At 41.8% G+C, this 197,075-nt stretch carries 160 protein-coding genes, 3 tRNA genes, 2 pseudogenes and 2 riboswitches; of the genes and pseudogenes, 82 read left to right on the top strand and 83 right to left on the bottom strand.

Annotated features, from left to right (window positions below; genetic code table 11):
* Positions 1 to 380, top strand: a 380-nt coding sequence (locus V7K84_RS31530) for a hypothetical protein (RefSeq protein ID WP_334844091.1), incomplete at its 5' end; no start/stop codon positions are given.
* 92 nt (positions 381 to 472) lie between these two features.
* On the opposite strand, the gene V7K84_RS31525 is transcribed toward V7K84_RS31530, so the two are convergent.
* The 3 genes from V7K84_RS31525 to V7K84_RS31515 all read right to left on the bottom strand — a co-directional run bounded on the left by V7K84_RS31525 (position 473) and on the right by V7K84_RS31515 (position 7,164).
* Positions 473 to 546: transfer RNA gene (locus V7K84_RS31525), tRNA-Val, on the bottom strand.
* 224 nt (positions 547 to 770) lie between these two features.
* Positions 771 to 1,391 (bottom strand): hypothetical protein, encoded by a 621-nt coding sequence (locus tag V7K84_RS31520; RefSeq protein ID WP_334844088.1) that lies wholly within the window; start codon positions 1,389 to 1,391, stop codon positions 771 to 773.
* 490 nt (positions 1,392 to 1,881) lie between these two features.
* Complete coding sequence (locus tag V7K84_RS31515; RefSeq protein ID WP_334844085.1) at positions 1,882 to 7,164, bottom strand: CHAT domain-containing protein; 5,283 nt, start codon at positions 7,162 to 7,164, stop codon at positions 1,882 to 1,884.
* 207 nt (positions 7,165 to 7,371) lie between these two features.
* Between V7K84_RS31515 and V7K84_RS31510 the strand changes: the two genes are divergently transcribed.
* Both V7K84_RS31510 and V7K84_RS31505 read left to right on the top strand, forming a co-directional pair.
* On the top strand, positions 7,372 to 9,186 hold the full coding sequence (locus V7K84_RS31510) for a ShlB/FhaC/HecB family hemolysin secretion/activation protein (RefSeq protein ID WP_334844082.1): 1,815 nt from the start codon (positions 7,372 to 7,374) through the stop codon (positions 9,184 to 9,186).
* A gap of 613 nt (positions 9,187 to 9,799) precedes the next feature.
* Entirely contained in the window at positions 9,800 to 10,054 is a 255-nt protein-coding gene (locus tag V7K84_RS31505; RefSeq protein WP_334844079.1) for a DUF7219 family protein, read from the top strand.
* 545 nt (positions 10,055 to 10,599) lie between these two features.
* Here V7K84_RS31505 and V7K84_RS31500 read toward each other — a convergent pair.
* Positions 10,600 to 11,631 carry a VOC family protein gene (locus tag V7K84_RS31500; protein WP_334844077.1) on the bottom strand — a complete coding sequence of 344 codons (1,032 nt, stop codon included), beginning with the start codon at positions 11,629 to 11,631 and terminating at the stop codon, positions 10,600 to 10,602.
* Between the two features lie 161 nt (positions 11,632 to 11,792).
* Here V7K84_RS31500 and V7K84_RS31495 point away from each other — a divergent pair, with 161 nt between their 5' ends.
* From V7K84_RS31495 to V7K84_RS31480, 4 genes are all read left to right on the top strand, one after another.
* Entirely contained in the window at positions 11,793 to 12,416 is a 624-nt protein-coding gene (locus tag V7K84_RS31495) for a DUF3859 domain-containing protein (protein WP_334844075.1), read from the top strand.
* A 5-nt stretch (positions 12,417 to 12,421) separates the two neighbouring features.
* The gene (locus V7K84_RS31490) at positions 12,422 to 14,257 is read left to right on the top strand and encodes an asparagine synthetase B family protein (RefSeq protein WP_334844073.1); all 1,836 of its coding nucleotides are present in this window, start codon (positions 12,422 to 12,424) and stop codon (positions 14,255 to 14,257) included.
* Positions 14,245 to 15,531 (top strand): diaminopimelate decarboxylase family protein, encoded by a 1,287-nt coding sequence (locus V7K84_RS31485; protein ID WP_334844070.1) that lies wholly within the window; start codon positions 14,245 to 14,247, stop codon positions 15,529 to 15,531. The genes V7K84_RS31490 and V7K84_RS31485 overlap by 13 nt, the downstream gene beginning before the upstream one ends.
* Before the next feature lie 64 nt (positions 15,532 to 15,595).
* Positions 15,596 to 16,861: a hypothetical protein gene (locus V7K84_RS31480; RefSeq protein WP_442941027.1), complete on the top strand. Its 1,266-nt coding sequence runs from the start codon at positions 15,596 to 15,598 to the stop codon at positions 16,859 to 16,861.
* Positions 16,862 to 16,957: 96 nt separating this feature from the next.
* Here the strand turns inward: V7K84_RS31480 and V7K84_RS31475 are convergent.
* A pseudogene (locus V7K84_RS31475) lies at positions 16,958 to 17,843 on the bottom strand (DUF4351 domain-containing protein).
* 94 nt (positions 17,844 to 17,937) lie between these two features.
* Positions 17,938 to 18,501 (bottom strand): hypothetical protein, encoded by a 564-nt coding sequence (locus V7K84_RS31470; protein ID WP_334844066.1) that lies wholly within the window; start codon positions 18,499 to 18,501, stop codon positions 17,938 to 17,940.
* 325 nt (positions 18,502 to 18,826) lie between these two features.
* Between V7K84_RS31470 and V7K84_RS31465 the strand changes: the two genes are divergently transcribed.
* Together V7K84_RS31465 and V7K84_RS31460 are read left to right on the top strand one after the other, a co-directional pair.
* Positions 18,827 to 20,815, top strand: a complete 1,989-nt coding sequence (locus V7K84_RS31465; RefSeq protein ID WP_334844063.1) for a S8 family serine peptidase — start codon at positions 18,827 to 18,829, stop codon at positions 20,813 to 20,815.
* Between the two features lie 239 nt (positions 20,816 to 21,054).
* Positions 21,055 to 21,585: a hypothetical protein gene (locus tag V7K84_RS31460; RefSeq protein ID WP_334844061.1), complete on the top strand. Its 531-nt coding sequence runs from the start codon at positions 21,055 to 21,057 to the stop codon at positions 21,583 to 21,585.
* 261 nt (positions 21,586 to 21,846) lie between these two features.
* Here V7K84_RS31460 and thiC read toward each other — a convergent pair whose 3' ends face one another.
* The 3 genes from thiC to V7K84_RS31445 all read right to left on the bottom strand — a co-directional run bounded on the left by thiC (position 21,847) and on the right by V7K84_RS31445 (position 25,650).
* A complete protein-coding gene (thiC, locus tag V7K84_RS31455) occupies positions 21,847 to 23,220 on the bottom strand; it encodes a phosphomethylpyrimidine synthase (protein ID WP_334844059.1) in 1,374 nt (457 codons plus the stop codon).
* A gap of 7 nt (positions 23,221 to 23,227) precedes the next feature.
* A riboswitch (TPP riboswitch) is annotated at positions 23,228 to 23,324 on the bottom strand.
* A gap of 265 nt (positions 23,325 to 23,589) precedes the next feature.
* A complete protein-coding gene (locus tag V7K84_RS31450; protein WP_334844056.1) occupies positions 23,590 to 24,582 on the bottom strand; it encodes a 2-hydroxyacid dehydrogenase in 993 nt (330 codons plus the stop codon).
* A gap of 195 nt (positions 24,583 to 24,777) precedes the next feature.
* Positions 24,778 to 25,650 carry a phosphodiester glycosidase family protein gene (locus tag V7K84_RS31445; protein WP_334844054.1) on the bottom strand — a complete coding sequence of 291 codons (873 nt, stop codon included), beginning with the start codon at positions 25,648 to 25,650 and terminating at the stop codon, positions 24,778 to 24,780.
* A 365-nt stretch (positions 25,651 to 26,015) separates the two neighbouring features.
* On the opposite strand from V7K84_RS31445, the gene V7K84_RS31440 reads away from it, so the two are divergent.
* Complete coding sequence (locus V7K84_RS31440; protein ID WP_334844052.1) at positions 26,016 to 26,243, top strand: hypothetical protein; 228 nt, start codon at positions 26,016 to 26,018, stop codon at positions 26,241 to 26,243.
* An 87-nt stretch (positions 26,244 to 26,330) separates the two neighbouring features.
* Positions 26,331 to 26,978, top strand: coding sequence for an rRNA large subunit pseudouridine synthase E (locus tag V7K84_RS31435; protein WP_334844051.1), 648 nt, complete (start codon positions 26,331 to 26,333; stop codon positions 26,976 to 26,978).
* On the opposite strand, the gene lnt is transcribed toward V7K84_RS31435, so the two are convergent.
* The 3 genes from lnt to V7K84_RS31420 form a co-directional block, all read right to left on the bottom strand.
* Positions 26,975 to 28,606 (bottom strand): apolipoprotein N-acyltransferase, encoded by a 1,632-nt coding sequence (gene lnt, locus V7K84_RS31430; RefSeq protein ID WP_334844049.1) that lies wholly within the window; start codon positions 28,604 to 28,606, stop codon positions 26,975 to 26,977. The genes V7K84_RS31435 and lnt overlap by 4 nt on opposite strands.
* Positions 28,587 to 31,190 carry a DNA topoisomerase (ATP-hydrolyzing) subunit A gene (gene gyrA / locus V7K84_RS31425; protein WP_334844048.1) on the bottom strand — a complete coding sequence of 868 codons (2,604 nt, stop codon included), beginning with the start codon at positions 31,188 to 31,190 and terminating at the stop codon, positions 28,587 to 28,589. The genes lnt and gyrA (V7K84_RS31425) overlap by 20 nt, the downstream gene beginning before the upstream one ends.
* 152 nt (positions 31,191 to 31,342) lie before the next feature.
* Complete coding sequence (locus V7K84_RS31420) at positions 31,343 to 32,647, bottom strand: chloride channel protein (RefSeq protein WP_334844045.1); 1,305 nt, start codon at positions 32,645 to 32,647, stop codon at positions 31,343 to 31,345.
* Positions 32,648 to 33,187: 540 nt separating this feature from the next.
* Between V7K84_RS31420 and V7K84_RS31415 the strand changes: the two genes are divergently transcribed.
* The gene (locus V7K84_RS31415) at positions 33,188 to 33,373 is read left to right on the top strand and encodes a hypothetical protein (protein WP_334844043.1); all 186 of its coding nucleotides are present in this window, start codon (positions 33,188 to 33,190) and stop codon (positions 33,371 to 33,373) included.
* Between the two features lie 22 nt (positions 33,374 to 33,395).
* On the opposite strand, the gene V7K84_RS31410 is transcribed toward V7K84_RS31415, so the two are convergent.
* From V7K84_RS31410 to V7K84_RS31400, 3 genes are all read right to left on the bottom strand, one after another.
* Positions 33,396 to 33,554, bottom strand: a complete 159-nt coding sequence (locus V7K84_RS31410) for a hypothetical protein (protein ID WP_334844041.1) — start codon at positions 33,552 to 33,554, stop codon at positions 33,396 to 33,398.
* A 124-nt stretch (positions 33,555 to 33,678) separates the two neighbouring features.
* On the bottom strand, positions 33,679 to 34,548 hold the full coding sequence (locus tag V7K84_RS31405) for a zinc metalloprotease HtpX (RefSeq protein ID WP_334844040.1): 870 nt from the start codon (positions 34,546 to 34,548) through the stop codon (positions 33,679 to 33,681).
* Positions 34,549 to 34,835: 287 nt separating this feature from the next.
* Complete coding sequence (locus V7K84_RS31400; protein ID WP_334844039.1) at positions 34,836 to 35,387, bottom strand: Chromate resistance protein ChrB; 552 nt, start codon at positions 35,385 to 35,387, stop codon at positions 34,836 to 34,838.
* 80 nt (positions 35,388 to 35,467) lie between these two features.
* On the opposite strand from V7K84_RS31400, the gene V7K84_RS31395 reads away from it, so the two are divergent.
* Positions 35,468 to 35,716, top strand: a complete 249-nt coding sequence (locus V7K84_RS31395) for a hypothetical protein (RefSeq protein ID WP_334844037.1) — start codon at positions 35,468 to 35,470, stop codon at positions 35,714 to 35,716.
* 88 nt (positions 35,717 to 35,804) lie between these two features.
* Complete coding sequence (locus V7K84_RS31390; RefSeq protein WP_334844036.1) at positions 35,805 to 36,998, top strand: MFS transporter; 1,194 nt, start codon at positions 35,805 to 35,807, stop codon at positions 36,996 to 36,998.
* 240 nt (positions 36,999 to 37,238) lie between these two features.
* Here the strand turns inward: V7K84_RS31390 and V7K84_RS31385 are convergent, their stop codons facing one another.
* Entirely contained in the window at positions 37,239 to 39,317 is a 2,079-nt protein-coding gene (locus tag V7K84_RS31385) for a potassium channel family protein (RefSeq protein ID WP_334844034.1), read from the bottom strand.
* 87 nt (positions 39,318 to 39,404) lie between these two features.
* Positions 39,405 to 39,489, top strand: a riboswitch (Fluoride riboswitch).
* A gap of 95 nt (positions 39,490 to 39,584) precedes the next feature.
* Between V7K84_RS31385 and V7K84_RS31380 the strand changes: the two genes are divergently transcribed.
* Complete coding sequence (locus V7K84_RS31380; RefSeq protein WP_334844032.1) at positions 39,585 to 40,925, top strand: voltage-gated chloride channel family protein; 1,341 nt, start codon at positions 39,585 to 39,587, stop codon at positions 40,923 to 40,925.
* A 48-nt stretch (positions 40,926 to 40,973) separates the two neighbouring features.
* Here V7K84_RS31380 and V7K84_RS31375 read toward each other — a convergent pair whose 3' ends face one another.
* From V7K84_RS31375 to V7K84_RS31325, 11 genes are all read right to left on the bottom strand, one after another.
* Positions 40,974 to 41,924 (bottom strand): hypothetical protein, encoded by a 951-nt coding sequence (locus V7K84_RS31375; protein ID WP_334844031.1) that lies wholly within the window; start codon positions 41,922 to 41,924, stop codon positions 40,974 to 40,976.
* Between the two features lie 2 nt (positions 41,925 to 41,926).
* A complete protein-coding gene (locus tag V7K84_RS31370; RefSeq protein WP_334844030.1) occupies positions 41,927 to 43,405 on the bottom strand; it encodes an AAA family ATPase in 1,479 nt (492 codons plus the stop codon).
* 131 nt (positions 43,406 to 43,536) lie between these two features.
* Positions 43,537 to 44,772, bottom strand: coding sequence for an LL-diaminopimelate aminotransferase (locus tag V7K84_RS31365; protein ID WP_334844029.1), 1,236 nt, complete (start codon positions 44,770 to 44,772; stop codon positions 43,537 to 43,539).
* 155 nt (positions 44,773 to 44,927) lie between these two features.
* A complete protein-coding gene (locus V7K84_RS31360) occupies positions 44,928 to 46,283 on the bottom strand; it encodes an NAD(P)/FAD-dependent oxidoreductase (protein ID WP_334844028.1) in 1,356 nt (451 codons plus the stop codon).
* Positions 46,284 to 46,517: 234 nt separating this feature from the next.
* Positions 46,518 to 47,438, bottom strand: a complete 921-nt coding sequence (locus V7K84_RS31355; RefSeq protein ID WP_334844026.1) for a DUF4349 domain-containing protein — start codon at positions 47,436 to 47,438, stop codon at positions 46,518 to 46,520.
* A gap of 322 nt (positions 47,439 to 47,760) precedes the next feature.
* Complete coding sequence (locus tag V7K84_RS31350) at positions 47,761 to 48,894, bottom strand: restriction endonuclease, SacI family (RefSeq protein ID WP_334844024.1); 1,134 nt, start codon at positions 48,892 to 48,894, stop codon at positions 47,761 to 47,763.
* Entirely contained in the window at positions 48,861 to 49,730 is an 870-nt protein-coding gene (locus tag V7K84_RS31345; RefSeq protein ID WP_334844022.1) for a DNA adenine methylase, read from the bottom strand. The genes V7K84_RS31350 and V7K84_RS31345 overlap by 34 nt, the downstream gene beginning before the upstream one ends.
* Before the next feature lie 811 nt (positions 49,731 to 50,541).
* The gene (locus V7K84_RS31340) at positions 50,542 to 51,987 is read right to left on the bottom strand and encodes a hypothetical protein (RefSeq protein WP_334844020.1); all 1,446 of its coding nucleotides are present in this window, start codon (positions 51,985 to 51,987) and stop codon (positions 50,542 to 50,544) included.
* A 6-nt stretch (positions 51,988 to 51,993) separates the two neighbouring features.
* Complete coding sequence (locus V7K84_RS31335; protein WP_334844018.1) at positions 51,994 to 52,629, bottom strand: hypothetical protein; 636 nt, start codon at positions 52,627 to 52,629, stop codon at positions 51,994 to 51,996.
* A gap of 379 nt (positions 52,630 to 53,008) precedes the next feature.
* The gene (locus tag V7K84_RS31330) at positions 53,009 to 53,536 is read right to left on the bottom strand and encodes a GUN4 domain-containing protein (protein WP_334844016.1); all 528 of its coding nucleotides are present in this window, start codon (positions 53,534 to 53,536) and stop codon (positions 53,009 to 53,011) included.
* A 160-nt stretch (positions 53,537 to 53,696) separates the two neighbouring features.
* On the bottom strand, positions 53,697 to 53,867 hold the full coding sequence (locus V7K84_RS31325; RefSeq protein ID WP_334844014.1) for a hypothetical protein: 171 nt from the start codon (positions 53,865 to 53,867) through the stop codon (positions 53,697 to 53,699).
* 75 nt (positions 53,868 to 53,942) lie between these two features.
* On the opposite strand from V7K84_RS31325, the gene ilvC reads away from it, so the two are divergent.
* Positions 53,943 to 54,938, top strand: coding sequence for a ketol-acid reductoisomerase (ilvC, locus tag V7K84_RS31320; protein ID WP_322697670.1), 996 nt, complete (start codon positions 53,943 to 53,945; stop codon positions 54,936 to 54,938).
* 86 nt (positions 54,939 to 55,024) lie between these two features.
* Here the strand turns inward: ilvC and V7K84_RS31315 are convergent, their stop codons facing one another.
* The 5 genes from V7K84_RS31315 to ovoA form a co-directional block, all read right to left on the bottom strand.
* Positions 55,025 to 55,498, bottom strand: a complete 474-nt coding sequence (locus V7K84_RS31315; protein ID WP_334844011.1) for an SET domain-containing protein — start codon at positions 55,496 to 55,498, stop codon at positions 55,025 to 55,027.
* A 179-nt stretch (positions 55,499 to 55,677) separates the two neighbouring features.
* A complete protein-coding gene (locus V7K84_RS31310; RefSeq protein ID WP_334844009.1) occupies positions 55,678 to 56,559 on the bottom strand; it encodes a DMT family transporter in 882 nt (293 codons plus the stop codon).
* The gene (locus tag V7K84_RS31305; RefSeq protein ID WP_334844007.1) at positions 56,559 to 56,699 is read right to left on the bottom strand and encodes a hypothetical protein; all 141 of its coding nucleotides are present in this window, start codon (positions 56,697 to 56,699) and stop codon (positions 56,559 to 56,561) included. The genes V7K84_RS31310 and V7K84_RS31305 overlap by 1 nt, the downstream gene beginning before the upstream one ends.
* Before the next feature lie 377 nt (positions 56,700 to 57,076).
* Complete coding sequence (locus tag V7K84_RS31300; RefSeq protein WP_334844005.1) at positions 57,077 to 57,928, bottom strand: sterol desaturase family protein; 852 nt, start codon at positions 57,926 to 57,928, stop codon at positions 57,077 to 57,079.
* 38 nt (positions 57,929 to 57,966) lie between these two features.
* Entirely contained in the window at positions 57,967 to 59,304 is a 1,338-nt protein-coding gene (ovoA, locus tag V7K84_RS31295; RefSeq protein WP_334844003.1) for a 5-histidylcysteine sulfoxide synthase, read from the bottom strand.
* A gap of 531 nt (positions 59,305 to 59,835) precedes the next feature.
* Between ovoA and V7K84_RS31290 the strand changes: the two genes are divergently transcribed.
* Together V7K84_RS31290 and V7K84_RS31285 are read left to right on the top strand one after the other, a co-directional pair.
* Positions 59,836 to 60,858, top strand: a complete 1,023-nt coding sequence (locus tag V7K84_RS31290) for a glycerophosphodiester phosphodiesterase (protein WP_334844002.1) — start codon at positions 59,836 to 59,838, stop codon at positions 60,856 to 60,858.
* 35 nt (positions 60,859 to 60,893) lie between these two features.
* Complete coding sequence (locus tag V7K84_RS31285) at positions 60,894 to 62,069, top strand: DUF3466 family protein (protein WP_334844001.1); 1,176 nt, start codon at positions 60,894 to 60,896, stop codon at positions 62,067 to 62,069.
* A gap of 152 nt (positions 62,070 to 62,221) precedes the next feature.
* Here the strand turns inward: V7K84_RS31285 and V7K84_RS31280 are convergent, their stop codons facing one another.
* From V7K84_RS31280 to V7K84_RS31265, 4 genes are all read right to left on the bottom strand, one after another.
* Positions 62,222 to 62,917, bottom strand: a complete 696-nt coding sequence (locus V7K84_RS31280) for a class I SAM-dependent methyltransferase (RefSeq protein WP_334844000.1) — start codon at positions 62,915 to 62,917, stop codon at positions 62,222 to 62,224.
* Between the two features lie 217 nt (positions 62,918 to 63,134).
* A complete protein-coding gene (locus V7K84_RS31275; RefSeq protein ID WP_334843998.1) occupies positions 63,135 to 64,232 on the bottom strand; it encodes an iron-containing redox enzyme family protein in 1,098 nt (365 codons plus the stop codon).
* Between the two features lie 228 nt (positions 64,233 to 64,460).
* Positions 64,461 to 66,305, bottom strand: coding sequence for a peptidoglycan D,D-transpeptidase FtsI family protein (locus tag V7K84_RS31270; RefSeq protein ID WP_334843996.1), 1,845 nt, complete (start codon positions 66,303 to 66,305; stop codon positions 64,461 to 64,463).
* Positions 66,306 to 66,401: 96 nt separating this feature from the next.
* Positions 66,402 to 67,082 (bottom strand): hypothetical protein, encoded by a 681-nt coding sequence (locus V7K84_RS31265; RefSeq protein WP_334843993.1) that lies wholly within the window; start codon positions 67,080 to 67,082, stop codon positions 66,402 to 66,404.
* Positions 67,083 to 67,575: 493 nt separating this feature from the next.
* Between V7K84_RS31265 and V7K84_RS31260 the strand changes: the two genes are divergently transcribed.
* The 5 genes from V7K84_RS31260 (at position 67,576) to ligA (ending at position 73,625) form a co-directional block, all read left to right on the top strand.
* Positions 67,576 to 67,776: a hypothetical protein gene (locus V7K84_RS31260; protein ID WP_334843992.1), complete on the top strand. Its 201-nt coding sequence runs from the start codon at positions 67,576 to 67,578 to the stop codon at positions 67,774 to 67,776.
* Between the two features lie 514 nt (positions 67,777 to 68,290).
* A complete protein-coding gene (locus V7K84_RS31255) occupies positions 68,291 to 68,623 on the top strand; it encodes a hypothetical protein (RefSeq protein WP_334843990.1) in 333 nt (110 codons plus the stop codon).
* Between the two features lie 311 nt (positions 68,624 to 68,934).
* Positions 68,935 to 71,226 carry a 1,4-alpha-glucan branching enzyme gene (glgB, locus tag V7K84_RS31250; RefSeq protein WP_334843988.1) on the top strand — a complete coding sequence of 764 codons (2,292 nt, stop codon included), beginning with the start codon at positions 68,935 to 68,937 and terminating at the stop codon, positions 71,224 to 71,226.
* Between the two features lie 95 nt (positions 71,227 to 71,321).
* Complete coding sequence (locus tag V7K84_RS31245) at positions 71,322 to 71,495, top strand: hypothetical protein (RefSeq protein WP_334843987.1); 174 nt, start codon at positions 71,322 to 71,324, stop codon at positions 71,493 to 71,495.
* Positions 71,496 to 71,582: 87 nt separating this feature from the next.
* Positions 71,583 to 73,625: an NAD-dependent DNA ligase LigA gene (gene ligA / locus V7K84_RS31240; protein WP_334843986.1), complete on the top strand. Its 2,043-nt coding sequence runs from the start codon at positions 71,583 to 71,585 to the stop codon at positions 73,623 to 73,625.
* A 213-nt stretch (positions 73,626 to 73,838) separates the two neighbouring features.
* On the opposite strand, the gene V7K84_RS31235 is transcribed toward ligA, so the two are convergent.
* Positions 73,839 to 74,615: a Uma2 family endonuclease gene (locus tag V7K84_RS31235; protein ID WP_334843984.1), complete on the bottom strand. Its 777-nt coding sequence runs from the start codon at positions 74,613 to 74,615 to the stop codon at positions 73,839 to 73,841.
* Between the two features lie 104 nt (positions 74,616 to 74,719).
* Entirely contained in the window at positions 74,720 to 76,933 is a 2,214-nt protein-coding gene (gene glgP / locus V7K84_RS31230; protein ID WP_334843982.1) for an alpha-glucan family phosphorylase, read from the bottom strand.
* 800 nt (positions 76,934 to 77,733) lie between these two features.
* Here glgP and V7K84_RS31225 point away from each other — a divergent pair.
* Positions 77,734 to 77,892, top strand: coding sequence for a hypothetical protein (locus V7K84_RS31225; protein ID WP_334843980.1), 159 nt, complete (start codon positions 77,734 to 77,736; stop codon positions 77,890 to 77,892).
* A gap of 364 nt (positions 77,893 to 78,256) precedes the next feature.
* On the opposite strand, the gene V7K84_RS31220 is transcribed toward V7K84_RS31225, so the two are convergent.
* The gene (locus tag V7K84_RS31220) at positions 78,257 to 78,994 is read right to left on the bottom strand and encodes an SDR family oxidoreductase (RefSeq protein ID WP_334843978.1); all 738 of its coding nucleotides are present in this window, start codon (positions 78,992 to 78,994) and stop codon (positions 78,257 to 78,259) included.
* On the opposite strand from V7K84_RS31220, the gene V7K84_RS31215 reads away from it, so the two are divergent.
* Positions 78,975 to 79,157: a hypothetical protein gene (locus V7K84_RS31215; protein WP_334843976.1), complete on the top strand. Its 183-nt coding sequence runs from the start codon at positions 78,975 to 78,977 to the stop codon at positions 79,155 to 79,157. The genes V7K84_RS31220 and V7K84_RS31215 overlap by 20 nt on opposite strands.
* A gap of 61 nt (positions 79,158 to 79,218) precedes the next feature.
* Here V7K84_RS31215 and V7K84_RS31210 read toward each other — a convergent pair whose 3' ends face one another.
* The gene (locus tag V7K84_RS31210) at positions 79,219 to 79,884 is read right to left on the bottom strand and encodes a phosphoribosyltransferase (RefSeq protein ID WP_334843974.1); all 666 of its coding nucleotides are present in this window, start codon (positions 79,882 to 79,884) and stop codon (positions 79,219 to 79,221) included.
* Between the two features lie 804 nt (positions 79,885 to 80,688).
* Here V7K84_RS31210 and V7K84_RS31205 point away from each other — a divergent pair.
* Positions 80,689 to 81,192: a hypothetical protein gene (locus V7K84_RS31205; RefSeq protein ID WP_094353248.1), complete on the top strand. Its 504-nt coding sequence runs from the start codon at positions 80,689 to 80,691 to the stop codon at positions 81,190 to 81,192.
* Between the two features lie 466 nt (positions 81,193 to 81,658).
* Here the strand turns inward: V7K84_RS31205 and V7K84_RS31200 are convergent, their stop codons facing one another.
* The 4 genes from V7K84_RS31200 to lepA all read right to left on the bottom strand — a co-directional run bounded on the left by V7K84_RS31200 (position 81,659) and on the right by lepA (position 89,442).
* Positions 81,659 to 82,708, bottom strand: coding sequence for a cyanophycinase (locus tag V7K84_RS31200; protein ID WP_334843973.1), 1,050 nt, complete (start codon positions 82,706 to 82,708; stop codon positions 81,659 to 81,661).
* A gap of 494 nt (positions 82,709 to 83,202) precedes the next feature.
* Complete coding sequence (locus V7K84_RS31195; protein WP_334843971.1) at positions 83,203 to 84,390, bottom strand: glycosyltransferase family 4 protein; 1,188 nt, start codon at positions 84,388 to 84,390, stop codon at positions 83,203 to 83,205.
* 214 nt (positions 84,391 to 84,604) lie between these two features.
* The gene (locus V7K84_RS31190; RefSeq protein ID WP_334843970.1) at positions 84,605 to 87,280 is read right to left on the bottom strand and encodes a PAS domain S-box protein; all 2,676 of its coding nucleotides are present in this window, start codon (positions 87,278 to 87,280) and stop codon (positions 84,605 to 84,607) included.
* A gap of 350 nt (positions 87,281 to 87,630) precedes the next feature.
* Positions 87,631 to 89,442 carry a translation elongation factor 4 gene (gene lepA, locus V7K84_RS31185; protein WP_334843968.1) on the bottom strand — a complete coding sequence of 604 codons (1,812 nt, stop codon included), beginning with the start codon at positions 89,440 to 89,442 and terminating at the stop codon, positions 87,631 to 87,633.
* Between the two features lie 607 nt (positions 89,443 to 90,049).
* Between lepA and V7K84_RS31180 the strand changes: the two genes are divergently transcribed.
* From V7K84_RS31180 to V7K84_RS31165, 4 genes are all read left to right on the top strand, one after another.
* Entirely contained in the window at positions 90,050 to 90,286 is a 237-nt protein-coding gene (locus V7K84_RS31180; RefSeq protein ID WP_334843966.1) for a hypothetical protein, read from the top strand.
* 179 nt (positions 90,287 to 90,465) lie between these two features.
* The gene (locus V7K84_RS31175; protein ID WP_334843964.1) at positions 90,466 to 92,229 is read left to right on the top strand and encodes a sensor histidine kinase; all 1,764 of its coding nucleotides are present in this window, start codon (positions 90,466 to 90,468) and stop codon (positions 92,227 to 92,229) included.
* Positions 92,230 to 92,872: 643 nt separating this feature from the next.
* The gene (locus tag V7K84_RS31170) at positions 92,873 to 93,103 is read left to right on the top strand and encodes a NifU family protein (protein WP_012408256.1); all 231 of its coding nucleotides are present in this window, start codon (positions 92,873 to 92,875) and stop codon (positions 93,101 to 93,103) included.
* Positions 93,104 to 93,181: 78 nt separating this feature from the next.
* Complete coding sequence (locus V7K84_RS31165) at positions 93,182 to 95,416, top strand: glycoside hydrolase (RefSeq protein WP_334843963.1); 2,235 nt, start codon at positions 93,182 to 93,184, stop codon at positions 95,414 to 95,416.
* A 172-nt stretch (positions 95,417 to 95,588) separates the two neighbouring features.
* Here the strand turns inward: V7K84_RS31165 and V7K84_RS31160 are convergent, their stop codons facing one another.
* A complete protein-coding gene (locus V7K84_RS31160; protein WP_334843962.1) occupies positions 95,589 to 95,834 on the bottom strand; it encodes a hypothetical protein in 246 nt (81 codons plus the stop codon).
* On the opposite strand from V7K84_RS31160, the gene V7K84_RS31155 reads away from it, so the two are divergent.
* A complete protein-coding gene (locus V7K84_RS31155) occupies positions 95,799 to 96,425 on the top strand; it encodes a DUF1003 domain-containing protein (protein ID WP_334843961.1) in 627 nt (208 codons plus the stop codon). The genes V7K84_RS31160 and V7K84_RS31155 overlap by 36 nt on opposite strands.
* Before the next feature lie 113 nt (positions 96,426 to 96,538).
* Positions 96,539 to 98,017: an alpha-amylase gene (locus tag V7K84_RS31150; protein WP_334843960.1), complete on the top strand. Its 1,479-nt coding sequence runs from the start codon at positions 96,539 to 96,541 to the stop codon at positions 98,015 to 98,017.
* A 257-nt stretch (positions 98,018 to 98,274) separates the two neighbouring features.
* Here V7K84_RS31150 and V7K84_RS31145 read toward each other — a convergent pair.
* Positions 98,275 to 98,359, bottom strand: a tRNA-Ser gene (locus V7K84_RS31145).
* A 106-nt stretch (positions 98,360 to 98,465) separates the two neighbouring features.
* Here V7K84_RS31145 and V7K84_RS31140 point away from each other — a divergent pair.
* The 7 genes from V7K84_RS31140 to V7K84_RS31110 all read left to right on the top strand — a co-directional run bounded on the left by V7K84_RS31140 (position 98,466) and on the right by V7K84_RS31110 (position 103,938).
* Positions 98,466 to 98,834: a 2Fe-2S iron-sulfur cluster-binding protein gene (locus tag V7K84_RS31140; protein WP_334843958.1), complete on the top strand. Its 369-nt coding sequence runs from the start codon at positions 98,466 to 98,468 to the stop codon at positions 98,832 to 98,834.
* Between the two features lie 25 nt (positions 98,835 to 98,859).
* The gene (locus V7K84_RS31135; protein WP_334843955.1) at positions 98,860 to 99,405 is read left to right on the top strand and encodes a thermonuclease family protein; all 546 of its coding nucleotides are present in this window, start codon (positions 98,860 to 98,862) and stop codon (positions 99,403 to 99,405) included.
* Positions 99,406 to 99,506: 101 nt separating this feature from the next.
* On the top strand, positions 99,507 to 100,319 hold the full coding sequence (locus V7K84_RS31130) for an inositol monophosphatase family protein (RefSeq protein WP_334843953.1): 813 nt from the start codon (positions 99,507 to 99,509) through the stop codon (positions 100,317 to 100,319).
* A gap of 74 nt (positions 100,320 to 100,393) precedes the next feature.
* The gene (locus tag V7K84_RS31125) at positions 100,394 to 101,350 is read left to right on the top strand and encodes a J domain-containing protein (protein WP_334843951.1); all 957 of its coding nucleotides are present in this window, start codon (positions 100,394 to 100,396) and stop codon (positions 101,348 to 101,350) included.
* On the top strand, positions 101,350 to 102,564 hold the full coding sequence (locus tag V7K84_RS31120; RefSeq protein WP_334843950.1) for an ATP phosphoribosyltransferase regulatory subunit: 1,215 nt from the start codon (positions 101,350 to 101,352) through the stop codon (positions 102,562 to 102,564). Before V7K84_RS31125 ends, V7K84_RS31120 begins: the two co-directional genes overlap by 1 nt.
* Before the next feature lie 150 nt (positions 102,565 to 102,714).
* Positions 102,715 to 102,939, top strand: a complete 225-nt coding sequence (locus V7K84_RS31115) for an indolepyruvate ferredoxin oxidoreductase subunit alpha (RefSeq protein ID WP_094353237.1) — start codon at positions 102,715 to 102,717, stop codon at positions 102,937 to 102,939.
* A gap of 270 nt (positions 102,940 to 103,209) precedes the next feature.
* Complete coding sequence (locus tag V7K84_RS31110) at positions 103,210 to 103,938, top strand: ABC transporter ATP-binding protein (RefSeq protein ID WP_334843948.1); 729 nt, start codon at positions 103,210 to 103,212, stop codon at positions 103,936 to 103,938.
* A gap of 642 nt (positions 103,939 to 104,580) precedes the next feature.
* On the opposite strand, the gene V7K84_RS31105 is transcribed toward V7K84_RS31110, so the two are convergent.
* Positions 104,581 to 106,113 (bottom strand): SagB/ThcOx family dehydrogenase, encoded by a 1,533-nt coding sequence (locus tag V7K84_RS31105; RefSeq protein WP_334844094.1) that lies wholly within the window; start codon positions 106,111 to 106,113, stop codon positions 104,581 to 104,583.
* Between the two features lie 286 nt (positions 106,114 to 106,399).
* Here V7K84_RS31105 and V7K84_RS31100 point away from each other — a divergent pair, with 286 nt between their 5' ends.
* The 3 genes from V7K84_RS31100 to V7K84_RS31090 all read left to right on the top strand — a co-directional run bounded on the left by V7K84_RS31100 (position 106,400) and on the right by V7K84_RS31090 (position 109,760).
* On the top strand, positions 106,400 to 107,248 hold the full coding sequence (locus V7K84_RS31100; protein WP_334844093.1) for an alpha/beta fold hydrolase: 849 nt from the start codon (positions 106,400 to 106,402) through the stop codon (positions 107,246 to 107,248).
* Between the two features lie 223 nt (positions 107,249 to 107,471).
* Positions 107,472 to 109,193, top strand: a complete 1,722-nt coding sequence (locus V7K84_RS31095) for a serine/threonine-protein kinase (RefSeq protein ID WP_334843946.1) — start codon at positions 107,472 to 107,474, stop codon at positions 109,191 to 109,193.
* Between the two features lie 252 nt (positions 109,194 to 109,445).
* A complete protein-coding gene (locus V7K84_RS31090) occupies positions 109,446 to 109,760 on the top strand; it encodes a YkvA family protein (RefSeq protein WP_334843943.1) in 315 nt (104 codons plus the stop codon).
* Between the two features lie 116 nt (positions 109,761 to 109,876).
* Here V7K84_RS31090 and V7K84_RS31085 read toward each other — a convergent pair whose 3' ends face one another.
* Together V7K84_RS31085 and V7K84_RS31080 are read right to left on the bottom strand one after the other, a co-directional pair.
* A complete protein-coding gene (locus V7K84_RS31085) occupies positions 109,877 to 110,239 on the bottom strand; it encodes a GxxExxY protein (protein WP_334843941.1) in 363 nt (120 codons plus the stop codon).
* Positions 110,240 to 110,285: 46 nt separating this feature from the next.
* Entirely contained in the window at positions 110,286 to 113,492 is a 3,207-nt protein-coding gene (locus V7K84_RS31080; RefSeq protein WP_334843940.1) for a glycoside hydrolase family 15 protein, read from the bottom strand.
* A gap of 1,116 nt (positions 113,493 to 114,608) precedes the next feature.
* On the opposite strand from V7K84_RS31080, the gene V7K84_RS31075 reads away from it, so the two are divergent.
* The 4 genes from V7K84_RS31075 to V7K84_RS31060 all read left to right on the top strand — a co-directional run bounded on the left by V7K84_RS31075 (position 114,609) and on the right by V7K84_RS31060 (position 119,314).
* Positions 114,609 to 115,730, top strand: coding sequence for a glycosyltransferase (locus V7K84_RS31075; protein WP_334843938.1), 1,122 nt, complete (start codon positions 114,609 to 114,611; stop codon positions 115,728 to 115,730).
* 434 nt (positions 115,731 to 116,164) lie between these two features.
* A complete protein-coding gene (gene mgtE, locus V7K84_RS31070) occupies positions 116,165 to 117,517 on the top strand; it encodes a magnesium transporter (RefSeq protein ID WP_334843937.1) in 1,353 nt (450 codons plus the stop codon).
* Positions 117,518 to 117,677: 160 nt separating this feature from the next.
* Positions 117,678 to 118,691: an aspartate carbamoyltransferase catalytic subunit gene (locus V7K84_RS31065; RefSeq protein WP_334843936.1), complete on the top strand. Its 1,014-nt coding sequence runs from the start codon at positions 117,678 to 117,680 to the stop codon at positions 118,689 to 118,691.
* A gap of 182 nt (positions 118,692 to 118,873) precedes the next feature.
* The gene (locus V7K84_RS31060) at positions 118,874 to 119,314 is read left to right on the top strand and encodes a pentapeptide repeat-containing protein (RefSeq protein ID WP_334843934.1); all 441 of its coding nucleotides are present in this window, start codon (positions 118,874 to 118,876) and stop codon (positions 119,312 to 119,314) included.
* 65 nt (positions 119,315 to 119,379) lie between these two features.
* Here the strand turns inward: V7K84_RS31060 and V7K84_RS31055 are convergent, their stop codons facing one another.
* The 7 genes from V7K84_RS31055 to V7K84_RS31025 all read right to left on the bottom strand — a co-directional run bounded on the left by V7K84_RS31055 (position 119,380) and on the right by V7K84_RS31025 (position 127,704).
* Positions 119,380 to 120,720 carry a TldD/PmbA family protein gene (locus tag V7K84_RS31055; RefSeq protein ID WP_334843933.1) on the bottom strand — a complete coding sequence of 447 codons (1,341 nt, stop codon included), beginning with the start codon at positions 120,718 to 120,720 and terminating at the stop codon, positions 119,380 to 119,382.
* A 132-nt stretch (positions 120,721 to 120,852) separates the two neighbouring features.
* Entirely contained in the window at positions 120,853 to 122,325 is a 1,473-nt protein-coding gene (locus V7K84_RS31050; protein ID WP_334843931.1) for a TldD/PmbA family protein, read from the bottom strand.
* Positions 122,326 to 122,636: 311 nt separating this feature from the next.
* Positions 122,637 to 123,461 (bottom strand): glycosyltransferase family 2 protein, encoded by an 825-nt coding sequence (locus tag V7K84_RS31045; RefSeq protein WP_334843930.1) that lies wholly within the window; start codon positions 123,459 to 123,461, stop codon positions 122,637 to 122,639.
* A gap of 45 nt (positions 123,462 to 123,506) precedes the next feature.
* Entirely contained in the window at positions 123,507 to 124,811 is a 1,305-nt protein-coding gene (locus tag V7K84_RS31040; RefSeq protein WP_334843929.1) for an NAD(P)/FAD-dependent oxidoreductase, read from the bottom strand.
* Between the two features lie 81 nt (positions 124,812 to 124,892).
* Complete coding sequence (locus V7K84_RS31035) at positions 124,893 to 125,249, bottom strand: EamA family transporter (RefSeq protein ID WP_334843927.1); 357 nt, start codon at positions 125,247 to 125,249, stop codon at positions 124,893 to 124,895.
* A 22-nt stretch (positions 125,250 to 125,271) separates the two neighbouring features.
* Positions 125,272 to 125,661, bottom strand: coding sequence for an EamA family transporter (locus tag V7K84_RS31030; RefSeq protein ID WP_099102158.1), 390 nt, complete (start codon positions 125,659 to 125,661; stop codon positions 125,272 to 125,274).
* A 1,824-nt stretch (positions 125,662 to 127,485) separates the two neighbouring features.
* Positions 127,486 to 127,704, bottom strand: coding sequence for a hypothetical protein (locus V7K84_RS31025; protein ID WP_334843925.1), 219 nt, complete (start codon positions 127,702 to 127,704; stop codon positions 127,486 to 127,488).
* Positions 127,705 to 127,818: 114 nt separating this feature from the next.
* Between V7K84_RS31025 and V7K84_RS31020 the strand changes: the two genes are divergently transcribed.
* The 5 genes from V7K84_RS31020 to V7K84_RS31000 all read left to right on the top strand — a co-directional run bounded on the left by V7K84_RS31020 (position 127,819) and on the right by V7K84_RS31000 (position 131,813).
* Positions 127,819 to 127,944 (top strand): hypothetical protein, encoded by a 126-nt coding sequence (locus V7K84_RS31020; protein WP_334843923.1) that lies wholly within the window; start codon positions 127,819 to 127,821, stop codon positions 127,942 to 127,944.
* A 293-nt stretch (positions 127,945 to 128,237) separates the two neighbouring features.
* Positions 128,238 to 130,397, top strand: a complete 2,160-nt coding sequence (locus V7K84_RS31015; RefSeq protein ID WP_334843921.1) for a Tex family protein — start codon at positions 128,238 to 128,240, stop codon at positions 130,395 to 130,397.
* Positions 130,398 to 130,410: 13 nt separating this feature from the next.
* Positions 130,411 to 130,761: a 2Fe-2S iron-sulfur cluster-binding protein gene (locus V7K84_RS31010; protein ID WP_334843918.1), complete on the top strand. Its 351-nt coding sequence runs from the start codon at positions 130,411 to 130,413 to the stop codon at positions 130,759 to 130,761.
* 335 nt (positions 130,762 to 131,096) lie between these two features.
* Positions 131,097 to 131,492 (top strand): phage holin family protein, encoded by a 396-nt coding sequence (locus V7K84_RS31005; protein ID WP_334843917.1) that lies wholly within the window; start codon positions 131,097 to 131,099, stop codon positions 131,490 to 131,492.
* 129 nt (positions 131,493 to 131,621) lie between these two features.
* Positions 131,622 to 131,813, top strand: coding sequence for a YqaE/Pmp3 family membrane protein (locus V7K84_RS31000; RefSeq protein ID WP_100898558.1), 192 nt, complete (start codon positions 131,622 to 131,624; stop codon positions 131,811 to 131,813).
* Between the two features lie 265 nt (positions 131,814 to 132,078).
* Here V7K84_RS31000 and V7K84_RS30995 read toward each other — a convergent pair whose 3' ends face one another.
* The gene (locus V7K84_RS30995; RefSeq protein ID WP_334843915.1) at positions 132,079 to 132,879 is read right to left on the bottom strand and encodes a histidine kinase; all 801 of its coding nucleotides are present in this window, start codon (positions 132,877 to 132,879) and stop codon (positions 132,079 to 132,081) included.
* Between the two features lie 191 nt (positions 132,880 to 133,070).
* Here V7K84_RS30995 and V7K84_RS30990 point away from each other — a divergent pair, with 191 nt between their 5' ends.
* From V7K84_RS30990 to V7K84_RS30975, 4 genes are all read left to right on the top strand, one after another.
* Positions 133,071 to 133,295 carry a hypothetical protein gene (locus V7K84_RS30990; RefSeq protein WP_334843913.1) on the top strand — a complete coding sequence of 75 codons (225 nt, stop codon included), beginning with the start codon at positions 133,071 to 133,073 and terminating at the stop codon, positions 133,293 to 133,295.
* Positions 133,296 to 133,350: 55 nt separating this feature from the next.
* On the top strand, positions 133,351 to 133,686 hold the full coding sequence (gene petJ / locus V7K84_RS30985; protein ID WP_334843911.1) for a cytochrome c6 PetJ: 336 nt from the start codon (positions 133,351 to 133,353) through the stop codon (positions 133,684 to 133,686).
* 111 nt (positions 133,687 to 133,797) lie between these two features.
* A complete protein-coding gene (locus tag V7K84_RS30980; protein ID WP_334843910.1) occupies positions 133,798 to 134,817 on the top strand; it encodes an aldo/keto reductase in 1,020 nt (339 codons plus the stop codon).
* A gap of 58 nt (positions 134,818 to 134,875) precedes the next feature.
* Positions 134,876 to 135,478 carry a hypothetical protein gene (locus V7K84_RS30975; protein WP_334843908.1) on the top strand — a complete coding sequence of 201 codons (603 nt, stop codon included), beginning with the start codon at positions 134,876 to 134,878 and terminating at the stop codon, positions 135,476 to 135,478.
* Between the two features lie 39 nt (positions 135,479 to 135,517).
* On the opposite strand, the gene V7K84_RS30970 is transcribed toward V7K84_RS30975, so the two are convergent.
* The 3 genes from V7K84_RS30970 to V7K84_RS30960 form a co-directional block, all read right to left on the bottom strand.
* Complete coding sequence (locus V7K84_RS30970) at positions 135,518 to 135,682, bottom strand: hypothetical protein (RefSeq protein ID WP_334843907.1); 165 nt, start codon at positions 135,680 to 135,682, stop codon at positions 135,518 to 135,520.
* Between the two features lie 201 nt (positions 135,683 to 135,883).
* A complete protein-coding gene (locus V7K84_RS30965) occupies positions 135,884 to 137,296 on the bottom strand; it encodes an amidohydrolase family protein (RefSeq protein WP_334843905.1) in 1,413 nt (470 codons plus the stop codon).
* 25 nt (positions 137,297 to 137,321) lie between these two features.
* Positions 137,322 to 137,498, bottom strand: a complete 177-nt coding sequence (locus V7K84_RS30960) for a hypothetical protein (protein ID WP_334843903.1) — start codon at positions 137,496 to 137,498, stop codon at positions 137,322 to 137,324.
* 668 nt (positions 137,499 to 138,166) lie between these two features.
* On the opposite strand from V7K84_RS30960, the gene V7K84_RS30955 reads away from it, so the two are divergent.
* Together V7K84_RS30955 and V7K84_RS30950 are read left to right on the top strand one after the other, a co-directional pair.
* On the top strand, positions 138,167 to 138,424 hold the full coding sequence (locus tag V7K84_RS30955) for a hypothetical protein (RefSeq protein ID WP_334843901.1): 258 nt from the start codon (positions 138,167 to 138,169) through the stop codon (positions 138,422 to 138,424).
* Between the two features lie 132 nt (positions 138,425 to 138,556).
* Positions 138,557 to 138,931, top strand: a complete 375-nt coding sequence (locus V7K84_RS30950) for a hypothetical protein (protein ID WP_334843899.1) — start codon at positions 138,557 to 138,559, stop codon at positions 138,929 to 138,931.
* A 48-nt stretch (positions 138,932 to 138,979) separates the two neighbouring features.
* Here the strand turns inward: V7K84_RS30950 and V7K84_RS30945 are convergent, their stop codons facing one another.
* The gene (locus tag V7K84_RS30945) at positions 138,980 to 139,453 is read right to left on the bottom strand and encodes a DUF4385 domain-containing protein (protein WP_334843898.1); all 474 of its coding nucleotides are present in this window, start codon (positions 139,451 to 139,453) and stop codon (positions 138,980 to 138,982) included.
* Positions 139,454 to 139,528: 75 nt separating this feature from the next.
* Between V7K84_RS30945 and V7K84_RS30940 the strand changes: the two genes are divergently transcribed.
* Together V7K84_RS30940 and V7K84_RS30935 are read left to right on the top strand one after the other, a co-directional pair.
* Positions 139,529 to 139,996 carry a VOC family protein gene (locus tag V7K84_RS30940; protein ID WP_334843897.1) on the top strand — a complete coding sequence of 156 codons (468 nt, stop codon included), beginning with the start codon at positions 139,529 to 139,531 and terminating at the stop codon, positions 139,994 to 139,996.
* Between the two features lie 22 nt (positions 139,997 to 140,018).
* Positions 140,019 to 140,315, top strand: coding sequence for a hypothetical protein (locus V7K84_RS30935; RefSeq protein ID WP_094353201.1), 297 nt, complete (start codon positions 140,019 to 140,021; stop codon positions 140,313 to 140,315).
* Positions 140,316 to 140,497: 182 nt separating this feature from the next.
* Here V7K84_RS30935 and V7K84_RS30930 read toward each other — a convergent pair whose 3' ends face one another.
* Together V7K84_RS30930 and V7K84_RS30925 are read right to left on the bottom strand one after the other, a co-directional pair.
* Positions 140,498 to 141,202 carry a Uma2 family endonuclease gene (locus tag V7K84_RS30930; RefSeq protein ID WP_334843895.1) on the bottom strand — a complete coding sequence of 235 codons (705 nt, stop codon included), beginning with the start codon at positions 141,200 to 141,202 and terminating at the stop codon, positions 140,498 to 140,500.
* A 72-nt stretch (positions 141,203 to 141,274) separates the two neighbouring features.
* Entirely contained in the window at positions 141,275 to 142,021 is a 747-nt protein-coding gene (locus V7K84_RS30925) for a class I SAM-dependent methyltransferase (protein WP_334843894.1), read from the bottom strand.
* A 6-nt stretch (positions 142,022 to 142,027) separates the two neighbouring features.
* On the opposite strand from V7K84_RS30925, the gene V7K84_RS30920 reads away from it, so the two are divergent.
* Both V7K84_RS30920 and V7K84_RS30915 read left to right on the top strand, forming a co-directional pair.
* The gene (locus V7K84_RS30920) at positions 142,028 to 142,846 is read left to right on the top strand and encodes a class I SAM-dependent methyltransferase (RefSeq protein WP_334843892.1); all 819 of its coding nucleotides are present in this window, start codon (positions 142,028 to 142,030) and stop codon (positions 142,844 to 142,846) included.
* Between the two features lie 172 nt (positions 142,847 to 143,018).
* Positions 143,019 to 145,283 (top strand): cation:proton antiporter domain-containing protein, encoded by a 2,265-nt coding sequence (locus tag V7K84_RS30915; RefSeq protein WP_334843889.1) that lies wholly within the window; start codon positions 143,019 to 143,021, stop codon positions 145,281 to 145,283.
* Positions 145,284 to 145,572: 289 nt separating this feature from the next.
* On the opposite strand, the gene V7K84_RS30910 is transcribed toward V7K84_RS30915, so the two are convergent.
* From V7K84_RS30910 to V7K84_RS30890, 5 genes are all read right to left on the bottom strand, one after another.
* Positions 145,573 to 146,985, bottom strand: a complete 1,413-nt coding sequence (locus tag V7K84_RS30910; protein ID WP_334843886.1) for a TolC family protein — start codon at positions 146,983 to 146,985, stop codon at positions 145,573 to 145,575.
* 117 nt (positions 146,986 to 147,102) lie between these two features.
* Positions 147,103 to 147,774, bottom strand: coding sequence for an ABC transporter ATP-binding protein (locus tag V7K84_RS30905; RefSeq protein WP_292725985.1), 672 nt, complete (start codon positions 147,772 to 147,774; stop codon positions 147,103 to 147,105).
* Between the two features lie 334 nt (positions 147,775 to 148,108).
* Positions 148,109 to 149,389, bottom strand: coding sequence for an ABC transporter permease (locus V7K84_RS30900; RefSeq protein WP_334843885.1), 1,281 nt, complete (start codon positions 149,387 to 149,389; stop codon positions 148,109 to 148,111).
* 22 nt (positions 149,390 to 149,411) lie between these two features.
* The gene (locus V7K84_RS30895; RefSeq protein WP_334843884.1) at positions 149,412 to 151,034 is read right to left on the bottom strand and encodes an efflux RND transporter periplasmic adaptor subunit; all 1,623 of its coding nucleotides are present in this window, start codon (positions 151,032 to 151,034) and stop codon (positions 149,412 to 149,414) included.
* Between the two features lie 100 nt (positions 151,035 to 151,134).
* Positions 151,135 to 151,692, bottom strand: coding sequence for a hypothetical protein (locus V7K84_RS30890; protein WP_334843882.1), 558 nt, complete (start codon positions 151,690 to 151,692; stop codon positions 151,135 to 151,137).
* A gap of 445 nt (positions 151,693 to 152,137) precedes the next feature.
* Between V7K84_RS30890 and V7K84_RS30885 the strand changes: the two genes are divergently transcribed.
* The gene (locus tag V7K84_RS30885; protein WP_334843881.1) at positions 152,138 to 153,031 is read left to right on the top strand and encodes a tetratricopeptide repeat protein; all 894 of its coding nucleotides are present in this window, start codon (positions 152,138 to 152,140) and stop codon (positions 153,029 to 153,031) included.
* Between the two features lie 347 nt (positions 153,032 to 153,378).
* Here the strand turns inward: V7K84_RS30885 and V7K84_RS30880 are convergent, their stop codons facing one another.
* On the bottom strand, positions 153,379 to 153,777 hold the full coding sequence (locus V7K84_RS30880; RefSeq protein ID WP_069073372.1) for a response regulator: 399 nt from the start codon (positions 153,775 to 153,777) through the stop codon (positions 153,379 to 153,381).
* 285 nt (positions 153,778 to 154,062) lie between these two features.
* On the opposite strand from V7K84_RS30880, the gene gyrA (V7K84_RS30875) reads away from it, so the two are divergent.
* From gyrA (V7K84_RS30875) to V7K84_RS30865, 3 genes are all read left to right on the top strand, one after another.
* Entirely contained in the window at positions 154,063 to 156,573 is a 2,511-nt protein-coding gene (gene gyrA / locus V7K84_RS30875) for a DNA gyrase subunit A (RefSeq protein ID WP_334843880.1), read from the top strand.
* Positions 156,574 to 156,729: 156 nt separating this feature from the next.
* Positions 156,730 to 156,945: a GNAT family N-acetyltransferase gene (locus V7K84_RS30870; RefSeq protein WP_334843879.1), complete on the top strand. Its 216-nt coding sequence runs from the start codon at positions 156,730 to 156,732 to the stop codon at positions 156,943 to 156,945.
* Positions 156,946 to 157,353: 408 nt separating this feature from the next.
* Complete coding sequence (locus V7K84_RS30865; protein WP_334702754.1) at positions 157,354 to 157,539, top strand: chlorophyll a/b-binding protein; 186 nt, start codon at positions 157,354 to 157,356, stop codon at positions 157,537 to 157,539.
* Between the two features lie 125 nt (positions 157,540 to 157,664).
* Here V7K84_RS30865 and rpoD read toward each other — a convergent pair whose 3' ends face one another.
* From rpoD to gyrB, 3 genes are all read right to left on the bottom strand, one after another.
* Complete coding sequence (gene rpoD, locus V7K84_RS30860; protein ID WP_094353188.1) at positions 157,665 to 158,834, bottom strand: RNA polymerase sigma factor RpoD; 1,170 nt, start codon at positions 158,832 to 158,834, stop codon at positions 157,665 to 157,667.
* 1,364 nt (positions 158,835 to 160,198) lie between these two features.
* Entirely contained in the window at positions 160,199 to 160,825 is a 627-nt protein-coding gene (locus V7K84_RS30855; RefSeq protein ID WP_334843878.1) for a fasciclin domain-containing protein, read from the bottom strand.
* Between the two features lie 297 nt (positions 160,826 to 161,122).
* The gene (gene gyrB / locus V7K84_RS30850; protein ID WP_334843876.1) at positions 161,123 to 163,060 is read right to left on the bottom strand and encodes a DNA topoisomerase (ATP-hydrolyzing) subunit B; all 1,938 of its coding nucleotides are present in this window, start codon (positions 163,058 to 163,060) and stop codon (positions 161,123 to 161,125) included.
* 283 nt (positions 163,061 to 163,343) lie between these two features.
* Here gyrB and miaA point away from each other — a divergent pair, with 283 nt between their 5' ends.
* The gene (gene miaA / locus V7K84_RS30845) at positions 163,344 to 164,249 is read left to right on the top strand and encodes a tRNA (adenosine(37)-N6)-dimethylallyltransferase MiaA (RefSeq protein WP_334843874.1); all 906 of its coding nucleotides are present in this window, start codon (positions 163,344 to 163,346) and stop codon (positions 164,247 to 164,249) included.
* A gap of 60 nt (positions 164,250 to 164,309) precedes the next feature.
* Here the strand turns inward: miaA and V7K84_RS30840 are convergent.
* A pseudogene (locus V7K84_RS30840) lies at positions 164,310 to 164,597 on the bottom strand (Uma2 family endonuclease); the annotation flags it as partial.
* A gap of 25 nt (positions 164,598 to 164,622) precedes the next feature.
* On the opposite strand from V7K84_RS30840, the gene V7K84_RS30835 reads away from it, so the two are divergent.
* Entirely contained in the window at positions 164,623 to 164,913 is a 291-nt protein-coding gene (locus tag V7K84_RS30835) for a WG repeat-containing protein (RefSeq protein WP_334843873.1), read from the top strand.
* 169 nt (positions 164,914 to 165,082) lie between these two features.
* Here the strand turns inward: V7K84_RS30835 and V7K84_RS30830 are convergent, their stop codons facing one another.
* Together V7K84_RS30830 and vapB are read right to left on the bottom strand one after the other, a co-directional pair.
* The gene (locus V7K84_RS30830) at positions 165,083 to 165,472 is read right to left on the bottom strand and encodes a type II toxin-antitoxin system VapC family toxin (protein WP_334843871.1); all 390 of its coding nucleotides are present in this window, start codon (positions 165,470 to 165,472) and stop codon (positions 165,083 to 165,085) included.
* Positions 165,469 to 165,705, bottom strand: a complete 237-nt coding sequence (gene vapB, locus V7K84_RS30825) for a type II toxin-antitoxin system VapB family antitoxin (protein ID WP_334843869.1) — start codon at positions 165,703 to 165,705, stop codon at positions 165,469 to 165,471. Before vapB ends, V7K84_RS30830 begins: the two co-directional genes overlap by 4 nt.
* Positions 165,706 to 165,929: 224 nt before the next feature.
* Here vapB and glcD point away from each other — a divergent pair, with 224 nt between their 5' ends.
* The 5 genes from glcD to V7K84_RS30800 all read left to right on the top strand — a co-directional run bounded on the left by glcD (position 165,930) and on the right by V7K84_RS30800 (position 172,157).
* On the top strand, positions 165,930 to 167,402 hold the full coding sequence (gene glcD, locus V7K84_RS30820) for a glycolate oxidase subunit GlcD (RefSeq protein WP_334843868.1): 1,473 nt from the start codon (positions 165,930 to 165,932) through the stop codon (positions 167,400 to 167,402).
* A gap of 222 nt (positions 167,403 to 167,624) precedes the next feature.
* The gene (locus V7K84_RS30815) at positions 167,625 to 168,863 is read left to right on the top strand and encodes a glycoside hydrolase family 10 protein (protein WP_334843867.1); all 1,239 of its coding nucleotides are present in this window, start codon (positions 167,625 to 167,627) and stop codon (positions 168,861 to 168,863) included.
* A complete protein-coding gene (locus V7K84_RS30810) occupies positions 168,863 to 169,429 on the top strand; it encodes a hypothetical protein (RefSeq protein ID WP_334843865.1) in 567 nt (188 codons plus the stop codon). The genes V7K84_RS30815 and V7K84_RS30810 overlap by 1 nt, the downstream gene beginning before the upstream one ends.
* Positions 169,430 to 169,773: 344 nt before the next feature.
* Positions 169,774 to 172,023, top strand: a complete 2,250-nt coding sequence (locus tag V7K84_RS30805; protein ID WP_334843862.1) for a GAF domain-containing protein — start codon at positions 169,774 to 169,776, stop codon at positions 172,021 to 172,023.
* Positions 172,024 to 172,085: 62 nt separating this feature from the next.
* Positions 172,086 to 172,157 (top strand) — tRNA-Lys (locus tag V7K84_RS30800).
* A 1,411-nt stretch (positions 172,158 to 173,568) separates the two neighbouring features.
* On the opposite strand, the gene cas12k is transcribed toward V7K84_RS30800, so the two are convergent.
* Entirely contained in the window at positions 173,569 to 175,482 is a 1,914-nt protein-coding gene (gene cas12k, locus V7K84_RS30795; RefSeq protein ID WP_334843860.1) for a type V CRISPR-associated protein Cas12k, read from the bottom strand.
* Positions 175,483 to 175,559: 77 nt separating this feature from the next.
* On the opposite strand from cas12k, the gene V7K84_RS30790 reads away from it, so the two are divergent.
* The 8 genes from V7K84_RS30790 to V7K84_RS30755 all read left to right on the top strand — a co-directional run bounded on the left by V7K84_RS30790 (position 175,560) and on the right by V7K84_RS30755 (position 182,395).
* A complete protein-coding gene (locus V7K84_RS30790; protein ID WP_334843858.1) occupies positions 175,560 to 175,988 on the top strand; it encodes a MerR family transcriptional regulator in 429 nt (142 codons plus the stop codon).
* Positions 175,989 to 176,074: 86 nt separating this feature from the next.
* Positions 176,075 to 177,610 (top strand): type I restriction-modification system subunit M, encoded by a 1,536-nt coding sequence (locus V7K84_RS30785; protein ID WP_334843857.1) that lies wholly within the window; start codon positions 176,075 to 176,077, stop codon positions 177,608 to 177,610.
* A complete protein-coding gene (locus V7K84_RS30780; RefSeq protein ID WP_334843855.1) occupies positions 177,610 to 178,677 on the top strand; it encodes a hypothetical protein in 1,068 nt (355 codons plus the stop codon). The genes V7K84_RS30785 and V7K84_RS30780 overlap by 1 nt, the downstream gene beginning before the upstream one ends.
* Entirely contained in the window at positions 178,670 to 180,028 is a 1,359-nt protein-coding gene (locus tag V7K84_RS30775; RefSeq protein ID WP_334843853.1) for a restriction endonuclease subunit S, read from the top strand. Before V7K84_RS30780 ends, V7K84_RS30775 begins: the two co-directional genes overlap by 8 nt.
* Positions 180,029 to 180,364: 336 nt before the next feature.
* Positions 180,365 to 180,664, top strand: coding sequence for a type II toxin-antitoxin system RelE/ParE family toxin (locus tag V7K84_RS30770; protein ID WP_292754256.1), 300 nt, complete (start codon positions 180,365 to 180,367; stop codon positions 180,662 to 180,664).
* A gap of 25 nt (positions 180,665 to 180,689) precedes the next feature.
* On the top strand, positions 180,690 to 181,772 hold the full coding sequence (locus tag V7K84_RS30765; RefSeq protein ID WP_334843848.1) for a HigA family addiction module antitoxin: 1,083 nt from the start codon (positions 180,690 to 180,692) through the stop codon (positions 181,770 to 181,772).
* Positions 181,773 to 181,797: 25 nt separating this feature from the next.
* Entirely contained in the window at positions 181,798 to 182,268 is a 471-nt protein-coding gene (gene darG / locus V7K84_RS30760; protein ID WP_334843845.1) for a type II toxin-antitoxin system antitoxin DNA ADP-ribosyl glycohydrolase DarG, read from the top strand.
* Positions 182,237 to 182,395, top strand: coding sequence for a hypothetical protein (locus V7K84_RS30755; RefSeq protein ID WP_334843843.1), 159 nt, complete (start codon positions 182,237 to 182,239; stop codon positions 182,393 to 182,395). Before darG ends, V7K84_RS30755 begins: the two co-directional genes overlap by 32 nt.
* Positions 182,396 to 182,417: 22 nt before the next feature.
* On the opposite strand, the gene V7K84_RS30750 is transcribed toward V7K84_RS30755, so the two are convergent.
* Positions 182,418 to 183,242: a hypothetical protein gene (locus V7K84_RS30750; RefSeq protein WP_334843841.1), complete on the bottom strand. Its 825-nt coding sequence runs from the start codon at positions 183,240 to 183,242 to the stop codon at positions 182,418 to 182,420.
* Between the two features lie 209 nt (positions 183,243 to 183,451).
* Between V7K84_RS30750 and V7K84_RS30745 the strand changes: the two genes are divergently transcribed.
* Both V7K84_RS30745 and V7K84_RS30740 read left to right on the top strand, forming a co-directional pair.
* Positions 183,452 to 186,631 carry a type I restriction endonuclease subunit R gene (locus tag V7K84_RS30745; RefSeq protein WP_334843839.1) on the top strand — a complete coding sequence of 1,060 codons (3,180 nt, stop codon included), beginning with the start codon at positions 183,452 to 183,454 and terminating at the stop codon, positions 186,629 to 186,631.
* Complete coding sequence (locus V7K84_RS30740) at positions 186,628 to 187,326, top strand: M48 family metallopeptidase (protein WP_334843837.1); 699 nt, start codon at positions 186,628 to 186,630, stop codon at positions 187,324 to 187,326. The genes V7K84_RS30745 and V7K84_RS30740 overlap by 4 nt, the downstream gene beginning before the upstream one ends.
* Here the strand turns inward: V7K84_RS30740 and V7K84_RS30735 are convergent.
* The 6 genes from V7K84_RS30735 to V7K84_RS30710 all read right to left on the bottom strand — a co-directional run.
* A complete protein-coding gene (locus V7K84_RS30735) occupies positions 187,294 to 187,473 on the bottom strand; it encodes a hypothetical protein (protein WP_334843835.1) in 180 nt (59 codons plus the stop codon). The two genes, V7K84_RS30740 and V7K84_RS30735, sit on opposite strands and share 33 nt — an antisense overlap.
* 34 nt (positions 187,474 to 187,507) lie before the next feature.
* A complete protein-coding gene (locus V7K84_RS30730) occupies positions 187,508 to 188,662 on the bottom strand; it encodes a tetratricopeptide repeat protein (RefSeq protein ID WP_334843833.1) in 1,155 nt (384 codons plus the stop codon).
* Complete coding sequence (locus V7K84_RS30725; RefSeq protein ID WP_334843831.1) at positions 188,659 to 189,978, bottom strand: tetratricopeptide repeat protein; 1,320 nt, start codon at positions 189,976 to 189,978, stop codon at positions 188,659 to 188,661. The genes V7K84_RS30730 and V7K84_RS30725 overlap by 4 nt, the downstream gene beginning before the upstream one ends.
* A gap of 88 nt (positions 189,979 to 190,066) precedes the next feature.
* On the bottom strand, positions 190,067 to 192,265 hold the full coding sequence (locus tag V7K84_RS30720; RefSeq protein WP_334843830.1) for a CHAT domain-containing protein: 2,199 nt from the start codon (positions 192,263 to 192,265) through the stop codon (positions 190,067 to 190,069).
* Between the two features lie 59 nt (positions 192,266 to 192,324).
* A complete protein-coding gene (locus tag V7K84_RS30715; RefSeq protein ID WP_334843829.1) occupies positions 192,325 to 194,622 on the bottom strand; it encodes a caspase family protein in 2,298 nt (765 codons plus the stop codon).
* Positions 194,623 to 194,776: 154 nt separating this feature from the next.
* On the bottom strand, positions 194,777 to 197,075 hold a 2,299-nt coding region (locus V7K84_RS30710; RefSeq protein ID WP_334843826.1), incomplete at its 5' end, for a CHAT domain-containing tetratricopeptide repeat protein.

The raw sequence follows: 197,075 nt of genomic DNA, 5'->3' as shown, positions 1-197,075 counted from the left end.
CCATTACATCGACTTGTTATGCCATTGCATCGACTTGTTATGCCATTACATCGGCGTGTTATGCCATTACATCGACTTGTTATGCCATTGCATCGACTTGTTATGCCATTACATCGGCGTGTTATGCCATTACATCGACTTGTTATGCCATTGCATCGGCTTGTTATGCCATTACATCGGCGTGTTATGCCATTGCATCGGCTTGCCTGCTTGTTCTAATTCAAACTCTACAAGTTCGAGCGATCGCTTCTGATTGTCTCGTTGGAGCATCCACCGGGTACCTTTTCCAGATTCAAATAATTCTGGTTCTAATCTTTGATATAGGGTATCCAGACTGGATAGTAGTCACTAATTTGTTAACAGTGACAATATTTTGTTAAAATTGACATTAATTAATCTGTTAACAGTGACAAATAATTAGTTAATGTACAATCTGTCACCGATGACAAACAATTAGTCACTGTACAAAAAATGGACGTAACTGGATTCGAACCAGTGACCTCTACGATGTCAACGTAGCGCTCTAACCAACTGAGCTATACGTCCTTAACCACACAGTTATCAATAGTAGCATATACTTCTCTGATAAGGCAAGATAAAAGACCAAATCAGGCGAAATCTATCAGTCCCTAAGTAATCAAGCGCAGATGATGTGAAATATTTGTTTGATTTGTAAAAAAGGTTGCACCACTTGCTACAAATCAAACAAATAAGTCAAATCCTTTTTCCTTTTGCCTCCAGCAAGACTGCCTGATTTCCTGCAAGCGTCTTTAAGTTTCTCGAATCCAAAATGCTAATCCTCCCCCACGACCGCGAGCTGCAATGAAATCTTCTGTCACTAAAAAGAAGCCAAAGAAGGGTAGTTTAGCTATAGGTTGGTTGTAGAAATCTTCTGTTTGAACTTTACCAGCACGGATTGCTCTGTTGTAAATAACACGACTAAACAAACTAATAATCATCTGGTTAAAGTCAAAAGCCAATAAATTTTTCTTCCCGAAATATTGCACTGGCCCCGTGAGTTTCAGTGAAACTGCGTTAAGCTCAACCTGATTAGCAATTTCGCCTCTGTCTGAATCCTGTTCCAAAGTGGCATTAAAGGAAACATGGATTGTTATAAACTTGGGTACATAGAAACCGTTGCCTAATACAATTCCCCCGCTACCTCTGTTTTTCTTAGTGCCAGTGACAAAGCAAAGTTGCCATTTACCGAGCAGAAACTCAAACGGATAAGTCAACTTTTGTTGCTTGGCAGTTTTTTCGGCTTGTAGCAATGCCTTTACTAATATTTCAGCACTAGGGCGTATACTTTTTGGTTCTTTATACTTAGCCGCAGCCTGAGATAGCACGTTAATAAAGTCAAATGTCGCTTTAGGTGTTAAATTAGCCGTCATGAAGCCACTCTGGATTTAACTATTTCTTTGATTTTCTGATAGATTGTAGCGTTCATCTGCAAGAAGACACATCTTTCATCCGTAGTATCGGCTAGAAGTATAGACCTCTTGCAAAAGTCCTTAACACCCCACCCCACTTGCGGGGACTACGGTGTACACACATCTTGCTAATGAAGCCCCAATCTTGGATTTACCCCCCTTAATCCCCCCTTGTAAAGGGGGGAAATATCCGGATCTCCCCCTTGTAAAGGGGGAGTTAGAGGGGGTTAGAAGGACTTGTGTGTACAGCGTAGCTTGCGGGGAGGGGAGACAAAGCGTAGCTTTGGCGGAGTGGGGTTCTTTCTTATTTTTGATTTATGCAAGAGGTCTTATGTTGCTCTATTTAAGTTACTAGTGGTAATAGTATTTCTGCGTCGAACTCACGTTAGGTTAATCGCAACAAGAAAAATCTCTTTCTCCCCCTAGCTCTCTGACTCCATATTCCCTACCTTCACCAGGGATTACCAACCATTGTAAATCCAGCCCAATAATAAGGATGCATAAGTGATTCATCAGCACTGTCAGCAGGTAAAGGCAAATTCCCAACCACTCCTAAACCTTGCACTTGTCCATCCTTGACATAAATTTGCCCTTTGAGCATAGCTACCTGAGCCTGTCTGAGAGCTTCTGCCTTAATTGGAGCTGTCTTTAAGTTCTGATAAAATTTTGTCATCAATGCTGCTGTCCCAGCATCATTAACCGACCAAAGACTAGCAACACTAGTTTTCACACCTGCCAGCACTGCTAAACCCGCAAATCCCAGTTCGGATTTTTCATCCCCTAAAGCTGTTCTACAAGCGCTCAGAACTAGCATTTCAACTTCAGGTTCATTCAAGCGCAACTGTCTTAATTGGTTCAAGCGTAACTTGTCTTCCCACAGTTGAATATAGGAATTACTCAAAGCACCGGTAGCAAAATCGGCATGGGTTGCCATGTGAATAATTCCAAAAGGTTGTTGGCGGCGGATAGTTTTGAGATTTTCTAAAGTGGCTTGCTTGTCTAACAATAATTTGCCTTGCCAGAGTTTAGATACTAGTGTTGATAACTCAAGGGGGACTGCTGGTAAAGGCTCTTGTCCCTGAGTACTCTGAGAAACTCCCAGCGCTAAAATTTGAGATTTTTTGATGTCTTTATAGAGGGTATTAGTCAGACTAAGACTAGGCATTAAGCCAATACTATATTTTTCTACTAGAAACCCCTTTCCATCGTGAAGTGCTGCCATTGGGGTTGAACGTAACCCAATATCTGGTAAAAAGACCAGATTGTTGATTTCTCTCGCCTGTAAATCTGCCTCTAGTGGTGCAATAATCCAGCGATAAAGTTGTTGAGATGAACGCAAATAACCGGTGCGGCGACGGTTTTGTGGACTAACGATTTGGTCACGGAATTCTTGGGCTACTTGGAGAACTTTGGCTTTAGTTGTTTCTGGGATGCGCTTGCGGATGGGATCGCCTTTTCCGGTTACTACTACTACTTCTAGTTGGTCGCTATCCTTTTCTGCTACGGGATTTAACTGTTTTGTAAGTTTTTGACCTTTACCTAAATTTCCTTCTGGTAGAATCTCCACAGGGACAAAACTGATGTAGATAAATGCAGGTTTCACACCAGTAGCTTCTTCAATTCTACGAGCAATTTCTTTGGCATCATCTAGGGTTTTGATTCTAGGGGTAGGTATGCCTAAATGGTCGGCAAAATCATCTGTGAAATTGTCTTCGGGAGTGGGGTTGGTATTAAGAACGGGGTTATCAATCTTAGGATTATTGGGGACAGGGTTATTCGGTTTACTTGGTAGATTGCATTGGAATGTGCAGGGGTCAGGATTCGGAGTTTCAGGATTCGGTGTCTCAGGATTCGGTGTTTCAGGATTCGGTGTTTCAGGATTTGGAGTTTCAGGATTTGGAGTTTCAGGATTTGGAGTTTCAGGATTTGGAGTTTCAGGATTCGGTGTCTCAGGATTCGGTGTCTCAGGATTCGGAGTAGGAATTTGACTGACGTTGATTCCTATCTGTACAGGTGTAGAAGAGGAAACGCCGTCATTTGCACTAATTACAAAGGCATTTAGTGACCCATTAGTATCTGCTGGAGGTGTGTATACCAAAGTATCGCCGCTAGATAAGGTCGTAACACCAGGGATGACGGGAACGCCATTGACAGTGATATTTCCCGTATTCACGACATCGACCTTGATGGAGGTAATGTCATTATTACCATCGCTGACTAGCGGAGCCAAACTAGAGAATGTTAAGGTGACTGGTTGATTAGTCTGGGTATCGGGTAGCGATGAGTTGGCTGTTAATGTCGGCGGTGTGTTGACAGATGTAATGGTGATGCCGGTTGGTGTACCGCTAGCATCTCCACCATTTGGCAAGACGGGAAAGCTGTTTGAAGCGATTATTGAATTGTCACCTGTAGTGATTGACCCCGCTGTACCATTGACACTTGCATCACCGACAATAAAATCTACATTGTTTGGGCCACCATCATGGCGAATGCTAACAGTACCTCCTGCTGAAGGTTGAACGTTAGTAACTCCTCCACTAGTAAAAAATCCGCCAGTTGCGATCGCTTCACCGGTTCCGATTCCTTGAATCAGTCCGTTGGTTAGCACTTGCACATTGCCACCTTGAACTGTGTTTCCATCAACCAAATCGTCTGCTATGGACTGGGTGTTGATGTTGGTAAAACGAATATTGCTGCCAGCAGTATTGGTAGTCTGTAAAGTAACGTTGCCACTTGTAACATTTGCAATACCATCGACTTCAATGGCGATCGCTGAGGCGTTAATGGCATCATTAACGGTGATATTATCTCTAGCAGTTAAACTGACTGCGCCAGCTGCGCCTGTAAAATCGCCACCTGAAAACTTGGCTACAGATGAGTTAATTGCCCCTGTGGTGATACTACCTGCGGTGGTTGTTACTTGTACATCGCCACCCGTACCTAAGCCACCAGCATCATTGGAAGAGGAATTAATGGTATTTGTAAGAATATTGCCTGCCGCAGTCAAAGTCACTGTTCCACCCGTGGCATTGCCAACCCCTCCGCTATCGCTGGTGTCGATCTGATTTAGGGTAATTCCACCATTGCTGTTTACGACTTGAACATTACCTGCTGAGTAGCCCTGTCCACTGGCAATGATGTTGCCTGCACTAATGTTGCCACTCGCAAACAAGTTTATATCCCCGCTTCTATTGAAATCAATAGTTGTGTCTAGATTTCCTAATGATAAGCTAGCTCCCGAAATGTTAATGGCTCCTCCGGTTGTGGCGATTGTGTTGGTAGGATCGACAAAGTTTACAGAACCGGTTTGTGAACTCAGGCTGAAGCTACCGCCATTACCCAAGTTTAATGTAGCCACACCAGGGGTAGTCACTCCTGGTGTGGCTCCGGTGATGTCATTGATGGTAATATTCCCTGTGGCTTGTAAGTTGATATTTGCACCTGAAAGTGCGATCGCACCCCAAGAAACAGTGTTAGCCCCAATATCTGCGTCGCCAAAGGCAATATTGCCTGCTGTAGCATCAAAATCACCTGTCCCTGCTGCACCATCGATAATTGTCAATGTGCTGGGGTCTATCAATAAAGTGCCAAAGTTACCATTAACGGCTGAAGTATCTACCAAACCGTTGAAGGTCAAGAAATTTTTGCCTGATACTTCTACAAAACCACCATTGCCCGCATTTGCTCCTCCACGAGCCGAAATGTTACCAAAAAACTTGGTTGTGTCGTTACCCCAAACAATTACCCGTCCGCCATTTCCATTCAAATTACTATCAGCATTAATGACGGATTTTGAGTCCACATAAGTCCGATCTGCGTTGGGTAAAGTCCCTCTACCTTGATAATCTCCACCAATTAGCACAGTACCGCCGCCATTGTTTCCAGAGGCGTTAATATTGGCATCAATCACCGCGACTTTTTTACCCAAAGCAGTTACCGTACCGCCTGTTTGACTCGATGCATTAACTGTTCCAGAAACAATCGTTGTACCTGGAGTTGTGGGAATTGTGACATTGGAGTTTGTCAATTTTACAGTTCCATCAGGATTGGCAGTTAACCCTGTGTTACCAACTGTGAGCAGTTCTGGTAAAGAGGCGATGGGAATTGTCCAGTTATTGGGTTGGTTGCTACTAGAGGCGAGGGGCTGAATTTCTAGACTCAGCAGATTTCCTGGCTGACTGAGACGCACCCAATTTTGTCCTGGTACTGATATAACAGTAATCTGCCCTCCAGGTGCTGAAAGTTGCCCGGTGTTGACTATAGTACCGCCTAATAAATTCAAATTTTGCCCAGCACCTACTACCAAATTTCCTGCATTTGCGATCGCTCCTGGCTGGTTTGTACTAAAGGCAAATCCGTTGGGGTTTCCAACTAAAGCATTGTAATCATTCACACCAATAGCGTTGAACCAACTGCTGCCAAAACCAATGCCATTGGCTGTTGTCACCGTGAAAGCACTAGGCACATTTAAACTGGCGTTTGCTCCAAAAATAAATCCGGCTGGATTCATTAAGAAAAGGTTAGCATTGCCACCTGTTACCTGAATTAAACCATTGATAACCGAGGCATTCCCGCTTGTAATTCGACCAAGGATATTTTGCAGCGCCGGACTAGCTTGAAAGTTGGCAATTTGTTCTGGGGAAATTCCAAACTGTTGAAAGCTGTGAAAGAGGTTTGCATTATCACCAGAGATGGTGCCGCCAGTGATATCAAGTCGATTGCCGTTGGGAGTCACAATTGTACCTGTACCATCGTTAGCAGGAACTATTTGTTGTGCTTGGGCTAATCTGGGACTTACCAGGGAGGCAATAACTAGGACTGAAGCGGCGATACTAGAGAATAGACCTCTTGCATAAATCAAAAATAAGAAAGAACCCCACCCCGCCAAAGCTACGCTTTGTCTCCCCTCCCCGCTTGCGGGGAGGGGTTGGGGGTGGGGTGTTAGGGACTTTTGCAAGAGGTCTAATAAAGATTTTTTGCGGTGTAATATGAAGCGACCTGTGGGCAATTCTACATCGATTTGTAACTTGTCTGCTAATCCGCGCCGCCAAAGTGCTTGAGCGATCGCTCGTTTAGACCAGAGTATTTGTTCTTTTTGTCTAATAACAGAGATGCTTTGAGAATGATTTCGGTAGAAATAAAGTGGCTCTTTGACTCGGCGCACTTGGGCTACTTCTGAAAGTCGCAGACATAGGTCGTAATCATAAGCACTACCAGCAAAGGACGCGTTGACACCTCCCACGCGATCGTAAACTGAACGGCGCATCAAGCGGAAGTGGAAAGTCATGAAGTTTAGCAACAAACCTTCTTGAGAGTAAGGAATGTTACAACGATGACCGTAGCCAATCACTTTGCCGTCTCGATCGATATTTAAATAGTCGGTGTAAACAAATCCCGTTTCTGGGTAGCGGTTGAGAACTGTAGCGGTTTGGGCGAGGGCAGTAGGGGCTAGGATATCATCACTGTCTACAATACCAATGTAAGCGCCGCTAGTTTGAGCGATCGCTGCTTTACAAGCCGCAGCAACTCCTTGATGGTTTGCTTGGACTACCCGCACTCGCCCATCTTGTTGAGCATAGTTGTTTGCGATCGCCACCGATTTATCTGTAGAGCCATCATCCCAAATTAGTAGCTCAAAATCTTGCCATGTCTGCGCTAAAACGCTAGCGATCGCTTCTTCAAGGTAAGACTCCCGATTGTAATTGACGATGACAATGGAAATCAGTGGTGACATCGAAGTTTTCCCAAGTTTTCTACCTGTTACCACAATATAATGCTAAGGGCTATCACTTAGAAAAAATCGCTGTTAATTATAGTTTTAGTTACAAATCTTTTGAAATTTGAATATCAAAAATATGATATTGAAATACTCATACAGCCATAGCACACTCCAAAATCAAAATCAGCCCAGTCGTTATATAAGGCACTCCACTGAAGAGAAATGAGAAAAGAAACAGAAACTGGTGTTCAGCCTAGAGCAACGACTCAGCAAATAATTGTCTATTTTTCTCATCAGTTAGACACTTGGCGGAGTTTGGCAATTACTAAATGCAGTAAGCACAGTTTCAGTTTTCGGTGTGGCTTGTTAATTCTGCCTGCGGTCTGGATTGTAACTGCAAATGGACTTAGAGCGAGAGCTAATATTATTACACCTGACTCGATTCAAAATAGTAGTCAGTCAGAGTTACAAATCGTACAGGAAACAGAACCTACTCCAGCAACTAACCCGCAATCAGAGATACCACAACGCATTCGGGTTCGCAAAATTCAGGTTGTAGGTAGCACTGTTTTTAAGGAAAATGATTTTAATCCAGTCGTGAAGCCGTTTGAAGAACGGGACTTAACTTTAGAAGAAATCAGACAAGCCGCAGATGCTGTTACTCAGCTTTACTTAAATAAAGGCTATATAAATTCCAGAGCGATTCCAGATACTCAACAATCAAGTTCCGCAGATGGTGTTGTGGTAATTCGGGTGTTGGAAGGGCGTTTGACAGAGATTGACATCCAAGGGACGCGGCGATTAAACCCATCTTATATTCGTAGTCGCATCCAACTAGGTGCTGGTATTCCTCTGAATACTGGTAAGCTCGAAGAACAACTGAAATTGTTGCGACTCGATCCCTTATTTAACAATGTGGAAGCGAGTTTGCGTCCAACGGGTAAAGTTGGTCAAAGTATTCTCGTTGTGAGAGTTGAAGAGGCAAAAACTTTAATTACTAGCTTGGGTGTAGATAATTATTCGCCTCCCAGTATTGGCGCGGAAAGATTGGGTGTTGAATTGCGATCGCGCAATTTAACTGGTATGGGAGATGAGTTAGCTGGCTCCTATTACCATACACTCTCTGGTGGTTCCGATGCCTTTGATTTTAGTTATCAGGTTCCCGTGAACGCCATGAACGGCAAAGTGCAGATTCGAGCAGCATTTAATCGCAACGAAATTACTGAGCCACCCTTTGATGCGTTTGACATTCGGGCAAACCAGGATCTTTATGAAATCAATTATCGTCAACCATTGATGCGATCGCCTAGAGAAGAATTTGCCCTATCTTTAGGATTTACCTATCAAGATGGTCAAACCTTCCTGTTTGATAACCTCGCAACCCCCTTTGGCATTGGGCCTGATGCCAATGGCGTTAGCCGCACCAGTGTAATTAAATTTGCTCAAGATTATATCAAGCGCGAACCAAAAGGAGCTTGGTTTTTGCGATCGCAATTTAATTTTGGCGTTGATATATTAGATGCAACTATCAACAATGATCCCATACCCGATGGTCGTTTTTTCAGTTGGCTAGGTCAAATACAGCGCGTACAGCAACTCAGTAACGATCATTTATTGCTCATCCAAGCAGACTTGCAGCTTACACCAGATAGCCTTTTACCTTCCCAGCAATTTGTGATTGGCGGCGGACAATCGGTAAGGGGATATCGCCAAAATATCCGTTCTGGGGATAATGGATTTCGGGTAGCGATCGAAGATCGGTTTACAGTGCAGCGCAATGAATCTGGATTATCGACAATTCAACTTGCGCCATTTGTGGACATGGGAGCCGTCTGGAATCAGTCTGATAATCCCAATCCGCTACCCAATCAAACTTTTTTAGTGGGCGCAGGCTTAGGATTATTGTGGAATCAGGCAATGGGAATTGATAATCTCTTTTTGCGGCTCGATTATGGATTTCCATTTATCGATCTGAGCGATCGTGGTAATAACGCTCAGGATAATGGCTTTTACTTTAGCCTTCGCTATCAACCCTAGCTAAGGAACTTTCAGTTAAAAAACATTCTATCCCTGCGGAACGCTCCGCGAATGTCAGCGCGCAAGGTCTTCATTGGTGTCAAATTAACGCTAAACCCGCTTGGTGAAAACGTTTTGCCCTCACCCCCAGCCCCTCTTCCCAAGAGAGAGGGGATGAGGGCGTGAGGGATTTGCAAAACGCCTGTTTGATATAGTTTTCGGCTTAAGTTAACACGTATGCAAAGCCTTGCGCCCCTACAAATCTACAAATAATTTGGGATAATTTATTTTTTGTCAGTGCCTAAAGCCTATGGTAATCATAAATAATTATGCGGGCATGATATTATTTGAGTCGCATTTGAGCAAGTCGATTTCGATCGGTAAAATGCTATTTCACTTACTTCTTTTAGTGTTTTCCGCAAAAAATATGCCATTTGAATTACTCCTTTTGGTAGAAGAGGTGTTTAATTCAGTATTTTCCACAGTTAATTACCTGTTCTTCTGCTTTATCCTAATATTGAACTAAAAAATTAACTTCTTTCTTCAGGAATTTGAATTTTATTGTGTGTATATACACAAAGGGAAAAGTTTTAGTTTATAAATTTAAGAAGGAAAGAATTGTAGGAGAAAACTTATGACACAACCTAACTCGCAAGACAAAAACAGCTTTCTTTACCCTCGTAGTCGGTATTATGGTAAATTTCAGCCAGAGAATTTGGTGTTTAATGCCAACCTTCAAGAATTCTCTCAAAAAATTAGTTACATCACTGGCCTAGAAACAGGGGGTAAATTGTCTCAGGAAGAGGCTTATCAGCAAATTAAGTCTCTTTGGAAAGAGTTGAAACATAGTAAAAAACAATTGTCTATTGGCGGAAATAAAGAAATTTAAACTAAGAAGGAGGTATTGGTAATTTTTTTTAATCTAGTGCAAAAATACTATTGCAAAAATACTTGAGCCGCCCAAAAATCAATTTTTGGGCGGTTTTTTGGCTTTTGCAAGAAGTATCTTTTTCGTCATGTTAATTCTAGTTGTTACAGGTAATACCAGTTATGTTGTTTAATGTTAATTTTAGTAGTTACAAGGAATACAAATTCTGTATAAAGATGTGCCAAATTATATAAGGAACGAACCAGCATAGACGCAAAGCCAATACTGTTCGGTTAAGGTTTTTTGATGAAAATTCTAGATCGCTAAAGATGCGATAAATCGCCTTCAAGACAAAAGACTGATTATTAGACCTCTTGCAAAAGTCCCAAACACCTCACCCCCAATCTTTCTCCTTGCTAAGGTTACGGTGTACACACAAGTACTTTCGTTCGCAAAACAAGTACTTTCGTTCACAAAACAAGTACTTTCGTCCACAAAACAAGTACTTTCGTCCGCAAAGAACGCAAAATTTTGGGTATCTACCTTCTTTTTCGTCAGATGTCTAGTTAATTACCTTCTAGCAAAGTCCAGAAATAACCATCTGGTGCGATAAAAGAGAAACTCGTCTCGCCGAATTCATTAATAATGATATCTGTAACTTTTTGTGCAGTACTCGCCTTGATGCGATCGCAATATTCCTGTATTCCTTTAACCCGATAGGTATATAAAGACATACCCAAGCTACCTGGTTGGGCTGCTTCAAAGCGCGATTCTAAATTAATCGATTCTGGTAATCGAACGACATAAAGTCTACCACTGCGCGTAGCCATCAGGTCAGACTTAGAAGAACGGGGATCGTCAAAGGTAGTGACAATAAACTTTTCACCAGGGTTAAGGTCAAAAATATCTTTACCCGCTGGCGAAGATTCATAGCTAGTTTCAACATCATCACGCACGCGCAGCAAACCCAAAACTTCTTCATAAAACTTCAGAGTTTCTTTGCTATCATCCTGAACGATAATCCCTATATGAGTAAACTGACTAGTCTTGAGAGGCGCATTATGGTTAACTTGTCCGTAATGCGGTAGCGTATAACCAAACCGTTGAAACAAAACTTGTCGAGCTAAGGGTTGCAGCAGCAGCATTTCTCGCACACCAACTGCTGGCTCAATAAAAGGACGGCTTTTTCTATCTTTGTTGTAGATGACTTCCCAATAAGGGCTAGAGTATCTAATAGAGAAACCTGCTGCCTTTGCATCCTCTATATGATTTAAAATACTCAAGACATCCGCAGTTAAGCTTGTTGCCCAGCGATTTCCCTTGATTTTCATTGACGCTATTCCCAAACCTTCATTGGTGGGATTTTGCCAAACCATCAGCCGAATTAAACCATGATCTGCATTTTGGTGGTAGAGGCGAATTGAGCGTAAAGACGAATTCACCCCATATAATTGATGGGCGACATCTGCGGTTAATTCACCCACTTCACCAATGCGATAGCCAAATTGCTCCCAATAGTGAATTGCAGAAATTGGCTCTGGAATGCCGATGCAGACTTCATAGATACCTGCAATTGTAGTTTGTTGTTCTTGAGTCATAATCAGGGCTGAGTTGGGAGAGACGCGATGAATCGCGTCTGTGTTTACAAAAGTATCTCTTAAAGAATCCGAAAAGCAACAACTTTATTTTGTAGCTTATGATGTACCTACAAAAGCGAGATTTAGCGATCGCAATCAAATTTTTCAACAGGAGTTAAGCTATGACGCAGCGACTGACTCAAGAGCAATTATCACAAATAGTTACAGAAGTAGAAGGTCTGCAATTGCGTCGGGAAGCGGAACTAGACCAACAGCAGGTTAGAGAAATTTTACAGGAGTTGAATTTACCGCCAGAGTTACTAGATGAAGCGCTGATTCAGTTAAATCGCCGCCAAGCACTGGAAGTACAACAACGCCGGAATCGATGGATTACCTCTGGAGTGGTGGCAATTGTAGTAATTGTCATTGCATCTACAATATTTTTCATGCAGCAGCAAAGTTCTACACTTTCCCGTGTTTCTACTCAACAAGACCGCATCACTTTGACACAAGATAATGGCGGCGACTTAAACACAATTTCTCGCCAAACCAATCCAGAAGTGTTATATCGTGTCACTCTAAAGGATGCACCTTTGGGTGAAAAGCTGGCTCTCTCTTGTAATTGGATTGACCCAAGCGGTCAAATTGTCAAGCAAAATAACTATCAAACCCGCGAAATTAATACATCTGTCTGGGATACCCAGTGTCGCTACGCTATTAACCCAGCTGCAACTGTTGGCAATTGGCAGGTGCAGATGTTCCTAGAAGGTAGGCAGATTAGCGATGCAACCTTTGAAGTGAAATAGTCCAGATGGGTATCCCGCATCACTTTCTTGGCTATTGGGGTTACGGCGCTCAACAGGAGTTGGAAGCGCTGTTAACTAGTGTTGTGGAAAACCTCTCTCCAAACCTCTCCCCTACAAGGGGAGAGGCTTTGAATTTTCCCCCTTCCCTTGTAGGGAAGGGGGTTAGGGGGTTAGGTCTGAAAAATCAGTTTTCTGCACAGGAAAATAATTCTCTTCCCATCTGGAATGTTGTTTACATAGGACTCGATGGCAATTCCCCACCGCAACAAAATCAAATTGCTGCCATCTCCGCATCAGGATTATTTAGTTCACCCGATGCTTGGGTAAGTCTCCAAGAAAACAACTGCCTAATTTTGGGAAGAGAACCTTTCGGAAAAGTACCTTTGTATTGGACTCAGCAAGGACAAATAATCTGGTTTGCATCCCAACTGCAATTACTTTTACCGATTTTGCAACAGTCAGAAGTTAGCATTCCTGGGTTATATGGCTATAGCTGTTTTTCTTACGTTCCCACACCCTTAACTCCTATTAAAGAAGTGTTTGCAGTGACGGCGGGAACTGAATTAGTTTGGCAGAGCGATCGCCAATCAGGTATTCTGCAAACACCTGAATCTAAAAAAATCCACTCGTGGCGCGAAGCGTCAGAACAGTTAACAGACGAAGCTACAGCAATTACTGAATTGCAAACTCTCCTTAAAAACTCCATTGAGCGACAAATTGCAGATTTAAAGGATGAGTCTGTCGGGGTGTTTCTCTCTGGTGGACTCGATTCTTCAGTGGTGGCGGCGCTGCTGGTACAAGCAGGGGTGAAAGTCCGCGCCTACACTTTAGATTTTGGTAACTCAGGGATTCCAGAATATCTCTATGCGGAACAAGTCGCCGAGTTTCTCAAAATTCCGCTTGTTAAAGTTGCAGTAACCCCAAGTTCGATTGAGAATGCTTTAATTCCGACTGTGCAAGCATTGGATTTGCCCTTTGGAGATGGCGTGTGTGTGCCGTTGTATCTCCTGTCAGAGAGAGCGAGTCAGGAAACTCAGGTAATTTTTAATGGCGAAGGTGGAGATCAATTATTTGCTGGTTGGACGAACAAACCTTTAATTGCCGCAGGTGTTTATCAAGCAGAAAATCCCGCCGGACAGGAAACTTTTATCCAGCAATATCTCCGCACCTTTCACCGTCTTGGGGGATACGAATCTCAAGTTTATCAACCGGAGGTTTATGCACAGATCCAAAATTTGCATCCTGAAGATTGGCTATTGGCGGCTTTAGATCGCAATGAGTGTCCATCTTTGCTGCATCGCCTCCGCCGTGCTAGTTTGATGCTCAAAGGAGCGCAGAATATCCATCCCCGTGCGACTGCATTGGGGTTTGCTCATGGGTTGTGGGTGCGATCGCCTTTTTGTGATTTACCTTTAGCTGAGTGGACATTCCGCCTATCTGGAGAACTCTGCTTACACGGTGCTTGTGAAAAATATATCCTCAAACGGGCTGTAGAAAATTGGCTTCCCCCGGAAATTGTCTGGCGACAAAAACGGGGTATGGGGGTTCCTTTAACTTCTTGGTGTTTAAATGATTTTTGGCATCAACTCGGCATTTGGCTCAATCCAGAAAGACTTCGCACTCACAATCATTTTTATCCTCACATCGCAGCACAAATCGTTGAAGGCAATCTAGGAGGAGCTATTCAAGGGCGTCGGATTGGTGAAACACTCTGGTTACTAATTATGTGGCAACTTTGGCGATCGCACGTTTTAAATGAAGAAATAACTAAACAGTCTTGGGATCATCCCTTTTGGTTACATCGTTGGCTATGGAGGAATTTCAAGCGATGGCAAGGTTAGATAAAACTGGGGAGTTGGGAGTTAGGAGTGAGGAGTTAGGAGTTAGGAGTGAGCAATTAGTCTCCTCATCTCCCCCATTCACCAGGGAATTTGCTGAGGAGTTACTGAATAACTACGGTTCTCCGCTTTATGTTTATAATGGCGATCGCTTGCGCGAAACTATTGAGCGAATTAGCAAAGCAGTCAGTTATCCCCGCACGCAATTTCGGTTTGCCAGCGTTACTAATGGCAACATTGCGCTATTAAAAATTTTTCGTTCCTTTGGGTGGGGACTTCACGCCAATACGCCAGGAGATATTTACCTGGGATTGCAAGCTGGTTTCGATCCTAATGAGATTGTTTATAGCGGCAGTAATTTGAATCAGGCTGAGATGCTACAAGTCTTGAATTGGGGAGTTACAACTCTCAATTTTGATAGCCTCGCTCAGTTGCAGTTGTGCTGCGAAGTTTTGCCCAAACGTAGAGAGAAATCTATTCGGCTAGGTTTACGCCTCAATTTGCCGGAAATTACTGGAGATAGCCGCATTGGTGTACGTCCAGAGGAATTTGGTGATGCGATCGCTTTCACTGGTGAGATTGGATTAAAGCTGAGTGGTTTACACTTCTATCGAGGGACGGGAACTAACGCCACAGCAGCTTTTACCCAAGTAATTGATACGGTAATCGCCACAGCACAAAAGTTACCTGATTGGGAATATTTAGATTTTGGTGGTGGCTTTGGCTATCCTTATCACCACAACAAAACAGCTTTTGACTGGGAAATATTTGGGGCTGAGTTAACCAAGAGAATTACTCGTTTAGAACGGAAAATTGATTTGGTGATTGAACCGGGACGAAGTGCGATCGCAGGATGTGCAACTTTGCTTGCTCAAGTTGTTTCTGTAAAATGGCAAGGAGAAAAACAGATTGTTGGAGTTGATACCACCGTTGCTAATCTTTCAGTACCCTCAGTACACGGCGGCTACCGAGAAATTATTACTTGGAAACAAGCAGACAATCCATTCACAACAGATATTTGTGGTAACACCACATACTCACGAGATTATCTAGGGAAAAATTGCCAACTCCCGGCACTAGAAATTGGCGATATCGTTGCCATTTTAGATGTCGGTGCTTATGGTTATGCAATGTCGTCTCACTTTTTACACCGCCCCAAACCGGCGGAAGTCTTGCTAGAAAAAGACACACATCGCTTGATTCGCAAACGAGAAGACTACAGTGTTTTACTAACAAATCAGATGCTTGATAGTTCCCCCCTTTTTAAGGGGGGTTAGGGGGGATCAAGCCCAATCTCAACCGTATTGACTAACAATTAATAACTAACATCCAACAACCATTATGAAATGTATTAACTGCGGAACTGACAATAAACTAAAAGACCGGACAGCTAATCAAGGTAGGTGTATAAAATGCAATCATATCTTTGCCTTTGAACCGACTAGTATGAGTAACTTTCAGATTACCGATCCTTTTTTTGCAAAGGCGATCGCTGATATTTCTGCAAATAATACCTTATTTTTTACACCCAAGCAACTGCTTTATTTTCTAGATAATCGGCTCAAAAAAAATTATAAGCCAATTTCACGATTTGGCTGGCTATTTCCTTTTATATTTTTTAACTTGGTTACATCAATAACGATTTTTTTACCACTAATAGTAAATCTGGTAGTTATTATTTTTTTTAATGAAAGTAGCAAATCAAATAAACTCAATCTTGTAAGTCGCAAACAGTATGCGAGGAATTTACAAATCATAGGAGGAATTATTCTTGCCATAGGAATTTTACTAAGTCTTGGCTCAAACTCATTCAGATTATTTGTCATTTTTGTTGTTATAGGAATGCTGCCCATATATTTAGGAACTCGACAGATAGGGCGAATTGAATTATTAATACAAGACTTTTTAATTTCTGAATCTCAGATTAACGATTGGCTAAATCGCTGGCAGCAAATCAATGGTTCAATTCTCAAAATTCTTCCTTCGCCAAAGCAAGAAAATACACTAGCCACGATTAATCCTGATGTAACGGCTTACAGTTTTGATAGATTAGTCGTTTGTGATACTGCTAGTATTGCTCAACTATTAATTGCTAATAATTTTCACTTTGAAAATAACTGTGCAATTCTCAGTATTACTGGATATCCTCAAAGCATTTTTGACACCACAATGCAAATGCTGCGCCGCAATCCCGAATTGAAAGTCTATGCAATACATGATTGCAATCCACGAGGAATTGGTTTAGTTCATAATTTGAGAACCAATGCTAATTGGTTTCTCAATAGCGAGATTGCGATTATTGATATTGGACTAACGCCACGTCAAATTATCGCCACTAAGCGCGGAATGTTCATTCAATCCTCTCCAGAGTCGGCGCAAGCAGCTAAACAATTGCCTGAAGAAATACGTCAAAGTTTATCTGCTGAAGAATTAGCATGGTTAGAATCTGGAAAGTTTGTCGAATTGGAATCTTTCACTCCCCAAAGAATAATTAAAGTTCTGCAAAAGGGTATTGCTGGCAGCCAAAATTTAGAAAGTGATGACAGCAGCTTGCTTTTAGTAGGCGATACAGGAAATGATATGTACGTTGTTCAAAGTTTTGGTTAGTATTCTCATTTCAGTTGTAGGGGTAATTCACGACTTGCCACTACACGAATAAAGCGAAGTTTCAGATAATTTTTTTAATTAATTTACAAATTAGATTTATTCAATTTGTTGGTTTAACCAAGCTTCTAAATCAGCAATAGCTGAAAAATCTAACAAAGCCTCTCCTAACGCCTCCAATTGTTCAATAGATAATCCTTGAACTCGCTCAATAGTAGATGAATCAATCTCACCCAAAGAGCGATTTAGTTGACGTATAATTAAACGTTGTTCGCCTTGTTGTACAGCTTGTTCCCGATCTTGTTGATAAAGTGGTTTTAATCGCATAATTAACTCCCGATCGTCTTCTTCTGAATTTTGATTAACTTGCAAGTTTTGCCGCAAGTTATAAAGTAATTCTAGCGTTGCTCTGCGAAATGGATGATTTGATGATAGTGCTTCTAATTCATCTATTGCTTGTTTTTGTACTGTTCCTCGACCGAGAATTCTTAACCACAGAGTTTCTTGGGTGCGCGGTAACTGGTGAATCGCAACGATCGCAGTCCGCAAATACTCTGCGATAAAATGTACTCCAGGTAGCCAATCTACCTTTTGAGTAGCACCGAATCCTGACAGCAGTGTTATTGATGCTGTTGGGGTAAGTATCCATAATTTGGGAAGTTCTAATTCTGGAATGGAAGTTTTATTGCGATTTGCTTGACGTTGTAATCCACCCCTTAACTTCTAATAATTTTAACAGACAATCACAAATTTCTTCTTTTGATGCAGGGTTGCGGAAAGGTTCAAAAATTGCTGTTGTAGCAGCAAATCTTCCTAATAATCCTAGTGTTTCTAAATTCGTGCTTGGTTTGCTTAAAGGAGAAAATAAAACATCGATTTCTCGAACTTCTCCCGCCACACGGCTAGAACCTTGCACTTCTCCATAAGGTTTTAATAATTCTTCCAAATAATCTTTTGCAAATTGGTCATGGATAAATCTAGTCATTCAACCAAAAAAGATTTAGGCACTAGTGAAGTATGCTACTTATATTACCGTCAACTTAGAAGTAAGAATATCTCTAATATGTATAATTTGTAATTTATCTTAAACTTCTTTCCATCAGCATTTGAGGTTCGACATTTTTAACATTAGCGATCGCTTCTAACTGAGAAATTCCAGCGATCGCATCAACAATATTACCTGATTTGGCACGCAACCAAGCGGTATGAGGCGCATAAGAAAGGCTTTCTGCTACTTCATAACCTGCTCGATTAATTACCTCGCGTTGCGATTCCACATCAACGCCTTCAGCAAAGTGGATAAAAACCAGTCCCGTTGGTACTGCTAAGGAAGCATTGGATTCTAGCGTATAAACCGGACTCAATATACCCTGTTCTGATTGATTGGGTTCGCCTGAAAAAACTGCGATTGCACCGTCATTAAGTCGTAAAATTGCCCCTATTGTCACAGTGCTGGGTTGATTGTAATGTACTGCATAGTACCCAGGTTTACGAGTGTAAGATACAGCAGTGCGTAGGCTTACATTGCCACTAACGCGAATTTGTTCGGGATACTCAGAAAAGTAGTCTTTTTGAAATCTCACTTCAGGAATCAGGGGTAAAGAATACGCCTGTAAAAAATACTCAGCCGGAAAATAAAACATCTTTCTCAAGTTCTAATGATGTTATAGCGTTTTCAGTGGTACGAAATACATTTATTTCATCGTGATGCACAGTTATACGCCCCTACAGATAGTGAAGATTCTTAAAGCAACCTGATTTTGAATCCTCTCTTTTCTGGAAAGACTAATCGAAGGTTTGTATGAACTTAGATAGATTAAATTCTGTATCGTAGTACACATATAACACATGAAATCAGAAGCATCCATAAAGTAAACGTAAGCCTACGATGGGTGCAGCAAGCTTTAAAAGTAAGGCATAATACGGTTTCCCAATTCCCAATTTTTAAAACATTTAGGAGATTAAACAATGGTTCAAGTTCGCTATGGTGGACAGAATGGCCAACAGTATGAATTTGCTATCAGTAACGAACACGTTGTAGTGCGTACCGAAAGCCGCAGCACTATTGTTGGTGCAAGATCTTTTGAAGTCGCACCTGTATCACCCATAGCTCGTAGCATCCTCAATCAATTTGAGTTAAAAACACGGTTTCGGCAAGCGGGTGTAGAAATTTTACAAGCGAAAGTTCCGAATCAGGGTGTTGCTTTGCGCGATCGCGCCCGTGAAATTCTCAACAATGAGTCCGAAGTCCAATTTGCTGGACGCGTCTTAATCGATCCAGTATCCCAACAACCTGTAGTCTATACTGAAAACCTTTTTGTTAAATTTGATAGCGAAGAAGAGTCAAGAGTCTGCCAAGAGGTTTTAAGACGTTATAACTTAACAATTAAACGCCAACTTGAATACGCACGAAATGCTTATTTTGTCAGTGCCCCTACAAATACTGGTATAGCTGTCTTTGACATCGCCGAGAGACTTCTAAATGAGGAATCAGTTGAACTGTGCCATCCCGAACTAGCACGTGAGTCACGCCAACGTCAGGTTTTCCCGCAGCAATGGCACTTAAAGCAAACAACAATTAATGGTAAGACAATTAACGCCCATGCCAACGTTGAAGCAGCTTGGAAATTGAGCAATGGCACTGGGACAATTATTGCAATTATCGACGATGGTATGGATCTCGATCATGAAGAGTTCCGTTCTTCTGAGAAGATTGTTGCCCCGCGTGATGTCACACGTAAAACGAACAATCCCAGACCGGGAAATGATAATAACCACGGTACATCCTGTGCAGGAGTAGCTTGTGCAAACGGTAACTTTGGAGCATCTGGTGTGGCACCGGGGGCAAAACTCATGCCGATTCGTTTAGCTTCAGCGTTGGGGTCGCAGGATGAAGCAGATGCTTTTATTTGGGCGGCTCAAAATGGTGCTGATGTTATTTCTTGTAGTTGGGGCCCAGCAGACGGTACTTGGTTTGAGCCAGACGATCCCGCACACAAGCAAAAAGTACCTTTGCCTGATTCCACCCGACTTGCTATAGACTTTGCAATCAATAAAGGACGTAATGGCAAGGGCTGTGTAATTTTATTTGCAGCTGGCAATGGTAACGAAAGCGTCGATAACGACGGCTACGCCAGCTACCAAAAGGTGATTGCGGTGGCAGCTTGTAACGACTACGGCACAAGAAGCGCTTACAGTGACTTTGGTCAGGCGGTCTGGTGTTCCTTCCCCAGCAACAATGGTGATATTTCTCAAACCACTGGAATTTGGACAACCGATCGCTCTGGTGTACTTGGCTATAATTCAGGTAATCGAAATCTGGGTGAGCCTTTAGGCAACTATACAAACGAATTTGGCGGAACTTCTAGTTCCTGTCCAGGTGCAGCAGGTGTAGCAGCCTTGATTCTTGCCAGAAACCCAAATCTGCGTTGGGATGAAGTGCGAGACATTATTAAACGCTCCTGCGATCGCATCGATCCAGCTGGAGGTAAATATGATGCCAATGGTCGCAGCCCTTTCTACGGTTACGGTCGAATCAATGCTCTGAAAGCCGTAGAATTGGCCAAGCCACCGCAAACATCACCCATCAGCAGATTCCAGGCAGTGCAAGATGTGCCAATTAACGACTTGCAAACATCAACATTATCGGTGGCGATCGCTAATACCACTCTCCTAAAATCCATCAAAGTCAATGTAGATATCGAGCATACTTATATTGGGGATCTTATAGTTACTCTTCTTCCCCCAGTGCAAACAGGCATACTTCCCATAAATCTGCACGATCGCCAGGGCGGAGCTACAGATAATATTAAAACAATTTATGACGAGGTAAACACCCCTAAACTTGCTACCTTTAAAGGTAAAAGTCCCCAAGGAACCTGGACTCTAGAAGTTGCAGATAAAGCTGAAGGAGATACAGGAAAGATTCGCAGTTTGACTATTGAAATGGGATTTTAAACCCAGCGTATTAGACATAAGAGTGAAAAATGAATGTAGAGACGTAGCACTGCTCATAGCCCGGATTTCTCACAAAGAGATAAGAAAAGGGTTAAAAAACTGCGAAAATGCATATATGATAAGCATTTCACCAGCTAAGTGTAAACACAATAAAAGACAATTATCTCCGTCGGATCGATAAGCTCATTTAAGATTTTAGCAGTTTACTCAAAAATTAATGATTTTGTTAGGGAAAATATATGATTCCATCAAATAAAAATCTTGATTTTAACCTAAAACTTATACATCGAATAATAAATGATCGGATAAAATTTCTAACTCGTTTAACATCTTTAGAACCTCAAGATGAATTGCGAACAGAATTAGGTTCTATACTTTTGGAGACTTATAGTGGTACTCGACTGTATATTGATGTAGATGAAGGTATGGCAAATATTCTACTTTTCGATGCTAGCGATCCAAGTCAACCAATTAATCAAAACATCAAGGCAATTACTTATAAATATTTAATTTTTCCGAGGATGGAAGGCCAAGACTCACTTGCATCTTTACTGGTTCAGCCTATTTCTGATATTGAAGTGATTTCCCGCGATAATGAAGATTATGGTTTTTATAGTATGTGTGGTTTTAGACTGAACTTTCCTAATGGTAAATCTTTATGTATCGGTACTTATTTAACTGCTGACAAAATACCAGGGGCTTGGATTTTAATGCCTGAAGAAGTGGATGTGAACTTGCGCTATCAAGCCATTACAGCAAAATCCGAATAAATCTCAAAATTGCTCAATTGACATTTAGCAGCAATGAATTCCAAAAAATCAATTTACAAGTAAATCATTGCGTAGCTTAACCCACACCTCAAATTTTAAGTGCGTTAGGACGAATGTCCGTAACGCACCCTACAAAACTAAAATCGATATGACAATCTGTTATACCAATTTGAAAAATGATTAAGACAGATGGATTAATTGAACCCGCAAATAAAAAGCGATTCTTAATCCAAAATCTAAAATCTAAAATCCAAAATGGTATTATCTTTGAGTCACAGCCTCTTTCGCCAAGAACTTCTCTAACTCTGTCAGCGCATCAGCATCAACCTTAGTTTGCATCGGGCAGAACTTAGGCCCACACATCGAACAAAACTCAGCAGTTTTATAGATATCTGCTGGCAGAGTTTCATCGTGATATTCCTTAGCTCTTTCTGGATCGAGTGATAATTCAAATTGACGGTTCCAATCGAAGTTGTAACGCGCCTTAGAAAGTTCATCATCTCTATCCCTTGCACCAGGGCGATGTCTAGCAATATCAGCTGCGTGAGCTGCTATTTTATAGGCAATCAACCCATTTCTGACATCTTCGGCATCTGGTAGACCCAAATGTTCTTTAGGTGTTACATAGCACAGCATTGCAGTACCGTACCATCCAGCCATCGCTGCCCCAATCGCTGAAGTAATGTGGTCATAACCGGGAGCAATATCTGTCACCAATGGCCCCAACACATAGAAAGGTGCTTCCGAACACTCTTCCATCTGCTTGCGGACGTTGAACTCAATTTGATCCATTGGCACGTGTCCGGGCCCTTCCACCATCACCTGGATATCATCTTCCCAGGCTTTGCGAGTTAGCTGTCCGAGGGTTTTCAATTCAGCTAATTGTGCTTCATCTGAGGCATCATGGGTGCAGCCAGGACGCAGAGAATCTCCTAAACTGAAGGAGACATCATACCTTTTGAAAATCTCAATAATGTCTTGGAAGTGGGTATAAAGCGGGTTTTGTTTGTGGTGATGTAGCATCCACCGCGCCAAAATCCCGCCGCCGCGAGAGACAATACCAGTGAGCCGGTTTCTCACCAAAGGCAAATGCTCAAGCAAAATCCCAGCGTGGATAGTTTGATAGTCTACTCCTTGCTGGGCGTGTTTTTCGATGATATGGAGAAAATCATCAGCAGTCAGATTCTCGATTGTGCCGTGGACACTTTCTAAAGCTTGGTAAACTGGCACTGTACCAATGGGAACAGGGGAAGCCTTGATGATTGCGGTGCGAATTTCATCCAAATTACCGCCGCCTGTGGATAAATCCATCACGGTATCAGCGCCGTACTTCACCGCCAGATTCAGCTTATCCACTTCTTCTTGAAGATTAGAAGAGTTGGGGGAAGCGCCGATATTAGCATTTACCTTACATTTAGAGGCGATGCCAATAGCCATCGGCTCTAGGTTAGTGTGATTAATATTCGCGGGGATAATCATTCGTCCCCGTGCTACTTCCTCACGAATGAGATCGGCCGGGAGATTTTCCCGTTTGGCGACGTAGTGCATTTCTTCGGTGATAACACCTTGGCGGGCGTAGTGCATTTGAGATACATTAACCTGCCCACGTCGTTTAGCAACCCATTCAGTCCGCATATTGTAATTCCTCAATAAACAGCTTCCCTCCGCTGGTATTACCCAGACTCAGGTGTTAAGGGTGTGATCTCAGCCTCGTTATGTAGGCACCCCTAGCATGGATGTAGTGTAGCACCTTGGTTATATCTGGGAGCAAAGGTGTTAACAATTTATGAGGTAAAACAATTTTGGATTTGAGATTGCTAAAGATTTAGGACTTACGCACACTCTACGAGTTCTCGGCGCTCTTGGCGTCTTGGCGGTTCGATAAATTAAGCTTTTTGGAAATTTTTGCGTAAGTCCTAAAAATAATGAAAAAACGAACCGCCAAGGACGCAAAGGACGCAGAGAAATAAGAGTTTTAGAGAGTTATTGCGTAAGTCCTGAGATTTAGGCGCGAATTTCATTTGCACAAGGACGACTCTGTTCAATATCGGTAATATTAGCAAAAGTTGTTTCGGCAATATTGTAGAGAGCTTCTGCTGTAAAAAAGGCTTGATGTCCGGTAATCAGTACATTGGGGAACGTTGTCAGACGTTGGAAAATATCATCTTGAATAATTTCCCCAGACAAATCCTCAAAGAACAATTCCGATTCTTGTTCGTAGACATCTACAGCAAGATAGCCAATTTTACCAGACTTCAATCCCTCAATCACTGCTTGGGTATCAATCAGCGCTCCTCGGCTAGTATTAATTAGCATTACACCTGGCTTAATTTTTTCTATAGCCTCAGTGTTAATTAAGTGATGGGTTTCAGGAGTTAGGGGGCAATGCAGGGAGATAATATCGGAATTGGCAAATAGCTCAGGTAGTTCTACATACTTTCCACCTAGCGCCTCCAATTCTGGATTGCGATAAACGTCATAGGCGAGTATGTGACAGCCAAATCCCTTCATAATCTGTCCTAAAATCAGACCGATTTTGCCGGTGCCGACAATTCCCACTGTGCGCTCATGCAAATTAAATCCCAACAGTCCATCTAAAGAAAAATTGCCTTCTCGGACACGGTTATAAGCACGATGAATTTTGCGATTTAGGCTTAAAATCAATCCTACAGCGTGTTCTGCCACCCCATAAGGTGAATAGGCGGGAACACGCACAACGGTAATTCCTAAATCTGCCGCGGCTTGTAAGTCTACATTGTTAAACCCGGCACAGCGAAGGACAATCAGACGAGTTCCCCGTGAGGCGAGAAGTTCTAAAGTTGGGGCATCAACCTGATCGTGGACAAATACGCAAACTGCGGGAAATTCGGCAGCCAGGATAGCCGTATCCCGATTTAAACGGGGTTCAAAAAATACTAACTCGTGTTGGATAGGAGAATTTGCAGCTGACAAAAACTGCCGATCGTAGGCTTTTGTACTGAAAACTGCTACTTTCATGCAAAACCTCAGACTTGTATGCTGCACGTTGTTCGAGTACATAATACCTTGACGTTTAGAGGAGCGATGTCTACAACGAGCGTAGCTGCGGCATTTTTGAATATTTTTTAATCGGTACTCTGGCAGGATAAGTTAAAGAAGCGATGTCTACGACGGGCTACGCCTACGCACTCCAGTACTCTCAATTAAAAGTTTTTAACGACCAGGTATGATGGGGCGATCGCCTTTCTGAAACCTGCTCCATGATTGTTGTAAAGCAGCAGGAGCAGGATTCTTCGCATCATAAACAACAATCACATTAGTTAGTGGGCGTCCGGCGGGGACTAAAATTTTACCGTTAGCAGCAAAAGCTTTCGATGCACCACCATCTAAATTCATTGCTTCGTGACAGCCGATTGCTTTCATTGCTTGCGCTTCTTGCTGTAAAGTTAATCCACTATCGAAATTGATCAAAAATAGCTTTTTACCATCAGCAGGAAACCCGATTGCAGTTCGTGCGCCAGTACCTAAAACACCAGGATCTTTAAATCCTTCAACATCCGGCCTCAGCCAAATTTGTCCTTGTCTCAACAGTCGAGGTCCGCAGGTAATAGACAACCAATGTTGATTCCATTCCGGTTTACCATCAACCCGTGCTGTTACCATTTCCGGTTTATTGCCAACTCGCAATCCCAAGGTAGTGCCAAAATTTTCCCACTGGCTGTATTTGATAAATCTTCCTGCCGCTACCATGTTACCCATTACTGTTTTCTGGCTATTCTTGGCAAAAAAAGTACCATTAGCAACGACAGCCGCGCGATGACGAGCCACTAGGTTATTAAATTCTTCATCACCACTAGTTTTTTGATTAGTATTAGCTAAAGTTGCATTATTCGCTAAACCAATAGTAATAAAGGTTTTAGGGTCAGTGAGGTCTATAATAGTTTGATAAAAAGAGAAACCATTTACCTTACCCCTCTTCACTTGTACAGTTTGAGCGACTGCGGGGAGTGCCAATGTTAATCCTTGTGCCAAGACAGCACCTCCTAAAAACAAGAAAGACCGTCGGCAGATTTTAGAACTTGGCATAATCAACTCTTCACTATATTGTTCTTATTAGGATGCCCAAATCTTTGGATAATTTCGTCTTGTTACTAGCCTCCAGGCTGGGAATGTACTTAAAAGAGGCTCTGCCTCTTGTCAAGCACTGAAGGCGGAGCCTGCCAGAATGGTTTCCCAGTCTCCAGGCTGGGAACTAGTCAGATGCACATAACAAGACTGCCCTGTAGTCCGCCCAAGTAACGGTAGGACTACAGGGGTTAAATACAACAGGTTTCAAGGAAGGTAAAGTACACAACGATTCGTCTCAAAGCCTGATACGAAGAGTGTTTGACTCCTGGATTCTGCTGTATATCCAGCTTCACAAAGAAAAAGTATAAGTCAGGAAGATGTTTATGAGTAGCTTAGTCTTATTATTAATTGGTTTAGGAATATTATTCTTGGTTTTCAATACTAAAGATGAAATTCATCGCATTACTGCTATGATCAGCGGGACAATTCTTTTGATTTGGAGTTTGGCTTTAGCTCCTTTGTCATTTCAATTACTAATTGAGATTGTTTCAGTTTTAGCAGCTTTCTCTGTTTGTATGCGTTGTTTAGGTTGTGGTTTTAACCGCGATTGATTTTTCATTTGATAACTTATAAGTTTAAGGTAAGATTTATAAATTCTGCTTCTATTGTTAAAAGAGAATTCAGAAGTCAAATGTCTCATGCCCAATCATTATCGATATATTATTTTTTACAAACCATACGGCGTTCTCAGCCAGTTTACAAAAGATGCCCCCACACATAGCACCCTAAAAGATTATATTGATGTGTCTGATGTGTATCCTGTGGGACGCTTAGATTGGGATAGTGAAGGATTGCTGCTGTTAACAAACGATGGACAATTACAACATCGCCTCGCCCATCCGCGTTTTGGTCATAAACGTACTTACTGGGTACAAGTAGAGCGAATTCCAGATGCAGAAGCTATCAAAAGGTTGCAAATAGGTGTGGAAATTCAAGATTACCGCACTCAACCAGCAGAAGTTAAGCTCTTACCAGAAGAACCACAGTTACCCGAACGCACTCCACCGATTAGATTTCGCAAAAATGTACCGACAGCTTGGCTGGAAATGACTTTGACAGAGGGAAAAAACCGCCAAGTTCGGCGCATGACTGCGGCTGTCGGGTTTCCGACTTTGCGACTGGTCAGGGTCAGCATAGGTCATCTACAATTAGATGACCTACAATTGGGTCAATGGCGCGACCTCACTGCTTCTGAAATCCATAATTTTAGTAAATCGAAAAGTTTTACCCCAAAAGCTGCCCCATCAGAGGAATTCGCTAATAATTCCAAAGACTCAATACGCTAAGGATTTCCAACATTACTAAATTTCTTTATACCGCGAATTACTAGCCAAGCTCCTCCAGAGGAGATTAACAACAACGGTGTTAACCAATCACCCCAACGCACATATAAAGTCTTTGTCTGTCGCCGATAAATTGTTTCGGCATGAGTTTCGTAGGTATTATATCCAGACATCCACAAGGTTCTGCCATGAGGATCTACAAAGGCTGAATATCCAGTATTAGTTGCTCGTGCTGACCAGCGATCGCTTTCAATAGCCCGCATGATATCCTGTGCATGATGCTGGAATGGCATGGATGCAGTGTAATGGGCATCGTTAGAAGAACTGACAATAAATTGTCCACCCGCAGCCGCTTGACGGCGAAATTGTTCGGGAAAAGCAGATTCATAACATATACTAGCGATCGCTCGACCAAAAGGAGTGTCAAATAGCTGATTTGCTGAACCAGCAACTTGGTGTGCCTCAAGTGGCGACAAGCGCTGAACTATTTTGCCTAAAATTCCTTCTAAAGGAATATATTCTCCTAGAGGTACTAGTTTGGACTTATCGTAGCTGCTGACAATTTCACCTTTACTGTTGAAAGTAAACAAGCTAATTGTATAACTGTCTCCCCGTTCGCCAAAAGCTCCAATCCAAGCAACTACGCCTTTTTCTTTCACGGCTGCGACTAAGGCCGTTTCCAGCAAATTACGCTGGAAAATAGGTAAGGCTCCTTCTGGGGTCAGGACTGCATCTACACCTTGGTCTGCTAAAGTTAGATATCCATTGGTGTAATTTTCTTGAGCGCGACGAAACCCTTCGGAACTTCGTAAAAGTCGGTTCGGGATATTACCCTGAATAATCCCCACTTTTAACGCCGCTTCTGGTACTTGGGCGATGGGACGGCTGTATAAGAAAAAACCTATGAGGTGTAAAGTAATTAATAATCCTGTGGCCGCAACTAAGTATTTATTAACGAACCGGCTTCGCGCAGCGTCTCGTAGAGAAGGCGCAGAGGATGCAGAGAAAATCTTGGCGTTCTTGGCGTCTTGGCGGTTCGTCCATCCTTCAGCAATCAAGCCATTGACAGCAACGATCGCTGCTGTCACAGTATTAGGCCCAGACAGTTGACCCAGATGTACAATTACAAGATTATGCGGACTTTGGGTGTAAGCAAGGGAACTCCACCACAAAGGCCCCGCACTCCATAGACTCTCTAAGCCGCACCAGACGGCTGTACCAATAAGTATACGTAACCACGGTTTTTGTCCGCCCAGGCGAACCATTACAGCCGCCCAAATACTAACGAATACTCCACCCAAGACACTGATAAATCCCCAACAAAAAAGGGTGATTAACAAGCTTGGCAACCAAGGAACGCCCAACCATGTCATCGGATGAATTCCGGTAATCCAGAATAGGGCAACACCGTGAAAACCAATACCCCACAGGAAAGCTGGGGGGTATTGGTTTTTGCTTTTGGCTGAAGTGACAACTAGCACCCATAAGGGAACTATGGCAATCCAAGCCAATAACCATGCACCCACTGGGGCTACAGTTAGCCCCATTAAAATGCCGCTAGCTAAGGCGATTAAATAAGGGAGTAAGGCGGTTAACCTCTCCCCCTGCTTTTTATTCTGCTTCTTCTGCATCGACAGCATCAGGTGGAACTATTGCTACTCCGGTAATAGCGTCATCTTCGTCTAAACGCTGCACTCTGACTCCAGTTGCCGATCGCGATTGGATAGAAATCGCATTCACTGCTTGACGAATGATAATACCGCGATTTGTCACCATCATGATTTCATCATCATCATTGTTGACAATGCGTAGGGTTGCTAGCTTGTCTTTAGTTTTGCGGTTTTTGAACTTGGTTGCCATTAAACCCTGACCAGCACGATTTTGCAGCCGGAATTGAGCAACTGGTACGCGCTTACCATATCCACCCATTGTAATTACCAACACCCAAGGGCCAACTACGCCACTGCTAGGCACTTCTGCGGACTCTTCAGTAATTTCGGTAATTTCGATATCTTCTGTTTCGATTGTTTCGATATCTTCAGTTTCTGCTTCTATAACATCCAAAGTTTCCAGAATTGCTGCGGGCAGAATATCCATACCCACGAGTTCATCTTTATTTTTGAGTTTCATGGCTTTTACCCCACGAGTCGCCCTACTTAAAGGACGCAGTTGTTCGTGGTTGCACCGGAAGTTAATCGCCATCCCGTTACGAGAACCAATGATTACGCTGTCCTCTACTTTAGCGCGTCTCACCCAGCGCAGTTGGTCGCCTTCTTCTAAGGAAATGGCAATCAAACCATTGGCGCGAATGTGACTAAAGGCTGCCAATTCGGTTTTCTTGATATTGCCACCTTTGGTGAGCATGACCAGATATTCTTCGCTGCTAAACTCGTCAACCGGTACAATCGAAGTGATTTTTTCCTCTTTGGGAATTGGTAACATCTGGACAATTGGTGTCCCTCGGCTAGTACGCGAACTCGCTGGAATTTGATAAGCTCTCAGGCAATAAACAACACCACGCTCGCTAAAGAATAAAATACTGTCGTGATCGCAGCAAGTCAAAAAATGCTCAATGGTATCATCATCTTTCACCTTGGCTGCGGCTTTGCCTCTGGTAGCACGGCTTTGGGCTTCAAAGGTGTTAACTGGCATCCGTTTGATGTAGCCTTGCTCTGTCACCAGAATTATTGCTTTTTCATTGGCAATGAGGTCGCGATCGTCTAATTCCCCTTCCCCTGGTAAAATCACCGTGCGGCGGGGTGTGGCGAAGTTAGTTTTGAGTTGCCCGACTTCAGTTTCGATGATTTCTAGCACTCTCTCCCGACGTGCCAAAATATCTTGCAAGTCGGTAATCTTCGCTTGTAATTCTTCGTGTTCCAGACGAATTTTATCTGCTTCTAAAGCAGTCAAGCGGCGCAATTGCATCTGCAAAATCGCATCTGCTTGCACTTCTGAGAGTCCGTAAGTTGTGATTAATTCGCCTTTAGCTGTGGGTGCATCGGGTGCATGGCGAATTAAGACAATAATTGGATCTAACTGGGATAGGGCAATTAATAACCCTTGGAGGAGATGATCGCGTTCTTCAGCTTTCCGCAGTTCGTAGCGGGTACGTCTGGCAATGGATTCGATGCGGAAATCCAAAAAGACGGTTAAGAACTGCTTGAGGGTGAGTACTTGGGGTTCGCTATTCACCAACGCCAGCATATTTGCGCCGAAGTTGGCTTGCAGTGGCGTTTGCTTGTAAAGGTTGTTCAGCACGACGCGGGGATAAGCATCACGCTTGAGTTCGATGACAACTCGCATCCCGTCGCGATCGCTTTCATCCCGGATATCTGCAATCCCTTCTAGACGCTTCTCGTTAACCATTTCGGCGATTTTTTCAATCAGCGCCGCTTTGTTGGTTTGATAGGGCAATTCGGTAATAATAATTGCTTCTCTATCTGGGCGTCCCCGTTGTTCAACGGTTTCAATGTTGGCGACACCACGCATGGTAATAGAACCACGCCCGGTAGTGTAAGCTTCTCGAATGGCAGATGTTCCTAAAATTTGTGCCCCAGTCGGAAAGTCTGGGCCGTGGACATACTGCATTAATTCGAGATCGGTGATTTCGGGATTGTGGATTACAGCCACCAAAGCATCGATCAATTCGCCTAAATTGTGCGGCGGAATGTTGGTTGCCATGCCCACGGCAATCCCAGAGGAACCGTTGAGCAATAACTGCGGAATCCGTGCTGGTAAAACTGTGGGTTCTTGCTGAGAACCGTCGAAGTTATCGGCGAAATCTACGGTTTCATACTCAATGTCGTGAAGTAAACCAGCACTAGTTAAAGCTTGCAAGCGACATTCGGTGTACCGCATCGCGGCTGGCGGATCGTTGTCTACCGAACCAAAGTTACCATGTCCGTTAACTAGGGGCGATCGCATGGAAAAATCCTGCGCCATCCGCACCAAGGCATCATATACTGCTGTGTCACCGTGGGGGTGATATTTACCCAATACTTCCCCCACTACACGGGCGCATTTCTTAAAGGGGCGATCGTGGAGCAGACCTAGCTCGTGCATTGCGTAGAGAATGCGACGATGCACAGGTTTTAGACCATCCCTGGCATCTGGCAACGCCCGACCCACTATCACGCTCATGGCGTATTCCAGATAAGACTGCGACATTTCGGTTCGCAAGTCAATCGGGATAATCCTCTCCTGTGAGGTTGTCATAACCTAAAAATCTCCAAAAATCGTAGATTTTAGCTTTTTTACTCAACAAAGCGCAAAATTATTCTAAATTGCTCTTGAATAATTGCTATAATTTGATACAATCTTAGCATATATTGCTTTTTATTGCCTGGGCAGCTAACTCAGGCAATTGTTCAATCCGTAGCTTCTCTCTGGGATTTGAGTTGAGATGCGATCAGAGGAACTTTAGGGGCAAGAAAAAATCCAACCAAACTGGCAAAAAGGATTGGCGTAAAGGGACTCAAGTTAGTCAGTTTTGACAGTAGCAAAGTCGTACTTATCGGTGTGCGTGTTACGGCTGCGTTGACGGCCGCCATTGTACAAATCATGGCAAGGGCAGGATCCAGTCCCGGAATTAAGACTGCGACTGCTTTCCCAATGCAAGCACCAGTGAAAAATAGGGGAATGATAAATCCACCGCGCCACCCACCTGTTACCGTAATGCTAATGGCAGCCATTTTCCCAAGAGCTAGAGTTAAGAGAAAAACAGCACCAAAGTTAGCAGTCAGGACTGAATCTAACTCTTCATGTCCAAAATAACGGGTGAGCGGTAATAAAACTGCTAAAATGCCAAGTCCCACTCCTGCTAGTGTTGTCCTTACATAAATGGGAACAGAAGTTGGTGAAACGGCTTGCCAAAAGGCATCGCAGCCGCGAAAAATACCCATAAAAATCCATCCCGCTACAGCCCCGATAATTCCAAATGCGATCGCGATCGCAAAATCATCAATCCTTTCTAAGTGATACTGAGGAAAATGCCAAGTGGGGGCAATACCCAAATGTGTAATTGCTGCAAACACCAGATAGCTAGCGCAACTTGAAACAATAGCTGGCATTAAGGCTTCGTAATATTCCACAATATGCTCGTGGTGCAAAATCTCCAAAGCGAACATCGCACCGCCAAGAGGTGCGCCAAATAAGGCAGTGAAGCCAGCCGCCATTGCTGCTAAACTCATGGTTCTGAGGTCTTCACCTTGGAGTTTTAAGCGATCGGCAATCCAAGTACCAAAAGAACCTGTTACCTGTACCAGTGGTGCTTCTGGCCCAGCACTACCGCCTGCCGAGATGCTGACTAGAGAAGCAAGAATCATTGAAGGATTTTTGCGAACATCTAGGCGTCCGCCACGAAAATGAATATTATCAACAATCACGGCGATTTCACCGGGATTTCCCAAAAAATGAATCACCAAACCAATAACTAAACCGCTAAGTGGCATCACTATCAGCAGGCTAAAACCCTCAAATCGCTGGAGTCTGTGAGTTAAAAACTCTAAAACATTCCAGTACAACGCTGCAAATAGACCACCAGCAGTCCCCACAATTATCCAGCGGATAACCCACTGCGAAATCATTAGGGGATTACGCTTTACCAGTCCAAAAAGTTGAGCAAATGTCCAGCGTTGAGTTTGATTCGGAGCGGGAGGCTTGTTTGGTAACACTGCTTATTTCCTATTTGTGACACCTAGAGTACTGAATATTTACGCTTTTTATGGTAAAGGCTATTTAGTTTAGTAAATCATTTTTGGTCTACAAAGAGCGATATTTTTGACGGGTCATAAAAAGGGGCGTACAGATGTACGCCCCTAAAATATTTATCTGCGTAGGCGTAGCCCGCCGTAGGCATCGCACCCTTTCCCTTTTTTAACGAGAATCCCCAGATGACTATTCAGGCTGCGGTTGTTGTTCACCAGTCGCAGGCTGTTATACCAAATAACCAAGGATAGCTGTAGCAAGACCGCCGATAGTGCCAGCAACACCGTGGTTAATCACCCCCCCAGCGCTGCCTAGCAACGATGAACCATAGCAACAGCACTAGGGTTAGGAATCAGATTTTAGGGTTTAATCTCTGGTAGTGGCGGTATGCGTACAGAGAGAAAAGGTAGGAAAGGTGGGAAAAGTAGGATGTCTGATTGTTTTTGTTGATTTTTGTAGTTACAGTTGTTACCCTGTTATTGAACTGAATATTAAAATTGGTGGATATGAAAAAAGTAAAAACAATAGAAATTAAAAATTTGCAAGCTCCAGAAATAGAGGAATTATCAGACGGTGAAGCTAAGAACGTAGTAGGTGGCTTTGCTGTGAAAGTTGCACCAATAGGAATAGATTTAGGTACAACTTATAGTGAAGTTGGTGTATTCGTACTTGCAATAAACGTCAAATCATGATTATGCCTAACAAAAGTTTCAGTTACCCTGAATAAGGATTATTGAAGGTTTCCCAAGCAGCTTTTACAGCCTTTTGCAGGCGAAAGTTAAAGTCTACTAAGTCTTTCATTAATAAGTGCCAGTTTCTCTCGGCTTCATCTTGAATTACCGCCCAAGAGTTTTCTAAGCGATCGCGTTGCATCAGTTTCCTTGCTTCAATATTGTTTGCACTATCTATATATTCTTTAAAAACTGCACCCTGTAATGATTAATCATTAGTCATTGTTAATTTCACAAAGGACAAATGACTAATGACAAATGACTAATTAATAAGTTTTTGTTGGCAGGTGTTGCTCTAATTTCAGTAATGCTGCAACTCGCACTTCTGTCGCCGGATGACTGGAGAATAAGTTACCCAAAAACTGTCCAGAGATGGAATTGATAATTAATAACGGCTCATAAGCTGGATTGGCATTTAAAGGCATCTGCTTTGCTGAAGCTTCTAACCGTTGCAATGCTCTAGCTAAGGCGCGGGGATTACCAGTTAATCTAGCAGAACCAGCATCAGCAGAAAATTCTCGTGTGCGCGAAATTGCTAGCTGAATGATTGTCGCAGCCACTGGTGCAAGCATGACTGTTAATAAAACTCCTATTGGATTTCCACCTCTGTTGTCATCTCGCGAACCACCGCCAAACCATAGGCTGTAACTAACCATTTGGGCTAGGAATGAGATCGCACCAGCCACAGTAGCAGCAACGGCTTGTGTCAAGGTGTCACGATTAATAATATGGGTTAGCTCGTGGGCGATAACACCTTCGAGTTCATCCTCTGGCAATATATTTAAAATACCTTCAGTGACTGCCACAGCAGCGTGTTCGGGATCGCGCCCTGTTGCGAAAGCATTAGCACCAAGGCTAGGAACGATATAAACTTTAGGCATAGGAATGTTAGCGCGATCGCTCAATCTCTGCACCATCCGATAAAGTCCTGGTGCTTCCCTTTCACTCACAGGTTGGGCTTGGTATACTGCTAGGGCAATTTTATCTGATTGATACCAGGAAAACAGGTTGGTTACTGCTGCCAAGCCAATCCCGATAATCAAGCCACTATAACCGCCAATTATCCAGTAACTAATTGCTATCAAAAGACCACTTAGTGCAGCTAGCAAAGCAGCCGTTTTCAATTGATTTGTCATGTTTTTGCTCTCCTGTTAATGCTGTGTAAATTTTTGAGAAAACAGCATTACTTCAGCTACATTTTGATTTTATCCAGCTAAACTTAGATATATGGTACAGAAAACCTATCAGATAAGTACGGTTTTCCTACTTAAGTTTTAGTAATACTAATTTAGTAATCAAATTAATAGCTATAGATACTAAAAATGCATCTATCTATAGGAATAAATATGTTTATATAGGCAGAAATTACAAGTTTGATGCTTAGATTGGGCTATGCCTACACTATTAGTTAAGATCCATTTACTTATACAGGTTCTGAGTCTATTCCTTGTGTTTGATATATTTGTTGGGAAAATAGCTGAAAATCTAATTCGCACGCCTTCAAAGCTTCACTAGCTTGTGAATATTTTGGAGTATCAAACAAATCGCGATCGCGGATTTTTGGCAACCAAGAACGCAGTTTAGTTAGTTCCGTTTCATTCTCTTCTAGTTCTGCAAAAGTGAGATTATTTATTTTCCGTTCCTCGCTCAATTCGCTATGAAAATCTCGACATTGCCCCAAAAACTCTTGATATTCTTGGTCTGCTTGCTGTTGAAAACGCTCTATTAACATAGCATTTTGCTCGGGTTTATCAATGCAAATAGTTAACAAATCTGCTTCACCGCCACCTGCTGTAATGTCCGCTTTCAATTCTTCCAAATGGCTCTGCAAGTCTTTTCGCTGTGGTAACAAGCACACCGATTGCTGTAGATAAAGTGCGCCCAATCCTTTAAGTTTGCGCCAAACATACACCCGCTGCGTCGAAGGCTGTGCGGGTACTTTGTAGACTAATAGGTTCCAAGATTCTCTATCCATAGATGTATTGTAACAAGTGTTGCATTCAATTTAATATTCCTATCTGAGTTTATGAAACATCTGTTGTATGTAGAAAAATTATGAATCTGAACTATCAAGTTGGCAGCATTGACTGGAGTCCAATTATCCAAAAGATGGAACCTTTGGGGAATTGTCACTTACCCGCATATCCAGGGGATTTGAAAACTGTTTTACTGAATCATGCTGGTTTGGCTCAACATCCTCAAGGCGAGAAAGCCTATCAGATGGCAAGAGAAATTGCCCGATTGACTACCTTCAGTGATGCAGAAATTACTTATTGGTTCTCAAGAATTATAGAACTGATATAGTAATACTATTTTCAAAAATATTTGTAGCAAAAAAATCAGCTGTAGGGGTGTACTCTCTATTACTATAGATGTAGTAGAAACAGGCAAAATGCAGGTACAAGATAAGATCGTCCAGAAAATTCCTCGGACTGTTTGGGTTTTGGGGTTTGTCAGTCTGCTGACAGATATTAGTTCCGAGATGATTAATTCTGTGTTGCCTTTATTTCTAGTGTCAGTATTAGGGGCGAATATCTGGACTGTCGGCATCATTGAAGGGATTGCAGAAGCAACAGCTTCAATTTTAAAAGTCTTTTCGGGAGTATTGAGTGATTACTTGGGACATCGTAAAGGATTAGCGGTGTTTGGGTACGGATTATCAACCTTTGTAAAACCTCTATTTGCTGTAGCTACCAGTCCAACTGGGGTGTTAATAGCTCGATTTGGCGATCGCATTGGCAAAGGTATCCGGGTAGCGCCCCGCGATGCTTTGGTTGCCGATTCAACTAACGCAGAGGTACGCGGTGCAGCTTATGGATTGCGTCAATCCCTCGATACTATCGGAGCATTTTTGGGGCCTTTAGCAGCATTTGCCCTGATGACTGCTTCCGAAAACAACTTCCGCCTCATTTTTTGGCTAGCACTCATCCCTGGATTTTTCGCAGTGGCTTTATTAACAGTGGGAGTACGCAAACCAACAAGTGAAACTCAAGAAAACCGAAGCAATCCTCTGCAATGGGAAGCTTTACGCAGTTTAGGTCAAGGATACTGGGTACTTGTAGCAGTGGCGCTGCTATTCAATTTAGGCAACTCCAGCAATGCTTTTTTATTGCTGCGAGCTGAACAAACAGGTATTTCAGCTTCACTCATACCGTTGACATTAATGGTGATGAACATCGCCTACTCATTCAGCGCCTACCCAATAGGAATACTTTCCGATCGCGTGGGCAAATTTGGGCTACTAGTAGGCGGATTTCTCCTATACGCCCTAGTGTATCTGGGTTTCGCTTTCGTGCAGACACCTTGGCAAGTCTGGGGATTGTTTGCCCTTTACGGCCTGCATTTAGGTATGAGTAAAGGATTACTGTTAGCACTAGTGGCAAATAGCATACCTGCAAATTTGCGCGGCACTGCTTTTGGATTCTTCAACTTGGCTATAGGATTAGCGCTTTTACCTGCGAGTCTGCTAGCTGGTGGATTGTGGCAAACATTGGGAGCAGAAGCAACATTTATAACTGGGAGCTTGTTTGCGATCGCTGCTGTCTTATTGTTGATAATTAATAGAAAAAAATATTTACAAATATAGGGAAGGAGAAGGGTAAGGAATAAGAATTAAATAACATACAATTTATGTCTCTGCTTTACCTCACCCTCAATCCCTCTCCTTATAAAGGAGAGCGAAGCTAGAGACAGGATGAAGTTTTGCATCTTATTTAATCCACGTTCCTAAGAATAAAAGTTGCAGAGAGTTATTGCATAAGTTCTATTCAGTTTTGAATTTTCAAATCTTTCTAGTACCCAGTACCCAGTACCCAGTCCCTAATCCCTAATCCCCTGTATCCTCAACGAATGATTTCAACCGGGCTGTAACTCTTAATTTACTAAGTCTTCTTACTAGTAGCAGAGCTTGTTGTTTATATAATGCCGTTGGTAGTAGTCCAGGCAAATTATGCATCAACTCTCTAGCTGTGCCAATGTTACATCCTGATATGATACTTATTTCATTTGCACCATCAAAAATAGCATCTTGAGCTAAAACTTTCTCAATCTGCACTTGCCAATTGCGAGGAAACATTTCACCTCGCTCAATCCGCTGGAGGCTATTGCTATTTGCTAGAACAACCAGGCGATCGCCAACAGCAAGTTGTGTATGATCGGCAGGCATTAACTTAACAGGCGATCGCTTGAGGCTTTGGTATAAAATTGGTACAACTCCATAACCATAAGCAACCTCAGCCAATAGTAATCCATTTAATGTATCTCCAGCTTCAATCATGTACTCTACTACCAAAATAGTTTGAGTATCGAAGTTAAACAAGCTGAGAATATTTTCTCCAAAAGCCGCAGCAGCAAATACTTCCGCTGAAATAGCAGAGGTGCAAATAACTTGAGCATAAGGAAACAACCGTGCGACGTTATCACGAAAATATTGGTCGTAAGTCCGAATAATCACACGAGTATTAGGACTCTTAGCGTATGCCATCAAAGCTATTTCCAGATTCTCCATATCATCATCTGTAACGACAACGACACTTTTACTATTAGCGAGATTTACCTTACCTAGAGCATCGGCAATATTATCAATAATCAGTGGTATTTTGTTGAGAAAATCGGCGTTAAGTGCTGTGCTGCTAATACCTACCAAAGGCTGCTTGAATTCTTGTAATAAAGTCGCGACTCGCCGACCAACTCGATTTAATCCAATAAGTATAACGTGGTCTTTTTGAGGAATTGATGGCTGGTAACTATTGAAAAACTGAAACCTTGAACTTAACAAAGTATCAGTTAGCAACGCATATAAAACCCCAACAAAACCTATACCCGTTAAAGTTAGTGCGAGACTAAACAATCGTAACCACCCTGGCATATTTTGCGCTGGATCTGGTGGCGTTTTAAAATTTACACCGCCAAATATATCTCCGTATCCTCCTAAAAGCAAGACAGCAATAGCATAAAATGCTTCTATTATATTAGTTCCAGGATAATTTAAGATATAGATAATTGTTCCAAAACACCAAAGAAAAAGTACTGTAATTCCACAGATAATTGCCACCCGCAAACTCTGATAACGAGAAAATTTTAGCGAGAGATATGTTATTTTATATTTGAAATTATTCCAAGCTCTGCCTAATACAATCTCTTGCCATAATTGCTGCCAGTTGTATTTACGGACAGTAGCAAGTTGCTTCAAACTTTTAATTTGCTCTGTGATTTCGATATAAATAATCGTATCACCTGGGTGTAATGTTGCTTCTGGCTCCCACTGATGAAATTCTTTAGGCAAGGGAGATGAATCATTAGCGTGATTTAATACCCGACGATATAAGGTATTTAGTTCATGTATACGCCATTTATTGCCCCAATTATCACTCATTTGAATCTGACGCTTTACTACCCTAAATTGACGTTCCTCCAGTTGGAAATATCCGAGATTATCATCTCCAAGGGCTGCAACAGCAAAGCCAGAAGCGGAAATTTGATTCGGTTCAAAGGCAATAAAGTTACCAAGGGTTTGACTTAAAAGTTCATTGAGATTTTGTTTGTCAGAACGTACAACCAAGCGAACTTGAGGATTTAAAAGCCTTGCAGCAAAGGCAGCTTCTATATTTACCCGTTCATTACCAGTGACTAAAAGAACAGTTCGGCACTGAGAAATATTTGCCTGTTCTAAAATACTGGATTGACGGCAATCTCCGATTAATAACTGTTCTAATAAACTTGATAAATTTGATACCTGCAAATTTTGAGGTTGTTCTCGATCGATAGCATTGACAATAGCACCATACTCTTTCAGTACTGCAACACAATGCTGACCCAAACTTCCTAGCCCACAAACTAAAAACCGATCTAGTTTTGTTTGAGAATCTTTAACAGGCTGATAATTAGTTTCTGATGATGGCAGCATATAATACCGCCAATTATACGCATTATTTATCTATATCGTAGAATACCAAAGATATTGATCTACAGCAAAAATGGTACTATTAATTAGATAATTAACGGCGATGGAGCTCGCCAAAACCGCCTTTCCAGCGCGATAAACTCTCTTTTGGAAGGCTGATGGCTCCTACTTTCCTTGCTGACTGCGGGAGAGTAGGGCTTGGCTAAATGCATTACCTGACTCTCCTGTAGAAAGTATTTGTCTACAAATCGCACTTCAAGGAGTCATGGTATGAAACACTTTCGTCAGTTTGAACCATTTATTGCGTTACCTCATCTAATTAAGTGGTTGCCTATTTCCTTTGTCGTTGGCATTCTTGCTGGAACAGCTTCTGCGGCTCTTTTAGCATCATTAGAATGGGCAACTGATTGGCGAGAATCGCATCGGTGGATTATCGCCTTGCTTCCCCTTGGCGGCTTCTTGAGTGGTTGGATTTATCATCAATTTGGGCGGACTGTAGAAGCTGGAAATAACCTTTTACTGGAAGAAATTCATAATCCTAAAAATATTATTCCCTTCCGTATGGCTCCTCTAGTTTTACTAGGAACAGACCTTACCCATTTTTTTGGTGGTTCAGCCGGTCGTGAAGGTACAGCATTACAAATGGGTACTTCTTTGGCAGACCAGTTAACTAAAATATTGCGTTTTCAAGGAGCAAATCGGCAAATTTTGTTAACGGCAGGTATCAGTGGGGGATTCGCTTCAGTTTTCGGTACTCCCTTAGCTGGAACCGTATTTGGTCTAGAAGTTTTAGCAATTGGTAAAGTTCATTACGATGCTCTTTTTCCTTCTTTGATTGCTGCGATCGTTGGAAATCAAGTCACCTTACTATTAGGTTTACATCATACAGCATATCGACACGCTCCCTTTATACCGACGCTCACAATTTGGGGATTAATTTCTGCCATTATCGCAGGTGCAATTTTTGGAATTGTCGCGAGATTTTTTGCGAAAGTAACTCACCAAATTAGTCACTTCTTTAAAGCAAAAATATCTTATCCTCCAATGCGTCCTTTGATAGGCGGTGCAATGATAGCAGTAATTGTTGGGTTTAGTGGTACAACCAAATACATTGGGCTTGGTATCCCTACTATTGTTGATTCTTTTTTCACTCAGCTACCTCCTTGGGATTTTGCAGCAAAATTAGGTCTAACAGCTTTAACTTTAGGAGCAGGATTTAAAGGGGGAGAAGTGACTCCTTTGTTTTTTATTGGTGCAACTCTAGGTAATGCTTTATCGTTACTTTTAGCATTACCTGCACCACTTTTAGCAGGAATGGGATTTGTGGGTGTGTTTGCGGGTGCAGCAAATACACCTTTGGCATCAACTTTAATGGGGATTGAATTATTTGGTCTGGAATCGGGAATATTTATTGGTATTGGCTGTATAGTGAGCTATTTATTTTCAGGTCATTCTGGAATTTACTCTGCACAACGTATTGGGTTAAGTAAATACTCTGCTGTATATTTAGAAGAAGGGGTGACTTTGGCTAATTATGGACGAGAAAAAGTTGAGCAAAAAACCGATTTATCTGATGATGGTGAAGAAGAAGGAAGTAATTCTGAGGAATAATTTATAGACGCAATTAGAACCACTAAAATAATTTATCTGTTAGAGGTATTAAGCAAATTGTCTTAAGATTTTAAAAAAGCAAGGAATATGATATTTAGTATCATTACTTTGTTCTGAATAAAATCTTCCTATTTCTAACAATAGTTGATCTTTAAATGTCTCAACTGAAGAAGTCCAGTCAATTGGTGGTTGAATTTGGTTCCAATAATACTTAGCTTTTCTGAATGTCAATAAAGCTAAAATTAACTCATTCTCCTCTGTATCATTTTGAGCGTTTTGAAACTGTTCTTTCCATGAATCTCTCAATTTATCTATTGCAGTACAATCTAATCCAGAGCAATGGCTAATGCGATTAGATACTTTTGATAAATTACTTTTTAAATCAGAATCAGTAATGATAGCATCTGCCATAGCCAGATAAATATCTCTAAGTAGTAGAGAATTACTATCATAAAGTGTAGAAAAAGTATCAAATATTGGTTGTAGTTCAGGTATGATAAAATATGCTTCTTTATGTATTAAACCCGTAACCCATATACGATGCTGTTTGGCATTTTCTTCGTTTATATTGAGTTTTGTATAAAGATCGCAGAAAATTGCTTCTGTATCTGAAAAAGTATAACTATATTCTTTTGTGATATTTTGTGTTTGTAGATCAACATCTACAATTGCAAAAAGTTTGTCTAAGCTTAAATATGAACTATTCTTATTTTCATCATGCAACTTTGAAAGAGTAAAATATGTATCTAATACATCTTTACGATCTCCGCAGTTAAAAAACTCTGGTCGATATTGACTCCATAATTTTGGAACACACGCTTTGTAAAAGTTGGAATCAGGCATCTGTTCCATCTTGCTATATGATTGAGGTGATGGTCTGCCTTTCGTGTCCCAAATACCACCTTCGCCTTCGCACAACACAACAATCTTATTTTTAATTCTACGAGAGCCAATGATTATTTCACAATGTTGTTTTAGTTGTTCCGGCTTAAGACTCATATTTAATTTTTAGCTTCTTGCTTTAAAAGTTTTGGTTCTAGTTCCTTAACGTGAGCAGGTGTAAGAGCTTGACATAACTCGTATGAGTGAGTTGCCAGAATATATTGATTACTTGGCGACCATTGGTTGAGGTCTGCAATTATTTGATATTGCCAATCTGGATGAAATGCTATTTCAATTTCATCCATTAGCACAATTGCATTTTCTATATTATGGTACTTTATCCACATATAAATACTCAATCTTTTCAACTCGCCATGACTTAAGTCTTCGGGATATAGTTCTACATCTTCACCATCTTTATCTAATTTAAAAATTACACCGGATAAATCTGTATCTACGTTTATTTTTTTATTAGACAATATTATATTTAAATCATTGATCAGGGCTTTGTAGCTATTCCCATACTCGCCTTTTTTAATAGCTTCGGCAAAGTCTTTGTCTCGAGCAGACTTAAAGGCTTCAATAAGGATATCTACAGCCAGAAAATCATAAGTAAAAAAGCCTGATAGTTTAGATTTGGCTAATTTAAGCTGTGAATAGTAGTCAGTTTCGTTATCCTGCTTTTTAAATAAGAGTTTTCTAGATTCTTTAGAATTAAAAAGAAAAACTTGGGTAGAAGGAGCCGCAAGAAATATTTTTTGTGATAACTCCTTCATGAATATTTCTACTTTGTTCATATCTATGTTATTTATCCGGCAAAGTAAAACTTCCTCTTGCTCTTCATCTTCATTACCATTAGCTGAATAATTACAGATATACAGTAGCTTTTCTGATTGCAAATATTTTAAAACTCTTTGTAAGATACGTTCAAGCTGCTCACGTTGTTCATAATATTTTTCCAGATTTAATTTCGATATATCGAGTCTTGTTTGAACTTCATCTTGAAATCCTTCTATACGTAAATTTGCGACTCCTAATCTTGAAGTTCTAAATTTAAATCTTTGAAGTCTTTGCACTAACTCTCTCAATATATAAAGTCTCTCCTCACTACTCTCAATTTTTCTCACATTATCTAATCTATTAAGAGCTTTCTCTAAGTCTTGTATTTCTTTTTCAGTAATTGAAATTTTATTGATAACCTTCTCTAATTGATTTGAAGAAGAAAATTGTATGTAATTATCATTATCAACCTCAGTTTTATCATTTGATATTAATAGCTCTCTCAAATAAGAATCGTTATAAGATAAAAATTCAAGTTGTACAATTTTATCTTCATTCCAGATATCAATTATGGCTAATACTCTCTTATTAGAATTGTTATTAATCGAAAATCCAGAAAGTATATTTTTCACAAAATCTTTTTTATCAGAATCAGTAGAACAATGCAATAAAATAAAAATTAATTGCAAAAGTGTACTTTTACCACCACCATTTTGACTACCAAGGGGGAAAATACTGGGGATAAAATCTTGTTCAAAAGTTATATCAACGTTTTTTAAAATGCGAAAATCCGGAACTTGGACTCGTAGTAATTTCATAAAAAGCTCCTATTGCCAACTTGATACTAACTATCTTGGATTCTCAAGTAGGGTGGACACTGCCCACCCTAATATTTGAGACTTACAAATTGAGTTTAACTAAGATAGTCAGACTGAATGCAAAAAATGCCTTACACTTTAAACTTCTCCGTAATCCGCTTCATCGCCTCTTCGACATTCTCCCGGCTGTTAAACGCCGAAATGCGGAAGTAACCTTCACCCGCAGCACCAAAGCCAGAACCAGGTGTTCCTACAACGTTGACAGTTTGCAGCAACTTATCAAAGAATTCCCAACTGGATAAACCATTGGGAGTTTTCACCCAAACGTAAGGTGCATTTACACCACCATAAACTGATAATCCGGCGGCTGTGAGTTTCTCGCGGATAATTTTGGCGTTTTCTAGATAAAAACTCACCAATTCCTTGATTTGCGCCTGTCCTTCTTCAGAGTAAACCGCTTCCGCTCCCCGTTGAACGATGTAAGAAACACCATTAAATTTGGTAGACTGGCGGCGATTCCAGAGTTTCCATAGTTCCACATCGGAACCATCGGCGGCTTTTCCTGTGAGTGTCTTCGGTACTACAGTTAACGCGCAACGGGTTCCTGTAAAACCTGCATTCTTGGAGAAAGACCGAAATTCGATCGCAACTTCCCTTGCACCTTCAATTTCATAAATTGAGTGGGGAATCGACGGATCGGTAATATAAGCTTCATAGGCTGCATCAAAGAAAATAATCGAGTTATTAGCTTTGGCATAGTCTACCCATGCCTTGAGATATTCCTTGGTAGCAGTTGCGCCAGTGGGGTTATTGGGAAAGCAGAGATAAATTAAATCGACTTTCTTTGAGGGAATCTCGGCGGTGAAGTTGTTATCAGCCGTAATTGGCAGATAAACTAAACCCTCAAATTCGCCTTTATCATTGGCATCCCCAGTATTTCCCACCATCACGTTAGTGTCTACATACACAGGGTAAACTGGGTCGGTAACGGCGATTATATTGTCATGACCAAAGATTTCCAGAATGTTGCCTGTGTCGCACTTGGAACCATCAGAAATAAAGATTTCCGAGGCATCTATATTGGCTCCCCGTGCTTGGAAATCTTGAGTAGCAATTTTCTCCCGCAACCATGCGTAGCCTTGCTCAGGGCCGTAGCCTTTGAAGGTATTGCGATCGCCCATTTCTTCCACAGCCTTTATCATAGCTGTGCGGCAAGCCTCTGGCAGCGGTTCGGTGACATCGCCAATGCCCAAACGGATGATTTTAGCATCAGGATTCGCTTCTGCAAAGACATTCACCCGCCGAGCAATTTCTGGAAACAGATAACCCGCTTTCAGTTTCAGGTAGTTGTTGTTAATAGTTGCCATTATGTAGATTATGAAAAACGCCCTCAAATAGCTTACTGCTAATTTATGAGGGCGATAACTTTGTTATGGAGAGTGAAGAAGGGAATAGGGTAAAGGTTACAGGGTACAGATTATTCCCTATCACCTGCTACCTGTCACCTATCACCTCTTCCCAATTAGACATTTACCGGCTGTTTATTCTCAGCTGAATAATTGTTGCGATCGCTAATTACAAACTCCGTGACGGTTTCTCTTCCTGTAATCAATCTTGCTCCGCGATTACGGGTGAAATAGCTCCATGCCCACTGAATCATTACTACTAATTTGTTGTTAAATTCAATTAAGAAGTAGATGTGAATAAATAGCCAAAACAGCCATGCAACGAAACCTTTCAGCTTGGTAAAGCCCAAATCTACCACAGCAGAATTGTGCCCAATCATTGCTAAACTACCATGATCGGTATAAGCAAAGGGTGGCAAATTTTTACCTGCAAGCCTGTTTTGGACTAATGCTGCTACGTATTCACCTTCTTGCTTGGCTACAGGTGCAACACCAGGTAGCGGTTTACCATTTTGATGAGAAAAATTTGCTAAGTCGCCAACTACAAAAATATTGGGATGTCCCTTAATACTCAAGTCAGGTTCAACGATAATCCGTCCAGCGCGATCGCACTCTGCACCTGTGTGTTCTGCTAGCACTTTTCCCATTGCCGAAGCTTTCACACCTGCTGCCCATAATACCGTTTTTGAGGCAATTTCTTTAACTTCATCGCCTTGTTTGAGGGTAACAGTATCATTTTCGATATTCGTTACCAGTGTTTTTGTCTGAACAACCACCCCTAAGCGCGTCAGGGATGCTTCGGCTTCTTGTGATAACTCTGGTGCAAAGGGTGGCAAAATCCGATCCAGCCCTTCTAATAGCAAAATTTTGGCTTCTGATGTGTCAATGTTGCGGAAATCTTCTTTGAGAGTTTGGTTTGCCAATTCTGCGATCGCACCAGCTAACTCTACACCTGTTGGCCCACCACCCACAATTACAAAAGTTAACCAAGCACGGCGTTTTTCTGGATCGGTTTCATTTTCTGCGGCTTCAAAGGCCGAAAAAATCCGGCTACGCATTTCTATGGCATCTTCTACAGTTTTCAAGCCTGGGGCGAATTCTTCCCAGTTGTCTTTGCCAAAGTAGGAATGCTTTGCACCTGTGGCGACAATTAACGTATCGTAAGCTATTGCTTCGTCGCCCACAATCACTTTTTGCGCTTCTGGATCGATATTATTCACCTCTCCCAGCAGCACTTTCGTATTCTTGCTCTTGCTGAGGACAGAACGCAATGGTGAGGAGATATCAGCCGGAGATAGCGCACCTGTAGCGACTTGATATAAAAGGGGTTGAAATAGATGAAAGTTACGTTTATCAATCAGAGTAACGTTTACTGCCGCTTTGGCGAGTGTTTTTGCTGCATAAAGTCCACCAAAACCACCGCCAACAATAACTACTTGATGGGGTGGATTCTTGTCAAGTGAATTTACCATAAGAAATATTATCGTGTATGCCGACTATTGTAACTATTCTTAACAGATTTGTATCAAAAATGTCATCATATATTTTGTATTGCTCTTTACATTTGAAAAAGTATTAAAGTAATCAAAACTACAAGATAAACAAAATTTTTTAAGAGAAAGGTACAGACAATAAGAGTTTGGAATCTTTCAATCCCTGTTTATCTGTGTAGATTTATCAAAGGTAGATGTAGAATTTATGCAATTTTAATCAGAAATAGTTGACTCTGGTGTTTGTGGCAAACGTGGTGAATGAGTTCGCCGCCAACGCCTAAAGCCATAGACAAGAGCAACAAAAATTAACAAATAGGGGCTGTAAACAATTAACCAAATACCCAATTTGAGTAAGCCAACGGAAAATGCACTCAAAGAATGGGTAGAGTTATTCCAAGTTTCCTTAACTTGCAAATCCAAGGCAGGTTGGGGACTGGTACTAGAAACTGCTGCTTCTAGGTTCAGCGTAATAGTGGAATAAGCAACTTGATTTTGTAAGCTTTTTAGTTGGGCATCAATTTGTTCTATAGTTTGACGGACATTACTCAATTCTTGGGAAACACTAAGCACATCTCTCACAGAACCAGCCCGATCCATAATTTTTTGCAAATTGGCTTCAGTTTTCTGCAAATTAGTTAATCTAGCTTGGAAATCCACAAGGCGATCGCCTACATCTTCGGCAGTAATATTACGACTATCAACAGTGCCTAATTTAGCTAGTTGTTCTAAAGTAGGTTCTAGCCGATTCTCTGGTATCCGCAATTGAATTGTTGCTGTGTAACGCGGGTTGTCATTTTTGGGTTGTTGTTGTTTCAACCCGATTAAATCCCCTTGCTGTTGATTGATAATTTGCGAAACAGCATCAACAGTCTTATCTACAGAGTTGACAGTCAAAGAGATTGCTGCCTTTTTGATCAGTTGGGGACGAGAACGGTTTATTGGTGAAGCTTCCGCCTTTTGAGAAATACTGCTTTCACGAGCAGATAATTGATTTGCCGCGCCATCTGCTGCCATTTGAGGTGCAGACTGATTTGTTGACCGATCCGAAGAAGCGCAACTGGTGAAAATTACCCCTCCCAATAACGCACTTATAAATAAAGCAGATGTGCGCGGTAATTTCGTCGAAGTATACATAATCTATCCTCAGATGGATGAATTTAACCCTAGTATTACTGAATAAAAACTCAAAGCCTGTATTGTTGCAATTTATGTAACAGGGTTAGTCATTTTTATTTACAAAGCTTGATGAGATATCTCAAAAAGATTATTAGCAAGTCATTTGACGATTATTTCAAAAAATATCTGCAACAAGTCTGTTTGCCAGTAGGATCGTAAAATTGCTTTTTGGTAGTTGCTATTTTTGAAATTGTTTGATTTTGAAAACAAGTTGGATCTGCGATCGCCAGTGCAAATCTGCCTTTATACCAATTCAGAATCCCCTACGGGATCTTGTCGGTCAAAATTCTCTGGCACTTTCAGCAGCCTGTCTCAATGCTAAAAAAGCTTCTTTTAGAGGTTGGTTAACGGCACTGTCTGGTTCTGTTAACACTAGCTGTTGGTAGGCTGATAAAAATTGCGATCGCAATCGATGGAACAAATGCAGAAAGTGACGTACAAAGCTGATGCAATCCAAAACCACAATCTCTATGCCATCTGTACGGTCGTACATACTTGAGGCATATTCCTGAATACCTTCTTCGATCGCATCCGTCGTGATAAAAATATAGTTGTCAACCCGCTTGCCTGTGCTGTTGATTTTTTGCAAAGCACGGTCAATATCTGCTAAGGTGACGCGTCGGGTCTTCATTTCATAGCTGGTAATCACCTTCTCATCATCAACTAAAGTAATTTCCAAATCTCCCAAAGCTCCAGTCTGCTCGTCTGCTGCATTGTGGGATTCTAAAGGTAAAAAACGCTCCCCAATATATTGTTCTGCTACTTGATAGGCAGCAGCAACAATTAGTACAGGAAGACGGCTTGAACCTCGGCAAGCCAAATGCTGTTTCAGGAGTGTGATAATTTCCTCTGCTGACAAAGGTATTGCGTCTTCCGACTTTTTCAGGTCGGCTAGTAGTGTTTCCATGCGCTGCCGCTTCTCGTTCCGAGCGATAATTAAACAGCGAATAGTTTGGGCTAGGAGTTCCTCAGCAGTTATTCTGCCTTGATGAACATCATCAAGTAATTGCAGGGCGGCTTCGTAGAGTTTGGGCGGTCGTCCCACCAGATTCACTGCTGGGGTTAAGGTGATGTTACGGTTCCGCAGGGCAGGGGTGAGGAACGCAGTAGTGGGATTACAGGGCAATTCGTGCTTGTTAATGAATGCTGTGATGTAACTTTCATCGTAGTATCGTCCAGAGTAAGCATCTGGTGTGCCTATTTCGGTGTAAGGCTTGCGGATATCAACATTCCCACGGTGAATTGCTGCCAAAGAGCAGGCCAGCAACAAACGAACTACAGCACGATTGCCTACATAGCGCGATACATAGTCAATTTTTTCGGCAATGCTGGGGTTGGTGACAATCGGTTGGACTATCGATGCTTCGGCTTTTTGTAAAGCTACATCAAGGATAGCTGCTGGGGTTGTGGACATGGAGCGATTTCTTCAACAGTAAGTGTGGAGGCTTGCGGGTCATAATTGAGCCAAAGTACTTCTTGCCGTAACTGCTTGATGGAATGGCAGTGTTTCACAGGCGCTTTAATGCAGTTCCAGTCACCATATAGTTCTTGCATCAAGGAACAATCATAGCCTGAAAGGGCAACTTTACCTTTAACTGAACGCAAAACATCCGCTAGTTGCCGATGCTGGTCGTCGGTCATTTCATAAGCGTAAGCCTTGCTATCCCCACGGGAATCGTGCGGGTAGGGAGGGTCACAGTAAAATAATGTTTCTGGACTATCGTAGCGTCGAATAATATCAATTGCTCGGTCGTTTTCAATTTGCACGCGTAGCAACCGTTGCACGATTTCGGGTAGATCCTCAACACTACCAAGCCACCGGGAAACTGCACCAGCCATTCCAGCGCGGCTAGTAAGTTTGCAGTGCGCCCATCGTCCAACACTGGCGGTTTGTGCCAAGCCTGTTCTCACTTGTCGCGCCCGGACGAAAAATCGTCTAGCCTTTTCCAAGTTTGACAAACTCTCTTCTTCTTTAGCTATAGCAGTCCGAAATTCTTCACGCGAAAATGGGGTTAAACCAATCGCCTCAATGAGTTGGTCTTTTTGGTCGCGTAGTACGCGAAAGAAGTTGACTACCTGTCCATCAATATCATTGTAGGTTTCCACAGGTGATGGCTCCCGGTTCAACAACACGGCTGCTGAACCACCAAAGGGTTCGCAGTAGTGGGTCGTTTTTGACAACAAGGGTAAAAGCCAGTCTAAATGACTGTACTTGCCGCCATACCAACCAAATGCAATTTTCTTTGCCATGAAAGCCAACCTCAAAGGGATTGCTTTACCCGAAACCGAGGATAAGGGTAAAACGCAATTTATTATATAGTGTTGAGAAATAAAGTATAAACAAACAAGAATACTTACATTATTTTTTCAGAGAATAATCTATTATTCTTTTTCGGTAAGGCGATCGCCAACAGTATTAGATACGTGTAATTTTCGGCAAAATAGTCTGCAAAAGTTTATCCTATCTGAGTTTTCGCAATTATTTTCCAGCCTTACCATAGAGAACAGTATATACTCTGTGCTAGCAAACACATTAAATATAGACTTAAGCCAATGCTTACTTCATATTTATGGAAGCTTCAATTATGGAATTGAACACAACTAAGAGAAAACTAAGCAACAAGATTTGATTATCTGCTAAAAAGCTGATGTATAAGAGTTTCAGATAGCCATTCTTTCGTAACAATCTTGCGCGGTTGCAGCTAGATCAATAGAAAAGTATGAGTCAGTTTTATTATTAAAAGTAAATCCTTACTGTTACTCATGAATTCTTAGTAATTTGTTTACTTCTTTGACACTAGAGCGTAATCCCCAGGTTACGCTCTATTGCACATGATATCTTATCCCTCTTCTGTCACTTTCCCGGAGGGCAATCGCTAGAAGCCTGATGAGGCAATCAATACAAGCTATACTATTAGAAAAAAATTAGTCTTGAATTTGTTATTAGAAAAGAATCGCGCGATCGCTTGCTATACAAAAGCTCTAGAATTCAGAAATGGCAAATGTTTTCGGAGACTGACAGAAGAGGGTTATGGTAGCTTACCTTATCCGTACTTCAGTTTTAATTGAGATAGATAATACCAGGAAAATCATCAAATGATACACCATCACCAAGAGTTGTGTAGCTACCTGAGACTACTCCCCCTGCTCCGCGAAAAGCCCAACCTGTGTAAGTTTTCAAAATTAAAATGTTACGGGAATTAGGGAAGTACCTGTTGACATATGTCCAACCAAACTTTGCTCTGCCATAAGCTTGTGACCCAAAGCCGACAATATCTTCTGTTGACCTTACATGGGATTGTATGAGTATAACAGTACCAAAATCGCCACCTATATCAAATAAAGCTCCTCCATTATAAGCGGTCTGTGAAAGTTCTCTTGTGTCATTTGCGCTTTCATACAGCCTAATCCCAGCAATTTCTAATGTTGCGTTCTTCCCTACAAAGACACGTTCTGGAATACGACGATTACCTGGGTCATCGTTACCATGCCAGGATAGTGCAGGAGTTTTCGTCATATTAATTTGAACTTTAAGTGAGTCTTCTGTAGGACCGTTCTCGTGTGGCCCTGTAATCGATAATGTATGATTTTCGGGAATGCTAAATGGATGGTTCCATTCAAAGTTTAATCTATCACCTGTATCCTCTAACTTAAAGCGAACATTCACTACCTGATACCTTGCTACTAAGAATTCAAGCTGTTGTCCTAAATCAATAGAAGTGTGAGTGCTATCTAAAGTGAGTTCAAGAGTATTTGTATTGGTAGATGATTCTTGTAGCCCAATTATGTTTCTTTTACTACTTATTGGAAATCCAATGTCGGCAACTTCACGTGTAATTTTCCGATTTTTTTGAAAAAGTTGATGGACTGCATTAAATTCACCACTGATAATTCTTCTTAACTTAATCTTTTTAGGTTTAATTTTTTCTTCTTCAATTTCCCATTCATAGTTTGAGTATGTTTGAAGCAAGTCTTTAAGTTCAGACCTCATTTTGTCTCTTGTTTGACTACTAAAATGTTGAAAATTAGCACTTTTGGACTCTTGCTTCATCTGATTCGTCAAATCAGAAGTAAATTCCGCCGAACCTGCGGCTTTAGCTGAACCACCAAAAATTTTGAAAACATTGACACTTGCTCCTGTGTCAACACTACCTTTTTTATTTTGATATTCCCGATCCAATTTCTCTAACAATGATTCACTAGTGTTTGAGCTTGTATTATCTCGAAAGTCTTCTTCTGCTTTGTCTAAAACGCGCTCTATTGCACTAGTCATAGCCTCTGTTGTAGATGTTTTCTCTCTCGTGATTACATCAGGATCAAATGACTTTTTGCCAATAAAAATATCAGTATTACCAGATGGTGGAAAATCTACTGCTACAACCTTAGTTAGATCGTCAAGAAATCTGTCAAGTAATTTATTTTTATCATCAAGTGTTAATTGTCTAGCTCCTGGCTCCTCACTTTCAGTGACAACCGTAATATTGATACGTCTTAAAATACTCTGCAATGCATCTCAAATCTGATCGATTGTAAAATACTGATTGTTCGCATCAATGTTTTCGTCAGCATTCTTGTCATTAACAAAGTTTTTCCAGTCAACTCTTTTGAAATCACTAGCACTGATACTAATTACATCGTCAGTTATATTTACAGAGGGAATAGTTAATACGATATAGAAGTCCTCATTTTTATTTTTGACACGCTCGGCAAATTTATTTGCTGCCGCTACATCAGAAAACTTAAATTTAGCCTCATGCTGTTCGCTTAACGGAATTAAAGCTAATCCAGTATTAGGATAAATATAAAAACCAACATCTTCTGATTCAGGTTTTATTTGAATACCAATTATGGGTATCAAGCCAATTTGAGAATTTCTCAGTTTATCATCATTAATTCGAGCTTTTACTTCATTCAAAACCAAATTATGTAACTGTTGCGTGAAGCATTGAAAAAGCACTTCAACTGTTGTTCCGTCAACTATTACTGTTGGTTGTTTTGATTCATCAGATACTAAAGAAAATAAAGGAGTATAATAGAACCTTTGTTCGGAAACTCCATCGGTTACTTTTGCATCTCTATAAACGTTAACAGTGCTATTCTGATAGCTAGGGATAGTAGCAAATAGCTCAGTGACAATTGAGAAACTCATAATTTTATATTCCGTGATTTTGTTAGTGTGTTATTGAGGTAAAACAAATCTAAATTGAAATTAGATAAGCTTTACTACTGAAGATGTGAAAAGCCTCCGATAAACTAGATATAGCAAGTTTTTTAGCCGCAATTACCTTCAAAAATATTGTCTGGCTGTTGTGCCATCAAACTGGCACATTTGACGAGAGAATGGGATGTTTATACAAAGCGATCGCTCAATCATAATAATAGCTATCATTTCATATTTTATTGTTGCTAACGCTTTGTATCAAACATCCCTTCCCACGCTCATTAAAAGTGAACGAGACCCATAATCCTAGTTTGAAAAATTCTCGATTGTAGGTTTGGGCATTTATAATTGCAGATACGACAGCTACTCACGAGCATTCAGTTAGTCTTTCTACCAGAGATGGCAGATATACCCGCCCAATTGCTATAAAACCTAGATCCATCCATTCGCCTATAGGACTGTAACCGACCATTTGAAATGGAATTAGTGCAGGAAGGCTGCCAACAATAAATCCTCGGCTACCCTGAATATTTAACATCAATTTACTGTAGATTAATGCGAAAGGATCTTCATTTATATTGTCATTCCATCCCACTTTTTTAACGAAAGCTTTTGTTGCTTGCCACTCGTTTTGTTCATTCTGTTTGATTTCTTCCCAGATTTGCTGTTGAATGCTGAAACCAAACTGCTTATTGCTAAAGTCCAGCCATAGTTTATCTATTGTTTTTAAGTCTGTGCAAGGAAAGTCCTTGAAGGAATACATATAACCTGACTGAGAATTGTATTTGCTCAGAATGTCTTTGGTTTCCTTATCAGCTTTTTCCCATTGTTTCGCTTGTAGCAAATCTCGTAAGGGTCTGTAATCAATGCCTGCTTCAGACTTGAGTTCGTCCATACTTTAACCTACCCTAAAAAACTTAAGATGGGCATTGATCTGACTCTCTCGGCTCATGCTATCTTGATGTTTGCAGTTCACTGAGAACCCTAAGTCACAATATTTTTGATACATCCGTTTGCAATAGACAGAAATTTTATAGATAATTTATCTTGAGATATTATACAAACGTTATACGTGTATTTACTAAAACATTCGTAAATATATATAAACTTATGTACATTTTTCTATTAAACAAGTTGAGAATAATTTGCCATTCTTTCTCGGTAAGGCGATCGCCACCATTGCAGTATCGCTCATTAACTTGGCCTTTTTCTCGTTGATAGTTCATCTGTGGTTACTCAATTTGAGGTACAATCGTAAGCCTGCGAATTAATGACCATGCTTGCTGACAGGAGATGCTTCTATGGCCCGGATGTATTATGACGAAGATGCCAATTTAGACCTTTTGGCTGGAAAAACTATTGCTATTATCGGCTATGGTTCCCAAGGTCATGCCCACGCTCTCAATCTCAAAGATAGTGGTTTGAATGTGATTGTGGGACTATATCCGGGTAGTAAGTCAGTTGCAAAAGCTGAAGCAGCTGGTTTAACTGTGAAAAATGTTGCAGATGCCGCTAATGCTGCTGACTTCATCATGATTTTGTTACCTGATGAAGTCCAAAAAACGATTTACAAAAATGAGATTGAACCCAATCTAGAAGAAGGGAATGTGTTGGCTTTTGCCCACGGGTTCAATATTCACTTTGGGCAAGTTGTACCACCGGCTAACGTAGATGTGGTGATGGTGGCACCAAAAGGGCCGGGGCATTTGGTACGACGGACTTATGAAGGTGGTGAAGGCGTACCAGCGCTGTTTGCAGTTTATCAAGATGCTAGTGGTCAGGCACGCGATCGCGCCATGTCTTATGCTAAAGGTATCGGTGGTACTCGCGCCGGTGTTCTCGAAACGACTTTCCGCGAAGAAACCGAAACAGATTTATTTGGCGAACAAGCGGTATTGTGCGGTGGTTTAAGTGCTTTAATCAAAGCCGGATTTGAAACTTTGGTAGAAGCTGGTTATCAACCAGAATTGGCTTATTTTGAATGTCTGCATGAAGTCAAGCTGATTGTTGACTTGGTTGTAGAAGGTGGTTTAGCCAAAATGCGCGACAGCATTTCTAACACAGCTGAATATGGCGATTATACGCGTGGCCCGCGGATTGTCACCGAACAAACCAAAGCGGAAATGCAGAAGATTCTCAGCGAAATTCAATCTGGGCAATTTGCACGGGAATTTGTTTTGGAAAACCAATCTGGTAAACCAGGATTTACCGCCATGCGTCGCAAAGAATCTGAACACAAAATTGAGGAAGTTGGTAAAGATTTACGCGCTATGTTTAGCTGGTTGAAAAAAGCTTAAGAAAAGAATGTAGAGACGTAGCAGTGCTACGTCTCTACAAGGGTTATGGTTGCAGCATATTTAATTTATCAAGATGTCTATTTGCTTTAGATTTTAAGATAATCTGCAATATACTCACCGTAGCGATCGCGCAAAATTTGTTCCCGGAATTTAAATCCTAATATATTCCCTCGACAAGATAGAGATCCGCACAAGCACCCGAAGGTAGCAATTGTTTCATATTCAGTGGTTTCGTAGTCCCAGGTAATCTCCTCACCTGCTTCGATATCGCTCAAAGCAACGAAGTCATATCCCCCAAACTGATTGTTCCTTACCCCAGTATTTGGATCGCAAGAATGGTTGGTGACAATAGCAGGCTCATTTAAGTTGATATGCAAATTAAAATCCATCTGAACGGAATAAATTGTTCGTTCGGGAACTGCTTCAATTAGGATACCCACTACGACGGTTTCCCCTTTTGGAAATTTTTTTGTAGCAAACACTCCTTGTCCTTTTGCTGTTTCCTGAATCGTGACATGAGAATTTAGCTTTGCATCTGAAATCGACTCTGTTGTATTCATAGATAAAGACCCACTATGTTTAAATTTCTTGCGGCTTCCAAGTTTAAAACTTGGCCTAATTAGATTTCACTTTCTAGCTAACTGTCCGTTAAGCTAAACTTGATTCATTTTTCTAGAATGATTCGTTTGTAGTAAGCGGCTCCAGCCCTACTTTTATGCAACTGTAAATGCAGATTAACTTAACTACTCTGTACCTCAAATTTTGCTTCTGGCTCAATCTTTTGAGGGCTTTGACTTAGAACCAGAGCAAATAAGACAAGAATCGCGCCAATTAGACCACGTATTCCCAAATGTTCTCCAAGTAGCGAAAACGAGAAAATTGTGGCGAACAATGGCTCAAGTGTATAAAGTAAGGCTGCTTCATCAGATGAAACCCATTGCTGTGCCAATGTTTGAAACCAGATGACAGCAGCCGTCGATACCAGCCCTAAGTAGAGAATCACTCCCCAGTGCTGGCGGATTACCTCAAATTGGTTAAAGATTTGCGTGTTATTCCAGAGTACCCCTAGCACCGCAACGAACATAAGTTGAACACTGGTGAGTGGTAAGGTGGGGTGACGGGGTGCAACTCGCTCTAGGAAAATTAGGTAGGCTGCATAGATAAAAGTATCAACAAACATCAACAGATCGCCAATTCGTAGTTCTCCCCCTTCCCAAAACATGATACCAATACCAATCACAGCTACTCCAGCGGTTAGGAAAGTTCTCAACAGTACGCGCTTACCACTCAGCCATCCCAGCAGAGGGACAATGAGTGCGCTCAAACTGACAATGAATGCCGCCCGGTTTGCTGGTATGGTCTTGAGTGCAATTGTTTCTATAGCTAACAAAAAGAAAAGCAAAAGCCCTAGTACTGTACCATCACGAAATAAAATTGCGTTAATATTACGTAAATTTAGGGCAAAAACTGCTGCGGCTATGACAAAGCGGCTGGCAATCAATGCACTTGGTGAAAGGCTGCTAACTATGTCTTTAGTCAATGGAAAAGTTGTAGCACCGCTTAGATTTACAAAAATAAGCAGTATTATTCCTTTGAAACGCAAGGTATTTTCAGGTGGCATCAAACTAATTGATTGAATAATGTTTCTTTACATCCATAGAGAATGCGATCGCATAGATAATTTTGGTTTTGTTCTGTCCTGTTAGTGACTTTAGAATCTAGGATTTTTAGTTGGCAAAGTTCTACTAATCCGGTCAGCATAATTTCATATCTTTTTCCATAGTGCAATTAAAAGGTAAAGTAAATTCAGATTAATCCAATCTAAACTGTACCATTAACTGTGTTATGTTTAGAATTTATGATTATTTAAAATCCGGTAGTAAAAAAATCCTATCATTAGGTGGGTAGCGATAATATAATTCCAAACGTAAGGAAGTATCTCGATCGGGGCGTTTGATAATATCATTATTTTGTCATTTTGAGAGGCATCCCAAAGACAAAACTTAGTTGATTGCCTAATTTACCTAAATCTGCTAATAATGCCGTAATTGCTCAACTCCAGATATCTGCATGAGAACCTTGAGGCAATACTGTTCGGTTAAGACAAGAGACGCGATGAATCGCCGTCTTTACAATAATTATATTTTTTCGGTGTCATTATTCATAGATGACTGAATAGTTATATGCTCGATAAAACTCACAGGAAACATAATTCCCGGCTTCTTGGTAGGAGGATTCAGTGTGTTGAATATTCTGTCCCAAAATCCCTGAATGCCATAGTTTCCATTAAAGCAAGTGTGATGAAGATCGTGGAAATCTGATGGAATAAAAAATATTGACAAAGTACTATGACCTTCTAAGTTGTAAGCATTGCCTATAACGCTCCATGCACACAGTTGAGTGATGTCATATCCAAATATAAAAATCGGCAAAACATCAGCGATCGCAACAATAACATATTCGACCAAACTCTTGTGTCCAGCAACAAAACTTGATGAGTCACGAAACTCATGATGTTTAAGATGGATTTTCTGCAAGAATCTTGTGTGCAAGAGGCGATGAGCAACATAAAAACAGAAATCAGCAGCAACTATTCTCATCAAGAACCATCCAAAGTTTAAGAGTAAGCTATTTCCTCTATGAACCTCTGGAGCTAGATATAGAATAATTAATGCTGATAGAAAAGCTTTAATTTCTCCTGTAATGATGCCTTGGACTGTAAAAGAAGGAAATGGTTGATTTTTAACTGTCTTGACTCTTGCAGTCAGCTTATCCCTTAAAACATCGTTGCTTTTAATTCCTTTTTCAATGAAAATGCCAATACTATAAAATGAGATAGAACCAAGGAGCCAGTACAAAAGCACCTGCGTTATCAAGTCGATCTCAATATTGTTTAACAGCAAATAAAATACCTGCTGAACAATCGTACAACTAATAGCGATCTTGAGATAGAATTCGATCTCAGAACAGAAATTCAAAAGCTTTTGCATCTCTGTAACCTTATAGTATGTGACTGAGGCATATTCTGTTAATCTTTAATATCTTGAACAATCCGAAAACCAGCGTGTTGATAAAAATTGGGACGGAACCAGTTGCGGTAATATTTTAAAGCTTCTGTACCATTAGTTATCCAACATCCTCCTAACATCATTTGATGTTTATCATCAAAAAATATCGCAGAATTATCTTCATAAAGAAAATGAGGTTGATATCCTGGAAGAGGGTTTAAGTTATTACTCAACCATTCCCAAACATTCCCACGTAAATCGCACAATCCCGAAGAACTTTTGGCTGTTTCTAACATTCCAACGGGGCTAGGTGAGCCAAATTTTAAATTGAGATTATAATTTTCGACATCATCTAATGAACTATTACCATAAGTTGCTAAATGGTATTCTGCTTCACTCATCAAGCGAGTATCTTTTCCTTGCCAACGACAATAAGCCATTGCTTCATAATGATTAACTTCCACAGGCCAATCTAGGGGTAAGTCAATTTCATCAAACATGGCTCGATATTTGTAGCTACCATTTTCATGTAACCAAAATTTGGGACATTGAATATTGTATCGAGTTTTCCAATTCCAAGATTCTTCATCCCAATAATCTTGATTTTCGCAACCACCAGCTTTGACAAAATAGATAAATTCGCCATTAGTAATCAAATATTTGCTGGCGAAAAAGGGTGCAACTTCAACAGTGCGATCGCCATAATCAATATCCCATCCATAAGTCGAATCATCTAAGGCTTTTCCGAGTTTTACTACTCCACCAGCGACTTCGAGCATTTGGTTCTGAGAAGTGTAACCATTAAAAGGAGCATATTGCCAATTTTGAGGACGTTTTACTCTCTCAATTGGTAATTGGCGAATTAACATCGAAGAAGTTTCAATGTGAATACGCTGGTGTTCAATCCCCATCATTAAAGCCCAAAGAGGATGATTGGGATGAATTGGCAGAGTAATTGGGGTTGTCTTAATTAGTTCGGAAATTACGGAATATGCTTGTTCTCGATACTCCCAAGTTTGTGAAACTTGCGGCCATTCCAGATGAGCGATCGCTGCATTCAACTCTTCTGGTTTTTCTGGATCTACTCCAATTTCAAACAAAATTTCATACTCTGGATTGAGGCGTTTTTCTAATAACCCCACCTGAATTAATTTATTGATGTAGAAAATTGCCGAATGTCCCAGGTAAAAAATTAGAGGATTTCTCAAAGGGTCAGGATTGAGATAGAATGTCTCTTCCCCAACTAGACTTTTCAATAATATATCTTCCAGTTGCCAAGCATTCTCAAAGTAATTGAGGATCGCTTGGTTGTTACAACTATCAAGTTTTGGAGGTTGAGCAGATTGTAGACTATTCACGATCTAATTCCTATTATTGAACAATGAAACAAATTAATTATCTATAAATCCGATTTAATTTCTGAATTTACTTGCATAGGTAAGGAACACGGAAGAAAAAAATAGATATATACTGAGTTTTTTGAAGAGACAAATATTAATCCTATAGGATGTGTTAAACACAATAGGATTAAAGGAGGGATCAAATAAGATTCTTAAATATGACAGATTTATTATTTAATAGCAATACTTATTGTTCGATATTAGTTTTTTAAATATTACTAAAACTTTATCGATTTAGTGTAGTAACACCGTAGATTTGAATAATTAAATTATCAGCCAACAAGTCATTCAGTGTGAATGAACATAACTATATTATTAAATGTAAAGACTCTTGAAACTATTACTAATGAAAAATTACAACTATCTAAAGAGAGTTTTATTTGTCTTAATTTATTTAAAATTAAGTGAAAAATAATTGTAGGTTGAGTAGCAAAGCCCTCACTACAAACCTTTAATTGTTTACGTTGTCCTACTTAGGTGAGTAAAGTAATGACTACAACTTTGCAAGATACATCTCCAATTATCATTGCACACCGAGGTGCTAGCGGCTATCGTCCAGAACATACTTTAGCTGCTTATGAATTAGCGATCGCACTTGGGGCTGATTATATTGAACCTGATTTAGTTTCCACCAAAGATGGTATTTTAATTGCTCGTCACGAAAATGAGATTTCTGAAACCACCGACGTTGCAAGCCATGCAGAATTTGCTCATCTTCAAACCACTAAAATAATTGATGGCGAATCAAAAACTGGCTGGTTTACTGAAGACTTTACCCTCACAGAACTGAAAACACTACGAGCCAAAGAGCGAATTCCCCAAGTGCGATCGCAAAATACCACCTATGATGGACTTTTTGAAATCCCCACACTGCAAGAAATTATCGATTTAGTCAAGGTTAAAAGTGGCGAAATTAATCGCACAATTGGCATTTACCCAGAAACTAAGCACCCAACTTACTTTCAATCTATTGGGTTAGCCTTAGAAGCACCCCTACTTGCAACTTTAACAGCCAACGGTTATCAGGGAGCTAACGCACCTGTTTTTATTCAGTCTTTTGAAGTAGGTAATTTACAAGATTTATCCACAAAGACTGATTTACCTTTAGTACAATTGCTGAATAACAGTGGTAAACCTTATGATTTTGTCGTTAGCGGCTGCGAACGCACCTATACAGATTTAGTCACAGCATCAGGTTTAGAAGAAATTGCCACATATGCACAAGCGATTGGAATTCATAAAAATTTACTGGTTCCTAGAGACAACAATGGTAAATTGCGTAGACGCGGAGCGGCTTGTCGCCAGATATCGCCTACATCTTTAGTAATAGATGCTCATGCGGCTGGTTTGCTGGTTCATGTCTGGACTTTCCGCAATGAAGACTGTTTTTTGCCACTGGATTTTCAAGGAAATCCCCAAGGCGAATATGAACTATTTTTCAGCTTAGGTGTTGATGGCGTATTTAGCGACTACCCAGATACGGCAGCTTTCCACCCTACAGTTCAGTGGTAATTTGGTAGGGGAATAGAAAATCACGGCAAGGTAACATGGTTTTACTTAAGTGGAAATCCTGTATAACAGCAATAACCTTCACCGCAATCAGTCTGACTGCATCCAAGTCGGCATTGGCGGTATCTTTATACTCAGTTACTGACTTAGGCAATCTTACAGGAGAAGCCTACAGTTATGCTACAGACATTAATGACTCAGGTGAAGTAGCGATTAATTCTTTGGACAGTTCTTTTTTTTACAGTAATGGTTCGCTCCAAAAAATTAGTCCGTTGCCTGGCGATAATGTACTTGCAGTGACTGGTATCAATAACTTGGGGCAAGTAGTTGGTAATTCCATCGGTAAGACCGACAGTGATAATAACGTCTTTATTTACAGTGATGGAACAACGCAAAATACAGGTCTTAAAGGCATTCCTTATGCTATCAATGACTCAGGTGAGGTAGTTGGCGGTACAAGTGGTGGCGGTATATTCCCAAAACTTGCCTTTCCCAACGGAGCCGCTTTCCTATACAGCAATGGTACGACGACTATTATTAACAATAATTTAAAAGAAAATTATGTTGCCTATGGCATAAATAATTTAAGTCAGGTAGTTGGGATTTTCGGCTCTTCCGGCCGAGCCTTTTTATCCAACAACGGTATAATCACTAATCTCGGTACCCTCCCTGGTGACAGATACAGTCAAGCAAACGATATTAATGACTCAGGACAAGTAGTTGGTAGTTCGGGACTTACTGGCGTAAATGATACTCGTGCTTTTCTGTACAGTTCCAGCATAGGACTCCAAGACCTCGGTAGGTTACATCCTACAGATTTGTTTAGTGCTGGTTTAGGAATCAATAATTTGGGTCAAGTAGTCGGGTTTTCTGGTACTAACAATAACTTTTTTGCCGCAGATGGCAACGGTTTGCGGGCTTTTCTTTATAGCGATCGGACTCTGTACGACTTAAATAACCTGATTGCTCCTAGTTCAAAGGGTGGCTTTACCTTAACAGCGGCATCTGCCATTAATAATAATGGACAAATTGTCGGTCGTGGTGCAGTTAATGGTGAATTACACGCCTTCCTCTTGACACCAATCTCATCTGTTTCTATAGCTGAACCAACTTCAGGTGTTCCTATTTTGTCGTTCGGCGCTAGTGTAATTTTATTTACAGCACTTAAGCGCAAACCTCACTCTAAAAGTGCAGCCATACAACAAAGAAGTTAATGCAATAACTTCAGGCGACAAAATGATTACTTGGGAATATGGATTTATAAAAATGCTCGTTGAAAATCTTTGAGGATATGTCTCTAAGCCACGCTTCGAGACACATCTGTACTTTAGGCAAGGGATGACATCACTTAAGTTGTTCTTGATTTTCACAAACTAGTCATCACCTGAGCTAATTGATTAGATAAATCAATTGCAGACTCCTGGTATTTTTTGAATAAAACTCCAGCTAAAAAATAATAATTGCCAGAATAAAATGCCATCTGATTTTTTTGGAGTTTTTCGATGTGCTTCTTTACCTTGGGATCAGAGCTATAGTAGCCAAACTGTAAAGGTAACACCATGAAGTTTTGAACATAATAACCATTTTGTTTTGCTATGTTCAACGTATTGATGGGATTAGAAAAGCTCGATATTAAAACCAACACATTTTCATAATCTAGCGATAAAAGCTCATTGGTAACAGTGGCTCCATCTACACCCCCAAACAGAAGTGGCATATAAATATCGTTATCTGGTGCGGGAAGATAGGGCGGATTAGCGACAAGATACTCGGCTTCGGGTTGAGAAGAATTAAACAAAGATGAATTGTGAATGATGTATTTATTAGTGAGATTGTATTCATCAATGGTCGAATTGGCGACTTTCCATGCAGAAGTATTTAATTCAAATCCCTGGATGACTCCATCAAACTTATTTCTCAATAACGAATTAATTACAGGGCTGCCATCTCCTGAGCCAAACTCCACAATAGATTCAGAATTTTGACAATTTCTGAGGACAAAACTTTCTAAGCAATTTGAGTAGAAATTAGATTCTTCAGGACAAAAAAAGATATCTTTCATTTGACTAAAATTCAAAGTGTAAGGTATAATCAATCTATTAAGAGGTTATTTATTACCTTGCATTCAGGAAATAAATAACTGTTCCTTTAGCAAAGGGTTGCTAAAGAAATTTGTTTGCAGGAAAATTAGCAATAAAATGACTTAAAATGTCAAATTAAAATGCTAAGAATAATCTGCTATTTATAATTTTTGGGATTGCTCATAGGAGTAAAGTGGCTTATTCCGCTTCGCGTATCGATCGCACAACAGCACCAGCGGCGCGATCGCCCATTTGTTTCTCTTGGTCATACCCAAGCAGCAGTTCCCACGCATCATTGGGATATCGTTCTGCCAAAGACAAAGCTACATCATCTAACATCCAACGACCGTGCCGTTCATCTTCCTTAATGTGTAGTTCCCAATAACCCATCGCCGCCTCTGATAGTTCCAATCGTTGGGCCGCCGCCAGATAGTTTTTATAAGCCGCAGGGCCAGCCACTTCAAAATATGTCAACGCGCCACTGTAACGTAGGAAATAGCGTTTGCGATCGGTAGTTAGAAAGTTATGATTATCGCAAGCTAAGACTTCCCAAGGCACTAAATCGAAGTATCCTTCCGGTTCAGTGTTCATTCCAAACTCAGCCAACATTTGAGCAAAAAATGTCGAGTGCTTGCGGGCTAAACGACCATTGCCGTACTCTTCTAGTAGTACTCGCACCAGCGTACACTGGATTTCATTAGCAGCACCACCCAATACGTAGCAAAGACGACTGCCTTCAACCAAACCATCAAAGGAGCCGATCGCTAGCAAGTGACGATAGCCAGCTTCAGTCATTTCTTCACGAATGTAGCGGCTATTCTCCGACAAAGGCGGATTTAAATCAGCAGATGCACGCTCAATTAAAGCTTGTTTGACATCCAATTGTTGCAGTGCAGCCACATCGATTTGTGCCAATTCCCACTGTTGCCAAGCAGCTTCAATTTTGTCACGGCAAGAGTGCAAATACAGCGATCGCTCATTGTTATAATGCTGCAAATCATCGTACCAGAACAGCTTTAGCCGATTGATTCGATAAAGTATCCGTTGCAGAAAACGGTGAGCCTGTTCATCGGAGCGATCGTTTTTATAAGCACCCTCAATTGCCATAGAGAGTGACTGTTCAAACTCACTAGCTATTGAAGGTTTTGCATTCAATTTATTATCCAAATCCTCCATTGCGAGCAATTCTATAAATTGCTCCTCAGCACGTTCGTACTTAGTAATTGTTCTTTCTTTAGTTTGCGTGCTATTTTTCGCAGGCTCAGTCTTAGGAAATATAACTAAATTGCTTTGCATGGAATCTTCGGTACTTTGGAAAAGTGAGAAATTATTTTCACCTCTAATATCTAGGTTTCCACACCAGTAGCTTTCTGTACCTCTTTCCCTGGTTATAAAGAAAAATTAAGTTTCTAAGGAATGGGGAATGGGAAGAGGGGAAGAGGGGCAGAGGGGAAAGACTTACTGCAACTTCTCCCCTGCTCCCCTGCTCCCCTGCTCCCCTGCTCCCCTGCTCCCCCGCCCCCACTACGGCACTCCCTTCTGTTCCTCAATTGCCTTACTGGGCGGAATCTGCTCAAGAGGAATCAGTGCTTCGATCACCGACTTCACGATTGGCGCGGCGACAGTAGAACCATAAGCACTTTCTCCTTTTGGCTCATCCACCAGTGCAAACACTACATAGCGAGGAGATTCCACGGGTAAAATAGCCACGAAACTGGTCATTCTCGCACCCTTGATGTATCCCCCATTGGGACTAGCTTTTTGGGCTGTACCAGTTTTACCAGCAATGCGATATCCCGGAATTTGTGCCGGCTTACCGCTACCTTCAGTAACAACAGTTTCCATCATTTCCACAACCTTTTGAGTTGTTGCGGTTGAAAAAATTTGCCGGGGGATGGTGTGAGTGGGTGAATCATGCATCTGCCCTTTGCTATCAATCAACCCGCGAACTACATGGGGTGTAACTAACTTACCGCCATTAGCTAAAGCACCGTGCATTTGCACTAGCTGTAACGGTGTCATGGAAAAGCCTTGTCCAAAGGAAGTAGTAGCTGCTTCAATTGGCGAAGCGATAAATTCTTCTTGACTTTTGAGCCTTCCGCCGACTTCAAAAGGTAAATCTGTATCAACTTTTTGTCCTAGCCCTAAGCGTTCTAACCAGTTGTAGTAAATTGAAGGCTTTAAGCGTTGGATAATTTGCACCATGCCAATATTGCTAGAATATTGCAAAATCTGAGCGATGCTGATTCGCCCATTACCATTATTCATCGCATTTTTGATGGTGTAATTAGCGACTCGAATCGAACCGGAGTCATTAAACATATCATCTGGTTTGATGATGCCATTTTCCAGAGCGATCGCCACATTCAAAGGCTTAAAAGTCGATCCCGGTTCATAAAGATCCGCTACTGTCCAGTTTTTAAATAGTGAAATATCAGATTTAGCATATTCATTAGGATTATAAGTAGGCTGAGAAACGAGGGCGAGTAAAGAACCATCCAATGCATCCATGACAATTACCGCTCCACGTTTGGCGTCAAACTTCTCCATCTGTTGTTTGAGCGCAATCCGAGCAATTCGTTGTAGACGGCTATCGATAGTGAGTTGTAATCGCAAATCGTCAAAATGCAAAAAACCTTCGGGCGCCCGATCCGGCATCAAGACGCCATTTCCCGACCGACTGAGCCGCACCGTTTGCACGGGACGTTCTAGCAACTTCTCTTGAGAGTATTCCACACCAGCTTGACCGCGGCGGTCAACATTCACATAGCCCACCACATCAGCAACCAAATCGTCTGGCGGGTAAAATCGGGAGTATTTTTGATTCCACTCCAGGCCATTTAAGCGCAAAGAGATGACGCGATCGATAATTTCTTCTGGTAAGGCTGGCGCAAGGATAATTCCGCTTCTTTTGCTTTGAAAAGTTTTCACCAATTCAGCAGTATCTTTTGCCAAAATTGGCGCAAGTCGCTCTGCCATATCTTCATTAGACTTATCAAACAGCTTGGGATGAGCGTACAAAGTATATACAGGACGGTCAATAGCCAACAAATCGCTATTGCGATCTACCACTGGGCGACGGGGCATAAAAGGTCGCACACTCACCATTTGCTGGTTGCGTGCATACTCGGTTAACTTTGGCCCCTTGACAATTTGGAGATTATACAAGTTAATAGTCAACCCCAACCCTGATGCCATTAATACGCCCCAAACAATGAACAGTCGGGACTTAGTGTTGGATGTTTGGTCTTGTATACTAGAGGCTAATTTTCCCAAAAGTCCTCGTTTATCACCCTTGTTCTCGTGTCGCCCTGTAAATTTTGAATTCTGAAACTTTCTGAATTTAGTTTTCTTTGGTGACTTCTGCATTGGGTTTGTCCTTTGTCCTTTGTCTGTTGCCTTTTGTGATTAACCAGAAGTCTCATTCCTAATGACTAATGACAAATGACAAATGACTCTTAGAGATTAGTATCCCAGTGGCGAGAGTGTTTGCGGTTGCGTTTCAGAATTTGGCGTTGTGTTGGGCGATGCTGACTTAGGACTCTGAGATGCTGGAGGCAAAAAAATCATTCTTTCAGGAGTTGGCGATACCAGCCCTGCTGTTGGTTGTTCTGCTTCATTAGCCATTTTATTTTTCAGCGTCGCGTTGGTTGTCGTTAGCAGCCGTTCATGACGTTGGAGGTTTTGCAGTCTGCGATATGACTGACCCCAAAGCTCTTGAGAATAGACTGTCCAAGCATAAACAGCAAGTGTCGATGCTACTAACAAGAACGCCACAACTGACGAATAACGATGAAAGGTATACAAGCGCAGCAACCACAAAGGTGCAGTTCCAGAATTAGGCATTGTGGGAAGCCCAAGAAAACCTACCCCCAGAGTCTTTTGGTTCCCATTCAACTGCTCATTGAGATTTGGTAATTGTTGTCTACCCAACTGTTTGCCTGATTTGGCTATAACTGCCTCATTTGTGGGAGAAACCGCTAATTTTTTTGAGGAACGCTGGTGTTTTTGAGAGGATACTGGTGTGAAAGCGCTCTGTGCTGCTGACTCCATAGGCGCAGAGCGTCGCCTTCCTAAAGAAAGGATAGAGTCTCGCCGGAACCAATTACCCCTTGTAGAAACAGTAGATTTACGAGCAACTACCATAAATTTTTAAATTTTTTTAGATGGAGAATACTGCACTTTAGATTGATTGTCTGTTTTTGCTCAGGTTAAAATCACCTTCTGTGCAACCAGCACACATAACAGACTATACCCTTTTAACTTTTCTGATAGGTAACTGTATCAATGTTTGCATCCCCTAGATATGCAATGTTTGCAATCAGCGATTAGAAACTGGACAGCTTACCCTTTAGGTATCGCACCTAAAGTATGGCAACGTCACGTAGCAAGATGCAATACTCTGTGAAAAAAATAAAATTTTTTGCTATCATAGCTCCGTTTGCTAAATAAGTTGGTATTTTTTGTTTTGCTCCTGAGTTAAGAGAAACTAATCAGGATACGTAATTCCAAAAACAATACCCCAAAGGATTGTTTTTTTTAAGTATGTAATCTCGCAGAATTTAAAAAAAGCAATAAATACGGTATCGTATTCAACAGGCGAAAAATTGTTCTAGCCACAATTGGTGAAAGAGGAGTTATGAAAACAAAAATCTTTGGTTTTGCTTTAATGTTAAGTCTGGCTGCAATTCTTGGAGCCTGTGAAGGTGGTGGTGATGGTGCTGGTACTGCTACTCCAGCTGCTACAGGTGAACCAACTGACGCACCTGCTGTTAAAACTACTCCTGCTGCTACCCCCGCAGCTACTCCCGCAACAACTCCCGCAGCGACTCCTAAATAAGGCATCTTAAACTTTAGTTTAAATCGCGCCCAGAACTACTTAGTGACAGCATTACTCACTACATAGCTCGAAATATCGCTCGAATTAATTGGGTTCACGAAAAAACCTCATTTTTATGATGGTTTATCAGAGCGTAGAGTTTGCTCAAATATCAACTATGTAGGGCAGCAAGTAGAGGACACTGGTAAAGAGGATTATGTCCTCTACCAAGTGTCCTCCTGAAATTCCCCCACGCTCAAACCTTGTTCCCAGTCCAAGAGAGTCGAGTGAATATAAGCTATTTTGTAGGCAGATACTTCCCTCGTTTGGAATTTTAAATTGCTTATACTACTGAGTTTTGAGAGGGTAAAATAATTTATCGCGATCGCTGGCAATTGCTCTTGAGCATTCCTGTAGTCTATTCCGTATCAGGAAAGACTTGGTAATCTCCCTTGATGTTGCCAGATTTTTATTGGGAAAATTTGGGCATGGGAAAAACAGATTTTCATCCTGCGTTGTGAAGGTAGTTCAGGAGATGAGGAGAGTTAAAACGAGAAAAGCTATAAAATTACTGAGCTTAATTGTAATTACTGTAACTTCGATTGTTTTAAGTAGCTATTGGAGATCGGCAGCAATAGCATTACCGCCACCAGAAGATACCCCAGAAGAAATATTACGGACAAAGATTATTATAGAAGCGCGATCGCCTATTGATGGAAGACTCCTAACAGCTGCCGAGTATATCCAATTGCAAGCCCAGCTACAAGAAGTCCCGCCACCAAAACTAGACCCCAAAATTCGAGAACAGATTTTCTTGCTTCGGATACGTAAAACCTTACTCCAGTTTTTCCCATTTTTAAATTTTTGATACATTAGTCATTAGTTATTTGTCATTTGTCATTTGTCATTCATCCTCTGCCCAATACCTCTCAATAGTGCCCAGTTATGTTAGCGGATAGTTAGGGTTTGGCCCGTGCTGAGTCTGAGTAAAGAAGTAAGATTCCCTACTCACCACTCGGAACCCAGAACTGTTTTGCCCTATGCCCAACGCCTCATGCTCAATACCCCATTCTGATGTAGGATAACGGTGGCGACAAAATTGCAAATAAATGTAAAGAATATATATAGATATTAAAAAAGTAGATTTAGTCAATCACATTATTTCACTTAGGTAGCTTCATGTCCATGACCACGATCGCCCCTGAACAGGTTAACAGCATCGTTTGGAATCAGCATAACGATCCCTTTGAAATACTAGGTTCTCATCCTATAGAGCAAGACGGCAAAACTGTCTGGGCTGTACGGGCCTACTTACCAAATGCAAGTGCAGCATGGGTCGTTCTTCCCGAACAACGTAAAGAATACCCAATGCAAACGGTGCACGATCCTCACTTTTTTGAATGCACCATTGAAACTGCCGAACTGGCAAACTACCAGTTACGGATTAAAGAAGGAGAACATGAGCGTGTCATCTATGACCCTTACGCTTTCCGTTCTCCCAACTTGACAGATTTTGACTTGCATTTGTTTAGTGAAGGCAACCATCACCGAATATACGAAAAACTGGGAGCGCACCCCACGGTAATAGGGGGCGTTAAAGGCGTTTATTTTGCCGTTTGGGCACCCAATGCTCGCAACGTTTCATTGCTGGGAGATTTTAATCTCTGGGATGGACGTAAAAACCAGATGCGTAAAGGCCCCACTGGAGTTTGGGAGTTGTTTATTCCTGAAATTGGTGTGGGAGAGCATTACAAATATGAAATCAAAAATTTTGAAGGGCACATTTACGAAAAATCCGATCCCTACGGTTTCCAGCAAGAAGTTCGCCCGAAAACGGCATCCATTGTCACTGATTTAGATGCTTACAGTTGGAGTGATGAAGACTGGATGCAAAAGCGGCGTCGCACTGAACCCCTAACTCAGCCAATTTCAGTTTACGAAGTGCATTTAGGCTCTTGGTTACACGCTTCAAGTGCAGAACCAGCTAAACTTCCCAATGGTGAAACTGAACCAGTAGTTGTCGTTTCTGGACTAAAGCCGGGCGCACGCTTCCTTACCTACCGGGAACTGGCTGACCGACTCATTCCTTATGTCAAAGAATTAGGATACACCCACATAGAAATGCTGCCCATTGCGGAGCATCCCTTTGATGGTTCTTGGGGTTATCAAGTAACTGGTTACTACGCCCCTACCTCGCGTTTCGGCAGACCTGAAGATTTCATGTATTTTGTTGACAAATGTCACGAAAATGATATCGGGGTAATTGTGGATTGGGTTCCCGGTCACTTCCCTAAAGATGGACATGGTTTAGCTTTCTTTGATGGTAGCCACTTATATGAACACGCCGATCCTCGCAAAGGCGAACACAAAGGATGGGGTACTTTGGTGTTCAATTACGGTCGCCATGAAGTCAGTAATTTCTTAGCAGCAAATGCTCTCTTTTGGTTCGACAAATACCACATTGACGGGATTCGTGTCGATGCTGTTGCTTCAATGCTCTATAACGATTATTGCCGCGAACCAGGAGAATGGTTGCCCAACCAGTACGGCGGCAGAGAAAATCTAGAAGCAGCAGATTTTCTGCGTCAGGTAAATCACATTATCTTTAGCTATTTCCCCGGTATTCTCTCAATTGCGGAAGAATCTACTTCTTGGCCAATGGTATCTTGGCCTACCTACACAGGCGGACTGGGCTTTAACTTGAAGTGGGATATGGGCTGGATGCACGATATGCTGGATTACTTCAGCATGGACCCTTGGTTCCGCCAGTTCCACCAAAACAATATCACTTTTAGTATGTGGTACAACCACAGTGAGAACTTCATGCTGGCCTTGTCCCACGATGAAGTGGTACATGGCAAGAGCAATATCATCGGCAAAATGCCGGGGGATACATGGCAGAAGTTAGCTAATGTCCGTTGTTTATTTACCTATATGTTTGCTCACCCAGGCAAGAAAACCATGTTTATGAGCATGGAGTTTGGGCAGTGGAGTGAGTGGAATGATTGGACAGATTTGGAGTGGCATTTATTGCAGCATGAAGCCCACCAACAGTTAAAAACGTTTTTCCACGATTTGAATTATCTTTACCGTTCTGAACCAGTTTTGTACACCCAGGATTTTGCGGAACCGGGATTTGAGTGGATTGACTGTAGCGATAACCGCCATAGTGTAGTTGCCTTCATGCGTCGTGACAAGGATTCTGATGATTTTGCGATCGTGGTTTGCAATTTTACACCGCAACCCCATTCTCACTACCGCATCGGTGTACCGCAAAAGGGATTTTATACCGAGTTGTTCAATAGTGATGCGCGTCAGTATGGCGGCAGCAATATGGGCAACTTAGGTGGTAAATGGACGGATGATTGGTCTTTGCACAGTCGTCCTTATTCGCTGGATTTATGTTTGCCACCTTTGGGTGTGTTGATTCTCAAGTTGGATAAGAAGAAGACTGCTGAGGTAATTGGATAACAATTTGGGGTGGGGCGATGCCCCATCCTAAAGATAGTTTCGCCTATTCACAGCTACTCAACCCAGTTCTCTAATAGACTCTGGTGAAATTAAATATGCGTTATTACCTTTGTAGAGCCGTAGCATTGCTACGTCTCTACATTCTTTTATATAGTGATTTATTGACTCGCGATCGCTCTAAATTTTTTACCCGTAGAATTATACTTAGTACTCAGGGGAAGCTTACTACTGAGTTTGCGATGCGATCGCCCTATGCAAGTATTGGGTAGCGGGGGATATGGCTCAAAAGCTAAAATTTTGTATAGTACAAATGTATGATTTGTTAGCCCTAATCCTAGATATTTTATAATAATTCTATGACACAGATTAAGCCTGAAGTAAAGCGCACAGAAGAATTGCGCCAGTTATTACAACAAGCAAGCTTCGCTTATTACGTCCTAGATGCTCCAATCATGGAGGATGCAGTCTATGACCAGCTATATCGAGAATTGCAACAACTAGAAACTCAATATCCAGAATTGACAGCACCCGATAGTCCGACTCAGCGGGTTGGTGAGAGACCGGCAACACAGTTTACCTCGGTGCGGCACAATATCCCCTTGTACAGTCTGGAGAATGCATTCAATATTGATGAGTTGCAAGCATGGGATCAGCGTTGGCGGCGACAAGTACCGAAAATAGATTCAGTGGAATATGTCACTGAACTGAAAATTGATGGTTCTGCTTTGGCTCTAACTTACCAAAATGGCATTCTAGTTAGAGGCACAACTAGAGGTGATGGGGTGACGGGTGAAGATATCACCCAAAATGTACGGACAATTCGCTCAATTCCCTTACGTTTGAATTTTGAAGGGTTAGAAATTCTCGAAAGGGTAGAAGTGCGAGGTGAGGCGTTTTTGCCGTTGGAAGTGTTTAAACAAATTAACGAGGAAAGGCAAAAAGCCAGCGAACAATTATTTGCTAATCCCCGTAATGCCGCAGCTGGTACACTCAGGCAACTAGACTCCCGGATTGTCGCTAAACGGCGGTTAGATTTCTTTGGCTACACGCTGCACATTCCTGGTAGAGATGACACCAGTATTGCCAATACCCAATGGGAAGCGTTGGAGTTATTGGAAAAGATGGGTTTTCGAGTCAACCCTAACCACAAACTCTGTGCTTCGATCGCAGAAGTGGCAAAATATTATGAATATTGGGATACGGAACGGCTGAATTTACCCTACATGACTGATGGGGTAGTGGTGAAGCTGAATTCTTTTAAACTTCAGGAACAGTTAGGGTTTACGCAAAAATTTCCCCGATGGGCGATCGCTTTGAAGTACGCAGCCGAAGAAGCACCTACCCGTGTGGAAAATATTGCTGTAAATGTTGGCAGAACAGGGGCGTTAACGCCATTAGCAGAGATGCGCCCGGTGCAACTGGCAGGGACAACAGTTTCTCGTGCAACTTTACATAATAGCGATCGCATTACTCAATTAGATATCCGCATTGGCGATACTGTCATTGTCCGCAAAGCTGGGGAAATCATTCCAGAAGTGCTGAGGGTAATCAAAGAACTCCGTCCTGCTGACACCGAACCCTTCGTTATGCCCACCCATTGCCCAGTCTGCGGCCAATTGGTGGTGCGAGAATCAGGTGAGGCGGTGACTCGGTGCGTCAATGCTTCCTGTGCGGCGATTCTCAAAGGTTCCATTGAACATTGGGTAAGTCGTGATGCCCTAAATATTAAAGGTTTAGGCGAAAAATGTGTGCATCAACTCGTTGATAAAGGTTTGGTGCGTTCCGTCGCTGATTTGTATAAGTTGACAGAAAGCGAAAGCAAATTGTGTGAATTGGAGAGGATGGGGAAAAAGTCGGCAGACAAGTTGATAGATGCGATCGCTCAATCAAAAAATCAACCTTGGTCAAGGGTATTGTATGGTTTAGGCATCCGTCACGTTGGCAGTGTAAATGCCCAATTGTTGACTCAGAAATATTTCGCTGTAGAGCAGTTAGCTACGGCAAAGCAATCAGATATTGAAGGCATTTACGGTATTGGTGCTGAAATTGCCCAATCTGTGTATCAGTGGTTTCGGATTGATGCTAACCAAAGGTTAATAGAACGCCTACAAGCAGAAGGATTGCAATTAACTGCTACCGAGGAAACAAAAATAGTTGGGGATGGTAATCAAAAATTTGCAGGTAAAACTTTTGTAATTACGGGAACATTGCCAACCTTAAAGCGGGATGAAGCGAAGGCTTTAATTCAAAAAGCTGGGGGGAAAGTGACTGATTCAGTTAGTAAAAAAACAGATTATTTACTTTTAGGAGAAGATGCCGGTTCCAAGTTAGAAAAAGCTCTTTCTTTGGGAATTATGCAGTTAAATGAGGCGCAATTTTTAGAGATGGTTGAAGGTTGAAACAAGGTATCTATTCTGCAAATAATTTAAGATTTCTATAGCACAATGCAGTTTATCTAAGCCCAAAATCCTGATGTAGAGACGCGATTTATCGCGTCTTGAAAGACCAATCATATCATGTCCGACTAAATACTTGTCATTACGAACGCAGCGATAGCGGAGTGAAGTAATCGCAATAACATATCATAAGTGATTAAGCGGACATGATATTATCTACTCAAACGGGGGCAAGTTATTCGGGTCAATACCCTGAGATTGCAAATAAGCAATCAGTCGTTCTTTTTGCTGGCATTCTTGTTCAGCACGTTGGCGTTCTTGTTCGGCGCGTTGGCGTTCTTGTTCAATCTGTTCTACAGCCCACGGTAATAAATTACCATCTCGATCCCACCAGCGCAACCAATAACCAGTGCGACCTTCTTTTGTTCCTTGCCAAGTTCCTAAAAATAAGCCCATTACATCAATCCAATGACGACCATTTTCGTCAGGTTGCTTTAACTCATAGCGCTTATTTTCCAGTTGATAATATTCTAATAAACCGCCATAAGGTTCAAAAATTATGTAAATGGGAATCTGCAAAATTTGCTCGTAGAAAAACCATTTTCCTGGTGGATAAGTTCGCTTGACTGAATATTCTCCGCCCTCAGTATCGGATAAAAATTCGATAGCGATCGCAGGGATATCTCCTTCTAAATTGGGTGTATAACTTTTGCGGTTAGCTACCACTTCATTAACCGACGGCACATAAACCCAGTCTGGTGCTTTGGCAATAAATTGCTCGTTGACTGTCGCACAAAGACCAAAGTTTGAAGCTATCAACATTTGGGGTTGAATGAATCCACTGATTTCTAGGCTTTCACGCAAAGCACCAGCCAAAAGTGGCTGACCGGTATTCTCCACTGGTTCATCCTCTAGTTGAAAATCTTTGGGCAAGGCTTCCCAAGAGATTACCAGTTCTGTTGGTGATTTGGCTTGGCTGAGTTGGGTTGCCATAAACACAGCATGAATTTATTCTCGATCTTATCGCAGGCGATACTATGAGCAAAAAAAGGGGCAGAAAACCTGCCCCTCTATGTAACTAGGAAACCCAAAATTATCTAAAGCAGTACTTTAGCTAAAATCGGTTCTACACTCTTAGAAATCTCTGGGACATATACCTGTGAAACGTAGTCGGCAATCATCCTGTCGGTATTGAATAACGGCGCATTTGTCTTAATCGACGTTTTCATCATCTGCACCCAACGGTGAGGAATGCCTTGGGCATCTTGGTCATAGTATAGAGGAACGATTTCTTCTTCTAACAGTTGATAAAGCGATCGCGAATCAATCCGATCTTGCAATTCTTGATCGCTAGTATTAGCATCTTCACCAATTGCCCAACCGTTAATTCCTTTACCATCTGGCCCTGCTTGGTAGCCTTCGCACCACCAGCCATCCAAAACGCTGCAATTAAGACCGCCGTTGAAGCAGACTTTTTGCCCACTCGTACCAGACGCTTCCAAAGGACGACGGGGATTATTCAACCAAACATCCACACCTTGCACCAATTTTTGACCGGTGTAAATGTCGTAATCTTCAATAAAGGCAACTCGGTTGATAATCCCGGAATTGTGACACCACTCCATCAAGCGCTGAATAATCCGCTTACCTTCTTCATCGGCTGGGTGCGCTTTACCTGCAAAGATAATTTGTACTGGACGTTGAGCATTATCAAAAATCTTCAGTGCGCGTTCGGCATCGCGCAAAATCAGATCGCCGCGTTTATAAGGGCTGAAGCGTCTGGCAAATCCAATGGTCAAGACATTGGGATCGAGTAATTTTTCTGTTGCTTGAATGAGTTCATGATTTTCGCCACGCAACTCCCGTGATTTCTTCACCTTATAACGGGTGAAGGCAATCAATCGTTCTTTGAGAATGAGATGCCGCGACCACAATTCTTCGTCGGGAATCTCATCAACCTTAGCCCACATCTTGGGATCGACGGCGCGATTTTTCCAGTCTTCTCCCAAATATTCGTTATATAAATCACCTAACAGAGGTGCAGTCCAAGTGGGTGCATGAACCCCATTAGTAATGTAACCAATTGGTACTTTGTCTTCCGATCGCTGCGGATAGAGAACTGTCCACATTTTACGGGAAACTTGACCGTGCAATTCACTCACGCCATTACAAGCACGAGACATTCGCAATGCTAAAACGGTCATGCCAAAGGGTTCCCAAGGATCGCCCAGTCGCCTTGCACCCAATGCCAAAAATTGCTCGCGGGAAAGTCGCAATTGCGGCCAATAGCTGGCAAAGAAGGAGTCGATTAAATCGGGTGAGAAGACATCATGACCGGCGGGAACGGGAGTATGGGTGGTGAATACACAACTGTTCCGCACCTTGGCTTCAATGTCGTAGAAAGATTTACCAGTCCGTTCAATTTCTACCCGCGCAACTTCTAAGGTGCAGAATGCAGCGTGTCCTTCGTTGAGGTGATAGACAGAAGGTTCAATTCCCAAGGCGTGTAGGGCGCGAACACCACCAATTCCCAAAACGACTTCTTGGGCGATGCGGGTTTCCAAGTTACCGCCGTATAGGTGTCCAGTCAGCCAGCGGTCAATGGGATCGTTATCGTGGCGATCGCTATCTAATAAATATAAGGTGACTCGCCCAACTTGCACTCGCCAGATTTGCACTTTCACAACTCGCTGGCGAACTTGTAACTCGATAGTGACCGATTCCCCTTGCTCATTTTTAATCAACTCCAGGGGCATGTGGCCAAAGGGGTTGTCAATATAATAATCTTCTTGCCAACCTTGGCGGTTCAAGCGTTGCCGAAAATAACCTTGGCGATACAACAAGCCAACACCAACCAATGGCACACCCAAATCTGATGATGATTTCAGGTGATCCCCGGCGAGAATTCCCAAGCCGCCAGAGTAGACAGGTAGAGATTCATGGATGCCAAATTCGGCGCAAAAGTAAGCAATGGGGCGCAATGCAGATACTTGCGGTGCAACTCGACTGACCCAAGTATCTTGCTGGTTGATGTATTGGTCAAACTCACGCGCGAGGGCGGATATCTGCTTTAGGTAAAATGGGTCTTCTGCTAATTGTGTCAGACGCTCATAACTTGCCGACTCTAAAATCGCTACTGGGTTATGTCCACAGCGTTCCCATTCTTGGGGATCAATGCTTTGAAATAAGGAGATGCGATCGCCACTCCAACTCCACCAGTAGTTATAAGCCAAATCTGCCAAACGCTTGAGCGGTGAAGGTAACTTTTCACTCAAGTGTCCTGCTGGAGTGATTGGACTGCTATTAGCCATACTAAATCTATGTCCTCGCGCTTACGCTTAACTTTTTCTCTATCTATCGGGGACTGGGGATTGGGGAGTGAAGAAGGAAATAGGGTAGAGATTACAGGGTACAAATTATTCCCTATCACCTGTCACCTGTTACCTAATCCCAATTCCCCATGCCCAGTTCCCTTTATTTCCTCTTCAGGTTTATCAAGAAAGGCAGAGGGCAGTTCTTGCTGTCTTGCCTCCTGCCTTCTGCCTCACTTCTCTACGAGAGGCTGCGCCAACGACTACGCTCAGTGACCACCTGCCTCCTGCCTCCTTCAAAACACCGGAGCCTTCACGTGCTGAATTCTCCCCTGAAGTTGGAACAGTCTCTCGACATCAAACCTTATCCAAGTAAATGGTTTTTATTGTTTTCGTCTTCTAAAAATTATCTCTACTTTTGGACAGATTTAATATTTTTTTCTATCAAATTCGTTGACATTATTTTACTTTTTTTATTTTATTGTAAATATTTATTCATATTTTTACAATCTGCAACTAAAGTTATTTATATGTCTTGATAATAGTCAATTTTTAACTACAGCTATTTGCATCATAATAATGCTTTTTATCCGAAAATCACAGCAATCATGCCGTTATTCACGATAAAACTCATATCTATTAACGAATAATTAAAAATCGATCGTAAAGTGGCAAAATATGTATCTGAAGATTCACTTTTTGTAAAAGCTTTTAATTGGCCACCATCAATTCAAATAAATTTGAATATATCAAAATATTAAGATTATTCCGAGAAAAATTTTGTTTTGTTAACAAAAATAATGCAGTTGAATCGAAGTAATTTCCTCAAATTTCTGATCCAATCAGAGCCAGGAAACTTGGAAGTTGCACTCATGCGATCGCTGCTATGCCTAATTGCAGGTGGATGGGCGACGGTGGACTGCTATGCACTCAGCAATGGTACGGCTAATATTAGCTAATTAAATTTCAATATTTCTTTGTTTCCAGTAATTCGGTTTGCACTTAAACCATGCGCGATGACTAATGGCAAGCCGCAAAGCGTCTACGCAATAACCCAAATTACTTCTTCTTAGAGATTTAAATCTGATTATTGAGCGGGTGAATGTGAAAGATGGAACCTATAGCTTGCAGACTAAGCAGAATTGGACTTATTAATCTGACACTGAGAATTTAGCAGAGTTTTGCTTACAAATCGTTACGTTTTAAACGCAGTGGGACGCGAAGGAAAGCGCAGAGGTACGCAGACTTTTTTAGCGAATTCTATACTTGCTTGTTCGGTGAGAGAGTTTATCTGAGCCGAATGCTTGCTTTGTAAACCTAAATTTAAAGTTCTTGACGTGTCGGACGGATGATGATTTCATTCACATCAACATCACCGGGTTGCTCAATGGCGTATGCGATCGCACGGGCAATGGCATCTGCATCAATGGCGATCTCATAAAGTTGGCTAATTCCTGCTGCTGCGTCTTTATCGGTAATCGTGGTGGTCAGTTCGGTGGCAACGGCTCCTGGTGAGATATTAGTCGAACGGATTTCACCATTTGACTCTAACCGCAGCCCCTCAGAAATCGCCCGCACTGCGTACTTGGTGGCACAGTAGACGGCCGCTCCCGGAAACACCTTATGTCCGGCCACTGATGATAGGTTAATGACGTGACCAGACTTTTGCTGACGCATAATTGGTAACACGGCAGCAATCCCATAGAGAACGCCCTTAATGTTGATATCGATCATTCGATCCCACTCCTCTACCTTTACTTGGTCGAGGGGAGCAAGCGGCATCAACCCGGCATTATTGATTAGCACGTCAATCCGGCTGTATGTACTCAAAGTTTCCTTCGCTAAGGCTTCCATCTGGGCGCGATCTGCTACATCCGTTACTTGATAGGTTGCAGTCCCTCCTGATTTAGCGATCGCTCCAACCAATTCTTTGAGACGATCTTCGCGTCTGGCAGCCAGCATTAGTTTGGCTCCACTAGCAGCAAGTCGCTTTGCAGTCGCTTCACCTAAACCACTGCTGGCTCCGGTGATGATTACCACTTTGTTTTCAATTTCAGACATATTTATTCCTGGGGATTATCTGAGTATAGATCGTAAAATATCGGGTGCTGTTTCAGATGAACTCAGCATTATTCAACCATATCAACTAGTAGTTTGTATACTCGATCGACGTTTTTGTGTCGGCAACGTTACTAATCCGAACCGCGATCGTCACGCCATTTGAGTTCTGTCCCGTTAAAACTTCAGTTGGTGAGTTGAGACTATCTCATAAACTTAATGTTTATCTACATACCAAGATGTATTGCTTCACCGTTCTTTGCCGCTTTTGCGAGTAAGTCGCGGACTTCTTCATCGGTAGTTTGAGGAAAGCTTTCGTACCAAAGACCAACACTCTGGAAAGGGCTGGGTTTGGAGATGCAAACGATTTCGTCAACCTCAGTTTCTAACTCTTGACAAGTTTCAGGTGCAGCCACAGGCACAGCGATCGCAATCTGAGCAGGTTGCTGTTTTCGCACAGTTACAACAGCAGCCCACATCGTTGCACCTGTGGCTAAACCATCATCTACTAAGATAACTGTACGTCCTTGTAAATTTCTTAAGGGGCGATTTTGGCGATAAAGCTGTTCTCGGCGCTCTAACTCCCGTTCTTCTTGCACCGCCACCCTGGCAATTACTTCATCGGATATCTTCACCAGGTTGATAATATATTTATTGATTATCCGCACACCACCAGAAGCGATCGCTCCCATCGCTAGTTCTTCTCGATCGGGTACACCCAATTTACGTACCACTAAAACATCTAAGGGGGCATTTAACGTTTTGGCAACTTCAAAGGCAACGGGGACACCACCCCTTGGTAGCCCTAATACCAGAACATTTGGATCGTTAGCATAAGCGCTTAACTCCTTAGCCAAAACTTGACCCGCAAACCTCCGATCTTTAAATAGCATGGTGTGATATTCCTAATTGAGTTTCCAAAAATAAATAAATATTTACATAAGTTTGTTATTAGCTATCAACCTCAAAAAATGGAGCAATTGAGCAAATTCCAAACTTGTTGTTATAGTTCAGATGTTCTAAATCGATCTTAGAAAGCTAAATATTCTCTGTCCTCCACTAACGGAGCGACATCTTTTATCTATAGTTCTATCAAACGGATGAGTTAGCTTTAATGCAACAAGATTTCTGCATCTTGTGCTGAGACTATTTTACTACTCCACACTCAATATCCCTCCCAAAATGGCTTGTTGAGAAGACACAATGACGCGGGTGAACTCTCGCTGTAGGGGGTTTACTGCTGTAGGTTACTGGTGTTAGCGTGAAACAAAATTATAGTACGACCACAAGAGAAGGGTGACATGGAAAACTTAATGTTTAAGTAGGGGTGCGTTTGAAAACTGCTATAAGTTTTGCCACTTGCTAACATTTATTGTTAGACTTTTACCGAGTATTTTTTTTACTATAACGGAAGAAAAAATTACTTACTTGCTAGCAGATACAAAAATCTATGAAAATCCAGTGATAATTCAATTGTTAATTCTTCGCTTGTCCCCTATTACTGACATTGTGTTGATATTATCTTTACATTATCCCTTGATTGTAAATATGAGATAATGCACCATCTGCTTGTTCGTTATATAATGCTTAATATTACAGAGACAAGTCATCAAAGTTACCCAATTAACACTTTTAAATAAAAATTAATAGGGTAGAATTACTGAATATGTTTGAAAATCAAAAGAAGGGTGTTTTTAATGATCGGCTTAACTAATTCAGAAAACGGCACAGTTAGCAGCACAGCAGCCACCAAGAGACTGGCAAGAGCAATGATGGTTTCTGGCGGACAGTTTTCACTTTTATTGGCGTGTTGCAACTGTGTTCAAAGGCAGCAGCAAGTGTTGAATTTGTTAACAGAATTTTCATCAGCAGATATCCACGAAATTTTGCTCTCACCTACTGCTGATAAATTGTATACAGCGATTACAAATGAAATTGGTATTACTCAACCCGAAGCTTTGATGGTACGAGGCTTAGAATCTGTAGTAGCAATTAACCAACTGATTATTAGTACCAATATCATGCGAGATGAGTTTCGGAAACAGTTTCAGTTTCCCTTAGTGTTGTGGGTCAATGATGAAATTCTGCGTAAGCTAGTCTGGCTAGCACCCGATTTCAAAGACTGGGCAGCTAGTACTATTAGATTTGATGTACCTAATAATCAGTTAATTGAATCTGAACAACAACCCATCAGCGCCTAATATTGCCCGAAATTACTTTCAAAATCTTATATATGCTAGGTTGAGCCGAGCAAAACCGAAGCTCAGGTTCTGTCAGATTCTTTTCTAAAATTACTTTTATTTAACCTCCCTTACCCAAGTGAGCTAAAATTTCCTGGAAGCTATTTTCAAAATTAGAAGATGTTATGGGTGTTGGGCGTGTTACATTCCCCACTCAAGAGCAGGGCTGTTTCATTCCTCAAAGAGCAGGGTTCTAGCAATTAAAAATTGATTGGTTTGCGATCGGCGTGCCGATAAAATGAACTATTTTACTGATATTTAAGGGGAGCATCTCACTTTTGTAAAAACACGCCTGATATATTTGCAAAGGTGAGATTCTCCCTATTTAAGTGCTTAAATGTTCATCTCATCGTCACCCTTACTGACAATTTTCTCGCTAACCATCTTGACAAATCCTGTTTGAAATAGGATGAATCAGCCCTGCCACTCAATAGGGATTTGAATCAATCCGTCCCCTTTTGACACTCCTGAGATAGTACCCAGAAGTTGGTCTATTTCTTAAGTTGAAGGTGTCGCCACTGCGAACTTTCCAAATTTTGTAATTGGAAAAGGTCAAAGGCTTTCGGGGTTCGCATACTTCTGGTAGATGATTGCCAAGTACAAAGTATGCTGCACCCCTACCCATAACTTTCACCAAACCGTTTTTATCCACAAGAACCGACGTACTTTCACTAACCGCTATACCTAAAACACTGCTAGATACACCATCCTTAATTTGACGGGCAATGAAAGTCATAATTCGACCCATTCTTTCCCGTCTGTCAAAGTGTGTATCTACGATAGTTCCCTTCAAATTACTCCAATTGAAAAAGTTGTAAGTAAAAGTAATGTCTCGGTAGGGATCTTCAAGTGCGTCTCTAGTTTCAATGCCTTTTTCGGAAGAAGCGCAAGCATCATAGACACAATCACTTTGGATCATTGCACCCGCACTAGTGCCACCAATACCACCTCCCTTAAGATAAACTGACTTAACGGCAGCCTCAACCTTGGTATCTTTCCAGTTGCGGATGTATTGACATTGATCCCCGCCAGCAAAGAAAACTACATCAGCATTTCGGATTTTTTCATAAATCTCAGCTTTGTTTGCCTCTTGTCTATCCCTAACCAAAAGAGTTTCGACAAAATTTACACCCTTCATGGCATAAATTAGCCGATTGTAATCGTGATTACCATTAGTGCGGATAACCACAACATTAACTTTAGTGCTGGAGTTATTACCTCCTCTAACTTGGTTAATCATCCACTGGATAGCATCATCGACATCGGGGCCTCCCCCACCCAAACTCAGGACTGGGCCTGCTAAGGAGGGACGGACATCAAAGGAGGGAGGGGATGAGGGGCGAACATCAACAGTGTCACCCAGGAAAAAGCGTTTCCAGCTTTCAATAAAACGGTTTATTAGGAAGGTTCCCATCTTCAACAACTTGATTCCTGTACTTTTCAAGCGCCTTGCTATGCTTGGGAATGCCTTTGTCATACTAAACTTCTAGAGCAAACTGCAATTATTGCTAGGCTGTGACGCATTTTAATTGCTTATTTATTCGTGAAATTTGTTCTTTGTCATTAGTCATTTATCTGTTGTTGTAAATAACCAATTGACTTAGGACAGTCTTGACGAAAAATGTGCAATTGAGACGCGCACTAGCTTAACTGTGGCACTAGATCGGGTAGAATTTCCAGCGTACAGGTCTTGTACTGTTTGTTAACGCAAAATAATGCGGAGTAATCATTAATTCTCTGTGCTACTGTGCGAAAATATCTACATTGCTTGTAGCGTTTAATTCTGACCAGAGAAAATTTAAAATAGATTAGGTATTGATTGTCCAGATGCTTCCGTAATTACTGGGAATAGTTACCCAATATGCTGAATAACTGGGAACGGCGATTAAATTTTCAAAGTTGATTAAGGATTTATGCAAGTTCAAATAAAATTTTAGACCCCCGATTTCTTCAAGAAGTCGGGGGTCTATATTACCACAGTATTTGCGATCGCTCCTGTACAACTTGCTGATATACTTGCTCGGTTTGCCTGGCTAATTTCGGCCAGCTAAAGCGTCTTTCTAAATCCTCATAAGCGTTATCCACCAGCCATTGGCGATAACCGGGATTTTTCAACACTTCCAAAATTCCCCAAGCCAAAGAATCGGGATTGTTCACCCAAGTGACAATGCCTGTTTTGGTATGTTGCACCACTTCAGGAAAACCACCAGTATCAGAAACTACTACAGGTACGCGAGAAGCGAAGCTTTCTAAAGCTACAATTCCAAAGGGTTCGTAAAGACTCGGAAAAACCGCGCAGTCTGCGACAGTTTGAAATTTATCTAAGTATTCATCGGAGAGAAAACCGGTAAAATAACAATGATGCCAAATTCCTAAATCCCAGGCTTGGCGCTTGAGATGGTCAGTATTGCCGCCACCAACGATCACAATTTTTACGTTACCTCCCATTTCTGAAAGGATTTTGGGTGCGGCATTAAGTAATATAGGTACACCTTTTTCGTAGGTCATACGACCGAGGTAGTAAACTATTTTCTCATCGTCTGCGGCAAATTGGCGGCGAAAATCTAAAGCATGAAAATCGATGTGATGCTGTTTCTTTTCGGCTCGGATACCGTTATAAATGACATCAATTTTATCCCAAGGACTGTAGAGCGCTCGTTCTACTTCTTGGCGCATATAGTCGCTACAAACAATAATTCGCCACGCATTGTAAGCTAGCAAGGTTTCTTTGCCATTTATATAACCTTGGATATCTGTGTGAATCCCGTTATAGCGTCCGTATTCAGTAGCATGAATTGTGGCAATTAGTGGTATTTTAAAATTATGCTTGAGAGCGATCGCAGCATCTCCGACTAACCAATCATGGGCATGAATTAAATCAAAAGGCCCTTCTTCTAAAATCAACTTACCACCGTGATCTCCCATACTCAAGTTGAGATTCACTACCCAGTGGAAAAAGTCGTTACTATATGCCACTGGCACTCGATGTATCTTTACTCCTTCAACTACCTCATACATCGATGCGTGACCAAACTCCGCTGTAATCAGGTGGATTTCATGTCCTAGCTTTACCAGTTCCGGGTACAACTCCGCCACATGCCGCGCAATTCCCCCAATAATCCTTGGTGGAAACTCCCAACTCAGTACCAATATCTTCATCTACTAGACTCCCCAACACTTTATAAATATCTAACAAACTACATTTACCTAAAAATACAAGTCTGGACAACGCAGTGAGTACTTTTACTAAAATGTTTAGATTTTTTAACAGTGATTTTGTTAAAGGTTATCAACTGTAGGCTAAGGATAGAAAGCAAGGTATAGTAATAATTCTTAATTAAAATAATTGAGTCTGGCCTTCGCAACTCAGGTGTCAAGAAGGGATAACGACGCAAACGGCATGAACTCGATCGCGTCCTTGCTGTTTGGCTACATAAAGTGCTTTGTCTGCTGCATTAATCAAGTCTGGCGGCGAAATTTCGGAATTTGGCACAATGCTAACAACGCCTAGACTAACGGTAACACGATCGCATACGCGAGACTGAGTATGAGGAATGGCTAAGTCGCGCACCGCTTGTCCAATAGTTTGAGCTATATAGATTGCTCCTTGAATCTCTGTATTAGGCAGAATGACAGCAAATTCTTCTCCACCGTAACGAGCGACTAAATCGGCTGGACGCTTAACAATATTTTTGAGGGCACTTGCTAATTGCCGCAAACAATCATCCCCTGCTAAATGACCATAAGTATCATTGTAGAGTTTAAAAAAATCGACATCTAACAAAATCAAAGACAGTGACAGTTGCTCGCGTTTGAGTCGCTGCCACTCAGCTTCCAGATACTCATCAAATCGGCGGCGATTGGCTATTTGAGTCAAGCCATCTAGGGTAGCTAATCTTTGTAATTCTTCATTGGCAGCTTGCACTTGCTGGTAGAGTACTGATTGATGAATAGCGATCGCTACTTGACTAGCCAATTGCTGCAACAAATTCACTTCAAATGCTTGCCAATAACGAGGTGCGTTACGCTGGTGAGCAATAAGTAAACCCCACAGATGCTCTTCATTCAAAATCGGCACTATTACAGCCGCCTTAACTTGATAGAGTTGTAATAACTCAAAAACATCAGCGGAAAAATCAGATTCCTGAATATCATGGAAGACTTTAGGTAGTCCTTGGTAATAGTCGCTAAAATCTTGTTTGAGCGAAAATGGATGCATTGTCAGTTCTAATCTCTGAGGATAGTCATCACCCACCGATTCCGCCGCAAAATTCCCACTTCCGTCAGATTCTAACTGGTAGATAGCTACGGAATCTGAACCTAAACACTGGCGAATACTATTTACTGTTGTATTTAGAACCTCATCCAGATTCAGTGATTGCCGAATCTGTTGAGTTACTTCAGAAATTAACCGTTCTCCCTCGGCCTGTTGTCGCAGCATCACTTCGGCTTGTTTGCGAGTGCTAATATCTTCTACCGAGCCAAGAATCTGCGTTGGAGTGCCGTTAGTATCTCTGGCAAATACGACTTCTCGTGTATGTAGCCAACGCCATTCTCCATTTTTGTGTCGGAATCGGTATTCAGTGGAAAATACTTCATTATCTTTCAGGTTGACAAAGCGAGTTGGTAAGTTATGGCAGAGGTATCGATCGTCTGGATGAAAGCGATTCATTAGCCACTGCGGATCTGCGTTACAAAATTCCTCTGGAGAGTAGCCTAAAATAGCCACACTTTTCTGATTAAGATAGATACTTGTTCCTTGTAAGAGGTCAAACAGATACAAAATATGCGGTACGGTATTAGCAACCTTTTGTAGAAAGTCTTGACTGGAGCGCAATGCCTCTTCAGCTTTGTGGCGTTTCTGAAGCGCGACTTTATATTCAGTAATATCTCGTCCTTCTGAAATGAGTAGGGTAATATGCCCGGTTCGATCGAGTATAGGACGCAGTGAGAAATCAATTGCGATCGCTTCACCATCTCGACCTACAATGTCAACTTCATAGCGAATAGATTCACCATTAGCAGCAGCTGCGATCGCAGTTTTTAATTGCTCTTGTGTCTGTGAAGAAATTCTCCACCATTTTACTTCCCAAAAAGGCTTGCCAACTACTTCTTCTCGATTAATCCCAGCAAAGTCCAGTGCTGTTTGGTTGATTTCTAATACAATTCCATTCGGTTGAAGCAATCCCATAAACTGAATGGTTTGATTGAAGATCGCCCGGAATTTTTGCTCGTTTTCACTTAAAGCTTGTTCTACCAGTTTGCGATCGGTTATATCTCGTCCAACAGATTGAAGTTCTACAATCGCACCTTGGTCATCAAATATCCCTCGAACAATCCACTGCGTCCACCGCACCCCTTGGCAAGCTACGACACGATTTTCAAGGGTGATAACGGGATTTTCTAAGCTGATGGAATTTACCAGACTAAACACACGTTCCCGATCTTCTTCAAACACAACAGGTTCGTAGTGCTGACCGATAATTTTGTCTCGCTCCAGTCCAAAAAATCGACAGTAAGCTTCATTAACAAAGGTAAAAGTGCCATCTGGTAAGCCTCTAGCAATCAGTTCCGTTTGGTCTTCGAGGATGGTACGATAAAGTTCTTCGCTCTCTTGTACCTGTTTGCGTAAACAAAGCTCGTCATAGACATCGCTAATATCAAATACTAAACCCTGAAGTAGCTGAGTTTGTCCATCGGCACAAAAAACGAGATTGGCTTGATTTCGTACCCAAATTGTTCTGCCATCGCGCCTAATCATCCGATATTCAATCCTCAAAGGCTCTCCGGTAGCGATTGTAGTGTTTACAGCTTGCCAAAGGCGATCGCGATCTTCTGGATGAGTGTAATCTAAGCAACTATTAAAGAAACCAAAATTCCAGTCTTCAGGGGCAATGCCTAATAATTGTTGCAGTTGTGGACTAATATAAGCAACTTTTGTAGTGTCATTAATCGGTGAGACATAAACAACGCCGGAAATTTGTTCTACGAGAGTACGATACTTTTGCTCTGCCTCAGAGAGTTGTTCTTGGGGCTGCTTGCGGCTCATGACGTTTTGAATTTCTACAATAAATTATCATTTTTTCTGTTAGAAATCCCGCACTAGAGGCACACTCAAGGATTGTTTAACCTGCCAGCAGCAGCCTGGAACTCATTTGAGGCTGCTGTTGACAGCCTTTGTAATTAAAATTAACGAATGTTGAAGAAAAATACAGAATACAGAATTCAGAATAAAAAAATTTTGGTAGGGGACTGAAAATAGTAGATTCAGACGCTCTTGCTAGCTTGCTTCTTTGCAGGAGTATGCGGACTCGCTTTAGGTAGCGATATCCGCCACTCGGACTCAAATTCATTCTGAATTCTGAATTTTGACTTCTGACTCCTGACTCCTGACTTCTATTAGTTTTGATCCAAGCGCAGTACTGCCATAAAGGCTTCCTGCGGTACATCTACAGTACCTACAGATTTCATTCGCTTTTTACCTTTTGCTTGCTTCTGCAAAAGTTTTTTCTTCCGACTGATGTCACCACCGTAGCATTTTGCTAGCACATCTTTCCGTAAAGCGGGGATATGTTCGCTGGCAATAACTTTACTACCAATAGATGCCTGAATTGGCACTTTGAATTGATGGCGGGGAATTAGTTCCTTGAGTTTTTCTGCCATTGCCCGCCCGACGTTGTAAGCTTTATCTCGATGCACAATCATCGCCAAGGAATCCACGGGATCGCCGTTAATCATGATATCCAGCTTCACCAAGGGATTTTCACGGTAGCCGATGATGTGATATTCCATACTGGCGTAGCCGCGCGATCGCGATTTCATCTGGTCAAAAAAGTCAGTCACAACTTCCGCCAAGGGTAGCTCATAAGTAAGGGTGGTTCGTCCTTGGGCGAGATATTTCATATCCTTAAAGATGCCCCGGCGATTTTGTGATAACTCCATCAAGCTGCCAACATAAGTTTCCGGCGTAATCATCTCTACTTGCACGTAGGGTTCTTCAATTCTTTCGCGATCGTTGGGAGAAGGTAAACGGCTAGGATTATCGATGTACAGTTCCTCACCTTTTAAGGTAATCACCTTATAAACCACTGAGGGGGCTGTAATGATTAAATCTAGGTTATACTCTCGCTCTAGACGTTCCTGGACAATTTCCATGTGCAGCAAACCCAAGAAACCGCAACGGAAGCCAAACCCCATCGCGCTCGAAGTTTCGGGTTCGTAATGCAGCGCTGCATCATTGAGTTCCAGCTTTTCCAAGGCTTCCCGCAAATCTTCAAATTGATCGGCATCAATGGGGAACATTCCGCAAAAAACCATCGGGTTCGCTTCTGCGTAACCTGGTAAGGGTGACTCCGCTTTCGCCTTACTCAGGGTAATTGTGTCGCCTACCCGTGCATCAGCTACAGCTTTAATTGCCGCTCCCAAATAGCCTACTTCCCCAGCGTGCAGTTCATCAACTTGCTTTTGAGTCGGAGAAAGAACGCCTAACTCATCAATTTCAAATTCTTTACCAGATGCCATTAGATGGATGCGATCGCCTTTTTTCACGGTGCCATCCATCACCCGGAAATAGACAATTACTCCCCGGTAACTGTCATAATAGCTATCAAAAATTAACGCCCGTAAGCGTTCATTTATGGTATTTGGCGGTGGCGGTATCCGCTCGACAACTGCTTCTAAAATCTCATTAATTCCAATTCCTTCTTTAGCAGAAGCCAGAATTGCCCCACTGCAATCTAGACCGATAATTTCTTCAATTTCGCCAATTACCCGTTCTGGTTCTGCCCCAGGCAAATCGATTTTATTCAAAACCGGGATAATTTCCAGATTACTCTCTAACGCTAAATATACATTCGCCAAAGTTTGCGCCTCCACACCTTGGGACGCATCTACTACCAATAGCGCTCCTTCGCAAGCAACAAGAGAGCGAGAGACTTCATAAGAGAAATCCACGTGCCCCGGAGTGTCAATTAAGTTCAGCACATACTGCTGACCATCTTTAGCTGTGTAGTTCATCCGGGCAGCTTGCAGCTTAATCGTAATGCCGCGCTCCCGTTCCAAATCCATATTGTCGAGAAACTGTTCCTTCATCTGTCGGTCTTCAACAGTGCCAGTAGCTTGTAGCAAGCGATCGGCGAGGGTTGATTTCCCGTGGTCGATGTGAGCAATAATACAAAAATTGCGAATGCGAACTGCGGGAACGTCAGTCATATACTATCTTTGCCTTAGCAGCAACCAAAGTTAAAAGGGCAATTTACTTAATGTATTTTAATGCTTTCTTAGCCAAGACGCTCTGCTTTTAGTGCTGAGTTAGGAGTTACGAGTTAGGAGTTAGGAGTTAGAAGTTAGGAGTTAGAAGTTAAGAGTTAGGAGTTAAGAGTTAGGGGTTATTATTCTTCCCCTGCTCCCCTGCCCCTCTGCTCCCGGTTCCTCTTCACCCCATCTTTAACTTTCGATCTAAATAGGTGGACATTTAAGAATATTATGAAAGTCTATTTGTCGCTGCTAGTATTCAACAGCTAGGAGCGTACAATAAATGTAAATAAGTACATCTAGGGATCGTGTACGGATCGCGGGCAATTGCGACTAGTAATTGCTCATAATCGCTGATTTATCGGCAAAATTTCTAGAGCCATTGTCTAGTCAGTTATATGAAAAATGCGATTTAAAACTTAAAGCTGTTACTTTGGTGCTATTTCAGGGAAGTATTTAACTGTGCCCTTGAAAATTTTTCAGCGAATTAGCCCAAATAATGAATATAACTACTTTACAAAGCTTTAGACAAAACCAATTCAAAGAATTCAGAGTATATAAACCTATGAATATGAGAGAGAAAACTACCAAAGCGGAAAATACACAAGCCGATAAGGTAGAAATTGCTGTCCGCCTAGACTCCGAGTTACTAGAGCAAATTCAGCATCTCACCAATGACCCAAGTAAAGTAATTGAAGTAGCGATTCGCCAGTGGTTACGGGGTGAACTCCTTAGAGATGACGAACTAACGCGCACGCCTGTGCGTACTCCTGTTCCTCCTCGCGGTGAATGGAACGATTAACGCCATTGCCATTATTTAACTGTCAATCCAAGTTAAAAAAAGTAAAGTTTGCCAATCTGGTTTTCAAAACACCAAAAAATACCCCATAAAACACAAAAAAGCTGTAAAAATTTATGTATAAATTTCAGCGGCTTTAGTAAAATTACGGTCGGATACCCTTTGTCTATCCAACTCAATTAATGACTATTACTGCCAATTCCCAATTGTCAAATGTATTTTCCCAAAATCTGGAATCTATTACCAGTAAGACTGATGGCTCATTAGCAACTCTAGGAGCCGAGTTAGTTTATACGCAAGATGGGGCAGGGCGCTATCTGACCTTTTGTTGGCAGTACAGCGAACTTCTGGGGTTAAGTACTGAAAAAATAGTTGACGATCTGAACCAGACTCAAACCTTTGTCCCGGTGGATAAGGTTACTTATTTGGAACGATTGCACCGAATTTTGACAAATTTGGTGCCAGAAAGGTTTCAATGTTGGTTTAGCTATCAGAAGGAATTATTTGAGTTGGACTTAACGATCAGTCCGATTATGCCGAGTTTGGGAACCACTGCCACTACAGTTTTAGTGATGGGACGCTTAGTACAAGCGACACTCAACAAAAAACAAGCGCGCGTGGCATCAAAAACGCCCACACAAATAGAGTTGGCCTTACGTTCACAGCAACACCAAAAATTGGTAAATCGCATTACCAGAAATATTCGTCGGACATTGGATTTAGATATTATTTGGCAGCAAACAGTTGATAGTTTGGGGAAAGCACTGCGGCTAGAACGCTGCATTATTTGTCCTTATCAGCCCTCAAGCCCAAAAGTGCAGGTGAAAGCTGAGTATCGCCAGCCAGAACTCAAATCAATGCTTGGCTTAGATATAGATGTAGCTTCTGAGCCTGCCTTTGCTCAAGCCTTGGCAACCCTAGAACCAGTTATGATGGAAGTGCCTGGATACAAAGAGTCTGGGCGGCAGAAAACTTTAGTAGTTGCGACTTGTTATCAAGACCAAGCTAATGGATTGGTTGCCTTGAATTGGCAAGATGAATGCTATACATTAACAGAATCGGAATTAGAACTGGCAAAAGAAGCAGCAGATCAATTGGGAACTGCGATCGCACATGCTACTTTATATGAAGAATTAGAAGTAGCGCGTCAGAAAGCCGAAGAAGCTTCCCGCCTCAAAAGCGAGTTTCTGGCTAATGTATCCCATGAAATTCGTACCCCCCTCAACGGTATGATTGGCTTTTTGAAGCTGATTCTAGAAGGTATGGCTGACGATCCAGAAGAACAAAACCAGTTTTTAGCAGAAGCTCATCACTTATCGATACATTTGCTGAATATCATCAACGACATTTTGGACATTGCCAAAATCGAAGCTGGTAAAATGGAGCTAGCTTACGCTCCAGTCAAGCTAGATGAGCTATTCAGTCATGTAGAAGGTTTCATGCGTCCCCAGGCACAAATGAAAAACCTCAGCTTTCGGATGCAAATGCCTGCTACCTCTGATGAAATCATTGTCCAAAGTAACTATCAACGGTTGCTACAAGTGATGCTTAATTTGGTGAACAATGCCATCAAGTTCACCCATGAAGGCGGCGTTACTGTCAGCGCCGATTTAGTACTCAAAAAGGCGAACTTTCAAGGTCAGCAATTTCCTGGGATGGTGAAAGTACGTGTGGCAGACACGGGCATTGGTGTTTCTTTAGACAAACAAGATAAGCTTTTTCAATTATTCTCTCAGGTGGATGGCTCCCGCACTCGTCAGTATGGTGGCACAGGTTTAGGACTGGTAATATCGCAGAAGTTAGTGGAGGCTATGGGCGGCGAGGTACATTTTTATAGTTTGGGCGAAGGACTTGGCTCAACAGTCACATTCACTGTGCCACTATATCAACAACCAGTTATGGTTTCGTCTAATGATAGTGACTCAACAAGTAGTGCTGAATGTTGAGTTAGTCATTGGTCACTTGTACTGAGCGTAGTCGTTGGCGCAGCCTCTCGTAGAGAAGTATTGATCGTCTGCAACATTACCAATACTGGGTTTTGAGATTTTAAATTTAAATTTTTTGAGCAATTATTATTTAATAACTAAATTTGAAATTGCGAAGAATTCTGTCCCTAGCCACTAAAGTTGTATAATTAGAGATTGGGTTGAAAGACAAAACACAACAAAGTCTAAATGTTGGCTTTTGCTCCGCTCTACTCAACCTACGAAAATAGATTTTTGACCCCTTTTTACGGTGAGTGTACTTAGGAGCGTTAAATCCTGCCTTCCGTTGGACTGCAAAACAGAACCTAAAGGCTAGAGTAAAGTAGGAGGCTCAAAGGAAAACAATGTTTCAGCTAAATCTAATCTCAAATTGCTAAAACCAGGAGTGGTTTGGTCAAAAGTCATTAAAAATTGACACCTGACAATCTAGCGGCAATTAGATTTAGGATCGATTTAACAAAGCTGGAAAATAAAACTTTGGATAATGGTTAATGAGTAAAGGTGCATTGGTTACAGGGATCGTTATTATTCAATGCCCCATGCCCTATTCCCCATTACCTATTCTCTATGCCCATCCCCATCCCTAACTTAGCAGGTCTAAACTATGGAACTCACAATTGACAACGTTGAAACAGTTTTAGATGAAATGCGCCCTTATCTCATGTCTGATGGCGGCAACGTGGAACTCGTAGAACTCGATGGGCCTGTTGTAAAACTGCGGCTGCAAGGTGCTTGTGGTTCTTGTCCCAGTTCTGCAATGACCCTAAGAATGGGTATTGAACGCCGCCTTAAGGAAATGATTCCCGAAATTGCAGAAATTGAGCAAGTGGTGTAAAAGTTAGGAGTTAGGAGTTAGGAGTTATGAGTTTTCAATTAACTCCTAACTCCTCATTCTTAACTCCTAACTATTTCTATGTCCCATCCTCTCTACATTGCTTTTATCTGGCATCAACATCAGCCGCTGTACAAATCTCCTGGCAGCGGCGTTTCGCTATCTCCGAGTCAGCAGTACCGTCTGCCTTGGGTACGTTTGCATGGCACTAAAGATTATTTGGATTTGGTATTGCTCTTAGAGCGATATCCTAAGTTACACCAAACGGTGAATTTAGTTCCATCGTTGATATTGCAACTCGAAGATTATATTGCTGGCACTGCTTTTGACCCTTATCTCACAGCCAGCTTGACACCGGATGAGCAACTTACCTACCAACAGCGGGAATTCATTATCCAACACTTTTTCGATGCCAATCACCATACGCTGATTGACCCGCATCCCCGCTATGCCGAGTTGTACCAGCAAAGGCAGGAAAAAGGGCAAGCTTGGTGTTTAGCAAATTGGGAATTGCCAGATTATGGTGATTTGCTAGCTTGGCACAATTTGGCTTGGATCGATCCGCTGTTTTGGGATGACCCAGAAATTGCTGCTTGGTTAAAAAAGGGACGGAATTTTACTTTAAGCGATCGCCAGCGCATTTATTCTAAACAACGAGAAATTCTCAGCCGGATTATCCCCCAACATCGAAAAATGCAGGAGGCGGGGCAGCTAGAAGTTACCACCACGCCTTATACCCACCCGATTTTACCCTTACTAGCTGATACTAACTCCGGTCGGGTAGCTGTGCCCAATATGACACTACCAAAGCAACGCTTTGAGTGGGCGGAAGATATTCCCCGCCACTTGCGGAAAGCTTGGGACTTTTATAAAGACCGCTTTGGACAGATACCCCGTGGTTTGTGGCCTTCGGAACAGTCAGTAAGTCCGGCGGTACTTCCGCATATTATTAACCAAGGTTTTAAGTGGATATGCTCAGATGAAGCCGTCTTAGGATGGACGCTGAAACACTTTTTTCATCGGGATGGGGCGGGGAATGTGGAGCAACCAGAATTGTTGTATCGACCCTATCGCCTACAAACCGCCGAGGGTGACTTATCAATTGTGTTTCGCGACCACAGATTATCAGACTTGATTGGTTTTACTTACAGTGCCATGCCTGCAAAAAAGGCAGCAGCGGATTTAGTAGGACATTTGCAAGCGATCGCTAAAATGCAAAGAGATAGTCATAGCGAACAACCTTGGCTAGTTACCATCGCCTTAGATGGGGAGAATTGCTGGGAATTTTATCCCGAAGATGGCAAACCCTTCTTAGAAGCTTTATATCAAAGTTTGAGCGATGAACCCCGCCTCAAACTCGTCACTGTCTCCGAATTTCTGGAAGAATTTCCAGCCACAGCCACCATCCCCGGAGGGCAACTACATAGTGGTTCTTGGGTAGATGGCAGTTTCACCACTTGGATCGGCGATCCCGTCAAAAATCGTGCTTGGGATTACTTGACAGAAGCTAGGAAAATGCTCGCAAATCATCCCGAAGCGACAGAAGAAAACAACCCCGAAGCATGGGAAGCATTGTATGCCGCAGAGGGTTCCGACTGGTTCTGGTGGTTTGGTGCAGGACACTCCTCAAATCAAGATGCCATCTTCGATCGGTTGTTTCGAGAACATCTGTTTGGTATTTACAAGGCATTAAATGAACCTGTTCCGCCCTATCTCAAGCAACCACTGGAAAACCACGCAGCACAGGCTAACCACGCTCCACAAGGGTTTATTCACCCCGTCATCGATGGTAAGGGTGACGAACAAGATTGGGATAAAGCTGGACGCATAGAAATCGGCGGGGCGCGGGGAACGATGCACAATAGCAGTGTCATCCAGCGACTTTGGTATGGAGTCGATCACCTCAATTTCTATTTGCGGCTGGACTTTAAAGGTGGCGTTGCACCAGGGCAGGGTTTTCCAGCAGAGTTAAATTTGCTGTGGTTCTATCCAGAAAAAACAATGGTTAATAGCCCAGTTCCCTTGGCAGATGTACCAGATGCAGCCCCACTGAATTACCTTTACCACCATCTTTTAGAAGTTAACTTACTGACGCAATCGATTCAGTTTCGGGAAGCTGGAGACAATCATCAATGGCATCCCCGTTTCAGTCGCGCTCAAGTAGCAATAAATAATTGTTTAGAGTTGGCAGTGCCGTGGGCAGACTTGCAAGTTCCACCAGATTATCCTCTGCGCCTGATTTTAGTGCTTGCAGATGAAGGACGTTTTTCCAACTACTTGCCAGAAAATGCTTTGATTCCCATTGAAGTGCCTTAGAACTCAATACCCTTGGTTTTACGAAATACCTATTAGGGGCATACAGATGTACGCCCCTAAAGTCGATTTATTTGGAAATCATATTTAATTTTTCTAGTTCTAAATCTAAATAATCGAGCAGTATTGGGATGCGTGCGATCGCCTACGCCCGGATTTCTCACGCATGTAGGCTTCAGGGGAAGAGGAGTGTGGGGAGTGTGGGGGGTAGACTTCTTCCCCATCCTCCCACACCTCCCACACCTCCCACACCTCCCACACCTCCCACACCTCCCACACCCCTTGGATTTCTCGCAAGTGAGAAATCCAAGGGGTGTGGTAAAACGCGATCCTCGGTAGAAGATAAGCAATAATCGAGTAACAATCCAGATTCAGGAGTTGGTGCATGACCGATGACGCAGACGACACAGCGAACAGACACTTCAGTTCAGATGCTAGCAAACTCAAAGACAAAGCTTCTCGAAATCAAGTGATCGTGGCTCCATTACCAGACCCGATTGCAAAAAATATTGAAGCGATTATTTCACTTCATAACCAGGAAGTTCGAGATATTCCCCTCCACCAGCGGATACTAGAAGCGATCGCTACATTCTTTGGGCGATCGATATTTATGTATAGTTTGCTAGTCATACTGGCTATCTGGATTTTTAGCAGTTTTTTCGATCGCTTTTTGCCATTCAATCTCCCCTCGTTTAGCTGGTCAGGTCAAGGCTTAGACGCAGCGTCATTGGTGATCTCAACCGGAGTACTGGTACGACAAACTCGCCAGGAAAACTTTGCCGAACAACGGGCGCAATTGATGCTACAGCTTAACCTGCTCTCCGAGCAAAAAATTGCCAAGATTATTGCTCTATTAGAAGAACTCCGTACCGATTTGCCTGATGTGATAAATCGGCTTGATTCGGAAGCGAAATCGATGCAGGAACCGGCTGACCCGATCGCAGTATTGGAAGCACTCCAGAAAAACCTGGCTGAAGAACTGTCACCCACAGAAGAAAACAATATGAGTTGAGCGCAGTTTTTTAGTAGATTTTTGTTTCTATTGAAAGACAAAAAATAAAACTTAATGTAGAGTCTTTGTGTCGGAAATCACAATTTATCGTAACTTTTACTAGAGGGATGCACATGGCTCAACTGAATGGTGTAATGATGCAGTACTTCCATTGGTATATCCCTCCAGATGGCAATCTTTGGAATGAGTTTAAAGAGAAAGTCAAAGAGTTAGCTGATGCAGGTGTTACATCTGTTTGGCTACCCCCAGCTTACAAAGGAACAGGGGGTGGCTATGATGTCGGCTACGGGGTCTATGATATGTACGATCTAGGCGAGTTTGACCAGAAAGGCTCGGTTCGGACAAAGTACGGCACAAAAGACGAGTATATCGCTGCTGTCAAGGCGGCAAAAGCTGCTGGCATTCGAGTCTATGCTGATGTTGTCCTCAACCACAAGTTAGGTGCAGACGTAGAAGAAGAGGTGGAAGCAACGCCCTATAGTCCAGACGATCGCAACCAGCCCATCGGTGAGATGCAAACAATTAAAGTGTGGACTCACTTTACCTTTCCAGGTCGCCAAGGCAAATACTCCGATATGGAATGGCACTGGTGGCACTTCGACGCAGTTGATTACAACGTTTACAACGAAGGTGAGAACGCAGTTTATCTATTCAAAGATAAAAAATTTGACGATAACGTTGACCTGGAAAAAGGCGCTTTCGACTATCTCATGGGATGCGATCTGGATATGGAAAGTCCAGAAGTGCGCGAGGCGTTGAATGACTGGGGTGAGTGGTTTGTAGAAACCACTGATATAGACGGCTTTCGTTTTGATGCGGTTAAACACGTTAGAGCTGGCTTTTTCCCAGAATGGCTGCAACACTGTCGACACAAGGCAGGTCGCGATCTTTTTGCCGTCGGTGAGTATTGGTCTTATGAAGTTGAAGCGCTGCACCATTTCATTAGCGTCACCGGTGGCGATGTGATGTTGTTTGATGCGCCATTGCACTATAACTTTAGCGCTGCCAGCAAACAAGGCAATGACTACGATATGCGGCAGATATTTGATAACACCTTGGTGCAACAGCAACCTGCTTTAGCCGTCACCTTAGTTGATAATCATGATTCTCAACCCTTGCAGTCGTTAGAATCTGTAGTGGAAGGCTGGTTTAAACCGTTGGCTTATGCGTTGATTCTACTGCGAAGTGATGGTTATCCCTGTATCTTCTATGGGGATTACTATGGTGCTAATTACAAGGATACGGGCAGCGATGGCAATGAGCATGAGATTTGGCTCGATAGTCATCAATGGATAATTGATAAATTTTTGCACGTTCGTCAAACCTATGCCTATGGCGACCAATACGATTACTTCGATCACGCCAATACAATCGCCTGGACACGCTTAGGAGATGAAGAACATCCTGGCGGTATGGCAGTTGTTCTGAGTAATGGAGGAGAAGGGACTAAGTGGATGGAAGTTGGACAACCCAACAGCACTTACATTGATATTACTGAACATATCAGCGAACCTGTGACAACGAATGATGAGGGCTGGGCTGATTTTCGATGCGATGCTGGTTCTGTTTCTGTGTGGGTTCCAAAGTCTTAGTCGAGGTTTTAGTAGCATTTATCCAGAAAGTTACGCACTTGACAAACTTTGCTTAAAAGAGAACTTAAGCAGTATTTTTTGGATAAGCCACAACCCTTATTATTCTGTTATAAAGCAATCGAACATTGCCTAAAAAGATTTAATTTAGGCAATGTTTAGTCTAAGTTTCAGATATGCTTCTTACTGAACCTGACTATTTGTAGAACTATGGTTCAAACTATATGTTCAAACTATATATTTAGAATTAGGTCTGAAAACGGAGAGGGGGGGATTCGAACCCCCGTTAAGTTTCCCTAAACAGACTTTCCAGGTCTGCGCCTTAAACCACTCGGCCACCTCTCCAGGTGCCACAAGTTACGATCATACTATAGAATTCTAAAAAATGCAAAGATAAAGAAAGATATTCTAGATTGAATCTGATAGTCCTAATCCCAAAACGCAAATCCAGATGTCCCGTACATACACAATTAAAGTTCGCGATCGCGCCACTGACAAAACATACACCCTAGAAGTGCCAGAAGACCGCTACATCCTACACACTGGCGAAAAACAAGGGGTGGAACTACCGTTTTCCTGTCGCAACGGGGCTTGCACCGCTTGTGCTGTGAGAGTGTTATCAGGAGAAATTTACCAACCAGAGGCGATCGGCTTGTCGCCAGATTTACGTCAGCAAGGTTATGCCTTGTTGTGTGTGAGTTACCCCCGTTCTGACTTGGAAGTGGAGACGCAAGACGAAGATGAAGTCTATGAACTCCAGTTTGGACGCTATTTTGCTAGGGGGAAAATTAAAGCGGGTTTACCCTTAGATGAGGATTAAACAATTCAAAATCACCGAATTTCTGATGCCTGTAAATTTTGGTGACTGGTTACGAAAAATAGCGATTTTGGGTTGTTTATTGCTCTTGGTGAGTTGCCAAGGCAAAAATCAATTGCCCAACAATGAAGCCCAGGTGAAAGTAGCGCGGGTAGTTAGCGGGCAAAGTTTGGAAGTTTTGGGCATGGCTGAACAACCAAATTTGATTTCCCAAGTGCGGTTAGTGGGTGTTGATGCACCAGATTTGCGACAGCGCCCTTGGGGGGAAGCAGCAAAAGAACAGTTAGAGAATCTAATTGGTGGTGTAGAACAATCGGTAACGCTGGAGTTTGATTTAGAAGCAAAAGACAAAATTGGGCGAACTCTAGCTTATGTGTGGAAAAATAAGGTGTTATTGAATGAAGAATTAGTCAAACAAGGGAATGCAATATTTGTGGGGCGATCGCCTAACCACAAATACGACCTGCGTTTAGAACGTGCCCAACAATGGGCGAGACTCATGGGACAAGGAATCTGGAACCCAGAAAAGCCCATGCGCCTCACTCCCGCAGAGTTTCGCCGCCAAAATCTTTAATTAGTGCTGAGTGCTGTTAGCGGATAGCTCAGGTTCAGCCCGTGCTGAGGGGAAGTAGGGGAGTGAGGAAGTGAAGTAGAAGAATTAATAACCAATGACAAATGACTAATCTACAAATTTTTCTAGATATTGCTACAGAAGCGGCCTTGGCTGCTGGTGCGATTTTGCAAGGTTACTTGGGTAAGTTAGAAGACGCAATTATTGAAAAAGGACGCCCTGGTGATTTAGTCACCGCTGCTGATAAAGCCTCAGAGGAGTTGATTTTAGAAATTTTGCGTCGTCACTTTCCCCAGCACTCGATCCTCGCTGAAGAATCAGGGAAATTAGGTAATCAAGAAAATGAATACCTCTGGGCAATAGATCCTTTAGATGGCACAACCAACTACGCTCATCAATACCCATTTTTTGCTGTTTCCATCGGGCTGTTAATTAATGGCGTTCCCCAAGTTGGTGTAATTTATGACCCATTTCACAATGAGCTATTCCGTGCTGCTGCTGGCTTAGGGGCAACGCGTAACCGTCAGCCCATCAAGGTTTCAGCAACATCTGAACTGGGTAAAAGCCTACTAGTAACAGGATTTGCCTACGATCGCCGCGAAACCTCTGATAACAACTACGCAGAATTTAGTCACCTCACCCATCTTACCCAAGGAGTCAGACGTAGCGGTTCGGCATCGCTAGATTTGGCCTATGTTGCTTGTGGACGTGTCGATGGTTACTGGGAACGGGGACTTTCTCCTTGGGATATTGCCGCTGGGATAATTTTGGTACAAGAAGCCGGGGGCAAAATCACCGCCTACGATAGCACTGCTGTCAAAATTGAGTCAGGTAGAATTCTTGCCACAAATAGTTATATTCACGACTCTCTCAGTAACGAACTTTTACGGGTTCCACCACTGTCAGCTTGGGTGTAACAGATGGGGGCTTTCTCTACGACTTTGGGTACACTAAAAGCAATCTAACTGCTCCTTTGGTGCAAAAACTCTATATGTCTTTCAAAATAGATCGTGGACTATTTAAATATGATTTCATAGATCATCACGCAGTGCTGTGCGTTCCAGTTGATGCCGATGTCAAAGAGATTCGCAAACGCTATCTCCAAGTTGCTCGTCGTTTGCACCCAGACAGTAGTCTTACTGAAACTGCTGCTCAAAAACATCTCGGTAACGAATTGTTATCAAAGCTGGTTAACCCGGCTTACGAAAAACTTGCTGCCGATCGCACTCGCACTGAATATATTCTAATTTTGTCGCAAATTGGCAAACGTCTGCTACAAGAGTCTACTTCGGTAACTCTAAACACCGACTTGGCTAAACAGTTAGTTGAGGCGGCTAATATCGATCATTTTTATAAAACTGCGATCGCCAAACTAGCCCAAACCCAATATGATTCTTTAGAACAAGCGCTGCAAGTCATAGCCCAAGCTAGTGAGTTGAATTTAGTGTATTTAATGCGGAGCGCGGGTAAAGCATCCATCGCGCCGCCATCTGCTCAACCCAAAGCCCAATCAGGTACATCTCAGCCAAATACACCAAAAAATACATCACCAGCAGCAGCACCAGCGCCACCAAAAGAAGATTTGATTGTAGAACAGTATGTTCGTCGCGCTCAATCTTTGATTGACAAAAACCAATTTGCCCCAGCCAAAGTAGAGTTGCAAGAGGCCCTGAAGCTAGAACCAAAAAATAGTCGCTGTCATAGCTTAATTGCAATGGTGTATTTGAAGCAAAATCAGCTAAAAATGGCCAAAATCCACTTTGACAACGCTCTAAAATTAGATCCCAGTGACGAAACGGCTCTGCAATGGAAACCTAAAATAGATAAGGCTTTAGGACAACAATCTAGCGATCAGAAGGTGACTTCATCCCCCAATAATGGAGATAAGCAACCAGATAAATCTGGTAGTGGTTTGTTCGGTGGTTTGTTTGGTGGGAAGAAAAAATAATGGTGTATCAACCAGCAGCGGGAGCCAGGGATTTATTGCCCTTGGATGTGGAGAAAAAACGCTGGATTGAAGAGCGGTTACAGCAAGTGTTTCATCGCTGGGGATATCACAGGATTATCACCTCGACTTTAGAACGGATGGATACCCTGATGGCAGGGGAAGCAATCCAGCGTCAGATGGTGATTCAACTACAACAAAATGGTGAAGATGATGAATTAGGGCTACGTCCAGAATTAACAGCATCTATTGCTCGTACTGTTGTGACTCGGATGGCTGGTGTCACTTATCCACAACGGTTGTATTACAACGCCAATGTGTTTCGCCGCACTTGGGAAAGTAGGCATAATCGCCAGCAAGAGTTTTATCAAGCTGGGGTAGAGTTGTTAGGTACTGGCGGATTGCTGGCAAATGCCGAAGTCCTGCTGTTAGTAGCAGATTGTTTAGCAGCATTGGGTTTGCAGGGATGGCATTTAATTTTAGGTGAGGCGGGAATTACCCGATCGCTCCTGAGTGCCTTTCCTGCTAATTTACAAGATCGAGTTCGCAGTGCGATCGCTCATCTTGACCGCATCACCATAGATAATTTACCCCTAAGTGACAAACTGCGCGATCGCGCCCAAATCATCATGGATTTGCGCGGCCCAAGTGCAGACGTGTTGCAAAAAGTTAGTGGTCTCGATCTAGATGAAGAACAGCGAGAGGCAGTGAATAACCTCAAATCCCTAGTAGAATTACTAGAATCTGAGAAAAAACTTCCGTTAATCCTCGACCTCAGCCTGATCCAAACCATAGACTACTACACTGGTATCGTCTTTGAAGTTGTCAACGATACCGAATCCCAAGCCAGAGTTTTAGGGCGCGGTGGTCGCTATGACCAGCTTTTGGGGCTATATCATCCTCAAGGAGAAAACATTCCCGGAATTGGTTTTGGACTAAGTATCGAAGATTTATACCAAGTTCTGTTGTCTACCCAGCAATTACCACAGGAAACTCCCGCGAGTGACTGGTTGGTAACACCAGAGACAGCTAGCGCTAACGCCGCCGCCTTTGTCTACGCGCAAAAACTCAGAGATTCTACTGATTTGGTACGAGTAGAAATTGACTTGGGGGGAAGAGATGCAGAGGCGATTCGCCAATATGCAAGCGATCGTGGCATTGCCCAAATTGCCTGGATCAAAGCTGATGGTTCACCAAAAATAGAACCATTACTTTAATGGGTATGGGGAAAGAGGCAGAGGGGCAGAGGGGCAGAGGGGAAAGACTTACTGCAACTTCTCCCCTGCTCCCCTGCTCCCCTGCCCCCCTGCTCTCCCCTCCCCTGCTAGGCTAGAAATAGCCGATACAGAAGAGAGGGAATCGAGAACATGCCGCATACAATTGTTACAGAAGTCTGTGAAGGCGTTGCTGACTGCGTAGATGCCTGTCCAGTAGCTTGTATTCATGATGGTCCAGGCAAAAACACCAAGGGAACTGATTGGTACTGGATTGATTTTGCCACTTGCATCGACTGTGGTATCTGTCTCCAAGTTTGCCCTGTAGAAGGGGCAATTCTCGCAGAAGAACGACCAGAGTTGCAAAAAACTCCGTAATAGTCCATAGTCAACAGTCAATAGTCAATAGTTATGTTTGACTTGACCGTGCCAATTTTAGATTTTAGATTTTAGATTTTAGATTATTTCGGTTCATGCCCCGCCCTAAGTCAAGCGGAACAAATCCAAAATCCAAAATTTAAAATCATTTTGCCCCGTACCCTACTTCGACTACGCTCAGTACAAGTTGTGGTCGGGGTCAATCCAAAATCCAAAATTTAAAATCCAAAATCGATTGACTGTTGACCAATGACCAATGACAAGTGACCAATGACAAATGATTATTTATTAGAAGTTCAAAATGTTCACGCTGGATATATCAAAGATGTAGATATCCTGCAAGGTGTGAATTTTCAGGTTGCACCAGGGGAATTGGTGACAGTGATTGGCCCCAACGGTGCAGGTAAATCTACTTTGGCAAAAGCAATTTTTGGGCTTTTGATCCCCCACACAGGCACAATTACCTTCAAAGGTGAAAATATTGTGGGGCTAAAGTCCAATCAAATTGTCCAACGAGGAATGTGCTACGTACCGCAAATCGCCAATGTTTTCCCTTCTCTGAGTGTTGAAGAGAACTTGGAGATGGGTGCTTTTGTGCTTAACGTTCCCCTGAAACCAATTAAAGATAGAATATTTACTATGTTTCCTAGACTAAGCGATCGCCGTCGTCAACGTGCTGGTACTCTCTCTGGAGGAGAACGCCAGATGCTAGCGATGGGCAAAGCTTTGATGTTGGAACCTGGTTTGCTGATTTTAGATGAGCCATCTGCTGCTTTGTCGCCGATTTTGGTAACACAAGTATTCGAGCAGATTAAACAAATTAATCAGGCAGGTACTGCGATCGTATTAGTTGAACAAAATGCCCGTAAAGCTTTAGAGATGGCTAATCGTGGGTATGTATTAGAATCGGGACGTGATGCGATCTCCGGTCCTGGTGAAGAATTGTTGAATGACCCGAAAGTGGGTGAGCTATATCTGGGAGCAGGTAAGAGACATTAACCCTTTTTTATCACTCTTGCCCCATTCAACATAACACCAGCTTAATATCGGAGCTTCACCAGTCTATAGCGATGACTAGGTTGGGCTGCGCCGACGCTATCTATAACTAATACAAAAGCCATAACACTACCTGCCACTGCCGCGACCGTCGTTTTCGATGCTCAAAGAATTCTCCCTAATAATCCGTTTCTAATCACATCTACAGCTAGTCGAGAGGCAAAACAGGACATTCATTCAGGAAAAACTGACAAAAACGTAAATTACCCGGATTTACCAAAATACCCATTCCCAATTCGCAATTCTGAATTACGTCATGGATGGGTATTTAGACCCCAACCATAAATTAAATGTATGGGTATCCCAAAATATATCGGTCGAATAAAAGAATCTGGAGGGACTTATTCGCCGTCATAGCAGTTTTTATATTGGATTATATGGATGGATATGGAAGATTCCTACGAGTTAGTTGCCGAATTATTGATACCAAGTCTTAACAAGCACCAGTACTACTAACAAGGACAAAGGGCGATGAGGCTTATTTTATCTGCATCCTAGCCCAAATTGTAGCCCCTTAAGCTTGCACAGAGACGTAAAGGACAGAGAAAGAAACTCTCTGGATTCTTTGCGTCTCTGGGATTATTTTTATCTTGGGCGTCCCAATGTAGTGATATATAAAACAGCTTCATCAGCAGGAATACCCAAAACTTCATTTACTTGATCGTCAAAGAATCCACCGATACCACTGACGCCTACATTTAGGTGCATTGCTGCTAAATTCAGGCGTTGTCCCAAATGACCGGCATCCATGTGCAAGTAACGGTAAACGCGATCGCCATATTGTGCGATCGCAGCTTTCAAATCGGCTGTATGAAATAACACTGCTGCCGCATCCCGCCCTAATTCTTGTCCCAAACAGAGAAAATGTAACTCTCGCCGAAAGTTTTTAAACCGGATTTGGCGTAATTCTTGGGCTTTGGGTGCGTAATAGTAACAACCCGCCTCCAGTCCTTTGACTCCGCAAACAGCAATGAATGTTTCGATTAAATTTAGATCGAAGTAGTCTGGAGAAATATCTAAGCTTTGGTCGATGTAATTTTGCGGTTGGTAAGTAAAATCGAGTAAACTTTTCAATTCATCGAAGCTTAAATCATCACCATTGTAAGCGCGGGTAGAGCGTCGCTTATACATAGTGGTTTCCAGTTCTGATAGTTTTTGTCCCCAGTTTATAGGTGCGGTGGTGGTGGGAATTTTTAAACAGAAAGGAAAATTGTATTTATCCTCTAAAGATTTTTCTTGTTTAATTGTTGGTAGATTAAGATTACCAGTTACACCTGATTGGATCTCGGTGTGTCGATGGAAATATGTTAGTAGTTCGCCATCAGGGATTTGAGGATAACTGGTTTCAGTAGCGGAAGGTAAAGCAGTACATCCCAATGGCAAATTTTGATTCACATCTAACAAGTCTGCCAGAGGTAAGACAGCGATCGCGCCTTCTTGTTGCGGATCGACATAAAGCAGATCGTTGACCGATTCATCCACAAAGCCGCCGATTAAATGGGGGCGATAATCAGTAATCGCACCAGCTAACTCGATATTACCCAACAGATGTCCCGTATCCAGAAAAATCCGCCGATAAGCCCGATCTTCATAGCGCCACTCAGAACGGTAGAAAACCGCAGTCACAATAATTGCCAATTGGGTATTTTCTAAAGAAGGATGCCAGAAACAAGCTGCTTGGAGAGTTTGCCAAACATCACTTTCCCAATAATGCATGAGAGAATGAGTTCGACACTGGTAGTTATATAGACCAGGCGGCAATAACGACGTGCCACGGGAAACCACATACACCTCAGCAGGGTATAGTCCGCCTGCACTGGGAGCAGCGCGTAAATACACTGCACTACCCATAGAAGGCATTTTCGCCGTCAATCCATAACTGCGAAACAATAGCCGTGAAAGTCTTTGCCACCATAGAGCATCTGGATTATTAGCATAAGCCTCTGCTCTTTCTTGGATATAGGGTTTGAGATCAAAAGTAGAGCCAATTTTGTACTCTTTGAAGGGCACTGGCTGTTTAGTCCAGTCTAACCGCTGACTTTTGGAAGCGAGAGTCTCAGGGTTGTATTTAGTCCGTTCGTGATAATGCTGGGCAATCGATTGGTGTAATTCTGGCATAGTACTTTTAATATCCTTGGGGCATCCTTTTCTTGATCTTGGCATTCATTAGCCTCATTATTTCGTGTCAATTGGTACAATCCTCAGAGTCATAAAGTGGTAAATGGTAACAATTGAATTTGTCATTGGTCATTTGTCATTGGTCATTAGTCATTTGTCATTAGTCATTAATTATCCTCCCTTGCCCCTCTGCCCCTCTGCCCCCCTGCCCCCCTGCCCCTCTGCTCCCCATCTTCTTCCGCAGTACTATATAAACGCAAAACTATCTACGCCTGGATGTGCAATGATGCCTGTACGTCAAACTTTATCAAAGCCTGATATCCAACTTTCTTATTTAGAATGGAATCAAGGTCAAGAACCTTTACTGCTGTTACATGGCTTAGGCGATCATGCTCTAGTGTGGTCTAGTTTAGGAGATTACTTGGCGGCGGATTACCACATAATTGCGCCAGATATGCGCGGACATGGCCAAAGTAGTAAACCAGAGATAGATTATAGCTTTGAGAGTGCGATCGCAGACCTGGAAGCACTCATGGATAGTCTGGGATGGACTTTTGCCCATATTGTAAGTCACTCGTGGACAGGCAAATTAGCCGCCATCTGGGCAAGACAAAACCCAAAGCGTTTACGGAGTATAATTCTCGTCGATCCGATTTTTATCTGGAAAATGCCCAGTCTTTTCAGGGTAACTTTCCCAATGTTATATCGCTTCTTGCCTTTTCTTAAAAGTATGGGGCCCTTTGCCAATCAGGAAGAAGCGGAACAACAAGCACGGCAATTAAAGCAATATCAAGGATGGAGTTCCTTACAACAGCAAGTCTTCCAAGCAGGAATAGAACAAAAACCCGATGGGACTTGGGGCAGCAAATTTACCATAGCCGCCCGCGACGGCATTTTTGAGGCAGTGATGCAAGTGCCCGGTTTTACAATTCCCCTTGACACCCCTGCCCTATTCGTCCAGCCAAAACAAGGACTGAACCGCCAAAATTGGCAAATTCAACCTTACAAAACCTATCTTCAAAACTTACGTATCTGCCAAGTTCCCGGCAATCATTGGCCATTTTTGACACAACCAGAGGCATTTAACCAAACTGTGGCAGCATTTTTGGCAGAACACAGATCAAAAATCTCATGATTATTAGACGGGATTAGTCATACAGCAACAGAAGAATTAATAGGAGCGGATGTCTAGGAGGATTGGGCATTGGGCATGGAGAAGAAACAAGGGAGACAAGGAAGAGGGGGAGATAAAGGAGAGATTTATTTAATAATTCCCCCTTGTCCCTCTTGTCCCCCTCATCTCCCTCATCTCCCTCATCTCCCCCCACTCCCCATTCCCCACTCCCCACTCTCCTGTCATGAGCCTTTGTATCAACCCTGTTTGCCCTAAACCAAATCACCCGAATAATCATCAAAACCGCTTTTGTCAAAGTTGTGGTTCCCATCTAGAATTGCTAGGGCGTTATCGGGTGACGTGCCTGTTGAGTGACAAAACAGGTTTTAGTAAAGTTTATGAGGCATACGAGCAAGATACCCCCAAAATTCTCAAGATACTCAAAGAAGATTTATCAGGCGACGCCAAAGCAGTAGAACTATTTCAGCAAGAAGTAACGGTGTTGGGACAATTCAAGCATCACGGAATTCCCAAAGAAGATAGTTACTTCCAGTATCAAACCCGAAATGGTTTAGTGTTGCATTGCATTGCAATGGAAAAAATCGATGGCTACAACTTAGAACAGTGGCTACAGCAGCAAAATAGCCCCATATCCCAAGAACAAGCCATAGACTGGTTAAGACAGTTGATAGAAATTTTAGATGTAGTACATAGCAAACAGTACCTACATCGAGATATTAAGCCATCTAACATCATGATTAGATCCCCCCTTGAGCAGGGTTGGGGGAATCTAGTACTGATTGATTTTGGCACCGCCAGTGAAATTAATAAAACCTACCAAGACCAACTAAGCAATGGCGACAAGATGACAGCACTTATGTCATCTGGCTACAGCGCCCCAGAACAAATGAATGGTCAAGCAGTACCGCAGTCAGATTTCTTTGCTTTGGGACGCACTTTTGTATTTTTGCTGACAGGACACCATCCTTTGGAGATGTATGATGTCCAGCAAAATTTGTTGCACTGGCAAAATCATCCGACCCATATTTCACCCTTACTATTGAATTTAATTGATTGGCTAACAGCGTCAGATATAGAAAAACGTCCTGCCAGTACTGAAGAAATTTTGCATTCCCTAGAAGAAATCGAAACTCAATTAACAGAAACTACTCCGACAAATAGTAATATACTAGAATCTTCTAACCTTGAACATTTACCTGTAGATACTAATAACAACTCATTACCTCCAAATAAGCAGCCAGAAAAAGTGCCGCTATTGGCATTTTTTGCAGTTCTATTATTAGTATTAGGATTGCTTAGTATAGTGGCTTTAGCCACGCGAAAATCAGATTTTTCTGAAACATCTTATTACAGACAATATCCAGAAAAAAAAGGTAATATTGATTACTTTTCTTATCAAGAAGGTAGAGATAGTCAGGGAAGGATAGCCGAGTTTAATATAGCGGTTTTATCACTAAAATATAAATGGCTTTTAGGTAGCAACTTCCAAATTAAATCCAATGATGAAATTATTAGTGTTGACCTTTTAAAGTTGACTTTAGAACAAGAAGGTATAGAGAATATAATGGAAGCTCCCAATGAGATTATCTCTGTCGGTACAGCTTCTTGCAAAGGTGATAGATTAATTCAAGAACGTGTGGCTTTAGAACGTTCAAAACAAATACAACTTTTGGTTAAAAAATTATTTATTAATACACCAAGTGTCAAAAGTTATCGCTTATTGAATTTGGGTCAATTTCAACGGAGTGATTGTCAGACAAATCAGGATTTAACTACATATCAGACAAGTGTGATAATTATCGGCGTTAAAAGAGAATCATCAGGTGTAATTCTTGACGAGGCGCTACGGAATAGGTTAGAAAAGAAGCCTTTTGCTGATTTTAAATTAGAAGATTATTCTTTGGGATCTGCACAGAAGTTTAAGACTATACCGAGCAATTTATAAAATCTCTAGCAAAGTAAAAAAATCAGTCTATAGGCATATCTCTTATGATTAGAGCAGCAGATATCAGCACTCATCGATTAATCAGCCCTATAAACAAACAACTTTCGCCTGTTTGGGATGAACCCGCTACCTACTTATTTGTCTTTGTTGACAGATTACTAGTAGCGTCTTCCAGACTAACTAGGACGGTTATTCGCACCGTGAATTTTTAGCATGATTTGTCAAAATAAAAGATAACCGGAGGTTCAAAACATGAAATTTTCAATCCAATCACTTTACACCTGGTATCGCAGTGTGCTTCGTAACCCCAAATACCGTTGGTGGGTAATTTTAGGAACGTTGGTCTATTTGGTCAGCCCATTTGATGTTCTTCCAGATTTTATACCCGTTGTGGGACAGATTGATGATGTTTTCCTTTTGACTCTGCTAGTTAGTGAAGTGTCTGGGCTAGTTATTGAGGGCTGGAAAGCTCGTAAGGGTGATGTGGGTACTGAAGTACCTAATACTACTGAGGGTTCTACCTCTAGTGGAAGCACTATTGATGTTGATGCTGTTTCTGTTAAGTAGTTTTAATAAAACCCCTGCTTTTGGAATCGGAGGTGGGGGATATTTTTTTTCAACGCAAAGGGGCGCGGAGGGAAGCGCAGAGGTTCGCGGAGGATGAGAGGGAGTAAGAGGAGGGGTTAGAGGTTTTTGGCTACGCGTTTAATACCTTCTTTGAGGTGGAGGACGTTAAAGTTGAGGAGAAGACCTAGTTTGCAGTTGGCGAGTTTGAGATAGGTTAGGAGTTGAACGGAGTGAATTGGGTGGAAGGACTCTACAGATTTAATCTCTACAATTACTTGGTTTTCGACAATCAAATCTAATCGATAAACACATTCCAATTGCACATCTTGATAAACTAAGGGCAATGGAATTTGCTTACCAACATTCAATCCGGCTTTCTTCAACTCATAATCCAAGCACTCCTCATAAGCCGACTCCAACAAACCAGGCCCCAAAGCAGTATGCACCCTCATCGCACACCCAATAATCACCCCACTCAACTCATTCTCTGCGTTCCTCTGCGCTTCCCTTTGCGATCCTTTGCGTTTAAAAATCCTTTACAAATTCCGTCAAGAACCTGAATGCCTTCAAAATATAACTAGCGCAATCTCTAGGAGAAGTATTGTAAAACGATCGCCACGCACTCGCTTTATCCTCATCATAGCGATCGCTGCGATGATTATGATTCTCTAACCATGCCAATCGCACTGCGTGGCCGATTAACACATCCAACACGATATATTCTTCAATTTGCAGCTTGGGATTATTGGCAGCGATCGCAGCTAATTCGATTAATGCTTCAATATTAACTTGTCGATATTCTGTAGCTTCGATTTTATTCAACAAATGCTCAACTAACAGAGCAAAATTTCTTTCCCCCGCTGTCATTTCCGACAGCATTATCTCGCTATCTAAACGATTGCGCCGCTCTAGTTTATCGCCAATTACTAGACCTTTGCAATGTTGCATTAATAGCCAAACTTGCTTAAAAAATTCTTTTGGTACGCGCCCCGTCGCACCTTCGGCTTGGCGAAACCGTCGCCAACCGCCTGGCGGAACTTCTATCCCTTCGCCGATTCCTGGTAACACCACCCAAGCAATATCACTTTCTTTTTGTTTAACGTGCAGTGATTCTTGCTGGCGCAACAGGTTACTCATGCCAGTATATCCAGTTAATACCTGACGCAAGCGCACTTTAACTTCAAAGGGTGAAAGTTGCATTAAGCGATCGTAAGCTTCATCTTGAGTGACATGCAATTCCCGCGCTAGTTCGCTAACGATCAATAATATGAGATAGCCGACTCTCAGTGTTAGTAGTCCCTGGAATAGTTCGGGTTCTGAGCGAATTAAGATGCCAACATAGATTAAAATCTCTTGAGTGAGGACGCGATCGCGGATATCCTCACGACAAAAATGATTAATTTTATCGGCAATCTCATCGTGGGACATGGGTACGCTAATCAAGGATGCTTCACTGTAAGCTTTACCCACAGCAATTTGCTTACCCCTTACCAAAATACTCGTTACTGCATCTGATAGGCTGATATCAACCATTTGGCGTAACCCCGCAGCCCGGCGCACTACTGCCCAAATGCCTAAATCTCCAGCTTTAGTGTAAACTTCATCGAGCAAATCGCCTACTGTAACAGGATATCCTGGCCCACCATATCCCGTATCAAATTTCATTCCCTGTAAGCGAGTTAAAGTTTGCAATAACTCAATTTGTTCGTAGATATTTTCTGATGACCGCAAATGAGAAAGTAATAAGCCAAAGTTGGTTTCACACTCCATTTGAAATTCTTGGGTATGCCCTAAGCGCCAGTTTTTCTCAGGATGATAAGGTAGATAAGAGCAACGTGGACTAGCATTTTTTACTGGCGATCGCGAGAATTCTGCATTGGGAAGAAAATCAATTCTTTGGATTCCGGCTGTCAGCATTAGCTGATTTAGCCGTCCTAATTTCACCCGTACACCGTTACAAACACCATCTTTGAGTTCTTGCATCAATTCCAGTAATGCTTCCGAACCGGCTTCTAACATGGTGTGCGTCAACATTAAAGTTAAGGTAGGACGCCCTAAATCGCTCCAATATTTTTGAATGTAAGCTAGTTCGCTTCTAATTTGATCCAGTAGAAAATGGTAATCAAGGGTCAAGTAAAACTGTTGAGAATCGGAAAATGAAGGCAAAAATACAATTGTTTCGCCGCTAATCCGAAAGATTCTAGATGTTGTTAAACTCCGCAGCCGCCGCACTGGCCGCCCAGTTAAACCAAGTTTGTCATTACGTCCAATTTGGGTATAAATAGCTGAAAATTCTCCAGCTTTTCTCACTTGAATCGGTTCTACCTGGGCGGGTGTTTGGGCTTCAATTCCGTGAACTTCTAGTTTCGTTTGTAAATCTTCATCTTCTGCTAATAAGGCAATTTGTACCAATGCTTCGCGCTGTTTTCCTACACACAAATGTCTTCCCAAAGGGTCGATATCACCTACTGCCAGTAACCCTTCACTCAACATTTGACTGAGAAAATATAAACTCTGCGCCCACACCAAAGGAATATTTTCATTGGGCAAACGTGGTTGCGTTTGAGGTGCTAACTTTTCTGCTTCTATGTTTTCGGCGGGAACATAATAAAGTTCTGGCAATAAACGTAACCCATCTTGTTCTATGAGTAATGATTCTAAAAGCTCTTGGTATTTTTTAACTTGTTCTTGTTCGCCGCGAAATAATCCATCTAGAACTAAATAAGTGAAAAATAACGGCCATTCGCATTCAATATGCTCGAATTGCTTGAGTTCCCACGGTTCGTAGTGCAAACGCTGATGATCTTCTAAAACGGTTTGGTGTCCATCACGCAGAAAGCGTTTGCAACCGTACTTACCTGCGAGTTTATTGATAATATCGTTGAGAGTGCGATCGCGTAACTCCAAATCTTCTACTGCAAAGGCAGGATAACTAATAATACTTAACAGCGCCGCATCAATTTCTTTAGAACCAGATTCTCTCGGTAATAGTGATTCTAGAGTAATCCGGGCGCGGGCAATTTCATCTGGTAGCACATGAATCACCGATGCTTGACTACCCCGCACACCAAACAAATCCAATCCGTTGATAGCTTCTAAAGCAGCTTTTGCCATGCCTACAGAACTGGCATTTAACTCAGCACTACCACGATTAATTTTATTCCCACGTTCCCAAATGCCGTAATCTGGTGTGCGGTAAGCTCGTCCAATATAGTAAACTAAATTTTGGACGAAATTCACTTCATCAATGGTATAAATTATTTGCAATCCTGCTGCCGTCATTTGCCCCAAGAACAGTAAAAATATAGATGTAGCATCAAGTTGCAAATGTCCCCATTGGTCATCACCAACAACAATATCACCAGTCGCGGTATTATATTTGGCGTGCAGTCCATCTAGTAGCGACTGAGTATGTTTAAATGTCTCTACTTTATGAGCCTGTCGCATCATCGCAAATAACAACCCGCGCATCAATTTGATGACACTGTGTTCTAGTTCATAGGTGCGTCCTTTATCGTCATCAATCTTGCGGTATGCAAGTCCTAAACCCCAAACCGCCAAAATACTGTAAACATTGTCTCGCACCCAGGCATCTGTGTAATCGCCGTGGGCTGTAATCGCTGTGCTTGCAGGTAGTAAACCCGTAATTGGATTTTGACGAGTCAGGATAATCGTTTTGATTTGCTGGTAGTAATAGTCTAGGCGAGATAGCAATTTAGTAGATGTTTTCATGGTTTGGTTTAGAACTACTTGCAGAATTCAGCCCCTTAAAGGAGTGGGTTTCTTGCACTTGGGCTATGGAGAATCGGACATTGAGATGGGATTCCGTACCGTAGGGCATACGGAAACGTTGATCTTCTCTAGAAATATCGATCTCTGCGTGGGTGGAATAAATCCCTCCAAGTAAGTCGAGTCTTAGAAAGGTGACTCTCAAGAGCGATCTTGGGAATCTACTATTGATTCGGTGTAATAAATCATATCGTGTCCGGTTAAAGACTTATCATTAAAACCGCCCAGGTGAGGGCTTTTTGAGCTTTGTGCATAGATTCGGGAATTATAAATAATTAGCCGGACATAATATCAGTGATGGGATGATGTCAAAAAATCAAGAGTGCTTAACTCCGAAGGATGAGCTTATGCTAGTCTAAACTAAATCACTACTCCGAGGTTATGCTTATGCTGGTATAAACTAAATCATTTTTTTGCAAAAATATTTATTTTCATGTAGATATGTTTTAAGATTGATGTGTTTGTGTTGGATATTCAGCAAATAATTGCAGTCAAGAAAGGGAGGCTATCCTCAACCCAATCAAATTTGATAAAAAATAGGGCTTATGCACTTTACAAATAAATCATCTTGTGCATTCACATCTAGACGTCCGTTCAGCCTTTTACAAACCATATTTTATTAGTTGGGTAGGTAAGCAAAAACCGCAGGCATCGCAAAACTCTACCTAGAAGCCTTGAAAAGCATAGTTGCTATTTTTGGCTTTCCTGTCAATGCCTAAGTGATAAAAAATTAATCAGTTTGTTGACATAATAAATATCCTAGTTTGCTTTATTACACCCTAAGATATTTACTAAATAATACTTTCAGAAAAAATTATTATTTCACTTACTAACATAAATAATTGAAACCCTGATTTAGACTAACATTAGCTTGAAAAAACTAACAATTGATTGGGATTGTTATTGCTGTTCTGAATGAATCAGGTAATTGCTATTTAATCCAAAATAGCAGCAAATAGAACCAAGGGCGTAAATATATAAAGAACTTCAAAGTTTTTTACGCAATATCTTGTTCTTTTTTTGTCAAGAGAAATATTAATCTTAAATAGGAGTAACACAATGAAAACAGTTGGGATGTATCGTCGAGCTTATCCGAGAGTATCAGAAACTTTTATCGGAGAACAAGCCCATAATTTACAAACATACAAACCGTTATTTCTTACTTGTAAACTATTAGAAGAAATTCCTTTTGACAATATTGCTATTAGTGATAATGACCAATGGAAAATTAAGCAATTATTTCATATAATTTCTGCTTCACCAAATATGTTTGGAAAAGAGGCTGAACTAAAAAATCTAAAATTAATTCACGGACATTTTGGGCCAGATGGTATTTATGCAATGCGATTGGCAGAAAAATTAAATATTCCTTTCATCGTTACATTTTACGGTTTTGATATCACAGTTTCACGTCGCTCTATGTGGCTGTCAGGTAATCCAGCATTCTATCAATTTCTTTTGCATGAAGAAGAATTAAAACAAAAAGCATCTAAATTTATTGCTTTTTCTAGTTTCTTGTATAAAAAGATGATTGAATATGGTTATCCTGAAGATAAAATTATTAAACTAAATAGTGGTATAGATTTAGAAAAATTTGCCCCAGCCAGTGAATCAAAAGGTGAAAGATATATTTTATGTGTAGGCAGACATACTGAAAAAAAAGGAATTGATACCCTATTAAAAGCCTTTGCCAGGATTGCCAGTAAGCATCCAGATGTGTCACTTATCCAAATTGGAAATGGCACAATGACTGAAAAATTTAAAGCTCTAGCAGAAGAACTTGGTATTAGTAATAGAGTAAATTTTATGGGGGCAAAACCTTATGAAGTGATTCAAAAAACCATGAGAAATGCAGAAATATTTTCTCTACCCAGTCAAACAGCAAAGAACGGTGATAGCGAAGGTTTACCCCTTTCAATATTGGAAGCCGCCGCTTCTGGTTTACCAATAGCTTCTACCTGGCATAGCGCTATCCCTGATGCGATTTTAGATGGAGAAACTGGTTTTTTAGTTGATGAAAAAGACGATCGAACTCTCGCGGAAAAATTAGATATTCTTTTGTCCGATCGGGCTTTAGCTAAAAGTATGGGTAAAAAAGGACGAGAGTTTATTTGCGAAAATTTTGATATTCGCAAGCAAACTGCCAAGCTAGAAGCTATTTATGATTTAGTAATTAGTTAACGACACTCAAGTAAGAGGATCTCAATTTAGATTACCGAACCTCAAGTATTTGTTAATGAGCAGAAGTTTTCTAATGCCTTGTTTGGAGAGGACTCCCCTTTTTTAGCCATCTGTATGGTTATTTATTCGCGATCGCCAGCTCTCACAGATTATATTAGTAGCGAAACTTACTACGATCGCAGAATAATTCCCCTAAAAATCAAGGTAGCAAGCTAAAAATTTATATAAAGGTACTAAAGAGATAAAATTTCCTCAGTATCTACCGGACAGCGCTGTTCCGGGTTAGGATGATGACTAGCAATGCTTTGATTTAGCTATCGATATTGAATTGTTGAAATTTTATGGACCATAGTCCACAAGATGGCAGTATCAACCTCCTCTGAGCTGTGGTGAGGAAGTCTCCCAGCGCGGGGGAGACTTAGGAGATATATATCATGCTCACAGAAGATATTCGTGATTTGCTGACTGATACTACCGATTTAAACCAGTTGAAATGGGATTTAAATCGCTTACAACCTGTGGATGTGGGAGAATACATTACACAATTGCCCGAACAACAACGGGCGATCGCATTCCGTTTACTCAACAAAGCTCAGGCAATTGATGTATTTGAATATCTCCCGACAGAGGTGCAGGAAGAACTAATTAATTCTCTTCATGATGTTCAGGTAGTGCAACTTGTAGAAGAGATGAGTCCCGACGAACGGGCAGAATTATTTGATGAACTACCTGCTGGAGTAATCAAACGGCTGTTGCAGGAACTCAGTCCAGAACAAAGACAAGCAACAGCAACAATTCTCGGCTATCCAGAAGGCACTGCTGGGCGGGTGATGACAACCGAATATGTCCGGTTGCGGCAAGGATTGACTGTCGGTGAAGCCCTGAGCAAAATCCGCCGTCAGGACGAAGACAAAGAATCGATTTACTACGCCTACGTCACAGACGACAACCGGACTCTGGTGAGAGTAGTTTCACTGCGCCAGTTGCTGTTTACCTTTCCCGATGTTTTCATTAAAGATATTGCTAGCGATCGCGTCATTAAGGTAACAACTGAAACCCCTCAAGAAGAAGTGGCGCGAATTATGCAGCGCTACGACTTAATCGCTATCCCCGTCGTCGATCGGGAAGACCGATTGGTAGGCATTGTCACCATTGATGATGTCATGGATATTTTGGAAGAAGAAGCCACAGAAGATATCCAAAAACTGGGGGGTGTGAGTGGTGATGAAGCAGCTTTATCCTCTCCCCTGTTAACCATCCGTAACCGCTTGCCTTGGCTGTTGGGGATCATGGCCCTGTATATTGGTGCAGCCAGTGCGATCGCGCCTTTTCAATCTGTAATCGCCGCAGTGCCAGTTCTAGCAGTCATCATGCCGATTTTTTCTAACACTGGTGGTACTGTCGGTATTCAATCATTAACGGTAACAATTCGCGGCTTGGGAGTGGGAGAGGTAACACCCAAAGATACCTTAAAAATTCTTCGCAAGGAACTTCTAGCTGGTTTAGGTACAGCTCTCGCTTTAGCCACAACGATGATCCTGCTTTCCTTGATTTGGGCGAGACCTCAAGAGCGATGGGTGGCTTTAATTGCCGGCATGGTAATGGCAACTAATACAATTGTGGCTGTTACACTCGGCACTTTACTACCAATGGCTTTGAAACGACTGAAGCTCGATCCTGCCTTGGTTAGTGGGCCATTAGTGACTACAATGCTAGATACAATCGGCTTTTTAACGTTCCTCAGCTTAATTTCTCTAGCTTTAAACGTTTTCCATTTACCAGCATGAAGGGATTGGGCATTGGGCAGAAGAGGCAGAGGGGCAAAGGGGCAGAGGAGCAGAGGGGAAAGACTTACTGCTACTTCTCCTCGGTCACTGAGCGTAGCCGAAGTGCTGCTCCCCTGCTCCCCTGCTCCCCTGCTCCCCTTGTCCCCACTCCCCAAATTCTATGCCTACTACTACCTGGAATCGTCATCACATTCTTTCCCTAGCTGACTTTACTACCACTGAATACGATACAGTTTTGCAAACTGCTGCCAGTTTTCAAGAAGTGCTATCACGGCGGACAAAGAAAGTGCCAACTTTGCAGGGACAGGTGGTGGCGAATTTATTTTTTGAATCGTCTACGCGCACCCGCAGCAGTTTTGAACTAGCAGCGAAACGTTTAAGTGCGGATACGCTGAACTTCGCCGCCGCCACATCTTCTATGACTAAAGGAGAAACAATTCTCGACACGGCGAAAACCTATTTGGCGATGGGAACTGATATTATGGTAGTCCGCCATCGAGAAGCAGGAGTACCAAATGCGATCGCGGCTGAAATGGATCGTCTAGGTGTACGAGTTAGCGTCCTGAATGCTGGTGATGGTCAACATGAACATCCTTCCCAAGCACTGCTAGATTTATTTACCATAACTACTCTAATTGACCCAGATCATCCGCGACTGGAACTTTTAAAGGGGAAAAAGATTGCCATTGTTGGGGATATTCTCCATTCTCGCGTGGCGCGATCGAATATTTGGAGTTTAATTGCTAGTGGTGCCGAAGTGCATCTGGCAGCACCGCCAACCCTTTTACCTAAATTCTTTGCCGAGTTTATCTCGGAGGAAGTAGAAGGCAGAAATTATTCCCCCAATCCCCAACTTTTTCTACACTGGCAGCTAGAACCAGCTTTACAAAATGCCGATTTCGTCATGACATTGCGCCTGCAAAAAGAACGGATGACGGCTCATTTGCTGCCAAGTTTGCGAGAATATCATCAGCTGTTTGGGATTACACGCACAAAACTGGAACTTTGTAAATCTAACGTCAAAGTTTTGCATCCAGGCCCAGTCAACCGTGGTGTTGAAATTAGTTCTGAATTGATGGATGACCCAGAATTTAGTCTCATTCAATCACAAGTTACCAGCGGTGTTGCTGTTCGGATGGCACTGTTGTACCTATTAGGTAGCGGCAAGGCTTAATATAATTTCAGTTTGAAATTTACTCCCATCGGACTAACTGACGGAAGAATACCTAGTCTCATAGAAAATATATGTTCCTCCGATCGCATGAGGACAGAATTCTGTAATCTTGGCACACTGGTATCGTAGAAGATCAGAGAACATCAGAATTTCATGACTTCTAGAAGTGTCCGAGGTAAATTATGAAACGAATTTTTTTGACGGCAGCAGCCTTACTCAGCACGCTATCTTTAGCTGCTCCCATTCCCGTCAAAGCAGAAAATTCCGCCCCTGTCCGCCGCTTGTTAGAAACTAGAGAATGTTCGGGATGCAATCTAGTAGGAGTTAACCTTAAAGGCGCTCATCTAATCGGTGTTGACTTGAGAAATGCAAATTTAAAAGGAGCTAATCTCGAAGGTGCTAACTTAGAAGGTGCAGATTTAACTGGAGCTAATTTAAAGTCTGCTAATCTCACAGAAGCATTTGTTAGCGATACGATGTTAAATAATGCCAATCTTACCAACGTGAATTTGAGTAATTCCCGTTTATATAACAGTGACGTAGATGGCGCTGTTTTAGCTGGTATTGATTTAAGCGGTGCTGATGTATTTAATACTGCCATTAGCATTGGTGGTGAATACTAATGCTCGGTCATGATTTCCAAGTGATGAGTTAAGAGTTAAACTCTTAACTCTACAGTTCCTAAGTTTTATTCGCCGGTAATCGATAATTCATTAACCCAGATTTTCGGGCAAACTCCCCCTGGCGTTAACTCTGCTTCTTTTTCTACATAAATAATTGACTTTAAAAGTTCCAAGAAATCGCCAGCAACAGTTGCTGACTCAATACTCGTCCTTACTCCCTTATTAACTAGCCAACCATCAAACGGCAAAGAAAAGGAACCTTGCAAGGATTTAACTCCAGCATGGAGAGCTTGTAAATCATCGATAAAAATCACATTTTCAGCAGTTTCTAAGCTCAACTCTTGCTCAGGAGTTGCTGTTGAAAATACGTGATAAAAATTTGGACTAACGCTGACTTTTGCACCAATACTAGCATTACCCGTTGGCTGGGCATTTAACCTTTTAGCAGTGCCTGCACTGTGGAGAAAGCTTGTTAAAACGCCATTTTCAATCAGCGAAATCTGACGAGTGGGAGTTCCTTCGCCATCAAAAGTTTCGGCACCTACGTTAGCTGGGTGAAGTGCATCATCAACAACTGAAAGCAGAGGAGAAGCTATTTGCTTACCTAAATCATCAGGAGTAGATAGACTTTGATTGTCTAAAATACTTTGGGCATTGAACAAGTTAGAAAAAGCACCCAACAGACTTAAGAAAGCTTCCGCAGAGAAAACAACTCGATATTTACCAGTTTTGATTTTTTCATAATTCAAGTGACTGATAGTTTTATCGGCGGTTTCTTTGATGCAACCATTAATATCTAGATTATCTAAATTTTGGTTGATTCTATAAGCGCCTGCACTGCGAGGTTTTTTCCCTTCTTCCTCAGTTTTGCTGTAAAGATAAACTGATGCCAAAGAGTGAGATTCAGTTCTTACTGCACCGTCGCTATTGAGATAAAATCTGTCAATATCTCTTTGAGACAAACCATTATAAGGTACACCTTTAATTGCTGGGTGAGCTGCCAGTAATTCTTTTTCAGCTACCAACAATTTTTCTATAAGTTCAGCAACAGGTGCTTGGGATGTTTTAGCCTGAGGTTTACTTGAAATCGGAGTAGTAGCCTCTGGACTAAAATCAGGAACATTCTCTTTAACACCAAAGAAACTGGCTTCATAAGCAGTTTTCAAAGCTAATTCCAGTCCCTTGGGGTCTACATCTGTGGTGCTGGTGACACCCATCGTATTCTCTTCATTCCAGACACGAACAATAACACCAGAGCGATTTGAAGCTTTAACTTGTTTCGGCTCACCTTGGTCTACTTGCACGTTAGTGTCATCTACTGTTGAGCCATAAATGTCGAATTTCTTAATGCCAAGCTTATCAGCATTATCCTTGGCAGAATTTGCAATTTCATTTATATTCGGCATAGTCAATTTTTAGATTTTGGATTTTCTTGCTCCCTACTTCAGCCTGGGAGTGTAATAATAGAAGGCTTCTGCCTCCTAGATAAAATAGCCACCAGGAAGGCGTTTCCAGGTAGAACCTGGAAGTTGATAAAGTTATCTTCCCCCGACGGTAATAGAATCAACCTTGATGTGGGGTTGTCCTACCGTGGTGTAAATACTGCCACTGACGGAACCACAAAAACCCGGTGCAATTTCCAAATCTTGGGAACACATGGAAATTTTATTCATAATTTCCTTGGCTTCACCGATGAGAATTGCTCCCTTTAGCGGTTTGGTGATTTTGCCATTTTCAATTAAATAAGCTTCATCAACACTAAAGTTAAATTGGCCTGTAGCACCAACGCTACCACCACCCATCTTTTTACAGTAAATACCTTTATCAACAGAGGCAAATAATTCATCATTGCTGTATTCGCCAGAATCAATATAAGTATTACGCATCCGGCTAGCAGCGGCATAAGTATAATTTTGGCGGCGTCCACTTCCAGTTCTGGGATGTCCGGTGCGTGAGGAACCTGTTCTATCTGCTAAGAAGTTTTTCAGAACACCTTTTTCAATTAAGAGGGTTCTTTGAGCCGGCATACCTTCGTCATCCATGTCAATTGTCCCGAAGGCATTTTCAGAGCGCCCTTCATCCCAGGCTGTCAAACTGTCGTGGGCAATTTTTTCGCCTTTTTTGTCAGCAAAGGGTGTGGTATTACGTTCAATTTGAGTGGTTTCTAGTAGGTGTCCGCAAGCTTCGTGGAAGATTACGCCGCCAAAGTGATTGGCCATAATGATGGGATAAGTACCCGATTCCACGTAATCTGCGTAGAGCATTTTTCCAGCCGATTCTGCTATTTTCTCGGCGGCTTGTTGAGAATCCCAAGTTCTCAAGAAGTTGGCATCGCTAGTATTACCTGCGCGATCGCCAATTGAGGTACGATTAGCACCATCAGCACACAACAGGTTAAATCCTACTGACTGCGTGAGGCGAATATCACGGGCAAAAGTACCGTCACTAGCGGCGATTAAAACTTCTTGCCAATCCCGGAAATAGGTAGCACGGCGCGATTGGATGTGGCTAGCTTTTTGCTTCAGGTGGGCTGTACCATCCAGGAGAATTTCTCCCATTTCTCGGATGGAGCTACACACTGGTAGCCATGCATCTTTACCTCTTTTGGTGGCGTAATCTCTAAGTAATTCTAGGTTAATTTCTGGGATGAAAGCCTTAGCAGTGGGTAGTTGCAATCCCAAGATAGAAAGACCTTTTTCTAAGGCTGCTTTCAAACCGGAAAACGAAAGGTCATTGGTGCTAACGTAACAATCAGCTTTACCACGAAATACTCTGACTCCCGCGCCTGTAGACAGACTGGGTGAAATACTGGTGATAGCGTCATCTTCTGCAAGAGAACTAATATAGTTGCGACGCTCTAAAAATAATTCGATGAAGTCAGCACCAGCGGCGCGCCCTAGTCCCAGAAGGGTAGCCAGTGGGGCTTCCCAGGTTTCATCGAAACGCTCTGGTGTGGAGGAATATTGGAGAGTGGGAAGTTGATTCGAGAGAAGTAGCGTACTTGTAAGCATGAGTAGCCTCGTCTGCTGGCGTAGTTCAGAGATTTGACTGAAAAATCCTGGTGTGTTCAGTCTAACAAATGAGCAAAAGCCACAGTTGCTAGAAAAGCGTGTGGATTTCCCTCCCCTTTTACAACGTCTTGGCAAATCCGCCCACAGACTAGAAATTTGGAGCTATTTGACGAAGAATTCAGAAGTCAGAATACAAAAGCGGAGCAAGGAAAGCTGCGCTTTTGGTTTAAGTGTAAAATATAATACATTTATGTTTATGTACTTATCTGGCACTCTTCTCAACGAAAGAATTCATACTTTTCTTCTCAGGTTTATTTACGATTTGCCATTTTCAGTGGAATTCTGAGTGTTTCTTGCTCTTTGAAAGTCTGACCTAAATTGGAAGTCTGCTCTGTTGATACTAGATTCTTAAACAAGAGCTTTAGCGTTCGAGTAATAGTTTTAAGAATTTTCATTTTGCTAGCAGTTGGCTTTTGATCGTATCTCAAAACCATTGGAATTTCTACGATTTTTGGTTTGAGAGCTTTGGCTTTCAACAGTAAATCTATCATGCAAGCAAATCCACTTTCAGTGAATAGATTGTCCCCATAATACATATCCAGTTTAGTGAGGAAAGTACGGTTATACAATCTGTAACCACAAGTGTAGTCTTTTACGCCTGGTACACGGGCGGCAATTCTGAAAAGCCAGCTGGCTCCGTAACTCATCAACTCTCTAAATTTTGATAAGCCTATGACTTTAGAACCTTTGCGATATCTAGACGCGATCGCAATATCATAGCTACCAGCTATCATAGTGTCATACATTTTTATTAATAGCTCTGGTGGTTGAGTATTATCACAATCCATCGCAGCTAAAAAATCACCTTCTTTTGAAATTTCCAAGAAAGTTGTGAAACCTGTTTTAATTGCTTGACCTAAACCAGCATTTTTGGGATGCTGGACTAATTTTAGTAATATACCTAGTGATTGAGATTCATCTATTGCAGTCTGAGCAGTTCGATCGCTACTGCCATCATCGACAAGAATCAGTTCTATCTCTATATTAAAGATTTGCTGCAATGTTTGAAACTTTTTGAACAAGGGTCGAATTGATTCTTGCTCGTTATATGCAGGTAAAAGAACAAAAAGACTCATAAAGACCTCGTGTGATTTTTAAAATAAAGTGTGATTACTCAAGTTTCAAGAATTCAGTAATGCTGATTTTTTGAGAAATTCATCGACTTGTCGAACTACTGCGTTGTTGTTGACGCTATCATTGACCAACTGTGAGGTATTGACGACGAAAAAATTATCGTTTTCAGTACTCACTTTTGGAACAAGACTAGAATAATTTAAAACTTGTAGTGGCTGTACTTTAATCGCTCGATTAATATGTGCTGCTACAATGTCATCGGCTTTAAGTTCGGGGAACATTAAACGTATACCTTGGAAAAATATTGGGCGTAATTCGTCATCTGGTTGTTTTAACAACGGGTCAGTGGAAAGGATATATTTTGGTAGAAATGTAATGTGATACCCTGCCGTCTCTTGTAAAGAAACTAAGTTACTCATACCGATAACTCCGGTAAAAGGAATATTTTTATCGGCAATGTTTACTACGTAATAAGGAACTAGAGGCTTACGAGTAATCAGTACCATGCAGATTACACCCAGGTATTCTACTGTTTTAGTAGTGTCTGAAACTTTCACCAGTTCCCTCGCAGCAACCTGTTGCAAGATATTAACTGGCCCAGTAAAGATGACTTTATCAAAATGCTCTTTTTGACCCTGAGATTCTACCCACATTCCGCCCCCTGGATGAGGTGCGATATATTCAACCGCAACACCTTTGTGGATATGACCTCCAGCCGCGTAAATTAATTTTTCTATATGGTCAAAAACAGTTTTATAACCGCCGGAGACATAACCAAGTTGTTCTTTATTTAATGAAGAATCGCGCGCTGAAAATAGTCGTTTGATATAAGCCCAGATAAAAACTGCTGATATTCGCTTATAGTTTTCTCCTAGTTTGGATAAAAGTAAAGGTTTCCAAAGCTTTTCGTATGTGTTTTTACCACCGAGTTTCAAGAGCCAATCTTCAACTAAAATCTTCTCTAAGCGCCGCCAGTTATTCAGGCGCGAACCATATAGAAGAGTAAAAGCTAATCTGATTTTACCTATAAGTCCAAATAGAGGAAAACGCAGGAATTCTATACTGTTACTAATAGAATAAAACTTTTTATTGTCATAAAAGCCTGTTAGACTTCGATGCCAACGCAGTTTATCTCCAAGACCAATATCTCTGAGAAAATTTATTAAGTGAGTATCAGAAGGAAGGATAACGTGATAAAAGCGATCCCAAGTGAATAATCCGTAATCATGATAGGTAGTAAGTCCACCAAGCTGCTTATTACTATCAAAGACAGTGACTTTATGCCCTTGATGTGAAAGACGTTGAGCTAATACTAGCCCAGTGATGCCTCCGCCAACTATGCTTATATTCATAAAGTAAATTTAGATTTTGTGAAAATGTTTTAGAGGATGATCTTCGGAAACTGTTAATATTAATAATCTGATAATAAAAGATTAATGTCCAACTAAAATAACGCCAGTTATAATAACGGAAATTCCTAACCACTGGCTAAAAACAACTTCTTCTTTTAAAAGATAGTGAGAAGCAATTGGTACAAATGCATACATTAATCCTAAAACTGGAAACGCTTGACTTAAAGGAATTGTCCGCAATACATAAAGCCACAATATAGTCATAAATGTATAGCAGATAAACCAAATCAAAAAATAACGAGATAATAAGAGATTTTTGAGAGATCCGCTTTCTCCTTTATTAGAGTTAGAAATGTAAAATCCATACTTGAGTGAGAGTTGGGCTGTTGTTCCAAACAAAACAACAAGCATTAAATTGAGCCAAATAAAAATACTCATTTTTAATTTTTCAAGTAATTAATTATCTAAACTTGAGCTTTTTTATGGGGTTAACTACTAAAAGAACACCCAAGAAGATAGTGATGACTCCTACTATTCGAGTTAGCGTAATCACCTCATTAAAAAAGTAGTATGAGCCGAAAAGTATCCCAACATAATTTAAACTCGTCAGTGGATAAGCAATACTTAATTTTACCGAGCGCAGAGCCAATATCCAATTTACTATTCCTAAACAGTAGACAGTAATAGCTAATGATAATTTTTGAAGAAAATCCCAAGTAAATACTCCCTCATTTGTATAAAGCATGGCATTTTTCATCAACAATTGTCCGCAGATACTAAGTAAAATACTTACAAATAAAATAATATAAGGGATTATTTTAAAGTTTGAAATTTGCGACATAGATTTCATAGTACTTTGCCTTAATCAAGATAGTAGGTATGAACCGAGCAGTAAAAAGCCAGTCGTTTTGAACGTTTCATATCTCGGCAACACCTTCTCTACAATTCGATCTCTACTTCAGTAAATAGACAACAAAATTAGGAAGGCTATGCTGAAGCGACTGATATCAAAATCAGCGTTGAAGCTCATGCCCTAGAGTTCAAAACTAAATACTATGTAATATTCCAGGTTGCTCTCTCATGGCAGCATTCGATATAATTCGGACTAAAGCACGCTTAATTTTTTACTGGGTTATACTCTCAAGCAAACCAGTTTATTGCTTGGCAATTGGCACAATCAATTTAGAGTTTGCCCAACTGTGAATTACAGATATTTTCTGTGCTACCCAGTTTTGCTCTAACGCTATTTTTAGCGCGATCGCGATAATCTAATAGTAGATGCAGACATAGAGAAGGTTGAGAACTTTGTCACAAATTCTCTCTACATACACAAAGTTTGCAGTGTGCGTAGGTGTAGCCAGTTGTAGACATCACTGATGCTGAACTCTGATTCCACACACATATTTAACAGATGCACCTAAACCAAAATGGATTGCTAGAATTTTTGATTAACCCATTTATTAACTTTCATCAGTTGTATCCTGCTGTAGAAATCTTTTAAAGATACTATCGATCTTCTCAAGCTATAAAACCTAGCTGGATTGATAAATATTCTCTATTTGCTTGCTCCAGGAAAGTTGATTAATGTGCTGAACATATCATAAAATTTCTCCCGACTCACAGACATATCTGTAATCTCGGCTGGCAATTAAGCCGATTTATAAAAGTAAAGGTTTTTACTCAAATTGAGTATGTATACGTGCTCTTTTTGGGTATGGTAACGCAATAAGTAATACAAGTCTGACTGGCGGCGTAAATCATAGAGAGGAGATAAATCAATCTACAGTAATACGCTTTACAGGTTTATGGGGAATTTTGCTGAATGTCCAAATGGAGCCTTTTTAACAAAACAACTAATGCAAACTAGCGTCGGCTAATCAACTTTAAGTTGACGTTGGTTGCATTCAATTTGAGATATTTCTACACCATTTAGTATTAGGTTTGCTTGATTTATCCTCGTAATTTTAAATAGGCTTTTTTCTCCCAATTTATTGCTACATACAATTACTTACTAGAATACCACGATAAAGGTATGTTGCAAATTTATCGTTGTACTTTATCAAAAATTTATCTATTTACAAATACACTTAAACAAAATCTTCATAAAATAAAATTCCTCCTCCATTATGAATTTTTGTCTGGAAAATTTGTACATTTATGAAGTAATTTCTGGGTATTAAACTTGTAGAGTAAAGAGTTAGTATTAGACTAGATAAATGCAAAGCTAAGAGTTGAGCAAAGGAAAATTGAAGCTCGAAGAACAGTACTGGCACTGATAAGAGCGCACAAGATTACACCAAATTACAGCCAGAATTTTAGATGACAATCGAGAGTTTGAATTGTTTTCTATCTATCCACAAAAATCTTCATCTAAATTCACATATCTCAGACAGAGCTATTAGTCCGCCAATTTTCCTTGGCTGGGTAGAGGTTTTTCTATTGTTTGGACTGATTATGCTCACAAAAATCTGTTGCTAATCATGATTAACAATCCCAACTGAATCTGCCAAGATGCTAGTACTAGATTTAAAATCAAGCTAATAGCTGCAAAGTAGGCAATTTCATTAGTACTGTTTTTGAACAAGTAGCCAGTAGCCAAAACAGTATATAGTGGTATCAACAAAAACAAGCCTAAGTTTCCTTGGCTGGATAGAGGTTTCTCTAGGTTGTTTTCCTATTGTTTAGACTTATTATCCTGCAAAAGTCTGTTGGTAATGACGAAGACAATGATTAATAATCCAAACTGAATCTGCCAAGGTGCTAATACTAAACTTAATATCAAGCTAATCGCTGCGAATACACCTGCAAGATATGCTATTTCATCAGTACTCTTTTTGAACAAGTAGCCTGTAGCTAAAGCAGTACATAGTGGTATCAAGAAAAACAAAGGCATTTTACTAACCTCTAAACTAAAGGTTGTAGTGTTTTTAGAACAAATTTTTTGACAGTGTGGTTAATCTTACATCCAATAAGGTTTTGGCTACAACAGTCGAGCGAAATAAATATTATGGAAAATCAAAATTATGCGACGTTGTATTTTATGCCAATTGGAATAATTATTGCGATAGATGAAGCGCCAAAAAGCTTGACAAATATTTTTTCTGTGGTCGATGGTGTGCGTAGCAAACTTTAAAAGTGGGTATGGGACGCTACACGAAATTGCGTAGTGTTTAGAAACAGACAATTCCTGTGGGTGATGCTTTGTCGTTCTTCTCAATCAGCCAAGCTGCCCTGTGCTAGACAAATTCTGATTCATCTACGCGGATTGAAAGGGTTATAAAACTTGCGTAGGTGGGTTTTGTCTATTTCGCCAATTGCACTCTTGCGAGCAATCATCTGGTAAATTAGCTTAAAACTTTGGCCTTGCGCCAGGATAAGGATCTAGCATATTACCTTTAGAAGTAGCATTTTCATTTTAGACACCTAATGCTGAACATTCCTCAAATACTGGCAACTGAAATAAACCTCAAATCCCATCAGGTGCAAAACGCGCTGGAACTTTTGGCGGAGGGTGCAACAATTCCCTTTATTGCACGTTATCGCAAAGAGCGCACCGATGAAATGAATGAAGTGCAACTACGCGAACTGGCCGATCGATATACTTATTTAACAGAACTGGAAGAACGAAAATCGGCGATTTTAAGTGCGATCGCTCAACAAGGTAAACTTACAGATGAACTCAAAGCCAAAATCTCATCTTGCTTACAAAAAACCGAACTTGAGGATTTATATCTACCCTATCGCCCAAAGCGCCGCACCCGCGCCACCATCGCCAGAGAAAAAGGACTCGAACCACTAGCAGACTTCATCAAGTCACTAAATGTCAAAAATGCTGTAATTGCATCCTTGGAAGAAGCAGCGGCTAAGTATATTTCAGAAACGCAGGGAGTAAAAACAGCAGAAGAAGCGCTCAAGGGTGCTGCTGATATTTTGGCGGAAGAAGTCGCTGAAAAAGCTGAGTTACGCGCGTATATCCGCGATTATCTTTTAGAGGAAGGGGTATTTGTCTCCCGCATCAAAGATGATTATCCTGAAGGTACAACCAAATTTGAAATGTACCGTAACTATCAAATTAAGGTAAAAAACATTGCACCACACAATATGCTGGCGTTGTGCCGGGGTGAAACCGAAAAAATATTAAGCTTTGAAATTGCTTTTGATGAGGATGCGGTACTTTACTATCTTGAGTCGAAAGAAATTAAAACCAAAGTACGGACAATTCGGGATTTTTATCAATCAATGTTAAAGGATGCATTCAATCGTTTGATGAAAGTCTCTCTAATGGGAGAGGTAATTTCCAATAAAAAAGTTTATGCAGACATAGAATCAATCAAGACATTTGAAACTAATCTGCGGGAGTTGCTGCTGTCTGCACCAGCGGGGATGAAACCAACCCTGGCGATAGATCCTGGTTTTAGAACTGGGTGTAAGGTTGCTGTCCTCGACCAAACTGGACAATTTTTGGAATATCAGGCAGTATTTCCCCATCAAGCGGCTGAACAGCGACTCAAAGCTGCACAAACTGTCAAAAATCTGATTGAAAAGTACAAAATTGAGTTAATCGCCATCGGTAACGGTACAGCGTCCCGCGAGACAGAGGAATTTGTCACGCAAGTATTGCAAAATATAGAACGCAAACCAGTTAAGGTGATGGTGAATGAGTCTGGCGCATCCATATATTCTGCAAGTACTGTAGCGCTAGAAGAGTTTCCCGATTTAGATATTACCGTGCGCGGTGCCATCAGCATCGGTCGCCGTTTGCAAGACCCTTTGGCAGAACTAGTGAAAATCGATCCTAAATCCATTGGTGTGGGACAATATCAGCACGATGTCGATCAGAAGTTGTTGAAAAAGAAATTGGATGATACCGTAGAAAGCTGCGTGAATTACGTCGGCGTAGACTTAAACACCGCATCCAAAGAACTTCTAACTTCCGTTTCTGGGATTACGGCAACAGTTGCCAATAATATTGTTGCCTATCGCAACCAGAATGGAGCCTTTAAAAACCGCCGACAACTTTTGAAAGTTCCAAAGCTGGGGCCGAAAGCCTTTGAACAAGCAGCAGGTTTTCTGCGAATTCGTGGCGGTGATAACCCATTGGATAATACAGCAGTGCATCCAGAGAGTTATTCTGTAGTAGAAGCGATCGCATCCGATCTAAATGTGCCATTAAATCAGGTAACACAAATTGCCGAAAAACTCAAAAAGACCAACCTGAAGAAATACGTTACTGATAGCGTTGGCGAACCCACACTCCGCGACATTCTCAGCGAATTAGAAAAACCAGGTAGAGATCCTCGTGCTGAGTTTAAGTATGCCACCTTCAGAGAAGGAATTAAGGAAATCAGGGACTTAAAGGTGGGAATGGAACTAGAGGGAATCGTGACGAACGTCGCAAACTTTGGTGCTTTCGTTGATATCGGCGTACATCAAGATGGCTTGGTGCATATATCCCAACTTGCTGATAGATTTGTAGACGATCCCAACAAAATTGTCAAAGTTGGACAAGTAGTGAAAGTTCAGGTGTTAGAAATCAACGAGAAACTAAAGCGGATTAGTTTGTCGATGAAAGCAGTTAAACAATAATTAGAAACATCAGATGGCAGTTTATCAAGTTCGATTCATCAATCCTACACTTGGATTAGATCGCACCATTCCAGTGCCAGACGATCAATATATTCTCGATATGGCGGAAGATGCTGGTATCCGCCTACCATCTGGGTGCAAACAAGGCGAATGTTCTGCCTGTATTGCTAAACTTATTAGCGGTGAAGTCGATCAAAGCGAGCAAAAATTTCTGCGTCCAAGTGAAATACAGGCTGGTTATGTTGTTACTTGTGTAACTTATCCTTTGTCTGATTGCACTTTAGAAACCCATCAAGAACAAGTCTTATATAAATCAGCCCTTTACTATAAGCCTGAGTCTGAAAAATCTGAGCGATCGCAATAGTAATTGGTTAAGAAGATTTGTAGGTTGGGTTAAAGGTAGTGAAACCCGACAAAATTGTGAAAATGTTGGATTTCGTTCCTCAAATGCCACGTGCTTCTCCTGTCGGAGACGCTGCGCGAACAAGTCGGAGAACCCGCCCAACGCAGTGGCTCCCCAACCTACCTCGGAGTACTTTTTTAAGTAAGACCTACGCAGTATTAAAAGCGCTATCTTTTTCTCAATGATCGGCCTAACGGTAGAACCAAATTCTATCTTGCAAGAGAGGTTAAAACCTAGCACATAGTTGAAGATGAGATAAGAAGTTACAAAAAATCTTTAGTGATTAGGTAAGAAAAATGTTAACACCATTATTAACCGCCCTAGCTACAGCTTTGAGCCTGTTGATTGTTGATTTAGTTGTTCCAGGGGTTAATATTGCTAATTTTCCCGCAGCTATAATTGCTGCTTTAGTAATTGGTCTAATTAACGGTTCAGTTAAACCAATTTTGTCTGCTCTTTCTCTACCACTTAACTTTCTATCATTTGGAGCATTTTCGCTCGTCGTCAACGGTTTGTGTTTCTGGTTAGCAGCAGTCCTAGTTCCTGGGTTCTCAGTTCGTGGAATTATTGGTTTCCTTCTTGGGCCAGTGATTCTAACTTTTGCTAACACCTTCATTAACAACTACTTTGTTGAAAGAAACCTGTTAACCAGCAGTGGCCAAAAAACCCAAGGTGAATTACCTTCTAGATAAGCATTATAAGGAGTAGAAAGACCAATTTTTCACGTCTCTACTCCAAATAAAAGAGCTGAAGGTGGATTTCCTAATTCGGTATCTTCAGCAGAATGTAATTAAAGAAACTCACAAAAATACGGCAAAATCATGAAATTAGTTCGTTTTCTTCTAGGTTTGTTAGTGCCTCCTTTAGGCGTTTTCCTGACTGTTGGAATTGGCCCAACTCTGTTTATTAACATCTTGCTCACAGTTCTAGGTTGGCTACCAGGTAGTATTCATGCAATTTGGGTTATTGCCAAGCATGACGAACAACTCAATAGAGAAGGAAATATTTACTAATACGCAATAGTAATTTAAGAAATGGGTAATTGTTGCACGACAATTACCCATTAACTATTTTTAATAATTGTGCAATGGTATAGCCCTCATCCCCCAACCCCTTCTCCCAATATTGGAAGAAGGGGAGTCAATTTCAAAATCCCTCTCCCAAGCTTGGGAGAGGGATTTTGATTCATGCAATAAGTCTAATAAAACTGTTGTTTCAACAAAAGAGGGTGGGAAATTCCCACCCTCTTTTTCTCAGTCAATTAAACGCTAAAGCAGCCTATTTGTGAATAGTCTCCCGTTCTTTTTTAGCAGGTTCTTTATCTTTGAATAAGTCAGCTGCCGTTAAAAGTAACTCTCTTAAGGTTTGTTTGATTTGCCGCTCTTTTCTGGCTAGAGATGTACCAGCTTCACCCAGTTTATCTTCTAACTGCGATCGCTTCTCTCCTACCTGTACAGCCATAGACTCTGCTTGAGGACGAGCCTTATCGTACCAGTGTTTAGCCTCGTCTAGATAATCTTGAACCTCCATATTACGTCCGCCGTAGCGTGCAGCCATATTAGCTCGGACAATCGCTAGCTGTGCTTGCAATTGCGCGTAACGTTTCTTTAGCAATCCGACTTCTTCACTATCTTTAATCGCATTGACAGCAGAATCAATGGCAGTTTTGGTACTCGCAGGTTTTTCCTTACCTGTCTCTTCAATCTCTGCCAAAATTACATCAACCTCTTGTTGGAGTTGTTCTTCTTCACCATCAAGTTGAGCTTGTAACCTTTTTATATCTGTTTGAGTTTGAGCAATGCTTTCGTGTCTTTTGCTATTAATCCCTTCCAGCGCTCCTTCAATGGAAGCTGTCACTTCATCTTTGAGTTCGCCACCTTTTTCTTGGAAGTTTTCAATTACAGCAGAAACTGCATCTTTCACAATGCCACGAACTTCACTAGAACCTTGTTTAAACTCAGAAGCTACTTGAGAAACTGCGGATTTTACTATTTCTCGAATCCTCTCGGTTCTTAATTGTCCAGTTTCTTTCGCTTGTTGCAAGTCGGCTTGAATTTGTTGCTTGATATTGTTAGGCATTTTCAACTCTTGGTATTTAACTAATTTGGATAAAATTTTCTAGAGATGTTCTTACATCAACATTATGGCGTAGCCTGATTAAGCTAGGCACTTCCTTTAGATAGAAAATTCCAATCCCAAAGAGGTGATGTGTAAGATGTTGCCCATTTATGAGATGATGAATATTTAGTGGTAGTAATTAGGAGTGAAATATGTGGCGAGTAAATATTACTTGTTCGGGTGATGCCTGGAAAATCTATGGTGTTGATTTTAAAGCGATCGCAGATAAATATCAAGGTGAGTTGATTGGTTCCAAAAAAATGCCAGATGGCACGCGTATCATGTCTTATAAAATTGAGGATGTTAGTGATGCAGAGTCTTTTCAAGAAGATTGTGCAAATTTTGCTGGATTTACAACTGACTTTGAATCTCTCTAGTATTAGTTCTGATACTTATGCCTACAACTAGTCTGTCCAAATCTGGAGAAGTTCATTGAAGAAATTACTTACATTAGTATTAGTAACGTTTTTGTTATTAATCAGTACTTTTACTTTGCCTGTTAGTGCAGCAGACACAGTTAACGGCGAACAAATATTTAGTGTTCATTGTGCTGGTTGTCATATCAACGGTAGCAACATCATCAGGCGTGGTAAAAATCTCAAAAAACCAGCCCTGAAAAAGTATGGGATGGATTCAATAGAGGCAGTTACATCTATAGTTACCAATGGTAAAAATAATATGTCAGCCTACAAAGAGCGTCTCTCTGAACAGCAAATTCAAGACGTTGCTGCTTACGTTCTCGAACAAGCTGAAAAAGACTGGCGTTAAAAAATTAAGAGTTGGGAGTGAGAAGTTAGGAATTAAAAATTATCAGTTATGATTTATCTATTAGTAATTGTTAAGTCTTCCCATTCCTAACTTTTCACTCATAAATTGAAAATGAACTTACCCGCAGCTAGTCGTCTCCAATTTACTCCCGATTTGAACATCTGCCGTATATTAAATGGGATGTGGCAAGTATCCGGCGGACACGGACAGATCAATCCCCAAGCCGCTATTGAGACTATGTTCAAATATATAGATGCTGGCTTTACTACTTGGGATTTAGCAGATCATTATGGCCCGGCAGAAGATTTTATTGGTGAGTTTCGCTGTCAACTAATTGATACTCGTGCTAAAGATGCTTTATCTCAGGTGCAAGCCTTTACGAAATGGGTGCCTCGTCCAGGCAAAATGACGAAAAAACTCGTCGAGGAAAATATTGATATTTCCTTGAGAAGAATGAATGTGCAATCGTTAGATTTGATGCAATTCCATTGGTGGGAATATCAGGATAAAAATTACCTGGATGCCCTCAAATATCTGGCAGAACTTCAGACTGAGGGTAAAATTAAGCATCTAGGTTTAACTAATTTTGACACGGAAAACTTGAAGATTATTACTGAAGCGGGTATCAAAATTGTTTCTAACCAAGTGCAATTTTCTCTGGTTGACCGCCGTCCTGAAGTTAATATGGTAGAGTTTTGTCAGCAGCATGACATTAAGCTTTTTACTTACGGTACGCTGTGCGGCGGTTTGTTATCAGAAAACTATTTGGGTAAACCGGAACCGCGAGGATTTGATCTCTCCACTGCTAGTTTGAAAAAATATAAAAATATGATTGATGCTTGGGGTGGTTGGCAATTATTTCAAGAGTTGCTGGCTATCCTGAAGGAAATTGCTAATAAGCATGGCGTAAGCATTTCCAATGTGGCAGTGCGTTACATTTTAGATCGGCCAACTGTAGGAGGTGTGATAGTTGGTGCCAGACTTGGAGTATCTGAACATATAGAAGATAACGCCAAAGTATTTAGTTTTAGTTTAGATGAAGACGATCGCGATCGCATCAATGCAGTATCTCGCCAATCACGCGATTTGTATCAGCTAATCGGCGATTGCGGCGACGAATATCGGCGATAATTTCGGGAAAAAGGTGATAATACGGTGAAGGTTACTGTGGAAACTACTGCTGTCAGCCATGCCCCTAAACTTCACCTTCGCCCTCAGTCAACAGCAAACTTTTGAACTGCGCTGTGATTATGGCTCGCGCCGCTTGGATAAAGCAGAGTTGGCAGCGCTGATTGATTTGTGCGAGCAAAATTATTATGCTCAACAAAAAGATTATCTACCTTATCTCACCCAGTTGGGACGGCAACTTTATCAATGGCTGGATGGTAAAGAGGGATGGCTGAGAAGGGCGCTGGATGAGGCGGATGAGCAAACGATTTATCTAGATTTAATTAAAACCAGCGAAGCGCAGGGGTTGAACCCAGAAACAGAACGGGTAGCCTTGGGATTGGCGCATCTGCCTTGGGAATTGCTAGATGATGGTGCAGGGTTTTTAATCGAACGCCAGAATCTTTCCCTTTTACCAGTGCGTTCTGTGCAGCAGCGTCAAACTCAAATAATTGGCGTGCAAAATCGCCCGTTGCGGTTGCTGTTCATGGCGACTTCTCCTGAAGATCCCAGAGTTCCATCACTAGGGTTTGAGCGGGAAGAAGCGAACATTTTGCAAGCAACTAAAGGATCAGCCTTTGGCGTTGATTGTCGAGGAAAGCGGCTTGGTTGCAGAATTAGCTAATTTGGTGCAATCTTACCCAGAAGACTATTTTGATGTCTTTCACCTCACCATTGTTCTTGCTAACCACAGCCCCAGTCGCCACGCTGTTAATACTAAAGCTTGAAGCGTAACTGCATTTTTGTAAGCTTGGCATAACTCATACCATTGAGGATTGTTCGGAACCAGTTGCTCTAATTGTTGCAATATTAAAGTATTTTTTGACATTCTTAAAAGTGAGATGAACAGTTACCGAGAGAGATTTGGTTCAACAACCTTAACCAGCCCTCTAAGATTTCGTTTAATCAGATGAGCAATGAGAGTGTGCGCTTCATGAACATCAGAACGAAAATACAAGAGTGAGTTGCTGATTCTAGAATGTAGAAATGACACTCTTTAAGATTATTGAACACTTAAAGCTCACTAGAACTACCAATTAGCGCGTAGTCGTATAGCAATTAGTGAATTTCTTGCCTCTTGAATTATTTGCTTGTTGTCTAATGCTGTAAGTTGACCGTTTCGTTTTAAAATCCGTCCATCAACAACGACTGTATCGACATTAGACGGTTGAGCAGCTTCCACTAACAGATGTGCTGGGTCAGTAAAAACGCTCATGTTAAGGTTCTCAGTTGATACCATAATCAAGTCAGCACGCTTACCCGGTTTTAAAGAGCCAACACGGTCATCAATTCCCATCGCTTGTGCTCCATTAATAGTCGCAAGTTCTAAAACTCGACGTGGTGATAACCCAAACTCGCTCTGGGCGTGGACATTTCCAACATTTTGAATAACTTTCATGACTGCAAATATATCTGCATTTCCCGATAATGCTGTCGTATCGACTCCAAGACTGACCAATACACCCGCTGCAAGAAGTTCCTGGATGGGGGGAAAGCCAAAACCAGTCCGCATCTCTGTAAAGGGAGTCAGGCTAACTGCTGCACCACTTTTTGCTAATTGCTTCATTTCCTTGGGAGTTGCCACAGTTGCATGAACAATAAGTACATCTTTTCCGAGCAATCCTTCATTAGACAATTGATTAATTTCTCCAGTTTCACTCAGCGAGGAACTCGCATGAACAGTAATTGGAAGCCCTATGTTGCGCGCCATCTCCCAATCACGGCGATACATCTTGTAAACAGAAACTTCCCGTGGAGCAAACCCCAAAGACAGCAAATTATTTTGGGAATTTTTCATTTCACGGTGCAGACTCGCAATGCTGTCAAAGTGGGTGGCTTCTTCTAATGCTTGATCTTTGTAGTAGCCGTAGGAGAAACGAGCACGAATACCTGCATCTGCAATTGCGCGGATTGATGCCTCTGCGTATTCGAGCGTGCGTACATTGTGATTAAAGTCATGTATAGTTGTGATTCCTGAAAACAATGCCTCAGCCGTCGCTAACCGCGCAGAGCGATACATATCCTCTGGTATATATACCTTTCCCAAACGCTCGGTCATCCGAAAGTAGCCCTGCTTTTCGTTATCACCAGACAAACTACGTAATAAGGAAGTCCATAGATGCCAGTGAGTATCAATCAAACCTGGTAGGACAATCATGTTTTGCCCGTTAATATTTTGGGCTGTTGGAGCTACCAAACTAGTTCCAACGGCAATAATTTTGCCATTACGCACATACACGTCACCATTCGCTATATCTCCAAGTGCTGAATCCATCGTCATCACGTAAGCATTCCGGATCACAAACTCACCGCGACTGGGCAGGTTTTCCTTTGATTGTCTACCAATTGCTGGAACTGCTAATCCCACTGTCATACCGAGTGAACCCAGCGCTCCTGCTCCTGTCAAAAATTCACGTCTATTAATTTTGCTTTGTTCCTTCATTAGTTGCCTACTACTTGTATTTCAGTCACTCAAGCTGTGCTTGAGGCATCAGGAGAAAATATCCAACGGTAAATAATAAGCAGGCTAGCAGCCGGACAACCGCGCGAAATGAACAGGTTTCAAACGCATCGATACTGGCATCACCCGTGAACAGGAAGCTGCCGATGACAAATAGCCAACTGCCAATCCAAGCGTTACTCATAATTCCCTCATTCATTTGGAATGCTGGTTTCAAGTCCAGTATGAAAGAAGAATGTGGTTAATTTCTTGCAGATTCTTCTATTTTGTAGCAGGTTCTTACAGAGTTTTGAGAAATACTTTGGGTGTGACCCCAACTAGCCGCTTGAAGGCGCCCAATGCAGAACGTCTGCTGGAATAACAATCACTTCACCCTGTCTAAGAGTGGCCCTGGAAGTACGTCCGTCAAGCGCTTGCTCACATTGGGTTAAAAAAGGAATTTTAGTGTTAATGAGAATTAAGTGCTGCTTGGAAGAATTTTCAGGGATTTCGTAAGGAGGATGACAATAGTATTCCAAATGAATTCCATTCCACTGCACTCCACGACTTGTAAGGAGAGAGCCATTCGGAAGAATCCGCAATACGTCCTTCACGTTAGTATAGTCAACTGCTAAAGTCTTCGCCTCTGACACCACCTTTCATCTCCCTCTACAGGCTGAAGACGATCTTTTTGGTTTACTGGTAATAGTCCTTTCAAACAAGCGCTCTTCAGGAATTCAGAAATACAATTGGTAGAGAATGCAATTCCGTTCGTTAAAGCTTTAGCAATTTGATACTTTTTTGCCATGAATCGCTAGTTCTGTTGGTGTACTCCCCCAACTGTTAGATGCGCCCGTTCGTGCATACGGTGATTTGGTAACAGTTCTGAGTAACTTAGGTCTAGCAGATGAAAGCAACGGTTTGGTTTACCTAGCTCAAGCAATCTGGTTGACGCTGAGAATTCAAACCCCCTTAGCACAGACCATTCAGTTAATCTGTGGTTTATGTAATGCAGTCCCTCAAAATGATGAACTAGAAGCTTTGCTAGGGACAACCGCAATGTTCTTTTGCAACCGCCGGAGTGAAGGTCATCCCCAGTTAAAGGAACTCTTGGAGCTAGCGTCAACCTAATATTAGGGGCGGCGGTTGCCCAAGGAATTGAGACGCAGGAAGCGTTTGGTACTTGGCTTGCCCAGCAACGGCTAAACGATCCAGAATATTTCCTCCCGCGACTCAATCAACGTCTAGAGGAGATAGTCGGCGATGGGTGGTTGTTTGACCGCAGTCAAGTTTCATTGGGCGGTTAAAGGGAAATGCGATCGCGTTAATCTTAAATTAATTGGCGACAATGTAAAAAGTTTCTGCAATCAGTCCTCTAGACTCATTCACGAGTATAAAAGACTCGTCAGCGAGTATCAAAGACTCATTCATGAGTATAAAAGACTCGTTCACGAGCATCAAAGACTCGTCTGCGAGTATAAAAGACTCGTCTGCGAGTATCAAAGCCTCGTTCACGAGTATAAAAGACTCGTCGGCGAGTATCAAAGCCTCGTTCACGAGTATAAAAGACTCGTTGGCGAGTATCAAAGACTCATCGGCTGTTTGGTAGAGTATGTTAGCGACAGGATAACGCAGTAAAAACATCTTAGAAGGTGCTTTACGTTCCTAGCGGACCTACGAAGGTTATTAATCTACTTCATACATCTGTTTATGTTTGGCTAAAAGCTCTTGATATTTCTCATTTGTCTTTGCTTCTACCCACTTGGCTTTAAATATTGCCGCTGATTCTGCTTTAACTGGGTCTACTTCATAGGGAAGAATCTCTTTTTTAGAACCTGAATCTTCGGAATTTTGTTTATACTTCCTGCCGCTTTTATGATTAGCATAACGGCGAGAGCGAGTATAACCCATTTGGATAAACTTCCGTGCCATATCTGCGCCGACAAAATCATCTTTCTCTAAATAATCAAGAAAAAGCTCGTAAATTTTCTCACTCGACTCTCTAGCAATCTCAGGAGTTTTGAACCGCCAGTAGGGAAGGATTTCTGATTTGTATGGTTCTACCAAAAGTACACCCTGCTCACCCTTCCCAACGCGATAGAGTTCAGGATGTTGGCGAAAATCAATAATTTTAAAGTCTAAAGAATAATCAAAAGCCATGATAGATTTTTATTAGAAATAGTAAACTTTCAAAAAAAGTTCAACTTCTATCTAAGTATTGAGATTTATTTGATTATGCTATCTAGCACCCAATCCCTGAACAGTGTTATTGCGCCAGGAAGTCTGCGTAAGGTACATCACATTGCTCTCAACGTCAAGGATATGCAAGCCTCGCGCTATTTTTATGGCACAATCCTGGGTTTGCACGAACTCACAGGCGATGAAGTACCCGCAACCCTAGTAGAACTAGTCGCATCTGGGAAAGTAGCCAACTTCATCACCCCGGATGGTACAATTCTAGATTTATTTGGGGAACCAGAATTATCACCACCAAATCCAGACCCAGAAAAGACCTTCACCAGAGCCTACCATCTAGCCTTTGACATCGATCCGCAGTTATTCGATCGCGCGGTGACAGTAATTAGAGAAAATAAAATAGCGATCGCACATGGCCCTGTCACTCGTCCTACTGGTAGAGGAGTGTATTTTTACGATCCAGATGGCTTTATGATTGAAATTCGTTGCGATCCAAATGTCCATTAAATAATTATTTGTCAGTAAAACTATGGCCGCTAAAATCACGGAAATATTTAAAGTAATTGAAGACACGATCGCAAAACCGCCAATTCCACACGAACCATACAAGCAATCATTGAAAGCCTGGGCGATGTATTGTTTGCGAGACAAAGGTTTTATAGTCGCTTATGCTCAAAATGCCGACTTTGCCATTGAAAGAAAACGTGAAGAAAAGCTATATTTTAAAGTTTCAAACAGCCCCGATGATTTAGATAATTCTCTTAACTGGATTGTTTGGGATAGTGTAACCAAAAGCGCCAGTCTCATTCCCCAAAAAATAGACTAATACCAGAAAATGGCTGTGACTATCTTCCTCTGGATTTCTCTCTTGTGAGAAATCCAAATGGTGTGGGAGGTGTGGGAGGTGTGGGAGGTGTGGGAGGTGTGGGAGGATGGAGAAGAAGTCTTACCCCCCATATTCCCCACACTTCCCACACTCCCCACACTCCTCTTCCCCTGAAGCCTACACTATGCGTGAGAAATCCGGGTTCCTTCCCCAGACAACTGCTGCACAAATCTTTGATGTTCTGGCGAATTTAATCCCAACTGCAACACAGCCAATACTTGCTGCATATTGCCAGCAAGTAAATCGGACATTGATAACCACAAACCAGGAAATACTTGACTTTTGATAATTCCATCTGTGTCCACTTCCAAGGAGACATATTCTCCTTGTTGCAGGCGAAACCAATCTAATTTGTTTTCAAATATTTGCCAAACAATATATTCTTTTACTCCATTCCGCCCATAAACTTTTTTCTTGTCATGTAAATCAATAGCAACACTGCTAGCTGCTATCTCTATTACGAGTTCTGGCGCACCTTCGATGTAATCATCATTACTCAAACGAGATTGTCCTTGAGATGTTGGTGTGATTAATAACACTCCATCTGGTTGCGGTTCATTGTCTCGATCTAAGCGGACTGTTGGCTCAATTCCCAATCTCACACCAGGAGTCGCAATTTGGTAAGTCCACAACCAACCTATTAGATGACCATGTGGTTCAGCATGACTTTCAAAGCGTAATGGGGATGCCAAGTATACAACTCCTTCAATTAATTCTGCCTTTTGATGAGGGGGCATTGCTTGATAGCGTCGTTCAAATTCGTAGCGAGTCAGGCGATCGCCATTTTCTAAATGAGGAATTCGCTGCTTGAATGATAGGTTGACCATGATTTTCTGCTCTGGCAAGGAGTCTTACTTTATTATTATGGCTTGGGACATATTTTTCTTTTGATGTACCGCCTAAGCCCGATCGGGTTTCTCAAACACCATTAAATGCTGTTGAGGTAACAAGTTTTTAGTTTCCTGCCAAACCAAACCAACAGCTTGCATTTCTTTGCGAACTTGCTTTTGAGTCATCTTGTGCAGACGTTTGATCGTGATAAAGGGATTTTCACCCCGATACTCAACCAGCACCACCCGACCACCTGGTTTAAGTGCTTTCACAATTCCTTGCATTACTTCTTGAGGATACTCAAGTTCATGGTAAGCATCTACCATCAAGGCTAAATCGATACTTTCAGATGGTAAGTTGGGGTCAGTAAAAGTGGCTAAAATTGGCTCAACATTGGTGATATTTTTCTCTTTTTTGAATAACTCAATGATTTCTAACATTTCTGGTTGAACATCTACAGCTAACACCTTACCTGTTGTTAATAACGGCGCGATGCGAAAGCTTAAGTAACCTGTACCAGCGCCAATATCCGCCACCACATCATTAGGTTTCAGATTGAGGAGGCTGGCTACCTTACTTGGCTGTTCTTCTCGCTCTCGGGTGGGACGTTCTAGCCAGCCAGCGCCAGTGTATCCCATAACTTGGGCAATTTCGCGCCCCATGTAGTATTTGCCGATACCATCTGGACTGTGGATTATCCGTTGTTCGTAAACAGTGGTGTATGAAGACGCGGCTTGTGCTGTCAGGGTTAGGTTCAGCAGCGAACAACTCAAGATCGCAATAAAAGTTACTATAAAGTGGAGAAAATTTAACATTTGGTTATGACCGATCTAGATAATTATAAGCAGCAACTAAGAGAATTTTATGGTAGTAGAACGACTTATGACCATGAAAAAGATACTCGCCATCCTTTAGAAGCCAAGCTTTTAATTGAATTTGTTGGGCTACATTCGGGACAAAAAGTCCTTGATGTGGCAACTGGAACGGGTTTAGTTGCGATACCAGCAGCTGAAAAAGTTGGTTCAGATGGCTCTGTGATTGGAATTGACATGACCCCTGGAATGTTGCATCAAGCAAGACAAAAAATTGCAGCAGCAAATTTACAAAATATCGAGTTGATTGAGGTAGATGCAGAATATTTCAACTTTAGTGATAGTAGTTTTGATGTTGTCTTTTGCTGTGAGGCAATTGTACTTTTTCCTGATATAATTGCTATTTTAAAAAAGTGGTATCGGTTCTTGAAACCAGGAGGATTTGTGGCATTTACCTGTCCTCCCGAAAATGCTATTATGGCATCTCTTCACCAGAGGATCTGCGCTAGAGTTTTGGGTGTATCGCTACCACATATCCTTGAACCACTGGGAACTCCAGAAAAATGTCGAAATTTGCTCGAGCGGGCAGGTTTTAGAGATATCGAAATTAAGATTGAACCATCAGGACGTTATCGCCAGCTTAGGGATAGCAGATTATCTGAGACAGTAATTAAGATAAATTTGAAAGGTAATCCCCTGTTGTCAACATTATCACCAGAACAATTAAATCAATTGCAAGTTGAGTACAAAGCAGAAATTGAGAAATTAGCAACCGATCGAGGTATTTGGGAAGACACTACAAAGTTCTTTGTTCGCGCTCGAAAATAAGTTGATGAGCTTTGTTCCTGAACTGACAGCTTCGGGCGATCGCGCATGATAATCTTGCGGTTAATAATGACAATGACAGTTTAATCTCCTAGACCGATGTGCAAGTAAACATTTTCAGGATTTACTTGAACAGCCCCTTGAAAAATTTCTAATCCAACCTTTGGACGCTTATATGCAAAACCTGTCCCTAATATTAGTACCTGTACTCGCTGCCCAGAAAGCAGCAGGTGACGGTTTAATTAAACCTCTCGGTCATCACGAGCTGCTGTTGGTGCTAGTGCAACTGTCACTATTGCTTCTCGTAGCGCGGGGATTAGGTGAGTTGATGCGCCGGATTAACCTACCACCTGTTGTTGGAGAATTACTGGCGGGTGTGCTGCTTGGCCCTTCTTTATTTGGTTTGCTCCTTCCAGATTTACAGGCGCACATCTTTCCCAAAAGTCAAGAACAGTCTAATTTACTTTCGGTGATTTCTTGGTTAGGCGTGTTATTTTTGCTGATTGTGACTGGGTTGGAGACGGATCTCAAGTTGATTCTTCGTAAGGGTAAAACGGCTCTTTTGATTTCACTGGGCGGAATTATTATCCCGTTTATCACCGGATTTGGGCTGGGCTGGCTATTACCAGATAGTTTTTTAGCCGACCCAGAAAAGCGATTGGTATTTAGTTTATTTATCGCCACAGCAATGAGTATTTCGGCAGTCCCAGTGATTGCAAAGGTGCTGATGGACTTAAACCTGATTCGCCGTGACATTGGTCAAGTTACCTTAGCTGCTGGGATGACTGACGACACCATCGGCTGGATTTTACTTTCTGTAGTTTCAGGTTTAGCTAGTAGCGGCAAATTTGACCTGGGGACAATTTTCCATTCTGTGAGTGCGGCTATATTATTTTTAGCGATCGCCTTTACAATTGGGCGTACTATTGTAGACCAGATTTTGCGCTGGGTTGATGACTACGTTGGTGGCATTGCCGCGAGTATGTCAGTTGTGCTGATTCTTTCGCTCTCGGCAGCAGCACTTACCCACGCATTAGGTCTAGAAGCAGCATTAGGTGCTTTCGTGCTGGGGATTCTAGCAGGTCAATCCCGCCGCTTTAGCAATGAAGCTGGGCACATGTTAGAAGTATTCACAGCAAGCTTTCTAGCGCCAATTTTCTTTGCCTCAGCTGGCTTGAAAGTTAATTTACTCGCTCTGTTAGTCCCTCAAACGTTGATATTTGGCTTGATTGTTCTCGCTGTCGCCTGTGTTGGCAAATTTACAGGTGCTTACCTTGGTTCTCGTGCGGGTGGCTTGAGTCATTGGGAAGGTTTGGCGATGGGTTCCGGGATGAATGCTCGCGGGGCGATGGAAATTGTTGTTGCCACCATTGGTTTATCTTTGGGAGTGCTGAATCCCCAGATGTACTCGATTATTGTCATGGTAGCGATCGTCACTTCTCTAATGGCTCCACCCCTGCTGCGCTGGTGTTTGTCGAAGGTGGTTATGGGTGAAGAGGAAGCTCGACGTTTGGAACAAGAAGAACAGGATAGCCGTAGCTTTATCAAGCAGATTCACCGTATCTTAATACCTACTAGTGGTGGTCCCAACATCCAACTGGCGGCGCAACTAGTCGGTTACATGGCTCACCAAAACTCGATAGAAGTTACATCTCTATATGCCCTGAGTGATAAGCAACCTCAAAGCAAAGCACGCCGGATGGAGGCGACCCAGGTTAAAGATACTGCCGCCGAGCAAGCTCTGGCTGCTGTGACTGAGGAAATGCAGCTACCTGCTGATACCACCTTGCAAACAAAAACGGAGTCGGGGCGTAATAAAGCGGAGGTAATTTTGAATGAAGCAAACAAAAACTATGACTTGATTGTACTGGGAGCTTCGGAACAGATCCGCCCCCAGAAAGCATTGTTTAATTTGCTTGTCGATCGGGTTGTTCAAGAAGCGCCTTGTGCAACGATGGTGGTAAAGTCGCACCTACCCCAATCGAAAGGCGAGATATGCAAAATTCCTCAACAACAGCTGAAGAAGATTCTGGTGCCAACGGTGGGGACAGAATATAGTAAAAATGCCGTAGAAATGGCAAGTACGATCGCAGCTCAAACCGGAGCATTAGTAACGATCGTTAATGTGATTAATTTGCCACAGGTTGAGTATATTCTTTACGAACAGCGATCGCTAGCTCCAGTGAAGGAAATTGCTCACGATATGCTCGAACAGCAAGCAGAAATTGGCCGCAATCTGGGTGCTGATGTCAAAACTTATATTCTTCAAGGAACCAGCCCAGAAAGAGAAATCCTCAAGTTTGCTCAAACTCAGGAAGTTGACCTAATTATTTTAGGGAGTAGTATCCGCATGGTTACGGGTCGCGTTTTCTTCGGTCATAGAGTCGATGCAATTCTGAGTAAAGCCCATTGCCCAGTAGCAGTAATTACTGTGCCATAAGAGTGCTGAGTAATGAGTAATGAGTAATGAGTAATGAGTGATGAGTGATGAGTGATGAGTGATGAGTGATGAGAGTTCTCAAAAAAACTCAACCCCCACCACTAAAAAAAGTGTTGAGTGCTGAGTAGTGAGTATAAACCCAGTTGCTTCAAAGCTTTGAGCAATCAACTATACATTAATTTGATAGACATTGCAGTAAAAAAGAATGTAGAGACGTAGCACTGCTATGTCTCTACAAGGGTTTTGGATAACGCATATTTAATTTCACGAGATATCTAATGATTTGGTCTTAGCGCGAAGCTCTGGATGTTACCGATCTTTGTAAATTAGCTAGAGCGCGATTGTAATCCAAAATAGCTGCGACGCGATTACCTTCTGCTCTTGTCAGGTCATTTTCAGCATCAATTACCTCTGTTTGAGTGCCCACACCAGCTTGGAACCTCAATCTTGCTAAATTCAGAGCTTCTCTTGCTTGATTTAACGCCACACTAGAAGTCTGCACATTATTTAAATTGGATTGCAATTGAGCATAGTACTGTTCTACATCAAAGCGAATTAGGTCGCGCTGGTTAGCAAATTGAGTCTCTGCGATCGCAATATTAGCTCTCGACTGAGCCGCCCTTGCTCTTGCTGCTCCGCCATCAAACAAAGTGAGATTTCCGTTAAGTCCCAATGAATAGCCATCAGTAATGCTGACACCATCATCATACCGATCTAGCAGATTGTAGTTGGCTGCCAAACTAACTTGCGGCCCTAGCTGTGAAAGTGCCTGCCGTCGCTGTTGCTCGTAAATATTACGTTGTCCCAAATACTGTTGCAACTCTGGACGATTTTGAAACGCTTGGACAATACTTTGTTCTACCGTCTGTTGCCAAAGACCCGCTAACTGTACGGGATCTGAGGCACTGATCTCAGCTGACTGCGATAAACTTAACAACGTTGCAAGCTGACGACGGGCAATTTGCTGTTGTGAGATCGCATTAGTAAGTAGTTGTTGGGCGTTTGCTAAATTCACCTGAGCTTGCAGCACATCGAACCGCGTCCCCACTCCAGCCTGTTCTCTAGCTTGAGTATCCCGCAAACTAGCCTGGGCATTTTGCACAGCAGACCGATTAATTCTGACTTGTTCATCTGCTTGTTGCAAATCGTAGTATTGAGTGGTGGCATTTAACCTAATTGTCAAAGACTGACTTTCAACATTTAATTCATCTATCCGTAGCTGTTCCTCTGCGGCTCGGATAGTCGCTAGCGTGTTCCCAGAAGTATAGAGATTATAATTCAGTTGTGCCGAACCATTAAAAGAGGTGCTGGCTTGAGATGAATTGCTTCTAAAACCATTACCATTATTAGTCACACTACTGTTAATACCAAGAGTAGGAAATAAGCCAGCTTGAGACTCGCGTAGCGCCGAGCGACTGCGTTCTAGCTGTAATATAGCTACTTGTAAGTCTCGATTGTTGCGTTTTGCGAGTTCTAAAGCTTGTGCCAAACTGATTGGTACAGTTCCCTGAATCCTTACTTCCTCCGGTTTAGTCGGAAATTGCAGAGGATTGGGGCTGGGGTTGAGGCGATCGGGAACTTGTACAGAGCTTGAAGAATTCTGTGCTTTTGGCGGAGTTGCTGCACTTGCTGCATTTGGAAGAAGAATCGCGAATGCGACAGTAACCCAGGTAAAATGCACGAATAATAAGCTGAAATTCATAATCTAGATATAGTAATTAATTAGGTTTTTTTGAGGATATAATCAAAAGTTTTCATCCTGATTGACCTACAGAGATTTAAATCTTAAATTCTTCCTCCAAGGGTTAATCTTAACAAATTAGCCGACAATCAAACCATCCTGAACTCGGATAATCCTTTGGGTTTGAGCAGCAATATCAGGTTCATGAGTGACAATCACAATTGTGATCCCTTGGTTATTAAGTTCAGTCAGTAAACTCATTACCTCATGGGAGGTTTCAGTATCTAAAGCTCCTGTTGGCTCATCTGCCAAAACTAATGCAGGTCGGTTGACCAAAGCACGAGCGATCGCTACCCGTTGTTGTTGTCCGCCAGAGAGTTGACTGGGACGGTTAGCAATGCGTCCCCCTAATCCTACCTTTTCTAACGCTTCTAATGCCCTTTCCCGGCGTTTTGGCTTGGGTAAGTTAGCGTAAACCATTGGCAACATCACGTTTTCCAACGCTGTCGCCCGCGCCAATAGGTTAAATTGTTGGAACACAAAACCGATCCTTTGGTTGCGGATATAGGCTAATTCATCATCATCAAAAGTCGTCAGGTTTCTGCCTTCAAAAATATAGTCTCCAGTTGTGGGACGATCCAGACATCCCAAAATATTCATCAGCGTAGATTTACCCGAACCTGACGCACCCATAATCGAGACATATTCCCCTTCCTCAATAGAGAGTTCAATTCCCTTGAGTATGGGAACACTCACTTCTCCCAAGTAGTAGGTTTTAGTAATAGATTCCATCCAAATCATGGTTGGCATAAATTGAGTAATGAGTAATGAGTAATGAGTAGTGAGTAATGAGTAATGAGTAGTGAGTAATGAGTAATGAGTAATGAGTAGTGAGTAATGAGTAATGAGTAATGAGTAATGAGTAATGAGTAATGAGTAGTGAGAGTTCATTTATAGCCGTAGTCACATAGGTTAGGACAGTGTTAATTGCTCAAAGGCTTGAAAAAACTGGGTTTTTACTCAGCACTCAACACTTTTCTTTAGTGGTGGGGGTTGAGTTTTTTTGAGAACTCTCATCACTCAGCACTCATTACTCAGCACTCATTACTCATTACTCATTACTCATTACTCAGCACTCTTAAGCTTAGTCGCTTCTCAAAGCATTGATTGGATCTAATTTAGATGCGTTTCGTGCTGGAATCACGCCAGCGATTAAGCCAACGGTTAACGAGAGTACAAAGCCAGCAACAATCGACAAGAAAGAAATTACAAAGGGAAATTTGAAAACGTTTGCAGCCACAAAGGCTAATAAAATGCCAGTTGCCATCCCAATACCTCCGCCGACAATAGAAATCACGATCGCTTCGGCTAAAAATTGATTGAGAATGGCTGAATTAGTAGCTCCTACCGCTTTGCGAATCCCGATTTCTCGCGTCCGCTCGACCACAGAAACTAGCATAATGTTAGCAATACCAATACCACCAACCACTAGAGAAATTCCTGCGATCGCTACCACCATGACTGTAAATAAACCCACAATACTAGTAAAGGTACTAACAATATCAGCTTGATTAGTCAGCCGAAAATCATCAGCTTGTGGCGGAAAAATGTTATGACGCAGCCGTAAAAGATTGGTAACTTGAAACTGAGCGGCTTCTAACTCTTCCTGATTAGCGCCTTTGACTAAAATTCCACTTACAGAAACGCCCACCAAGGCATTGTTCCCAACTAGTCTCTTCGACATACTAGTTAGAGGAATAAAAACCTGGTCATCTCGATCCATCGGTCCCTGAGCGCCTTTAGGTTCCATCACCCCAATCACTTCATAAGCCTCTCCTTGAATCCGAATTTTCTCGCCAATCGGATTTACACCCTGTGCAAAAAGTGTTTTTTGAACTGTAGGGCCAAGAATGGCAAGCTGTGCGGCAGTATCTAATTCTTCCTGAGTAAAATATCTCCCTTGTTGGGGGTGAGTATTTCTGACTTCTGGATAGTTCAAATCAGTGCCATAAATGGTTGTTGAGGTGTTCTGTCCTGCATAGACAACTTGAGCAGTCCGTTGGAGATAAGCAGAAACCATCTGTGCTGATGGCGCTTCTTTAGCGATCGCTTTAGCATCTTCCCAGGTCAAGGTACTGCTAGAACCTACTCCTTGACGGACATTCCCGCTTCTTGCCGCACCCGCCAAGATTTGGATCACATCTGTACCCAATGCTTGGATCTGTTGCTCAACCCCCTTTTGCACCCCTTGACCAACAGAAGTAATGGCAATAACTGAAGAAATCCCAATAATCACGCCCAACATAGTTAGACCTGTGCGTAATTTGTTACTCCACAGAGTCTCTGCCGCCATTGTCAATATTTCCAGCAATGGTACTGTGCGGGTATTCTTAACTTTGTAAAAGCCCTTAAATCTCTTAAACATAATGTTCTATTTAAAACTAACTTTAAGGGGAACCACCACCTTGAGAACGACCACCACCGCCAGAACTGCCGCCGGAACGACCTCCGCCGCCACCTGCTCCTCTTCCGCCTCCACCTCCGGCTCCTCCACCTCCACCTAGACCAGGGAAAACTCCTCCTCTTGGTGTTGATTGCGGACGCGATCCTGGTGGGAAACTGAGCAGCACCCTTTCGTCTCCGGTCAATCCAGACTTAACTTCGGTAAAGTTATTCGCGGTGACACCAGTCTCGATGCGAGTGAACACAGGTCTGTTATTTTTTCCTGGCACAAATACGCCTGTGGCATTTTCTTGGCGTACCACTGAGGCTGTTGGCACTACTAAAACATTTTGAACTTGACCGACTTGAAAATCTACTTCCGCATTCATCCCAGACCGCAGTAGTCTTTGAGGGTCTGAAAGTGATACTCTCACTTCAAAACTGGTGACGTTTTGCTCGACTATTGCTTGGGCAGCAATTTGGCTCACTTTACCTTCAAAGGTTTTTCCTGGGTAGGCATCTGCTTTAATCGAGACTTTTTGACCAAGGCTGATTTTGGAAATATTTGTTTCCGCTAAATTGGCGACAACTTCATTTGTAGAAGCTAGAGACAAGATTGAAGAAGAAGAAGAAGAAGCTACTTCACTACTGGCAGTTGTAGGTGTCACGAAAGCACCTGGATCGGCAAACTTCTTTGTCACCACACCATCAAAGGGGGCGCGAATGATCGTGTCATTGATTTCGGCTTGGATGTTTTGCAGCGAACCACGAGCCGATGTTACCTGGGCGCGGGCTGCGTTAATATCTTCTTGGCGCGTTCCAGCTTTCAAGAGTGCCAAAGCTTGCTGTCTCTGCTTCACCACAGCTCGTGCTTGCTCAACATCTTCTGGACGCGACCCAGCTTTTTGCAACCCCAGTGCTTGCTGTGCTTCATTTACATTAGCTTGGGCGCTGTCACGATTGGAGCGGTTTTGGTTTAGAGTCTGAAGGGAAATACCGCCTGCATTGTAAAGTTGCTGATTGCGAACAAAATCATCTTCTGCTTGGCGGAGGGCAGCTTGAGCGCTTTGCAAGCGTGCCTGTGCTTGGCCAATATCTTGAGAGCGATTCCCTGTTTGTACCTTTTGCAGATTCGCCTCGGCTTCGTCTAATGCTCCCTGTGATTGGGCAATATCTTGAGGACGATTACCTGCGATCGCTTTTTGCAAATTCGCCTCGGCTTGTGCCACTTGTCCTTGAGCAGAGGTAAGTTGCCCCCGGAGGTTGGAATCATCCATGTAAGCGACAATCTGTCCTTGTTTGACGATATCTCCTTCTTTCGCCAGCAGCCTTTTCAAGATGCCGGAATTTTTCGGGCTGAGGTTGATTGATCGCTCAGGCTTCACCGTTCCGTTGGCTGAAACTGTAATTGTTAAACTCTGCCTTTGTACAGGTCTTGTCAGCACCCGGCGGCTGGCTTGTTGACGGGGAGCAACCGTTACTTGGTAATAAACGGCATAGCCAATTCCACCTAAAAGGCAAAGAGCAATTAGCCAAGAGAGCCAATTACGTCTGCCCTTTTTTTTCTTTACCTCTGGAACTAAAACTGATGATGATGAATCTACGGTATTTGGTGTATCAATTTTCATATCCATTTTGTCTATAAGGAACGGCTACCGAGCTACTTATTCACGGCTAAAACTATAGCTTGATAGCCTAATACTGACAATGATTTTGAGCTTTTAGTGTTTAAAGGTTTATTTGCAGTACTAATCCACTAGGAAGTCTGAAGTAATCATCACGCACTCTCACTAATCTCCCAGCAGGAACAATTTCCTGATTGGGAAGCAGAATATCCCCGTTAGGAAGTCTGTAATAACCTCGATCGCGCAGTCTGACTATGGATCTAGAAGGAATAATTTGCCCATTGGGATATCTGATATCACCATTACCAAGTCTGACTACTCTGCCATTAAATTGGTTGTCACGGTTCCAATTATCCCGATCTCTGGGGTTTCTGACTTCTACAGGATTGGGTCTGCCGTCACGGTTCCAATTATTATCCCTGTCTCTAGAGTTTCTGACTTCTCTAGGATTGGGTCTGCCGTCACGGTTCCAATTATTATCCCTGTCTCTAGAGTTTCTGACTTCTCTAGAATTGGATCTGCTATCGCGGTTCCAATCTCGATCGCGATCGCCACCAACGTAGACTTTCGTCTCGGCACTTGCAGGTGCAGTCAAGAGAGTAGGAACAATTATCAGGGCAGCAGCAGCTAATACTATCGATATCCGGTTTGGTTTCAACATGAAATTGACTCCTTATTTACAAGTAAAGTTCTATTCTGCTGAGATATGAATTAAGCAATCTTAGACAGTTGCTTTTTTTTGATATCAAAGTGTTTAATATTTACCTCATCGTATAAATTCATACATAATAATTATCGGTCAAAACGTCCAGACTGATGTATGACCAAAGTCATTAGTAATTCCAGACTGATGTATGACCAAAGTCACCAATTTTTTTAATGGGCATTATGCATTGGACATTGGGATTAGGGTAGAGGTGATAGGTGACAGGTGACAGGGAATAATCTGTACCCTGTAACCTCCACCCTATTCCCTGTAACCTCCACCCTATTCCCTACTCCTCACATCCCTTTCCCCAAGATTGGTAAGATTTTGCTACCGTCAAGAGCGCAGATCGTTTAAGCTAGCTGAAAGATTCTTTGATTAGTGGCTTAAAGGCGGTAGTGTGCCTAAACATGTTCGTTTGATTTCTCTTTTAATGGTCTGTAGTTTATGGAGTATGCCAAAAGCCGCTAACGCGCAGGCATTAATACCCCATACACTGCAACTAGATGCGACAAAATTAGAAAAGCAGGGGTTGAGCTTGGCACAAGAGGCGGCTCAACTAGCTCAGTTTCAACAGGTTGACTTAGCTTTGCCACGAGCGCGGCTGGCTAGTCAACTGGCTCCGGGGAATGATAAAGTGTGGTTGCTGTTAGGTGGATTGCAACTGCAAACGAAAGAGTTTGACGGGGCGATCGCTAGTCTGAAAAAAGCGCAATCTCTCAACCCCAAAAATGGTGATATTCTCTTTGCTTTAGGTTCAGCGAATTTTCAGCAGAAAAATTACCAGGCTGCTGTTGTCAATTATCAAGATGGTTTGAAGTTAAAACCCAACGATCCAGAAGGGTTATTTGATTTGGGTAATGCTTACTATCTGATGGGTAAATTGCCAGATGCGATCGCCCAGTACGATAAAGCCGTCTCCCAAGATAAAAAATTCTGGCCCGCGCTCAATAACATTGGCTTAATCAACTACGAACAGGGTAATATCCCCGAAGCGATTAAGCGATGGCAATCTGCTGTAACCCTTGACAAACAAGCCGCAGAACCTTTATTGGCCTTAGCCGTGGCACTGTATACTAAAGGCGATCGCCAACAAGGACTAACCTTGGGAGAAGCTGCACTCCGTATCGATTCGCGTTATGCTAATTTGAATTTCCTCAAAGAAAATCTCTGGGGCGATCGTCTACTGTCTGATACGAAAAAATTCTTAGAATTACCCCGTATTCAAGCAGCCATACAGCAACCAGCAAACTCATCCTCAGCGCCTACGCCTAGAAAACAGCCTACTCAATAGGAGTGGGGAGTTAGGAGTTAAAAGTTAAGAGTTAAAAGTTAGGAGTTGGGAGTTAAATATTTCAACTCCTAACTCCTAAGGAAACTCCAAATAAAAAAATACTCAACTACTTCTTGTGGGGTGGGCGACACGATAGCCCCAAGCCAAGGGCGGACAAGATGTCCAACCCACAAGATTGGATAATTTCTTTGTTGGAAGTCCCTAACTCCTAACTCCTAACTCTCTTATTGCCACTTGCCTAATAGTACCTTTTCGTAGTACATCTATACTAAATAAATACAGGAACTAATCGCCCAAAAACATTGGCGGGCAAGTATTCCTGAAATTTAAGTCGTTAATTCCCAGTGTTAGTCTGTGGGTAGAAGTGCGATGATTTGGTCAACAAACTGTTGATGGTCAACAACTGGCTTAGAAATGTAGCCATCAGCACCGCTTTGCTTGAGAAAGTTCTCGCGATCGCCTTCCATAGCATGTGCTGTCACCAGAATCACAGGTAAGTTTGCTGTTTTTGGATCGGATTTTAACATTTGTGTAATCTTAATTCCATCAACAGACTTGCCTTGGTAAACACTTCTGGAGAGAGAAACATCCATCAAAATCAGGTCGGCTTCTCCTGATTGGGCAATTTTGATGACTTCTTCGACATTTTCAGTGTGTTTTACACCCAAGCCACCACGCTTGGACAAAATTTTGGAAAAAACACGAGCATTAATTAGATCGTCTTCGACAATTAAAACAGTTTTCATGAGAATTTTAGTTATAGAGGTGAGGAGATTCAAGAATTCCAGAATACAAAATTAAAGATTTGCAATCATGGTAAGTATCATGGCTACTAAGTTTATGTAGATTATACTCGTGTGCATCCTTTTTAATAGTCAATGTGCATCTTCGTCATCAAGGATGATACTACTGCTTTTTCTTCTGTGACTATCAAAATTTTGTTATGAATCTCATTTCATCCGTTATGCTGTGGTTGCCGCAGTGTTGAGTTCCATCGGCTTTTGTGTAGTTAAATTTCAGGGAAAAAACTCATGGCAAAACAGTTAAACCTTCTCTCAACGGGACAGGTAATTCCAACAGCCCTGCACACCGAGATGCAACGGTCTTATCTAGAATATGCCATGAGCGTGATTGTCGGGCGAGCGCTACCAGACGTGCGTGATGGCTTAAAACCAGTGCATCGGCGCATTTTGTATGCAATGCACGAACTCGGTTTAGTACCAGATAGACCCTATCGAAAATGTGCCCGTGTAGTGGGTGATGTGTTGGGTAAATACCATCCCCACGGCGACCAATCAGTTTACGATGCTTTAGTCAGACTGGTGCAGGATTTTTCTAGCCGCTATCCCTTGCTGGCAGGACATGGTAACTTTGGCAGCGTCGATAATGACCCGCCAGCGGCGATGCGCTACACAGAAACGCGCCTTGCACCCATCAGCCATGAGGGAATGCTGACAGAAATTGGTGAAGAAACTGTGGAATTTGTCGGGAACTTCGATAATTCCCAGCAAGAACCAACAGTGTTACCTGCTCAGTTGCCCTTTCTGTTGCTCAATGGCTGTTCTGGGATCGCCGTGGGAATGGCGACAAACGTTCCACCGCACAACTTGGGGGAAGTTGTCGATGGGTTAATTGCCTTAATCGACAACCCAGATTTGCCAGATGAAAAATTATTTGAGCTAATTCCAGGGCCAGATTTTCCCACTGGTGGGGAAATAGTTGGTGAAGCGGGAATTCGGGAAGCATATACCACAGGTAAAGGTGGAATTCTAGTGCGGGGAGTCGCAACTCTGGAGGAGATTCCAGCCGCGAGGGGAAGCAAGCGACGGACAGCAATTATCATTACAGAATTGCCTTATCAAGTGAATAAGGCTGCCTGGATTGAGAAGGTAGCGGACTTAGTAAATCAAGGACGCTTGCAAGGAATTTCCGATCTTCGGGATGAGAGCGATCGCGAAGGGATGCGGGTGGTAATTGAACTCAAACGCGATACCAATCCCCAAGAAGTTCTTCAGCATTTATATCACCAAACTGCTTTACAAATGACTTTTGGGGCCATTCTTCTCGCAATCGTAGATGGACAACCCCGCCAGTTAAGTTTGCGTCAACTGTTGCAGGAATTTTTGAAATTCCGAGAAGAGACGCTGAACCGTCGCTACAATTACGAGTTGGGTAAGGCCCAAAGTCGCGTGCATTTGGTGGAAGGTTTGCTGAAAGCGCTGTCTAATTTGGATGAGGTAATTCAAATTTTGCGCCAAGCTCCCGATGGTAGTACGGCAAAAATTAATCTTTGTAGCCAACTGGATTTGAGTGAGGTACAAGGGGATGCAATTCTCGCTATGCCGTTGCGCCGCCTCACTAGTTTAGAACAGCAAAATTTGCAGCAGGAATTCGAGCAAATCAGCGAACAAATTAGTTTATTGGAGCAATTACTCAACGATCGCCGGGAATTATTGAAGGCGCTGAAAAAAGATTTGCGATCGCTCAAGCGCAAGTACAACGATCCCCGGCGGACGAAAATTGGAGAGGAGCAGAAGTCTAGGGCGGAGGAGCAAAAGGGCAGAGGGGCAGAGGGGCAGAGGAGCAGAGGGGCAGAGGAGGAGGAATTTAAATCTTCGGAACCAGTGGAAGAAGCGATTTTAGAATTTACCCAACGGGGTTATGTTCGCCGCACTCAGCCATCTGGGAGAAAGTCAAAAGCTGAAAATGGTCTACACGATAATGACTTTATTATCCAAACTGTGTTGACCGACACAGGGAAAGACTTGCTAATACTAACTGGTGGCGGCAAAGTCTATCCGGTGAATGTAGGAGAAATTCCCCCAACGACTGGGCGTTCTCCACGGGGAAAACCTTTGATTACTATGCTCAGTAATACTGCTCAAGGCGCTCAAGAAGCTGTGGTCAGCCGCTTTTTGCTGCCGGAAAATCTCGAAACTAGACAGATGATTCTCTTAACAAAACAGGGAAGAATTAAGCGTCTATCTCTGGAAGAATTTGCTAACCTGACTCGGCGCGGCATCACAATTTTGAAGCTCAAAGATGATGATGAATTGTCATTTACCCAATTCACCGTTCCAGGGGCGCATCTGATTTTAGCTAGTTCTGGTGGACGAATGTTGCGCTTTGCAGTCAATGATGAACAATTACCGGTCATGGGTCGCGCAGCAATGGGTTTACAAGCATTTCGATTGTTGAAAAATCAGCAAATGGTTGGCTGTGTCACTGTCGGTAAAGATGACCAACTGCTGCTAGTTACTCAAGAAGGATATGCCAAGCGGATGGCTGCGAGTCAGTTACGAGCAGCTAATCGCGGCGATTTAGGTACGCAAGCGCTGAAATTTGCTAGCAAAACTGACAACTTAGCTGGTATGGTGATGGCGATCGCATCTGGCGAAGTGGCTTTAGTAACGAATAAGGAGCGGGTCGTGCGAATACCTGTGGAAACAGTGCCGCTCTTAGGTAGGGATGTCAAAGGTGAAAGCATCCTCCAACTCAACCGCGATGAAAAAATCATTACTGTGGCGGAAGTGCGATCGTAAATTAGGGTAATGTTCAACTTGCGACAAGCCAACTTGCAGGATTTAGAAACGCTAATCCAACTGCATCTCTAACTCCTGCGGGAGGCTGGCGAGATTAAAGGTAATTCTGACACCACAAACCTAGCAGAAACAACTCGAAGATATCTTGGCGAAAAAATGCCGTCAGGTGAGTTTTTAGCTTGGGTAGCTGAAGTGGATAGTCAAATTGTTGCCACTAGCGGCTTGGTATTTTTTCAACGACCCCCTTACAACGGCAATCTCTCAGGCTTAGAAGCCTACCTTATGAACGTTTATACAATTCCGATGTGGCGAGGACAAGGAATTGCAACAGCATTGTTAAAGGAAATTATTAACTTTGTGAGAGCAACTTAGGCAAAACGCCTCTGGCTTCACACTACTGAGGATGGTAAACGTATCTATGAGAAGCTTAGTTTTGTATCGACTTCAAAAGAAATGGAAATTATCTACTACTGGGTTTAATTATCAATAATTTTTTATTTTAAAATACAAAATATATTTACGGTCAAGCAATATCAATCAATTACTTGATAATTAATTTCAATAAGATTATATTGTTTATGAAGTAAAAATCTAGATAACATTTCTTCTGTCTCAGTAAATCTCACTGAAGACTGATGTTTTAATTTGTATAAATAGCTATTTGTATTTATGTCAAGGTCTAGAAACAAAAGTATAAAAAATGTTGCTTTTCTAAAAAAATTTGTTATATTAGTTTACATAAGGCAATAAACCTTAAAAATTAAGTTTGGAGTCCTAACCATGACAAATGCAAGCACAACAAAAGTCACTACTCCCGTAATTGAAGATCGCAATGCTTGGCGCTGGGGCTTTACCCCACAAGCAGAAGTTTGGAACGGTCGCTTGGCAATGATTGGCTTTTCAGCAGCCGTTTTAGTTGAGGTTTTCTCTGGTCAAGGCTTCCTACATTTTTGGGGCATCCTATAAGTTTTAATATCCAAGATGACCTATAAATAAAAAAACCTGGAGTGCTAATTCACTACCAGGTTTTTTATTTTTTTGTCATTTGTCATTAGTCATTTGTTTATTCACTAATGACTAATAACTATTAACTACCGAATATATTCCTTAAGAACGCTGTTACGATTTGGGTGGCGTAATTTGCGGAGTGCTTTCGCCTCAATTTGACGAATCCGTTCGCGGGTGACGTTGAAAATCTGTCCGATTTCCTCAAGGGTTTTCATCCGACCATCATCCAAGCCGTAACGCAGTCTGAGAACATCACGTTCGCGTGGACTGAGACTGTCGAGGACTTTTTCAAGGTCTTCGCGCAGAAGATTTTTGGAAACTTGGTCTTCTGGTGTCTCACCATCGGATTCAATAAAATCGCCCAATCGAGAATCTTCTTCTTTACCAATAGGCGTTTCTAATGAAATTGGTAACTGGGCAGATTTCGCAATGAACCGCAACTTCTCAATGGTCATTTCCATGCGAGTAGCGATTTCTTCTTCAGTGGGTTTGCGACCCATCTCTTGAGATAGTAACTTGGTAGTTTTCTTAATCCGAGAAATGGTTTCGTAAAGGTGAACTGGAAGACGAATTGTGCGGGATTGATCTGCGATCGCGCGGGTAATTGCTTGACGAATCCACCATGTAGCGTATGTAGAAAACTTATAACCTTTTTCGTGGTCAAACTTTTCAGCGGCACGAATCAAACCGAGACTGCCTTCCTGAATTAAGTCCTGGAACGACAAACCACGATTCATGTATTTCTTAGCAATTGAAACTACAAGACGGAGGTTAGATTGCACCATCTTGTCTTTCGCCCGACGACCAACATGGAGGCGATAACGAAAGGCTGGTAGTGGCAGTTGTACTGCTTCTGCCCATTCACTATCTCGAGGATCGCGATCTAATTGCTCGCAGAGTCTTTCGCGGACTCTCTCTAATTCCAGCAAATCGGCTATTTTCCGCGCCAATTCAATTTCTTCGTCTGCCCGCAACAGACGAATTCTACCAATTTCTTGCAAGTAAAGCCGAATTGAATCTTCGGTATAGTGCTTTTTCTTGCTTTGTGTCCGACGACGCGATTTAGCGGCTTTTCCAGACTTTGCGTCGTCCTCATCAGACTGAGGCTCTAAAAATTCCTCGTCACCTTCATCGATGATCAGCAAGTCCTCTTCATCGTCTATTAAGAGTTCTTCTAACTCGAGCTCAGGCTGATTCATTATTTCTAGGTCAGGCTGATATATGCTTTCGAGTACGTTGTTAGCCTGGTTCATGCCGCGTTCCTCATGCTCCTTGCAGAATCAATTACTCAAGATGTGTTTACGGCTCTTTTAAACGAGCCAATTGCCAACCGAAAATAAGTTTTTTGGCAGATTTGCCAGAGATATTTTCGGAAGTTTTACACCTCCGGTAGGAGGGTTTTTACTTTAGTTTAAGCAAATACTAAAGGTGACTTGCTCACTTTAGTAAATGTTATATGTGTTGCTATCACATATTGCTTTCAACTAACTGGTCAAAAAAAATACTTGCCTTTATCAAAAAAATTGCCACTCTATACAAATGAGTTCAGACTGTTGGCAGATTTTCGTATAAAGACTCTTCCGATTGTAGCCTGTTTCACAGAAATTGCACTCTTTTTGTGTATTAATCATGAATTCATTAAGTAACTTTTAGCTACTTTCACCAAAAAGACATTGAAAACGGGATTTGTACCCGGAAATTTTTTCTCCACTTTTCGGAATTGCAGTGACGCTCTTATTACATTAGGAAATAAGTACGCTTGCTCCTGCCGAATTTCATGTATTTTACACAACATTAATTACTGAGAAAGAGTGCATTTTATGTTAACTCAGACTATTCGTCTTAACCTACCCATTTTTACATTTCCTTCATAAATTAAGCATCCCTTAGACTAAAACGGGTCTTGTCCTTGGGTAAATACAACAACGGTGGTGGTGCTTGCCTGAAAGCAGTTAACCTTCTGCGTACTAACTACCTTAACTGAGGAGTTGAGGCGGTGGCAGAATCGACCAGATCGGAGATCAATTTAGGTTTACTAATTCGGTCTTATTCACACGTTAGCGCACTGTGGCGATTTCAGCCCTATGAAACTTGACAAACTTTTTTTATTGTATACAAGGATATTTTAATCAATTCAAAAACAATTTGTCCTGTGAACTTGCCAATATCGTCTTATCTTAGGCAAAAGTACATTAGATACATACGATACGATCGCGATCGCCACGGCACTACATGAAGATATTAACAAGTTTTCAGCCTTCTGGTGTGTATTTCCAACAGCTATTACCTCGAACACATAGAACCCAGCAGATTACCTGATGATTTAGTTACAAAGCTTTTTTGCGTAAATCAATTGTAAATTTCAATACTTTTATTTCGGTAAGTTTCTGTCATCTTATGATGAGAAATCCTCAAAATACTTATTAATTGCTGTTGGATAGATGATGTTCAGTTATTTTCTTAAAGCATAACAAATGCGTTCCTAGCTGGTGGTTCAAATTAATCAACGAGTCAGAGCAAAGAGTATTATCTGGACTAACTTTCCAATAAAGTTGGTAGTTTTGCTAACAATCGAGCATTGATTGCCTTTCAACTGAAGACTATGAACTTTGCTGAACTACCGTGGTTTTGGGGTTGTATTTAGACTTGCAGAGAAATCAGGTGGCAGAAGCACCTGGTCAACTACATGAACAATGCCGTTGCTAGCTGGGATATCTGGCTGACTCACCTTAGCGTTGTTGACTGTGATTGAGTTGCTAGCACGATCGACTGTGATTTTAACAGGACTACCCTCAACTGTTTTAACTTCTCCAGATGTCAATTGCTGGGAGGTAATTCCCCCAGGTATGACGTGGTAGGACAGAAGCTTGACTAATTGTTGTTTGTTTGCCGGTTGTAAGAGTTGGTCTAGAGTAGCTTTTGGTAAAGCAGAGAACGCAGCGTCAGTAGGTGCAAATACTGTATAAGGGCCTGGTGCAGCCAATTGTTCAGTTAATCCGGCAGCTTGCACTGCTTGGATAAGAGTTTTAAACTGTCCTTGACTAGCTGCTGACTTTGCCAATTCTGCTAAATTTTGGGTGGCAATAGTGGCAGTAGGAGTTGGTGTGACGGGCGGGACAGTTGTTGAAGGGACAGTTGCTGTAGGAGTTTCTGCAACAGGTTGAGCGCAGGCAGACAGAGCAACTAAGCTACCGATGCCAATAATATTGAACAATGTTCCTACTATGCCTTTGCTCGCTTTCATAGCTTTGTGTAGAATCCAGTTAAATAAGGAATTATTAATAATAGTTAATCAATTTGTGGATATAGTCACTTACTCTAACGACATAATTTGTAGTATCAAAAATGTTAATACAATAAGTTTATAAATTACATAGCTTGTCATCATCCAAAAGAGGTAGTTTTTACAGAAATTTTGGATATAAATTTTTTAGCAAAATCTGTTGCAGGAATGTCAAGTAATATTTCAAAGTTAAAGATCCCCGATTTCTCAAAGAAATCGGGGATCTTGTTTTTTACGAATGATTTAGGACTGCTGAGATTAGATATCTAGATCGGTGAAGTTGAGTTTAGAGCCATAGGTTTCGATGAATTCTCGTCTGGGTGCGACCCGATCGCCCATTAAAATTGTAAAGATGCGATCGGCTTCGGCGGCATCCTCAATTTCGACTTGTTTCATTTTACGAGTTTCTGGGTTCATGGTGGTATCCCAGAGTTGTTGTGGCATCATTTCACCCAAACCTTTGAAGCGTTGGATGGTGTAGTTGGCGTTAGCCGGAAATTTGGCGATCGCTTGATTTTTTTCGCGATCGCTATAGCAATACTCATGATTACGTCCCCGTTCTACTTTAAACAGTGGGGGACAAGCAATATAAATAAAGCCTTGTTCGATGAGCGCTCGCTGATATCGATAGAAGAATGTTAACAACAAAGTACGGATGTGCGCTCCATCTACGTCAGCATCCGTCATAATGACTATACGGTGATAGCGCAGTTGAGTAGAATCGAATTCATCACCTTTAACACCTAAACCAAGTGCTGTAATTAACGATTGAACTTCGTTATTTTTATAGATTTTAGCGTCGTCGGTTTTTTCAATGTTAAGAATTTTACCACGTAGAGGCAAGATAGCTTGAGTGCGGCGATCGCGTCCTTGTTTTGCACTCCCACCTGCTGAATCCCCTTCCACAATGAATATCTCAGATTCGCTAGGGTCACGAGAACTACAATCTGCCAATTTACCAGGTAATGGCGAAGATTCTAGTACGGATTTGCGGCGAACTAATTCCCGCGCATGACGGGCTGCTTCTGCGGCCTTGAAAGCTTGGATAGCTTTATCTAAAATGGAGTCTGCGATCGCCGGGTGAAATTCTAGGTACTCGGTGAGGACTTCTCCCACCAAAGAATCGACAATTCCCCGCACTTCGGTGTTACCGAGTTTAGTCTTGGTTTGTCCTTCAAATTCTGGATCTGGGACTTTAACCGAAATTACCGCAGTCAAACCTTCACGGACGTGTTCGCCACTGAGGTTAGGTTCATTCTCTTTAATTTTATTGCGCTTGCGGGCGATCGCATTTAATGTCCGAGTTAGAACCGCCTTCAACCCTTCTAAGTGCGTACCACCATCCACTGTACGAATATTGTTGGCAAAACCTAGAACATTATCCGTGTAAGCATCAGTACACCACTGTAATGAAACTTCCACTTGTACGTTGTTCCGTTCGCCCTGCACATAGATAATTTCTTCATGCAGTGGTTGTTTCTCGCGGTTCATGTACGCGATATATTCTTTAATGCCACCCTTGTAATTGTAAGATTCTACTTTCGGTGTATCGCTTTTTAGTAGTTCTAGACGGTGGTCAGTAAAGGTAATTTTGACACCTGCATTCAGATACGCCAATTCCCGTAGGCGACCTGATAAAGTGATGTAATCAAACTCAATGCTAGTTGTAAAAATTTGGGTATCTGGCTTGAAGGTGACAGAAGTTCCAGTTCTAGCTTCTTTGTAAGCCTTGGTTTGCAGTTCACTAACAGGGATGCCGCGTTCATAGCGTTGGAGATGAACCTTTCTATCTCGCCAAACTGTAACTTCTACAACCTCAGACAGGGCATTAACAACAGAAATACCAACCCCGTGCAATCCTCCAGAAACTTTGTAACCACCGCCGCCAAACTTACCACCGGCGTGCAGTACCGTCATTACGGTTTCCAAAGCCGATTTCCCGGTGCGCGAGTGAGTATCGACGGGAATACCGCGACCATCATCTGTTACAGTCACCGAACCATCAGCGTTGATATCCACCTCTATATGAGTGCAATGACCCGCCAAAGCCTCATCGATTGAATTGTCCACCACCTCGTAAACTAAATGGTGGAGTCCTCGCGGCCCAGTGGTACCGATGTACATTCCTGGTCTTTTGCGGACGGCTTCCAGACCTTCCAGAACTTGAATCTGATCGGCACTGTAACTGCTCGTCATGTAAACTCTCCTGATGCGTGGGGTTAAAATCGCCTAAAGGCAAATAAAAGTAAAAACACTCCAAAATTGTAACACAAAAGCCTTGCTGGCGTCTGTAGGGCATTTTCAAGAGAAGTTTATACTGGGGTTGCACTACCGTGCAAGAGGGGGCAGAGGAGCAGAGGGGCAGGGGAGCAGGGGAAGCAGGGGGAGAAATCAATTCAAAATTCAAAAACTTCTGCCTTCTGCCTTTTCTTTACCAATGCCCCATAACTAATGACTAATGACTAATGACTAATGACTAATGACTAAATTAATTGTGATTTGTGGGGCGACAGCAACGGGGAAATCGGGTTTGGCTTTGGCTTTGGCAGGGCGGTTGGGTTCTGCAATTCTTAGTGCTGATTCTCGTCAAGTTTATCGTGAATTTGATATGGGAACGGCGAAACCAACTGTGGCTGAACAAAAATTTGTGCCGCACTATCTAATAGATATCTGCGATCCAACAGACATGATGACAGTAGCAGACTACCAGGAACAAACACAAGCTTTAATTGCTTCTGTTGGTGTTACACCACTTTTTCTAGTTGGTGGCACTGGTTTATACATCCGTTCTATTGTTCGAGGGATGAAAATTCCGAGAGTTGCACCACAAACGGAATTGCGATCGCAGCTTGAATCTCTGGGACAATCACAACTCTACGCAATTTTACAACAAGTCGACCCGATTGCCGCACAAAAGATTCATGGTAACGATTCAGTGCGGACTTTACGAGCATTAGAGGTATTTTACGTGACTGGGCATCCAATTTCGGAACAGCAAGGGGAGAATCCACCGAACTATCCAATTTTGCAAATTGGCTTAGATTGCGATGTTGAAAGGTTGGCTGCTCGTATTCAACAGCGTACTGAACAGATGATAGCAAATGGTTTGGTCGCTGAAGTGGAGTATCTTTGTCAAAAATATGGCGCTGATTTGTCTTTGTTGAATACTTTGGGCTATCAAGAAATTAAACAATATTTGGCTAGGGATATTTCCTTAGATGAAGCAAAAGAATTAACAATTTTGCATACGCGACAATTTGCCAAACGACAACGCACTTGGTTTCGAGCATATCCACAAATCGAATGGTTTGATGCGGATGAGCCTGATTTATTAGAGAAGGTTTGGCTGCGTATAAATGAGTTTATAAGTTGCACAAGTTCGTGATAATTTTTTGCTCATGTAAAGACGTAAAAAACTTAACTTTGCGTCTTTACATCCAGTCTTCTAGAGAGTATCAGGATCTACACCCATAGCCCGTAATCTATCTGCTAGGATTTGGGCGCGTTGTCGTTCCTGTTCGGCGCGTTCATCTCCAGTAGATAAAACATTCTCATCTTGGTAACACCAGCGTAACCAATGATCCTGTCTGCCTTCAAATTCACCTTCCCATAGAGTTACACCTAAACCAACTTGTTCTAACCAAATTTCTGAAGTTTCAAAGTAGCGTGTTCCTCTAAGTTCATAAATGCGTAGTACTTTTTCTCCTAATTGCTGATTTGGATCAAATAGGATTCCTATATCATTACTCAAGCCAACCTTGATTGGCGATAAGTATGGTTATGTTAACCATCGAGGACAGTTTATTATCCCACCCTATTTTGATATGGCTCGTGACTTTTATCAAGGATTAGCAGCAGTTAATCTTGGTGGTCAGGTAAGTTTATTTTTTGGCGTTATGGGTGGTAAGTGGGGTTATATCAACAAGAGAGGGGAATGGGCTATCATGCCAAAGTTTGATGAAGCTGGCAGTTTTTCTAATGGTGTTGCAAGGGTCAAAGTTGGTGGGCGGGAGTACTATATCAACGATACAGGGGAATCTATTCTTTAGTTAGTTGTATTATAAGCTCTACTTAAATATTGCCACAGTTCCCTTACCTCACCTTAGTCCGTAGCTTCAACAAACTAAATGCCAGTTATATGATGCTTCTACATTCACCTATTGAAATTATTACTGAAGATGAATGCGATCGCAATCTCAGCCTATCGAATCTGTGTTTTTACTCCCACACCCTTTGAACTGGGTATATATCAAAGACAGCATCTATACTTAACAAAGGCATCTTTTCAACTATTGCCTGAGCGATTAAAATTCGGTCAAAAGGATCGCGGTGATGACTTGGCAAAGCTTCTAAAGTATAGACATGAGTCAATTCAATAGGTAATATTTGTAGATTATTAACTCGCTGTTGAGTTTCGATGAAATTAGGAAGCGACGAGCTTAAATTTAGCTTACCAAGCTGAGATTTTATTTGTAATTCCCAAACACTAGCCATGCTAACTACCCAAAAATTGTTAGTATCAATTAATAAATTTCTAACTTTCTGGGATAGTTTTTCTGGGTTTCCTGCTGACCAAATAATTACATGAGTGTCTAATAACAGTTTCATCCCTCACTTTCACCTAACCAAAATTCATCAGGTAAAGGTTCATTAAAATCATCACTTATCCAAATCTTACCTTGGTTTAAACCTAGTATCCGTTTCTGAGGTGATTGTTGGGGTTGAGCATATTTTTGTGCTAAAAATTCAACAAAATCTAACACCTGTTGTTGCTGTTCGGGTGCTAGGGTTTGCAGCTTTGCAATTAATTTTGAGGTGGAATCTAAAACTTGGTAAGTCATTTCACACTCTCCTGTTAAATGTCTTACTCTATGTTAATCTAGCCCCACAATTAACAGAATATCTGAATTCTACCATCATTCAACGTACTCCTTAAGAGACATTGCACCTTCCGTACTTAAATTCTGCGATCGCACTTACGCACTTTTGACTGCTATTCTTGCAACAATAGTAATTACAGCTATACTAACCAGCCTCCAACATCTACCTTGAACTTTAAAATACTATGCTTACCCAAGATAAAAAACAACGCAACTGGAAACCCATTCTCAAAGCATTCGAGGCTGCCCTTGGCAAAAATGGTGTGGTGCAACGTCGCGAAGAACTCATTACCTATGAATGCGATGGTTTAACTGGTTATCGCCAACGTCCGGCTGTGGTGGTATTACCCAGAACTACAGAACAAGTTGCCCAGGTGGTGAAGATATGCAACCAATATTCTATACCCTTCATCGCACGCGGTTCTGGCACTGGTCTATCTGGCGGCGCTTTACCAGTGGAAGATTCTGTTTTAATTGTCACTTCGTTAATGCGGCAAATCCTCAGCATTGATTTAGAAAATCAACGGACAGTTGTACAACCAGGGGTGATTAATAGTTGGGTAACACAAGCTGTTAGTGGTGCTGGATTTTACTACGCTCCTGACCCTTCTAGTCAAATTATCTGCTCTATTGGGGGCAACATTGCCGAAAATTCTGGTGGCGTACATTGTCTTAAATACGGCGTGACTACTAACCACGTTTTAGGATTAAAAATTGTCACGCCAGAAGGGGATATTATCGATTTAGGCGGACAAATCCCAGAAATGCCTGGTTATGATTTAACAGGTGTTTTTGTTGGTTCTGAAGGTACTTTAGGGATTGCTACAGAAATTACTTTGCGAATTCTTAAAAGTGCAGAATCAATTTGTGTGCTTTTGGCAGATTTTACCAGTATTGAAGCTGCCGGGGCAACTGTTTCTGACATCATTAGCGCCGGGATTATTCCTGGTGGTATGGAAATGATGGATAACTTCAGTATCAATGCAGTTGAAGATGTTGTCGCAACTAATTGTTATCCCCGCGATGCTACTGCTATTTTACTAATAGAAATTGACGGTTTAGAAGTGGAAGTTGCAGGAAATAAGCAGCGAGTTACCGAAATTTGTAAAAAGAATGGTGCGCGTAATGTCACTTCTGCTACTGACCCAGAAACCCGATTGAAATTATGGAAAGGACGCAAAGCTGCTTTTGCTGCTGCTGGACATTTAAGCCCAGATTATTATGTGCAAGATGGGGTAATTCCCCGGACTCAGTTGCCTTATGTTTTACATGAGATTGAGGCATTAAGTAAACAATACGGTTATCGGGTTGCTAATGTATTTCATGCTGGCGATGGCAATCTTCATCCGCTAATTCTTTATGATAATTCTGTGTCTGGTGCATTAGAGCAAGTAGAAGAAATGGGTGGAAAAATTCTTAAACTTTGTGTTCAAGTCGGTGGTAGTATTTCTGGTGAACATGGCATTGGAGCAGAGAAAAGGTGCTATATGCCACAGATGTTTAGCCAAGTTGATTTAGAAACTATGCAATGGGTACGGCAAGTTTTTAATCCTAAAGGGTTAGCAAATCCTGAAAAGATATTCCCCACACCACGGACTTGTGGTGAAGCAGCAAATGCATCGGCACTCAAGCAATTTGAAGGTGTGGAAAGATTTTAAGAAGAAAGAATTCAGGAGTCAGAATTCAGGAGTTTGGAGTCATAAGTTATTAGGTTTGGGTATCGTTAAGTATATTCATAACCAAAACTGGCTCCGTATTATTTCAACTATTCTGACTCCTTACTTCTGAATTCTGAATCATCATTTCTTTACATCATCCGGAGGATTACAACTTTATTTTGTAGTTATATATATTCCGATCGCACTAGGTCACGCTTACAAATGAATCGGGTTGCTCGCCGTTGTGTTGCTTACTTGCTGTGTTTGGGATTAGTAGTCGCTTTAACAGGTTTTTTACCCTCTTCACTGCCAGTTTATTCCCAAAAAACCAGTCCTTTAACTACAGAAATTCGCGGCGTTTGGCTTACTAATGTTGCTAGTGGTGTACTATTTGTCCCTTGGGGTATTAACCGTGCCATAAATCAATTATCGACTCTCAACTTTAATACGATTTATCCTGTAGTTTGGAACCGAGGACATACTTTTTATAAGAGTACTGTAGCCAAAATAACTACAGGTTCAGAAACTCAACCTTTGCTGAACTTCATGCACGGTGGACAGGATGTTTTAGCAAAAATAGTAACACTTGCTAAAAATAAAGATTTGAGAGTCATTCCCTGGTTTGAATACGGGTTCATGACGCCGCATTATTCACAATTAGCAAGGCGTTATCCTGACTGGTTGACAATTGGACAAGAAGGTATTAACTCTATTCAAGATGCCCCACCAGAAGAAATCGACAATCTTTTAATCACTAAACAAGCTTGGTTGAATCCCTTACATCCACAAGTACAAGAGTTTATCCAAGGGTTAATTTTAGAAGTAGTCAGGGATTATGATGTGGATGGTATTCAACTTGATGACCATTTTGGGATGCCTGTACAGTTCGGCTACGATCGCTTCACTATAGAACTCTACCAGCAAGAACATCAAGGCAAAAGTCCCCCTACTGACCCTTTTAACCCAGAATGGATGCGGTGGCGGGCAGATAAAATTACCGATTTCATGGCAGAAATCTATCAAGCTGTGAAGGCAGTTAAGCCCAAAATCAAAATATCTCTGTCTCCCAACTATCAAGCTTTTGCTTATAAATACTATTTGCAAGATTGGGAAAATTGGATAAAAAAAGGTTTAGTTCATGAGTTGATTTTGCAGGTGTATCGAAATGATAAAAAGTCTTTTATCGCTCAACTAGAACTTCCATCGATAAAATTGGCTCAAAGTCTAATTCCTGTAGGTATTGGGATATCAACAGGAACGGTAGGTAATCCGGTGAAAATGGCACAAGTTAGAGAACAGGTTCAGGTAGTGCGCGATCGCAATTTTGATGGTATCTCCTTTTTCTACTGGGAGAGTCTGTGGGGTTACATCGTACCAGAATCACCCCAACAGCGACGCAAAGGTTTTTTTGAGATGTTTAATGCAAAAACTGTCAGACTATTACAAACAAAGAAACCTTGATGCCATTCGCGCCTGAAAATACTAGATTTGGCTTTACATTGCTGTGGACTTTAGCTACTTTTGGCGGATTTTTATTGAGTTTACTCTTTATTGAAGTCGGCGAAAAGCCAGATATTGGGGTGGTAGAGGCGGCTATTGGCGGATTTGCGATCGCACTTCCTCAAGGTTGTCTTCTCAAACAACCTATATTTTGTATCAGGTGGATTTTGTCAAGTCTGTTGGGTTGGAGTATTATCACTGCGATCGGTATTGGTGCTGTGGGTTGGATTGTACCTAGCACTCAGATTCTTCCCCTGAGAATTTTGTCAGGGGCGGTTTATGGGGCATTTGGCGGCTTGGGGATTGGATTAGCACAATGGTTAGCAATTCCCCAGGCTGTAGCATGGCGATGGATATTCGTCTCTGCGGCAAGTTGGGCGGTTGCTGTCCCCGTGGGTTCTGCTGTCGGGACGATCTGGCGCTACTTAACCCAGTTATTTTTAGGTGAAGTCATCGGATTAGGCATCACTTGGCTGCTAGTTGGTATCCTCACGGGAATCAATGCTCACAAATTGCGATTATTATAAGTTGCCACAGACGCGAGCGATCGCATTTTTATTAAGAATTATAAAATTAATTGCTCTATACTTAAGTTTGCACTTAGATATATGCAACAATCTTGAAAAACCGTTAAAAAATTTCACTAAGTTTGCCCTAACCTGCAAATGTATTTTCACCTTCAAAAAGCAGGATTTTGTTAAGCTGACTCCTATTAGCTTTCCTAGATTTCTGACAAGAAGTAGAGAAAGATCAAAATTTCGATGAGCAACAGCTGACAATACTTTGCTATAGGCGCTAAAGTGCATCTACTACAAGCTTAACGACAAGAGAGCGCCTAGAAGAGTCAGTAATACAAGAGTGGGACTCTCGCATGAATATAAATCCAGTGGAATCAACTATGGAGTTGACAAAATTATCGCCACCTCAAATTCTTTTCGGCACAGAAGTAGATGAAAAAAGTAGTAGCGAACAGTTTCTACTCAGCATGTATGATTCTGTACAGGCATCAATATTTGTAGTTGATGTTTTGGAGGATGGAGATTTTCAATATGTGGCTCTTAATCCCACTCATGAACGGTGGATAGGGATTCGCTCAGACGATCTCCGGGGCAAAAAACCAGAGGACATTCTCTCTGCTATTGATGCTGCAAAGGTGCGTCAACATTACGTGGACTGCGTGCAATTTGGCACAACTATTTCTTACGAACAATGTTTGCAATTCCAAGGAGTTCCTACTTGGTGGAGTACGACTCTCACCCCACTAAAGGATGCTAACTCCAAGGTTTATCGATTGATTGGTACTAGTAGCAATATTACCTCTGTGAAGCAAGCAGAGCAAGTAGTTGGACTCCAGGTTGAACGAGAGCAACTGCTAGAAGCGATCGCTGGACGGATTCACCAATCTGTAGAATTAGAGACAATTCTGCATCAGACTACAATTGAACTGCGGCAGTTTTTGAATTGCGATCGCGTGTTGATTTATCGTTTCGAGGCTGATGGTAGTGGAGTAATCATTGCCGAATCAACAGTAGCTGCTAGCGATCCCCTATTGGGCAAAAACATCACCGATCCCTGCTTCAGTGGCAAACATCCAGAACACTACGGACAAGGTTGCATTCAAGTTGTCGAAGATATTTATGCAGCCGGATTGCATCCTTGCCATATAGATTTCCTGACATCTTTGCAGATAAGAGCCAATCTCGTCGTGCCGATTTTCCAAGAGCAAGATATGTGGGGGCTATTGATTGCCCAGCATTGCCGTGAATCGCGTCAATGGCAGGAAACGGAAACTGACTTGCTCAAGCAGTTGGCAACTCAAATCGGCATTGCAGTCCAACAGGCAGAACTGCATCAGCAACTCCAGGATCTCAAAGCCAAGATGGAGTTACAGAAGCAGAAGCACATCAATCAGTTGCAGCAGGTGCGGAACTTTGAAGCCTTGGTGCGACGCATGACAGAACAAATCCGCGACAGTCTGGATCAAACTCAGGTATTGCAGACACTTACTCAGGAATTAGCAAAGTTACTAAACCTTGAGCGTTGCCAAATTGAACTCTACAGTACCTGTCAAACTCTAGTTACTATTGCTTACGAATACAGTATTGATTTGCCCCAGTGTCAAGGATTAACCAAACAGATTGCAGACCATCTTGAACTTTATCAGCCGCTGTTGCAAAAACAACCATTGCAATTTTTGGAAATTGTACCGGGATGGGAACCAAAGTTGCTAGTTATGTCCCAGATGGCTTGTCCAATTTTCGATCCTCAAGGGATTTTGGGAAATGTTTGGTTGACAAGACCATCACAAGAGGCTTTTGACGAATTTGAAATTGAGCTAATGCAGCAGGTAGCAAATGAATGTGCGATCGCCATTCGTCAAGCCCAGCTTTACAAACAAAACCAAGCACAGGTAAACGAACTAGAAAAAAGCGATCGGCTCAAAAACCAATTTCTCAGAACCCTATCCCAAGAACTGCGGACACCAATAACCAGCATCAGCCTTGCAGTCCAAACTCTCGAAAGTGTCCTCACACCAGCAGAAATATCAGAGATAGAAATAGTGCCGCAACTCTTGCAGATTCTGCATAACGAGTGTGGGCGAGAAAGCAAGTTAATTAATGACCTACTCACACTCACATATCTCGAAGCGGAACCCGATCCCCCAACCTTGATTGCCATTGATTTTCAAAGCTGGCTTCACCCGATTATCGAGTCTTTTCGAGACCTCACCAACTGCCAGCGACAGCAGTTAAACCTGACTGTAGATCGGGCGCTGCCGCCTTTGGAGACAGATATCACTGATTTGGAGCGGATTGTCACCGAACTGCTTAACCATGCCTGCAAATACACCCCAGCCGGGGAAGCGATCGCAGTCTCTGCTCAGTTGATCGGGGATGCAGTCGAGCTTAATATTACCAATTCGGGAATAGAGCTTACCAGCAATGAACTCTCGCGTATTTTTGAACCTTTCTATCACCTTTCCAAACACGATCCTTGGAAACATAGCGGCACGGGGCTGGAATTGGCATTAGTGCAGAAAATGGTCAGACATTTAGGCGGCTCAATTTATGTAGAAAGTGCAGCAGGCCAAACCACCTTCACCGTCAAATTCCCCTTTTAATTCGTTTTTTGGGTGCGGTACTAGCTAAATTCTCAAAGTTGTGCTATAGTTGTTATTCGTGTGGGTGACTAGCTCAACGGTAGAGCAGTAGACTCTTAATCTATTGGTTGCGGGTTCGATTCCCTCGTCACCCACTCTCTTCAGCCTTTGATGTACATTCACTAATTATTTGTCACTGTTAACAGATTAATGTCACTGTTAACTAATTAATGTCATTGTTAACAGATTAATATCCTCTTTGAGAAATTAATGGCAACTTTAGAGAACTAGAATGTAACTTTCCTATAATATTATTCCACCTATATCTCACTTTTAGGTGATTGCGATACTTTAAAAGAAACCGCCTAGAATGCTTTTGCAAGATACCCACAGTTGGCGATTGCAGGAAGGATCCATAACGTCCTGTGCTTTAATCTCACCTTGTTAGAAAATATTTTTTGTCCAAAACATTTACGACCAATAGATTAAGAGTCCTTTCAACCCACCCTTTTTAACAAAACTTTTGTAGCTAATCTGAAAAATAAGATATAAATCTTTTAATCTTTTAACCCGTCGTCTCTATCCGAAGAGGTGTTGAAATCGATCTTCACTTCCCAATCCGATTGTGAATGACTTTTTTCAACCCGTCTCAAGCTAGAAGGGGTGTTGAAACCGCGGTACCAAGGCTAACAGCGCTTGAATTCCAAACTTTCAACCCGCCTCTAGCTGGGAGGGGTGTTGAAACTTTTCAATATATTGAGGATTTGCAAACTGTTGGCGTCTTTCAACCCGCCTCTAGCTGGGAGGGGTGTTGAAACTCAGCAGATGACTGTGCTTGAATTCGCATCAAGTCTTTCAACCCGCCTCTAGCTGGGAGGGGTGTTGAAACTTGGTAGGTCGATTGTATTCATAAGAATATTTTGCTTTCAACCGGCCTCTAGCTGGGAGGGGTGTTGAAACCTCTAGCAGGTTCGTAGGATTGGTTCGTAAAATCCAGCTTTCAACCCGCCTCTAGCTGGGAGGGGTGTTGAAACTTAAATTTCATGGTGACGACCGTCCCTTCATCCAACTTTCAACCCGCCTCTAGCTGGGAGGGGTGTTGAAACTCTGCGCTTCAAACCCTTGATTTACCAATAGTTATGAAGGCATTTTTGTCACGTCTCCCAAAATCACCCGTCAGTTAATACTTAAAAAAGTAAATCAACTGACACATTAAAGGCTATAAACCTTATTAAACAAGCGATTTAAAGTTTTGGCAGGAGTCCCAGGGAAATCGCCCCCGCTTTGCCATGCCAAAAAATAATTAAGGTGGGTTCCTCCTTGGTCGGAGGTGATTCAGTAGCCACCACTGCGGTAAACCCGCACCTCTATTACTGGGGGCGCACCTAATTCCTATCCACAAGGGATAGCAGCATCAAGGTGGGCAGCTACCAGGGTCAGAAAGCAAGACTGTTTAACAGCAGTCAAACTAACCCAAATTTACACAGCACAGAGGCTTGTAACAAGCATGAACTGCGGCGCTGTTGAATTTCCTTATTTTATTGTCAAGGTTCGGTGTTTTGTCAATCAGTTTATTTTGCGGGAATGGTAAGCTGCGATCGCTAATTCTTTCGCTTTCTCCTGCGGGCTTCCTTTAACTGACTGTTTTGCCTCCTCTACAACAATTCCAGCTTTTTTTGCTTGATTTTGAATGCTTGTAATCAATCTGCCATAACTCCACTGATGAACACTAACTCGATACTGTTTGGCAAACTTTTTTTGAACTTCTATTAAGTCTGATTTTTGTTCAGCTTTGGCTTGAACCTCACTTTGAACTTGTTCTCGCATATCGCCCAACTTAGGGAGGACAATACTACCAGCTTTATATGTTTGTGCGATCGCTAGAATTTCTTTAGCTATCAATCTGTCTACATACTGCCCTAACTCTGATTCTCCCAATTGATTTGGTGCAGCAAGCGTTTGAGCTATTTGGCGTTGATGAGATAAGGAGTGCTTTTGTTGTCGCTGTCTATTAAGCAGTCTGTAATTATCACCAAGTATTTGTTTAATACTCCGGTGGATAAGCACTTTACCTGTAGAGCCATCAACTACTGCTACTGTTGTAGGCTTTTCTAGACCAAAGCTAACACCAACAAGAATATGAGATAGACCTTTATATAAGGGCTTATTGGGACGAGGAAAAGGGTTATTAATTCTGGCTAATGTGGAGTTTTTCCTTTTTATATAAGCTAGCTGTTTGTCATTGAGGTCGTCCTTGGCTTTAATTTTGGTGAGAATTTTGGCAATTTCTTCTGCCTTTTCTTCTCTGACTAGGTTTGTTCCTTCATCTGTCCACAGACGAGTATCTACAGAACAGTAGAGAATTAAATGGTTAACATTCCAAGGATCGCCTTTGCCTTCCTCTTCCTGCCAAGCAATAAGTCCACTTCGGAGAGTGAATAGGCTACTGGAGTGCTGTTTTTTACCGATTCGTTTGATTTGCTGGTCTTCATAGAAACGTTGAAACCAATGGAGTTGACGAGAGTCACAATATATTTGGAAAGTATGTTCACTAAAACCATTGAATTTTACACAGATACGCCCATCTTTGTTTTTGAACCAAGTCATATCTTCATTGGTCTCAAAAGCAACTGGAAAAGGTACTCTACTAGGTTTTTTTAATAAATTGTCTTGCCATGATTTCGCCTCAGCTTCATTGCTAGGAACTTTTTGAGTGGCAATAATGAGAGTTTCTAGCCATTTCGTATCGGTTAAATCTCTTCCTTTAGGAATTCGAGCAGCTAGCTGTTCCGTAAGACGTTCAATTTGAATTTCTACTTTGCGCCGACGCTGGGCAAACTTTTTTAAGTCTTCTTCTTTCTCACTCACTTTGCATCTATTTTTAAGCAAATAGCTGATAGCACAACGAGTTAGGTTATCTTCTGTGTTGCTGTAAGCCTCAAATAGGCTCTTGGAGACAGTGCGATCGCTATCCGAATCTTTTGATTTTTTAGTTTTTTGTCGTTTCTTTCCTTTGGCTGGTTGTGGTTCAACCGTATCTGACTGGGGTGTAACTTGAGCCAGAATTTCAGCAGCTTTGATACGAAGGCTTTCTAAGTTAACACCACTGGCTTCTACTAATTCAGTATCACTTTTGAGCATTTCCAACCAGCGATTTTTACCGTCCAGTTGGTACTGCAACCTTTTCATCAGTGCTAACCAAGATTTGTAGATGTAGTTAACTCTAGCGATCGCACTCGTGTAAAACCGTCCTGGTTGACCAATAAAGCGAGAGTCGGTTTTGAGTACTGCACACAGTTGCTTGACTATCCCAGTAGGTATTTTTCCCTTTTGTCGCCAGGTTTCAAAATCAGGATCTTGAGCTACTTGAAGCAGTAATTCATTAGTCAGTGGAGTGTTTTGATCTGCCATGAGCTTCCATAGCTGTTGGCGAGTAACAACACTAGCGACAAGACGACACTGAATCGTGTTTTGACTCATCGATTTTAAATTTAAAAACATATTATGTTCAATAATACCATATATGTTTAGTAAAATGCTGTGCATAAAATGATTTCATGCAGGAAACTTTTTTTACGAGTAAACAAGCTGCTGAAATCACAGGCTGCACTCTGCGCCAGCTCCAATACTGGCGAGAAAAGGGTGTAGTTATGCCTGTTATCGGTGAGACTGGAATAGGGCGTAGTATTTATTACTCAAAGCCGAATTTGATCGAACTGGCAGCAATGTTATATTTTTTGTCTATGGGGCTAAATTTTGATGTTGCTAATACTACGCTTAAAACATTGAAAGACAAGGAACCAGAATTATTTGAATCTGGTAAAGGTACGCGGTGGATGCTCCAACGAGACAATCACAAGCGATCGCTCGAACTTGTAGAGTTTGAATTAGAACAAGCGATCGCGCAAATAAAAGCAGGCCAGCCTGTAATTCCAGTATGGTTAGATACCATACACGAGCGTATAGCTAGCAAGTTGAAAGATTAGGTTTAAGCAGTTTGGAAGTGTGTTGGAGTGTCTCTCAACAAGAGATATACTGGCAAAGCATTAGTCTCGCAATCTCAGCATCTACTATGGGCAAACTCACGCTGCCGCAACTAGAACGTCATCTTTTTTCTGCTGCGGATATTCTGCGGGGAAAAATGGATGCTTCGGACTTCAAAGAATACATCTTCGGGATGCTTTTTTTAAAACGCGCCTCGGATGTATTTGAGCCGCAGTATGAGCAGATTTTGCAGCAGAATTTGCAAAGGGGACGCACACAAGAAGAAGCAAACATGAGGGCAGAAAACCCTACCACTTACAAAGAAACTTTTTTTGTACCAGAAAAAGCGCGGTGGGCATATATTCGTGATGAGCTACATAAAAACGTCGGACAAGGGCTAAATGATGCTTTGACGGCATTTGAGGAAAGTAACGAAGCGCTGACAGGTGTATTAAAACATATTGATTTTAATCGTCAAGCCGGTAAAAATCGGATTCCTGATGTCAAGTTGCGCGAACTGATTAAACACTTCAATAAATATCGTTTGCGAAATGAGGATTTTGTATTTCCTGATTTGCTGGGTGCGGCTTACGAGTACCTGATTAAAGAGTTTGCAGATTCAGCCGGGAAAAAAGGGGGCGAGTTTTATACGCCGCGTGAAGTAGTGCAGCTGATGGTGCGTCTGTTAAAACCTCAACCTGGGATGTCAGTTTACGATCCCTGTTGTGGTTCTGGTGGAATGTTAATTCAGTCCAAGCAATATGTAGAAGAATGCGGTCGTGATGCCAGAAATTTAGCACTATACGGCCAGGATAATAACGGCGGCGTATGGGCAATTTGCAAAATTAATATGCTGCTGCACGGCATTAGAGATGCAGATATACATAATGATGATACTCTGTTTAATCCCTTGCATATTGCTGACGGTGAACTAATCCGCTTTGACAGAGTAATCAGTAATCCGCCTTTTTCTCAAAACTATAGCCGCGAGGGAATGCAATTTTCTGGACGCTTTACGCATGGTTATTGTCCTGAGACGGGTAAAAAAGCAGATTTGATGTTTGCCCAGCACATGTTAGCTGTTCTCAAAACTGATGGGATGATGGCGACGGTAATGCCGCATGGGGTGCTGTTTCGGGGCGGAGAAGAAAAGAAAATTCGGGAGAGTTTTATTAAAAACGATCAATTAGAGGCAGTGATTGGCTTACCACCCAATTTGTTTTATGGCACAGGTATCCCCGCCTGTATTTTGGTGATGTGTCCACAAGGGGCGAAACCAGTTGAACGCCAGGGAAAAGTTTTGTTTATTAATGCTGATGCTGAATATTATGCAGGTCGCGCTCAAAATTATTTGCGTCCTGAGCATATCGAAAAGATTTCCTGGGTATTTGAAAATTTTGTGTCTTTACCAGGATATTCGGCAGTAGTAACTAAGGAAAAATTGGCAGAAGAAGGTTACAGCTGTAATATCCGCCGCTATGCTGATAATGCACCACCACCAGAACCACAAGATGTAAAAGCGCATTTATTTGGGGGAATTCCCAAGGCTGAGGTCGAAGCGAAGCGCGAATTATTGGCAGCACATGGGTTTGACCCCAGTAGGATTGTAGCGGAGAGGAATTAGTGGATTATTTGGATTTTATTTCTGCAATTAGCGAAAGAGGGCAGATTAAAAGTTTTATAGAATCTGATGCTGGTGTGCAGCAGCAAGAAGGCAAACTTTATAGTGTGTTTGCTGCTTGGTGGCAAGTACACTCGACTAGTTTGGGTGAGTTGCCGAAAACCAAAAAGGTGATGGAACTCCGCGCTGAGTTTTTTAGTTCTTTTGTGGATAGTTTGCAACCTGTGGGATTACTTGACCGCTTTAAAGTGGCGGGTGTGGTTGCTAGTTGGTGGAATGAACAGAGGTATGAACTCAGAACTTTATCAGAGTCAGATTTTGGTGGTTTAGTTGATAGTTGGGTAGATACGATTAAAGATGCTTTAGAGCAAGATGATGATGAGAAGAAAAAACAGGCAAAATTTAACCCTCTAAATCATAAATTGGTTGGGCGGTTGATGCCGGATTATTTACAAGATATTGCTGAGGCTGAGGCGAAAATTGCAGAATTAGAACAGCAAAAGTCAGCTTTTGAGCAGGGAGAGGAAGCTGAGGCGGATGCTGAAGAAGAAGGTGAAGAATCAGAAACAGTTAATATTGTCAAGGATTTAGAGACACACCTTAAGTATATAAAAAATTCGATTAAAGAGCCGAAGAAAGAACTCAAGATTTTAAAGAAGGCATCTTTATTTAATAAGGATAAAATTGCTGAACTTGAGATTTTTATTGAAGAGAATGAAGCGAAAATTGCCGAAATAGAAGCCCAACTAGAACCCTATAAGAAAATTGTTCAGCAGTTGAAGGAAGAAAAAGCAAAATTAAAGACGTTAAAGAATGAATTGGTGAAGCGTTTGGAAGCTGCGCGGGCTACGTTGACTGATGAAGATTGTCAGGATTTGGTGTTAGCGATTTTCAAAGATGGGTTAATTGCTGAATTGGAGCGATATGTTACCGCGCACCGTCAACAGGTGATTGCGGCGGTAGAAAATTGGTGGGATAAGTATCGGGAGACGTTGCAGGATATTGAGGCGGAACGAGATGCAGCAGCGAAGAAGTTGAATGAGTTTTTGCAGGGGTTGGGGTATGCGTGAGGTTTTGGTAAAAAATGAGGAGTTTAAAGATTCGCCTCTGGGGAGGATTCCGAAGGATTGGCAGGTAGATAAATTAGTTTCCCGTGCTTCAGTTTTTGGAGGCAAACGTTTACCGTTAGGTCACTCATATTCTGATAACCCGACAAAATTTAGATATTTGCGTGTTGTTGACTTTTTTGAAAGAGATATTGATTTTGAAGCGTTGGAGTTTTTGAAGCCATCTACTTTTAAAGCCATAGAGCGATACGAAATTCATAAAGGTAATCTTTTTATTTCTATTGCTGGCTCGTTAGGCTATGTCGGTGTATTTGGAACTAAATATCAAGAACAACGCACAATACTTACTGAAAATGCAGCACGAATCGTACTTCATGATGATTCTTTGCCAGAATTTGTTGCTTATCAAATGAACAATTCTGTAGTACAAAAACAAATTGAAGCAGAAAAAGGCACAGGTGGAGGTGTTCCAAAATTAGCTCTTTTTCGTATTGAGAATCTTTTACTGACGTTTCCACCACGAGAGGAACAGGAAAAAATTGTAGCCATCCTTCAGACGTTAGATGAAGCGATCGCTTGCACATCTTCCCTTATTATAAAACTCAAACAAACCAAAGCCGGACTACTGCAAGACTTGCTCACACGCGGGTTAGATGAGAATGGCAAATTGAGAGATCCACAGGCGCATCCTGAACAATTTAAAGATTTGGCGCTAGGACGAATTCCGCAAAAGTGGACTGTAAAAGAATTTGGTGAATACATTGCACATCTTGATAGTGGTTGGAGTCCTATCTGTGAAGCAGAGCCAGTAGCTAATGGTGAATGGGGAGTACTCAAAACAACTGCTGTTGTATGGAGTGGTTATAATCCTTCAGAAAGCAAAAAATTACCTTCAAATCTTGAACCACGATACTCATCTGTTGTCGAAACTGATGATATTCTCATAACTCGCAAAGGCCCGCGTGAGCGAGTAGGTGTAGTAGTTCATATTCCATCAACACCTGCTAATCTGATGATGCCAGATACAGTATTTCGAGTACGTCTGAAAGAATCAAGCCCGTTATTACCTGCTTTTATACCACTCACACTTGGTTCTGTATCTGTACAACAAGATTGGAATCGTAAAAAAGTTGGTTTAGCTGAAGCGCAAGTTGATATTAATTATGGAATTGTGCGTGAAACAATAATTTATATACCACCAAAATCTGAGCAAAAATACATAATTCAAATTTTAAATACTTATGACACCCGTATCCGCACAGAAGAAACCTACCTTAATAAGCTCAAACTCCAAAAACAAGGACTAATGCAAGACTTATTAACCGGAAAAGTGCGAGTTAACACAATCAAATAATCCAACAGTCAAAAGCTTTTGCAAATTCAACAGCAATATGAACTAATGCTTACAGCATTGGTATGGATAACTTGCCCTTAGTTTTCTTTTTATAGTATATTTGTACTAAAATAGTGGATGATGATGTTCAAGCAAGGTATGTGGTTAGAGGAAAATGTTGAAACCCTTGACAGTATTAGGTTTGCATTAAGTTTCAAGATAATCTGACAATCTTTACAAACTGCTTAAAATTCTTATCACATTAAGATTTAAAATTAAAATATCAGTGATTCACCCCAAAGCTGAATTTAGCTTTAATATAATGCAGAATCCGCTGCATTTACATTGGGGGGAGCTTTGCGTTTTTATTTCAAAAAAAACAAACTCGAAGCACTTTACACAGAAGAAAAAGATGCTCATAAATACCCAGGTGTGGTTGATGACTTTTTTGAAGTCATGGCGATTATTGATGCTGCTGTCGATGAGCGAGAATTATATGCTCTAAAAGGGTTGAGATTTGAGAAACTCAAAGGTAAACGAGGAAAACAAGGACAACGTTCTTTACGTTTAAATGACCAGTGGCGTCTAATCGTGACAGTGGATGAGGATGAACAGGGACATTACCTCACAATAATCGATATCGAAGATTACCACTAACCAGAGCAGCAGGGGAGACAGAAATATGAGCCAGAAGCTAACACCAGCGAGAGTACCAACACCAGGAAAAATTTTAAGTAGAGAATTAGAAGCGCGTGGCTGGACACAGAAAGATTTAGCAGAAATTATGAGTCGTCCAGTTCAAGCCATCAACGAAATTATCCGGGGAAGTAAGCAAATTACACCAGAAACAGCTATCGAACTCTCCCAAGCTTTGGGGACTTCTCCTGAGTTCTGGACAAACCTTGAGGCAAAATATCGTCTTCATCTAGCGGGAAAAGAAAAAAATGAGCAAGACATAGCTCGTAAAAGTCGATTGTATACAATAGCCCCCATCTCCGAACTCATCAAAAATAGGTGGATTCAAGCAACAGATTCGATTGATGAATTAGAACAGCAAGTCTGTAATTATCTCGGAATCTCGTCTTTAAATGAAATACCCCAATTAGCAGTTAACTTTCGTTGTTCCGAGCATAGAGAACCAGAAGAAACCTCTCGGATAGCTTGGGTAAAACGAGTTGAGTATCGTGCCAAACAACAAACAGTTGCTAATTTTGATCGCAAGCAACTAGAAGTTGCTATCCCTGAAATTCTTGCTTGTGCTGAACAAGTAGAAACTATTGTGCGGATTCCTAAATTGCTAGCAGATTTAGGAGTACATTTTGTAATCGTGCCTCATCTAAAAAAAACCTATCTCGATGGTGCAGCTTATTACTTGAACGATAAACCAATTATTGCCTTGACATTGAGATATGACCGGATTGACTCATTTTGGTTTACTCTTATGCATGAATTAGCACATATTGTTTTAGGACATCAAGGGATTTATTTAGATAACTTAGATGCTTTAGAAGACAATGACAAAGAGAAAGAAGCTGATAAAGAAGCTGCTAACTGGTTGATAGAACCTCAAGCCTTTAAGGTTTTTGTTTCCGGGGTTAAAAAATACTTCTCTCGTCAAGCAATTGAAGAATTTGCTCACACTCATCGCAGATATCCAGGGATCATTCTTGGTCGTTTACAGCATGACAAATTAGTTGACCATAAAAACTTGAGACCGTTACTCGTGAAAGTCAGCCCTCTGTTGGAAAATTGGATTGATAACTAGGTTGACATAGTTAGTTAACATAATCATGTTTGAATTTAAGCAAGGCAACCTATTAGAAGAAAAAGTAGAAGCTCTAGTTAACACTGTTAATTGTGTTGGTGTCATGGGCAAAGGGATTGCCTTGCAATTCAAGCAAGCTTATCCTGAAAACTTCCGCCACTATGAGAAAGCCTGTAAAGCTAATGAAGTCCAGCCAGGGCGGATGTTTACCGTAGCAACAGGTAGCTTATTAAACCCCAGATATATTATCAACTTCCCCACAAAGCGCCATTGGAGAAATAATTCAAAGATAGAAGATATTAAAAGTGGACTGGTGGCTTTGGTGCAACAAGTACAGCGATTAGATATTACATCAATTGCAATGCCAGCTTTAGGATGCGGTAATGGTGGCTTGAATTGGGCTGATGTTAAGCCACTGATAGAATCAGCCTTTGCCCAAATACCAGATGTACAGGTAATTATTTTTGAGCCGTTATCCCAAACTAGCACAAGATAGTGAGCAGGCGATCGCCCTAGTGCATGAGTGGAGCGATCGTAAGCGCAAGCTATTTAAGCCTGAACATATTCGCAAAGCTTGGCAGCGTTTGTATGAGCAAAACTGGTTGATTTCCACAGAGATGTAATAAAAATATATCGGCTTAAGAATTACTTTTTGATTTTCTTGGATTTGGAAACTGCGTAAACAGAATCATTTGCAGTTCGTCCTAACATAAGAAAGTTATCAACTCCAGTACAGTCTTCAGGAAATGTAGAGGGCTTTATTGGATGCAAATCAATTTGCACGTTTGCCTTATCACTAGGGCAAAGCTGATTAAACTTGTGTAAACTTAATAATCCTTCATAGCTGGAAAGTTGATGAGTAATTAAAAAGGCAATCGGATAAAATTTAATCATATTGAAAAAGCCAGGTACTTGAAAGTTCCCTCTTACAGCTGGCATTCCAAAATCTCTCAATATACTAATTTTCTCATAAGGATAAACCCAATAGAAAATATGAACATCATTAGGAATTGGCAATGAATTATCCAAGATGCAAGGTCTGATGAGCGTGTCTATGACTACTTCATCGGTTTGTGTTTTTGCTGCGAGAAGATGACCTAAAACAGAGTGCATAATTGCATTTGGATAGCATTCAACCTCAAAATAATTTGGCAAAGTCAAACTACTCTCGACAAAGCCTTCAATTTTCTGGCTAAGTTCACCTAAAGCCCAATCGTATCTATTACCTAATTTATTATTGCAATCGCTGCATATCGTTTTATAAGTCACTCCATTTTGAGAAATTCTAGGACGAAATGAACGGTCTCCTGTCATTTCAGATAAAAGCTTATAAATGAATATATTTTTAGCTGGAGGACAAGCTTTAGGAGGCACATGGTCTTCCGATAATTCTTTCTCTAGTTGACAGATATTACAAATTCGGTCTTTCTTTTTAAACTTTTCAACAATGGATTGTTTGGAATTTTTCATAATGGTAATTAGATATAGTAATAACTATGCTCAGTGTGTTTTTTAGTTATAGCTTCCCTATAAGCACTTTGTTAGTACACTTATACCATTTATTTTAGATTAAAAAAAACAAACAGATGTTATAAAGGGTAAATTATTAGCTAAAAATGATACTTTTTAGTATTGATATAAAAGTATAAATACTGAAATATTGCACAAAAATAAAAATAATGCCAGAAAGCCCAGAATTTACCCATGTAGAAAAACCAACCATTGATCAACTCATCAGCATGGGTTGGCATTATGTGGAAGGTAACTGGAATGATCCTCAAGTTACCGAACGGGAAAACTTCAAGCAAGTTCTACTGACAGAACGCCTCAAAGCAGCTATGAAACGCATCAACCTGGATGACGACGGTAATCCCTGGCTCGATGATCTTCAAGTTCAAGCCGCAGTAAGTCAGTTAGAACGCCTGGGTGCAAATAGATTAATGGAAGCCAATCAAGCCGCCACAGAATTGCTACTCAAAGGAACTACAGTTTTAGGACAAGACGGCAAACAGCACACTGTTCATTTTATTGAATTTAATCCCGAACATTGCGATCGCAACGATTTTCTCGCCGTCAATCAATACCGAGTAGACCCGCCTTGGGCAACAGGTAATCGGGGATTTATCGTTCCAGACATGGTACTACTTGTTAACGGCATTCCTCTAGTAGTGATTGAATGTAAAAGTCCCAATTTAGATAACCCGATAACTGAAGCAATTCAAGACTTATTGAAATATTCCAACCAACGGGGTAGCAGTCAACCAGAAGGCGCAGAAAAATTATTCCACTACAATCTGCTGATGATAGCAGCCTCTAGAGGACGGGCAACAGCCGGAACCATCGGCGCAAATTATGAACATTATGTTGATTGGAAAGATACCATTCCCAGCCCCCAAGCGGAAATTGCTGCACAATTAGGCGTTTCTGAATTGAATTTTCGCCAAACCCTCATCGCTGGGATGTTGAAACCAGCTAATTTGATCGACATCCTGCATAATTTCACTCTATTTAAAACCAGTGGGGGACGCACCATCAAAATTGTCCCCCGTTACCAGCAATATCGGGCAGTTTATAAAGCACTGTACCAACTTCAACAGAATCAAACCCGCGCCCAACATGGCACAGATGACCAACGCGGTGGCATTATCTGGCATACCCAAGGTTCAGGTAAAAGCCTGACAATGGTTTACCTAATTCGGAAAATTCGCACTATCCCAGAATTACGCCGCTTTAAAATTGTTGTTGTCACCGACCGCCGAGACTTAGAAAAACAACTTGCAGATACCGCCGTCCTCACCGGGGAACCATTACAAAAAGCTAAAAAGGTCAAAAAGCTAGAACAATACTTGCAACAACCAGGCGCTGGCTTAGTCTTCGGGATGATTCAGAAATTTAAAGGCGGCGAAGATTCTGAGGAAGAAGCAGAAATTGAATCAATTCCGAAAAACCTCAATCCTTCCGAAAATATCTTAGTGCTAATTGACGAAGCACACCGTTCTCATGCCAAAACCCTCCACACCAATTTATTAGAAGCCTTACCTAACTGTGTCCGTATTGGCTTTACTGGTACACCCATTGTCAAAGCTGCCAAAAAAACCACCCTGCAAATTTTTGGTTCATTTATCGACGAATACAATATCCGCCAATCCCAAGAAGATAAAGTCACTTTGCCCATTGTCTACGAAGGATTAGAAGCTAGAGGTACTGTAACCCAAGGTGATGACCTCGACAAACTTTTTGAAATTATCTTTGCTGATAAAACCCCAGAAGAACAGGCGCAAATTAAAGCCAAGTACGCAACTAAAACCCAAGTCGGCGAAGCACGCGAATTAATTAAAGCCAAAGCTAAAAGTATGCTGCGTCATTATCTTGAGCGCATTTTAGCAGGAGGCTTTAAGGCGCAAGTAGTCGCCTCTACCCGTCTCGCCGCCGTCCGTTACCAAGAGGCGTTTGTGGAAGCGCAACGGGAAATAGTACAGCAGCTAGAACACCGCGCCCCCCTTCTGCAAAGTCTCGATACGGAGGCTTTAGAATCGCTTGATGCCGAAACTCGTTTTTTTGCTCAAGCACTCCCACATCTTGAAATCATACGCAAACTAGAATTTGCTGTTATCATCTCTGGTGATAAAGGAGATGACGGTAGTTGGAAAAAGTGGACAGATAAAAGTCAACAAGAAATTAATATTGAGAAATTTAAAAAGTCTTTAGACCAAGATAGTTTAGGGATTTTAATTGTAAAAAATATGCTGCTAACGGGTTTTGATGCACCGTTAGAACAAGTTTTATATTTAGATAGGTCGTTAAAAGAATACGAATTGCTGCAAGCGATCGCTCGTGTTAACCGAGTGTATGATGATAAAAAAACAGAAGGTTTAGTGGTCGATTATTACGGCGTTGATATCGCTGCTGCACTCTCGGTTTATGAAAATCTTGATACAGAATCTGCCTGGTTTGATATTCGTGAAGAATTACCAAAATTGTGCGAAAAACATCAGCAAGTTATTGCTATTTTTACTAAAAATGGCTGCACAATTGATAATGTAGATGCTTGTGTAGACTTGCTCAGAGATGAACGCCTCAGAGTTGAATTTAACGACTGTTTCAAAGACTTTCTCAACACTCTCGATACAATACTGCCGCGTTCAGAAGCACGTCAGCCCTATAATTTTGTTCGAGATGCTAAAAAACTAGGTTTTATTAAAAAAGCTGTTGCTGACCTCTATAGAGATGAAAAACTTAACATCGTTAGTGCCAAAGAGAAAGTTAGGGCATTAATAGACCAATATATTGAATCGCAAGGTATTGACCCAAAAGTGCCACCGATTGATATCATGTCACTGGATTTTAAAACCCATGTACAGCGCCATCGCTCGATTAAAGCACAAGCCGCAGAAATGGAATTCGCTGCCCGTCACCATATCAGCGTAAATTATGAAGAAGACCCAGTTTACTACAAAAATTTAAGTGAAAAACTAACAGAAATTTTGGAATCTTTAGCTGATAACTGGGAAGCAAAAGTTGAGGCTTTACGGAAATATATAGAACAAATCCAAACTGGTCGTACTACAGATGAGACTGGATTAGATCCTAAAACTCAAATGCCATTTCTCAACATCTTAGGTGAATATTCCCAAAAACAACTCCCCGAACTTGCTCAAGCAACTGTGGAAATTGTCGAACATATCCGCCAAGAAGTACGACGGGTAAATTGGGGTAGCCAAATAGTCCAAGAGGATTTAAGAAGGTGGATAGCAGGCTACTTGGACGATCGTGATTTAGTGAGTTACAACCAACTCGAAGAAGTTGCAGATAAATTAGTCCAACTAGCTAGGAGAAATCATGATAATTTAATGGCATGACAAGCATCACCTTTGGCGACCTAAGTTTTGAAATTCGCCACAGTTCCAAACGCCGCACCGTAGGTATTACCGTCGAACGTGATGGTAAATTAGTCTTAGCTTCTCCCCCAGAAGTACCAATAGAAACATTAGAAAGAATTGTCAGCGAGAAACGTTACTGGATTTACAGTAAACTCTTAAAAAAAGAGTCATTAAATCCACCAGCTAGCGTTAAAGAATACGTATCAGGTGAAGGTTTTTATTATCTAGGACGTAGCTATCGCCTCAAAGTAGTAGATGGAGGTCAACAACAGCCATCTCTGAGATTATATCAAAGCCGCTTTGAGCTACAACGCCCAGCACAAGCTCAAGGTCGAGAACACTTTATTAAATGGTATCGGGAACACCTTCAGCCAATTGTAGAACAACAAATTGCCACACTGATTAAACGAGTTACTACTTTGCCTCGTTCAGTACAAGTACGTGAGTTAGGGAATCATTGGGGTTCTTGCGGACACAAAGGGGATGTATATTTTCACTGGCGAGTAGCAATGCTACCACGAACGATGATTGAGTATTTGGCAGTTCATGAATTAGTGCATCTAATTGAACCGGATCACAGCACTGCATTTTGGCATAGGGTGGAGCGTATTGTGCCAGATTATCTTGAGCGAAAGCAGTGGTTAGCTCAGAATGGCGCAATCTATAACCTTTAGAAAAATAATTAAGAGCGATCGCATTTTTATAAGAGTCATCAAACAGTTTTTACCATTTGGTGTGGTTTTCTCGTAGAAGCCACCAGCGATCGCCTCATGCATTACGTAAGCTGATTGTTTCAGCGGGGACAAGGAAGACGGATTCATGGAGCGATCGCACCAAAAGTTTGAGTAAGAGAGGCTATTGTTGTTGTAGGCTTTCTATTTGCTGCTGTAAAAAATTGGCACGTCTACTATCACCTAATAAAGTGTATCCATTCTTAGCTTGAGAATACCAACTTATAGCTTGCTTATTATCATCTGTTGCAGCATAGACTTCCCCTAAAGCGAATTGGGCTAATATCTTCTCTTCTAAATCTTCATCACTTTTGGCAAGTTTGATTGCTGCCAAATAATTGTCCACTGCTTTTTGGGCTAATCCAGTTTGCCAGTAAATATCTCCTAAGGAGCGATAAATGATTGTTGATCGCTTACCTTTTTTTACTAAAGTTTCTAAAGTTGCGATCGCATCTGCACTCAAGTTATAGCTTTTGAAGGTATCAGTAGTCAGACCATAGGCTTGAATTGCATCTTGCGGTAAAGTGTAGCGGCTGTAAAAATTTGCCAACATTAGAGCAGTTACTTGTTCATTTAAACCTAATTTAGTTATTTTAGTTACTTCTGATTGGATAGCTGTTGCCTCAGATTTACGTAGCACACTAAAATCTAGGTTAGATGTGCCTTCGTCCTGAGATGTTTTGCCAGTATTGGCTTTAATAACTAATGAATAGTTTGTTCCTGGTTGTAATCGAGGTAAGCCAGGATAAACTAGAGAATTGTTTTTGACCTGCTTTTGCCACAGTATTCCTGTGGGACTCTGCAAAGTTACCGTATATTGCGTAGCTTTAGGTATAGCATTCCAACGGAAAGTAGGAGTATTGTTCAACAGTAGGGTATGACGAGGAGTAATTAAATAGGGAATCAGCGGATTAGTACCGCCTAAAGTCCCAGCAGGTGGAGGTGCTTTAGAGATGATTGCTTGCCAAACAGGACAGATTGTTTTTAAACCTGATGGCACTCCTATAGGAACAAATGGTTTGGAGAGATTAGGACAAACTACTCTCACCCTGACACCCTTATCAGGCTTGATCTGATCTCCCTGATTTAATTCTGTTCCCACAGAAACAGGACGAAAATTTGACCAATCAGGGCGCTTGAGGAAGATTCTGCCTGTTGAGGAGTCAATTCTGGCTGAGTAGACAACTGCTGGTTGATCTTGGGCAATCGCAGTTTTTGCCATCCCCAACACTACAGCCCCTAAGACCAATATTTTGCAAGTTAAATTCAAGTTACTCATTTCTGATTCTCCTGTTCTGTCAAGCGTTTTTGAGCAGTAATCACCCAACTATCTTCATCAGTACTAGATGTAATATCGGCATATTGAATGCAAGTTTCCCATTCTTTGAAAGCGCCTTTTTTATCCTTTTGGGCTTCCATAACTTGTGCTAATAGACAGTGAGGAGCGGCAATATTGTTTGTTACTTTGGCGGATTGTTGTAAGTCAATTGCTTCTAGTAGTTTTGCTTGTGCCTTTGGATAATCGCTTTGCATTAGCCTTGCCCAACCTAGATTTTTTAGTAAAGCGTGTTTAGTCTCTGCACTAAGTTTTAACTTCTGTTCATCAGCCAATGATTTTTGGAGCAAATGAGTCGCAGCCGGATAGTTTTTGTTTAGGATGTAAAGACGAGATAGATTATTGATGGCATCGGGAATATTATCTTGTGCTGCAATTTGATATTCGGTACGAGCAAGATCGAGTTTTTGCAATTCTTCGTAAAGTAAACCTAACCGAAAATGGGCTAGGGTATCATCAGGGTTGAGTTTGATTGCTCGTTGATAATTCTCTTCCGCGCTTCCCCAGTCACCTTCTTTGTAATTGTTGAAGCCCCATTTATTATATTGGATAGCAATTTGTGGTAAAGATATCCGCAAACCTACTAAACCAATTACTAATAATAATGAAAAACCTGCACTAATTTCATGCCAAAATCGCTCTGGGATTTTCCTACTTTTAAGAATACTTTTGTAAGCTTCTTGTCCTGCTAGAGTAAGTGCGCCGCCAGCAGTTAGTAAGGTCAAAATGCTTTGGGTACTAACTGCCAGTGCGCCTAGTGTATCTGGCCCACCTGTGAGGAAACGAGATGAAATGTCTCCGACTAAACCAAGAGAAATAGTTAGCGAAGATATAGAAACGGCACTCCAAAACCAATCAAGCTGATCCCAAAATTTATAAGGCTTTCTTTCAGGTTGTAATGACCACCACCACGCTTCTTTGGGAGGATTGAAGCTGGTTTGCCAATCAACAGTTTCGCAGATGGTGGCGATCGCTGTAGCATTGTCTTTGAGTATCTTGTCTAGTTGAGCGATCGCTGCTAAACTCTCTCCAGATGTCTGCATAGTATCTGCCAGTGCTGCCTGTACTTCGTCTCGTGCTGTGAACACTTCTAAAATTTGTGTGCGTGTAAGTTGCTGTTTTACTTCTTCTGGTTGATTTGGTTGAGCAGCATCTGCGATTATATGATTGGGATCTGTAGATGCATCAATAGTAGTCTTAAGTTGCTCAACAGCTGTTTGATAACGTTTTATTGCCTGTTGCAGGCGAGAATCAGTCATAAGCAGATAAAAAGCAGAGAGTGTTATTAATTTTGGTTCACCAATAAGAATGAATGCTGCCTAATCGTTTGAACTCATCTTCATCACTTTACTCTGATTCACCAATTAAGGTAAATGCTGCCCATTTTTTAGGATTTTTTGGATACTTTTGCATTGTAGTTAACATTGCTTGTCGCAGTGCTTGGGCTTTGTTGAGATGACGTTCTTGCATATTTCGGTAGAATTCAATCATTAATTCTGCGGTTGATACATCATTCACTGCCCATAGAGAAACAAGAACACTAGGAATACCAGCAGTCATAAATCCACGGGATAATCCGATGATTCCTTCACCTGTGATTTGTCCTCTAGCTGTATCACAAGCACTCAGAACAACTAAATCGGCTGCCATTTCCGGCATATTCTGTATATCACTTGTTGTCATAAAACCTGAATTATTAGAAGATGGTGCCAGTGCGATCGCACCAGGCCCATCCTCACTGAAAACTTCCAGTAATCCATGTGTTGCTAGATGAATCAATCTTACCCCTGTAATTAAATGATTCACTTGTGCAACCGTTGCTTTATCACCTATTAAAGCTTGCACCTTAAAGAAATTAGCAACCGCTTGAGCTTCTTGTTCTGCACCTAATAAACTAGGCAAACGCTCAGACTTTTGCCCTTGAATACTGGAAAATTCTGGCATTGTAGGGTTGCCCACAACAAGTGCTGGTTTAATGAAATCATGAAGCTCATTCTGTCTTTCCCGAACACGCTGTCTTAGCTTATGTGTAAGAGATAGCGAGCGAATAGAAGGTGCAATAGATATTGTGTTTTTTTCGATTAAATATTGTCCATGTTCGTCTTGCAAGGCAGCAAACGGAACTAGCGTTAAGCTCCGATGTGGAATGAAAATAACTTTTTTATTAGCATCACGAGGTAGTAGCTCGGCAATTGGTTGAATTAAAAGCTGATATAGCTGATGTAGCTGAGTTAATTGTTGTGTATCATCGATAGGCTCAATGCTGATGGACGAGCTTCGACCTCTTACACCCATAGCCTCTCGGCTATCAATTAACACTTGAGCTAATGGTTTTTTCAACCACTTCAAATCAACTTCTCGAAAATCAACTTTCCCAGTTGACTGAATCACCCAAATAAATAATTTTGTAGGTTTGGGGAGTAAATTCTCAAGAGATAGTTCTTGAATTTGTATAAACTGTTTGGCAGTTGACGCACCAGATGAAAAGGCATTTGTTTCATCATCTCGATACTGATTGCTATCTACGATATCTTCATAAATAATCGAGTACTCAACTAACGTGCTATTTTGCAGACGAGCAACCTGCTGTAGTTCCTTTAATGTTACTGGTTTACTACCTAGTTCTTGCTGAGAAAATTCAGAAAGTCGAAAACCCAAATCGTCAATCAGGGCAATCGTCCTTACTTGCTCAGATGCTGTCAAAGCTTGGTTTTTTTGCTTTAGTTGGACTAGAATAGATTGCAGATAGCTAGAAGTTAGAGCCTGCTGCTCTCCAATATCAAATATCTTTAAACGTACAGCATCGCTTCTAGATAGAAAATCAACCTGCTGCTTTTGATCTTCTCTTTGCGTCTTTTTCCAGAGATTGCTCCAGATTTCTCCAGAAGTTTGTAATGTTTTTTCCGCACCTGGCAAATCACCCAATTTCCCCAAAGTCCATCCTAGTTTTGTTAAAGTTCTGGCCTGAGCAATTAATAGACCTCTTTCCTGCTTGGGAACGATGAACGGTGGTATTCCGTTTTGCTCTGTTGGAAGTTTGGCAATAATCGTCGCTTTCTTATATTGCTGAGTTGCAGCAGTATAGTTACCTGATTTAACATAGTCATCGCCTAAATCCATGAGCATTTGCCAACCTGCCAAATTCAGATCGAATTCGCCATTCCATCCTTGAAAGACGGTCAGTTCGTCAGTAGGTAGTGTAGACAGAATTTGCTCGCGTTGCTCTTTTGCCTTAACGGGAAAAGATTTCTCCAAATTGTCTAAGGCTGTATTTAGATGCTTGAGGACAAGGATGGTAGATTTGCGATCGCCTAATCGTTGCGATATTTGCATTGCCTGTTTCAGGGATTGAATTGCTGGCTCAAATTGCTGAAGTGCGATCTGTTCTAGCCCTTGCTTCAATAGCTTGTCTGTTTCAGCGTTTATTTGATTCTGTTGGGGCTGTGTCAACCCTGGCAAAGGAGTCAATAAACTAGTTGTCAGGAAAACCAGAAGTGCTGAGAAGCAAGCAACATTAAGCTTGAGCCAGGAAAATTTAAATCGCATACTACTTTAAATGCAAAAGTGAATATTCATTCTTAGCAATGACCCAACCTATCGACTTACTAAGATGGCAAGATTTCAAATGTAATCGATAGTGCAGCCATCTGCTGTGTGTCTATTTGGCTGGTTCCATCAACTCGCGTTATGCCTGCACCACGAGTACCTTCGTCGAGATCGTTTAGTAAACTGACAATTGCCTCATCTGGTTTTTTATCTAAATTCACAGGTATTCCCCGTTGGCTATCTGATTCTGCTGCAAGTGCCTGCAATAACTCAATCGCCTTTTTGAAAGGTGTCGTACTGGCAATTACTAGTACTTCCGCGACACCAGGCTCACCAGCAATCCTAAATTTATACAATTCGCCGCGATCTGGGTCGGGGACTTGAATTTGTTGCCCTGCGGCAATGGGAGGAGCATCTTCATTTCCCGGTAGCGGTGAGAGAACTAACAACTCGCCATCTACACTGATGAGCAGCACACTGATGTAGAGATCGTGAGGTTCGTTATTCTGAACTAAAAAGCGGACTAAGGTTCCAGGTGTAATGCGTTGGACATTAGATGAGCGAGTGGTTTGTCCTCGACTACGACTCAGGGGTGCAACAGTTGCTCCTCTGACCGTAAATGCTTCTGCCTGAATAGCACCGCCATCCACTGTTTCCATTGCAGCGGCCACACTCAATTTTGAAGAGGTTGTATTTAAAGTCAGTTTTACCAAGCGTGCGGCTAATAAAGATTTGAGTTTTGCCTTCAAGCGATTACTTACTGCCTCAGATATACGTTCTCCAGCAGAACCATCAGAACCAGGAATTAGATCGGCTGCTGGAGAAAACAGGGCAATACTGCCAACTTCAGGTAACTTTTTAATATTCAATTTTTGCAACTGCTTGACATACTCCTGTGTCACTCGTCCCAGGATGTAATTTATATCTGGCTGATTAGCTGATACAGGCTCAATTCGTTTGTTAATTGCCCTAAGTGCCCGTCGTGCTGATTCTATATCTTGCCCTAACGATGAATCTAGTCCAATTCGCAAAGTCAGGTCATTGGGAATTGCCCGCGATCGCTCTTGCAATAATGCACCAGCTGCGATCGCCGCTCCTCTAGTTGTCGTCTGGATCAGTTTGCCTTGTGCTTTAAGTTGCTGTCGTGATTCAATCTGTACTTGCCCTTGTTCTCGCCCTTGACTATCTACCACCGTAAAGGTTGCACCTCGTCCAAAGGCTTTTAAACTCCGAGGATCTATCCCGCCTAAAAACAAATCAATTTGATTTCCTTGTACTTTAGTAACTACTGCTTCGGCTGGTATGTTTTTTCGATTGGTAAAGTAAACTATTTGCTTGTCGTTATTACTTCCCTGTTTGACGTTAAATTCTGGTTGTTGCACAACGCCGGATGTAGGAAAATATTCTTGCAGTATTTTTTGGGTTGTGGCGATCGCACTTACCATCACCCGATCAACTGACTCAGAGGATGTTTGTTGCCAAAGATAGCGACTGAGTATATAAGTAAAAATACCAACAGGCGTATCAGCAAAGCTCGTATCAATGGCTGACTGATCTCGTCTAGCAGCAGCAAGCATGACTCCTTTCGGCACACCTTGTTGACGCAATTTCACAAAGTCTGAGTTTGTCAACTTCAGCCGAGACATCAATTGTTTTTGAAATTCTTGTTCTTTAGTACTTGCTAAAAGTTGGATTTTGGAGTCTGTAATACGCAACAGTTCTTGATCGCCGGGACGCGATCGCACTGTCAAAATTCCTTTTCTTGCGCCACCTGAGTAACAGCTATCCAGCACAAAGGTGACGTTTTCTGTATTGATGGCTTGCATTAATAACCACAGAGTATGCCCAGTAATATCATTAACCTTACCTCCTTTATTTGGATATCCGGGTGGGAGGTGACTGTCGATGGGTACAATTGTGCTGACTCGTCCATCTTCAAAAATTTTATCTGGGTCGGCAACTTGAGAACCGTGCCCAGAGTAATGAAATACAACCACATCTCCAGGTTGCGCCCATTTAATTAGATGTTCTTCAAAAGCCTGTAATATGTTTTTACGGGTTGCCTCTTGGTCGTGTAGAATGCGGATGTCATCAGATTGAAAGCCAAAGAGATTAATCAAAAGTTCTTTCTGAATTTGAGTATCATTGACCGCCCCTTCCAGTGGATACCATTGAAAATCATTTACTTTTAGGTAATCATTAATCCCTACTAACAAAGCCCTTTTGCGTGGCGTATTTTGGGCTAAAACTTGAGCATAGCGAACAGCTTGTTGCTCAATTTCTAATTGGCTAATACCAAGAGTAGCTAAAACCGAACCAGCGAACTGCAAAAACTGACGACGCTTGATGATTGACATAGCCTACTCTTTTCCCCACATCCCCAAAGTAGATAATGATGAAGATTATCATCTGTAATATACGTATTAATACAGAAATAGGAAGAAAATTGAGTGTGTTGAAATAATTTGTAGTATTGAGGAGAAAAGAAAGATTACAAGTCATTTTTAGATATTACTCTGCCTCGCCAATAAGGGTAAATGCTGCCCAGTCTTTGGGATTTGGATGATTTTCCATAGTTTTGAGCATTGCTTGACGTAACGCTTGAGCTTTATCTAACTTGCGCTCTCGCCAGTTACGATAAAACTCAGTCATCAACTCAGCCGTGGGTGCATCGGGTACAGACCACAACGAAACAATAACACTGGGTGTACCTGCGGTAATCAAGGAACGGGATAGACCAATTACACCATCACCAGTAATTTGACCTAGCGCAGTATCACAAGCACTCAGGACAACTAACTCGGCATTTAGTTTCAAGTCTAAAATTTCATCGGCAGTAAGTAAACCATCGTTAAGTTGACCATTGCCAGATGGAGCAAGTGCGATCGCCCCAGGTACACCTAATCCTTTAAAATCATCTAATAACCCATGCGTTGCTAAATGAATAATCCTCGCTTGCGATAGCTTGGGTAACATTTTGGCTTTTATAGCTTGATTTCCTATAAATGCCTTAGTTTTAAATAGTTTAGCAATTTCATTTGCTTCCCCTTCTGACCCTGGCAAGTTAGACAACTGCTGAGGTGAATCGCCAAGTCTCGTAGTGACTTTAGGCATAGTGGGATTACCCACAACCAATGCTTCTTGCAAATCTGCGGGGTGTGGCTTTAGCCTTTGTTGATGGGTTAAATTTAGAACCTGAATCGCAGGTGCAGTGAGAATTGTATGTTTTTCAATCAAATATTTACCATTAGCATCCTGTAAGGCTGGAAAGGGAACTAGAAACAGTTGACCTTGAGGGATGAAGATAACATGAGAGTCTGGATCTTTGGGGAGAATGTCAGCAATGGGATCAATCAGCAATTTGTGGAGTTGCTGTAATCGGTTTTTTTGTTCTGCGGTATCATTTATAGGCTCTATCTCAATGCTTGCACGTCCTCTAACAGCAATGGACTCACGGCTGCTAGTAACAAGGTTTGCTAGAGGGATGTTTAAAGATTTTTTCAGAGCAACGGAGCGAAATTCTACCTTACCTGTAGGCTGGACGGCCCAAATGTAGAGGTCTTCATCGGAAACGATGGAGTATTCAACTACAGAAGCATTTTGCGTTCGGGCAATTTGTTTGATTTGCTCAAGATTGACGATGAATTTTTTTTGCACGGCTGCGGAATTTTGCTTTTGAAGATCGGGGGATAACCGGGATGCCAATAACTCAATAAATGCTTTTGCTCGTCCCCTTTCAGCCACTTCTAGCGCCTGGTTAGTTTTTTGTTGAGCAACTAAGACTCTTTGCAAATATCGGTAAGTAAATTCTTGAGTTTCAAAGATGGAGATTTTATTTTGATCGTTTAATCCAGGTCGCAGAGATTCCCAAATCTCAATGGCAGCTAGTAGGCTTATTTCAGCATCAGCGTACTGTTTTAAATTATAGTAATCAAATCCAATATTGTTGAGGGTAGTACCTTCACCAGAGCGATCGCCGATTTGTTTAATAATGACTAAAGCTTGCTGTAAGTACTCCAAGGCTTTGGGGTACTGTCCAAGACTTTCGTAAATTAAGCCAATGTTGTTGAGCGTTCTGCCTTCCGTAGAGCGATCGCCGATTTGTTTAATAATCGCTAAAGCTTGCTGATAGTAATCCAAGGCTTTGGGGTACTGTCCGAGACTGGAGTAAATAAAGCCAATGTTGTTGAGCGTTGTGCCAACACCTGCTTTATCGCCGATTTGTTTAATAATCGCTAAAGCTTGCTGATAGTAATCCAAGGCTTTGGGGTACTGTCCGAGACTGGAGTAAATTGCGCCAATGTTGCTGAGGGTTGTGCCTTCCGTATAGCGATCGCCGATTTGTTTAATAATTGCTAAAGCTTGCTGATAGTAATCCAAGGCTTTGGGGTACTGTCCGAGACTTTTGTAAATAAAGCCAATGTTGTTGAGGCTATTGCCAATGCCAGAGCGATCGCCGATTTGTTTAATAATGACTAAAGCTTGCTGTAAGTACTCCAAGGCTTTGGGGTACTGTCCGAGACTGGAGTAAATCTCGCCAATGTTGTTGAGCGTTGTGCCAACACCTGCTTTATCGCCGATTTGTTTACGAATGGCTAAAGCTTGCTGTAAGTACTCCAAGGCTTTGGGGTACTGTCCGAGACTGGAGTAAATAAAGCCAATGTTGTTGAGGCTATTGCCAATGCCAGAGCGATCGCCGATTTGTTTACGAATGGCTAAAGCTTGCTGTAAGTACTCCAAGGCTTTGGGGTACTGTCCGAGACTGGAGTAAATCTCGCCAATGTTGTTGAGCGTTGTGCCAACACCTGCT

The organism is Nostoc sp., from assembly GCF_036917315.1.
Taxonomy (GTDB): domain Bacteria; phylum Cyanobacteriota; class Cyanobacteriia; order Cyanobacteriales; family Nostocaceae; genus Nostoc.
This window is presented reverse-complemented; position numbering and strand designations above follow the sequence as displayed.

What these genes read in the sequence shown, in the direction of transcription:
- V7K84_RS31245 (WP_334843987.1), top strand. Translation starts at nt 71,322, where the DNA reads ATGCGTTATTACCTTTGTAGAGCCGTAGCATTGCTACGTCTCTACATT.
- V7K84_RS30920 (WP_334843892.1), top strand. Translation starts at nt 142,028, where the DNA reads ATGACCGATCTAGATAATTATAAGCAGCAACTAAGAGAATTTTATGGT.
- V7K84_RS30900 (WP_334843885.1), bottom strand. Translation starts at nt 149,389, where the DNA reads ATGTTTAAGAGATTTAAGGGCTTTTACAAAGTTAAGAATACCCGCACA.
- V7K84_RS31025 (WP_334843925.1), bottom strand. Translation starts at nt 127,704, where the DNA reads ATGCCTTTGTTTTTCTTGATACCACTATGTACTGCTTTAGCTACAGGC.
- V7K84_RS31190 (WP_334843970.1), bottom strand. Translation starts at nt 87,280, where the DNA reads ATGAGCCGCAAGCAGCCCCAAGAACAACTCTCTGAGGCAGAGCAAAAG.
- V7K84_RS30890 (WP_334843882.1), bottom strand. Translation starts at nt 151,692, where the DNA reads ATGTTGAAACCAAACCGGATATCGATAGTATTAGCTGCTGCTGCCCTG.
- lepA (WP_334843968.1), bottom strand. Translation starts at nt 89,442, where the DNA reads ATGACTGACGTTCCCGCAGTTCGCATTCGCAATTTTTGTATTATTGCT.
- V7K84_RS31380 (WP_334844032.1), top strand. Translation starts at nt 39,585, where the DNA reads ATGAAACACTTTCGTCAGTTTGAACCATTTATTGCGTTACCTCATCTA.
- V7K84_RS30790 (WP_334843858.1), top strand. Translation starts at nt 175,560, where the DNA reads ATGCAGGAAACTTTTTTTACGAGTAAACAAGCTGCTGAAATCACAGGC.
- V7K84_RS31090 (WP_334843943.1), top strand. Translation starts at nt 109,446, where the DNA reads ATGAAATTTTCAATCCAATCACTTTACACCTGGTATCGCAGTGTGCTT.
- V7K84_RS31115 (WP_094353237.1), top strand. Translation starts at nt 102,715, where the DNA reads ATGCCGCATACAATTGTTACAGAAGTCTGTGAAGGCGTTGCTGACTGC.
- V7K84_RS31265 (WP_334843993.1), bottom strand. Translation starts at nt 67,082, where the DNA reads ATGGTAGTTGCTCGTAAATCTACTGTTTCTACAAGGGGTAATTGGTTC.
- V7K84_RS31500 (WP_334844077.1), bottom strand. Translation starts at nt 11,631, where the DNA reads ATGACTCAAGAACAACAAACTACAATTGCAGGTATCTATGAAGTCTGC.
- V7K84_RS31470 (WP_334844066.1), bottom strand. Translation starts at nt 18,501, where the DNA reads ATGTTTTATTTTCCGGCTGAGTATTTTTTACAGGCGTATTCTTTACCC.
- V7K84_RS30865 (WP_334702754.1), top strand. Translation starts at nt 157,354, where the DNA reads ATGACAAATGCAAGCACAACAAAAGTCACTACTCCCGTAATTGAAGAT.
- V7K84_RS31480 (WP_442941027.1), top strand. Translation starts at nt 15,596, where the DNA reads ATGAAATGTATTAACTGCGGAACTGACAATAAACTAAAAGACCGGACA.
- V7K84_RS30975 (WP_334843908.1), top strand. Translation starts at nt 134,876, where the DNA reads ATGCCCCTAAACTTCACCTTCGCCCTCAGTCAACAGCAAACTTTTGAA.
- V7K84_RS31515 (WP_334844085.1), bottom strand. Translation starts at nt 7,164, where the DNA reads ATGTCACCACTGATTTCCATTGTCATCGTCAATTACAATCGGGAGTCT.
- V7K84_RS30740 (WP_334843837.1), top strand. Translation starts at nt 186,628, where the DNA reads ATGACAAGCATCACCTTTGGCGACCTAAGTTTTGAAATTCGCCACAGT.
- V7K84_RS31350 (WP_334844024.1), bottom strand. Translation starts at nt 48,894, where the DNA reads ATGTCCACAACCCCAGCAGCTATCCTTGATGTAGCTTTACAAAAAGCC.
- cas12k (WP_334843860.1), bottom strand. Translation starts at nt 175,482, where the DNA reads ATGAGTCAAAACACGATTCAGTGTCGTCTTGTCGCTAGTGTTGTTACT.
- V7K84_RS30855 (WP_334843878.1), bottom strand. Translation starts at nt 160,825, where the DNA reads ATGAAAGCGAGCAAAGGCATAGTAGGAACATTGTTCAATATTATTGGC.
- V7K84_RS30980 (WP_334843910.1), top strand. Translation starts at nt 133,798, where the DNA reads ATGAACTTACCCGCAGCTAGTCGTCTCCAATTTACTCCCGATTTGAAC.
- V7K84_RS30940 (WP_334843897.1), top strand. Translation starts at nt 139,529, where the DNA reads ATGCTATCTAGCACCCAATCCCTGAACAGTGTTATTGCGCCAGGAAGT.
- V7K84_RS30750 (WP_334843841.1), bottom strand. Translation starts at nt 183,242, where the DNA reads ATGAAAAATTCCAAACAATCCATTGTTGAAAAGTTTAAAAAGAAAGAC.
- V7K84_RS31055 (WP_334843933.1), bottom strand. Translation starts at nt 120,720, where the DNA reads ATGCCGAATATAAATGAAATTGCAAATTCTGCCAAGGATAATGCTGAT.
- ligA (WP_334843986.1), top strand. Translation starts at nt 71,583, where the DNA reads ATGACACAGATTAAGCCTGAAGTAAAGCGCACAGAAGAATTGCGCCAG.
- V7K84_RS30730 (WP_334843833.1), bottom strand. Translation starts at nt 188,662, where the DNA reads ATGAGTAACTTGAATTTAACTTGCAAAATATTGGTCTTAGGGGCTGTA.
- V7K84_RS31400 (WP_334844039.1), bottom strand. Translation starts at nt 35,387, where the DNA reads ATGGATAGAGAATCTTGGAACCTATTAGTCTACAAAGTACCCGCACAG.
- V7K84_RS31300 (WP_334844005.1), bottom strand. Translation starts at nt 57,928, where the DNA reads ATGCAAAAGCTTTTGAATTTCTGTTCTGAGATCGAATTCTATCTCAAG.
- V7K84_RS31175 (WP_334843964.1), top strand. Translation starts at nt 90,466, where the DNA reads ATGACTATTACTGCCAATTCCCAATTGTCAAATGTATTTTCCCAAAAT.
- V7K84_RS30910 (WP_334843886.1), bottom strand. Translation starts at nt 146,985, where the DNA reads ATGAATTTCAGCTTATTATTCGTGCATTTTACCTGGGTTACTGTCGCA.
- V7K84_RS31345 (WP_334844022.1), bottom strand. Translation starts at nt 49,730, where the DNA reads ATGGCAAAGAAAATTGCATTTGGTTGGTATGGCGGCAAGTACAGTCAT.
- V7K84_RS30995 (WP_334843915.1), bottom strand. Translation starts at nt 132,879, where the DNA reads ATGCCTAACAATATCAAGCAACAAATTCAAGCCGACTTGCAACAAGCG.
- glcD (WP_334843868.1), top strand. Translation starts at nt 165,930, where the DNA reads ATGCTTACCCAAGATAAAAAACAACGCAACTGGAAACCCATTCTCAAA.
- V7K84_RS31075 (WP_334843938.1), top strand. Translation starts at nt 114,609, where the DNA reads ATGAAAACAGTTGGGATGTATCGTCGAGCTTATCCGAGAGTATCAGAA.
- V7K84_RS31305 (WP_334844007.1), bottom strand. Translation starts at nt 56,699, where the DNA reads ATGCTGACCGGATTAGTAGAACTTTGCCAACTAAAAATCCTAGATTCT.
- V7K84_RS31330 (WP_334844016.1), bottom strand. Translation starts at nt 53,536, where the DNA reads ATGGACGAACTCAAGTCTGAAGCAGGCATTGATTACAGACCCTTACGA.
- V7K84_RS30905 (WP_292725985.1), bottom strand. Translation starts at nt 147,774, where the DNA reads ATGCCAACCATGATTTGGATGGAATCTATTACTAAAACCTACTACTTG.
- V7K84_RS31035 (WP_334843927.1), bottom strand. Translation starts at nt 125,249, where the DNA reads ATGAGTATTTTTATTTGGCTCAATTTAATGCTTGTTGTTTTGTTTGGA.
- V7K84_RS31210 (WP_334843974.1), bottom strand. Translation starts at nt 79,884, where the DNA reads ATGCTATTTAAAGATCGGAGGTTTGCGGGTCAAGTTTTGGCTAAGGAG.
- rpoD (WP_094353188.1), bottom strand. Translation starts at nt 158,834, where the DNA reads ATGAACCAGGCTAACAACGTACTCGAAAGCATATATCAGCCTGACCTA.
- V7K84_RS31280 (WP_334844000.1), bottom strand. Translation starts at nt 62,917, where the DNA reads ATGAAAGATATCTTTTTTTGTCCTGAAGAATCTAATTTCTACTCAAAT.
- vapB (WP_334843869.1), bottom strand. Translation starts at nt 165,705, where the DNA reads ATGACTTACCAAGTTTTAGATTCCACCTCAAAATTAATTGCAAAGCTG.
- gyrA (WP_334843880.1), top strand. Translation starts at nt 154,063, where the DNA reads ATGGCAAAACAGTTAAACCTTCTCTCAACGGGACAGGTAATTCCAACA.
- V7K84_RS31435 (WP_334844051.1), top strand. Translation starts at nt 26,331, where the DNA reads ATGCCCAATCATTATCGATATATTATTTTTTACAAACCATACGGCGTT.
- V7K84_RS30720 (WP_334843830.1), bottom strand. Translation starts at nt 192,265, where the DNA reads ATGCGATTTAAATTTTCCTGGCTCAAGCTTAATGTTGCTTGCTTCTCA.
- glgP (WP_334843982.1), bottom strand. Translation starts at nt 76,933, where the DNA reads ATGGCTAATAGCAGTCCAATCACTCCAGCAGGACACTTGAGTGAAAAG.
- V7K84_RS31015 (WP_334843921.1), top strand. Translation starts at nt 128,238, where the DNA reads ATGCTGAACATTCCTCAAATACTGGCAACTGAAATAAACCTCAAATCC.
- V7K84_RS31490 (WP_334844073.1), top strand. Translation starts at nt 12,422, where the DNA reads ATGGGTATCCCGCATCACTTTCTTGGCTATTGGGGTTACGGCGCTCAA.
- V7K84_RS31165 (WP_334843963.1), top strand. Translation starts at nt 93,182, where the DNA reads ATGTCCCATCCTCTCTACATTGCTTTTATCTGGCATCAACATCAGCCG.
- V7K84_RS31220 (WP_334843978.1), bottom strand. Translation starts at nt 78,994, where the DNA reads ATGTCTGAAATTGAAAACAAAGTGGTAATCATCACCGGAGCCAGCAGT.
- V7K84_RS31130 (WP_334843953.1), top strand. Translation starts at nt 99,507, where the DNA reads ATGACTAATCTACAAATTTTTCTAGATATTGCTACAGAAGCGGCCTTG.
- V7K84_RS31125 (WP_334843951.1), top strand. Translation starts at nt 100,394, where the DNA reads ATGTCTTTCAAAATAGATCGTGGACTATTTAAATATGATTTCATAGAT.
- ilvC (WP_322697670.1), top strand. Translation starts at nt 53,943, where the DNA reads ATGGCCCGGATGTATTATGACGAAGATGCCAATTTAGACCTTTTGGCT.
- gyrB (WP_334843876.1), bottom strand. Translation starts at nt 163,060, where the DNA reads ATGACGAGCAGTTACAGTGCCGATCAGATTCAAGTTCTGGAAGGTCTG.
- V7K84_RS30970 (WP_334843907.1), bottom strand. Translation starts at nt 135,682, where the DNA reads ATGTCAAAAAATACTTTAATATTGCAACAATTAGAGCAACTGGTTCCG.
- V7K84_RS31405 (WP_334844040.1), bottom strand. Translation starts at nt 34,548, where the DNA reads ATGACAAATCAATTGAAAACGGCTGCTTTGCTAGCTGCACTAAGTGGT.
- V7K84_RS30945 (WP_334843898.1), bottom strand. Translation starts at nt 139,453, where the DNA reads ATGGCTTTTGATTATTCTTTAGACTTTAAAATTATTGATTTTCGCCAA.
- V7K84_RS30895 (WP_334843884.1), bottom strand. Translation starts at nt 151,034, where the DNA reads ATGAAAATTGATACACCAAATACCGTAGATTCATCATCATCAGTTTTA.
- V7K84_RS31370 (WP_334844030.1), bottom strand. Translation starts at nt 43,405, where the DNA reads ATGAAATTACTACGAGTCCAAGTTCCGGATTTTCGCATTTTAAAAAAC.
- V7K84_RS30925 (WP_334843894.1), bottom strand. Translation starts at nt 142,021, where the DNA reads ATGTTAAATTTTCTCCACTTTATAGTAACTTTTATTGCGATCTTGAGT.
- V7K84_RS30725 (WP_334843831.1), bottom strand. Translation starts at nt 189,978, where the DNA reads ATGACTGATTCTCGCCTGCAACAGGCAATAAAACGTTATCAAACAGCT.
- V7K84_RS30745 (WP_334843839.1), top strand. Translation starts at nt 183,452, where the DNA reads ATGCCAGAAAGCCCAGAATTTACCCATGTAGAAAAACCAACCATTGAT.
- V7K84_RS30785 (WP_334843857.1), top strand. Translation starts at nt 176,075, where the DNA reads ATGGGCAAACTCACGCTGCCGCAACTAGAACGTCATCTTTTTTCTGCT.
- darG (WP_334843845.1), top strand. Translation starts at nt 181,798, where the DNA reads ATGTTTGAATTTAAGCAAGGCAACCTATTAGAAGAAAAAGTAGAAGCT.
- V7K84_RS31080 (WP_334843940.1), bottom strand. Translation starts at nt 113,492, where the DNA reads ATGAAAACATCTACTAAATTGCTATCTCGCCTAGACTATTACTACCAG.
- V7K84_RS31225 (WP_334843980.1), top strand. Translation starts at nt 77,734, where the DNA reads ATGCAGTTGAATCGAAGTAATTTCCTCAAATTTCTGATCCAATCAGAG.
- V7K84_RS30735 (WP_334843835.1), bottom strand. Translation starts at nt 187,473, where the DNA reads ATGAATCCGTCTTCCTTGTCCCCGCTGAAACAATCAGCTTACGTAATG.
- V7K84_RS31200 (WP_334843973.1), bottom strand. Translation starts at nt 82,708, where the DNA reads ATGACAAAGGCATTCCCAAGCATAGCAAGGCGCTTGAAAAGTACAGGA.
- V7K84_RS31140 (WP_334843958.1), top strand. Translation starts at nt 98,466, where the DNA reads ATGTCCCGTACATACACAATTAAAGTTCGCGATCGCGCCACTGACAAA.
- V7K84_RS31110 (WP_334843948.1), top strand. Translation starts at nt 103,210, where the DNA reads ATGACAAATGATTATTTATTAGAAGTTCAAAATGTTCACGCTGGATAT.
- V7K84_RS31010 (WP_334843918.1), top strand. Translation starts at nt 130,411, where the DNA reads ATGGCAGTTTATCAAGTTCGATTCATCAATCCTACACTTGGATTAGAT.
- V7K84_RS31495 (WP_334844075.1), top strand. Translation starts at nt 11,793, where the DNA reads ATGACGCAGCGACTGACTCAAGAGCAATTATCACAAATAGTTACAGAA.
- V7K84_RS31335 (WP_334844018.1), bottom strand. Translation starts at nt 52,629, where the DNA reads ATGAGTTTCTCAATTGTCACTGAGCTATTTGCTACTATCCCTAGCTAT.
- V7K84_RS31000 (WP_100898558.1), top strand. Translation starts at nt 131,622, where the DNA reads ATGAAATTAGTTCGTTTTCTTCTAGGTTTGTTAGTGCCTCCTTTAGGC.
- V7K84_RS30990 (WP_334843913.1), top strand. Translation starts at nt 133,071, where the DNA reads ATGTGGCGAGTAAATATTACTTGTTCGGGTGATGCCTGGAAAATCTAT.
- V7K84_RS31180 (WP_334843966.1), top strand. Translation starts at nt 90,050, where the DNA reads ATGAATATGAGAGAGAAAACTACCAAAGCGGAAAATACACAAGCCGAT.
- V7K84_RS31135 (WP_334843955.1), top strand. Translation starts at nt 98,860, where the DNA reads ATGCCTGTAAATTTTGGTGACTGGTTACGAAAAATAGCGATTTTGGGT.
- V7K84_RS31060 (WP_334843934.1), top strand. Translation starts at nt 118,874, where the DNA reads ATGAAACGAATTTTTTTGACGGCAGCAGCCTTACTCAGCACGCTATCT.
- V7K84_RS31415 (WP_334844043.1), top strand. Translation starts at nt 33,188, where the DNA reads ATGAAAAAAGTAAAAACAATAGAAATTAAAAATTTGCAAGCTCCAGAA.
- V7K84_RS31170 (WP_012408256.1), top strand. Translation starts at nt 92,873, where the DNA reads ATGGAACTCACAATTGACAACGTTGAAACAGTTTTAGATGAAATGCGC.
- V7K84_RS31485 (WP_334844070.1), top strand. Translation starts at nt 14,245, where the DNA reads ATGGCAAGGTTAGATAAAACTGGGGAGTTGGGAGTTAGGAGTGAGGAG.
- glgB (WP_334843988.1), top strand. Translation starts at nt 68,935, where the DNA reads ATGTCCATGACCACGATCGCCCCTGAACAGGTTAACAGCATCGTTTGG.
- V7K84_RS31040 (WP_334843929.1), bottom strand. Translation starts at nt 124,811, where the DNA reads ATGAATATAAGCATAGTTGGCGGAGGCATCACTGGGCTAGTATTAGCT.
- V7K84_RS30715 (WP_334843829.1), bottom strand. Translation starts at nt 194,622, where the DNA reads ATGTCAATCATCAAGCGTCGTCAGTTTTTGCAGTTCGCTGGTTCGGTT.
- V7K84_RS31395 (WP_334844037.1), top strand. Translation starts at nt 35,468, where the DNA reads ATGAATCTGAACTATCAAGTTGGCAGCATTGACTGGAGTCCAATTATC.
- V7K84_RS31155 (WP_334843961.1), top strand. Translation starts at nt 95,799, where the DNA reads ATGACCGATGACGCAGACGACACAGCGAACAGACACTTCAGTTCAGAT.
- V7K84_RS31120 (WP_334843950.1), top strand. Translation starts at nt 101,350, where the DNA reads ATGGTGTATCAACCAGCAGCGGGAGCCAGGGATTTATTGCCCTTGGAT.
- V7K84_RS31510 (WP_334844082.1), top strand. Translation starts at nt 7,372, where the DNA reads ATGAGAAAAGAAACAGAAACTGGTGTTCAGCCTAGAGCAACGACTCAG.
- V7K84_RS31505 (WP_334844079.1), top strand. Translation starts at nt 9,800, where the DNA reads ATGACACAACCTAACTCGCAAGACAAAAACAGCTTTCTTTACCCTCGT.
- V7K84_RS31390 (WP_334844036.1), top strand. Translation starts at nt 35,805, where the DNA reads ATGCAGGTACAAGATAAGATCGTCCAGAAAATTCCTCGGACTGTTTGG.
- V7K84_RS30915 (WP_334843889.1), top strand. Translation starts at nt 143,019, where the DNA reads ATGCAAAACCTGTCCCTAATATTAGTACCTGTACTCGCTGCCCAGAAA.
- V7K84_RS31375 (WP_334844031.1), bottom strand. Translation starts at nt 41,924, where the DNA reads ATGAGTCTTAAGCCGGAACAACTAAAACAACATTGTGAAATAATCATT.
- V7K84_RS31315 (WP_334844011.1), bottom strand. Translation starts at nt 55,498, where the DNA reads ATGAATACAACAGAGTCGATTTCAGATGCAAAGCTAAATTCTCATGTC.
- V7K84_RS31365 (WP_334844029.1), bottom strand. Translation starts at nt 44,772, where the DNA reads ATGGCAACTATTAACAACAACTACCTGAAACTGAAAGCGGGTTATCTG.
- miaA (WP_334843874.1), top strand. Translation starts at nt 163,344, where the DNA reads ATGACTAAATTAATTGTGATTTGTGGGGCGACAGCAACGGGGAAATCG.
- V7K84_RS31310 (WP_334844009.1), bottom strand. Translation starts at nt 56,559, where the DNA reads ATGCCACCTGAAAATACCTTGCGTTTCAAAGGAATAATACTGCTTATT.
- V7K84_RS31255 (WP_334843990.1), top strand. Translation starts at nt 68,291, where the DNA reads ATGAGGAGAGTTAAAACGAGAAAAGCTATAAAATTACTGAGCTTAATT.
- V7K84_RS31105 (WP_334844094.1), bottom strand. Translation starts at nt 106,113, where the DNA reads ATGCCAGAATTACACCAATCGATTGCCCAGCATTATCACGAACGGACT.
- V7K84_RS31360 (WP_334844028.1), bottom strand. Translation starts at nt 46,283, where the DNA reads ATGGTAAATTCACTTGACAAGAATCCACCCCATCAAGTAGTTATTGTT.
- V7K84_RS31460 (WP_334844061.1), top strand. Translation starts at nt 21,055, where the DNA reads ATGATTCCATCAAATAAAAATCTTGATTTTAACCTAAAACTTATACAT.
- V7K84_RS31065 (WP_334843936.1), top strand. Translation starts at nt 117,678, where the DNA reads ATGCCTACTACTACCTGGAATCGTCATCACATTCTTTCCCTAGCTGAC.
- V7K84_RS31450 (WP_334844056.1), bottom strand. Translation starts at nt 24,582, where the DNA reads ATGAAAGTAGCAGTTTTCAGTACAAAAGCCTACGATCGGCAGTTTTTG.
- V7K84_RS30765 (WP_334843848.1), top strand. Translation starts at nt 180,690, where the DNA reads ATGAGCCAGAAGCTAACACCAGCGAGAGTACCAACACCAGGAAAAATT.
- V7K84_RS30810 (WP_334843865.1), top strand. Translation starts at nt 168,863, where the DNA reads ATGCCATTCGCGCCTGAAAATACTAGATTTGGCTTTACATTGCTGTGG.
- V7K84_RS31235 (WP_334843984.1), bottom strand. Translation starts at nt 74,615, where the DNA reads ATGGCAACCCAACTCAGCCAAGCCAAATCACCAACAGAACTGGTAATC.
- V7K84_RS31465 (WP_334844063.1), top strand. Translation starts at nt 18,827, where the DNA reads ATGGTTCAAGTTCGCTATGGTGGACAGAATGGCCAACAGTATGAATTT.
- V7K84_RS30965 (WP_334843905.1), bottom strand. Translation starts at nt 137,296, where the DNA reads ATGAAGGAACAAAGCAAAATTAATAGACGTGAATTTTTGACAGGAGCA.
- V7K84_RS31100 (WP_334844093.1), top strand. Translation starts at nt 106,400, where the DNA reads ATGCCTGTACGTCAAACTTTATCAAAGCCTGATATCCAACTTTCTTAT.
- V7K84_RS31520 (WP_334844088.1), bottom strand. Translation starts at nt 1,391, where the DNA reads ATGACGGCTAATTTAACACCTAAAGCGACATTTGACTTTATTAACGTG.
- lnt (WP_334844049.1), bottom strand. Translation starts at nt 28,606, where the DNA reads ATGCAGAAGAAGCAGAATAAAAAGCAGGGGGAGAGGTTAACCGCCTTA.
- gyrA (WP_334844048.1), bottom strand. Translation starts at nt 31,190, where the DNA reads ATGACAACCTCACAGGAGAGGATTATCCCGATTGACTTGCGAACCGAA.
- V7K84_RS30880 (WP_069073372.1), bottom strand. Translation starts at nt 153,777, where the DNA reads ATGAAAACTGTTTTAATTGTCGAAGACGATCTAATTAATGCTCGTGTT.
- V7K84_RS31285 (WP_334844001.1), top strand. Translation starts at nt 60,894, where the DNA reads ATGGTTTTACTTAAGTGGAAATCCTGTATAACAGCAATAACCTTCACC.
- V7K84_RS31290 (WP_334844002.1), top strand. Translation starts at nt 59,836, where the DNA reads ATGACTACAACTTTGCAAGATACATCTCCAATTATCATTGCACACCGA.
- V7K84_RS31325 (WP_334844014.1), bottom strand. Translation starts at nt 53,867, where the DNA reads ATGAACTATCAACGAGAAAAAGGCCAAGTTAATGAGCGATACTGCAAT.
- thiC (WP_334844059.1), bottom strand. Translation starts at nt 23,220, where the DNA reads ATGCGGACTGAATGGGTTGCTAAACGACGTGGGCAGGTTAATGTATCT.
- V7K84_RS31195 (WP_334843971.1), bottom strand. Translation starts at nt 84,390, where the DNA reads ATGAAGATATTGGTACTGAGTTGGGAGTTTCCACCAAGGATTATTGGG.
- V7K84_RS31095 (WP_334843946.1), top strand. Translation starts at nt 107,472, where the DNA reads ATGAGCCTTTGTATCAACCCTGTTTGCCCTAAACCAAATCACCCGAAT.
- V7K84_RS31150 (WP_334843960.1), top strand. Translation starts at nt 96,539, where the DNA reads ATGGCTCAACTGAATGGTGTAATGATGCAGTACTTCCATTGGTATATC.
- V7K84_RS31050 (WP_334843931.1), bottom strand. Translation starts at nt 122,325, where the DNA reads ATGCTTACAAGTACGCTACTTCTCTCGAATCAACTTCCCACTCTCCAA.
- V7K84_RS31275 (WP_334843998.1), bottom strand. Translation starts at nt 64,232, where the DNA reads ATGCAAAGCAATTTAGTTATATTTCCTAAGACTGAGCCTGCGAAAAAT.
- V7K84_RS31045 (WP_334843930.1), bottom strand. Translation starts at nt 123,461, where the DNA reads ATGAGTCTTTTTGTTCTTTTACCTGCATATAACGAGCAAGAATCAATT.
- V7K84_RS30935 (WP_094353201.1), top strand. Translation starts at nt 140,019, where the DNA reads ATGGCCGCTAAAATCACGGAAATATTTAAAGTAATTGAAGACACGATC.
- V7K84_RS31205 (WP_094353248.1), top strand. Translation starts at nt 80,689, where the DNA reads ATGATCGGCTTAACTAATTCAGAAAACGGCACAGTTAGCAGCACAGCA.
- V7K84_RS30830 (WP_334843871.1), bottom strand. Translation starts at nt 165,472, where the DNA reads ATGAAACTGTTATTAGACACTCATGTAATTATTTGGTCAGCAGGAAAC.
- V7K84_RS31270 (WP_334843996.1), bottom strand. Translation starts at nt 66,305, where the DNA reads ATGCAGAAGTCACCAAAGAAAACTAAATTCAGAAAGTTTCAGAATTCA.
- V7K84_RS31260 (WP_334843992.1), top strand. Translation starts at nt 67,576, where the DNA reads ATGAAAACAAAAATCTTTGGTTTTGCTTTAATGTTAAGTCTGGCTGCA.
- V7K84_RS30950 (WP_334843899.1), top strand. Translation starts at nt 138,557, where the DNA reads ATGGGTGGTTGTTTGACCGCAGTCAAGTTTCATTGGGCGGTTAAAGGG.
- V7K84_RS31445 (WP_334844054.1), bottom strand. Translation starts at nt 25,650, where the DNA reads ATGCCAAGTTCTAAAATCTGCCGACGGTCTTTCTTGTTTTTAGGAGGT.
- V7K84_RS30960 (WP_334843903.1), bottom strand. Translation starts at nt 137,498, where the DNA reads ATGAGTAACGCTTGGATTGGCAGTTGGCTATTTGTCATCGGCAGCTTC.
- V7K84_RS31440 (WP_334844052.1), top strand. Translation starts at nt 26,016, where the DNA reads ATGAGTAGCTTAGTCTTATTATTAATTGGTTTAGGAATATTATTCTTG.
- V7K84_RS31410 (WP_334844041.1), bottom strand. Translation starts at nt 33,554, where the DNA reads ATGCAACGCGATCGCTTAGAAAACTCTTGGGCGGTAATTCAAGATGAA.
- V7K84_RS30775 (WP_334843853.1), top strand. Translation starts at nt 178,670, where the DNA reads ATGCGTGAGGTTTTGGTAAAAAATGAGGAGTTTAAAGATTCGCCTCTG.
- V7K84_RS30815 (WP_334843867.1), top strand. Translation starts at nt 167,625, where the DNA reads ATGAATCGGGTTGCTCGCCGTTGTGTTGCTTACTTGCTGTGTTTGGGA.
- V7K84_RS30870 (WP_334843879.1), top strand. Translation starts at nt 156,730, where the DNA reads ATGCCGTCAGGTGAGTTTTTAGCTTGGGTAGCTGAAGTGGATAGTCAA.
- V7K84_RS31030 (WP_099102158.1), bottom strand. Translation starts at nt 125,661, where the DNA reads ATGAAATCTATGTCGCAAATTTCAAACTTTAAAATAATCCCTTATATT.
- mgtE (WP_334843937.1), top strand. Translation starts at nt 116,165, where the DNA reads ATGCTCACAGAAGATATTCGTGATTTGCTGACTGATACTACCGATTTA.
- V7K84_RS31385 (WP_334844034.1), bottom strand. Translation starts at nt 39,317, where the DNA reads ATGCTGCCATCATCAGAAACTAATTATCAGCCTGTTAAAGATTCTCAA.
- V7K84_RS30930 (WP_334843895.1), bottom strand. Translation starts at nt 141,202, where the DNA reads ATGGTCAACCTATCATTCAAGCAGCGAATTCCTCATTTAGAAAATGGC.
- V7K84_RS30805 (WP_334843862.1), top strand. Translation starts at nt 169,774, where the DNA reads ATGAATATAAATCCAGTGGAATCAACTATGGAGTTGACAAAATTATCG.
- V7K84_RS31355 (WP_334844026.1), bottom strand. Translation starts at nt 47,438, where the DNA reads ATGTATACTTCGACGAAATTACCGCGCACATCTGCTTTATTTATAAGT.
- V7K84_RS31020 (WP_334843923.1), top strand. Translation starts at nt 127,819, where the DNA reads ATGGAAAATCAAAATTATGCGACGTTGTATTTTATGCCAATTGGAATA.
- V7K84_RS31005 (WP_334843917.1), top strand. Translation starts at nt 131,097, where the DNA reads ATGTTAACACCATTATTAACCGCCCTAGCTACAGCTTTGAGCCTGTTG.